Origin of the sequence: Pseudodesulfovibrio piezophilus C1TLV30, from assembly GCF_000341895.1 — a bacterium.
Taxonomy (GTDB): domain Bacteria; phylum Desulfobacterota; class Desulfovibrionia; order Desulfovibrionales; family Desulfovibrionaceae; genus Pseudodesulfovibrio; species Pseudodesulfovibrio piezophilus.
In genome coordinates this window covers 2,416,687-2,647,372 of sequence record NC_020409.1, presented here as the reverse complement: position 1 = coordinate 2,647,372, position 230,686 = coordinate 2,416,687, and the positions used below count along the sequence as shown (strand labels likewise).

At 52.2% G+C, this 230,686-nt stretch carries 205 protein-coding genes (1 of these 205 cut by a window edge); 104 read left to right on the top strand and 101 right to left on the bottom strand.

From position 1 onward, the window contains the following. Positions 1-219 precede the first annotated feature (219 nt). Positions 220-1,080 carry a PHP domain-containing protein gene (locus BN4_RS12435; RefSeq protein ID WP_015415756.1) on the top strand — a complete coding sequence of 287 codons (861 nt, stop codon included), beginning with the start codon at positions 220-222 and terminating at the stop codon, positions 1,078-1,080. Here BN4_RS12435 and BN4_RS12430 read toward each other — a convergent pair. The 4 genes from BN4_RS12430 to BN4_RS12415 all read right to left on the bottom strand — a co-directional run bounded on the left by BN4_RS12430 (position 1,077) and on the right by BN4_RS12415 (position 7,581). Next, complete coding sequence (locus BN4_RS12430) at positions 1,077-4,340, bottom strand: efflux RND transporter permease subunit (RefSeq protein WP_015415755.1); 3,264 nt, start codon at positions 4,338-4,340, stop codon at positions 1,077-1,079. The two genes, BN4_RS12435 and BN4_RS12430, sit on opposite strands and share 4 nt — an antisense overlap. Continuing rightward, on the bottom strand, positions 4,340-5,467 hold the full coding sequence (locus BN4_RS12425; protein ID WP_015415754.1) for an efflux RND transporter periplasmic adaptor subunit: 1,128 nt from the start codon (positions 5,465-5,467) through the stop codon (positions 4,340-4,342). The genes BN4_RS12430 and BN4_RS12425 overlap by 1 nt, the downstream gene beginning before the upstream one ends. A gap of 849 nt (positions 5,468-6,316) precedes the next feature. Next, entirely contained in the window at positions 6,317-6,592 is a 276-nt protein-coding gene (locus tag BN4_RS12420; RefSeq protein ID WP_015415753.1) for a hypothetical protein, read from the bottom strand. 146 nt (positions 6,593-6,738) lie between these two features. After that, positions 6,739-7,581, bottom strand: coding sequence for an alpha/beta hydrolase (locus BN4_RS12415; RefSeq protein WP_015415752.1), 843 nt, complete (start codon positions 7,579-7,581; stop codon positions 6,739-6,741). Positions 7,582-7,641: 60 nt separating this feature from the next. On the opposite strand from BN4_RS12415, the gene mobA reads away from it, so the two are divergent. Further along, a complete protein-coding gene (gene mobA / locus BN4_RS12410; protein ID WP_015415751.1) occupies positions 7,642-8,265 on the top strand; it encodes a molybdenum cofactor guanylyltransferase in 624 nt (207 codons plus the stop codon). On the opposite strand, the gene BN4_RS12405 is transcribed toward mobA, so the two are convergent. Together BN4_RS12405 and mobB are read right to left on the bottom strand one after the other, a co-directional pair. After that, the gene (locus BN4_RS12405) at positions 8,262-9,659 is read right to left on the bottom strand and encodes a peptidase U32 family protein (RefSeq protein WP_015415750.1); all 1,398 of its coding nucleotides are present in this window, start codon (positions 9,657-9,659) and stop codon (positions 8,262-8,264) included. The two genes, mobA and BN4_RS12405, sit on opposite strands and share 4 nt — an antisense overlap. Before the next feature lie 78 nt (positions 9,660-9,737). After that, positions 9,738-10,274: a molybdopterin-guanine dinucleotide biosynthesis protein B gene (mobB, locus tag BN4_RS12400; protein ID WP_015415749.1), complete on the bottom strand. Its 537-nt coding sequence runs from the start codon at positions 10,272-10,274 to the stop codon at positions 9,738-9,740. A 135-nt stretch (positions 10,275-10,409) separates the two neighbouring features. On the opposite strand from mobB, the gene fdhD reads away from it, so the two are divergent. Continuing rightward, the gene (gene fdhD, locus BN4_RS12395) at positions 10,410-11,189 is read left to right on the top strand and encodes a formate dehydrogenase accessory sulfurtransferase FdhD (protein WP_015415748.1); all 780 of its coding nucleotides are present in this window, start codon (positions 10,410-10,412) and stop codon (positions 11,187-11,189) included. A 2-nt stretch (positions 11,190-11,191) separates the two neighbouring features. Next, complete coding sequence (locus tag BN4_RS12390) at positions 11,192-12,439, top strand: molybdopterin molybdotransferase MoeA (protein ID WP_015415747.1); 1,248 nt, start codon at positions 11,192-11,194, stop codon at positions 12,437-12,439. Positions 12,440-12,783: 344 nt separating this feature from the next. On the opposite strand, the gene BN4_RS12380 is transcribed toward BN4_RS12390, so the two are convergent. Together BN4_RS12380 and BN4_RS12375 are read right to left on the bottom strand one after the other, a co-directional pair. Continuing rightward, the gene (locus BN4_RS12380) at positions 12,784-13,677 is read right to left on the bottom strand and encodes a transposase (protein WP_157871580.1); all 894 of its coding nucleotides are present in this window, start codon (positions 13,675-13,677) and stop codon (positions 12,784-12,786) included. A gap of 41 nt (positions 13,678-13,718) precedes the next feature. Beyond that, positions 13,719-14,606, bottom strand: coding sequence for a formate dehydrogenase accessory protein FdhE (locus tag BN4_RS12375; RefSeq protein WP_015415745.1), 888 nt, complete (start codon positions 14,604-14,606; stop codon positions 13,719-13,721). A gap of 351 nt (positions 14,607-14,957) precedes the next feature. On the opposite strand from BN4_RS12375, the gene BN4_RS12370 reads away from it, so the two are divergent. The 4 genes from BN4_RS12370 to BN4_RS12355 all read left to right on the top strand — a co-directional run bounded on the left by BN4_RS12370 (position 14,958) and on the right by BN4_RS12355 (position 18,578). Beyond that, complete coding sequence (locus tag BN4_RS12370) at positions 14,958-15,503, top strand: epoxyqueuosine reductase QueH (RefSeq protein ID WP_015415744.1); 546 nt, start codon at positions 14,958-14,960, stop codon at positions 15,501-15,503. A gap of 2 nt (positions 15,504-15,505) precedes the next feature. After that, positions 15,506-15,883 (top strand): hypothetical protein, encoded by a 378-nt coding sequence (locus BN4_RS12365; protein WP_015415743.1) that lies wholly within the window; start codon positions 15,506-15,508, stop codon positions 15,881-15,883. Between the two features lie 2 nt (positions 15,884-15,885). After that, positions 15,886-17,121, top strand: coding sequence for a radical SAM family heme chaperone HemW (hemW, locus tag BN4_RS12360; protein WP_015415742.1), 1,236 nt, complete (start codon positions 15,886-15,888; stop codon positions 17,119-17,121). Between the two features lie 101 nt (positions 17,122-17,222). Further along, entirely contained in the window at positions 17,223-18,578 is a 1,356-nt protein-coding gene (locus BN4_RS12355; protein ID WP_015415741.1) for a GAF domain-containing sensor histidine kinase, read from the top strand. 61 nt (positions 18,579-18,639) lie between these two features. Here BN4_RS12355 and BN4_RS12350 read toward each other — a convergent pair whose 3' ends face one another. The 6 genes from BN4_RS12350 to hflK all read right to left on the bottom strand — a co-directional run bounded on the left by BN4_RS12350 (position 18,640) and on the right by hflK (position 25,000). After that, the gene (locus BN4_RS12350) at positions 18,640-19,611 is read right to left on the bottom strand and encodes a hypothetical protein (RefSeq protein ID WP_015415740.1); all 972 of its coding nucleotides are present in this window, start codon (positions 19,609-19,611) and stop codon (positions 18,640-18,642) included. Then, the gene (gene panB / locus BN4_RS12345) at positions 19,612-20,496 is read right to left on the bottom strand and encodes a 3-methyl-2-oxobutanoate hydroxymethyltransferase (RefSeq protein WP_051053269.1); all 885 of its coding nucleotides are present in this window, start codon (positions 20,494-20,496) and stop codon (positions 19,612-19,614) included. A gap of 86 nt (positions 20,497-20,582) precedes the next feature. Next, entirely contained in the window at positions 20,583-21,836 is a 1,254-nt protein-coding gene (locus BN4_RS12340; RefSeq protein WP_041720347.1) for a diguanylate cyclase, read from the bottom strand. Positions 21,837-22,054: 218 nt separating this feature from the next. Further along, positions 22,055-22,777 carry a LexA family transcriptional regulator gene (locus tag BN4_RS12335; protein ID WP_015415737.1) on the bottom strand — a complete coding sequence of 241 codons (723 nt, stop codon included), beginning with the start codon at positions 22,775-22,777 and terminating at the stop codon, positions 22,055-22,057. Positions 22,778-23,065: 288 nt separating this feature from the next. Continuing rightward, on the bottom strand, positions 23,066-23,917 hold the full coding sequence (gene hflC, locus BN4_RS12330; RefSeq protein WP_015415736.1) for a protease modulator HflC: 852 nt from the start codon (positions 23,915-23,917) through the stop codon (positions 23,066-23,068). A gap of 12 nt (positions 23,918-23,929) precedes the next feature. Then, positions 23,930-25,000: an FtsH protease activity modulator HflK gene (gene hflK, locus BN4_RS12325; protein ID WP_041721039.1), complete on the bottom strand. Its 1,071-nt coding sequence runs from the start codon at positions 24,998-25,000 to the stop codon at positions 23,930-23,932. A 226-nt stretch (positions 25,001-25,226) separates the two neighbouring features. Here hflK and BN4_RS12320 point away from each other — a divergent pair, with 226 nt between their 5' ends. From BN4_RS12320 to rnhA, 7 genes are all read left to right on the top strand, one after another. Then, positions 25,227-26,606: a phosphomannomutase/phosphoglucomutase gene (locus tag BN4_RS12320; RefSeq protein WP_015415734.1), complete on the top strand. Its 1,380-nt coding sequence runs from the start codon at positions 25,227-25,229 to the stop codon at positions 26,604-26,606. Positions 26,607-26,608: 2 nt separating this feature from the next. Continuing rightward, positions 26,609-27,079, top strand: coding sequence for a YkgJ family cysteine cluster protein (locus tag BN4_RS12315; protein WP_015415733.1), 471 nt, complete (start codon positions 26,609-26,611; stop codon positions 27,077-27,079). 6 nt (positions 27,080-27,085) lie between these two features. Next, on the top strand, positions 27,086-28,174 hold the full coding sequence (locus BN4_RS12310) for an efflux RND transporter periplasmic adaptor subunit (RefSeq protein WP_015415732.1): 1,089 nt from the start codon (positions 27,086-27,088) through the stop codon (positions 28,172-28,174). A 51-nt stretch (positions 28,175-28,225) separates the two neighbouring features. Continuing rightward, positions 28,226-28,942: an ABC transporter ATP-binding protein gene (locus tag BN4_RS12305; RefSeq protein WP_015415731.1), complete on the top strand. Its 717-nt coding sequence runs from the start codon at positions 28,226-28,228 to the stop codon at positions 28,940-28,942. 99 nt (positions 28,943-29,041) lie between these two features. After that, the gene (locus tag BN4_RS12300) at positions 29,042-30,274 is read left to right on the top strand and encodes an ABC transporter permease (RefSeq protein WP_015415730.1); all 1,233 of its coding nucleotides are present in this window, start codon (positions 29,042-29,044) and stop codon (positions 30,272-30,274) included. Positions 30,275-30,422: 148 nt separating this feature from the next. Next, positions 30,423-30,938 (top strand): hypothetical protein, encoded by a 516-nt coding sequence (locus BN4_RS12295; protein ID WP_015415729.1) that lies wholly within the window; start codon positions 30,423-30,425, stop codon positions 30,936-30,938. Next, the gene (gene rnhA, locus BN4_RS12290) at positions 30,931-31,413 is read left to right on the top strand and encodes a ribonuclease HI (protein WP_015415728.1); all 483 of its coding nucleotides are present in this window, start codon (positions 30,931-30,933) and stop codon (positions 31,411-31,413) included. The genes BN4_RS12295 and rnhA overlap by 8 nt, the downstream gene beginning before the upstream one ends. Positions 31,414-32,485: 1,072 nt before the next feature. Here rnhA and BN4_RS17940 read toward each other — a convergent pair. Beyond that, positions 32,486-32,638, bottom strand: coding sequence for a hypothetical protein (locus tag BN4_RS17940; RefSeq protein WP_015415726.1), 153 nt, complete (start codon positions 32,636-32,638; stop codon positions 32,486-32,488). A gap of 17 nt (positions 32,639-32,655) precedes the next feature. Then, positions 32,656-33,120: a bactofilin family protein gene (locus BN4_RS12280; RefSeq protein WP_015415725.1), complete on the bottom strand. Its 465-nt coding sequence runs from the start codon at positions 33,118-33,120 to the stop codon at positions 32,656-32,658. A gap of 271 nt (positions 33,121-33,391) precedes the next feature. Between BN4_RS12280 and BN4_RS12275 the strand changes: the two genes are divergently transcribed. Next, positions 33,392-34,063, top strand: a complete 672-nt coding sequence (locus BN4_RS12275) for a D-lyxose/D-mannose family sugar isomerase (protein WP_015415724.1) — start codon at positions 33,392-33,394, stop codon at positions 34,061-34,063. Between the two features lie 120 nt (positions 34,064-34,183). Here the strand turns inward: BN4_RS12275 and serB are convergent, their stop codons facing one another. Together serB and BN4_RS12265 are read right to left on the bottom strand one after the other, a co-directional pair. Continuing rightward, entirely contained in the window at positions 34,184-35,392 is a 1,209-nt protein-coding gene (gene serB, locus BN4_RS12270; protein WP_015415723.1) for a phosphoserine phosphatase SerB, read from the bottom strand. Between the two features lie 83 nt (positions 35,393-35,475). After that, a complete protein-coding gene (locus BN4_RS12265) occupies positions 35,476-36,813 on the bottom strand; it encodes a deoxyribodipyrimidine photo-lyase (RefSeq protein ID WP_015415722.1) in 1,338 nt (445 codons plus the stop codon). A 141-nt stretch (positions 36,814-36,954) separates the two neighbouring features. Between BN4_RS12265 and BN4_RS12260 the strand changes: the two genes are divergently transcribed. Then, positions 36,955-38,370, top strand: a complete 1,416-nt coding sequence (locus BN4_RS12260; RefSeq protein WP_015415721.1) for a sensor histidine kinase — start codon at positions 36,955-36,957, stop codon at positions 38,368-38,370. A gap of 53 nt (positions 38,371-38,423) precedes the next feature. Here the strand turns inward: BN4_RS12260 and BN4_RS12255 are convergent, their stop codons facing one another. Beyond that, positions 38,424-39,596 carry an AI-2E family transporter gene (locus BN4_RS12255; RefSeq protein WP_231856535.1) on the bottom strand — a complete coding sequence of 391 codons (1,173 nt, stop codon included), beginning with the start codon at positions 39,594-39,596 and terminating at the stop codon, positions 38,424-38,426. A gap of 99 nt (positions 39,597-39,695) precedes the next feature. Between BN4_RS12255 and chrA the strand changes: the two genes are divergently transcribed. Beyond that, the gene (gene chrA / locus BN4_RS12250) at positions 39,696-40,847 is read left to right on the top strand and encodes a chromate efflux transporter (RefSeq protein ID WP_015415719.1); all 1,152 of its coding nucleotides are present in this window, start codon (positions 39,696-39,698) and stop codon (positions 40,845-40,847) included. A 173-nt stretch (positions 40,848-41,020) separates the two neighbouring features. Continuing rightward, a complete protein-coding gene (locus BN4_RS12245; protein WP_015415718.1) occupies positions 41,021-41,464 on the top strand; it encodes a glycine zipper domain-containing protein in 444 nt (147 codons plus the stop codon). A 134-nt stretch (positions 41,465-41,598) separates the two neighbouring features. Here the strand turns inward: BN4_RS12245 and htpG are convergent, their stop codons facing one another. Both htpG and BN4_RS12235 read right to left on the bottom strand, forming a co-directional pair. Next, positions 41,599-43,503 carry a molecular chaperone HtpG gene (gene htpG, locus BN4_RS12240; RefSeq protein WP_015415717.1) on the bottom strand — a complete coding sequence of 635 codons (1,905 nt, stop codon included), beginning with the start codon at positions 43,501-43,503 and terminating at the stop codon, positions 41,599-41,601. A gap of 215 nt (positions 43,504-43,718) precedes the next feature. Next, the gene (locus BN4_RS12235) at positions 43,719-44,321 is read right to left on the bottom strand and encodes a MerR family transcriptional regulator (protein WP_015415716.1); all 603 of its coding nucleotides are present in this window, start codon (positions 44,319-44,321) and stop codon (positions 43,719-43,721) included. 302 nt (positions 44,322-44,623) lie between these two features. Here BN4_RS12235 and BN4_RS12230 point away from each other — a divergent pair, with 302 nt between their 5' ends. Both BN4_RS12230 and BN4_RS12225 read left to right on the top strand, forming a co-directional pair. Then, positions 44,624-45,106 (top strand): MauE/DoxX family redox-associated membrane protein, encoded by a 483-nt coding sequence (locus BN4_RS12230; RefSeq protein ID WP_015415715.1) that lies wholly within the window; start codon positions 44,624-44,626, stop codon positions 45,104-45,106. A 5-nt stretch (positions 45,107-45,111) separates the two neighbouring features. Beyond that, complete coding sequence (locus BN4_RS12225; protein ID WP_015415714.1) at positions 45,112-45,627, top strand: rhodanese-like domain-containing protein; 516 nt, start codon at positions 45,112-45,114, stop codon at positions 45,625-45,627. 289 nt (positions 45,628-45,916) lie between these two features. Here BN4_RS12225 and ald read toward each other — a convergent pair whose 3' ends face one another. The 5 genes from ald to BN4_RS12200 all read right to left on the bottom strand — a co-directional run bounded on the left by ald (position 45,917) and on the right by BN4_RS12200 (position 52,741). Next, entirely contained in the window at positions 45,917-47,020 is a 1,104-nt protein-coding gene (ald, locus tag BN4_RS12220; protein ID WP_015415713.1) for an alanine dehydrogenase, read from the bottom strand. A 51-nt stretch (positions 47,021-47,071) separates the two neighbouring features. Then, positions 47,072-47,554, bottom strand: a complete 483-nt coding sequence (locus BN4_RS12215) for an Lrp/AsnC family transcriptional regulator (RefSeq protein ID WP_015415712.1) — start codon at positions 47,552-47,554, stop codon at positions 47,072-47,074. 325 nt (positions 47,555-47,879) lie between these two features. Beyond that, positions 47,880-50,051, bottom strand: a complete 2,172-nt coding sequence (locus BN4_RS12210; RefSeq protein WP_015415711.1) for a malate synthase G — start codon at positions 50,049-50,051, stop codon at positions 47,880-47,882. Positions 50,052-50,378: 327 nt separating this feature from the next. Continuing rightward, positions 50,379-51,491, bottom strand: a complete 1,113-nt coding sequence (locus BN4_RS12205; RefSeq protein ID WP_157871376.1) for a lytic transglycosylase domain-containing protein — start codon at positions 51,489-51,491, stop codon at positions 50,379-50,381. 59 nt (positions 51,492-51,550) lie between these two features. Then, on the bottom strand, positions 51,551-52,741 hold the full coding sequence (locus tag BN4_RS12200) for a PhoH family protein (protein ID WP_015415709.1): 1,191 nt from the start codon (positions 52,739-52,741) through the stop codon (positions 51,551-51,553). Between the two features lie 401 nt (positions 52,742-53,142). Here BN4_RS12200 and BN4_RS12195 point away from each other — a divergent pair, with 401 nt between their 5' ends. Then, on the top strand, positions 53,143-53,811 hold the full coding sequence (locus BN4_RS12195) for a PilZ domain-containing protein (protein ID WP_015415708.1): 669 nt from the start codon (positions 53,143-53,145) through the stop codon (positions 53,809-53,811). Between the two features lie 5 nt (positions 53,812-53,816). Here the strand turns inward: BN4_RS12195 and BN4_RS12190 are convergent, their stop codons facing one another. Then, on the bottom strand, positions 53,817-55,508 hold the full coding sequence (locus tag BN4_RS12190) for a CgeB family protein (RefSeq protein WP_015415707.1): 1,692 nt from the start codon (positions 55,506-55,508) through the stop codon (positions 53,817-53,819). Between the two features lie 314 nt (positions 55,509-55,822). Between BN4_RS12190 and BN4_RS12185 the strand changes: the two genes are divergently transcribed. Further along, a complete protein-coding gene (locus tag BN4_RS12185; RefSeq protein WP_015415705.1) occupies positions 55,823-56,050 on the top strand; it encodes a flagellar biosynthesis anti-sigma factor FlgM in 228 nt (75 codons plus the stop codon). Positions 56,051-56,476: 426 nt separating this feature from the next. Continuing rightward, positions 56,477-56,971 carry a 3D domain-containing protein gene (locus BN4_RS12180; protein WP_015415704.1) on the top strand — a complete coding sequence of 165 codons (495 nt, stop codon included), beginning with the start codon at positions 56,477-56,479 and terminating at the stop codon, positions 56,969-56,971. Positions 56,972-57,044: 73 nt separating this feature from the next. Here BN4_RS12180 and BN4_RS12175 read toward each other — a convergent pair whose 3' ends face one another. The 3 genes from BN4_RS12175 to BN4_RS12165 form a co-directional block, all read right to left on the bottom strand. Next, a complete protein-coding gene (locus BN4_RS12175) occupies positions 57,045-57,848 on the bottom strand; it encodes a nitroreductase family protein (RefSeq protein WP_015415703.1) in 804 nt (267 codons plus the stop codon). Between the two features lie 151 nt (positions 57,849-57,999). Continuing rightward, the gene (locus tag BN4_RS12170; protein ID WP_015415702.1) at positions 58,000-58,560 is read right to left on the bottom strand and encodes a hypothetical protein; all 561 of its coding nucleotides are present in this window, start codon (positions 58,558-58,560) and stop codon (positions 58,000-58,002) included. Between the two features lie 12 nt (positions 58,561-58,572). Continuing rightward, entirely contained in the window at positions 58,573-59,040 is a 468-nt protein-coding gene (locus BN4_RS12165; protein WP_041720343.1) for a hypothetical protein, read from the bottom strand. Positions 59,041-59,190: 150 nt separating this feature from the next. On the opposite strand from BN4_RS12165, the gene BN4_RS12160 reads away from it, so the two are divergent. The 4 genes from BN4_RS12160 to BN4_RS12145 all read left to right on the top strand — a co-directional run bounded on the left by BN4_RS12160 (position 59,191) and on the right by BN4_RS12145 (position 66,207). Beyond that, positions 59,191-59,649, top strand: coding sequence for a hypothetical protein (locus BN4_RS12160; protein WP_015415700.1), 459 nt, complete (start codon positions 59,191-59,193; stop codon positions 59,647-59,649). Between the two features lie 35 nt (positions 59,650-59,684). Next, on the top strand, positions 59,685-60,461 hold the full coding sequence (locus BN4_RS12155; RefSeq protein ID WP_015415699.1) for a GGDEF domain-containing protein: 777 nt from the start codon (positions 59,685-59,687) through the stop codon (positions 60,459-60,461). A 105-nt stretch (positions 60,462-60,566) separates the two neighbouring features. Then, on the top strand, positions 60,567-63,623 hold the full coding sequence (locus BN4_RS12150; RefSeq protein WP_015415698.1) for a sensor domain-containing diguanylate cyclase: 3,057 nt from the start codon (positions 60,567-60,569) through the stop codon (positions 63,621-63,623). Positions 63,624-63,717: 94 nt separating this feature from the next. Then, positions 63,718-66,207: an EAL domain-containing protein gene (locus tag BN4_RS12145; RefSeq protein WP_015415697.1), complete on the top strand. Its 2,490-nt coding sequence runs from the start codon at positions 63,718-63,720 to the stop codon at positions 66,205-66,207. A gap of 114 nt (positions 66,208-66,321) precedes the next feature. Here the strand turns inward: BN4_RS12145 and BN4_RS12140 are convergent, their stop codons facing one another. After that, entirely contained in the window at positions 66,322-68,250 is a 1,929-nt protein-coding gene (locus tag BN4_RS12140) for a sensor histidine kinase (protein ID WP_015415696.1), read from the bottom strand. Positions 68,251-68,348: 98 nt separating this feature from the next. Beyond that, complete coding sequence (locus BN4_RS12135) at positions 68,349-69,092, bottom strand: substrate-binding periplasmic protein (RefSeq protein ID WP_015415695.1); 744 nt, start codon at positions 69,090-69,092, stop codon at positions 68,349-68,351. Positions 69,093-69,276: 184 nt separating this feature from the next. Between BN4_RS12135 and BN4_RS12130 the strand changes: the two genes are divergently transcribed. The 3 genes from BN4_RS12130 to BN4_RS12120 all read left to right on the top strand — a co-directional run bounded on the left by BN4_RS12130 (position 69,277) and on the right by BN4_RS12120 (position 72,422). After that, on the top strand, positions 69,277-70,734 hold the full coding sequence (locus BN4_RS12130; protein ID WP_015415694.1) for a HoxN/HupN/NixA family nickel/cobalt transporter: 1,458 nt from the start codon (positions 69,277-69,279) through the stop codon (positions 70,732-70,734). 130 nt (positions 70,735-70,864) lie between these two features. Continuing rightward, positions 70,865-72,001, top strand: a complete 1,137-nt coding sequence (locus BN4_RS12125; protein ID WP_015415693.1) for a glycosyltransferase family 4 protein — start codon at positions 70,865-70,867, stop codon at positions 71,999-72,001. Positions 72,002-72,077: 76 nt separating this feature from the next. After that, entirely contained in the window at positions 72,078-72,422 is a 345-nt protein-coding gene (locus BN4_RS12120) for an Hpt domain-containing protein (RefSeq protein ID WP_015415692.1), read from the top strand. Positions 72,423-72,502: 80 nt separating this feature from the next. Here BN4_RS12120 and BN4_RS12115 read toward each other — a convergent pair whose 3' ends face one another. Continuing rightward, complete coding sequence (locus tag BN4_RS12115; protein WP_015415691.1) at positions 72,503-73,045, bottom strand: OmpH family outer membrane protein; 543 nt, start codon at positions 73,043-73,045, stop codon at positions 72,503-72,505. Between the two features lie 328 nt (positions 73,046-73,373). Here BN4_RS12115 and BN4_RS12110 point away from each other — a divergent pair, with 328 nt between their 5' ends. From BN4_RS12110 to BN4_RS12070, 9 genes are all read left to right on the top strand, one after another. Further along, on the top strand, positions 73,374-75,002 hold the full coding sequence (locus tag BN4_RS12110) for a flagellar hook protein FlgE (protein WP_015415690.1): 1,629 nt from the start codon (positions 73,374-73,376) through the stop codon (positions 75,000-75,002). Positions 75,003-75,231: 229 nt separating this feature from the next. Then, complete coding sequence (locus BN4_RS12105; protein WP_015415689.1) at positions 75,232-76,584, top strand: tetratricopeptide repeat protein; 1,353 nt, start codon at positions 75,232-75,234, stop codon at positions 76,582-76,584. A 2-nt stretch (positions 76,585-76,586) separates the two neighbouring features. After that, positions 76,587-77,471, top strand: a complete 885-nt coding sequence (locus BN4_RS12100) for a carbohydrate kinase family protein (protein WP_015415688.1) — start codon at positions 76,587-76,589, stop codon at positions 77,469-77,471. Positions 77,472-77,541: 70 nt separating this feature from the next. Next, positions 77,542-77,799, top strand: a complete 258-nt coding sequence (locus BN4_RS12095) for a hypothetical protein (protein ID WP_015415687.1) — start codon at positions 77,542-77,544, stop codon at positions 77,797-77,799. Between the two features lie 237 nt (positions 77,800-78,036). Then, positions 78,037-80,133: a hypothetical protein gene (locus BN4_RS12090; protein ID WP_015415686.1), complete on the top strand. Its 2,097-nt coding sequence runs from the start codon at positions 78,037-78,039 to the stop codon at positions 80,131-80,133. 27 nt (positions 80,134-80,160) lie between these two features. Beyond that, positions 80,161-80,637: a hypothetical protein gene (locus tag BN4_RS12085; RefSeq protein ID WP_015415685.1), complete on the top strand. Its 477-nt coding sequence runs from the start codon at positions 80,161-80,163 to the stop codon at positions 80,635-80,637. A gap of 3 nt (positions 80,638-80,640) precedes the next feature. Beyond that, a complete protein-coding gene (locus BN4_RS12080; RefSeq protein WP_015415684.1) occupies positions 80,641-81,633 on the top strand; it encodes a hypothetical protein in 993 nt (330 codons plus the stop codon). A 1-nt stretch (position 81,634) separates the two neighbouring features. Next, positions 81,635-83,932 carry a DUF7483 domain-containing protein gene (locus BN4_RS12075; RefSeq protein WP_015415683.1) on the top strand — a complete coding sequence of 766 codons (2,298 nt, stop codon included), beginning with the start codon at positions 81,635-81,637 and terminating at the stop codon, positions 83,930-83,932. A gap of 13 nt (positions 83,933-83,945) precedes the next feature. Further along, positions 83,946-84,383, top strand: coding sequence for a tail fiber assembly protein (locus tag BN4_RS12070; protein WP_015415682.1), 438 nt, complete (start codon positions 83,946-83,948; stop codon positions 84,381-84,383). A gap of 264 nt (positions 84,384-84,647) precedes the next feature. Here BN4_RS12070 and BN4_RS12065 read toward each other — a convergent pair whose 3' ends face one another. From BN4_RS12065 to BN4_RS12050, 4 genes are all read right to left on the bottom strand, one after another. After that, a complete protein-coding gene (locus tag BN4_RS12065; protein ID WP_015415681.1) occupies positions 84,648-84,857 on the bottom strand; it encodes a SlyX family protein in 210 nt (69 codons plus the stop codon). Between the two features lie 118 nt (positions 84,858-84,975). After that, positions 84,976-85,860, bottom strand: a complete 885-nt coding sequence (locus BN4_RS12060) for a DMT family transporter (protein ID WP_015415680.1) — start codon at positions 85,858-85,860, stop codon at positions 84,976-84,978. Positions 85,861-85,960: 100 nt separating this feature from the next. After that, complete coding sequence (locus BN4_RS12055) at positions 85,961-86,596, bottom strand: cyclase family protein (RefSeq protein WP_015415679.1); 636 nt, start codon at positions 86,594-86,596, stop codon at positions 85,961-85,963. Between the two features lie 9 nt (positions 86,597-86,605). After that, complete coding sequence (locus BN4_RS12050) at positions 86,606-87,700, bottom strand: tRNA dihydrouridine synthase (protein WP_015415678.1); 1,095 nt, start codon at positions 87,698-87,700, stop codon at positions 86,606-86,608. A 91-nt stretch (positions 87,701-87,791) separates the two neighbouring features. On the opposite strand from BN4_RS12050, the gene BN4_RS12045 reads away from it, so the two are divergent. Continuing rightward, complete coding sequence (locus BN4_RS12045) at positions 87,792-88,199, top strand: hypothetical protein (protein ID WP_015415677.1); 408 nt, start codon at positions 87,792-87,794, stop codon at positions 88,197-88,199. Next, positions 88,196-88,408: a hypothetical protein gene (locus BN4_RS12040; RefSeq protein ID WP_015415676.1), complete on the top strand. Its 213-nt coding sequence runs from the start codon at positions 88,196-88,198 to the stop codon at positions 88,406-88,408. Before BN4_RS12045 ends, BN4_RS12040 begins: the two co-directional genes overlap by 4 nt. A gap of 4 nt (positions 88,409-88,412) precedes the next feature. Here the strand turns inward: BN4_RS12040 and BN4_RS12035 are convergent, their stop codons facing one another. Further along, on the bottom strand, positions 88,413-89,612 hold the full coding sequence (locus BN4_RS12035; protein WP_041720340.1) for a tetratricopeptide repeat protein: 1,200 nt from the start codon (positions 89,610-89,612) through the stop codon (positions 88,413-88,415). On the opposite strand from BN4_RS12035, the gene BN4_RS12030 reads away from it, so the two are divergent. Beyond that, a complete protein-coding gene (locus BN4_RS12030) occupies positions 89,604-90,890 on the top strand; it encodes a terminase large subunit domain-containing protein (RefSeq protein ID WP_015415674.1) in 1,287 nt (428 codons plus the stop codon). The two genes, BN4_RS12035 and BN4_RS12030, sit on opposite strands and share 9 nt — an antisense overlap. After that, entirely contained in the window at positions 90,877-91,242 is a 366-nt protein-coding gene (locus BN4_RS12025; protein ID WP_015415673.1) for a hypothetical protein, read from the top strand. The genes BN4_RS12030 and BN4_RS12025 overlap by 14 nt, the downstream gene beginning before the upstream one ends. A 107-nt stretch (positions 91,243-91,349) precedes the next feature. Here BN4_RS12025 and BN4_RS12020 read toward each other — a convergent pair whose 3' ends face one another. Continuing rightward, positions 91,350-93,536 (bottom strand): hypothetical protein, encoded by a 2,187-nt coding sequence (locus BN4_RS12020; RefSeq protein ID WP_015415672.1) that lies wholly within the window; start codon positions 93,534-93,536, stop codon positions 91,350-91,352. 287 nt (positions 93,537-93,823) lie between these two features. Here BN4_RS12020 and BN4_RS12005 point away from each other — a divergent pair, with 287 nt between their 5' ends. From BN4_RS12005 to BN4_RS11970, 8 genes are all read left to right on the top strand, one after another. Next, a complete protein-coding gene (locus tag BN4_RS12005; RefSeq protein ID WP_015415671.1) occupies positions 93,824-94,138 on the top strand; it encodes a hypothetical protein in 315 nt (104 codons plus the stop codon). Between the two features lie 2 nt (positions 94,139-94,140). Beyond that, positions 94,141-95,931, top strand: coding sequence for a portal protein (locus BN4_RS12000; protein ID WP_015415670.1), 1,791 nt, complete (start codon positions 94,141-94,143; stop codon positions 95,929-95,931). Beyond that, on the top strand, positions 95,921-96,148 hold the full coding sequence (locus BN4_RS11995) for a Bbp19 family protein (RefSeq protein ID WP_015415669.1): 228 nt from the start codon (positions 95,921-95,923) through the stop codon (positions 96,146-96,148). The genes BN4_RS12000 and BN4_RS11995 overlap by 11 nt, the downstream gene beginning before the upstream one ends. Then, positions 96,145-96,984, top strand: a complete 840-nt coding sequence (locus BN4_RS11990; RefSeq protein ID WP_015415668.1) for a hypothetical protein — start codon at positions 96,145-96,147, stop codon at positions 96,982-96,984. The genes BN4_RS11995 and BN4_RS11990 overlap by 4 nt, the downstream gene beginning before the upstream one ends. A 235-nt stretch (positions 96,985-97,219) precedes the next feature. Continuing rightward, positions 97,220-98,581, top strand: a complete 1,362-nt coding sequence (locus BN4_RS11985) for a sodium-dependent transporter (protein WP_015415667.1) — start codon at positions 97,220-97,222, stop codon at positions 98,579-98,581. Positions 98,582-98,684: 103 nt separating this feature from the next. Further along, on the top strand, positions 98,685-99,719 hold the full coding sequence (rlmN, locus tag BN4_RS11980) for a 23S rRNA (adenine(2503)-C(2))-methyltransferase RlmN (RefSeq protein ID WP_015415666.1): 1,035 nt from the start codon (positions 98,685-98,687) through the stop codon (positions 99,717-99,719). 197 nt (positions 99,720-99,916) lie between these two features. Then, entirely contained in the window at positions 99,917-100,747 is an 831-nt protein-coding gene (gene zupT, locus BN4_RS11975) for a zinc transporter ZupT (RefSeq protein WP_041720333.1), read from the top strand. A 44-nt stretch (positions 100,748-100,791) separates the two neighbouring features. Continuing rightward, positions 100,792-102,180 carry a protein kinase domain-containing protein gene (locus tag BN4_RS11970; protein ID WP_015415664.1) on the top strand — a complete coding sequence of 463 codons (1,389 nt, stop codon included), beginning with the start codon at positions 100,792-100,794 and terminating at the stop codon, positions 102,178-102,180. Between the two features lie 11 nt (positions 102,181-102,191). Here the strand turns inward: BN4_RS11970 and BN4_RS11965 are convergent, their stop codons facing one another. The 3 genes from BN4_RS11965 to BN4_RS11955 all read right to left on the bottom strand — a co-directional run bounded on the left by BN4_RS11965 (position 102,192) and on the right by BN4_RS11955 (position 105,791). Then, positions 102,192-102,644, bottom strand: coding sequence for a PaaI family thioesterase (locus tag BN4_RS11965; protein WP_015415663.1), 453 nt, complete (start codon positions 102,642-102,644; stop codon positions 102,192-102,194). A gap of 214 nt (positions 102,645-102,858) precedes the next feature. Continuing rightward, complete coding sequence (acs, locus tag BN4_RS11960) at positions 102,859-104,841, bottom strand: acetate--CoA ligase (RefSeq protein ID WP_015415662.1); 1,983 nt, start codon at positions 104,839-104,841, stop codon at positions 102,859-102,861. Positions 104,842-105,308: 467 nt separating this feature from the next. Then, positions 105,309-105,791 carry a FlxA-like family protein gene (locus BN4_RS11955; protein WP_015415661.1) on the bottom strand — a complete coding sequence of 161 codons (483 nt, stop codon included), beginning with the start codon at positions 105,789-105,791 and terminating at the stop codon, positions 105,309-105,311. Between the two features lie 239 nt (positions 105,792-106,030). Here BN4_RS11955 and BN4_RS11950 point away from each other — a divergent pair, with 239 nt between their 5' ends. Continuing rightward, positions 106,031-108,736: a bifunctional acetate--CoA ligase family protein/GNAT family N-acetyltransferase gene (locus BN4_RS11950; RefSeq protein ID WP_015415660.1), complete on the top strand. Its 2,706-nt coding sequence runs from the start codon at positions 106,031-106,033 to the stop codon at positions 108,734-108,736. 3 nt (positions 108,737-108,739) lie between these two features. Then, positions 108,740-109,897 carry a glycosyltransferase gene (locus BN4_RS11945; protein WP_015415659.1) on the top strand — a complete coding sequence of 386 codons (1,158 nt, stop codon included), beginning with the start codon at positions 108,740-108,742 and terminating at the stop codon, positions 109,895-109,897. A gap of 12 nt (positions 109,898-109,909) precedes the next feature. Here the strand turns inward: BN4_RS11945 and BN4_RS11940 are convergent, their stop codons facing one another. Next, positions 109,910-110,356, bottom strand: a complete 447-nt coding sequence (locus tag BN4_RS11940; protein WP_157871368.1) for a hypothetical protein — start codon at positions 110,354-110,356, stop codon at positions 109,910-109,912. Positions 110,357-110,639: 283 nt separating this feature from the next. Between BN4_RS11940 and BN4_RS11935 the strand changes: the two genes are divergently transcribed. From BN4_RS11935 to glnD, 3 genes are all read left to right on the top strand, one after another. Beyond that, positions 110,640-111,842: an ammonium transporter gene (locus BN4_RS11935; protein WP_015415657.1), complete on the top strand. Its 1,203-nt coding sequence runs from the start codon at positions 110,640-110,642 to the stop codon at positions 111,840-111,842. A 63-nt stretch (positions 111,843-111,905) separates the two neighbouring features. After that, the gene (locus BN4_RS11930) at positions 111,906-112,244 is read left to right on the top strand and encodes a P-II family nitrogen regulator (protein ID WP_015415656.1); all 339 of its coding nucleotides are present in this window, start codon (positions 111,906-111,908) and stop codon (positions 112,242-112,244) included. Between the two features lie 74 nt (positions 112,245-112,318). Then, entirely contained in the window at positions 112,319-115,066 is a 2,748-nt protein-coding gene (gene glnD / locus BN4_RS11925; protein WP_231856534.1) for a [protein-PII] uridylyltransferase, read from the top strand. 57 nt (positions 115,067-115,123) lie between these two features. Here the strand turns inward: glnD and BN4_RS17770 are convergent, their stop codons facing one another. After that, positions 115,124-115,273, bottom strand: a complete 150-nt coding sequence (locus BN4_RS17770; RefSeq protein ID WP_157871366.1) for a hypothetical protein — start codon at positions 115,271-115,273, stop codon at positions 115,124-115,126. On the opposite strand from BN4_RS17770, the gene BN4_RS11920 reads away from it, so the two are divergent. Then, positions 115,220-115,762, top strand: coding sequence for a DsbA family oxidoreductase (locus BN4_RS11920; RefSeq protein WP_083863098.1), 543 nt, complete (start codon positions 115,220-115,222; stop codon positions 115,760-115,762). The two genes, BN4_RS17770 and BN4_RS11920, sit on opposite strands and share 54 nt — an antisense overlap. A 98-nt stretch (positions 115,763-115,860) precedes the next feature. Further along, the gene (locus BN4_RS11915; RefSeq protein ID WP_015415653.1) at positions 115,861-116,865 is read left to right on the top strand and encodes an asparaginase; all 1,005 of its coding nucleotides are present in this window, start codon (positions 115,861-115,863) and stop codon (positions 116,863-116,865) included. Between the two features lie 23 nt (positions 116,866-116,888). Here the strand turns inward: BN4_RS11915 and BN4_RS11910 are convergent, their stop codons facing one another. After that, the gene (locus tag BN4_RS11910) at positions 116,889-117,164 is read right to left on the bottom strand and encodes a hypothetical protein (protein WP_041720331.1); all 276 of its coding nucleotides are present in this window, start codon (positions 117,162-117,164) and stop codon (positions 116,889-116,891) included. 331 nt (positions 117,165-117,495) lie between these two features. On the opposite strand from BN4_RS11910, the gene BN4_RS11905 reads away from it, so the two are divergent. Further along, the gene (locus BN4_RS11905; RefSeq protein ID WP_015415651.1) at positions 117,496-118,326 is read left to right on the top strand and encodes a phage capsid protein; all 831 of its coding nucleotides are present in this window, start codon (positions 117,496-117,498) and stop codon (positions 118,324-118,326) included. A 53-nt stretch (positions 118,327-118,379) separates the two neighbouring features. Continuing rightward, positions 118,380-118,631, top strand: a complete 252-nt coding sequence (locus BN4_RS11900) for a hypothetical protein (protein WP_015415650.1) — start codon at positions 118,380-118,382, stop codon at positions 118,629-118,631. Between the two features lie 199 nt (positions 118,632-118,830). Here BN4_RS11900 and BN4_RS11895 read toward each other — a convergent pair whose 3' ends face one another. Then, complete coding sequence (locus BN4_RS11895) at positions 118,831-119,667, bottom strand: MBL fold metallo-hydrolase (protein ID WP_015415649.1); 837 nt, start codon at positions 119,665-119,667, stop codon at positions 118,831-118,833. 60 nt (positions 119,668-119,727) lie between these two features. On the opposite strand from BN4_RS11895, the gene BN4_RS11890 reads away from it, so the two are divergent. Beyond that, the gene (locus BN4_RS11890; protein ID WP_015415647.1) at positions 119,728-120,255 is read left to right on the top strand and encodes a thermonuclease family protein; all 528 of its coding nucleotides are present in this window, start codon (positions 119,728-119,730) and stop codon (positions 120,253-120,255) included. A gap of 192 nt (positions 120,256-120,447) precedes the next feature. On the opposite strand, the gene BN4_RS11885 is transcribed toward BN4_RS11890, so the two are convergent. Next, positions 120,448-121,035, bottom strand: a complete 588-nt coding sequence (locus tag BN4_RS11885; RefSeq protein WP_015415646.1) for a hypothetical protein — start codon at positions 121,033-121,035, stop codon at positions 120,448-120,450. 273 nt (positions 121,036-121,308) lie between these two features. Between BN4_RS11885 and BN4_RS11880 the strand changes: the two genes are divergently transcribed. From BN4_RS11880 to BN4_RS11855, 6 genes are all read left to right on the top strand, one after another. Beyond that, positions 121,309-122,556, top strand: coding sequence for an HD-GYP domain-containing protein (locus BN4_RS11880; RefSeq protein ID WP_015415644.1), 1,248 nt, complete (start codon positions 121,309-121,311; stop codon positions 122,554-122,556). Between the two features lie 426 nt (positions 122,557-122,982). Further along, the gene (locus tag BN4_RS11875) at positions 122,983-124,983 is read left to right on the top strand and encodes a methyl-accepting chemotaxis protein (protein ID WP_015415643.1); all 2,001 of its coding nucleotides are present in this window, start codon (positions 122,983-122,985) and stop codon (positions 124,981-124,983) included. A 100-nt stretch (positions 124,984-125,083) separates the two neighbouring features. Further along, positions 125,084-125,776, top strand: coding sequence for a hypothetical protein (locus BN4_RS11870; RefSeq protein ID WP_015415642.1), 693 nt, complete (start codon positions 125,084-125,086; stop codon positions 125,774-125,776). Positions 125,777-125,778: 2 nt separating this feature from the next. After that, positions 125,779-126,834 (top strand): hypothetical protein, encoded by a 1,056-nt coding sequence (locus BN4_RS11865; protein ID WP_015415641.1) that lies wholly within the window; start codon positions 125,779-125,781, stop codon positions 126,832-126,834. Positions 126,835-126,902: 68 nt separating this feature from the next. Next, a complete protein-coding gene (locus BN4_RS11860) occupies positions 126,903-127,475 on the top strand; it encodes a flavin reductase family protein (protein WP_015415640.1) in 573 nt (190 codons plus the stop codon). 221 nt (positions 127,476-127,696) lie between these two features. Further along, entirely contained in the window at positions 127,697-128,407 is a 711-nt protein-coding gene (locus tag BN4_RS11855; RefSeq protein ID WP_015415639.1) for a hypothetical protein, read from the top strand. Positions 128,408-128,454: 47 nt separating this feature from the next. Here the strand turns inward: BN4_RS11855 and BN4_RS11850 are convergent, their stop codons facing one another. Then, the gene (locus BN4_RS11850) at positions 128,455-128,709 is read right to left on the bottom strand and encodes a MerR family transcriptional regulator (protein WP_015415638.1); all 255 of its coding nucleotides are present in this window, start codon (positions 128,707-128,709) and stop codon (positions 128,455-128,457) included. A 2-nt stretch (positions 128,710-128,711) separates the two neighbouring features. Then, the gene (locus BN4_RS11845; RefSeq protein ID WP_015415637.1) at positions 128,712-129,122 is read right to left on the bottom strand and encodes a DUF5675 family protein; all 411 of its coding nucleotides are present in this window, start codon (positions 129,120-129,122) and stop codon (positions 128,712-128,714) included. Between the two features lie 157 nt (positions 129,123-129,279). Here BN4_RS11845 and BN4_RS11840 point away from each other — a divergent pair, with 157 nt between their 5' ends. From BN4_RS11840 to BN4_RS11825, 4 genes are all read left to right on the top strand, one after another. Next, positions 129,280-130,026, top strand: coding sequence for a S24/S26 family peptidase (locus BN4_RS11840; protein ID WP_015415636.1), 747 nt, complete (start codon positions 129,280-129,282; stop codon positions 130,024-130,026). A 24-nt stretch (positions 130,027-130,050) separates the two neighbouring features. Next, positions 130,051-131,043, top strand: a complete 993-nt coding sequence (locus tag BN4_RS11835; RefSeq protein ID WP_015415635.1) for a HEAT repeat domain-containing protein — start codon at positions 130,051-130,053, stop codon at positions 131,041-131,043. Positions 131,044-131,052: 9 nt separating this feature from the next. After that, positions 131,053-131,460, top strand: coding sequence for a DUF6941 family protein (locus tag BN4_RS11830; protein WP_015415634.1), 408 nt, complete (start codon positions 131,053-131,055; stop codon positions 131,458-131,460). Positions 131,461-131,751: 291 nt separating this feature from the next. Further along, positions 131,752-131,970 carry a hypothetical protein gene (locus tag BN4_RS11825; protein WP_041720329.1) on the top strand — a complete coding sequence of 73 codons (219 nt, stop codon included), beginning with the start codon at positions 131,752-131,754 and terminating at the stop codon, positions 131,968-131,970. Here BN4_RS11825 and BN4_RS11820 read toward each other — a convergent pair. After that, positions 131,967-132,770, bottom strand: a complete 804-nt coding sequence (locus BN4_RS11820; RefSeq protein WP_015415633.1) for a 2-amino-3,7-dideoxy-D-threo-hept-6-ulosonate synthase — start codon at positions 132,768-132,770, stop codon at positions 131,967-131,969. The genes BN4_RS11825 and BN4_RS11820 overlap by 4 nt on opposite strands. A gap of 224 nt (positions 132,771-132,994) precedes the next feature. On the opposite strand from BN4_RS11820, the gene BN4_RS11815 reads away from it, so the two are divergent. Next, complete coding sequence (locus BN4_RS11815) at positions 132,995-134,251, top strand: EAL and HDOD domain-containing protein (protein WP_015415632.1); 1,257 nt, start codon at positions 132,995-132,997, stop codon at positions 134,249-134,251. Positions 134,252-134,345: 94 nt separating this feature from the next. Here the strand turns inward: BN4_RS11815 and BN4_RS17265 are convergent, their stop codons facing one another. Continuing rightward, the gene (locus BN4_RS17265; RefSeq protein WP_015415631.1) at positions 134,346-136,694 is read right to left on the bottom strand and encodes a PAS domain-containing sensor histidine kinase; all 2,349 of its coding nucleotides are present in this window, start codon (positions 136,692-136,694) and stop codon (positions 134,346-134,348) included. 169 nt (positions 136,695-136,863) lie between these two features. Here BN4_RS17265 and recQ point away from each other — a divergent pair, with 169 nt between their 5' ends. Both recQ and BN4_RS11800 read left to right on the top strand, forming a co-directional pair. Next, entirely contained in the window at positions 136,864-139,089 is a 2,226-nt protein-coding gene (gene recQ / locus BN4_RS11805) for a DNA helicase RecQ (protein WP_015415630.1), read from the top strand. A gap of 157 nt (positions 139,090-139,246) precedes the next feature. Next, positions 139,247-140,521 (top strand): transcription antitermination factor NusB, encoded by a 1,275-nt coding sequence (locus BN4_RS11800; RefSeq protein ID WP_015415629.1) that lies wholly within the window; start codon positions 139,247-139,249, stop codon positions 140,519-140,521. Between the two features lie 154 nt (positions 140,522-140,675). On the opposite strand, the gene BN4_RS11795 is transcribed toward BN4_RS11800, so the two are convergent. Continuing rightward, positions 140,676-142,148 (bottom strand): Rne/Rng family ribonuclease, encoded by a 1,473-nt coding sequence (locus tag BN4_RS11795; RefSeq protein WP_015415628.1) that lies wholly within the window; start codon positions 142,146-142,148, stop codon positions 140,676-140,678. Between the two features lie 43 nt (positions 142,149-142,191). Beyond that, the gene (locus BN4_RS11790; protein ID WP_015415627.1) at positions 142,192-143,145 is read right to left on the bottom strand and encodes a radical SAM protein; all 954 of its coding nucleotides are present in this window, start codon (positions 143,143-143,145) and stop codon (positions 142,192-142,194) included. Between the two features lie 300 nt (positions 143,146-143,445). On the opposite strand from BN4_RS11790, the gene BN4_RS11785 reads away from it, so the two are divergent. Next, positions 143,446-144,369: a tRNA (adenine-N1)-methyltransferase gene (locus BN4_RS11785; RefSeq protein ID WP_015415626.1), complete on the top strand. Its 924-nt coding sequence runs from the start codon at positions 143,446-143,448 to the stop codon at positions 144,367-144,369. A gap of 165 nt (positions 144,370-144,534) precedes the next feature. Here the strand turns inward: BN4_RS11785 and BN4_RS11780 are convergent, their stop codons facing one another. The 6 genes from BN4_RS11780 to BN4_RS11755 all read right to left on the bottom strand — a co-directional run bounded on the left by BN4_RS11780 (position 144,535) and on the right by BN4_RS11755 (position 149,268). Continuing rightward, complete coding sequence (locus BN4_RS11780) at positions 144,535-145,248, bottom strand: substrate-binding periplasmic protein (RefSeq protein ID WP_015415625.1); 714 nt, start codon at positions 145,246-145,248, stop codon at positions 144,535-144,537. Positions 145,249-145,675: 427 nt separating this feature from the next. Then, on the bottom strand, positions 145,676-146,110 hold the full coding sequence (locus tag BN4_RS11775) for a thioredoxin family protein (RefSeq protein WP_015415623.1): 435 nt from the start codon (positions 146,108-146,110) through the stop codon (positions 145,676-145,678). 70 nt (positions 146,111-146,180) lie between these two features. Then, positions 146,181-146,591 (bottom strand): PaaI family thioesterase, encoded by a 411-nt coding sequence (locus tag BN4_RS11770; protein ID WP_015415622.1) that lies wholly within the window; start codon positions 146,589-146,591, stop codon positions 146,181-146,183. Positions 146,592-146,593: 2 nt separating this feature from the next. Further along, the gene (locus BN4_RS11765; RefSeq protein ID WP_015415621.1) at positions 146,594-147,412 is read right to left on the bottom strand and encodes a sugar phosphate isomerase/epimerase family protein; all 819 of its coding nucleotides are present in this window, start codon (positions 147,410-147,412) and stop codon (positions 146,594-146,596) included. Positions 147,413-147,613: 201 nt separating this feature from the next. Then, entirely contained in the window at positions 147,614-148,006 is a 393-nt protein-coding gene (locus tag BN4_RS11760; RefSeq protein WP_015415620.1) for a hypothetical protein, read from the bottom strand. Between the two features lie 587 nt (positions 148,007-148,593). Continuing rightward, positions 148,594-149,268 (bottom strand): CBS and ACT domain-containing protein, encoded by a 675-nt coding sequence (locus BN4_RS11755; protein ID WP_015415619.1) that lies wholly within the window; start codon positions 149,266-149,268, stop codon positions 148,594-148,596. A gap of 254 nt (positions 149,269-149,522) precedes the next feature. On the opposite strand from BN4_RS11755, the gene BN4_RS11750 reads away from it, so the two are divergent. From BN4_RS11750 to BN4_RS11740, 3 genes are read left to right on the top strand one after another with little or no spacing between them, the layout of a single operon-like run. Continuing rightward, the gene (locus tag BN4_RS11750) at positions 149,523-150,743 is read left to right on the top strand and encodes an ABC transporter substrate-binding protein (protein WP_041721029.1); all 1,221 of its coding nucleotides are present in this window, start codon (positions 149,523-149,525) and stop codon (positions 150,741-150,743) included. Continuing rightward, positions 150,740-152,752 carry an ATP-binding protein gene (locus tag BN4_RS11745; RefSeq protein ID WP_015415617.1) on the top strand — a complete coding sequence of 671 codons (2,013 nt, stop codon included), beginning with the start codon at positions 150,740-150,742 and terminating at the stop codon, positions 152,750-152,752. The genes BN4_RS11750 and BN4_RS11745 overlap by 4 nt, the downstream gene beginning before the upstream one ends. Beyond that, positions 152,749-153,471: a response regulator gene (locus BN4_RS11740; protein WP_015415616.1), complete on the top strand. Its 723-nt coding sequence runs from the start codon at positions 152,749-152,751 to the stop codon at positions 153,469-153,471. Before BN4_RS11745 ends, BN4_RS11740 begins: the two co-directional genes overlap by 4 nt. A gap of 86 nt (positions 153,472-153,557) precedes the next feature. Here the strand turns inward: BN4_RS11740 and BN4_RS11735 are convergent, their stop codons facing one another. The 13 genes from BN4_RS11735 to BN4_RS11675 form a co-directional block, all read right to left on the bottom strand. After that, positions 153,558-154,127, bottom strand: coding sequence for a peroxiredoxin (locus BN4_RS11735; RefSeq protein WP_015415615.1), 570 nt, complete (start codon positions 154,125-154,127; stop codon positions 153,558-153,560). Between the two features lie 9 nt (positions 154,128-154,136). Further along, a complete protein-coding gene (locus BN4_RS11730; RefSeq protein ID WP_015415614.1) occupies positions 154,137-154,670 on the bottom strand; it encodes a peroxiredoxin family protein in 534 nt (177 codons plus the stop codon). Between the two features lie 240 nt (positions 154,671-154,910). Then, the gene (locus BN4_RS11725) at positions 154,911-155,564 is read right to left on the bottom strand and encodes a P-loop NTPase family protein (protein ID WP_015415613.1); all 654 of its coding nucleotides are present in this window, start codon (positions 155,562-155,564) and stop codon (positions 154,911-154,913) included. After that, positions 155,564-155,890, bottom strand: a complete 327-nt coding sequence (locus BN4_RS11720; protein WP_015415612.1) for a hypothetical protein — start codon at positions 155,888-155,890, stop codon at positions 155,564-155,566. The genes BN4_RS11725 and BN4_RS11720 overlap by 1 nt, the downstream gene beginning before the upstream one ends. After that, positions 155,880-156,839, bottom strand: a complete 960-nt coding sequence (locus tag BN4_RS11715) for a metallophosphoesterase family protein (protein ID WP_015415611.1) — start codon at positions 156,837-156,839, stop codon at positions 155,880-155,882. Before BN4_RS11715 ends, BN4_RS11720 begins: the two co-directional genes overlap by 11 nt. Further along, complete coding sequence (locus BN4_RS11710) at positions 156,829-158,172, bottom strand: AAA family ATPase (protein WP_015415610.1); 1,344 nt, start codon at positions 158,170-158,172, stop codon at positions 156,829-156,831. Before BN4_RS11710 ends, BN4_RS11715 begins: the two co-directional genes overlap by 11 nt. A 64-nt stretch (positions 158,173-158,236) precedes the next feature. After that, positions 158,237-159,139, bottom strand: a complete 903-nt coding sequence (locus BN4_RS17260; RefSeq protein WP_015415609.1) for a C-GCAxxG-C-C family (seleno)protein — start codon at positions 159,137-159,139, stop codon at positions 158,237-158,239. Then, on the bottom strand, positions 159,132-159,902 hold the full coding sequence (locus BN4_RS11700) for a tRNA1(Val) (adenine(37)-N6)-methyltransferase (protein WP_015415608.1): 771 nt from the start codon (positions 159,900-159,902) through the stop codon (positions 159,132-159,134). The genes BN4_RS17260 and BN4_RS11700 overlap by 8 nt, the downstream gene beginning before the upstream one ends. Before the next feature lie 2 nt (positions 159,903-159,904). After that, positions 159,905-161,452, bottom strand: coding sequence for a murein biosynthesis integral membrane protein MurJ (murJ, locus tag BN4_RS11695; RefSeq protein ID WP_041721024.1), 1,548 nt, complete (start codon positions 161,450-161,452; stop codon positions 159,905-159,907). 332 nt (positions 161,453-161,784) lie between these two features. Further along, positions 161,785-162,609 carry a bifunctional DNA-formamidopyrimidine glycosylase/DNA-(apurinic or apyrimidinic site) lyase gene (mutM, locus tag BN4_RS11690; protein WP_015415606.1) on the bottom strand — a complete coding sequence of 275 codons (825 nt, stop codon included), beginning with the start codon at positions 162,607-162,609 and terminating at the stop codon, positions 161,785-161,787. 66 nt (positions 162,610-162,675) lie between these two features. After that, positions 162,676-163,164 (bottom strand): hypothetical protein, encoded by a 489-nt coding sequence (locus tag BN4_RS11685; protein WP_015415605.1) that lies wholly within the window; start codon positions 163,162-163,164, stop codon positions 162,676-162,678. Continuing rightward, positions 163,164-164,441 carry a ChaN family lipoprotein gene (locus tag BN4_RS11680; protein WP_015415604.1) on the bottom strand — a complete coding sequence of 426 codons (1,278 nt, stop codon included), beginning with the start codon at positions 164,439-164,441 and terminating at the stop codon, positions 163,164-163,166. Before BN4_RS11680 ends, BN4_RS11685 begins: the two co-directional genes overlap by 1 nt. Before the next feature lie 12 nt (positions 164,442-164,453). Then, positions 164,454-165,182 carry a DUF429 domain-containing protein gene (locus tag BN4_RS11675; protein ID WP_015415603.1) on the bottom strand — a complete coding sequence of 243 codons (729 nt, stop codon included), beginning with the start codon at positions 165,180-165,182 and terminating at the stop codon, positions 164,454-164,456. Positions 165,183-165,377: 195 nt separating this feature from the next. Here BN4_RS11675 and BN4_RS11670 point away from each other — a divergent pair, with 195 nt between their 5' ends. From BN4_RS11670 to BN4_RS17765, 4 genes are all read left to right on the top strand, one after another. Next, positions 165,378-166,802: a DNA integrity scanning protein DisA nucleotide-binding domain protein gene (locus BN4_RS11670; RefSeq protein ID WP_015415602.1), complete on the top strand. Its 1,425-nt coding sequence runs from the start codon at positions 165,378-165,380 to the stop codon at positions 166,800-166,802. Between the two features lie 38 nt (positions 166,803-166,840). Further along, positions 166,841-167,065 carry a hypothetical protein gene (locus BN4_RS11665; RefSeq protein ID WP_041720327.1) on the top strand — a complete coding sequence of 75 codons (225 nt, stop codon included), beginning with the start codon at positions 166,841-166,843 and terminating at the stop codon, positions 167,063-167,065. 74 nt (positions 167,066-167,139) lie between these two features. Continuing rightward, the gene (locus BN4_RS11660) at positions 167,140-168,162 is read left to right on the top strand and encodes an HD-GYP domain-containing protein (RefSeq protein ID WP_015415601.1); all 1,023 of its coding nucleotides are present in this window, start codon (positions 167,140-167,142) and stop codon (positions 168,160-168,162) included. A gap of 174 nt (positions 168,163-168,336) precedes the next feature. Further along, the gene (locus BN4_RS17765; protein ID WP_157871364.1) at positions 168,337-168,510 is read left to right on the top strand and encodes a hypothetical protein; all 174 of its coding nucleotides are present in this window, start codon (positions 168,337-168,339) and stop codon (positions 168,508-168,510) included. Here the strand turns inward: BN4_RS17765 and BN4_RS11655 are convergent. Together BN4_RS11655 and BN4_RS11650 are read right to left on the bottom strand one after the other, a co-directional pair. Then, a complete protein-coding gene (locus tag BN4_RS11655) occupies positions 168,467-169,600 on the bottom strand; it encodes an ABC transporter substrate-binding protein (protein ID WP_015415600.1) in 1,134 nt (377 codons plus the stop codon). The genes BN4_RS17765 and BN4_RS11655 overlap by 44 nt on opposite strands. A 46-nt stretch (positions 169,601-169,646) precedes the next feature. Beyond that, on the bottom strand, positions 169,647-170,666 hold the full coding sequence (locus BN4_RS11650) for a GGDEF domain-containing protein (RefSeq protein ID WP_157871362.1): 1,020 nt from the start codon (positions 170,664-170,666) through the stop codon (positions 169,647-169,649). 710 nt (positions 170,667-171,376) lie between these two features. Here BN4_RS11650 and proV point away from each other — a divergent pair. Genes proV through proX form a run of 3 tightly spaced genes read left to right on the top strand, consistent with a single transcriptional unit; the run spans position 171,377 to position 174,477 of the window. Further along, on the top strand, positions 171,377-172,597 hold the full coding sequence (gene proV, locus BN4_RS11640) for a glycine betaine/L-proline ABC transporter ATP-binding protein ProV (RefSeq protein ID WP_015415597.1): 1,221 nt from the start codon (positions 171,377-171,379) through the stop codon (positions 172,595-172,597). Next, positions 172,597-173,427 carry an ABC transporter permease gene (locus BN4_RS11635; protein WP_015415596.1) on the top strand — a complete coding sequence of 277 codons (831 nt, stop codon included), beginning with the start codon at positions 172,597-172,599 and terminating at the stop codon, positions 173,425-173,427. Before proV ends, BN4_RS11635 begins: the two co-directional genes overlap by 1 nt. A 21-nt stretch (positions 173,428-173,448) precedes the next feature. Further along, positions 173,449-174,477 (top strand): glycine betaine/L-proline ABC transporter substrate-binding protein ProX, encoded by a 1,029-nt coding sequence (gene proX / locus BN4_RS11630; RefSeq protein ID WP_015415595.1) that lies wholly within the window; start codon positions 173,449-173,451, stop codon positions 174,475-174,477. Positions 174,478-174,713: 236 nt separating this feature from the next. On the opposite strand, the gene BN4_RS11625 is transcribed toward proX, so the two are convergent. Further along, on the bottom strand, positions 174,714-175,694 hold the full coding sequence (locus tag BN4_RS11625) for an HD-GYP domain-containing protein (RefSeq protein ID WP_015415594.1): 981 nt from the start codon (positions 175,692-175,694) through the stop codon (positions 174,714-174,716). 165 nt (positions 175,695-175,859) lie between these two features. After that, complete coding sequence (locus tag BN4_RS17255) at positions 175,860-180,287, bottom strand: PAS domain S-box protein (RefSeq protein WP_051053264.1); 4,428 nt, start codon at positions 180,285-180,287, stop codon at positions 175,860-175,862. Between the two features lie 158 nt (positions 180,288-180,445). Here BN4_RS17255 and BN4_RS11615 point away from each other — a divergent pair, with 158 nt between their 5' ends. Then, positions 180,446-181,210, top strand: a complete 765-nt coding sequence (locus BN4_RS11615; protein ID WP_015415592.1) for a substrate-binding periplasmic protein — start codon at positions 180,446-180,448, stop codon at positions 181,208-181,210. A gap of 75 nt (positions 181,211-181,285) precedes the next feature. Here the strand turns inward: BN4_RS11615 and hcp are convergent, their stop codons facing one another. Then, positions 181,286-182,893, bottom strand: coding sequence for a hydroxylamine reductase (hcp, locus tag BN4_RS11610; protein ID WP_015415591.1), 1,608 nt, complete (start codon positions 182,891-182,893; stop codon positions 181,286-181,288). A 301-nt stretch (positions 182,894-183,194) separates the two neighbouring features. Here hcp and BN4_RS11605 point away from each other — a divergent pair, with 301 nt between their 5' ends. The 3 genes from BN4_RS11605 (at position 183,195) to BN4_RS11595 (ending at position 189,304) form a co-directional block, all read left to right on the top strand. Next, the gene (locus BN4_RS11605) at positions 183,195-186,776 is read left to right on the top strand and encodes a PAS domain S-box protein (RefSeq protein ID WP_041721017.1); all 3,582 of its coding nucleotides are present in this window, start codon (positions 183,195-183,197) and stop codon (positions 186,774-186,776) included. Between the two features lie 100 nt (positions 186,777-186,876). Continuing rightward, positions 186,877-188,046 carry an alcohol dehydrogenase-like regulatory protein ErcA gene (ercA, locus tag BN4_RS11600; protein WP_015415589.1) on the top strand — a complete coding sequence of 390 codons (1,170 nt, stop codon included), beginning with the start codon at positions 186,877-186,879 and terminating at the stop codon, positions 188,044-188,046. Next, complete coding sequence (locus BN4_RS11595) at positions 188,030-189,304, top strand: sensor histidine kinase (protein ID WP_015415588.1); 1,275 nt, start codon at positions 188,030-188,032, stop codon at positions 189,302-189,304. Before ercA ends, BN4_RS11595 begins: the two co-directional genes overlap by 17 nt. 128 nt (positions 189,305-189,432) lie before the next feature. Here BN4_RS11595 and BN4_RS11590 read toward each other — a convergent pair whose 3' ends face one another. Continuing rightward, positions 189,433-190,875 carry a SagB/ThcOx family dehydrogenase gene (locus BN4_RS11590; protein WP_015415586.1) on the bottom strand — a complete coding sequence of 481 codons (1,443 nt, stop codon included), beginning with the start codon at positions 190,873-190,875 and terminating at the stop codon, positions 189,433-189,435. A gap of 130 nt (positions 190,876-191,005) precedes the next feature. Here BN4_RS11590 and BN4_RS11585 point away from each other — a divergent pair, with 130 nt between their 5' ends. The 4 genes from BN4_RS11585 (at position 191,006) to murI (ending at position 195,493) form a co-directional block, all read left to right on the top strand. Next, positions 191,006-192,229 (top strand): GAF and HD-GYP domain-containing protein, encoded by a 1,224-nt coding sequence (locus BN4_RS11585; protein ID WP_015415585.1) that lies wholly within the window; start codon positions 191,006-191,008, stop codon positions 192,227-192,229. A gap of 23 nt (positions 192,230-192,252) precedes the next feature. Continuing rightward, on the top strand, positions 192,253-193,161 hold the full coding sequence (locus tag BN4_RS11580; protein WP_015415583.1) for a hypothetical protein: 909 nt from the start codon (positions 192,253-192,255) through the stop codon (positions 193,159-193,161). Positions 193,162-193,252: 91 nt separating this feature from the next. Next, a complete protein-coding gene (locus BN4_RS11575; RefSeq protein ID WP_015415582.1) occupies positions 193,253-194,533 on the top strand; it encodes an EAL and HDOD domain-containing protein in 1,281 nt (426 codons plus the stop codon). A 150-nt stretch (positions 194,534-194,683) separates the two neighbouring features. Beyond that, complete coding sequence (murI, locus tag BN4_RS11570; protein ID WP_041721015.1) at positions 194,684-195,493, top strand: glutamate racemase; 810 nt, start codon at positions 194,684-194,686, stop codon at positions 195,491-195,493. A 5-nt stretch (positions 195,494-195,498) separates the two neighbouring features. Here murI and BN4_RS11565 read toward each other — a convergent pair whose 3' ends face one another. Beyond that, positions 195,499-196,434 carry a universal stress protein gene (locus tag BN4_RS11565; RefSeq protein WP_015415580.1) on the bottom strand — a complete coding sequence of 312 codons (936 nt, stop codon included), beginning with the start codon at positions 196,432-196,434 and terminating at the stop codon, positions 195,499-195,501. Positions 196,435-196,444: 10 nt separating this feature from the next. Next, a complete protein-coding gene (locus BN4_RS11560) occupies positions 196,445-197,869 on the bottom strand; it encodes an SLC13 family permease (protein ID WP_015415579.1) in 1,425 nt (474 codons plus the stop codon). A gap of 210 nt (positions 197,870-198,079) precedes the next feature. Between BN4_RS11560 and ilvN the strand changes: the two genes are divergently transcribed. From ilvN to BN4_RS11530, 6 genes are all read left to right on the top strand, one after another. Next, positions 198,080-198,559 carry an acetolactate synthase small subunit gene (ilvN, locus tag BN4_RS11555; RefSeq protein WP_015415578.1) on the top strand — a complete coding sequence of 160 codons (480 nt, stop codon included), beginning with the start codon at positions 198,080-198,082 and terminating at the stop codon, positions 198,557-198,559. A 3-nt stretch (positions 198,560-198,562) separates the two neighbouring features. Beyond that, entirely contained in the window at positions 198,563-199,507 is a 945-nt protein-coding gene (locus BN4_RS11550) for a bifunctional enoyl-CoA hydratase/phosphate acetyltransferase (RefSeq protein WP_015415577.1), read from the top strand. Continuing rightward, on the top strand, positions 199,504-200,592 hold the full coding sequence (gene buk, locus BN4_RS11545) for a butyrate kinase (protein WP_015415576.1): 1,089 nt from the start codon (positions 199,504-199,506) through the stop codon (positions 200,590-200,592). Before BN4_RS11550 ends, buk begins: the two co-directional genes overlap by 4 nt. Before the next feature lie 186 nt (positions 200,593-200,778). After that, positions 200,779-201,657, top strand: a complete 879-nt coding sequence (locus BN4_RS11540; RefSeq protein WP_015415575.1) for a CheR family methyltransferase — start codon at positions 200,779-200,781, stop codon at positions 201,655-201,657. 37 nt (positions 201,658-201,694) lie between these two features. Further along, entirely contained in the window at positions 201,695-202,915 is a 1,221-nt protein-coding gene (locus BN4_RS11535) for an HDOD domain-containing protein (RefSeq protein ID WP_015415574.1), read from the top strand. A 263-nt stretch (positions 202,916-203,178) separates the two neighbouring features. Next, the gene (locus BN4_RS11530; protein ID WP_015415573.1) at positions 203,179-204,369 is read left to right on the top strand and encodes a 3-oxoacyl-[acyl-carrier-protein] synthase III C-terminal domain-containing protein; all 1,191 of its coding nucleotides are present in this window, start codon (positions 203,179-203,181) and stop codon (positions 204,367-204,369) included. Between the two features lie 223 nt (positions 204,370-204,592). Here the strand turns inward: BN4_RS11530 and BN4_RS11525 are convergent, their stop codons facing one another. From BN4_RS11525 to BN4_RS11490, 7 genes are all read right to left on the bottom strand, one after another. Further along, complete coding sequence (locus BN4_RS11525) at positions 204,593-205,237, bottom strand: TPM domain-containing protein (protein ID WP_015415572.1); 645 nt, start codon at positions 205,235-205,237, stop codon at positions 204,593-204,595. Positions 205,238-205,252: 15 nt separating this feature from the next. Further along, positions 205,253-206,047 (bottom strand): TPM domain-containing protein, encoded by a 795-nt coding sequence (locus BN4_RS11520; RefSeq protein WP_015415571.1) that lies wholly within the window; start codon positions 206,045-206,047, stop codon positions 205,253-205,255. Between the two features lie 9 nt (positions 206,048-206,056). Then, on the bottom strand, positions 206,057-206,656 hold the full coding sequence (locus BN4_RS11515; protein WP_041721013.1) for a LemA family protein: 600 nt from the start codon (positions 206,654-206,656) through the stop codon (positions 206,057-206,059). 90 nt (positions 206,657-206,746) lie between these two features. Next, entirely contained in the window at positions 206,747-207,199 is a 453-nt protein-coding gene (locus tag BN4_RS11510; RefSeq protein ID WP_015415569.1) for a hypothetical protein, read from the bottom strand. 83 nt (positions 207,200-207,282) lie between these two features. After that, positions 207,283-207,894, bottom strand: coding sequence for a YigZ family protein (locus tag BN4_RS11505; protein ID WP_015415568.1), 612 nt, complete (start codon positions 207,892-207,894; stop codon positions 207,283-207,285). A 45-nt stretch (positions 207,895-207,939) separates the two neighbouring features. Then, a complete protein-coding gene (locus BN4_RS11500) occupies positions 207,940-208,734 on the bottom strand; it encodes an HD domain-containing protein (protein ID WP_015415567.1) in 795 nt (264 codons plus the stop codon). A gap of 335 nt (positions 208,735-209,069) precedes the next feature. Next, positions 209,070-209,681, bottom strand: a complete 612-nt coding sequence (locus BN4_RS11490; protein ID WP_015415566.1) for a LysE/ArgO family amino acid transporter — start codon at positions 209,679-209,681, stop codon at positions 209,070-209,072. 151 nt (positions 209,682-209,832) lie between these two features. Between BN4_RS11490 and BN4_RS11485 the strand changes: the two genes are divergently transcribed. Beyond that, positions 209,833-210,726: a LysR family transcriptional regulator ArgP gene (locus BN4_RS11485; RefSeq protein ID WP_015415565.1), complete on the top strand. Its 894-nt coding sequence runs from the start codon at positions 209,833-209,835 to the stop codon at positions 210,724-210,726. An 85-nt stretch (positions 210,727-210,811) separates the two neighbouring features. Further along, positions 210,812-211,453 (top strand): DUF2959 domain-containing protein, encoded by a 642-nt coding sequence (locus BN4_RS11480; protein WP_015415564.1) that lies wholly within the window; start codon positions 210,812-210,814, stop codon positions 211,451-211,453. 39 nt (positions 211,454-211,492) lie between these two features. Here the strand turns inward: BN4_RS11480 and BN4_RS11475 are convergent, their stop codons facing one another. Beyond that, a complete protein-coding gene (locus BN4_RS11475; protein ID WP_015415563.1) occupies positions 211,493-212,860 on the bottom strand; it encodes an aminotransferase-like domain-containing protein in 1,368 nt (455 codons plus the stop codon). Positions 212,861-212,983: 123 nt separating this feature from the next. On the opposite strand from BN4_RS11475, the gene BN4_RS11470 reads away from it, so the two are divergent. Beyond that, a complete protein-coding gene (locus BN4_RS11470; RefSeq protein ID WP_015415562.1) occupies positions 212,984-213,586 on the top strand; it encodes a LysE family translocator in 603 nt (200 codons plus the stop codon). Here BN4_RS11470 and BN4_RS11465 read toward each other — a convergent pair. From BN4_RS11465 to BN4_RS11425, 9 genes are all read right to left on the bottom strand, one after another. Beyond that, positions 213,583-214,977: a class II fumarate hydratase gene (locus tag BN4_RS11465; protein WP_015415561.1), complete on the bottom strand. Its 1,395-nt coding sequence runs from the start codon at positions 214,975-214,977 to the stop codon at positions 213,583-213,585. The two genes, BN4_RS11470 and BN4_RS11465, sit on opposite strands and share 4 nt — an antisense overlap. 79 nt (positions 214,978-215,056) lie before the next feature. Beyond that, complete coding sequence (locus tag BN4_RS11460; protein WP_015415560.1) at positions 215,057-215,902, bottom strand: sulfotransferase family 2 domain-containing protein; 846 nt, start codon at positions 215,900-215,902, stop codon at positions 215,057-215,059. Between the two features lie 143 nt (positions 215,903-216,045). Continuing rightward, positions 216,046-216,474: a response regulator gene (locus tag BN4_RS11455; RefSeq protein ID WP_015415559.1), complete on the bottom strand. Its 429-nt coding sequence runs from the start codon at positions 216,472-216,474 to the stop codon at positions 216,046-216,048. A gap of 54 nt (positions 216,475-216,528) precedes the next feature. Further along, a complete protein-coding gene (locus tag BN4_RS11450) occupies positions 216,529-217,158 on the bottom strand; it encodes a sensor histidine kinase (protein ID WP_015415558.1) in 630 nt (209 codons plus the stop codon). Between the two features lie 18 nt (positions 217,159-217,176). Then, entirely contained in the window at positions 217,177-217,527 is a 351-nt protein-coding gene (locus BN4_RS11445) for a response regulator (protein ID WP_015415557.1), read from the bottom strand. Next, the gene (locus BN4_RS11440) at positions 217,508-219,259 is read right to left on the bottom strand and encodes a sensor histidine kinase (RefSeq protein WP_015415556.1); all 1,752 of its coding nucleotides are present in this window, start codon (positions 219,257-219,259) and stop codon (positions 217,508-217,510) included. Before BN4_RS11440 ends, BN4_RS11445 begins: the two co-directional genes overlap by 20 nt. Before the next feature lie 23 nt (positions 219,260-219,282). Then, a complete protein-coding gene (locus BN4_RS11435; protein ID WP_015415555.1) occupies positions 219,283-220,500 on the bottom strand; it encodes a response regulator in 1,218 nt (405 codons plus the stop codon). A gap of 24 nt (positions 220,501-220,524) precedes the next feature. Then, positions 220,525-222,651 carry a SulP family inorganic anion transporter gene (locus BN4_RS11430; protein ID WP_015415554.1) on the bottom strand — a complete coding sequence of 709 codons (2,127 nt, stop codon included), beginning with the start codon at positions 222,649-222,651 and terminating at the stop codon, positions 220,525-220,527. A 146-nt stretch (positions 222,652-222,797) separates the two neighbouring features. Beyond that, positions 222,798-223,400, bottom strand: a complete 603-nt coding sequence (locus tag BN4_RS11425; protein WP_015415553.1) for a TetR/AcrR family transcriptional regulator — start codon at positions 223,398-223,400, stop codon at positions 222,798-222,800. 246 nt (positions 223,401-223,646) lie between these two features. Here BN4_RS11425 and BN4_RS17250 point away from each other — a divergent pair, with 246 nt between their 5' ends. Further along, positions 223,647-226,385, top strand: a complete 2,739-nt coding sequence (locus BN4_RS17250) for a PAS domain S-box protein (protein ID WP_015415552.1) — start codon at positions 223,647-223,649, stop codon at positions 226,383-226,385. A 21-nt stretch (positions 226,386-226,406) separates the two neighbouring features. On the opposite strand, the gene BN4_RS11415 is transcribed toward BN4_RS17250, so the two are convergent. The 4 genes in view from BN4_RS11415 to BN4_RS11400 are tightly spaced (each overlapping or abutting the next) and all read right to left on the bottom strand, a layout consistent with a single transcriptional unit that may run on beyond the window. Beyond that, positions 226,407-227,951, bottom strand: coding sequence for an ATP-binding protein (locus tag BN4_RS11415; protein ID WP_015415551.1), 1,545 nt, complete (start codon positions 227,949-227,951; stop codon positions 226,407-226,409). Continuing rightward, a complete protein-coding gene (locus BN4_RS11410; RefSeq protein WP_015415550.1) occupies positions 227,944-228,471 on the bottom strand; it encodes a YfiR family protein in 528 nt (175 codons plus the stop codon). Before BN4_RS11410 ends, BN4_RS11415 begins: the two co-directional genes overlap by 8 nt. Further along, positions 228,471-230,402 (bottom strand): TonB-dependent receptor plug domain-containing protein, encoded by a 1,932-nt coding sequence (locus tag BN4_RS11405; protein WP_231856533.1) that lies wholly within the window; start codon positions 230,400-230,402, stop codon positions 228,471-228,473. Before BN4_RS11405 ends, BN4_RS11410 begins: the two co-directional genes overlap by 1 nt. Continuing rightward, positions 230,386-230,686, bottom strand: the end of a protein-coding gene (locus tag BN4_RS11400) for a response regulator transcription factor (RefSeq protein WP_015415548.1). Its footprint extends 398 nt past the window's final position; the window shows 301 of its 699 coding nt (coding positions 399-699); its start codon lies beyond the right edge, outside the window — the gene reads right to left on this strand; its stop codon occupies positions 230,386-230,388. The genes BN4_RS11405 and BN4_RS11400 overlap by 17 nt, the downstream gene beginning before the upstream one ends.

Below are 230,686 nucleotides of genomic sequence, written 5' to 3'. Positions count from 1 at the left end.
CCTTGGGCGAATGAACAATATCTACATCGACCATGGAATGAAGGCAACCATATCCGGAGTCCTTCAAAAGATGCTTCCCCGAGTCATTTCCATGAACATCAGGAAACGGGAATATGACAGAGCTCTCTTTACCTGACTCGGGGTAAGCTGATACAGTTTGCATGACCACTGTATCCAACCGTGGCTGTAAACCACTTTATCACCAGGGCATCACGTATCATGAGCATCGATCTGCACACTCACTCCACCGCGTCTGACGGCACTTTCACCCCGACCGAACTCGTGCGCCATGCACATGAAATAGGCCTTGATGCCATTGCCTTGACTGACCACGACACTTTTTCCGGAGTCAGGGAGGCTATGGAAGCCGGAAAACGTTACGGCGTTGAAGTCATTCCCGGTGCAGAATTGAGCCTTGTCTCTCCTGAAGGGGCCGGATGGATGCACGTCGTGGCACTCTGGTTGCCGGAGGATTCGGAAGACTTGAGAAAGGCATTTGACTGGGTCATCGAGGGCCGCCTGAACCGTAATCATGAAATAGTCGAAAAACTGCGAAAGCTAGGTATTCATACAACCTATGAAGCCGTGGCAGCCCGTGCCAGCGGAACCATTGGCCGTCCTCATTTTGCCCAGGAATTGCTTTCACTCGGGGTTGTTTCATCCATTGAGGAAGCGTTCAAGGTCTGGCTGGGAGATAATGGACGGGCCTATGTCCCAAAACGGAAACTGGAACCCAGGCAGGCACTGGAAATCCTCAATTCCATCGGAGCGACTTCCATCCTCGCTCATCCCTTTGCATTGGGGCTGAACATGCGCGAAACCGAATCTCTTGTCAGTGACCTGAAAACTCTGGGTCTGGACGGCATGGAAGTCTACTACTCCGAGCACAATGAAGCCGATACCAAAGCATACGCGGCCATGACCGAACGGTTGGGCCTTCTGGCCAGTGGCGGGTCCGATTTCCATGGTTCGGTCAAACCCAAGATAGCGCTTGGCAAAGGCCGAGGCTTTCTCGATGTTCCCAATCGGTTGCTTGAAGCCATGAAAGCGGATCGGTACAAGAAAGGGTTGCCGGTCTAGGAGGCAACGATCTCTCCTGTATCCCTTCCATACAAGGCGTAGTAACCGCTTGGCACAACCACGAGCGTGAACAGCGTGGATGCGATCAGGCCAAAAATCAATGCCCAGGCCAGCCCGGAAAAAATGGGGTCCAACGTGATGGGCCATGCCCCCAGAGCCGTCGTCAGAGCTGTCAGCAAAATGGGTCGCATACGGACCGCCCCGGAGCGAACAATGGCATCTTTGACAGGCATGCCGTTCTTGACTTCACTCTGGATGAACTCAATGAGCACGAGAGAGTTTCGAATGACGATGCCGCCGAGGGCGATCATGCCGATCATGGAAGTTGCCGTGAAAAAAATCGGATTGCCATATCCGCCAACAGTCTCACTTGCCAGCACATTCAGGAGCCAGAATCCGGGCAGAATACCCAAAAGAGTCAAAGGAATTGCCGACATGATCAGAAGAGGCATGATGAAAGAGCCTGTTTCAATGACCAATAAAATAAAAATCCCCAGCATTGCCGCCGCATTGGCAAGCCCCAGATCACGAAAGACATCAAGCGTGATCTTCCATTCTCCTTCTCCAGCCCATTCAACCCATGTGCCCGGGGGCATAGGATCCCTGTCCACCGCAGCCTGAAGGTCAAGAACAGCCTCCCCCGGCGGCAGTCCAGCCGTATCCGCATAGACATAAGCGACCCGGCGCAGATTTTTGTGAAAGATAGGTTGGTCTACCGGAACCATATGAAATGATCCCAATTCAGCCAAGGGAACCATGGCTCCCTCGGAAGATTTCATCATCAGCTCACCAAGTGTTTCAATGGAAGTCCGCAGAACTCTCGGCAGAACCAACCTCACTGGCAAAGCCTGCCGCTCACTTGAAAGATGCACAGAGGCGGGAGTACTGCCACTGAGAGCCAAACGCAGGGTTTCCACCACATCTTCGGCAGTCACGCCGTGCAGGGCCGCCTTTTCCTTGTCCAGAACATAATCCACCATCAACCGATCGGACTCTGCGGAAACATCGACGTCCACCACCCCATGACGGTCTTTCATAAGAGAAACAACATGGCTGGCCCCATCGAGCAGAGCCGTGTAAGGAACATTCGGTTTACCATAAATTTCTGCGGTCAGAGTCGCGAGGACAGGGGGGCCAGGCGGTGTTTCCACCAGCTTGAGCGCCGCCCCATTCCGCTCTGCAATGGCGTGCAGTTCATCTCTGATCCGAAGCCCTATGGCATGAGATTGCATGGTCCGCTGGGACTTGTCCGCAAGATTGACCCTGATATCTGCAAGATTGGGCTGATCACGCCAGTAATAATGACGCACCATGCCATTGAAATCCATGGGCGAAGGAAATCCGGAATAGGTCACGAAATTGGCTACTTCAGGGACAGACCGCAGATAAGATTCGAAGTCGCGTACAGTCCTGTCCGTCCGCTCCAAGGTGGTACCTTCGTTCATGTCCAGCATCAATTGCAATTCATTCTTGTTGTCGAAAGGCAGCATCTTGAGTGGAACCAGCCGCATAACCACCAACCCGCCGCAAAGGGCCAATCCACTGACAATGCCTAAAAGCAACAGCCATCTGTTACGAGATGACCCGAGAAATGGTCTGACAATCTTTCCATATATCCTTTCAAGAGCCCTGCTCACATCCCCTTGCGCATGCGATTTCTCCGGGAGAGCGTTTCTCACAGCCATTCCTCGGGAACGAAGCAGTAAAGAGGCCAGCCACGGCACCACGGTCAAAGCCGCGAGAGTGGAAAAAGTAACCGTGAGTGGCACATTGGCGGCCATGGGCGCCATATACGGTCCCATCATGCCAGTGATGAAAAAAAGTGGGGTAAAAGAAACAATTATCGCCAGTGTAGACATGATAACCGGAGGCAAGACTTCCTTCACCGCATCCAGAGTGGCTTCCAGGGGGGACTTCAGCCCCATGCGAATATGTCGCTGGATGTTATCCACATTGGTGATGGGATCATCGACCACCAATCCCAATGAAAGAATCAAGGCAAACAATGTCACCCTGTTAATGGTATAACCAAAGAGATAATTGATAAAAAGGGCCAAAGAAAAGCTCATGGGCACAGCCAGAGCCACCACCAACGCCTCCCGCCATCCCAGAGAGAAAGCGAGCAAAGCCACTACTGTGAGGATCGCGAACAGCAAAGAGGAAAGCAACTCATTGACTTTGCTCTGCGCTGTTTTTCCATGATTTCTGGTGACAGTGACAGTCACCCCATCCGGCAGGACTTCACGCTCCAGAGTTTTGACCCGACTGACCACGGCATCTGCCACGGCAACAGCGTTGACCCCTTTTTTCTTCGACACGCCAATGGTCACAGCCGGACGAGACACAGAGCCAACGGAAGGGGCATTTTCGCTCAGGGCCATATTGGTGAATCCGATACGGGAATACCCGGCGGGTTCCTGAGGACCATCAAGAATCTCTGCCACATCACGCAGATAAACAGGCCTGCCGTCAAAAACACCAACAACCAATGAAGCCGTATCTTCGGCTGAGAGCAAAAAGGACTGACTCACCACTTGTCGCACTCTGTCGCCAGAAACCAAAACCCCGGCGGACAGGGATCGATCAGCGCCTTTCAAGGCCCGAAAGACCTCCAGCGGCGAAATGTTGAATCCTGCCAACCGCTCCGGGCGTATTTCCACCCGAACTTCCCGGCTACGGCCGGAATAAAGCGAAATTCTGGACACATCCTCGATCTCGGCAAGTCGGTGAAACAACTCTTCCGCCATACGCCTGAGATCAAAATCCGTGTAGCGGTTCTCGAACCCGTGCTCCGCATGAAGAGTCAACGCGACAAGAGGAACATCATCTATTTCGACAGGTTTGATGACCCACCCCGAAACGATAGCCGGAGCAAGATCAACATTCTTCTGAATGGCATTGTATAATTTTATAAGAGCCTTCTCCCGGTCCTCTCCCACAAAAAAACGGACAGTAACCGCTGCCGCGTCTTTAAATGAGGTCGAATACACATACTCCACCCCATCTATCTGCCAGAGTAACCGCTCAAGCGGCGTGGTGACGAGTTTCTCCACCTCATCAGCCGTCGCACCCGGAACCTGCACCATCACATCAGCCATGGGCACAACTATCTGCGGCTCCTCCTCCCTGGGAGTCACCATGACCGAAACAACACCAAGGATAATGGAGGCCAAAGCGAAGATCACCGACATTTTCGAGGTCAGGAAAAAACGCACGATCGACGGAATAAGACCGAGGCGCTCAGGGGTTTGTTCAGGCATTACTCCTCCCCTGCTCCAAGTCCCAGAATCTCTCCGCCGGACAAGCCTGACAAGATTTCAACATCAGGTCCATGTCTCGTGCCGGTTCGAACAAAAACAGTCTGCCATGTTTCGCCGGAACAAAGCCTGACTGTCTCCAACTGCCCGACCCTGGTAATGGCTTTCTCCGGGACAAGGACAGTCTCCCGCTCTCCGAGAGGAACGCGTAATCTCCCAAACATACCTGGATAGACTCCCGGTACTTCGGGTAAACGAACTTTGACAAGGAATGAACGGGTAACGGGATCTGCCAGAGGTTCAATCTCGTCCACTGTCCCGGAAAGAGGATACGGATCGCGCAAGGCTGCAATGATCACGTCAACGCTGTCACCGAGATGCACCAGATCAATAAGCCCTTCACGGACCATTGCTTCGAGCCGAAGGCTGGTCCCGGTTTGCAATGTCAGCAATTCCTTGCCCGGAAAGGCCAGGTCTCCCGGTTCGGCCTGCCGTCTGGCCACTTCACCTGCTTCCTGAGCCTTGATAGTGGTATAGCCAAGCCCTATTTCAGCTTCCTGCACGACCTTGGCCGATTCCCTGCCGCGAGATCGAGCCGCAGCCAATCCTTCCTGAGCCTGACCGAGCCGGGCTTTGGCCTGAAGAAATGCAGACTCGGCTTTCTCCACTTCTTCATCCGTCACGACCTTCTGACTGTTAAGCTGCTTCATGCGCCGATAGGTGGATTCCGTTTTGTCAAAATCAGCTTTGGCAGCGCCCAGGACATCCCGTGCCTGGCCGGTCAGACTGTTCACGGATTCCAATGCCTGTCGCGCCTGTTCCAGACGAGCCTGGGCAGCGCGGCTATCGAGCACCACCAGTTCATCACCAGCCCTGACCGTATCACCCGGATGGACCAGAATTTTGAGAACCCGCCCGGTCACCTGTGATTCCACACGACTCTCGGTACGGGCTTGCACCGTTCCCACGGCTTCGTGCAATCGAGGCATGAGCACACGCCTCGCTTCAGTCGTCTCCCTAGGAGAAACATCGGGAACAGCCTTCTCTGAGGGCACAGTATCAGCCCCGCAGGCAGCGAGACTGATCGCTCCTAACAGCAGAAAAACAGGAAGAGGGAAAAAATACTTCATGATCATGTCCATACCATGGGACACGGATCATCCGCCACGGCCAATCAACAGGCCTGCGTAAAAGCTACAATGTATACGGGGATGAGGGAAGGAGAATGTCGATCAGGAAAGGTAAGAAAGATAAAAAAAAGTGCGCTGGCCGGTTTGCCCGGCGGTCCCCGGCTTTTCTGCCATGGGCTTGATGCGCACTCTAATGGTTCTGGTCGCGACTCATTTCGCGGTTATATGATTGAGATGGTTTTATTGCGGCACACCCTCCGTCAAGGTTCATTCCGTCTATGTCATGGCTCTTGCCTTACACTTTATACATAAGCATCCTGAGCCGTTTGTCCAGAACAAGAAGAAAATAAAATGGGCTGAGGCAAAGGAAAGTGCGCCTTGCCGGATTCTCCGGCTTGGTACCAGGGTCTGACATTTCAAAATAAACACTTTATGACGACCTGGTGCGTTTGGTATGGCGCACGGCGCTCTTTCTGGGAGCAGGGCGACTCAATTCGCCAGATGTCTTACAGAAGAAATCGATGTCTATTTCCTCCCACCCTCCTTTGATTGTTTCTCTCATCCCTCACACTGGAGGGTTTCCAGCCTTTGATCCAAATATACGCTCCGCCAGAAGACGACGCAAGTGGTTTCGGACAAAAAAACGACTGCTCCAAGACAACTGCTCAACACTGTTGGAAATAAAAATGAAACCATCCACTTCAAGAAGCCCTCGCACCAACAAAGACAAGCGCAAAAAGGAAAAGGCACAACTATGCCACTCTATTGGATGTTCAAAGAAAAGGCACGCAAAACACCCTGACTTGCGCTCAAGCACAAGTCAGGGAAAAAAATCACGATCTTGATCTGTTAGTCTTCGAAAGGGTCGCTGATCAAATCAGCAACTTTGGCCGGGTCCAACGAATGAACAACGCCTTGCTGCTGTAATAAGTGCCCAGACAGTTCCTTCACATCCATGGATGCCAAACGGGCCTCTTGCCGCCCGAGGTTCCCCTCTATAACACCCATGGCACTGTCGACACTTTCGGACTGACGGGGCTGTGACCGTTCCCGTATCTCCTGAATCTTCTTGCTGAGCTGGTCAAGACGGGGTTCAAGACCCGTCAGAGCTTCCATACCAGGCATAGTGTTCCTCCTTTTCAAATCGTTAAAAGAGAAGCAAAAGCCATGCAATAATATAAATGTTTATTTATTTTAAAAAGTTATATTAAGAAACATTTCTCAACAGGATATTTTTTCCTGCTAGCCATACCCGCGTAACCGAAAAGAAGCTACGGCAAGGAAGAGACAAAAGATTCCAATCCATCGACATATTTGCTGCCCATCGAAAGGAATCCTGTGGTATGTTCTCCACTCAATTCAAAAAAAGTTTTCGGCCCTGAATAGGACTGAAAGAGGCGGACCCCAAACGCATAAGGAACGATATCATCGTCCGGGGAGTGCAAAAATAACGCAGGTACGTGAACCGCTGCCAAATTCACCATCGTGTCGTATCGATATCGGACCAGCCAGCGAACCGGCAGCCAAGGATATTTTCTAGTGGCCATATCCGTCATGGAGGAGAAAGTCGATTCCATAATCAGCGCGGCAGGAGACACCCCTTGGTCTGCCAAGTCCCGGGCCAAAAGTCCTGTCACCCCGCCTCCCAAAGACCGGCCAAACAAAATGATCCGTTCCGGGGGCACCCCCTTCTCACGAACAAGCCACTCCCAGGCTGCCCGTGCGTCAGCCCGCATGGCCTTTTCCGAAGACTGCCCCTGACTTTGTCCATACCCGGAATACTCGTAGATCAAGGTTGAAAACCCCATGGTATTGAAAAGAGACAGTGTTTCGAGCCGATGTGAAACATTCCCCCCATTCCCATGAGAAAAAAGAACCACATAACGCGGATTTTTCACAGGAAGCCACCAACTGTGAAGACGAGTTCCGAAGCTATTTTTCAGCCAGATGTCCTCGTGACACAATCCCCTATCAGCAGGTGAGGCGACCAGGGTCTGCGTCGCCCGGTAAAGCAATCTGTGCTGTGAGAAAAAGATCCAAGCGGTCAGACCTGCATAAAAGCAGGCTGCGATTCCAAATAATTTCAGTATGGTCCACATAAGATACGTGTACATCCATTTTCCGCCGTTGTAGAGGGGTTCCCATTTGATCTTCCATGAATTACTCTCCTCTCCATGCCGAACCAATCGAAGATCACAGGAATCATTCTGGCCGGAGGGCTGGGTACGAGAATGGGAACCGTCAAAAAAGCACTGCTTGAGGTAGGTGGAAAAACCATTCTGCGCCGTTTGCTTGATGTCTACACACCACTTTTCGATGAGGTCATTATAGCTGCGCGGGACACAAAAGATTTCTCTTCGTACGGTGTCCCTGTGGCGTTGGATCACTTTCAGGCGCGCAGTTCCCTCACCGGAATCCATGCGGGGCTCAAGGCCATGAATTCATCCCACGGGTTCTTTGCCGCCTGCGATACCCCTTTTCTTCGTCCCGGCCTGGTCCAGCGACTCCTGACCAAGGTGACTCCCGATGACGATGTCGTCATTCCCATCAAGGAAGATGGCTACAGGGAGCCTCTCTGTGCAGTCTACTCGAAGCGATGCCTCGAAATGATCGATGCCCAGTTGCGCCAGGAAAACTTCAGGATAGTGGGATTCTTTGATCAGGTCCGTGTCCGTGAGGTCCCTGTAACCGATCTCATGGCCGGAGACCCCGAGTTGATATCCTTCTTCAATGTCAATCACCCCGAGGAATTGGCCCAGGCGCGACAAATGATAAAAAGAAACCCAAAAGCCTTTTAATCCAAGTCATCCATATCCCATGGTTTACGGATGAACATACCGGGCTTGATCTCGGGATAATCACACATGAATTGAGCCTGTTGACCAGGATGAGATATTTCAATTCCCTGACCCAGGGAATTTTCCACACCATAATCTTCAGGCGAGATGCGTGGGCGGATAAGACCAGGGATCAACAATTCAATGTCCTCATCCGTCTTCCAACGGGCCTTGGTCTGAATCAACCATTTGCTCTCCTCAAGCCGACTCAATACCCGGCCCAAAACCGGCCTTTTTTCCCCTTCATCCGGTGGCATGGCAATGGCACCACATCGATCTGGATCAAAAAAACCGGTCGTCAGCGGCCTCGAAGCCGCATTGATGACTTCGGAAAGGTATTTCTCCGGCCTGAATTCCCCCTTGGGAATATCCGTGAGTGCTGTTTTGTAGGCATCCACCACCTGGGCCAGATATGCGGAGCTTTTTGTCCGTCCTTCAAGCTTGACCGAGGCGACCTTCATACGGGAAAACCATTCAAGATAATGCATCAGACACAAGTCCTGCGCTGCAAAAATCTTGGTCCATCCACCGGATTTGTGTCCCATGGTCAGCGCGGGATCAGCCATGGACTGTCCCTGCTGACCATTCTCCAACGGCTCGAATGCGAATTCTTCGGATTCCTCGAAAAGGAACTCGTCACCATCGCTTTCCGGCGTATAATCACGCAGTTCCCACAAGCCTTGCCCCGGACGTGTCCGTTCCTCGAATGTCACGGAAGTGGGGCGATATTCATAGCGGCACGGGTGCGAACATTGGCCCAGATTGCCTGGCCGGTCATTGAGAAAAGCGGACATGTAACACCGACCGGAAACAGCCATGCACATGGCTCCGTGCACAAAAACTTCCAAATCCATATCCGGCATCTGAGTTCTGGCTATGGCAAGCATTTCCATCAATTCCTGAGAACGGAGTTCCCGAGCCACATTGACTCGCGATGCGCCACACTCCCGCCAAAAGCGGATGGACTCGGAATTGGATGTATTGGCCTGGGTGGAGATATGAACAGGAATATCCGGCAACTCCCGCCGAACCATCCTGACAACACCCGGATCAGCGGCAATAACCGCATCCGGTTTTAATTCACCAAGAACTTCTATATATTCCTGAACCTTGGAGAGCATTGATTCGCGAGGATAAACATTCAAGGTGAAGTAGACCTTGACCCCGGCGGCCCGTGCCAACTCGACACCTCTGACCAGCCCTGGAGCAGAGAATCCCCCAGCTCCGGCCCGTAAATTCAGACTGTCACCACCAAGGTAGACGGCGTCAGCCCCATAGAGGATGGCGGTTTCCAGCTTCTCCATATCCCCGGCCGGAGCCAGAAGCTCCGGCATGAACCCATTCTTCTCAGTCATAATACCCCTCGGCACACATATTAAAGGTGCGCCACGCTACATGAAACTCCTCCGGGACGCCAGAAGAAGCCGTGAAGCTCAATTGCCACCCCACATTCCATTGTGCACCCACCCCAAATGCTGCCGGGCTATATAAGTGGCCACTTCTCCGGCTTCTTCCAATCCAAAAATAGGGCGACCGGTATTCACCGCCGTATCGGAAACCACGGCCATGAGTTTTTTTTCTGTCTCATTCTGGACGTCACACAGCGGATGTTGGTGAGCATCAGCCCGGTGCACTTCGATCTTCGGATAATCGGACAAGTAATACCCTTCGACAATGATCAGTTGCCGGTCACTGAAAAACTCCTCTGCCAACTCATTGAGCCACATCTCGCTCTCCACGGATTTGATCACCGCCACCTGGGAAGGCGATGAGACAACCACGGTCTCTGCCCCGGCCTGACGATGTCGCCACGAATCCTTGCCCTCATGGTCCATTTCAAAAGAATGCGCATCGTGCTTGACCGTGCCCACGGAAATACCGAGACGCCGGAGCGCGGGGAGGAGCTTCTCGATAAAGGTTGTTTTCCCGGACTTTTTTTTGCCGACAATACAGATGATGGGGGGAGTCATATTCTATCCTCGTCAGTGTGAAAACTGGGGTAAATGGTGCTTCTTTGCATCGGGTCATCAGGGTTCAGTATAGGGTACTCTACGATAAAACGCCATGGCTGACAGAGAATTGAACTCATGGTCAGAGGAAAGAAAATGGAATCATCTGATTACGAAATATATGAATACAAGGCTGGCTTCTCCAAAAAAAACATCCAGTCCATCCGAGAAGTCCCCTTAACCATCATTCTGAACGGGCAAGAAGTCGTGACCCTGCTGTGCACGGCTAAGTACCCGGAATACCTCGCGGTCGGGTTCCTGAAATCCGACGCGTTCATTTCCAGCCCGGACCAGATTACGGATCTGACCATCCGGGATGAAGGTTCCCGCCTGAGAGCCGAGGTCGAAACATGCCACGATCCCTGGAAAGATCGCATCATGGAACGATCCATCACCTCCGGCTGCGGCAAGGGCACCAATTTCGGCCGAAATGTCACCACTATCTCCAAACGCCGTGTGGCAGGCGAAATTCAGGTCACGCCTGAGCAGGTACTCGCCCTGACCAATGAGCTTCATCAACGCTCCACCCTTTACAACGCTACGCGGGGCTGCCACAATTCATCACTCTGTACGCCCGAGGAAATGCTCCTCTTTCGTGAAGACATCGGACGACACAACGCCATTGACATGATATGCGGACAGTGTTTCCTCGACAATGTTTCCGTGGAAAACAAGATGATCGTCTCCACTGGCCGGGTCGCGTCCGAGATTCTGCTCAAGGTCTTGCGCATCGGTATTCCGATTATGATTTCCACGGCAGTCGCGACCAGCTTTTCCGTGGAGCTCGCCCGCAAAACCGGCATCACACTGATCGGCAATGTCAAGCAGGACAGTTTTTGGGTCTATAATGACAAAGGCCGAATAAAAGGATTTTGACCATGCCTGACAGCACTGTTTCCCTCAGCCGAGCACTTCGACGTCTTCTGACCTTTGCCCGGCCGCTGGAAGCCGTCCCTGTCGAGCCTCACCAGTCCGTGGGAATGACTGCTTCCCACAATATCCTTGCCCATTGCGACGTTCCCGAACACCCCAGCTCTGTCCGGGACGGCTACGCAATGAGGACAGCAGACATTGAAAATGCCACGACCATGGAGCCTGTCCGGCTGACTGTCACTCAAACCGTACGCGCCGAATCCACCCATCCCGAACCAGTGAAATCCGGGACCGCAGCACGAGTTCTCACAGGAGGTCTGGTGCCGCCGGGAGCCGATGTCGTTCTGGCTGAAGAGGATGTCACAGAACTTCCTGCCGACCAGCAAGACGGTTCAAAAACAATTCTTGTTCAGACACCAACCCGCCCCGGCTGGTATATCCGAGCCGCCGGAGCGGAAATAGCACGCGAAGACATCATTACGCGTTCGGGGAATAGTATCACTCCCCAGGCAGCGGCTGTCATGATCCGAACCCGTGTCAATTCGATCCACGTCCGCCCCGTTCCCACCGCGCGCATCATCGCTCTTGGAAGTGAACTCTCCGACCCGACACACGCCGACCGACACTGTGAAACCGCCCGCTTCCCGGCAGACAACCTCGTCCTGACAAAAGGATTGCTGGAATACGGCGGAGCACGGATCACTGAAACCGGCGTGCTTCCCGACATTGAAGGAGAATTGGCAACTGTCCTCTCTTCAAAGTCTCTTCCGAATCTGATCATCACCACAGGCGGTACAGGCAGAAGTGAACGGGACTTCGCCCGCTCCAGCGCACAGGATGCCGGATTTTCCACCATCTTCGAACGTGTTGATATCCGCCCGGGGCGTAACATGTTCGCGGCATCTCGTGGCCAGACCCTGCTCTTCGGCCTTCCCGGACCACCCGCCGCTGTCTTTGCCTGTTTTCACGCTCTCATTCTTCCCATTCTGCACCGTCTGCGCGGCCTGCCCGATTTGCAACCAATCACAGCGCGCATCAAGGAAGGATTATCCGTTCGCCCCGGTCCCCAACAATGGATCGCGCTCTGCTCTCTGGAACGAGATGGGACCGAATTAATGGCAATGCCCCTCAACAGCAAAGCCACCCCGCCCATGCTCGCGGTCGCCCATGCCCACGGGGTTGCCATTCTCGATGGGGGGCAAGGGATTCTCCCTGGCGGAGAAGTCGAAGTGATCACTACGCTCTTCAAATAAAAGGTCCACTCAACGCCAGCTCTCACGGTGAAAAGACGCAATTGAAACCGCCTGCAACGACATGGGACATAGGTGATTTCACCTTTTTTTTGGGGGGGAGGGGAAGCCCCTTGCATCCCCTTTCTGCCGAGGACGCATCGAGACTCTTTGCTGAGAGAAAAAGAAAAATTTTCAGGAAGTCACAAAGCAAGGCCCCATCGCCAGGCGGCTTGGAGGACAAAAATCGAGAAAGTCCGAAGTGCCTTTGACAAAGGGACTATGATATTCGAAGAAATCTTCATGTAAAAACCCAATTCATCCAAGATGAGGACGAACTTTCAGCAGAGATCAATATCTGAAACGACTTACAGAGGACTCGGCACCAGGGCACAAAGATACGCCGCAAGGACTTCAGTGATGGATTTGCTTCGATTATTGAATCGGAACTCCAACTCCTTGAGGTAGAGGGGAAATCGTTGGCAGGAAATACCGCGAAAACGTTTGATACGCGATTGCGCAAAGTTCCAGAATTCGTCTTCCACGGCATCGATGTGAGGCGGCTCGTCATATCGCCGAATAACCTCATACGGCAGGGACTCATTCCCGCAAAACATAAGTGCGTCATACTCTTTGTAACGATCAGTGTAGACGAGATTTCCGGTCCTGATGAGCTTGAGGTGAAAGTTCATATGAAAATGAAAAAGCGTCTCGGCCTGAAACCCCGGTACCAAGTCAATAAAAACCAATCCGTCACGACGCAGAATACCGTAGACTGGGATGGTATCCATACGCATTTCACGCGGCCCCCCAGTGAGGCGGTTTCCCTTGAGATAGGAATTCAGACCTGTTGCCGAACTGATGAGTTGTCTGGCATCGATAGCATGGGCAAGAATGGCAAAACGAATGGCGGTCAGCGCTTTATAAACCGTATTATACGACAGCTTGAGCTGCTTTTTCATTTGATGAACGGATTGCTCCTGTACAAAAAGCGAGACAAGATGGAGCCATTCGCTGGGAGAGAGTGCCCCATTATTTATCCAGCGGCCTGAAAACGGCTGAAAGGTATACTTGCAACTGGCACAGCGCAGCCTGTCCCCGGACAGGGTATAGACCTTCCGGTGCCCACAACGGGGACAAAAAGCGTCCCCCGTGGGCCAGGAAAGCGACAACAGGTATTCTCTCGCCTTGACATCATCATGCAACAGCGAATCAAATCCATCCGGTGTTTCTGGTATGTAGCTGGGTGGTATGACTGGCATGTTCGTGACTACTCGCGTTGTGGTGGACATAGGCCCTCCCGTTAAAATCCCCAGGCGGAAAGAGTGGCTCGTCGATAGCCCTGTCCAGCGGCCACATAATCGAGCGCGAGTGAGTCAAGGTCATCCAGCACAGGAACAGCGACTCGATCAAGCTCTCGGAAGTCGATGGTTTTAATGTATGTTTTACAGGATTCACACACATCAACACGAAAGCCAGGTTCTTCTTCAACGGTAAAGAATGTCAATTTTTTCTGATCCTCTTCGCCACAGACAGGACAGGCAATGCGCTTGATCCTGTACTCATGACGACAGAATGAACAGGTAGCGTGGCGCAACCCTTCCTTTTTCTTCAGTGACGAAATCAAGGGCAGGCTCCCGCAAATCGGACATGAACCAGACACAGGAACCTTCATGTCCGGTAATTGGGCTGCCAAAACGTCCGCGGTGGCTTCGAGCGAAGGGATCATGGCAGAAAAGGCAAGAAACGCCAATGTTCTAGGCGCTTCAGGATAGCGCTCTGCCCATATGCCGAAAAACCGGGTATCATCATCAAGAAAATGTCGAAACAGTGTCTCGGCTGTCAGCTCCCCGGAGTCGAGAACGGCCCGGACCCCTGCGGCAGCATCTCCAAGCGGCCCTCCCTTGGCGACAAGAATACCTATGAAGGCTTCGAGCAGTGCTGTTGCCTGGTCAATGTCAAAAGGGAATTCTTCACGGGCCACTAGGGACATACCTTGAAGAACAGCTTCCACCGGAGCCATTTCAAGGTCCACGGGCACAGTCACATTCGCCTCTCCCCTGGCAAGCAATTGTCTGTGGGCAACCTCATCCAATAAGCTGATAACATCTTCTGAAATATATGATTTTGTCCGAAGCTGGGCTATTTTCCTGTCGAGCCTACGCTGGGCTTTGTCCATATCAAATTGCATCGTCCACTTCCCCTTTAATAGTATTCACTCCACAAAAACACTATGGGGGTCATACTATCATGCCAATGGTTTGGAACCTGCTCACGGTTTGACACACCAAACATACAACTCTTTGAAATTAAAACAAGAATTTTGCAGCATATTATGTCAAAAAAGACATAATCCGGATCAATTCGGTCGACAATTAAGGGGGTTACATAATGATTGAAAAAGTTGGATATTTATGAAGAAATTTCCTTTTTCCAGTCTCAAGACCGCAAAACATGCTTTGCACGCCATCGGCTTCCACTTTACAAAGAGGGCCAATACGATCACACTGTTTTATCCCAATCCAGAGAAAAAGAGCGCTTCATGAACAAACGACTCCTTTTGCATATATGTTGCGGACCGTGTTCCATCACGACGCTGAAAACCCTGCTTGACCTCGGTCATGAGATCACAGGATTATTTTACAATCCGAATATCCATCCGCTGACAGAATATGTAAAGCGACGGGACGGCTGCCTGGAAGTCGCCGAAAAACTGGGGGTCAGGGTTATTCTCAAGGATGGAGAATATGCCCCGCAAAAATGGTTTCGCACTGTCGCCCACCGAGAGGGCAACCGATGTTTTTATTGTTATTCAGACAGGCTGGAGCGCACTGTGCAGATAGCTCGAAAAGGGAATTTCGATCTGTTCTCCACGACTCTGCTCTATTCAAAATACCAGAAACATCAGGAGATTGCCGACTTGGGCAAAGATTTGGAAACCCCGACGACACGCTTTCTCTATCATGATTTTCGCGAAGGGTGGCAGGAAGGCATTGAGACGTCCAAGGAATGGGGTATTTACAGGCAACAATACTGTGGATGCCTCTATAGCGAAAATGAACGCTACAAGAAGGAACTGAGGAAATAACCATGAATTTCAAACACACTATGCTCATGGAATTTTTCCTGCGCCGCACGACAATCCTGGCTCTTTTCGTCATCACTGCTCTCCTTGGTGCATTGAGTGCCCCCGCAGGTCAGGAAGCACATGGAGCTCTTTACGGCATTCTCGCTTGTATTGTGCTCCCTCTTTTGGCCTGGTTCACTTACAAACGGCAATTGCTGGCGACATGGTGCACCGTGGTCCTGCTCCTCATCAACGGCTCCGGCTTGCTCTATGACAGCATCCTTGGCGTTACCGGTCGCATGGACATCTCCTTCCTGATGATAGGTATCAAGGGGCTGGCAGGGATTTACCTGACCTGGGGAGCCTTGGTCATTCACCGACAACGGCATATTCAGGATTGAGCATGGGCACGATTTACGGCGAGGGTGTTCCGGTCAAACCCGCCTTTCCCACCACTGGTGGAGAGACTGTTTCCGTTGGCAAAAGGACAGGAAAGGGACTTTTACTCTATATTCACGTCCCGTTTTGTCAATCGAGATGTCACTACTGCACCTTCCACTCGCAAGCCTTCAACCAAGTCACATTCGCCTGGTATCACAAACTGTTGCTAGACGAAATAAAACTCTGGGGCAAACGGCTCAAGAAGCCGCAGCTTGCCACAATCTATTTCGGAGGAGGAACGCCCAGCCTGATTCCGCTGCAACAGATGCACACAATCATGAAGGCCATGGAGACTGCTTTTTCCTTTACTCCCGGCATGGAAATCAGCCTGGAGGCAAATCCCGATTCTGCCCATGACGTCAGTTATTTTCGTGCTCTGCTTTCCATGGGGTTTAACAGGCTTTCCCTTGGAATGCAGAGCCTGCGTGATGAAGACCTGCATCTCATGGGCAGGCCGCATTCCGTGAATATGGCATACGCTTCATATGATGCAGCCCGGCATGCCGGCTTCGGTAACATTGGAGTTGATCTCATATGGGGCCTACCAGGACAGCGACTCAAAGGGTGGATCGAACAGTTGACAACCATCAGTGACATGCGACCGGAGCACATTTCTGCCTACAATCTGACTCTGGAAGAAGGAACAGTCATGCACAAGCTGTGTGGCGAAGGCGGTGAACTGGCCATGCCATCTGAACAGGAGCAGGGCCGCATGTTCATTTACGGTGCCGAATTTCTCGAATCCGTGGGCTACATGCACTACGAAGTTTCAAACTTTGCCCGCATGGGATTCATGTCGGCACACAATTCCGGCTACTGGACAGCCACCGATTATCTGGGATTGGGACCGTCGGCTGTTTCCACCATAGGGCGGAGACGATTCAGTAATCCCAAATACATGGATGAATACGACGCCTATGTTCGTGGCGGATTGGTAGGCAACGATCATGAAACGCTTTCGGACGAAGACGTCCTCAAGGAAACCGTCATGCTGTCCCTCAGGACAACCAAGGGGCTGAATCTCGCGGACTTCAGAAAGCAGGCCGGATATGATCTCATCAAGCGGCATGAGTCACTGATCACGGCCCTGCACCGGGAGAACCTGATTCGCCTCAGCCATGGGTTTCTTCGGCTCACCAAAAATGGCATGCTTGTTTCCAATATCATTATCCGCAGGCTGGCATTCGATTCAGACTAACCCCCTTGCACCTCGTAAAGAACTGGCATATATTGCCCTGATTTTTTTTGGATTATTAAACATCTCTGAACTTCTGATAGCGAGCAAACCAGGCGGGCTTCATGAAACAGGACGAACGAAAAACAAAAAGTGAACTGCTTTATGAACTCCGGTTACAGCGTCTTGAAAGTCTTCATCTCAAAGAAAAACTGAGTTGCGACCAGAGTGTCTTCTCTGACAAGCGACAACTGAGCTATCTGGAAAACATTTCACTGATTGATCAGGCCATCCGGCAGACCACCAACCTTGACGAAATGATGAACAGCCTCATGGAAGTGCTGCGAACCATCTTTCAGTGTGATCAGGCGTGGCTGCTCCATCCCTGTGACCCCAATGCCCAATCATGGCGTGTGCCTTTTCGCTCGGTGGATGCCCGATATCCTATCTACTTCGGCCCAGAGGACAACCTGCCTGCCACCGAAGATCTCAGGGAAAATTGTCTGCTTGCATTGAATTCAAGCGACCCTTTGCCTCTAGGAGAAGAAAATCATGTCAAAGATATCCCGGCTGCTGCCCACGATGAAGCGGCAGCAAAATCCGCCCTGCTCATCGCCCTACACCCCAAAGTCGGGCGGCCCTGGCTCATGGGATTGCACCAATGCGCCCGCGCCCGACGTTGGTCTCCAGAAGACAAGCGGATGTACCAGGATATATCCAGCCGTATTTCCGATGCACTCTCAACCACCTTGTTTTATCAAAACCTTGAGCACAATCAGGAACGCCTCAAACATCTGTCCACACAACTTTTTCGTGCACAGGAAGAAGAACGGAAACGTGTGGCCGAAGAAATACATGATGAATTAGGCCAGGCAGCCCTCGCCATCAAGATGGGAGTGGAAAATGCGCTCTATCTGATGCATGACGATGCCCCGGAATCAATGAGACGTTCCCTGCAAAGCTCCTCCAACCTGGCGAAAAACATGGTTGAAAAAATGCGACGGATGCAAACATCCCTTTATCCCCCCACCCTGCGTGACTTTGGAGCCATCACCGCGCTCAACGGTTTTCTAGGGGATTTTACAAATATTTACACTAACATGACCGTCAAGCGAAGCATCCATGTTACTGAAGAACGCATCCCCAAGCCACTCAGGGTCACGGTCTTTCGCCTCGCCCAGGAAGCACTCTACAACGCGGCAAAGCATAGCCATGGGGATGAAGTGACCGTCATCCTGGACTATCTCGGGTCTCACCTTTTTCTGGAAATCATCGATAATGGCATAGGCTTCGATCCAAACAAAACAATTCGCTATCCTGACAAACGATTGGGGCTTGGCCTGACAAGTATGCGCGAGCGAGCAGAGATGTCCGGCGGAGTCATGGAAATCGACTCTACTCCGGGCCGTGGCACTATTATCAGGAGTATCTGGAGATTGCCGCAGGAAGAGCAACCAAGCCCCTCACTTGAAGAGACATGATCCTTCCCTTTTTGCACCGGCAAAAATTCCCCTCATTCCACTCACAAACGGGGAGACAGGACTACCATGCGAGAAACGCGTAAATTGTCCCGACAAAGATGACGCTGACGGCCCGTAAAAGCTGGTTATGCACAATCAGCTTCAGCGCCATACGGGGCTTGAAGATGCCTGCATAATAAGGGAATTGGTGTCGAAAGGCACGCATGGGCGAAGAAAGGATATTCCCCAACAACAAAGCGAGAACGATCTGCATCGGCGTGATATGCCCATTTGAGAGAAGCGCACTGGCTGCGGCCAATCCCGCTGTAAATTCCGATGCCATATGAAATGCGACAATCCCGAGCGCTTCAGGTGGCAGGAAGGTAAAGACCCCGGCATTAAGCTGCATGAATCCCTGAAGCCAATGAAAAACTCCCATCTGTTTGCCTATGAAAAACAGCGTGTAGATCGGAGTGGTAATATAAATAACCTTGGGGATTCGCTTCACAAACCGTTTCCATGTTTTCCTCAATGCTGAGGTCGTATCCCTTTTCCCTTTCATTTCCTCAAGCCGACACGGGAGGCAGCCTTCCTCGATAGGAGGCAGAAGAAAACGTCCACTCAAAGTGATAACGACAGTGCGCAGAACAGCGGCAATGGCTGTCAATCCCACATAAATTCCGGCGACGGAGCCAACAAAGGGTGCGGCAATAAAAAAAATGGTAGGCAAATGCAGAAAATAGGTTGGCAACGAATTGAACAGGTTGGAAAGAATCAGCTCTCTGTCTGAAATATCTCCCCTCTCATGCGCTTCGGCAAGCATTGTATTCGCCGCAATACCCGAGAAGAACGCCATGGTAAAACTGGCAGCGGAAATATCCTTGAGCCGGGCTTTCCGTGCCAGGGGATCAGCCAGCTTGGCAGCGTAACGAGTCCATTGCAGAGCCTCAATGAGATTTCCCACCAACAACCCGACACTGATAAAAAACGTCAGCCGGATCAGGGGCCAAAAGAGTCCATGCCAAAGCATGGGCCACGAAAGATCGAGTTCCATCTATTTTTTCTTCTTCACTTTAATCTTGCGGACCTGTTCCATCTGGTCATCAGGCATATAGATGGTGTTCTTCTCAGCGGGGAACCAGCCCGAGCGCACATCCTTGCAATACTGTTCGAGCGCCTTGATCCCTTCCTCACCCTGGGATGCATACTGGCGAACAAATTTCGGGGTAAATCGATCGAACAATCCAAGGACATCATGATAAACAAGGACCTGTCCATCCGTCACATTTCCCGCCCCAATACCTATGGTCGGGATATCAATAGCTTCGGTAATCAATTGGGCGGCTTCCACAGGGATGGCCTCCAGCACCACACAGAAAGCTCCAGCCTCTTCGACCGCCTGAGCATCTTCAAGCAAGGCCTTGGTGGCTTCGGCAGATTTCCCCTGGGCCTTGAATCCCCCAAATCGTGCGACATGCTGAGGAGTTAACCCCACATGAGCCATGACCGGTATCCCGGCCTGAGTCAGAGCCTCAATCTGTGGCACCACAGCCACTCCCCCCTCCAGCTTGACAGCTCTGGCTCCGCCTTCGCTGATCAATCGACCACCGTTATGCAAGGCTTTATCCACCGTGCAAAAGGACATGAAAGGCATATCCGCCACGAGCAAGGCGCGCTTGACCCCCCTGCTCGTTGCCCGGACATGGTGTATCATTTCGTCCACTGTCACGGACAGGGTGTCTTCATGACCCAGCACAACCATGGCCAGGGAATCTCCGACCAGCACAACGTCCATGCCAGCAGCATCCGCTATCAATCCGGATGAATAATCATAGGCGGTCATACAGCAAATTTTATCGCCGTTCTTACTGGCCTGAACCGATGGAGCCGTGACCGGCTTGCCGGTCTCCTGTGACAAGGAAATAGTATTGGTGCTCATAGCCGGACAGTATGGCTGCTCAGCCATCGAGTCAAGTCAGGGAAGCGAACGACACCGAAGTATGCCTTTTTTACCAACGAACCGGATCATTGCGCAACAACCCGGTTTCGCCCTCCCTCTTTCGCTGCATACAGTCGGCTATCTGACAACTTCAGTATCACATCAAGCTCATCCTGAGCACAACAGACTCCAACACTGATAGTCAGGTGGACATTCTGCCCACCAAGAACAAAAACCATGTCTTCGACAGATTGTCGCATGGCGTCAAAATGAACAACAACATCCGCATCCTGTTCATAAGCAACCATAACGCAAAATTCCTCCCCGCCAAAACGACTGACAATGGAATCTTCCTGAAATCCTTCCTGAATTAGACAGGCAATTTCCTTCAGCACTGTATCACCACCATCATGCCCATACGTGTCATTGACATTCTTGAAGTGATCAATATCGAGCATCCCGACGCAGACGATACGTCCCTTCTCTTCGGCCTGACGAATAAAATTTTGGGCATTCTCAAAGAAATACCGCCTATTATATAACTTCGTCAGCGGATCTTTATAGGATAAATCCCTGATCAAAGCGATATTTTCCAGCATCTCCATGGAGTGGCTCACACGAGAATGAAATTCCTCGACCTGAAACGGTTTGGAGACAAAATCATTGGCACCGGTCTTGAGCAACTGGGCCGAAAGCAATGGTGCGTCCATGGCTGACATACCGATGATGGCCAAATCATTCTTCGAGTATGTCTCCCGGACCCTTTTGATCAGCTCGAACCCATCCATCTCGGGCATTTCATAATCACTCACGATCAGCTTGATCTCCGGATTGGCCCCGAGCACTTCAAGAGCTTCGTTACCATTCCCTGCCTCAAAGACTTGGTACAGCTGTGTTTTCAAGAGCCTGACAATGGAATCCCGCATGGTTTTGGAGTCATCGACCACAAGAGCTTTAATATCTCGGTTCATGTAAATTCTGTGAACTGTGGACAAAAGCATGTCAACAGATGAAGCGGAATCCTTGAGAATATAGTCGACGATATTCCATGCGACAAACTGATTGCGCAATTTTCCATCGAATCCACCGGTAAAAATAATGCTCGGCATCCCTTTACCCAAGGCATAGTTCACGATCTCACCATTGGGCGCATCCGGCAGAGTCACATCCAACAGCGCGACAAAATAATCGTCCTGACAACACTCGATTGTCGCCACGGCATCGGCATAATTGGATTTCCAATCCACATCAAAACCCAATTCATTGATTATTCTTCTCACCAGTATGGAAGCGAAGAACTTGCTATCCTCGACTATCAGGACCTTATTCGTATCACCCATATCCATTCCGCCTGGTTGTAAGTTGTTCACTCTATACCATATTATGATTTCAGCAGGAATGTCAGTTATTTTAAAAGAAAGAGACAATCGCCCAACAAGCAGATCCTCCAGGGCAACACTTCTTAAGAGGAGGTTTTTTTATGAGATACGACCATAAAAAAACAAGCCGGGCAGGAGTCCTGCCCGGCTTGTTCATATGTTATAAGAGACGGCTTCCCTTACATGGGGGAAAGGTTCTGAAGAACCCAGATAACCCGCCCGACAGTTCGCTGATCCATTTCAGCGGCTGGGATAGTCAGATCGGAATATTTTTCATTTTCCGCTTTGAGCAAAAAGGTGTCTCCCTGCATGTAGACTCGACGAATAGTCAGCCCCTGATGAGGGAAGTACACAGCGCACAAGTCACCATCCGGGTGTTCGTTCTGATCCCGATCAATCCCCACAAACGCTCCGCGCCCAATAACAGGCTCCATGCTGGCGGAATCGACTTTCACGACTTGCAGCTTGGGACGGCAGAAGGACTCGGGGACAGACAGCTCTTCGATTGGTTTCGGCTCCCAGGTAGCCGCTTCCTTGTCAACACCCGCCATGGTGGAGACTGGCACGACACGACCACGGGAATTCATACGGCCATAGGGGGCCGGAGTTTCACGAAGCAGCGTATCAGCCGGAATCTTGGCCTTGGAGGCATTGATATAAACAGGCTCCACGCCCTCGGAAAGCCAGTCAGGATCAAGCCCGTGGCTGCGGTATAACTTCAGGAACCATTCGGCCGGTATGGAACAACGACGTTTTGCGTCGGAAATACTGGACTGGCGAACATCAAGGACTTCGGCCAACTGGACCTGGGTCCTGGCACCAGTCGCTTTCTTGATGCGTTCCAGTGCCTCTTCAAACCACTTCAACTGTGCTTCGTCGCACTGTCTCTTTTTCTTGGGCATTCGGGCTCCCTTTTTTTGATTTGGCTGTGGTTATACGCCAATATGCAGTAAATTATGCGCTAGTCAATGAGAACATTCATTCTTTATATAAAATGAGATTATTTTCTGACAACTCGATCCTGAGGCATCTCACGGATTCTCACTATCGGGAAAATCTCCCGGCGACCTTGGGAGAATCTCCCGCATTTGTCAAGTTGTTTTTCGATATCAGGCAACAACAGGACAACAGAAAAGGGATGCGGACTGCTCACGCATCCCGCATCCCTGTTTGTTTTTTGGATTTATCGTTTATTGCATGTATTTCAAAAAAGGACTCTTGGGAGTCAGAATGAACCGGGAATTATTCCCAAAGCCTTTTCGATATGCATCAAGGCTTCGCATAAACGCATAGAACTCAGGAGATTGCCCCAAAGCGTCAGCATAAATCTTCGTCGCCTCGGCATCCCCTTCGCCTCGTACAATCTCGGCCTGCTTATTGGCATCGGCCAAAATAATGGAGCGTTCCTTGTCAGCCGTGGCAATAATCTTGGCAGAAGCCTCGCGTCCTTCCGAGCGATATTGCTTGGCCTGACGTTCACGCTCTGCTTTCATGCGGCCGAAAATAGCGCGAGCATTCTCGGCAGGCAGGTCTGTCCGCTTGATCCGGACATCAATGATATCGATTCCATAGGGCTTAAGAAGCTCCTCGGACCGTCTTGTCACTGCATCCATGATCTCTTGGCGCTTGTGGGAAACAACTTCTATAAGAGTGTATCGTCCGAGGGCAACCCGCAATTGCGAACGGACGATATCGTCCAAACGGGCCTGAGCACCCTGGATGGTGCGCACCTTGGTATAGAAGGTCAAAGGATCGACAATCCGCCATTTGCTGTATGAATCAACATTCATGTACTTCTTGTCGGTGGTGGTGATCTCTTCGGGTTTGGCATCAAAATCAAGAATACGGGCATCAAAGTAGACCACATTCTGAATCAGGGGCAACTTGAAATGAAGCCCCGGTCCAAGCTCCTTGTCGCCGACTGGACGGCCAAGCTGGATCACGATGGCCTTTTCCGTTTCTTCGACGGTAAAGGCGGACTGAGTCAATGCGAAGGCACCGAGAACGACGCCAATGATGAGTGCTAAAGTTGTCGCTTTCATTTTACACCTGCCCTAATTCTTTTCCCGAGGAGCAGCAGCCTTGGGCAGCTTGTCCAACGGCAGGTAGGGAACGGATTTCTTGAGGGCATCGTCGGACATGACGAGCTTTTCGACTTCCGGATTCTCCAGAATGGTTTCCATGGTCTCCAGATAGAGGCGCTCTCGGGTAATCTTCTTGGCCTTGCTGTATTCCTTGAGCACAGCGAGGAAACGAGATGCATCACCTTGAGCTTTACGAACCTTGGACTCCTGGTATGCCTGAGCCGCATTGATGATACGAGAAGCTTCACCTCTGGCCTTGGGCAGAATATCTCGCTGATAAGCTTCAGCTTCATTGATAAAGCGGCTCTTGTCCTCGCGGGCACTGGCCACATCCTTGAAAGCGTCTACCACCTGTTCAGGCGGATGCACATTCTGCATTTGGACAGCGACGATACTGATACCCGTCTTGTAGGACTCGAGTATCCGTTGCATCAAGTCACGAGTCTGCACCTGGATTTCCATCTTGCCTGTAGTCAGGGCGTCGTCAATCTTGCCATTACCGATAACCTCGCGCATGGCGGCTTCACCTGCGTGGACTATGGTTTTTGTCGGATCATAGACATTGAAGAGGTAATCCTTGGCATCCTTGATCTGATACTGAACGATAAACTGAACGGAGACGATATTTTCGTCGCCGGTGAGCATCAGAGCCTCTTCAGGCACTTCTCGACTGGCACCTTGTTGAAAATTCTGCACCCTGGCCCGCCCGGAAGAACGGAAACCAAATTCGATACGTCTGATCTGCGTCACTTTCGGAGTAAGGACGCTCTCCACAGGATACGGGATGTGATAATTCGGTCCCGCGGTGGTGATGCGGTTGAATTGGCCGAACTGTTTAACCACACCCACCTCGTCCGGCTCTACGATGTAGAAACCGGATGCTATCCAGAGGAGAAGGATAATCGGTACGATGAATTTCCAGCCCGGCAGCTTGAACTGCTTGAACTTATCAAACTGATTCTGGAAATCGTCGAAACTCGGTGGCTTGCCACCGGGTCGCCCCTGTTGTTGCTTTTGTAATTTTTCCCAATCCCAATTCATAATGAGACAGAAATAGGCTGTCTGGAAGAAGAGGTCAAGACAACTTGGTGAAAAGTATTGAAAGTACCCATGGTCATGTCCGATTTTCAAAAAAAGCCCTCTCCCCGATCATACTGCAGGTCTTCCTGCGCCCTGAACGGAAAAAAGACGACTTTCATGACAGAAAGACCCCATTCAGTCCTTTTGGTGGCTTGAATTGTCCGCAAGAGACAGGCAAACTCTCTTCATGAAAGACATCAAACCCCATATTTTTCGTGCATATGACATCCGAGGTATCGTGGATCAGGATTTTGACGCTGAATGGGTCACGGTTTTGGGACGCGCATGCGGGACCTATTTCAAAGAACAGGGATGGTCCCGTGCCATTCTCGGTCACGACTGTCGGGCAAGTTCTCCCGAATATCAGCAGGCCATGGCCCATGGTCTGGCCCAAACAGGTGTTGACGTCCTCTGCCTGAACCAGGTCTCCACACCGGTTTTCTATTTCGCAGCCAAACATCTGAACTACCAGGCGGGAGTCATGATCACGGCCAGCCATAATCCAAGTGAATATAATGGGTTCAAGGTCTGGGGAGGAGCTTCCACCATTTATGGCAAAGAAGTCACCGCCATATATGACATCATGAAAGCAGGAAACTTTCCCTCAGGTTCGGGACTGATCTCCTTCCACGACATCCTGCCCACCTACAAGGCTGACCTGCTCGGCCGATGTTCCCTCTCCTCGCAACGAGGGCGCCCGGTCAAGGTGGTGGTGGACGGTGGCAACGGTGCTGCCGGAGACCTGACTGCCGATATCCTGGAAACCGCCGGAGCTGAGGTCATCCGCCTCTACTGTGAACCGGACGGTTCTTTCCCCAATCATCATCCTGACCCGGTGGTGGAAGAATATGTTGAAGACCTCAAGGCCAAAGTGGTTGAAGAGGGTGCGGATGTCGGGATCGGTCTGGATGGGGATGGAGACCGCATCGGCGCGGTGGATGAAAAAGGTAGCCTGATGTTCGGCGATCAGTTGCTCGCCATCTATGCCCGAGACCTGCTCAAGACAGTCCCCGGCGCGGGCGTTGTGGCCGACGTCAAATGCTCCACCCTGCTTTTCAAAGATATCGAGAACCATGGCGGAACCTGTGAAATGTGTATAACCGGGCACTCCATCGTCAAAAGCAGGATGATTGAAACCGGCGCAGCCATCGGTGGAGAAATGTCCGGTCATATGTTTTTTTTCCATGGTTATCATGGATTTGACGATGCCACATACGGCGCACTCAAGCTCATGGAGATCCTGAGCCGGTCAACCACTCCCCTCTCTGAATATCTCGCGGACTGGCCCACCACCTTCACGACCCCGGAAATCCGCATGGACTGCCCAGAAGACATCAAGTTTCAGGTCGTTGCCAAGGCTCAGGCTCATTTCAAAAAAGACCACAAAGTCATCGACATGGATGGCGCACGGGTCGAATTCGGTGACGGGTGGGGTTTGGTCCGTGCTTCCAATACACAAGGAGCCCTTGTCCTCCGCTTTGAAGCGGAATCAGCGTCACGGCTCACCGAAATACAGACATTCATGGAAACTCCCATCCGATCATGGATCAAGGAGTTCGGAGGATAGCAGTGGACTTTATACAGCTGTATAGAGGACTTTTCCGACGATTCCGCTCCTTTGTTCTGGGCCGCGATGTGGAAATTGTCGGTCACTGCCTATTTTGTGGGAAATGCTGCCATGATATCCTGCTCAAAGATGGCCACTGGCTTAAAAAGATGCGCGATTTTGAAAAGCTCTGCGCCCGCGAACCTGAACATAAACGTTTTATTCCCACTGGCAGGGGCGACCTTGGCCATCTTGTTTTTCGCTGTTCGATGCAAGGGGATGACGGATTATGCGTCTGTTATGAAAACAGGCTTCCTTTATGTAGAAATTATCCGTCCGAATCTATATATTATAAAGGCGGCTGGATTCGGCCAGACTGCGGATTTCGATTCAAGTCCACGACCTTCCGAGATATTCTCATGCGACGAAGGCAGTTACGAATGCCAAAATTCTCAGATGTGCTCAAACAGGAAATCAAACAGGCCGACAAATAGAACACCATGAAGAAACTCATTTTCATCCTCATCGCGGCACTGATCACAGGCGGAGGCGTCTGGTATTTTACGGACTCCGGCGGCAAAGGCCGGATCAAGGTGCTCAAGACAACCAAGGTCGCCCGCGCCGATGTCTCCAAGATTCTGGAGTCCACCGGCATAGTCAAGGCTCAGGTCGGCGCACAGGTCAAGATCGGAGCACAGGCTACCGGCGTGTTGGAATCGGTGCCGGTGAAGGTCGGCGACCTTGTCAGAAAGGGAGACCTGATAGCCCAGATAGATGCCAGGGAACTCCGAGCACGTATGGAAGAAGCCACTGCAAATCTTCGCCTTCAGGAAGCAAAACTCGAATACATGGAAAAGAATCTACCTCGTAAACGTTCTCTTGTCCGGCAGAAACTTGAAGCACAGGACTCCCTCGACGTCGCCTATCAGGATGCCGAGATGGCCCGCCATGGCGTGGATGCCGCTCGTGCCAAGCTTGAGACGCTCAAGGTCCAACTTTCCTATACAAAAATATTCTCTCCCATTGACGGCGTTGTCTCACAGGTTGCGGCCCAGGAAGGGGAAACCGTTGTTTCAGGCCTGTCCGTGTCCAATCTGATCACGGTGCTCGACCCTTCCCGCCTCGAAATGTGGATATATATCGACGAAACCGATATTGGTCGTGTCGCAACAGGACTGCCTGTTCATTACACTGTCGACGCCTACAGGGACAAGATATTCGAGGGAACGGTCAGTCGCATCTACCCGGAGCCTGAAATCCGGGATAACATCGTCTATTACCGTGCTTTAGTGACCATTTCCAAAGAGCAGGCTCAGTCTCTGCGCCCGGAAATGACCACCCAATGCAAGATCATCGTCGAGACGAAAAAGAACGTCATGGCCGTCCCGAACACGGCCCTCAAGTGGGTCTCCGACCGGCAGGTTGTCTTCGTCGTTGACGACCCGGAAACCAGCCCACGGGAAGTTCAGCCTGAATTTGGCCTTATCGGCCTGGAATACAGCGAAATAGCCTCCGGCCTCAAGGAAGGAGAAATCGTGGCGACCCAACTCGTCCTGCCCGGTTCCAAGGTCAAGAGTAAAGGAAACTAACGTGCTTTCCCATGCCTCCAGCTCCCACCATCTCAACCGGAATAGGTGACCATGACTTCGGCCATTCATCTGACAGATATCACCAAAACCTTTGCACAGGTTGCCGAGAAAAAAAACGGTGAAGAGCACCCCGGAATTACTGTTCTCAAAGGTATCACCCTGAACATAGAAAAGGGCGAGTTTGTCGCGCTTCAGGGGACATCCGGTTCTGGCAAATCCACCCTGCTCCATATCATAGGGCTGCTCGACAGGCCCACTTCCGGCGTCTACAAGCTGCTCGGGCACGATGCCTCGTCGCTGGATGACGACCGGCAATCCGATCTGCGCAACAACTCACTGGGGTTCATTTTCCAATCATTTTACCTGATTCCCTATGCCACGGCATTGGAAAATGTCATTCTTCCCGGCCTCTACTCCGGAAAGCCCAACGGGGAAATTCAACAACGGGCCAAATCACTCCTGGAACAGGTCGGCCTCGCAGACCGCATGGATTTTCGTCCGTCACGACTTTCCGGTGGGCAGCAACAACGCGTGGCCATGGCACGAGCCATGCTCAACGAGCCTGACATCATCCTTGCCGATGAACCAACCGGACAGTTGGACTCGAATACGTCCACTGAGATCATGAAACTTTTCCATTCCGTGCACGATGCCGGGCGAACCATTGTCCTGGTGACCCATGATGAGGAAGTTGCCAAGGAAGCGGGACGCGTCATCAAGCTCCATGACGGAGAAATAGCAGAAGACGTACGCGGCATGAAAAAATAAGCAGCGCTCATCAGCACCCTGTCAACGACATTTCCACACCCTCAATATTCCACCGGGGAGTATCGGCCAAACGAGGAAGGGAGAATCAGAAAAGGCATCATGACACCACGATTGTTAGCACGAATTACCAACATGGGGCTGGGTGCTGTCTGGGCATTCAAGCTCCGCTCCCTGTTTGTCGTCCTTGGCGTTGCCTTTGGTATTGCCAGCCTGACCCTGATTATCACGGCTGTGGACGGGGCTAATAGAAAAGCAATGGAAATGGTGGAAATTTTCGGCCCTGATGCAGCCCTGGTCTTTGGCGGAAACTTCATGAAGCGCGCGGTGGGCATGCGCACCCTGACTCTGAGCAGGGAGGATGCCCAACGGGTTCAGGATTCACTGCCGGGAGCCTATCAGGTGCTCCCCATGCGGGCCAAAAGTGGCCAGACGGTAAAATATGGTAACAAGAATTATCAGGATGTCCGAATCATCGGTGCGACCAATGATTATTCCAAAGCATGGAACTGGCCCCTGGCAGAAGGACGAGATATTTCCCCTGAAGATGAACGCATCGGTGCCAAGATTGCGCTCCTGGGGCACAAGCCCTCTGTGGAACTTTTCGGTCAGGAATCCCCCGTGGGGAAGGTCATCTATATTAACAATGTTCCCTTCCAGGTGGTTGGGACATTGTCATACCGGGGTTTTTCAGGCGGAGGAGGGGGCGATATCGACAACAGAATCATCATCCCGCTCTCCACGCTCATGCAACGATACAATCTTGACCGTAAATATTTCAGAGCTCTCAGGGTCAAATTTTATGAACCGGACTACATGCCCGCACACATGGAAAATCTTCGTTCACTTCTCCGACACCAGCACAATCTGAAAGACGGAGAAGACGATGATTTTACCATCCTGACCGCAGACGAAGTTCTCAAATTCATGGCCATGTTCAAGGGAGGACTGAGCATTTTTCTGGGAGTGACCGCAACCATAGCCATGTTGGTAGGCGGATTCGTGCTGGCGAATCTTTTTTCCATTTCCGTCTCGGAGCGGGCAGAGGAGATCGGATTGAAGAAGGCTCTCGGCGCGCATAAATCTGCCATCATGATACAATTTCTCATAGAGGCATGCGCCCTGACTCTGATAGGGGGTGTGCTCGGCCTGTTTCTCGGACTCGGACTGGGGCAGTTCCTTACTCGGCTCGACATTCTGACTATCCAGTTTTCATGGAAGGCTTTTTTCATGGCCCTGGCCGGATCACAAGGGGTGGGCTTGATCTTTGGTCTGAAACCGGCCAAACAGGCGGCAGATCTCGATCCTATTCAGGCCCTACGCGGTGACGGATAGCATGCAAACCGAAGCCACTGAGCCTCTTCGCTGAAACACTCTTGATTCCCGGCTCTAGAACGCATTGCAACCATGCGGGCTTGCATGATATCCACCGGCGCGGTAGGTTTATCCAATCCGGAGATTCAACACGGACACGAGGACCCCCATGAGACTTTCAATACCCAAAGTACATGCCAACAATCCGAAGGAAAAGATCATCCGCACCATTGCGATGCTCCTTGTCTTCGCTGCCGTTATCTGGGCATTCACCAAGAATAATGAGCGTGTAGTGGACATGATCAATCAACAATCATCCATCTACGACGAAACAAAGACCCTGGATAAGGAGCAGAAGAAATTCATTCTCTCCTTCACGCGCACTCTCAAGGACGAATTCGGTCTGGAATGCAAGATTCAGATCTATGGCGGGGATTTCGTGGTCCCAGAACTGGATAGAAAAACCATGTACATAGGTCTTGCTCCCAGTATAAATGAAGTTCAGCTCCGATTTCCGGGCCTTATGAGACAGGCTCTGGGAGCAGACTTTATCGAACAGATCAGGACAGAACACTTCCTGCCCTCTTTTGAATACAATGACTGGCCGGAGGAAATCAAAATTGTTCTTCTCACCATTTTTGACCGACTCTCCCAGGTAAACCAAGGAACTACCCCCAGTGAATAACAAAGTGACGATCTACACCGACGGCTCATGCCTCGGCAATCCCGGTCCCGGAGGCTATGGAGCCATTCTCATTTATGGAGAATACAAAGGCGACAAGGCTGACAACTACAAGGAACTGGCCCAGGGATACAAGGAAACGACCAATAACCGGATGGAACTCCGTGCGGTTATTGTTGCGTTGGAGGCGCTCTCACGCCAATGTGAAGTCGAATTGTGGACTGATTCGAAATATGTTCAGCAGGCCATCACAAAAGGCTGGCTCAAGAACTGGCTCAAAAACGGCTGGAAAACCGCTGCCAAGAAGCCTGTCAAAAATCAGGACCTCTGGCGACAACTTATCCCCCTCATCGAAAAACAGGACGTAACCTTCAAATGGGTGAAGGGTCACTCCGGCCAACTGCTCAATGAACGGGTGGACGATCTGGCCCGTGGCGCAGCAAGTGGTCCAGGATTACTGGAAGACAAGGAACTGTAGACGTGTCATCCTGACTTTCGAACCAATCGAATCTTCGAACACAAGACATTCTTTCCCCCGAATCCAAGAGGTCTCATCCAGTCCGATGTAGCAGAAAACCCCTTTTCATGCCGAATCGGCTGGATACCTCTTATCTTCTTTCTGTCATCCAGATCAGATCATATCCTTGTCCTATTGAAAGACCGACTCCTTGAGCCTGCATTGCAAAATGAAGGAAAGGTCTTCTCAAAAGCCTCCCTGACACAATCTCTTTGATACCCCGATCTTTTTCTTGGACACGAGACCGGAACACATCACACCACACTCTTTCATTGCACATATGTGCAAAAAACGAGTGTCCATTGTTGCACTTTGCACAAAGCAAGCCCCTCTATAATCTATTGTATTTCTCATACCACACTGAAAATACACTCTTTTATGTTTTGGCATGGCTCATGCTAATAGAATTTCATGCACGATGTAGTCACAGTCACTCTAGTCATCCTGATCGCCGCGTTGTTGCGGCGATCCCTCCTCACCGACCCGGACGCCTCCCCTGGCGTCCGGGCAGGTGGAATAAAGAGCGGCGATATGACCCTGGCACCGATCTTTGTCAAAACGGACAACCCCCAGTCCTCCAGAAGATCAGAGCCGCGACGATAGGGTCTTAAGCATATACCATACCTCCCCTAAAGTAAGAATGCACACCTAACCAAAACCTTTAACCCTCCTCAACAGTTGACCCAGACCGAAAAAGGCCGCGAAAGCGGCCTTTTTCCCGTTTGAGGAAGGAGCTTTCCCTCACTCCATGCAAAGAGTCACCTACCTTCTCCGCCAACACAAAAAAGGGGACCGCTAAGCGATCCCCTGATGAAGTGCACAAGCCACTCTTTCAGACCCCGTCCAAATCATTTCATCTTCTACTGCAAAAAAAACATGGCAGGGACTCTATGAATTCATCCATTCCCTGCCTTGAACGGTTTCGACACCACGGGACAAAGCTCTGTTTTTCAACAGCCAGAGGGCCGCTATGCGACCCTCTTACCATGACACCCATGTGCCGAAATGTGGAAGGACACGCGCTCAGAAGTTCCTAAGCATCCTTCGCCTTGGCTTCCCTGATGGTTGCCTCACCAACGGCCAACGAGCGAGCATGGCGCTGACGCACCAACTCGACCAGGCGTACGTCCTCCGCAGAGTAGACGACGCGCTCGACACCATTGTTCCTGATTACAAGTTCAAACATTTTCTCATCCCTTTTGACTATAGAATAGTATCATCCGATCCCGTTTTGGCGATCGAAATATCAGAGACCACCGGCTGGTTCACCCGCGCACCGAAATCGGCGGAAACAACCTTGGCCTTTGCAGCAGCCCCTTCCTTGGTCATGACGACGACGCCCTCAAGAATGGCCCCGTTTTCCACGACCAATGTCGGCGCACTCAGGGAACCATTAAGGACAGATGTCTTTTCAAGCACAGCCCGTTCCGCGACGACCACTTCGCCATCAATCCGGCCACAGGAAGTGAGTCGGCCAACCTTGACCGATCCGGTGATAAACGCCTTGCGACCGAGAATAAGGTCTCCATCGGTTGCAATCTCACCTTCGAAGCGTCCGTCGATACGAACCGTCCCGACAAAATCGAGCTTTCCACAATACTCGGTTCCAACGCCCAGGAAGGCGTTCAGCTCGGTGTTGTCACTGTCTTTTTTATTGAACAGTCCCATTTTCCATACCTCACAAAAATAAAAGGTGACGGTGAAATCCGTCGCCCGGAACCAGCCATATCGGAGCAAGCAGGCTTCTCCTATACCCTCAGCGTTGCCTAAATGCCACTTTTTTTTGCAGGACATTTACTTCCATGAATGATTCTCCTTCCAAACCAGAGAGCCAACCGACAGGCAACGAGAAGTGCCGGGCCGTATCTGGCAGGCACCCTTTGAACAAATATCCTTGTCCTGCTTGACGACCTGCCCCTCCTCTCATACTTTCTCTCCCATGAAACGAAGCGAAATCAATGCACTCATCCGCGATGCCAAGGCGTTCTACGAATCATTTCAATTCAAGCTTCCCCGCTGGGCTTTCTGGTCGCCCCAAGACTGGAAAGGCAAAGGTGAAACCGAAGTTGTCCACAATCAACTGGGATGGGATCTGACCGACTACGGTGCAGGAGAATTCGAGAAAAAAGGTTTGATTCTCTTTACCATCCGCAATGGGAACCTCGCCTCGGGTCATCCGAAAACATATGCCGAAAAAATCATGATCGTCCGCGAGAGCCAGATATGCCCCATGCATTTCCACTGGTCCAAGACCGAAGATATCATCAATCGCGGTGGTGGGAATCTCGTCATAGAATTATACGGCTCCACACCCGATGAAGAACTCAGCACGGAACCGATGACTGTCATGATCGACGGTATGCCACGGACAGTGGCCCCCGGCGGGACCGTGACCCTCGAACCCGGCGAATCCATCTTTCTCGAACAAGGCATGTACCATCGATTTTATGGAGAAGCCGGCAAGGGGAAAGTACTTGTGGGAGAGGTCTCCTCAGTCAATGATGACAACGCCGACAACCGTTTTCACGAACCCCAGGCACGCTTTCCCCGTATTGAGGAAGACGAACAACCCCTGCATCTGTTGTGTACAGATTACCCTGACTATATTTAAATGGGAAGAGACCTCCCGGCCCGATTCCCTCCATTTCCGACTCCCCAATAATGAAAAAAGGAAACGGCCTGAAGAGTCTCTTTTCAGGCCGTTTCCTTTATGAAAATATTGAACCGATGTTTAGTCCAGGTCGCGATCACTCAGCCCTATCAGATACAGAATCGAATCCAAACCAAGAGTGGAAATAGACTGCCGAGCGCCTTTCTTGACCTTTGGTTTGGCATGAAAAGCAATCCCAAGACCGGCAAGGTTGAGCATCGGCAGATCATTGGCTCCATCACCCACGGCTATGACCTGTTGCAGGGAAATACATTCCTCGGCGGCAATCTGTTGCAGCAACTCTGCTTTCTTGTCCGCATCCACAATATCTCCGACAGCCTTGCCCGTCAGTTTGCCGTCTTTGATTTCCAACTCATTGGCATAGACATAATCAAGACCGAGCTTCTCCTTGAGAATATTACCGAAATACGTGAATCCGCCGGAAAGGATGGCGATGGTGTAGCCAAGGTTTTTGAGGGTCGAAATAAGTTTTTCCGCTCCCTCTGTCAGGGGCAGACGATCAGCCACCACCTGAAGGACGGATTCATCCAACCCATTGAGCAGGGAAAGCCGCTTTCTGAGGCTTTGCTTGAAGTCCAGTTCCCCGCGCATTGCCGCTTCCGTAATGGCGGCAACTTGCTCGCCCACGCCTGCTTCCTTTGCCAATTCATCAATCACTTCAGCCTGAATCAGGGTCGAGTCCATATCAAAAGCTACGAGACGGCGGTTGCGACGGAAGACATTGTCTTCCTGAAAAGCGATGTCGGCCATTAATTCAGCTGAAATATCGAGGAACCTTGATCGAATGGCGGCAATATCTGGTGGCGTACCACGGACCGTGAATTCCACGCAGGCCCGAGAGCATTCATAATCGCTGCAATCAAGTGGCACACGACCGGATAAGCGGTGGATGGTATCGATATTGAGTCCGGCCTCGCTGACCACATTGGTGATGGCCGCAATCTGTTTGGATGAGATGGACCGGGCCAGCAGCGTAATGATATGCCGTTGTTTGTCCGCAGCTTCAACCCAAGTGGCATACTCGCTTTCCGCCAGGGGGTGCAATTTCATGGTCACGCCCATTTCATGCGCCCTGAAAAGCAGATCCTTGAGAACTGGCTGGGAATCCGACGGGAGTCGGATAAGGATGCCGAGGGTGAGAAAATTGTGAATGACCACCTGACCGATATCAAGAACATCGATTTCGAATTCCGCCAGAACCTGAGCTAATTCGGCAGTCAGGCCGGGCCGGTCACCGCCGGTCACATGCACCAATATGATCTTTTCCATGAAACTGTCTCCCTTGCGAAGTGCATGCGGACTTTCGCACAAAATGCGACGATCGTAAATGTGACGATGCTCGGGGCGACAATTCAGTTAAGCCAACGGGAAATATACGCCTTGGTATCGAATTTCCTCCGGCAGCCATTGGAATTCATGTACCGGACAGAGCCATAGATGGGGCGAGTCTGCCAGGGACGATCATGCAACCCGGCCACGGACCAGAGGGCACCGACATATCCGTTGGGATCACGCCCGTCGAGCTGATAGCGATCATTGAGTGTTACGACTGTGGCATGAGCTGACTCCGGGTCCGGGGACCATTCGAGAATCTTCTTTGCCCAGAACATGCGCATATAACCATGCATAAACCCTGACCTGAGAAGCTGGGTCTGGGCTGCGTTCCAAAGCGGAGAATGCGTCCGGGCTGCCTCGAATTCCTCATGGGAATAAAGAAAAGGCCGGGGATCGGATCGGTGCTCATCCAGCGTTTTCAATGCCCAGTTCGGTGCGCCATGCAAGGAATCGTAGCGGATGTTGTACAGGCAAAAATTATCGGATAGTTCTCGCCGGACAATCACCTCTTCAAGGTAGACGGCCTGTCCTTCGCCCTTGCCTGACCCGGCCACGGCCAAGGCGGCCCTCTGCGGAGCAAGGTGACCGAAATGAAAAAAGGCGGAAAGTCGTGAAGTGGCTTCCGCGACCGGATCATTGCGTCGCTCGGCATACCCATGCAACCCATGATCGACAAAGGCGGAAAGTGCTGCATGGGCTGCACTCTCACCGGGTACAAGCGCCACAGGGGAAACCGTTTCATCCATCCGCAGGGAAGATCGAAGAGAATGCCAATCCACTGGATCAGCTGGTGAGGCGGAACAGACTAAAGGTTCAAGACGCGGGAAATCCTCTAGAAATTCAGAAGAAAGACGATGAATCTTCGGTCTGAGCGTTCGGGCGGCATACTCCTGCTTGTCTGAAACCGATCGGGCTGGGACCACATTGTGCCCATCGACTTCAATGAGCGGGACACGGAGTGTTGAAGCAACTTCCTTCTGCCACCCCTGCTTGATGCGGAGAGGGTCGAAATCCGTCACCACAGCGCCGACTCCCTTTTCAAGAACGCAGCGGATGACTTCCTCTTCCGGGTCTCCGAGACGAAGCAGAAAGGCGATCCCCAGAGCCGCAAGATCGTTTTCAACTTCAGCCAAACCGTTCAGCATGAAATCGTCCTGCCGCAACGTCGCCCCGAGAAAACCCGGCACAAGACAGAAAAGGACAATCAAGGGACGGTCCTCTCCCGCCAACTCCCGAGCGTGGAGCAGTCCCCAATTGTCCTGGACCCGTTGCTCCCGGCTCATCCAGTAAAGTATGGGGCCAGCGCTCATATCGGCATCATTCAGACGGTGGATTCTCGCTTCATGTATCTTCATATTTTCTGGTTCCTATCAGAGAGAAGGGAAAAATGACAAGAGCAAGACAAACACTCTTTTCACGCTCACCTTGTGAAGAAAGCACACACCGGGTATGGTTCATGCCAGTAATGAAAACAAAAATCGTAATCTGGTGAAAACATGAACAGACCCGACGACTCATCCGAAACATACAGCGCGTCCGGCAGTACAATTCCTTCGGAAGAGGAACGTCTACGCCGTGTGCAGGAACGTATCGAGGAAAAGCTCCACGATTACGAAGGCTACGACTTCTCCCTGCAACAGGTCCAGGCGCTCAATATCTTCTTCGAACTGGCTCAAGAGCTTCGCGGAAGGGACATGTTCTACGCGGTCTGCATGATGATACCCCGTGTCCTTTTCGGACTGGAATCGAATATATACATTCTGGAAGATGAAGAAACATTCGTGCTGGCAGGATGTTCCGGCGACAGGTGTGACATGGAACCGACTCGACCATGGGGAAAAAATCTGAGCAAGGAAGTTGTTCAGGATGGAGACAGTCTCTTCATCCCTATCCATTGCAACCCTGAATTCACGGACTTGCTTCCCTTTGAACCGCCCCATGACATCATCGGCTGTTTCGAGATGCATCCCTGCGATACCTTGCCGGAGCATGTGCTGCTTTTTCTGGAAAAATACGTCAACAGGATCGGATTCCAGCTGCATCATCGCATCATCCGCTCACGAAACCGGGAACACCTCCAGTTCATCAAATCCATGGTGGAAGACATCGGTCATAACGTCATTGTCCCCAACATGTATTTCAAACTCTATTTCAACCGTCTCAAACGGCAGATCGAAACCCTGCATGTCAATACTGAAAAAGTTCTGTCCATGATGGTGGAATGCAACTCTGACGAATGCGTGGAACAAGGAAATCTGCTGGCCACAACCACGGCGGCCATCGAATCCCAATATCAGGAAATATATCGGCATTATGAAACCACATCGATGTTCCTGGAAACTCTCTTGCGACGACGGCATTTCGAGGAAGGCCGATACGTGCTCGTCAAGCGGGAGGTCAACCTGCGCACCAATGTACTGGAACCCCAACTCGAACGATATCGGCAACGCTTTCATGAGCGGGGCATTGAAGTGGGGTTTGCACTGGGAGGCGCACCAGACCAGATGATCCTGCTTGTCATGGACCCCGGACTTATCGCACAGGTCTACGCCAACTATTTCTCCAATGCAGTCAAATATACCACTGAAGCCACTCTGCCGGACGGACGCACTGGAAAATCTGTTTCCTATGGCTGGAAAATTCTCAAGGACCATTACGGAGAAGGCAAACCAGGCATCAAGATGTGGGTCACCTCAACGGGTGCCCCTCTGGACCTCAAGGACCCCATGGATGTCTTCAAACCCGGATTCAGGGCAGACAATGTCGCCAAGGAAAGCGGCTCGGGCCGGGGACTCTATTTTGTCCGCCAGGTTGTCGAATTGCACGGAGGCTCAGCCGAATATCGTGCCACGGAATATGGCAATGAATTCTCGTTCATTCTTCCTTTCGAACAGCACAGCGATCTCGAATAACCCTCCGCACACTCTTTCAACGGGAATGAGGAATGCCAAGAGGGAGAGACTCTTCACCCCTGACCAGCCTCATTCATGACTTTGTCCCGTCTGGCAATCAACCGACGGTAAAAAGATAAAAGCAGGCAGGTCACAGGAAGCGCTATCAACAGTCCGAGAAAACCAAGAAGCTTTCCCCATATGGACAGGGCGAGAATGATCATCCACGGCGAAAGCCCCAACCCCTCCCCCTGAATCCGGGGGATCAATACAATCTCCTGAAGCGCCTGAACAACGACAAAGACGAGAAGAACCAGCCCAATGCCAAGCCATGGAGAATCACCCGCCTCAAGGGAACTCAAACCGCCCAGAAGAACAGCCGGAGCAAGTCCAATGGTCCCGAGGTACGGGGCTATGTTCAAAATACCGATGAACAGACCGAGCACCAATGCCAGTGGCAAACCGATAATCAGGAACCCAATGGACAGGAGAACACCGACCAGGAGAGCGATGATGACCTGCCCTCGAAAATAATGGCTCATAGTCTGTTTGAACTCTTCGAGAAAATCCGTGGCGTCCTGGCGATAGCCCTTGGGTAAGTAGTTCTGCCACTGTTTTTGAATAGTCCCGAAATCTCCAAGCAAAAAAACAAGGTACAGGAGGATAACGCCAAGACTGAGAATCCCGGTGAAAAGGCTTGCCGTGCCGCGAAGCACTCCCGTGATGCCCGGCATGACCTTAAGCGCCACCCCCTTGGCAATAGCCAATGCCCCACTGCTGGTAAAAAAATCCTGAATATCCCGATCCGCAGCAAAATTCTTGACCCATACCCAGAGGTCGGGCGGCAAAGAGGTGCGAACCCGTTCGGCAAATTCCTGATTGGAAACCAGTTCCTGCAAGACAGAACCCATATGCGCAATTTCCGATGTCATCATCGGCACCACGACCCAGATAATGCCGACGAAGAATCCGATGGAGCCAAGCACAGTCACCACAACTGCCACGCCTCGACTGCCAACCTTTTTCTCTATGGCGCTTGTGACCGGATTCAGCAGGTAGGCCATGAGCAAGGCGGAAACAAAAGGGACCAGAACAGTGGCCAGATATTCCAAACTCCAGATCAGGCAAATCACAAACCCGGCAGAGAGTACCATGCGTACAACGCGGTCCAAAGTGTATGGTTTGTTCGGGTCAAGCATCAGGATTCCTTTATTATCGCATGTTTTTGAATCAGTAACAGATGGCATAGCATACTTCAACAAGACCTCTTTTACCATCTCCCTGCGGCAGTTTCTGTCTCGTTACCACTTGCAAGTACGCTGTCTCCATGGCACTAGAGGATGGTCATGACACCATCACTCCCACACCTCTTTTTCCGATTTCTCCGCCTGGGGCTGACAGCTTTCGGCGGTCCGGCCATGGTTCCTTATATACGGACAATGGCGGTGGAACGCGAGCAATGGTTATCTGAAAAAAGTTTCCGCCTCGGAATGTCTGTAGCCCAGGTGATTCCCGGTGCCACAGCCATGCAGATGGCTGCCTATGTGGGACTTCGCAGCCGAGGCGGTCCCGGCGCTCTCGCAGCCTATACCGCATTTGGCCTGCCAGCCTTCATGCTGATGCTGGTCCTGACCATGGTTTACAGCTCTTCCCGCGACCTCCCCCTGGTCATGGCCGCATTCAGCGGTTTGCAACTCGTCGTGGTGGCCATGATCCTTCACGCTGCCATCAATTTTTCCCGGCTGTATCTGGATTCGCTCCCCAGCAAGCTACTCGCCTGCATGGCCGGAATCTGGCTCGGTCTGAAAGGCAATCCCATATTGGCCCTGCTCGTCGTGTGCGGTCTTGCGCTTTTCATCATCAAGGAAGACTCTCCACAGATTTCGCAGTCTGAGGCACCCAGACAAGAAGGACGCCCTCTCTTTTCCGCCGCAGTCTTTCTCGCGCTGTTCCTCCTCTTTCTCGGGATTCTACACCTGACCACACCACTGGGCTCGGCACTGGCACTGCTGATGACAAAAGTCGACTGCTTCGCCTTTGGCGGTGGCTATGTCTCCATTCCGATCATGCTGCATGAGGTCGTTGAGGTACACGGTTGGCTGACCGGCCCCGAATTCATGGATGGCATTGCCCTTGGCCAGGTGACGCCCGGTCCCATTGTCATGACGGGAGCCTTTGTCGGCTATCTGGTCGCCGGAGTTTTCGGGGCCACCCTCGCCACCATCGCCGTTTTCACACCTTCACTCATCTTCATCTGCGCGGCGACCCCCTTTGCGGACAAACTCAGTTCCTCCTCCCTGGCACTTCGGGCACTCAAGGGGAGTCTCATTTCCCTGGTGGGGTTAATGGCTGCCGTGGCCGCCCGTTTCGGCATGGCAGTGGACTGGAGTCCTGCACACCTGACAGTCGCCCTCGGCGCATTCATCGCCTTGCGACTCGGTATCGATCTGCTTTGGGTTGTCGTAGTAGGAGCAGTGCTCAGCGCCTGCATTCTCTAATGCCCCACTTGTGCCACTATTTGCATATATACGTGCAATCAATGTGATAAATTCCGTGCATCACAGACCCCAATAAAAATAAATATCTCATAAAACGAACCCCTTGCATCTTGGCACTCCCTTTGCTTTAAAAGAGACAAAAGGCCATGTCACTGATTCCGAGGAGGTTGTACATGAAAAAATTTGTTCCGATTCTCCTGAGCCTCATGCTCATGAGCGCATGTCAGGCCAATAGAGCCCAAAACAGTGCCATGCTTGGCTCCCTGGTCGGCGCCTCGGCAGGAGCCTTGACATTCAAGAACAAAATTTCCGGTGCCGCCATCGGCGCTGGAGCCGGGATGCTCGCCGGATACATCATCGGCAATGAAATGGATAAATACGATGAGCAACAAGTCTCCCAGGTGCTGGAAACCACTCCATCAGGCCGGGAAACCATATGGGTCAACCCAGACACACACACCCGGTACAAGGCAACGCCCAAACCGCCCCGCCGGGAAAAGAACGGACGAATAGTCCGGGATATAACCCTGCAAGGTAGGATGCCGAACGGAAAGAAGGAGACAATCCACGCCCATGCATACCGAAGCCCCAATGGAACGTGGCATTTGATCCAATAATCCTGCCGTACAATCCTTCACATGTCTTCCATTTCCCTCTCCCACAAAAACATGCCGCCCCAACCTTCTCTGGAAGGTTGGGGCGGCTTCGGATTTTCAGAATCTCCGATTTTCATCGAAGAGGAAGCATAGGGTTATTTATCGTTTGTCTCGACGTACCAGCCGCTGGATTTGGTCAGCAACTCCTGGACACGACCAACAAGAGCGTGGGGATCGGTAAGATATCCTTCCAGCAGCAGCGCGGATTCGAAGAGTTGATTGGCCGCCTGATCAATGAAGGGATCGTTTGCATCTCGTTCATAGATAGTCAGCATGTTCCGGACCAAGGCATGATCAGGGTTGATCTCAAGAACCTTCTTGGGGATGGAGGTATCCTTGGAAACCACACGCATGATCTTGTCCATGGAACTGGTCACGTTCCCATCAGGATTGGCGAGGCAGACCGGTGAACTGGAAAGTCTTTGCGACGCTTTGACTTCGGTCACGGCATCGCCCAGCACGTCCTTGATACGGACAAGCAACTTGTCGAGAGTTGACTTTTGGTCATCGGACAGACCTTCGGGTTTCTCTTCCTTTTCAAGGGTCTCGAACTTGTCGAGAGTCTCCATTTCAGCGTGCTCGGCAGAGACCAGAGTCAGGCCTTCGTAGTCACGCAGGGAGTCCATGACGAACTCATCGATGGGTTCGTAAAGATAGAGGACTTCGATCCCTTTCTTTCGGAAGACTTCGAGATATGGAGACAGGCCGAGAGCTTCACGACTGGGACCAAAGGCATAATAAATCTCTTTCTGATCTTCCTTGGCGCGCGCAATATAGTCGGCAAAGGATGTCAGCCCCTTGGCATCCTCATTGAATGAAGAATTGAAACGAACCAGTTTGCCGAACTTGTCCTTGTTCAGGAAGTCCATATATCCGGCCTTGAACAGATTGCCATGGGCCTGCCAGAATTCGACGTACCGATCTTCGTTATCCTTGGCCATCTTTTCAAGGTTGCCGAGCACTTGCTTGACCAATGTGGAGCTGATCTTGCGAATCAGCAGGTTATCCTGAAGTGTCTCGCGTGAGATATTCAAGGGCAGGTCTTCGGTATCGACCACCCCTTTGACAAAGCCCAGATATTCAGGGAGCAGGTCCTTGTTCTGCTTTTCGATGAGGACACGGCGCACGTAGAGATCAAGCCCACGATTCTCCCGCCCCATGCCAAACGGATCATCCCCGGATTTGGGAGTGAACATCAGCGCGTTGAACTGGACCGGCGCATCAACTGAAGTATGCAGGGTATCGAACGGCTCGTCCGAATCAAAGGTCAGGAATTTGTAGAACTCGGCATACTGTTCCTCCGTGATCTGGAACTTGGGTTCACGCCACAGAGCAGTGACCGTGTTGACCTGTTCCTCCCCGACGAAAATGGGGAAATTGATAAAATTGGAATGTTTGTTGACAATATTCTTGAGAGCAGCATCATTGGCAAACTGCGAGACCATGTCTTCATTGAGCTTGACTTCGATCCGAGTTCCGCGCGGCAGGTTCTCGACGGATTCCGGGTCCAATTCCTGAAGCTTGTAGTCGGTCCGACCATCCGAGACCCAACTGATAGGAACAGCGTCCGGCTCAATGGAACGGGTCGTGACAGTCACTTCACTGGCGACCATGTAAACGGAATAGAAGCCGACGCCGAAGCGGCCAATGAGGGCATCGAGAGAATCCGCGCCTTCCTGGGCCATACGGGTCAGTTCAGCCGTTCCGGAATGGGCGATGGTGCCAATATTACGCATCAGCTCATCGCGTGTCATGCCAACACCGGTATCCGTAATGGTGATTGTTCCGGCATCCTTATCAGATGAAATCCGTATCTCGGGCGCGATCTCATCTTCCACACCATCGGCCGTGGATTTGAAACGGACCTTTTCCAGGGCATCAGATGCATTTGAAATCAGCTCGCGCAGAAAAATTTCTTTGTTGGTGTAGAGCGAGTGGACCAGGATGTCGAGAAGCTGGCTGACTTCAGCCTTGAATTTGTGGGTGGTTTTTTTGCCCATCTGTTCCTCCGTAGCGGTCCCCTTGAAAGCTTTTGTCTCGTTCGGCCGTCCCAAAGGACATCATCGAACGCCCCAGACATTCAAGGAACCGGAATTCGGTTTATACACAGTGTCTCATAGTGCGACAGTCCCCGTCGCCCACGCCTGGCAAGGCACGGTCGGCGGGGCATTTTTACGAAAAACAGGTCAGCAGGGTCCTCCCCTGCGCCTCGCGGTTAAGTAGCTACGGATTTGATCTTGTCAAGGAGGTATTTCTCCATTTCCCGTCGATCCTTGCGCAGTCGGATCATCTCGGCCTCCATGATCTTGAGCTTTTCCTTGAGCACTTGATTCTCTGTTTTCAAGGCTTCTGTCTCGACCACCTGAGCCGAGATACGCAAGGCGGCCTCTTCCAATCCTTCCCGGACATCCGTGACATCGGCGGACTGATTCCCGCTTTCCAGCACTGAACGGATACCCTCACCAACGGACTTGGCTATTTCCAGCCCGATGGCAGCAGCCATCTTCATGGCAGGCTCCAGAGCGGGGCCGGTCATCGGCACGGTGGCAACCATGCTGTCCTGGGGCATGGCATCGGCCTGAAGCGGATAGGACTGAGAAAGTTGGTCCATGACATCGCGGGCGGTATGCCCTTCCTTGAGAAGACGGGAAATGGTGGAAAAAACTTCGATGGCTTCGGGTTTGAACCGTTTCTGCCGTCCACGGCCAACGCTGGGCAGATGTTGAGCAAACCGGTTCTTCCAATAGTGGACTGTCGACTCCGGCAACTCCAGCTCACGTGCTATTTCGGCCACGGAAAGCACTTTTTTGCTCGTCATCCTTCGTACCCCTCCTGAAAGCTGTCACACTTTGTTGGTTTTCATTGGAGTACAAAATTTTAGCGATCATCTCAAGAAATAAATGAAGTTATTCTACTGATTTAAATAAAAAAAGAGGGACGATTCCATAACATGCTTAATATTCATGATTTTTTCTAGACTTTTCAGACAAGCAAAAATAGACTTTATCAGTCAATGTGGTGTCAAATATCGATCAGTTTTATCTATTTGTAAAATCCAGAGCATCTATATTAATGATGCATGGTCCGTCCTGTGAATCATCCCCGGACGCATGGAGAGATATGTTGAAAGTCGTTTCTTCCAAGCCTTTGTATATCGTGCTGAGGGTTCTTTTGGGTGGAGTATTCGTCTATGCCGGTATTCTCAAGCTCGCTGATCCAGCGGCTTTTGCACAGGCTATCGACGGATATGGGCTGGTCTCATGGCGGATGGCCAACCTTATCTCCAGAAGTCTGCCGGTACTGGAAATCCTTTCCGGGATCGGTCTGATTTTCGATGTACGAGGTTCTTTGGGGATGATTGTCGCACAGTTGTTGGGGTTCATGGGCGTCCTTGCCTACGGAATCCACATGGGATTGGACGTGGACTGCGGCTGCTTCGGTCCGTCAGACCCCGGTGCCGGGGCGCATGGCGGACTCTGGGGCACTCTCGTCCGGGACATGTTCATGTTTGCAGCATGTCTGATCATCTTTTGGCAGCGGCGTGTTGCAGGGTATTTTCCACGACCGCTCTTCAGATTCAATCCATTCAAAACCACGGAGTGATCCCCATGAAAAAACTTTGTCTTACCATTCTCGCCTGTGCAGTGCTGCTGGGAGGCTGTCTCGGGGCCGAAGACAAATTTGCCCGCGAAGTGACCAAGGAAGCCGAAGCCGTCAAATTGGCCAAAGAAACCGTCCGCGGTGGATATGAGCTGATAACGGTCACGGAACTGAAGGCGCTGATGGACAAGAATACCGATATGACCATTATCGACACCATGCCATATGAAGCCAGCTATCAAAAAGGCCATATCCCCGGTGCACTGCAATTCCTTTTCCCCATCAAGCCCATGGAGACCTGGGACACCAACGAAACCGCAGGCAAGAGCCAAGAGGATTTTCTCCGTATGCTCGGCCCTGACAAGGATAAACTTCTCGTTATCTATTGTGGATTCGTCAAATGCGGCCGTTCTGACAACGGCGCAGCCTGGGCAAAGAAACTCGGCTACACCAATGTTCAACGCCTTCCCGGTGGCATTTTTGCCTGGAGAGGGGCTGAGTACCCCGTTGAATCAGGCAGTTAGCCCTTCATCAATCAACACCAACAGGGCCGGAAGCAGACAGCTCCCGGCCCTGTTTCTTTGTATGAACCCCGCTCCTCACGCACTCCGCACTGTCGTCAGCGGCACAGACTCAACACTCTTCGCCCAAAGAAATCAGAAGACAGCAACCGCACCGGGAACACGCGAAAAAGAGCGGTATGATTCACTCCCAGGAAGATTCTCTCTCTCGTAAACGTCAAGGGAACACCAGCAACAACAAAGCCCCCCGAGATCATCTCCCGAGGGGCTTTCAAATGTCTTGGAAGATTGATTAGATCACATCTTCGGGCTTCACGGCATCAATGCCAAGCGCCTCACCAACTGCGGGGCAGGTCAACGTCCCCTGGTAGGTATTCAGGCCAAGGGCCAGACCCGGATCGTCCTTCAATGCCGCGACACCCTTAGCTGCCAAACGCATGGCGTACGGGGTCGTCTGATTGACGAGGGCAAAGGTCGAGGTACGGGGAACCGCGCCGGGCATGTTTGCCACGCCGTAGTGGACTACGCCATCAATGACATAGGTCGGGTTGTCATGGGTTGTTGCCTTGGTGGTCTCGATGCAACCGCCCTGATCCACGGCGACGTCCACGATGACAGAACCTTCCTTCATCAGCGACAGCATATCGCGCGTGATCAACTTGGGAGCCTTGGCTCCAGGCAGAAGCACGCCACCGATGACAAGATCAGCCTTTTGAACCATCTGACGAATATTCGGCTCAGTTGACATCATGGTGGTGATGCGGCCCTGAAAAACATCATCCAGATACTGCAAACGCTGGTGGGAAAGATCAAGAATGGTCACGCGAGCGCCCATACCCATGGCCATGCGTGCCGCGTTGGTCCCAACGACACCACCGCCCAAAACCAGAACCTCGGCAGGCATGACACCGGGAACGCCACCCAACAGGATACCGCGACCGCCCTGGGTTTTCTCCAGATAATGCGCACCAACCTGAGTGGCCATACGACCGGCGACTTCAGACATGGGGGTCAGCAATGGCAGGGTTCTGTCAGGAGATTGAATGGTTTCATAGGCTATACCGGTCGTACCGGATTCCAAGAGCGCCTTGGTCAGCCCTTCTGCAGCAGCCAAATGCAGATAGGTAAAAAGGAGCAACCCTTCACGCAAGTACTTGAACTCGGACTCCAGCGGTTCTTTGACCTTGATGACCATTTCAGCGCCCCAGGCATCCTGAGCGGAAACCATTTTGGCACCGGCAGCGGTGTATTCCTCATCGGCCAACCCACTGCCGACTCCGGCACCGGCTTCAACCAGCACATCATTGCCCTGACGAATCAAGGATTCGACAGCCGCAGGCGTCATGGCGACGCGATTTTCCAACGTTTTGATTTCCTTCGGGATACCTATGATCATCTTCTCTCTCCTCTTCGGGTCATTCTTTCGCCAAGTACTGGCGTCTGCCATTTATTCGTTGAACTCTTCCACCACGGCATCGGGTAAACAGAGCCATTTTCTCCGGGACTTCATGACAACAAAGGACTCACTTGAATTAATCCCACCGACCTGGGATAAATCCTTGTCCAGAAAATCATAGAGATCCCCAATCTCCTCCGAACAGACGATCTCGACAATGATATCGTAACGCCCGGTGACCACGGCACACCAATTAACCCGAGGCAGGCTGCCTATCTGGTCAAGCTTTTCGTCAAGCTGCTCATGGCTATGCAAAGAAATACCGACCAAAGCCACCGTCAACCCTCTGGTCCTGGTCGGATTGACCAAACCGGCGATCCTGAGAACTCCGGCCGCAATAAGATTCTTCATGCGCGAACGTACAGTCGGAGCAGTGACTCCTATCTCCTCGGCAACTTTCCCCGGAGAGAGCTGCCCGTCCTGGGTCAACGCGGCAACAAGCTTTTTGTCATTTTGGTCAAGTATACTTTTCATTGGGTTCTCTTTTTCTCTTAATTCTTCATTTTTGAAAATCAAGATGAACTTTTTTTATCAAATGCATAAAAAGAGTGTCAATTGTTTTTTAAATAGATGAGGTCTCCGAACAAAGAAAGACTTTTGCCCTTCAATACGGACAAAAGCAGGCGAAACCGTGCTTCCTAGGGATGAGAAACGGTCATTAATCATGAAACAGGGAGAATCAGAACCCCAAAAAGCTCAAGCCATGACATTTCCATACGTCGGCTTGAGCTTTGATTGAAGACCGGAGACAAGGCGCTCCGCATGGGCCGCCCGGATATGGGAAGCCCGAGAATGGTTCTTAAAGACCGAGTTTGGCTTTCAATTCCCGCCGTCTGGCATGAAGGATGGGTTCAGTGTAACCGCTCGGCTGTTCCCTCCCCTGAAAAACAAGATCACAAGCAGCCTGGAAAGCCACGGAAGCATCAAAGTCCTTGGCCATGGGAGTATACAGGGGGTCGTCCGCATTCTGGCGATCCACCACTCCGGCCATGCGTTTCATGGTCTCCATGACCTGCGTTTCCGTGCAAACGCCATGGTGCATCCAATTGGCGAGATATTGGCTTGAGATACGAAGAGTCGCACGATCTTCCATGAGTCCCACATCAGTTATATCAGGAACCTTGGAACATCCTATGCCCTGATCGATCCACCGGACGACATACCCTAGAATGCCTTGAGCGTTGTTATCCAGTTCGGCCTGGATATCCTCGGCCGAAAGGGTCTCCTCAAGCAATGGCAGGGTCAACAAGGCATCGAGACTGGCACGGGGACCGGCCGCTGCCAACTTTTTTTGCACGGCAAAGACATCGACCAGATGGTAATGCATGGCATGAAGCGTGGCCGCGGTCGGCGAAGGCACCCATGCGCAATTGGCCCCTGCATTGGGGTGTGCCTCTTTGGTTTGTACCATCTCCAGCATCATATCCGGCTTGGGCCACATTCCCTTGCCTATCTGCCCAATCCCGGAAAACCCGGCAGCAAGGCCGGTATCGACATTCCAATCCTCGTAGGCCGTGATCCAGGGCTGTGCTTTCATGGCATTCTTGCGCACCATGGGCCCGGCTTCCATTGAGGTGTGTATTTCATCGCCGGTCCTGTCAAGGAATCCGGTATTGATGAAAATGACCCGATCACTTGCGGCCCGAATGCATTCCTTGAGATTGACGGTGGTCCGCCGTTCTTCATCCATGATGCCGACCTTGAGCGACAGGGGAGCCAGACCAAGAGAATTTTCCACAGCAGTCAGAATGGAGCAGGTAAAGGCGACCTCTTCCGGTCCATGCATCTTCGGTTTGACGATGTAAGTGGACCCAGCCGGAGAATTGCCATAGACACAATTCCCCTTAGCTTCGTGCATTGAAACAAACCCGGTCATCATCGCATCCAGTATACCTTCAGGCACTTCTTCGCCATCCAGCAACACAGCATCTGTCGTCATCAAATGCCCGACATTGCGAATGAGAAGCATCGAACGGCCTGCGAGCGACAAAGCCGAGCCATCAGGGGCCGTGTAGGCCCGATCCGTTTCGAGCTGGCGTACAAATGTCGTGTCACCTTTGGTCATTTCGGTGGTCAAATCCCCCTTGATAAGGCCAAGCCAGTTGCCGTAGGCCAAGGCCTTGTCCGCTCCATCCACAGCGGCAATGGAATCCTCACAATCACAGATGGAGGTCACCGCAGCTTCAAGTATTATATCCTTGACCCCGGCAGGATGATCCTTGCCGACCGGATGGTTGGGATCGAAACGAATATCAATATGCAACCCGTTATTGCGAAGCAGAATGGCATGGGGGGGGCCTTCCCCGACAAACCCGGCAAACTGATCGGGACACGCCAGGCCGGTCTCGGTTCCGTCGTTCCTGAGAACGCGGAGAACGCCACTCCGCACAGTATAGGCCGTGGCATCGGCATGACTTCCTTGGGCCAACGGAACGGCGCGATCCAAGAAATCCGAGCCGAACGCCATCACTTTTCGACCTCGGACAGGATTGTATCCCCCCCCACGAGTGGCACCAGCATCCTCGCTGATGACATCTGTCCCGTACAGAGCGTCATAGAGGCTTCCCCACCGAGCATTCGCCGCATTCAATGCATACCGGGCATTGGTCACCGGAACCACGAGTTGCGGACCGGCAATCGTGGCGATTTCCGGGTCAATATTCTGGGTGGTAATGGAAAAATCGTCTCCCTCGGGAACGAGGTAGCCTATTTTTTCAAGAAAATTCTTATATGCAGCTGCATCATGTTCTCCCCCTCGATGCGCTCGATGCCAGTCATCTATCTGAGACTGCATGGCCTCACGGATGGCCAGCAGTCGCCTGTTTTCTGGAGCCAAGTCCACGAGAACAGACTCAAATTTGGTCCAGAAGACCTCAGGCGCAATCCCTGTTCCGGGTGCCAGCCGTTCTTCCACCAATGCGTGGAGTTCTCCGGCAATAGCCAATCTTCCGACGGTCACTCTTTTACTCATGGGTGACATCTCCTCATAAATACGGTTTACCCCACGGCTGCCACTCCATGGGACGGTGCTTTCAGGCGGAAACCCTGATACCGGATCAAGTCATGTGCTGCGGACACTGACACGGCCGAAAAAGACGACCGCCCTCCCCTGTACCGCGTCACGGCTTTCGGTGCAAGCTGTGCATACAATCTTCGATATTGCAGTCGTCTAACTGACAGCAGACGGTCCATTCCCTTCTTTCAAAACCGTATGAACAGGGGAAAGAATCGCCTTTGCCCTCCAGACTGTGCGACACTCATTTCATTCTATATGGGAGAAGCGAGACAGGAAGCCGTGCTATTTCATAATGACCAGTTTCTGACCAGGCTTGATCAGACTCTTTCTGTTCAGATTATTCAACTTGAGCAGCTTCCAGAGAGGAAGATTGTTTTTGGCCGCGATGCGAGTCAGGGTATCGCCGCTTCGGACCGTGTAGGTCATCCCCCTGAACTGCGTGCGGTATTTCATGATCAAAGGTTGGTAACGCTCGGCAAAGTTCCGGGCTGCTCCTTCCGGCAAAAAGACCGTGTGCTCTCCGCCAGGGATGACGTCAGTCAAAATCTGCGGATTCATGTCCTTGATTGTTTTGTAGTAAGTCCCGGCCGCCTTGGCGACAATCAGAACCGGGGCAGTGTATTTATGCTTGAGCCGAACGCGATCGAACTTGCGAGCAGTATAATAATCATTGGAAGCGAGGTTGAAGCCATAGTGTGACGGGTTAGAAAGGATCAGCTTTGCGGCTACAGCCCGCAGGATATACCGCTCCGTTTCCGTCGGCAGATCAAGATGATAATAATCTGAAACTTCTTGCTGCTCTATACGTTTCTTCAGCCCTTCCTCACCCATGTTGTAGGCAGCGCAGGCAAGCGTCCAGGAATTAAACAGACCATGCAACTCCTTGAAATAGGCTATGGCAGCTCTCGTGGAAAGGTGAAAATTCCTGCGTTCATCAAGATATTCATTCACGGTCAATCCGTATTTTCGGCCTGTCGTCGCTATGAACTGCCAGATACCTCTTGCCCCCTTGCCCGATCCGGCGTGAGGTCTGAGAGCGGATTCGATGACCGCTATGAATTTCAAATCTTCCGGCAGACCGGTTCCCTTCAACAATGTCTCGATATGAGGAAAATACCGACCGGAACGCTTCAACCAAAGGATGACCTGAGCACGGTCCCAAAGCATCAACAGCAATTCCTTTTCCAACCGTTCCCGAACATCCGGAAGATGCAACGGCACGAACTCACCACAAAAGGTTACCGGGCCTTTGATCCTGATGGCCGATTCCAAAGAAGGGAAACGGGACTCTTCCAAAGGCTGAACTGTCTCCTGTGGCGTGGCCGGAGCAGACCACGCCCAGACAAGACAAAAGAGACCCGCCAGAAACGGGAAAAAAAATCGCCTGAGCGGCACGAGCGCATCTCCACTTTTCCCCCGCATCCAGCAATAAGTCGATGCGGGGGATACTCTTTTTACAGTTTTGACTTGAGCACAATGTCCGTAATCGGCCCACGTGAGCGGTCACCTTTCAGAACCATATGCGCATAATTCTTGTACCCTTTGAGTTTCCTGACTGTCCAGTTCAAGCCGTTATTGGACTCATTAAGATACGGATTATCCACCTGACGGGTGTCACCGAGGCAGATGCACTTGACCCCCTCGCCCATGCGGGTAAGCAGGGCACGGGTTTCTCCGCGGGAGAGATTCTGCATTTCATCCACGATGACCACTGCATTTTCAATGTTCATCCCCCGGATGAATGCCACGGGCTGAACTTCGAATTTCTTGGGATTGAGCTTGTAGGAATCATTTGTATGATCCACGAAAATCCGATTCGCAGGTCTGATATCATGCAATTTGATAAGCAGATCCTGAATGTACTTGATGTAAGGAAGCATTTTCTCCTCTATATCACCGGGGAGGTACCCCATCTTGGCCCCTATCTCGACCACAGGCTTGACCAGGTAAATCTTGCGGTAGGGATTATCCTTCCGTTCAAGCATCAGATACAGGGCGGCTGCCAGAGACAGGAAAGTCTTACCATATCCCGCTTCAGACTGGATAGAGACCAGATCGATCCCCTCCTGAAGCATCAGCTCCAAAGCAAGATTCTGATACACGCTCCGAGGCTTCACTCCCCATATCTCATGACTGTAGCTGATGGGTTTGAGTCCCTCCGGTCCATGAAAGATCGGAGTGCCCGCTTCCCAGCGAAAACAATTATGAACAGGCTCCTCATCCTCTTCCACAAAACCGGTGTAGCGTTGGGACTCGGATCGGAAGGGATCGGAATCACGATACTCCTCACTGGGAATACCAAAGCACTTGGCCTTGATCTGGAGGATGCGGTCATTGGTGATAAGGGTAGCCTCCACAGGAGCCATGTGGAGAATTTCCTTGAGAATACGGTCATCCAGGACCGCATCTGTCAGGGTCAGGGCAAAATCAGGTGGGAAGATATTGACACTCTCGTCGTGCAGGATAGCACGAACCGCCTGGGAAACGATGTGCCCGATCCGTGGGTCCTTTTTCAGACCATCGAGTTCAGTCAGGACAGTATACGGAATGTATATCTGGTTTTCCTGCCCATTTCTCAGGGCAGCGATGCATTTGGGATTTTCAATAAGGACGTTGGTATCGAGGACGAAATGCTTTTGGGCCATAATCCCCCGTCCGGTGGTTTGACGTTGATTCCCTGGGCTTCACACAATCAGGTCCCTGATCGGGAATCATCAAATCAACTTCATTTGCACCTCCATGAGAATGGTTGCGCCTTCTCCGGCTTCTGCATAACCATGACCAGTTTTCAAGAAAAAGTCTAGATGCATGATGCCCCAAAATCCCCCCCCCTACATGGCGACACTGTGACGATATCACGCGCACATTTTCACATGAAAAAACAGCTCAGACAAATATAATAATTCATTATTTTTTGCATAGTTACATCAAAGAGTTTGGTCCAAGAGCCCCTCAAGCAAAATTATAACCCGGTTTACAACCGGACACTGGCAAGATACTCTCAGTCCGTGCTAAAGTTGTTTTCAATCGACCAAGCGAGGCCACCTTGTCAGCCAATACATCTGTCATGATCATAGTTCTCACGGATAAACCGGCCCTCTACGGGCAGGACCTGTTCCACAATGAGACTCCCCCTGTCTTCGTCAACTCCATTGACGCACTTATAGACAAGCTTCGTGATGTATCAGTTGCCGGTCTTGTTCTTGAAGTGAACAAGGTCATGAAAGCCTCCCGCCGAGATAAGGATCGCCTCTTCAAATACTCGGGCAATTTCCCTGTTCTTCGTACTCGGCCGAATTCCAAGCTCGGTTTCATCCAATACCTGGACCCGCGAGACCGTTTTTTTGCCAATCTCGATATTGCGGCCGGGAAGCGCCTCCGTAGCCATGATCGACAGGACATCTCCATAGACTGCATTCTCTCAAAGGAAGACGACCCCAGCATGGCCACTCCCGTGGAGGGGACGATTCTCAATATTTCTCCGGGTGGATGTTTCGTCAATACCCGTCAATTCATGGAAAACGAACAGTTCATCCACTTGCGTATTCCCAGACTTTCCAATTCCCGCCCCATTTATTCGAGTATTCGATGGACCAGAAAAGCGTGCGATGCAAAACATCAATGTGGCATCGGTGTCATGTTCATTGATCTCACAGATGATCAGCTCGAAGAAATCGAGACGATCAGTCAGGAATTGCAGGTGACAGACAAGTAGATTCCTCAGCGAGAGAATGTGGCAAGCCGCCGTCCGAGCGCCCCGCTTCTGTCCCGTGCTGACAAAGCTTTATCAAATCTCTCCATCTCGCCTTTTCGTGCTGCCAAATCCTGGGCCAAACACAATTCCTCCAACCCGGATTCCAAACGATATGATTTGAGGTCTGCCAGTGCAATCTCCTGCGCTGCCCGCCAGTCATTCCTTTCATGAAGGGTGATGATCGAAAGAAACCCAACACGCAATTGCTCAAACCCGGTCATGGAACGCAGCAGGGAATCCAAAAATTTCAGCGTGGGAAGATGCTCAGGTTCCTCCCGTAAAAGCGTCATCAGGCATTCGACAGCGGAAAAGGGAAGATTATAACGTGGATCGAATGAAAACCCCACACGGACAACACGACCATGTCGTTTGAGTTCCTTTGCCCATAACGTCAGGATATCCAGAGGAGTTTGCGGCGGTGCAGCAGGCGGTCTCCCGGAGATTTGGCTCTGACGATACCAGAAGGCCTTGGCCATGTCCCACTGATCCAGGCGCAATGCAGCCATTGTTCCCACCAGATTGACATCCAGAGAATCACCATGCAACCGGGAGCCGAGAATTGCCCGGATATTTGCCTCCAAAGCCGATGTTAAGCCACTCACCGCAAGCATTCGCACGATAGTCGCGGCGACATCCGCTTCGGGTTCCAGCTTGGACAATCGGGCCAACACATCCATGGGAGATGTTTCCAGGACTCCTGCTTCCCACATCGCTGCCCGGACCAACCCTTCCCACTCCTCAGCCTTTGTACCTGTGACCCTGTTTCTGACGCAATCTCCGGCAAAATCCAAAAGACGCTGGGCGCGATGGATGGGAAGATGCTCCGCCAGAACACGCTCACGCGCAGCCCGTCCCATTGTTCGGACAAGCCGGGAATTTTTCATATAGAGAGAGAGTTTCTCATCCAACTCAACAGCATTCTCATACGTATCAAACTCTCGCCCCGGTTCGAACAACGCTTCCTGCTCGTCGCCAAGGTCCTGACTGAGTACCAGACATCCGCATGAGGTCGCTTCGAACAAACGAAAATTGACTTCTCCGAGAATGGATTCATTCGGGGTGATCCGAGAATCCCGATACAAGGCCATCATGGCTTCGTATGAAAGACTGTGCTCCACGGCCAATTGAGAACCATCAACTTTCTTGCGCAAGAAATCCAACATCCATTGACGTGCGGGGCGATGGCTGGAAACCCTGCCGACAAAGGCGAGATCATATTTTCGATCCGCAGTTTCCACCCATGATTCCGGCCTCCCGAACATGGGAAGCCAACGAACATCGGGAGCCCCCCATCTGCGAAGTTCGGGAATGGACCCTCGTTGTGTCGAGCAAGTCAGATCAAAAAGCCGGGCGTAGAGACCATGCCAGTGTGCATTGAGATGAGGGTCCATGGCCCAGAAAAGAGTCGGGCAATCGACCTCAGACAATCCCATGACCAGAGTCCTGTGAGCGAGCGTTTCCGTTTGAATGACCATATCCGGCACACATCCGGCCTTTGCAAGGGCAGAGGGCAGATCCAGAAACGGTTTTTCCCCGGTGATCAGAGGAAAAACCTGATGCCCCATGGAACGGAATGCAGCCATGATCAGGGGTTGAGGATCAATGAGGCAAATGGAGAGAATATCCGGCATGCCGCAACCTATATCCTTTTTTTCCATGTCTTGTCATCGCACAAGACACAGCGACAAGCCCAACAGTTTCAGAAGCTTGTTCCAAAGAAGCCCAGAACGGCGTTGTGAAAAACAGTTTTTTTTCCACTTTCAGCCCCCTTCCCCTAAGTAATACACAGGCTCCGACCGATAAGAAACTCAACGGCAAGCAGGTGTCTGAATGGTATGAGCATCGCTTGCCTCCCCGGTTGCGGGGATGGCTCTTCGCAAGGAAGCGAACAGAGGCTGCCGCAACGGGTGGGGAGATTCCGGGAAGGAAAGGGAGAACCTTCCCATGACTTCAATAACCCAGGGAGGGGTTAATGAAGCGTTACAAGGAAAACCGCACATCGCGTGCGGCAGACATTGAGACCGAGCGCGTGTTCGAGGAATTCGACGCCACGGAATCCGACCACTTCCACAAGGAAGAAGGAGAGGAACGCGCCCGGAAGATCGCACGGCTCAAGAGTGAGGTACGATCAGGAGACTACAAGGCTGATATCATGGATATAGCCAGGCTCCTCACCTCTGCAATGGACCCGACGCTCTAGGTTCTCACCAATCGTCAGGCGAAATGCCGGACCACAGTCACGACTCTGGTCCGGCATTTCGTTCCTCCCACTCCTCCGGCTGAAAACCGAATGATCAACGATCAGAACAGCCAAAAATATCCTCCCCTTCAAGAACACGCCATCACCCTCTATTAACTCCTTTTAAAGGCTGAAAAAGCAGACTTGCAAGCAGGCAGGCAGTATAAAATTACTTATTATTTATGGAATAAAAATACCCATAAAAACAGTGAGCTAAGAAAAAGGGAAAGGGGGAAAATTCCTGAGAGTTTCTCATATCGAGGTAGGATACCAGATACTTAGGATGAGGAAGAACAGTTTTTGATAGCGCAAAAAATGACCATTGACAACCCATAAATCGGCAATTATATGGTTTGCATCAAAAAAGTCATAGGAGACATATCTATAATGAGAATAATCCTCAACTACACGTTGACGCCCATCTTGTGTGCCGCCATGGTCATCATGGCAGTCGTCACGGTAGTCAAACAGCAGGAAATTGATGTTCTGCGCCATAAGCTGGAATTGGCAGAGCAGACATCCGAAGCCCGAAAACAGATGGTGGAAGAAGTCCGTCTGCTTCAAAAAGCGGCTTCAGCCCCCCCGGTTCGTACAGTCACTGTCACCGCATACAATCCTACCAACAACCAATGTGATGAAGACCCGTTGATTGCGGCCTCCATGCGCAAGGTCCGCTCCGGCACCATCGCGGTTTCCCGCGACCTTTTCAATCAGGGCTGGGTTTTCGGACGCAAGGTACGCATTGAAGGACTCGGTATCTTCGAGATTAACGACCTCATGAACAAGCGCTTCACCAAACGGATCGACATTTTCATGTGGGACGAGGATCAAGCCCGTCAATTCGGCAAGAAAAATATCAAGGCAGCCCTGCTGCAAATCTAGCTTTTCGCCCTGAACGACACAAGGCGCGCTCCGTACGGAACGCGCCTTGTGTCGTTTTGCAGACGAATGCGACTTATCCCAGCCACCGAATGTCTGCTGCTCTTCGCCGAGGTATCCGTGGATAACGGTATCGAGGATAGCCCAACATCAACGCGGCATAAACACCATGTCCTTCGGGAATTCCCAGACTTTCTCGCAAGGGATGATACCCCTCGGCCGCTTCCATGAGAAATCCGGCCCAGCAAGCGCCAACTCCGTGAGCATGCGCGCCGAGTTCAAGATATGCCGCAGCCAGAGAACAATCCTCGGCAGGATGAAATCCGTCTTCCGAGGCATGGGCAATAGCCACATGGGGCGCGCCATGCAAAATCTTGTCAATACCCTTCTCCCAGTTCTTGATCACTCCTGGAAAGACGTTGTTGATGGCCATGAAGTCCACGGTATGTTCAGCCAATTCCCGTGTTGCTGCCGGAGTACGAGTCACTATCCAGCGGGCGGGCTGTCCATTCTTGGCACTCGGCGCAAAGGTTGACAGAGTCAGCAGTTCACTGATCAATGCTTCCGGCAAAGGCTTGGCCCGATACTCCCTGACCGACCGACGACTCCGCAGGAATTGCTCTGCCTGCTCTCTCTCGATACGCAAATCTTTAAGAACCGGTGGACATTGTTCCGGTGCCAGAGACTCTGTCACTGGCAAGTCCGGCAGCGTCAGGGCGCTCACAGGGCAAACAGCCACACAGTGACCGCACGCAATACATGTCTTCTTTGCCGCCAGTCGAAGCTTGGGAAAACCTTCCTTGTCCTCGACTATGAGTTGGTACGGACATTCGGCAAAACAAGCGCCGCACCGTTTACATTTTTCTGTTTCTGCAAACATGGTTTGCCTCATTTTTTCTTTTGGTCACACCAGTCGAAACACATCCGGTCCAGACACGGAAATGATTCTATGCTGTATTATTCGCAATGCCACGCCAAGCATCACCCCACCCGAAAGAGGGGCGATACGCTAAGACACGAGAGGGAAAAGACTAAATGCTTTTGCAGACAGCAGGAACTATTTCACTCATCAATCCACGCAAGGCTTCCGCCATGATATCGCCCTGTGTCCCATAACCGGGGACAACGACATCCTGCACTTCACTGGTAAACTTTTCGACATGAACAGTTTTACCGCCCTTGTGAACCATGACCTTGACCGTGATCTTGCCAACAAAAGTTGTGGTCCCGGTCTGGTTGAGGGAGACATCAAGCACTTCACCGGAAACCAACGGAGTCTCCCCCGGAGCAACTGTGGTCGTGCGGTACTTCACGTCACATCCCGCAGCCTTGAGTTCGTCAAAAAGCGCCCATCCAACCCAGTCGGAAACATCGGATAGAGAGGCGATGGCCGTTCCATCGTTATTTCTTCCCAGCCGGACATCGGACCGCTTATCCTCAAACTTGAAAATCACAACCGAGCCAGGACAGCTCACCTGCTGGGGGCCGAGAGCGTAAGTCAGTTTAATGGCATTATCCCGATTACAGCCGTAACCAAGCGAGAGCATGAGCAGCAGTATTCCAAGAGACAAGGCTGTCTTCATCAATTTCATCTATGATCTCCGTCAGATTTGATCCCCATCCGGTTCCGGGGCCTTCTTCTGCATTTTTTCATCAATTTCCTTTTCCATCTTGTCAAGCAACTTGCCGGTAATATCAAGCAGGCGATCCAGATTTTCACTCACAAAATTCTTGGCCTTCTTGTCCAATTCTCTGTTCATGGTCTTGGATTCGGCCTTGGCCTCTGCATCGGGGTCAACAGGAGTCAGTCCCTTGGCACGAGCCTGCTCCACTTTTATCAAATCCCGTACAGCTGCCAGATTCTCCCTGATACTCGCCAACTCCTCACGTAAGGCAGCCTCTCGAGCCTTGGCTTCCACACGCAGCGAGCCGACCTCAGTCTCAAGGGCTGTCAGCCGTCTGGAGTCAGACCCTTTGGCCTCGGAGGGCGGCTGGGAAGCGCACCCTGACAGACTCAAAAGCACAATGACTGCCCCTGCCGTAAAAAGACTGGAGATGGTATTTTTATTCATGCCATGCCTCTTATCATAGACTCCCATACGGGACAATCCATACACTTTGACACTCCCGGCCACGCCTTGATTTTACAAGACAAGTCCGTACAATGCGCAAGGTTTATACTGCCTGAACAGTCAAATACACCTGAGAAAGAGATACAACCCATGAAAAAAACACGTCTAATTCTCCCTCTGATTTTCCTACTGACTCTTGCAACAGCCGCCGGAGCTTCGGACTTTACTACTGCCAAGCACCCTGACACCTTTCGTGGCATGGCTTGGAGGACTCCCCTCGCAGACCTCCCCGATCTTTTGCCGATTCAGGAAAGTGGTTTCAAAAACAGCTACTTCAAGAAAAATGAAAAATTAACTTTCGGTGATGCCGAACTGATCTCAGTGGCCTATTATTTTCGTGAAGACAAACTCTATAGGGTCGGAGTCGCCTTCTCCGGCAGAGCCAACCATTTCCTGATCAAGGACCGTCTGCTTTCCATGTACGGCAGAGGCCGAGGGGTCGGTTCCCGCTATGGCTGGATGTGGCCGGATTTTTCCGTGGAAATAACCTTTGACGACAAAGCCAAGACCGGCGCCCTTTATTACACCTATGAAGGCTCCCTGGACTAGACCGAAAATAACACGAGCTGAAGACGCAGGATCTCATGCAACACGACAAACGCCCTCTCAAGACACTTAAAGCCAGATATCGGCTCTTTTACATCCTCAGCGTGGTCGCGCTCGCGGTTCTGCTCTGCGCCAATTTCGGCGTTATATACACCCTGCTTGTCACTCCGCCCGAAAATCCGGAAAACACCATGCGCTTCGTCTATTTGATCATGGTAGCAGGATTTATAGTTCTCGCGGCGCAGGCCTTGCTCATCTTTACCAGATTCATCTCGCTGCTTGGCTCCGAAGCCGAGACCGTGGAAAATCTCAATGACCAACTGAAACAACTCGCCGTTTATGACAGCCTGACAAAAGTCTACAATCGGTACAAGTTCGAATCCGTGGTCCGCCGAGAGCTTGATAATGTCAATCGCTACGGCTCTCCCCTGACCGGAATCATTTTCGACATCGACAACTTCAAAGGCATCAATGAAACCCATGGCTACTCCATGGGGGACAAGCTCCTCGTCAACCTTGCCGCTTTTGTCAGCGGCAAATTACGAAACTCGGATTATGTCTTCCGCTGGCGGGGTGGAAAATTTATCATTCTGGCCCCTCATACCAACGAGGACAAAGCGGCTATGGTCGCAGAGAAACTGCGCCAGATAGTCGGCCACAAGCTCTTCGGAGGCACCATACGTATGAGCCTCTCTCTGGGAGTTGTTCAAGGGAAACAGAATGATTCCATGGAAACATTTCTGCATAGGCTTCAATCGGCGCTCACAGGAGCCAAGCACGGAGGCAAAAACTGCGTCTTCATTCTCCGCGATTAATCGAATTTCATACTCTTCCGGGACAAACTACTGGAAGTACATACCGCTTTCTGTTTATTATGAACGTCATAGGCATTGCATTCCTACAATTGGACGGACGGTACCATGACTCAAAAAATCAAGGCATTCACCAAGCTGTTCTTGCCGTTTGCCATCGGCATACTCCTTATCGCCGCCTGGTTTCTCTCCTCCAGAAATACCGTCCATAAAACATTGGTTCTCCAACGCCAGGAACTTCTCGTAGACCTCATCTCCACGACTCTGGACCGGGACCTGAAGACACACACCTCGGATGCTCAATTCCTGGCCCGGCTGGTTGCGCAACATTTTGATGAAAAAGAGACCATTGAACACATAGAGGATGCTTTCTCGGACTTCATACGGACGCATAGACTCTACTTCATTCTCCGCTTCCTGGATGAAACCGGAACAGAACAGATTCGTGTCGATCGATCGTTTGCCGGTCCGGTTGTCAGCCCCTCCTCCATTCTCCAGCAGAAAGGAAATCGATATTACGTCAGGGATACAATGCAGGCCGGGGAAGATGATGTGTATATTTCTGATTTCGATCTCAATATCGAACATGGAAAGATCGAAACTCCATTTCGCCCGACTCTGCGCTTCGGGTGCCCTGTCATCGATGCCAACGGACGTAAACGGGGTATCGTGATCATGAATTTCGAAGGGGACTCTCTCCTGAACCAGATACGAATGCAGGCTGGGAACAGAGAGGGAAAGCCCATGCTCTGCACCTCTGATGGATACTGGATACTTGGTCTGAACTCTGCTGACGAGTGGGGGCATCTTCTAAACAAGACAGATGGTCCATCCATGTCCAGACAATTCCCCGAGGCATGGCAAACCATAACCAATCAAGACCAGGGGCATGTCATTACGCCAAAGGGGCTGGTCACCTTTGCTTCCACCCAAATCAATCCCCGCTCTATTATATCGAAAACGCCGGTTTCCCAAGAAGCAGTCAACGGCGGATGGAAGATCATGACCTGGGTGCCCAGGCAAGACCTGAATGTTCCCTGGATAAATCTGTTCATTATGCTCACCATCTTGACTTTTTTCCTGGTGGGTTTGGGATGCTGGTACCATTCCCAAAACAAGATCATCCAGGCAGAAGTAAAGGCGAATCTCAGAGAAAATGAAGAGAGGACCATGGCTATTAGTCAGTCCTCACACGATGCCATTGCCATGATTGACGGTGTTGGAACGATCATCCATTGGAATCCGGCGGCAGAAAAACTGTTTGGATATGAAGCCCACGAAGTCATGGGGAGCAATCTTCACACGCTTTTGGCTCCCCTGAAGATGCGACACATTGCCGAAAAAGGTTTGGAAGAGTTTCGCCGAACGGGAACGGGAAAACTAATAGGGAAAGTCATTCAATTGGAAGCCCTGGCAAAAGGTGGCATCACGATTCCCGTGGAGTTGGCCGTTGCAGCTTTTGATTTCAAAGGAAAATGGCATGCGGTCGGGACTATCCGGGATATGACGCAACGGCTTCGTGATGAACAAAAGCTCAAGCGGAGCGAAGAGACCAGTCGTGCCTTGATCAATGCCCCGGCAGACAGCGCCATGCTCCTGAAACCCAATGGGACCATTGTCGCCATCAACAAAGTCGGTGCACAGGAACTTGGCGGAACACCCCAGAATCTGATCGGGAAAAGTGCTTTTAACCTGTTGTCTCCCGATTTTTCAGAGACCCACAAAGATAAAATCATCAAGGTCCGAGAATCAGGTTCCCCCTTGAACTTTGAAGAATCTCAAGGCAACCGGAAATTGCATATCAATGTTTACCCGGTCAAAGCAGCGGACGGAGTCGTAGACAGAATCGCTCTTTTTACACGGGATGTGACCGAACAACGGCTTGCCGAGGCTGCCCTGATGCAATCGGAGCAACGGTTCCGCGATGTCAGTGAGGCCGTGGGGGAATTTATTTGGGAAACAAACAAGCATGGTGAATTTTCCTTCATCACTGACGATGTTTCCCTGGTTCTCGGTTATTCCAGTGGAGAACTTCTCGGCCATATGGTTCAGGAATTCCTGCCACAGGAAGACCTGGAAGACTTCAAATTCTGGAGAAGAGGCCTTTACGAAAAACCAGAACAATTCTCTAATATCGAAGCACGTCTCATCACCAAACAAGGTGGGATGATCTGGCTTCAGGCCAGTGGCACCCCGTATTATGATACAGCCGGAGAATTCAGCGGTTTCCGTGGCGCGGCCATGAATGTCACGGACCGCAAGGAAGCGGAACAAGCGATCAAAGCGAGCGAAAGGAAGCTCCGCGCGCTGGCAGAATCCGCTTATGACGCGATAATCATGATTGACAACCAAGGCCATATCTCATTCTGGAATGACGCGGCCGAACGTCTCTTTGGCTATACGGAGAGAGAGGCCATAGGTCGTGATGTCCATGATTTGATTGCATCCCCGGATGAACGGGAAAAATCGAAGAAAGGCATGCGAGGGTTCCCACTCACAGGAAAAGGCCCAGCCATAGGCATCGTGACCGAACACATGGGATTGCACAAGGACGGTCTGCAATTCCCGGTGGAGCGATCCATTTCGAGCTTCCGACTGGGAGAGTCATGGTACGCGGTGGCCACCATCCGCGACATAACCGAACAAAAGGCCACAGAGGCGAAGCTCAGACAACTGGCAACCACGGATGGCTTGACCGGATTGAACAATAGAAGGCGGTTCATGGAGTTGTCCGAACAAGAATTGTCTCATGCGATCAGATACCGACGGCCCCTTTCCATATTCATGCTCGATATCGACCATTTCAAACGCATCAATGATGACTACGGACATGATGTGGGAGACAAAGTGCTTCGCTTTATGGCTGACATCTCGGAAACCGCTCTACGCAATGCGGATATTCTGGGAAGGCTTGGGGGCGAAGAATTCGGCGTCCTTCTGCCCGAAACCGATGAAAATGCAGCCATGGATGTTGCGGAACGACTTCGCCACGCCATTGAAGAAAATTCAATACAGGAAGGAGAGGAAGTACTCAACGTTACAGTCAGCATTGGAGTCTCCACATTGAGTTCCGGCCTCAACACAATCAAATCACTGCTAAAACAGGCAGATAAAGCCCTCTATGAAGCCAAGGAATCCGGGCGGAACCGGGTGGTCAAGGCATGAGGCATACCCTGCATATCAGACTTCACTTTTGTCCGATTCATGCGTAGTATCGTATGACTACTGGAGTCTTATCGTCTCAGCCTCGGACAGGATCATGACTGCGAATCGCATAGCCCGACTCATCACCTTCACGCCTTTTCGTATCGTGCTGCCCACGGTCATCATGACCTTACTCTTTGCGGGTTCCGTCTTCATTTATCTTCTTCCTTCCATTCAACACACGCTGCTCTCTTATAAGAAAGAAACGATCTTCGAACTAACCAGTTCGGTTATTTCCACCCTTGCTCATCTCGATGCGCGGGTCATAAAAGGAGAGCTTTCCAAAGAGGAAGCCCAGGACATGGGCAAGGAGATTATCCGTTCCCTGCGATACGGCCCGCAAGCCAAGGATTATTTCTGGATCAATGATATTTCCGGATTTATGATCATGCATCCCTACCGTCCCGATCTGGAGGGGAAGAATGTCGCCGCAGTCAAAGACCGAGAGGGAAAAGCCCTTTTCCTTGAGTTCATCAGACTGGTCAGCGATCACGGATACGGTTTCATCGACTACTTCTGGCAATGGAAAGATCGACCGGAGAGGATAGGCAAGAAACTCTCCTTTGTCCGGGAGTTTAAGCCATGGGGCTGGGTGGTTGGCACCGGCTTCTACATTGATGAGGTCAACTCCCAAATTCGGGAATACAGAAATATGGTCGCCTCCATTTTTCTGGTTATTCTCATCCTCATGGCTGGCATGCAAGCCTATATCCTGCGTGAGTCCGCTTTGACGGAAAAGAAGAAAGTCCGGGCCATGAGTCAGCGAGAACGCCTTATCAGCGCGCTCCAACTGGGAGAAGAACGATATAGAACCATTGCCGACTTCGCATATGACTGGGAGTTGTGGATAGGCATGAGTGGAGAAGTTCTTTACTGCTCTCCGTCCTGTGAACGGATCACCGGCTATCCTCCTGAACGTTTCTTTGAATCTCCTGAACTCATAGAAGAAATCATTGTCAAAGATGATCTTGACATCTGGCAGGCCTACCTGATCGAGGCAAATAAGGAAGAAGGAAGCTCGCTGGATTTTCGCATCATCACGCCGCTGGGCGAAATCCGATGGCTCAATGCCGTGGGCCGGTCAGTATCCGGTATCGGTATGAAACCACTGGGTATTCGGGTTAGCCTGAGGAACATCACTGATCGCAAGGAGATGGAAGTCAAACTTCGCCATCAGGCTCTGCACGACCCATTGACGGGACTCTCCAACCGGACCTTGTGCCTCGACCGCATCAGTCAGGCCATACGCCGAACGAGACGCAGAGATGAAGCGTATTTTGCCGTTGTTTTCCTTGATCTGGATCGCTTTAAGGTCATCAATGATTCCTTGGGACATCGTTTCGGCGACCTCGTGCTGATAGAGACAGCCAAGCGTCTTTCCGAGCATATTCGCACGTTGGATACGGTTTCCCGCTTTGGCGGCGATGAATTTGTCCTTCTGCTGGATGAGCTGTCCAGTCCCGGCGAAGCGATACGCATCATCAAACGGATACGCAGGGCTATCGCTCAACCATTCATGCTCAACGAAACGCAGGTCCAGACCACTGCCAGCCTGGGTATCGTCCTCAGCCCGACAGGGGATGCCAAGGCCTCCGATGTGCTGCAACGAGCCAACATAGCCATGCACCGGGCCAAGGAGGCAGGGCGCAATCGTTTCAAGGTCTTTACCAACCGGATGCTCGAAAGTGCGGTGGAGTTGCTCACCTTGGAAAATGATATGCGGCGCGGCCTGGAATCCGGAGAATTTTTTGTTGTCTTCCAGCCGATCATGGATTTGCGGGGAGAGGATCTTATGGGCTTCGAGGCACTTGCCCGCTGGAACCATCCGATTCGGGGAGCCATATCCCCATCGGAATTCATTCCCATGGCCGAAGAATCAGGAATGATTCTTCCCTTGGGAGAATGGGTCCTGCGCACCTCCATAAAAACACTGGCGGACTGGCGCAAAGCATCCATCGGAGCAACGGGACTTTTCATCTCTGTCAATATCTCCAGCAAACAATTCGCCCGCCTGGAGCTGGACAAGATCGTCATGAAGGCTCTCCATGATGCCAACCTCCCGCCCGAGGCTCTCAAGCTCGAAATCACGGAATCCACGATCCTCGAGAACCCGGAAGCTGCCGTACGCATCCTTGAACGGCTCCGTAAGCAGGGGGTGCACTTCTCCATTGACGACTTTGGGACCGGTTACTCATCACTCTCGCAACTGCAACAACTGCCGGTGGACACGCTCAAGGTTGATCGATCGTTCATCTCGCGTATGAAGTCCGACCCTGAAAACATGGAAATCGTCAAGGCTGTTATCGCTCTTGCTCATTCTCTGGACCTCGACGTCATTGCCGAAGGTGTGGAGGAAGAGGAACAGCTTTGTTCACTGATAGACCTCAACTGCCAAAGCGTCCAAGGGTTCTATTTCCACAAGCCTCTGTCGAAAGAAAAGGCAGAAGAACTTATCTGGCAGCGAGCCAACTTTGACGACTCATCGCCACGACAAACCATGGCACAGGCCGTCCGCCGATGCTCAGGAACCGGTAAGAAAGGCTAGCTCATTCTTGAAAGAAGCTCCCCCCCGGACAGAAGATATCTGAAAGAGAGGGGCACGCTCCCTTGAGCACCCAGCGGAATGTTCGGGTTGAGAAGTATCAGCAGCCAGTAGAGGTTACTGAACCGTAGGGAGGGTGAAGATAAAGGTTGATCCTTTATCCCTTTCAGATTCGACCCATATCCTGCCACCATAATGCTCAACAATTTCGCGGCAGATTGTCAGCCCCAAGCCAGTGCCCCTGGGTTTGTCTTCCATGGTATCAGAACGGGTCTGGTGAAATTTTTCGAAAATTTGTGTCTGGTCTTCCGGAGGAATACCGAGCCCGGTATCAGCAACCTCGATACGAACCTGCCCGAACCGGGGAAACGCACGCACAACAACGCTTCCCTCTTCTGTAAACTTCGCGGCATTATTCAATAAATTGATCAGTACCTGTTGCAGGCGATCAGAATCGGCCTCCACTGCAGGAAGTCCCTGCTCAATCTCAGTCAGCAGTTCTATTTCAGAACTGTGGGTAAACATACCGGAAACTGCCTGAACAGCCATATCAATGGTCTCATTCATATCCAGTCTTTCATCGCGCCAGCCCATACTCCCTGACTCGATCTTGTTCAGATCAAGGACGTCATTGATGAGCCGAGTAAGCCTGGCCCCTTCATGACTGATGATCGCCAGGTTCTCCTGAATACGTTCACCTTTTTTCAATAACGGGATATTTTCGCCAGCAAGCGGCAGATAATTTTTGGCGAACTCTTTATGCAACAATTTGGAAAACCCGAGAATAGAGGTAAGCGGGGTCCGTAATTCATGTGAAACCGATGAAAGAAATGCGGATTTCATCTCATCCAGTTCCCGTAATCGCTGGTTTGCCTCTTCCAGTTCACGCGCTTTATTGACCAGATCTTCAGTTCGTTCCCGGATTAACTGCTCCAAGTGCCTATTGAGATCTGCCAGATCGTGTTCAGCCTTCTTACGGTCCGTAATGTCTTCGAGAATACCTTCAATAAAGACCAACTCACCCGATTCGTCATAGATGGCACGCGCATTGAGAGACCCCCATATGGTCTTCCCGTCACGACGGTAATACTCTGCCTCAAACCGTTTGACTTCTCCCTGCTCACGGACCTGCTCATAAAAATCCTGCATGGAATCGGGGTTAACCATGATACGAGACCCGAGAGAACGGACATTGGAGAGAAATTCATCCAGGGAATCATACCCGAAAATTCTGGCCATGGCCGGGTTGGCTCTGCGCAAGACACCATCCGGAGTGGCCTGGAAAATACCTTCAATGGCATTTTCGAAAATCCCTCGATATTTTTCCTCGGCCTCCTGCAATGTCTTGTTCATGGCCTGAAGTTTTTTCTCCCTGGCCTCGATTTCAGCGGACATGCGGCGGAATCGTTTGGCGATTTCGAGCAATTCGGCATGATACACTTCCCCAAACTCATAGGAGAAGTCTCCTTTGGCAACGCGGGCTATGCCCTTTTGCAATACATGGAGGGGTTTATTGAGAAAAACCCTGAGAAGAAGTCCGGTAATAGCCAGGATCACGGAAATGGCAACCACAATGATCATGCTGGAAACGATCATCTGTTCGTTCAGTCGTTTCTTGTCCTTAGCCATGGTAAAATCTATTTCAGCACGGCCAATGGTACGACCTTCAAAAACTATGGAACGAACCTTGCTGAAATCCGCCTGAGACCCGGAAAATTTTTCGTGGGCAAAGACGACCTCATTACGTGAACCGTAAATCCGGATACCCTGCACCATGTCATCGTGGGTATAGACGGAGCCGATAAGTCGGGCATTGTCGTAGTCAAGATTCCAGATAGGCACGGCCAGAATTTCGGCCACACTGGTGATCGTATCCTCTCCCTTCTCTTCTGCTGTGGTCCACATCTCTTCTGTCTGCTGCCAGTATATATAGCCGCCCATGGTCGTCGCCACAACCAGGACAATAACCACCAGACTAAATGTCAGGTCCCTGGATATGGACCTATTTGTGAAGAAGGGACGCCTATTTTTCTGATCTGGACTCATGTATTATCCCAAGGGGAGCATCGATCAAAGACCGGTGAGGTGACCGGATCTCCAGTTTTGGATATTTCTACACAATACCCCTGAGCGTGTCACCCACGTTATAGCATATATTTTACCAGCAGCCGCGCGAAATCTTCGTTCTGCCGCAGTCGAGCGAGAGCTTCTGCAATCCGCTGTCGCATTGGTGTCGACGCAGCTCGCCTCGAAAGAAAGAGTATGACCTCTCCCTGGGAAAGGAGCAACGGATGCCCCAATGCCCTTTTGGGAAGGCCCGCACCGGAAACACCGAACAGCACACCCGCCCTGGTCCCGACAACACATTCAACCTGCCCTGACACCAAGAGTTTTAATCCTCGGGCCATATCTTTCACAAGATAGGGAATCATGCCGTTCTTTCTGGAAACTATCTGGTGGTAAGGCGCATCACGAACAACGGCGACCCGCTTTCCGCGCATGTCCTTCATCGACCGAAGAGCGCTTCCAGCCCGAGCCACGGCAATTATATCCACTGTAAAGACAGGGCCAAGGCTCACCACACCTTCCCCGACATCAGAGTCAGGAGGCAAACAGACCATATCCACTGTTCCGGTCGTCAGCATTGCCAATGCCTTATGCCTCGTGACCAAAGAATTGGTCGGGGTATAACCGGCTTCACGCGCGATGAGATTCACCGCATCAAAAGCCATCCCTGCCATATGGCCTCCTGCAAGAAAACCATAGGGGGCTTCTGCCACGGTGGCAGCACTCACGGATTCGGCATGCACCGAAGAGGCCGAAAAAACAGCCAAGACTGTCAACAAGAACAGACTGGATATCCATGCCCGTCGGGCACCTCTTTTCATTTTCAATGTATCGCCAAGCCTATTTTATACGATTTTGAGAGTATTTAACCGTATGACGAACACATCGATTTGACAAGGCGTTTTCCGCCGTACATCACTTCTTCTCGACAAGAAAGAAGCAAAAATCGCCCATGATGAAGAGAAGGAGGCTTGCCATACCGACAAGGAAACTCTAAAAACCCGCATGAACCAATTCAGAAAAGCGACCCTGATTTTTATCATATGGGCAACCTTGGGAACATCCTTCATAGTTTCAAACGCTTCGGCTCATCCCCATGTCTATGTGGATGCAGCTCTAACATTTGTTCTGGACGACTCTGGCTTGGCCGCAATCAGGCAGAACTGGACTTTTGACGAAATCTTCAGCAATGCGATACTTTCAGACCTGAACTTGACGCCTACGCTTCTCGCAACACCCGAGGGACAGGCAACCATCAAAGATGGTGCTTTTGCCTACCTTGCCAATTACAAGTACTTCACTTTCATCGAGAATAACGGGAAGCAGCTTCCGGTCCAGCACCCGGAAAATTTCAAAGCATCCGTCAATGAGGGGCGTCTCATTTACGATTTCACGATTCCTCTGCATCTGCCGATCAAGACAATTCATGCTTTCCGCGTCGCGGTGTTTGACGAGGAATATTATACTGACATTTTGCTGCTCAAGGACGAAATACGTTTTGAAATCGACGGCATGGTGCAGGTCAGCCACGTTATTCGCCCTGCCAAAGACCATACATACTGGCAATTCATTGTTCCCGAGGCGGTTCACCTTTCTGTCTCCGGCACACCCGGAGATGTCCCGTCCCTCCCTGCCGTTTCTGCTGAAGAAGACAGCCCCGGCCCCATCGAACACCTGATGACCAGAGTCCGGGATATCCAGAAGATACTCACCCTGAAGCTCAACGGCTTTGGTATGGAGATTCGAAAGACGCCCATAGGCTCTGCTCTCTGGATGTTCCTCGGCTTTTCCTTCTTATACGGGATAGTCCACGCCATTGGCCCCGGACATGGAAAAACCGTTGTCTGCTCGTATTTTCTTTCCAACCCTGGCACGTTCCTTTCCGGTGCCATCATGGGCAACACCATCACTTTCGTCCATATGGGGTCTGCAGCCGTGGCCGTCGGTGCCGCATACCTTGTTTTCTCCACCGGCATGGGCGGGTTTGCCGCTGCCAGTCGAGCTCTTCAACCGGCCAGTTACGCTCTTCTTGGTATCATGGGACTCTGCCTGTTGATCAAGGCTGTCCGGGATATCTTCCGTGGGGGAATTCTCATGGAAGCACCATGCGGGACAGGAAAGAGTGACACTCCTGCCAAACCGCATTTGCGAAGTGTCCTGCTCGTCTCGTTCATCACCGGCTTGATCCCCTGCCCCGGCGCGGCAGTCATCCTCGCCTTTTCCATCGGACAGGATATTCTCTGGGCAGGCATGGGTGCCATAATCAGTATGGCCATAGGAATGGGACTGACCACCACACTCTTTGCCTGGGCCGCCGTGGCCGCACGAAGTGCCACGCTCACGGTCTCCGGGGTCAACCGAAAATTTTTCAATGTCCTTTACGCAGCCCTTTCCCTGTGTGGAGCGGCCGGGATCACACTTTTCGGCGCTGTCCTTTTCATGAGCTCCAATGTCTGGCATTGAGAGGCGTGATCCAAAGCACCACCCCGATCTTGGCCGGAGACCAAAAAACCGAAATCGCTCCGGCTGGTTTTTCACGAGAGATGATGGTAGGGGCTGAGAAACCTCGCCAACCCAGGCTAGAACATTTGCCATGAAAATTCTGCATATCATTACAGGCCTCGATGTCGGTGGCGCAGAGACAATGCTCTTCCGCCTCATGACAGGGATGGATCGTGAACGCTTTACATCCCGTGTGGTCAGCCTTCTTGACCCCGGTCCAATGGGAGACCGACTCCGCGAGGCCGGATTCATGGTCGAAGGACTGGGAATGAAACGCGGGATACCTTCTCCCATGGGATTGCTTCGTCTGATGCGTCTGATTCGCTCATGGCGGCCGGAGGTGATTCAAACATGGCTCTATCATGCAGATCTGGCAGGATTGATTGCCACGCGGCTGGCCTTTCCAAAAGGAAAACGTCCAAAAGTCGTTTGGAATATTCGATGCTCTTTCATGGCTCTGGATGAATACCGGCGCATGACCGGCATCACACTCAGGGCGTGTGCGGCATTGTCTTCATTCCCTGATGCGATCCTGACCAACTCCCACGAAGCCAGGCGATTTCACATGCAGTTGGGCTACACTCCTCGTCGCTTCGAAGTCATCCCCAATGGCTTTGACACCATAACCATGGCTCCTGATATCACAGCCTCGCCAAGCGTGAGGGCCGAATTATCCTTGAGCGACTCCACTCTCCTTGTCGGCAATGTCGCAAGGTTTGATACCATGAAGGATCAGCGAACCATGATCATGGCCGCAGGACGAGTTGTCGCGTCATGCGATGCCACTGTGCTGCTGATAGGACGCGGCATGGACCATGACAACCTCGAAGTTGCGGCATGGATAGCCGAAGCAGGACTTCCCCCAGATCGCGTTCGTCTGCTCGGCCAACGCCGGGATATCCCACGCCTGATGGCAGCCATGGATATCCATGTCTCATCATCCATTGGGGAGAGCTTTCCCAATGTCGTAGGAGAATCCATGGCATGTGGAACCGTGAATATCGTCACGGATGTGGGCGATTCGGCTCTCCTGGTAGGGAAAACAGGAACAGTCATTCCACCCTCTGATGCAGAGCAACTGGCTGAGGCCATTCTCCGCCTCTGCAGGCTGTCGCCCTCGGAGCGGGAGCGGCTCGGCAGGCGTGCCCGCGAACACATCGAAAAAAAATTCACTCTCTCCCATGTGGTCAGACATTATGAAGAAATATACGAAGAGCTTATTATATAACGTTATAACACTTCCATTGACCTAACAGGAATGATACCACTCAGGCATCCATACCAGACATTAAATGGAGAGCATAATGACTGACTCGATATTCGACTCACATCAATTTTTGCAAAGCCTTGCTGGCGATGAAGAACTTGCGCATGAACTGCTGGGCGCATTCATGGAAGACAGCCCTGAACGCAAGAAAGCACTGGCCCAGGCTCTGGATGAAAACGATGCAGAGAAAGCCTCCAAACTTGCACACTCGTTGAAAGGCATGTGTGGCGTGGTGAGAGCCAAGCCTCTTGTTGATGTCGCACTTCTCATGGAGAATTCAGCCAGAGAGAATGACCTGGAAACCACCAAAACGCACTTTTCCGAATTTACTGTCAAACTGGATAAAGCTCATGAAGAAATGAAGACTTTCAGCCAAGGCTGATTTTCTCCTTCCCGATGAAATAAAAGGCCTGTTCGCATTGCGAACAGGCCTTTTATTTCATAATCCGAATGAGGCAGAAACTATTCTTTGCCTTCTTCCTTGGCAGGAGCTTCGGGAGCAGGAGTTGCTGCCTCAGGAGCAGCCGGAGCTTCAGGCTTGGAGAAGTCCAGTTCGAGCTTATCCATGGCGGCAACGATATCGTCGGTAATATCAACGGTGTCAGCTGCAGAAACGACAGATTCCTTGGTCAGAATCAGGGTCAGCCCTTTTTCCGTGCGGTAGTTCTCAAGCACTTCTTTGAACTTGGCATCGATCAGTGCAACAATACGCTGCTGTTCGCCGTTCATGACGCCCTGCAAATCGCCCATGGCAGCCTTGTAAGCGGCTACGTTTTCATCATTCTGTTCCGCCTGCATAGCCTTATAAGCGGCTTCAGCCTTTTTCTGGAGAGGTGCGCCAAGTTCCTGAAGGTAGGTCATGGCCTTGGCTGCTGCCTGGTTCTTTTGAAAGGCTGCGGCTTCGTCGACCACGCCAATGGTGATGCTTGCGGACTGCTGATTGCAACCGGCAAGAAGCATGAGGCCGAGCAAAGTTGCTCCAAGCAGGGTAGTGATCCGCTTCATATCATAATCTCCGTTCGTTACTGGTTTCATGTCACAGGACTCAAAGTCGGGGCAACCCTACCCATGCTTCGGGTACATGGCAAGAAAGAATGGATGCAAAGAGGCACTCTCTCGCACAGGATCTTTTTTCCCGAATTTCTCTTAAAACAGGCTACAGGGAATATATTCCATTAACTTTTCTTAATAAAACAAGCTTTTTGCCAAGATTTTTTTATCTGGCACATAGATTGCTTTTTACACACCGAGAAGGAATCGGGAAATATTTGCCGGGATTGGTCTCCCGGACGTTCCCAACCAGATCCGGGTTAAGGCCGGATTGGAGGCAGGTATGAGTTTTTCCAGTTTGTATATAGGCGCAACAGGTGTCATTGCCCATGGCGACCGTATGCAGGTCGTCAGTAACAACCTCGCCAATGTCGACACAATCGGATACAAGAAATCCGATGCCCTCTTCGCTGATCTGATCAGCAAACAGATGGCAGGAGGCGGAGCAGAGTATCAATCCGGTGCCAAGTATGCGAGCCAGATAGGCATGGGCGTGGGCATGGGAGAAATTCGCAATGTCTTCGAAGAAGGCGCGCTCGAAAGCTCGAACACGGTCACTGACCTCGCCATCACAGGCAATGGATTCTTCGGAATTCGCGATGCAAACGGAACCGGAAGCAGTTCTGACTCTTCCTATTATACTCGGGCAGGGGCATTCCGCTTTGACAATGAAGCATACCTCGTCAATCCACAGGGATATCGTCTGCAAGGGTATGCCGTTGACAGGGAAACCGGAGAAGTGGCGGCAGCAGCTTCGGACGTGCAACTCCCCTATGAGGATATTGTTGTCGATGGTGTAGCGACCCGGTTGATCAGGTCCGAACCTCTGGCCACATCCAGCGTCCAGATGGTTACCAACCTTGATGCAATGGCTGGCGATACATACAGCAGCTCCAGCAACCCCTTTTTCGCCATGCTCGAAGCATACGACGCCAGTAGTAATGAAAATGCCTCATCTCCTTTCGGCAATAACCTGCCCGCCTATTCAACGAGTTTGAATGTCTATGACGAAGACGGGAATGAACAGGATATGACAATCTACTTCGACCCGGTGGACTCCAATGCAATCTCCAATGCCTCCTCCGGTTTCACCTATTGGGAATATCTGATCGCCATGCCCGCATCTTCTGACGGTTCCAGCGCATATGGGACTTCGGCAGCCGGACTGGCAGGACTCGGTATTCTGACTTTCAACGCATCCGGCGAGTTGGTGGACCATTCGGCATTTGCACTGAATGCTTCCAGCGGGGCCGGCGGCAAGAGCCTGTCTTCCTGGGGGCAGGCCAGCTTCAGTGAAGACGGCAGACCAGAATTCGACTACACTTTTGGAAGCGAAGGCGCGGCCATTGGAGCTGCTCAGACTATCGCCTACGACTTTGGTCTTTCATCCAGTACCGGAACCTGGACATCGGGAGCCGGAGGGGCCGCGTCCGTCGGGACGAATACGGCAGCCCTCGCAGGAATGGCCAATCTGGCAGAACGGGATGCGCGATCTACAACGGATTATGACTCCGGGTCCGTGACCCTGTACCAAGACCAGAACGGATATTCATGGGGATACCTCGAAACCACGAGCGTGGATCGAGAAGGATTTCTGACAGGCCATTTTACCAATGGACAATCAGAAGAATTTTATCAGATCGCCATGTATCGCTTCAATAGTGAATGGGGTCTTCGTCGTGCCGGTTCCACCAACTTTCTGGCCACCGATGCCTCCGGTGACCCAATTGAAGGTGTCGCCAATGAAAACGGCCGTGGCACCATGCAGCAAAATTATCTGGAAACGAGCAATGTGGACCTGGCGGAAGAGTTCGCGACCATGATTATCACCCAACGCGGATACCAGGCAAACACCAAGGTCATCACCACTTCCGATTCCTTGCTTAACACCACAATCAGCATCAAACGATAGCCAGAGGCAGACGCAAGCACAGGGAGTCGTGGATGACGGTCACCCCCCATGGCTCCCTTCTTGAGCTGACTAGAGACTTTCCGATACTCTATCGAATAGACACTCTGACATGGTGAGCGACATCCATTCCAGCTGAAAAGGGGAAGGGAATCACGACCCACCGACTTGTCTTCAAGCATCAAAACGGATAGGGGACACACTCAATGCCGGAAAGCAAAGGAGCCCGTCCGTGACCGATATATTCCCACGTTCCGCCAAGGAAATCCTGAACGCTGTCAAGGAAGTGGAAAAAGACGCGGCAGGAGCAGCCGAAGCCTTGTACATGGCCGCAATGCTGGCCGAAACGCCCTTGCCCTATGATTTTGCCCTGTCAGTGGAAGGGACACCGCATAATCCTTCTCTCATCAATCCGGCTGCGGCCTTTTTCGCCGCCACAGTAACCATTAATCCACTGATCACACGACATCTGATCAAAATCGATGCAGATGAACAGATATTCCAACTTCACGAAGATGTCCGGCATGTCCTGCATGAAGCAATGACGTCTCAGGAACGTATTCAATGGGCAAGCAGGGCTATTTACGCCCTCAACCTCGTCCTTCCCGATGCAGAACCAGCCAATTGGCCGACAGTTGAGTGGCTCATGCCCCATGTCATGGCCTGCCGCACACTAGTCACGGATCTCGGAATCACAAGCGCGGCGGCTAACAGGGTATTACACCAGGCCGGATTCTCTCTCCATTATCAAAATCGTCACAGCGAGGCCGCTGATCTGCTGGATCATGCGTTGGCTGTGGACGTGGCTCTCAAGGGACGGCAGCATCCTGACATTTGTGCCGACCTGGAAGGGCTGGGAAACGTTCTCTGGGCAGGGCAAGACCATGAGCGGGCCGAAACCGCATTTGCGGGATGCCTGGAACTGCAAAAGGAAATTTTCACTGATAAAAACCCAATCACCGCTCCCATCCTCAACAGTCTGGCGGTAGTCCGCCAGGCTCTCGGCAAATGGAACGAAGCGGAAACAACCTTCAAGGAATGCCTGAGAGTCCTGACTCAAACCCATGGCGATGGACATCCCTCCATAGCCGCCTGTCTGAGTAATCTTGCCTTGCTTTATGAGGCCATGAACAAGCCGGAAGAAGCGCTTCGCCTGGCAGAACGATCTCTGGAAATAAACCGTGATATCTATGGAAACAATCACCCGGAAGTGGCCGCAGACCTCAACATGGTAGGCCTGCTTCAGGATGAGCTTGGTCATGAAAATGCCGCAGAAAATCACTTTCGAGAAAGCCTTGAAGTACGTCGGTCGACCTACGGAGAGGACCACCCAGAGACAGCCCAATCCTTATGCAATCTGGCACTCTTTCTGGACAAAACCGGTCATGAAGCAGAGGCTGCATCCCTCTATGAGCAAGGCCTCGCTGCCTATGAATCTTCTTTGGGACCGGATCATTCGCTCTTGGAACCCGCTTTGGACAATTATATCACCCTGCTTGAAAAAACAGGCTCACGCCCCACTTCCGATGCTCTGCGTATGTTGACTGAAGCCAAACTCCGCGCCATTGTCGAGCGGGTCAAATAAAGATGGCTCCCTTCTGTGCTCTCGGTTTGGGTGAAATCCTGTGGGACATTCTACCCAGCGGACGAAAACTTGGCGGTGCACCAGCAAATTTCGCCTATCACATCAACGCCTTGGGAGGCCTTGGCATCCCCGTATCCTCTATCGGGGATGACGATTTGGGAGAGGAAACCCTGGAAGTACTCGAACGCAGCGGCCTTGAAACAAGCTGCATATCCCGACATCCCTTTGCTCCGACCGGCACCGTCAATGCCGTCATTGATGCCCAAGGAGTCGCCACCTATCTTTTTCCCGATAATGTTGCCTGGGATTATCTGAATTTCAGCACATTGACCCGGCACCGTGCGACCTCCGCAGACATTATCTGTTTCGGTACCCTTGCTCAGCGCTCCGAAACATCTCGCACTGCCATCACCGATCTCTTGCGCTCTGCACCACAAGCTCTGAGAATTTTTGACATCAATCTACGGCAGAATTTTTACTCTCCCACGCTGATACAGGACTCCCTGGCTCTGGCGAATGTCCTCAAGATCAATGACGAAGAGTTGCACATTCTCAAGGCCATGTTCTCCTTGCCGACAGATGAGACAGACGCCCTTGAACTCCTGCGCGCGCAGTACGCTCTGGAGCTGCTCGTCCTCACACGAGGAGAGAACGGCAGCCTGCTCATGACCGAAGACGCGCTCTCAGACCTACCTGGAGTCCCGACTCGTGTGGTGGATACAATCGGTGCCGGAGATTCTTTTACTGCTGCCGTTGCCCTTGCTTCACTGCACGGGCACAACCTGGACACGATCAATCGCTATGCCACTCGAGTGGCCGCCCATGTTTGCGGGCAATCCGGGGCCATGCCACCGATTCCCAAACAACTCACCATCACTGCATTATAATTCGCGACACCTCGGTTCTTTCACCCCCACTGCCCTTGTCATCGGGCCTCTGGATGTTTACCATAATGATATGACCAGACAATTCGATCCAGAAATGCTGTACGTGGAATGCAACCAGTGCGGCCAGCCGGTCCTCTGGGAGAACGGATTGACCACAAAACTCCTGGCAATGGCCCAGATCGACGCAGCTTCACTCGACGAACGGTGCCTTATCCTCTCCGAAGGATGCCCCGGATGTCATCCCGGTGAAACGTCGTTCACCACGCAGGTCATTCGCCTGAACAGGGAAAAGAACGATCAGCATTCCAGTCGCCTGACCGCTAATTAGAAGTTCTCTCTTTTTGGCGGAAGCCACAGTGCCCACTCTTCGGATGACTCCGAAGGGTGGGCACTGGTGTTTTTTGCTCCCTGCTTGCCCATCCCACAAACCCTGTCAACAGGGAATGTCATCCCTGTAGAACCCGCTCACGCCCGCTCACACCCTTTTTCATCCTGCCGCACAAACCGGTGATAGCCTCTGTCGCATACCCGAACCGTCCAGGAGAACAAAGAGGAGACATGCGACATGAGTATTTCCACACCGTCACTGACCAATTTCACAGCCGGAGAGATGAGCCCCCGGCTTGAAGGGCGAACTGACCTCTCTAAATACTATAATGGATGCCGGAAGCTGAAAAACTTTCATATCCACCCTCACGGAGGCATCACTCGAAGATCCGGCTTCCGTTTTGTGGCACAGGCGATCAGTCAAAACAAACCGACCTTGCTTATTCCCTTCGAGTTCAACGGGGCGCAAACGTATGTGCTCGAATTCGGCGAAGAGGATTCGGGTCAGGGTAGGATGCGTGTTTTTGCCGACCATGGCGTCGTCCTTTCGGATGGAGAAGAATATCTCCGCGATATTCCATATAAAGCCGAAGAACTTGAAGATCTGCGTTTTGCTCAGACTGCGGATATTCTGATCCTGATCCACCCTTCGCACCCTGTTCGCAAGATGACCCGCCTCGACCATGATGACTGGGCATTGGAAGAGCTGGAATTCATGGGCCAACCCGAGGTCTGGGGACCAGAGAATTACCCCTCGGCGGTCTGTTTCTTTGAGCAACGACTTGTTCTGGCCGCGACCCCGAATGAACCCGGCACGCTTTGGTTTTCCCGCACCGGAGAAATGACGGATTTTCGTCTCAAGACGCGCGAAGTCCCTTTGGATGGATGGCGAGACCGGGAAATTCTCGACTCCAACTCGGATGGCGTTCGCAATGGCCAAAGCGGCGACACCTTCACTCTATTGGACGGAGACGGATTCGAAAACAAGGATGGTATCAAAGGCCAGGACTGCGACGGTATCACTCGTTACTATCGATACAAGGGAACGAAAAGCTTTGTGGCATCCGGCGATAACGAGACCATTACCTTCAAGGATTCAACTGCCGCAAACACCATTGAGCCGATATGGACGTCTGATGGAGTGCTCAATGAACAATATTGGGACTCCTTCGAGGTTGGAGAAAGAACCGACGCCCAGGCAGGCGACTCGCCCCTGAGTGACGATGGAATCGAAGTCACGCTTTCCGGGCGGCAGGCCAATGCTATAGAGTTCATGGTTCCTCGAAGTCGATTGTGGATCGGAACCGCAGGTGGAGAATGGACGGTCTCAGGCGCAAGCAGTGAAGCGCTCTCTCCGGAGAATGTCAAAGCCAATCATGAAGGCACCTGCGGTGCCGCCCGATCCAGACCGGAATCAGTCGGATTCGCGACTCTTTTCATCCAGCGATCGGGCCGAAAGATTCGAGAAATGGCATATCGGTTTGAATCTGATGCCTATGTTTCCAAAGACTTGAGCCTCCTGTCAGAACATATCACTGAGACTGGCGTCACCCAACTTGCCTTTGTGCAAGAGCCGGATGCAGTTCTGTATTGCGTCCGCAATGACGGCCTTCTTGCGGCCTTGACATACGATCCTTCTCAGGATGTCGCGGCATGGTCCCGACACGAGACCGATGGTGTCGTGGAAGGGGTGACGTCCATATACAGCGATATCAGCAAACGAGACGAGCTGTGGGTGGTTGTCCGGCGAGAAGTGCAGGGAGAGGTCAGGCGCTACATTGAATATTTGGAAAAAGGCTTTTCCGGCGTGATCGAAGAGGCCTTCTTCGTTGACAGCGGATTGAGCTACTCAGGCGAAAGTATCACGGAACTGACAGGACTGGACCATTTGGCCGGAAGGACAGTGACAGTCTTGGCTGATGGCTCTGTACAAACGGACAAGGTGGTTTCTGATACCGGAGCCATTACACTTGATCGCCCTTCGTCCACGGTTCACGCGGGGCTTCCTTATGTCTCCTCGGTTCAACCCATGCGACTTGAAGGCGGAAGCCAACGCGGAACGACCCAGACAAAACGGCAACGAATCACCAAAGTCTCCGTTCGATTTCACGAGACTCTGGGGGGTAAGATCGGCCCGAGCGCAAACAAGCTTGAATCCTTGAATTTCCGGTCATCGGCAATTCCCATGGATCAATCTGTCGGTGCTTTCTCCGGCGATAAATCCATCACTTTCCCCAAGGGATGGACACGGGAAGGTCTTCTGACCGTTACTCAGGAGCAACCCTTGCCCATGACCATCCTCCTCATTGTCCCCACCTCAATTACCAACGAATAACAACAGACTACAACAAAGGAGTACACCATGGGTATCGACCAACAGGCAATGGACCAATTTGAACAGGGGGTCACCATGTTCGATAAACTCACAGATAAATTCATGGGGTCGAGTTCTGAATCGGCAGACCCTTCAAAAATGGCCGAGGAGCAAGCGAAATTAATGGAGTTGAACGCCGCAGGAACGGCCAGTGACCAGCGAAGACAAGCTCGGGGTCAAGCCACCCAGTCCCGTGAGGAACTTGAAGAGAACAGAAGCCGTAAAAACACGAAATGGGGACAATCCAATCTGGCCATGAGCGGTTCGAAACAATTGATCAGGGACTCAGACAAACTCCAGGACAGACAAAAGGAAGAAGACTTGCTCTTTGAAGGAGAACATGCAGCACAAAAGACCCTGAAACAAGGACGCCGTGAAGCAAATATGTTCCGCATCAACAACGACCTAAAGACGCCTTCTTCCACTCTTTCCCTGGGATCAACCATTTACAACTCAAGGAGATAAACCATGACAATCTCATCCACCCAATCACGGGTCATATATATGGGGAATGGCTCAACAACACTGTTTGCAGTGCCTTTTCTCTTCCTCGAAAATAATGATCTCGAAGTCGTCCTATCATCTCCGGACACCGAAACAGTTCAAACCATCAGTACAGATTATCAACTTTCCGGGGCTGGACATCATACAGGCGGGATCTGCACCATGACTTCGGCTCCGGCAAAAGGAGAACATCTTGTCATCAGACGCAACCCGTCCATTGTCCAGGAAGTTGATTATGTAGAAAACGACGCCTTTCCCGCAGCCACACATGAAGCGGCTCTGGATAAACTGACGATGATCTGCCAGACACTTTCCGAACGATTGGATCGAACGATCACCTTTCGTGTTTCATCTGCCGTGAGTGGTGTTGAACTGCCTGAACCAGACCCCGGGCGTCTTATCGCGTGGAATGAATCCGGTGACAACCTGATCAACAAGCAGGCCGGAGATATAGGTATGGTCGGAATCCCGCTCTCGATCGGTGAAGGAGGTACAGGGGGCAGGGATATCGAAGAGGCGCTCAGTAATCTTGGTTTTGGCGCAACAGGTCGGGCTATGGCAACAGCCCAATCCTCCCTCGACGCTCTGGCTCTTCTTGATGCTGAACCTGCTGATACCACCATTCTCAAAGCAGATATCCCGGATATCCTACAAACGGTTTTCGGCGACGAAGCCCAACTTTATTCAGGGGTCGATCTCCTCACCCTGGAAGTGGAACGCAATCATATCCTCTGGACTCTGGAAGCTCCAAGCTTCTTCAGCGACGTTCTTTTACCTTTTGATGGAACCTATATTTTCCATGTCTACCCTGCCGGCTATACCTTGAACCTCGCTGAAAGCTACAACAATGACGGAAAGCTACCGTTGCCGAGCACAAGTGCTGAGGAAATCAGAATTGTTGTTGAACAATACAATAACCGAAAAAGCATCCTTTCGGTGCAGAACATGGAGGCGTAACATGCTCACTCCGAAAGAACATAATCATGAAATAATCCCTGTTTTTCCAAGAGAATTGTCACATTCGGCACTTTTATCCACAGGACAGTATCTTGCCCGGACTCCTCAAACCACAGGCAATACGCAAACCTTTACCTTCAGCGGATGGTTCAAGGGAACGACATGCGAAGCGGCTGGGCACTGCTTCTTTACGGCAGGTAGCGCAAGTTTGAAACCTCGTTTCCATATATTCCTCAATGACAACCAATTCTCTGTTTTTCAAGCGAACTCAGCCGGAACCACCCTTTTCAAATATTCTTTTGATTGGAACGTCTTTTCCGACCCCACCGCATGGTACCATCTTGCAGTCATGGTGGACACAACGGCACCTGCCGCCCTTGACAGAGTCAGAGTCTATTACAACGGGAACCGCCTGGTACCACTGGAAACGAGCACAATGGCCGCTCAGAACACAGTGACATCAGTTAACGACATCAATTACCAGATGTACATAGGAAGAAAACTTCACTTAATAACGACACCGATTAACGGCTACGCTTCAGATATAATTTTTGTGGATGGAATACCCCAGGGCATACATCAGTTCGGAGAATACTCATCCATTATAACCGGGCTGTGGATTCCCCGAAAATCAAAAGATCTCACTCTGGGGCAAAATGGTTTTCATCTGCGATTTTCAGATGCAGCCAATCTCGGTCATGACAGTGCACAGGAAAACCACTGGACGGTAATCGGAGATCCCGCACAATGCGGAGATACCCCGACAAACAATCATTGTACGTTCAACAGACTCCTTTCCCTAGACAGGACAAATGAATTGATTTTTTCCAATGGAAACAGAACTATTTCTTCAAACAACGATTCTTTTACCATGGCCATGGGTGACATTCCCATGGCAACAGAGCGCGGATTATATTGGGAATGCACCCTTGAGACACTTGCTTCAACGGCTTCTCTTTCAATGGGAGCCATTGAATCCCGGTGCCCTTCGACCAACATGGCAAACAAGGCCGGACATTTTTCGTGTGATGCGGCAGGGTATTATGCCGATGGAGTGTTTTCGGAATGGGTGAATCCACCATTTTTTTCAGCTGGTGACATTTTCCAATTCGCCCTCAAAGGAAATAACATGTGGATAGGGCGCAATGGTTCATGGTTGGAGGATGGAGACCCGATAAACCATGTAAACCCGATGATAACTGGCTTGCCACAGAGAGTACTCCCATTCGTGACCACCGGGGCAATGGACCAGAAAATCACCTTGAACTCCGGCGGAACAATCTTTGCTTTCTCTCCTCCGACAGGATTCAAACCGCTGTGTATCAAGACCAATCCCGAGCCTACCCTGCTTCGATCTTCGACAGTCTTCGATATCACGACTCGGATCGGCACGGGCGGCGACACAACCGTGTCTTCATTGGAATTCGCCCCTGATTTTGTCTACATCAAAGGCAGATGGGCTGTTGATTCCTGGGGATTATTCGATCGGTGCCAAGGAACAACCAAATACCTCAGGACCAACTCTTCATCCGCCCAATCATACTTTACGGATTCGCTCACCGCTTTCAATGATGACGGCTACAACTTAGGGTATGCAAGCTTCATTAACAAGTCAGGTAACTCCTTTCTTGATCTCTGCCTCAAATCCGCTCCGTATCAAGGATTTGAACTGATCGAATACACAGGTGACGGCTCCTCCGGCAGAGATATCTCCCATGCACTCCAAGCGCCTCCCTCTTTCATGATCGTCAAAAATCTTGAAACGGGCACTCTGGGATGGGCACTCTACCATTCGGCTCTGGGTGAAAAAAAACACCTCCTCCTCAATTCTACGGAAAACGCTCAAGAAAAAAGCGATATCTGGAATGACACTCCACCCACAAGCACTCATTTCACCGTTGGAAGTAACCCTGGAGTCAATGGTCTCGGCCAAAAACATATGGCCTATCTTTTTGCCGATTCTGCGATTTTCCAAGCTTTCAGCTACGTCGGCAACGGCTCTGAAGATGGTCCATTTGTCCATTTGGGAGGCAAACCACGGGCACTGTTTGCATTAAAGAACACAGATGAGGTTGGACACCACTTCCTTTTCGACTCTGCAAGAAATGAAAAAAATATTGTTGCGAGTTATCTTCTCCCTGACTCGACCGATGTTGAGACAACGGAAAGCAACATTTCAACACTCTTTTCCAGTCAGGGCATAAAAATCACCGGCACCAATCCTCAGGTCAATGGCGAAGGGAACCTTATGGTCGGCCTTGCCATGCTCGAATCAACCAAATACAGCAACGCATTTTAAAAAGGAGATTAATATGTTTCGCTATCACGATGGACACTTCAAAACAACACCACCTGCCGTGGTCACTTTCCGAGGATACACTCGCCGATTCGGTGACCTGAATCGGACGGAATGGGATGAGGCCGGATACAACGAGGCTTTTCCGATTACGCGAAAACCCTACACCACCTATCAAACGAGATGGGTCAAAGGGGAAGACCTCATCTACCGGGAAGAAATTCTTGCCACGACCACAGATGAAGAGGCTCAATCAGCAGATAAAGCCGTATTGACGCGCAAAAAAAGGGACAGATTGCTGGCACAGTCAGATTGGACCCAACTGGTCGATTCGTGCTTGGACACAGAAGCCATGGTTCTATGGCAAAGCTACAGGCAGGCATTGAGAGATATCCCCCAACAGGAAGGATTTCCCTCTTTCATAGAATGGCCGGAACAACCTGAGACAGAATAGTCAAGAGGCGCTTTCATGAGAAGGCGCCTCTTTTTCTGAAAAAAAAATAATATCTCGGGACGCACGAACATGAAGAACCATTTGTGCTGTGGATATCATGTGCTCATTTTTAGATTCTCAACGACAGTACCCCCAACTGGGGCATTCGAAAACAGGTATCAATCAAGAAGACAAAAGAGGGTGTCCCCTGGGTACCGATTATATTAAAAATATTTTATTTTGATAAAACAAATAATTATATAGAATTCATACAGTGATCGAACACTACCCGTTGTAATGCGGAGGTGGGACATCAGCTATCCCGGAATCATCCAACGCCGCGTCAATATCACGCAACTTCCCAGCGAGCCGTTCCACCATTTTTTCCAGAGTTGCTATCTGCTGGTGTTGTTCGAAAACAGCATCACTTAATTTCTCAATCGTTCTTTCCTGGAGCGTTACCAGATTTTCCAGACGTTCAACGCGCTCTTCCATGAGACTCTCCTCACTCCACCACGAGGTGGAAAATATTCGTCAATAGTTTTTCCTGAACCAAAAACACCCGCCCTGTCGTCTCAAGGAGCATCAAGATCGCCACCATGCTTCAAGAGAGTTACGGACGGTTAGTCAGATAGACTCCAGTAATGACCATAACCCCGCCTGTAATCAGGGAAAAGTGAATGGGTTCTCCCAATATAAGAAACCCCAGAATGACGGCAAAGACCGGGACAGTGTTGATAAAAATCCCAGAACGGCTGGCCCCAATGGTTGCAATAGCCTGATAATACCAAAAATAGGCCAACGCGGTCGCCAATGCTCCAAGATAGAGAATGCATCCCCAGTCTAGCAACCGGGCATTGGTCACATCATGTATCAGGCCTTCAGCCAGAGCAGCAGGGAAGAGCATCATGGTCCCGAAAAGAGACGACCATGCCACGGCTGGAAGAGGAGCGACGCTTTTCATGACCGCACGCCCGCCAAGCGAATAGGCAGTCCAACTCACCACACACCCAAGGATCATGAAATCCCCTCGACTGACACCACCGGAAAGCAGATTCAGGGGATTTCCATCAGAAATGACCATGGAAACCCCGGCAAGAGAGATCAAAGCTCCCACAACTCGTGCCGGACCAAATTTTTCTCTGTAAAAGACTGCTGAAATAATTGAAATGCAAACCGGGATACAGGCCACAATGAGAGCAGCCCTTCCGGCTGCGACAGTCTGAAGGCCGGAAAAGAAAAAATAACTGTAGGTGAAGACTCCTGAGGCACCGAGAAATGCAAGTGGCAGAATCTGCTTCCGCCGAATCCGGGGCATACGTCCTTCAGCCCGCCAACACATGATAATCAAGAGAATTGAAGCCAAAGCAAAGCGAAGAAAGGCTGCAGGCATAGGCTGAATCGACTGGGCAAGGATACGTCCTGCCACCCAGGTTCCGCCCCACAACGCCATACTGCTGATGAGCAGTATATAAACGTAAGACAATGATTTTTCCATGACATCTCTCCCAGGCAAACCTATTCTCGCAGCCTCCTGAGGTCTATACATTTTTGAACACACAAACATGGCTGAATCATGAAGGCTCGAACTTGTGAGATCAGAAAACCATGCCCACGGCCCGAACAGGACTGGCTTCCGTGTCCCTCAGTCGCAACGGCAGACAACTAAAGATGAAACCTTCTGAAGGAAGCTCTTCAAGATTGCACAGATTCTCAACTATGACCAATCCATGAGCGAAAAGAGTCTCATGAGCGACAAGGGAATTTGCTCCCAGAGAATCAGGAGAAGGGGTATCCAGGCCGATACCTTTGAGTTCCAGCCCACCGAGATAGCGGCAGGCTGTTTTGGAAAGGACTGGATACTCTCCATAGTATTTTTCCGTCTCCCAATGGCGATCCCATGCCGTTCTGATGAGGATGAAATCCACCCCGCCCAGCCCCTCTGGTACAGCGATATCAGCAGGCTCAATCAGCCGACCATCACAGGCAAGACACTCCACGACAGCTCCCCGCCCGGTAAAATTATCCGGGCCGAGCCAGTCAAGTCCAGGTGCGTCATCATAAAGATGGGATGCGATATCAATATGAGTCCCGGCATGCGTATTGGTGGCGAGGTGAGTCTGAGCAAATCCATCTCGGTCCACAATATGAGTCTTGTGAACAAGAACGGGACCATCACCGGGATAAACCGGCATATCCGTGCGCATAACGTGGGTCAGGTCAATAACACGCATGAGCCTCTCCTACGTGTTGTAAAGATTCATGTTCGGTCTGCCGGATAATTGCATGTCGGGTCGGACATGCTGTCGGGCAACCGCCCGTATCTGAGCCATGGACTTGGCTGCCAGGAATTTTGATTGCAGACTGTGACCAAAGGTAAAATTCGCTGCAAAATAAACGGTAAATAATTTGTAACGTTTCAAAGCCCTGACAGGATCATACCGAGCTTCCAGGGCATCGGCCAACCGAATGGCATACTGACCGAACTCTGCTTCAGAAGGCTGATAGCCGCGAGTCCATTCGGCAAAAAGCCATGGCCTGGCCATGGCCATGCGTCCGACGGAGATACCGTCACATCCGGTCGATTCAAGCATATGGGCGCATTCCTCCCTCGTAACGACGTCTCCATTGCCAATAACCGGGATCGATACAGCATCCTTGATCGAACGGATATGGTCGAGAACGGCTGGGCGGGTCCGCTTATCCGGAGCCACACGAGGATGAAAAACAAGGCAGTCCACTCCGGCTGATTCGAACTGTCTGGCAAGGGCGACTGCTGGACGAATATCCGGGATCCAGCCAGTCCTGAACTTGACGAAAAGAGGCAGGGTCACTGCGGTGCGGACAGCTTCAATCACAGCGAGAGCTTTCTCAGGAGACTTGAGCAGAGCGGCTCCCGCATGACGCTTGACGATCCCCGGAACCGAACATCCCATGTTGATATCAATACCGAAAAAGCCCTCTGCTTCCACACGCCGTGCGGCCGGAATCATCTCATCCGGAGTCGCTCCCACGATCTGACAAACCAGCTTGGGGAGTTCTTCGTCCCGCCAGCGAAAAACAGGAGAGACACGCCGATTTTCCATGGGCACAGCCTTGGCCGAGCACATCTCCGTGAACATCAATCCACACCCACCATACTCTTCCAGAACTTCACGATAGGCCACATGCCCCAGTCCGGCCATGGGGGCTAGCCAGAGACGATTGGCAACCTTTTTTCCACCGATATTCAACGGCTCGGACAGTCTGGTCGCAAGAGATGGTTCCGTGGTTTGCATGAAGGAGACATCACCCTTTGAGGCAATCCGTGTCAACCGTCTTTTTTCATCCGTTTTCACCCCATTTCATCCCTTCTACACCCGCTGGTGTCCTGGCCCAAAAACCGGGGATACACTGCGGCGTGCTTGAGGAAAAACAAGGAGAGACGCCATGCCCATACCAATCATCGGAGCCGTGGCCGGACTGCTGACCACTGTCGTGGAAGGTATTACCGGCCACATGAAACAAAAACAGGTGTTGAAACAGACTGTCATGGAAAATCGCATGCGCCTGGCAAAAAGCGATCAGGAATTCAACCACGAATGGGAAATGAAACAATTGGAAAACGCGGGTTGGAAGGACGACGTGCTGTTCTTCGCCTGGATCGGCTTCTTCATATGGTCCGGGGTAGCCCCGGAACAAGCCGCCCATGTCATTGCCGCGTGGGAGAACCTACCGGATTGGTTTCTTCAGGTCACTTTCTGGATCGTGGCAGCCGTGCTGGGCGTTAAAAAGATAGGCGATTACCTGCCCAGCACGCTCAGGGGAATCAAGGACGCCTTCGGAGCACCCAAATGACAGCTATGGAAAGGGAAGATCTGCAGGACCTGCTGATCCGAATAGATGAACGGGTCAAGACGATTCAGGAAGACATCCGGGAAATCAATCTGGCCCGAAGGTGTGCCAGTCATCACGTCAAGATTTCGACATTGGAGAAGATGGTCTGGGGCTGCATGGCCACTGTCGGCGGAGTCGGTGCAAGGGTCATTTATGAAATACTCAAATAATCCCTCAATCCGTTTCCGCTCCCGGAGCCGACCGGAATTTCGACTTCGACCCCACAGCGGAGACGGCATCAGAATCCGTCTGGATGGCTCTCCGAGATGTGTTCCCAGCCAAGGCTTCAGGGCTACCCTTCACTCCATCCGTCGGGAGAAGGGATTGTCCCGGAACAGGGACTCCCTTTTTATCGGGGATTCCTGTTTTCGAGCGAGGCGAAACAGGAGGCGAGAGAGCCTTGGCTGCAAAATCGGCAGCCATCCCTTTGTACACTCGCACAAGCTCGTCATCGCCAAGAGCTTCAGCGAGCAGAGCGGCCTTGTCCGCAGACTGCTTTGCGGCCTCATAATTCCCATTCGAGGCTTGCGTATCGGCAAGAAGAGCATGGAGCATATTGTCAGAAGGAGCCAAATCGACAGCCCTCTGAAAATCCTCCACAGCCTTGTCAAACTGACCGAGCTTGCTATAGGCAGCGGCCCGCGCCGTCAACGTTTCAATGGATTGGGAATCGAGAGTCAGAGCTTGGGTCAGATCATAAATAGCGCGGACGAGATTGCCCAGCTGCATATTGGCGAGACCCCGGTTGTAGTACGCTTCCCTATGCGCGGGATTCATGGCGAGTGTCCGGCTGAAGTCTTTGATGGCGTCCTGAAAATGTCCGAGGCGGCTGTAGGAGGCTCCGCGCAGGGCATACGCTTCGGAAATATTCCGATCCAGCTTCACAACCTTGGAAAAAGCCCTGATAGCGGCCCGGTATTCACCTTTGTTGTACTGGATAAAGCCCACTGTAAATTGCGCTTTGGTATGATCCGGTTTTACCTTCAGAACTTCCTCGGCATCGATCAAAGCTTCATCCAATCGATTCTGACCCAACAGAAGCATGGCCCGATACTGCCTCGCAGGCACAAGAGTCGGATCAAGCTGAATGGCCTGATCCAGGTATTCCTTGGCTGTTTCGACATCAAGAAATTCTTCATTGTGATAGAGTTGAAGCGCTTTGGCCAGCGCATCAGAAGCCGAAGCTTCCCGCCGCTGCAGCGCGATTTCCTGCTCAGTCAGCCCTGCACTCGTCCCCAGAGGTCTGGGCGAACCAAAACATCCCATCAACAACAAGGGAAGACAAAAAAGAATCAGGACAAGACGACGCATCGCTTGGAAATACGCTCGCAGGTCGTGTCCGTCAACAACAAGGATCTTTAAGCAATGAGTCATAATCTTTATATCCCCCGAAAACATCAGGCTGAAATCGAAACCGGACTGGCGCGATTTTCGGTGTTGGTCTGCCATCGACGATTCGGCAAGACCGCCCTCTCCATCAACCAACTCATCCGGGCAGCGAGTGAAACCGACCGACCGGATTGGCGCGGAGCTTACATCGCCCCTCTCTATAAACAGGCCAAGACTGTCGTTTGGGATGAACTCAAACGATATTGCGGCGTTGGGACCGAAGAATGTCTCGCAAAATTTCACGAGACAGAACTTCGCGCAGATTTCAAAAATGGTTCGCGTATCCGCCTCTTCGGGGCTGAAAATCCGGATTCCCTGCGCGGAATTTATCTCGACGGCGTTCTTTTTGATGAAGTGGCACAGATGCCCAAACGGATATGGACCGAGGTTATCCGCCCGGCCCTTTCAGATAGAAAGGGATGGGCAATCTTCATCGGCACTCCCCGAGGGAAAAACGCCTTATACGAAATATGGGAAGAAGCCCGGCGCGACCCGAGCTGGTTTGCGGCCATGTACCGCGCATCGGACACCAACATCATCGACCAGGACGAATTGGCCGCAGCCGCAAGGGAAATGTCCCCGGAGGAATACGAACAAGAATTCGAATGTTCATTCTCGGCAGCCATTCGCGGCGCGTACTTTGGCAACCTTATGGGCGAAGCAGATAAGGAAGGCCGTATCACAGAGGTCTCCCACGACCCCTCATTACCTGTTCACACAGCCTGGGACCTCGGCATGAGTGACTCCACATCCATCTGGTTCGTCCAGGCACGACCGGGAGGAACCTACGCGATCATTGATTATTATGAGGCCTGTGGGGAAGGACTGGATCATTATGCAAAAATCCTTGATGACAAGGCATATAAATACGGCATCCATATAGCCCCCCACGATATCCGCGTCCGCGAACTGGGCACGGGAAAATCCCGACTCGAAGTGGCACGAGGGCTGGGAATCCGCTTTGACATCGCTCCGAATATCCCCATTCAGGATGGCATCAATGCCGTCCGGACCCTCCTGCCATCCTGCTGGTTTGACATGACTCGGTGTGAAGCAGGGCTGGAGTCCCTCCGTCATTACCGCCGCTCATTCAACGAACGCATGAATGATTTCGGCGTGAGACCGGTTCATGATTGGACCAGCCATGCCGTCGATGCCTTCCGCTATTTCGCCGTCGGATTCCGGCAGCCGGGGGCAGGACCACGCCCACCCAGAACCGAAAACACATACAATCCATTCGGGAGGCTCCATGAGCGTTCGTGAACTGAAAAAAAAGCCCAGGGAACTGGCTCATTTCACACAAGAAAACTACCGATGGCTCGAACTGCATCACAATGATTTGCCCTATGGCTATTCCGCCATTCGGGAACATGAGGACGCGCTGGAACTCCACGTCTCACTCATCCGATGGGGACCACAAATCAGGCGAAATATCCATGGCGACGTTCACTGGCTCAAAGAAGAAAGCAGACGGTTGGGGAAAAAACGCATCACCGGCATTCGCATCAGTCATGCAGAGGGATTAAATCCCAATCTTTTCCGTTTTGCCCGGATCTACGGTTTCACTGACCAGTGCGTCCTCCAGACCATGTCCATGGACGTTGACCCAACCTGAGGATGAAAGCCGGGATTAATGCACGATCATCTCGACTCTGCGAATGAAAAAGGACACCTGAATTGACAGGTGTCCTCCGCATTTCAAGGGCTTTCAATTACAAAGAATCAGGCATTGCCGACCATGAGATCGCCGCCGGCCCGCTCCGGAGCCTGGAAATTCATGACCAGGCTGCTTGATTGATCCACAGTGTAGCTGGGTTGATCGATATCAAGAACCGTCATTTCCCGCGCATCCACATAATTGGTCTGAGAATTGTCATTGTGCTGATTCTGGAACGTATTGTTCACTTCCACTGTATTTGAGTTATCAATCTCAAGCAGACGTGTTTCCGGGAAGGACAGCGTGACGTTATCGTTCTCCACCATGGTTATGTCGTTGTCATTGACATATTGCACGACAGAGTTGTCCTGATCCACGAAATTGAACGCCGTGGATTGATCTATGTGTCGAGACTGATCGAAGACATTTTCCGAAGACGTGTTGTACTCGACGGACATCTCTCTGTTTTCGTTGATGACTGTGGAATTGTTATCCACAATATTGGTCACGGAATTATCATTCTGTGAGAAGTTGTAGTTGGTGCTCTGTTCCACAACCCGCGAATTATCGTTCTCGTTGATATGGGTTTCCGTGGAAGTTTCATTGAAGTTCCTGTTTTCCACAAAGCTGACGTCATTATCCGATGTATAATTGACCGTGGAGTTGTCATTGGTCTGACTGACGAACGCAATGTCAGTGTCCATATCCGTGGAGTTGTCGTTCTGATTGAGATGCGTCTCATTAAAGGACACATTGGAGGAATATTCGCTTTCAAGCACTGTTTGGCTCAACGTATTCTGTTCGCTGACGGAGTTATCCACTTCATTATAGGTATTCTCATTGATAACCTGATTGGACGAGGAATGGTCCTCGGCTCTGGTCACGGAATTATCATAACTGACAGAGACATCACGCTGATTGACATAGTTGGCCGTGGAATTGTCCAACACGCTCTGATCAACCACCCTGTTCTCCGTGACAGACTGGGTCGCATCGACATTCTGAACCTGCACATTCTGGTTTTCGTTGATCAATTCCCGATTTTCAGTATTATTGAAGGTTCTGGAATTATCCTGCTCCATCACATTCTGCTGCGTCGTGTTGTAAATGGCATCCTGATTGGTCACTTGATTGACCGTATTGGCATTGTCCACGTTCTGCGTGGTGCTCATATCCAGGTTCGTCGTGGAAGAATTATCCAGATCAGTCTGATTCAGAACAGAATCGCTGCGTTGCACCACGGAGTTCATGGAAAGATCAAGCGCCCTGTCCACGGTTTCGTTGTAGGTGACCAGATGATTTTGATCGATATCCCGCGTCTGATCGATATTCATGGAATAAGATGATGACATGTCAATGGGATTGCCACGTCCCATGGAATCATCAAAAGAAGTCGTCGGCAACTTGGACTCTTCATAGCCATCCACAGTGGGAACCCATGGAGCCTGTGGCACGGACTTGGGTGTAAACCCGGAGGAATGCGTAGTGTGATGAAAGACGTCATTGGGCCAATGTTGCGTGTGTCCGAAATACGAACCGTGCGGAGCTGTGTGACGAAAAGCCTGCACCCGCCCGCTGGGAGTACTGGGGGTGATGCCGGAAAGAGTCGGCATGGAGAACCCGATATGTGGTGTAATCGGAACGGAACCGGCAAGGGAAACCGGAACGTTGCCGTGCTCCGTTGAAATGGGAACATGTCCACCCCCCTCAGGAGAACTGTACCCACCCCGCTCGAATGTCCCGGAGCTGCTTCCGCCGGACGGGGACACCGAGGTCCTGCCAGATTCGACAATGGAAGTTGACCCGCCTATGGAAACATTACCCTGCGTATTATTGATCGTGGTAACGGAATTCCCGCCCACAAGCCCGGTGCTGCCGACACCGGTAGCAGTACTCGCACTGCTGGAGTTGGGCATACTAACCACTCCTCCGTTGACCGGAGTCGGCGATGTATGACCTCCGCCTATGGGAGCCTGTGTAGAGCCTTCCACAAAACCGCCTACAGAGGTCCCGCCTGTGATATGAACACCCACAGAAGAATCGGTGACGGTAATTCCCATGCCCGGAGCATAGGGAATCCTTGGAAGAGTGGTATCGATGGGAATATATGCCGGAGTGGTATCAATGGGCACGTAGCCCGGCTCGCCAATAACGGCTCGACCGGCATCGCTCGCCCTGAATGACCCTGCGGGACCTGCTGTCACATGACCGGGAGGACCGGCCATGATGAAATCGGTAACGTGGGCAGACATTGTCTTTCTCCCTGCCAAAGCCGACCGTCCCTGGTCCGCAAAAAAACCCTACCGGGTCATTTGGCATATAATTAATATACGCGCGAAAAAAACAACGTCAAGTCCTCTTTCTCTTCATGCGCTCATTTTCTCCTCTGTTCCGGCCATTTCCGGGGAGCTGACAAACCCTGTCAACACCTGATTTCACCCTTCTTCTGCCCGTTCACACCCGTTGAAGCCCGTTCTCACCCTGCTCCCAAACCATGGGTTATCCTCCTGAAAACACTTTAACAGGAGGACTATCAACTATGGGAGGCTCTGAAATACTGATGAAGACGCTTTCTAGCGTCGCCAGCAATGTTATCGGCGGGGTTATCTCCGGCGGGGCAACCAGTCCCTCGAACAACCTCGTTGCCGAGCGCAAAGCCCGCGAAGAAGAACAAAGGCAGGAGGAGGCTGAGGAACGCCGCCGAGAACGAGACAAGGTCATGGAAGCCCGCGATCTCGAAAAACGGCGCAAGGCCGAAGCAATAACAAAAAGTACTCTGGGCAATGGCGCGGCAGGCTTGACCAATTCCCCCGAAGTCGGCGTCTCCAAACTCAAGACCAAGCTGGGAGAATGACAATGGACAAAAAAGAATTGGCGCAATCCCTCCTGACCCGATTTCAGGGGCTGGAGGAAACACGCCAACCATGGGTCGATTCATGGCGGGAATTGACCGAATACATGCTGCCACGCAAAAACAGTTTCGTTGCGACAGGTGGAACGCAACTGAACCGAGGGCAAATCCGAGACGAACACATCTTCGACTCGACCCCCATGCACTCCCTTGAGTTATTGGCATCGGCTCTGGGTGGATTACTCACCAATCCTGCCATGCCGTGGTTTGATATCCGCGCCCGAGACTTTGGCCGTGGAGATGAGCAGACAATCCGCGAATTCCTGCAACAGGCCCGCGAACGTATCGCCGCCTTGTTCAATTCCGAGGATTCCTGCTTCCAGACCAATGTCCATGAACTCTATCTGGACGTGGCTTTGATGGGTACAGCGGTCATGTATGTGGAGGCTGATCCTCGCACCATTGCCCGTTTTTCCACCAGGCCTCTCGGCGAGGTCTATGTCTCTGAATCTGCAAGAGGCGTAGTGGATACCGTCTACCGAAGATATGAACTGACAGCTCGACAGGCGGTCCAGGAGTGGGGCGCACGGTGCTCGGACGAAGTGCGAAAAAAAAGTGAAGACAGGCCCGACGAAAAGGTCATGATGCTTCACGCAGTGTTCCCGAGGACCGATCGGGATCCATTCGCTCTTGGTGCGGCAAACTTCCCATACGCTTCAATCTATATGGAGGTGGCGAGTCAGAATATCCTGGAAGAATCCGGCTATCTTGAAATGCCCTATCTGGTCCCGCGTTGGGCCAAGGCAGCGGGAGAGATATACGGACGAGGACCGGGACAGACCGCCCTGTCAGATACGCGAGTGCTCAATGCCATGGCCCGGACGGCGCTCATGGCTGCCGAAAAAATGTCTGATCCGCCATTGATGGTCCCGGATGACGGTTTTCTCGGTCCGGTTCGGTCCGGGCCCGGAGGCTTGTCCTATTACCGCGCCGGGTCCAGTGACCGTATTGAGGCTTTGCCGGTGCGTGTGGACCTCGCAGCCACGGAATCGATGATGCAACAGCGCAGGGAATCCATTCGGCGCATCTTCATGAGTGACCAACTGGCGGCGGAAGGCCCTGCCGTCAGTGCCACGGAAGCTGTCATTCGCCAAACGGAAAAGATGCGAGTGCTCGGTCCTGTGCTGGGCCGCTTGCAGACCGAATTCCTCAGCCCGCTGATCAAGCGCGTCTTCAAGATCATGCTCCGGGCCGGAGCCTTGCCGCCATTCCCGGAAGGATTGACCCCGGAAGACATTGAGGTGCGGTATACTTCACCCATCACCCATGCCCAGAAGCTCTATGAGGCCCAGGGACTCCCTCAGGCCATGCAGTACCTCTCTCCACTGGTGGGAACAGGCGACGCCTTCGGCATCATGGACAACTTCAATACGGACCGCATGGCCCGGCACGTGGCAGACCTGTTCGGCATTCCGGCAGACTACCTCAAGCCGGAAGGCGATGTTGCCGCAGCCAGGGAGCAAAAAAGCAAATCCCAAGGATCTGCCATGACAGCCAAAACCGTCGCGGATGCGGCAGCCATCGCCAAGACCCTGTCCGAGGCATACACGGATAGGCCGAACATACTCACCGAAGCCTGGAACTTATTCATGGGTGGAGCCGGAAAACTCGCCAAGAAAATGCCTGCCCAAGCAGAGCGACCATCCCCCCCCTCCTCCATGGCCGAACAAGTGACTGGTCCCCTTTCGGAAAGCACAGCAGAAACACAAAAGATGGAGGGTCCCCGTGGCGTTTGATCCCCTGGAACTGCATTGCGCATACAGGCGCATCTTTGACACCCCTGACGGACAGGCCATCATGGATGATCTGGAGAAAAGGGCAGGTTTCCTGCGCTCTAATTTCTCCACTGACCCCGGCCGCACCGACTTCAACGAAGGCCGACGATCCCTGGTCCTGCATGTCAAACACATGTGTGACGAAACCAACTTCATCAACAAGGAGATACTCCAATGAATACCCAAAACATCCCCCAGAACTGGCAACAGACCCTGCCCGCGGAATGGACCATCAAAAATGCCCGCGAGGACGGCCGGGAAGAAGAAATTCCCTTACGGGAACACCCTACCCTGAAAAATTATACATCCAAGGATGAAGCCGTCAAAGCCCTGGTCCACGCCCAACGACTGCTCGGCAAAACCCCGGAAGGATATATTCGTGTTCCAGAGGGTCAGGGAGACGACGAACAGCGAAATACCCTTTATTCCGCACTGGGGCGTCCCGATCACCCTGAGGGCTATACCTTGCCGGACATCGACCTGCCTGATGGCTATGAAATGCAGGAGGACATGATCAACGGGTTCAAGAATGCGGCGTTCCGACTGGGCCTCACTGCCGAGCAGGTGGCAGGACTGTACCAATGGTTCCTTCCGCTGGTCATTGACACCCACCATACCATGCAGGCTGAGACAAACCAGCTTCGGGAACGGGAACTGGAATCCCTGCGGGCAGTGCATCGCGGACGAACCCCGCACATGCTCGACTCGGCTCTGCGGGCAGCCGAAGCACTGGGCGGCAAGGAACTGATTCATGCTCTCGACTCCACCCGCGCCGGAGATCACGCCGCCGTGATCAATGCCTTTGCCAAGGTTGCCCCACTTGTTCTGGAAAGCGGCATGCGCTCTCCGGGCCAAGGCTGGGGCGAGGAACTCTCCCGTGAAAAACTCAGGGAAATGATGCAGGATCCGCGATATCACGACCCGAACAAGCGTGACCCAGAATATGTAAAAACAGTTCGCAAAGGCTTTGAGACACTCTATCCCGGCGATTACATCCCTGGCAGCCGTCTGTAAGGCCGCCCTCGTGAAAGACTGGCCGGGGATCACTCCCCGGCCGCAGAACCCCGGAAAAAGAGACTCCATCATGACGATCCCATGGGAACTGCACGAAAAACATCGCCATGTTTAAGGCCCCCTAACCTTTTTGCCAAACCGTACCCTTTTCCCCAAAGGTTGCAAAGACGCGCCTGGCGCGCTATCGGTCCCACGCCGCTGGAGGCGATAATTCATAACCGAAAGGACCATACATATGTCTATCAACCAAAGCCGCGAAGGGTTCGCGACAAAACTCGGTGTGCTGACAGCCACCCTCGGATCCGCTGTCGGACTGGGAAACATCTGGAAATTCCCATACATGACAGGCCAAAACGGAGGCGCTGCATTTCTTTTCATCTATCTTGCCGCCACCGTAGTCGTCGGATTGCCCATCATGATCTCGGAAATAATGATGGGACGTCATGCGCGTGCCAACGCCATCACCACCTGGAGAAAAGTGGCCCCGAACAATCGCTTGTGGATGCTTGTAGGCGTCGGCGGCGTGCTGGCCGCTTTTGCCATCATGTCTTTTTACACTGATGTTGTCGGCTGGATTTTCAGCTACATAGTTCAGGCAATCAGCGGTTCCCTCAATTCCACTGATCCCCAAATAGGCGAAGCCGCTTTCGGAGCCACCGTGGCCGCACCCATGACGGCGCTGCTCTGGCAATGGGGAGTGCTCGCCATGGTCAGCGCCATTGTCATCGGCGGTGTCAAAGGGGGAATCGAAAAAACCACTAAAACCCTGATGCCCATCTTGCTGATCATGTTGATCATCGTCTGCATTCGGTCGCTGACTCTCCCCAAGGCAATGGAAGGCCTCGCCTTTCTTTTCAACCCGGATTTTTCCAAGGTCACCGCTGAAGTCGTGCTCATGGCCATGGGACTGGCCTTTTTCAAGCTTTCCATCGGCATGGGGACCATGATGACCTACGGCAGTTATTTCCGCTCCGACGCCGATACTCCCATGACCGCCACTCGCGTCATGCTGGCTGATCTGACCGTCTCCCTGCTGGCGGGTATCGCCATCTTCCCAGCCGTGTTCAACTACGGATTCGAACCGGCTGCCGGTCCCGGCCTGCTCTTCATGACCATTCCGGCCGTCTTCAGCTCCATGCCCATGGGACAGTTCTTCATGATCGTCTTTTTTGTGCTCACCGGCCTGGCGACCATTGGTGCCATGCTCTCGCTCTTTGAAGTTCCGGTCGCCTTTTTCATCGGGTCCGGGCTGGGTTGGTCACGCAAGAAAGCAACCATTCTCACCGCTATCGGCCTTGCCATCTGCGGTGTTCCAGCCACCCTTTCCTTTTCCACCATGAGTGACGTCACGCTGTTCGGACTCAACTTCTTCGACTTCTATGACTACCTTTCCTCCAACCTGCTCATGCCCATCGGCGGCTTCTTCATCTGCATCTTTGCCGGTTGGCTCTGGGGTGAGGAAAAAGTCCGCCACGCCCTAAGTAACCGTGGCAAGCTGAACAACGAAGCCGTTATTACCGTCTATTCCTTCATCGTGAAGTGGATTTCACCACTGCTGGTTGTCGCTGTCCTGCTCAAGGGAGTCGGGCTTATCTAAAGATCATCGGACCGGGCACGGCATTTCCCTGCCCGGTCCCTCGCCTTATTGAAACATCTCCCGCCTTGACACACCTGCCCGCGCCATACACAAGGGACTCGCAATGCAGAATCTCATAGAACTGAACAAGAATGACCTCGAAGCCTTTGTGGCCGAGGACCTGAAACTCCCCCGGTTCCGGGCGGAGCAGATCTGGCAATGGCTCTGGCAAAAACGAGTGCGCCATATCGACGGCATGACCAACCTGTCCAAGCCGCTCCGGGAAAGGCTCATGAGTATGGCTACTATTCAGTGGCCGGAAATCGCTCGAGTTCAGCAGTCCAAGGACGGCACCATCAAGCTGCTGCTTCGGCTCGGTGACGGCAAACTCATCGAGACAGTGCTCATTCCCATGCAGGATAGATACTCACAATGCCTATCCACCCAGGTGGGCTGTGCCATGGCATGTACCTTCTGCAATACGGGGCTGCTCGGTTTCGAACGGAATCTGAGCTATGGCGAGATCATGGGACAGATTCTTGTCGGCCGTCAATATCTGGAAGACCAGAACATGAATCCGCTCAAGAATCTCGTATTCATGGGCATGGGCGAACCTCTACTCAACCTGGAAACCCTGCTCAAGGTTCTCAACGACCTCCCCTGTGAACGAGGCCTGTCCCTGTCCTGGCGACGGTCCATGGTCTCGACAGTCGGATTTCCCGACAAACTCAAGATTCTCGGCAAGCTCGAAGTCGCACTCCCCGCGATTTCACTGCATGCCCCGACTCAGGAACTCCGCGCCAAAATCATGCCCAAGGCCGCCAAGGTCCATCTGAACGATCTCATGGCAGCCCTCAAGACATACCCCATGCGGCCTCGCGAACGGATCACCTTCGAATACCTGCTCCTCAAGGATGTCAACGACTCACTGGAGCAGGCCGACCAACTGGCCCGGCTTGTTGATCGGAGAAAAGGCAAGATCAACCTCATTGCATATAACGCAGTGGAAGGAATGCCGTACGGAGCACCGGAACGAGGCAAGGTGGAAGCATTTGAAAAACGGCTCTGGGATCATGGACTGACCGCCTTCATCCGTCGCTCCATGGGATCGGATATCAAGGCCGCCTGCGGTCAGCTCAAGGCTGACGAGCAGCAATAATACTCGAACTCTTTCGGAAGAAACCTTTCTTCCTTTCCTTGGGACCATTCTCCCCGATTGGCTGAGAGAATGGAATCTTTCGGGTGCTTTCCCACCTGCCACACCTGAACGTTCTCGCGCTCCCAAATGCAAATAATAACCGGAAACACATCTCTTCTAATGACACCAAAAGACTTTTTGTAGTAAATATCCCCCTTATGGACACACAAACAGTACTCTACGCCTTCGGCTTGACCCTCTTCGCCGGTCTTTGTACCGGCATTGGCTCCGCCATCGCCTTTTTCACCAAGCGGACCAACACAAAATTCCTCTCGCTCTCACTCGGCTTCTCTGCGGGAGTCATGATCTACGTGTCCTTCTGGGAAATCGTGGTCAAGGCAAACCACGCGCTAACGACCGAGTTGGGAGCCGTCACAGCCCAGTGGGTCACTGTGGCGTCGTTCTTTGGGGGCATCGCCTTCATAGCGATCATTGATAAATTTGTGCCCAGTTATGAGAATCCGCATGAGATGCACTCCATCGAGGAGATGGATGCGGGCAAAGCCGCTCTGCCCAAGGATGAGACCCACGACTTTGATAAACTGCGCCGCATGGGAATATTCGCGGCCATTGCCATCGCCATTCACAACTTTCCCGAAGGGCTCGCCACTTTCACCGCAGCTCTCACTGATCCAGCACTCGGTCTGGCCATTGCAGTGGCCATCGCCATCCACAACATCCCGGAAGGCATAGCCGTGTCCATCCCGCTTTTCTATGCCACTGGGGACAGGAAAAAGGCCTTTACTCTCTCTTTTCTCTCAGGTTTGTCCGAACCTGTAGGCGCACTGGTCGGCTATCTCATTCTCATGCCATTCTTTACCCCCGTCATCTTCGGTGTCCTCTTTGCCGGAGTCGGCGGAATCATGGTCTTCATTTCCCTCGATCAATTATTGCCCGCTGCTGAGGAATACGGAGAGCATCACCATTCCATTTACGGACTGATCACCGGCATGGCCGTCATGGCGCTTTCCCTCCTGCTTTTCCTTTAGACATCGCCATTCCAAAATGCGTGCCTTTGCGCTATCAGTGATCCATGAAAATCGGACGCTATGAAATCAAGGGGCTTCTGGGACGCGGCGGAATGGGCGCTGTCTACAAGGCCGCCATGCCCGTCACCGGACGCATTGTCGCTCTCAAGGTGCTCAAGCCTGCTGATATACTGGAAGACCTTGTCGGGATGGATCGCCTGACCACCATGTTTCTCAAGGAAGCGCGGACCATGGCCTCCATCAGTCACGCCAATATCGCGTCCATCCTTGATGTCCATGAGGGACAAGACACCACCGCCCCCCATTTCGCCATGGAATATTTCTGCGGTAATCTCGGGGTGATCATGGGCGAGCACTACGAAGTTGAAAAACCATCCCGCCGATTGGGAGTCGAAGCTTCACTTCACATAGCCAATCAGATGCTCTCCGGCCTCGACCGCCTGCATTTTGAAGGAATCATCCACCGCGATGTCAAACCGTTCAACGTCATGCTCGCCGAAGAGGAAGGAGGCACAGGCCATGTCAAACTCATTGATTTCGGTCTCAGTAAATTGCGTGGCGAAACAACACGCGGTCCCAAGGGCATGGTCGTCGGCTCTCCATATTACACCGCACCGGAGCAGGAAGCCGACCCTGAAGCAGCGGATACCCGCTCCGATATCTTTTCCGTCGGCGTCACCCTCTACCGAATGCTCACCGGCGAACTCCCGACGGAAGACCCTATTCATCGCCGCCCCATAAACGAACTTCACCCCGACCTCGGAGCTGATTGGGACGCCCTCTTCGCCCGCGCTCTCGCGCCCAATCCAGCCGACCGTTTCTCCGATGCACTGGACATGATCGACGCCCTCGGCACTCTCAAGTCCCTTTGGATTGAACAGACTGCATCAGTATGCAGCGCCCCCGGAATTCTCGACGCTCCCCCAATCCATTCGAGCGATTGGAACCCTCGAACAAAACCACTCAAAGTGTCGGCCAAATCCGCTTGTGCTACTTTTGGACTTGATGAACTCTGGAGACCGACACGGTACGCCAAAGGTACTTTTTCCCGAAAAGGGCCAACCATCCATGACGCCTCCACGGGACTGGTCTGGGAAACCGAAGCATCCCGCTATCCTCTCAGTTGGGACCGCGCCCATGGCTACATCGACCGGCTGAACAGAAAGGCACTCGACAATCGCACCAACTGGCGTCTCCCGACCCTTGATGAGCTGATGACCCTCTTTACCGGGCGCACGGAGCCCGGAGACTTCTGTCAGCAATCGATTTTTGACCCGCGCAAGGCCCGCCTCTGGTCCGGAGACATGAAAGCCTTCACCGCCGCATGGTATGTAGATGCAGAGCTGGGCTTTGTCTGGTGGCAGGACAGGACATGCCGATTCTTTGTGAGAGGCGTCTGCGAAGAAAAGTCAGAAAGTTCCCGTCGTGTATGAAAAACAGGGAGTCATTCCCCTCTGACGACCTGTGCATACCGGTCATCCCCTATGACCCGAAACTCTCCCCGTACAGCAGTACATTTCCTGCCTTCAGCATTTTCTATCCATCCTGCAAGTTTGATGGAATTTCCTTCAAACTTTTTGACCTTGCAGAAAATTCGCACCGGCTTTCCGATGAAGACTGGCCGCAGAAAACGGAACTTCGCCCCCACGGTGACAGCCTGCATGATTCCAGTGACCGCATACCCGGCCCACCACATGGCTTCATCAAGCAGTCCCATCTGCATTCCACCATGGAAAACAGTTCCCTGCCCTTGAAACCGACGTTCCGGGACATAGTCGCACGAGACTTCCTCGCGCTCAGCATCATAAAAGAACTCCAGCTTCAGACCATCTTCGTTGGATGGACCGCAAAAAAAGCACTCTCCATCCTCAAACGGATTGGGAATCGTTTGTCTCATCATTCCTCCAAAAAAGTCTCTGATCCCGTTGCCACCAGAGACTGCCCCCCTGAAGAGAAAAACTCTGATGCGAACGGCACTCATTCCAGACGGACAATAAAGGCCATTCCGAAAACACATGTTTTCAGAATGGCCCTGAATTGTCGAGAGACACATGGTCTACCCATGCCTGACCGGAACCCCCTTGAATCCCGATCTGTTCATAGCGGGGAAACTATCCTATCAAATCTCTGTTGCCTTCAATAAGGTCTGTGACAACACCGGGATCTGCCAACGTTGAAGTGTCACCGAACTGGTCCGAACCTTCCACGATTTTTCGCAACACGCGGCGCATGATTTTTCCTGACCGTGTCTTCGGCAGACCGTCCGCGAATTGGATGAACTCAGGGGTGGCGATAGGACCGATTTCCTTGCGCACCCAGGCCTTGAGATCCTTGAGCAGATCATCATCAGGCTCCATGCCGGAACGCAAAGTCACATAGGCATAAATGGTTTCACCCTTGACCTCATGAGGCATGCCCACAACAGCGGCTTCGGTAACATCCGCATGAGCGACAAGAGCAGATTCGATCTCGGCCGTCCCCATGCGGTGCCCTGAAACATTAATGACATCATCAAGACGTCCCATGATCCAGAAGTAGCCGTCCTCATCACAGCGAGCGCCGTCTCCTGCCTCGTATGCTCCTGAAAATCCAGAAAAATATGTTGACTTATACCGTTCTGGATCGCCCCAGACAGTGCGCAGCATACCGGGCCACGGCTTATCGATAATCAGATGCCCCCCTTCATTAGGCCCAGCCGGAGAACCGTCCCGACGAACGATCTTGGCCGATATTCCAGGCAGGGCACGCGTGGCCGACCCCGGCTTGAGAGGCGTGGCATAGGGCAATGCCGAAATCATGATACCACCGGTCTCGGTCTGCCACCAGGTATCGACAATGGGCAGTTTTCCTCCGCCGATATTCTTATGATACCAGAGCCACGCTTCCGGGTTGATTGGCTCCCCCACAGAACCAAGCACCCGCAGGGAACCGAGGTCGTACTTCCTGGTCCACTCCTCGCCCTCCCGCATGAGCGCACGGATAACAGTCGGCGCGGTATAGAAGATATTGACTTTGAACTTATCCACAATCTGCCAGAAACGATCAGGATTGGGATAGCTCGGTACTCCCTCGAACATCACGGAAGTCGCCCCGAGAGCAAGGGGACCATAGACAATATAGGAATGCCCGGTGATCCATCCGATATCGGCTGTACACCAGTAGACATCATCATCCTTGACGTCGAAGACATGCTGGGTGGTATGAGCGGCGTATGTCAGATACCCGCCAGTGGTGTGCAGCACACCCTTGGGTTTCCCGGTGGATCCGGAAGTATAGAGAATGAATAATGGATCTTCGGCATCCATTTCCTCGTAGGGACATTCAGAAGTGATATCCTCGGCATTGATTTCATCATGCCACCAGGAATCGCGGCCCTCGACCATGGAGACATCATTGGTGCCACGCTGTACCACGATGCATTGCTCAACGCTGGGACAATCCTTAAGCGCTTCATCGGCATTCGGCTTGAGCGCAATGGTTTTTCCGGCACGCAAAACAGCATCAGACGTCACCAACACGCGAGCGGCGCTGTCATCTATACGGGACTGCAAAGCGATGGAAGAAAATCCGGCAAAAACTATGGAATGCACAGCTCCAAGGCGAGTACAGGCAAGCATTGCTATGGTCAATTCAGGAATCATGGGCATATAAAGAGCAACCCGATCTCCCCGCTTGACTCCTTTTTTCTTGAGCACATTGGCAAAACGACACACCTCGGTATGAAGCATCTGATAGGTGTAGACCCGCACATCTTCTTCGGGTTCACCCTGCCAGATAAGCGCGGCCTTGTTACGACGCCCATCAACAAGATGTCGATCCAGGCAATTGTAAGAGACATTGGTCCTGCCACCGGAGAACCATTTGAATTCGGGAGTTTCATAGTCCGCTTCCAAGACGGAATCAAAATCGGAAAACCATGTCAGCAGTTCCGTGGCCCGCTCCCCCCAGTACCCTTCCGGGTCTTCAAGGGCGCGTTTGTGAAGAACCTCGTATTCATCCATGCCCCCGACCCATGCCTCTTCACGCTTCTCGACATCCGGCATGAATATCTGCCCGTCTTTCTGCAAACTCTCGATTTTCTTCTCTTCGCTCATCGTCTTCTCCTGACTTCGTTAAACACCTTCTCATGCCGAGGGAACCCAAAGAGGATATTCCTCCCCCTCTCATGACCGCTCGGCACAGACCTTGAGGCTTGTCTCTGTCATTTCTGTTAGCGGAAAGAATGAATTGACGAGATCTTTTTCAGGTGAACGGTCAGAAATCACCCGGTGAACGGTTGGCCCGAGAAAAGAAGCCATACAATGCCCCTGGAGTGCCCAACAAAATAAAAAAGGAAAGAAGTCAGCAGTGAATTTCATCTTATTGAGGAAGCAAGAGCATCCCCCGTGCCCAGAGCAGAAAGGAAAAAAGACATGAGAAAAAGATCAAGCCCACAGTGTACATCCCGTATACATGAGCTTGATCTTCTGGTCGCAACGGCTCAAACGAAATTTGACCGGCCGGGCCGGAACATGGAAGATGACGCCTTGCCGTATCAAAGGCGAATCAGGAGAATGGCGACCTAGAATGAGCTGGCGGAATTACCGAATCCGGTGGCGCTTGTCCCGCCTCCTGATGTCAGGCCTTCGGATTCCAACACTTCCTGCTGGGCCTGGAGGAGTTGATCACGCAATTCCATCAACTGGGCTTCCTTGGCCTGTTTCTGCTGAAGCTTCTGCTTTTCTGGCAGGTCACTGTCATCGATCTCTTCCAGCTCCTGCTCCAGTGCTTCAATCTGCTTCTCCAATCGATCGACGAGCTGTTCCTGCTCTGTCTCTTCATCGGATTCGCTTTCGGTTTCCTCGGTTCCACCGGACTTTTCCGCCGCAACCAAAGCGCGCGCTTCCTCGGAAATGGAAACCGTGTCGCCACTTTGTTCCTGTTCCGGGGTTTTGGCTTCCTGACTGATCTCTTCAGTCGTCTGTTCCACCGTGGCAACGGGTTTGACACTCAGAGAATCTGAAAACTGCGTCGCCGTTTGACTCAAGCTTGATTCAAAAACCATGGGATGCCTCCTCATTAGGGGTCATGTTACATCACACTTTCCATTCTTATCGAACAAAACACAGGGAACTTTAGAGCTCTTTATAGTGTTGTTTTTCCAGTACGCTCCCCCGGCGGCACAGGTGAAGTCGAGACACAACCACAGGTTCGCGGATCGACTTGATTCCACAGTTGCATCACAGGGATAAAACAAGCTATCATGGGCAAATACCCAGTGCAGTCAACATTACCGAGGCAAGCATGAGCGTCACCAATCTCGAATATTTGTTCAAGCCAAAATCCGTCGCAGTCATCGGTGCTACCAACGACCCCCGCAATGCAGGCAATATTGTCATGCGTAATATCATGGCGGGCGGCTTCATGGGGCCGGTCATGCCCGTTTCCAACACCGCCGAAGCCATCGCCGGAGTCCTGACACATACTTCAGTCAAACATCTGCCCAAAACACCTGACCTGGCCATTGTCTGTTCACCGCTGGATGAAGTCCCCGAAATAATACACTCTCTCAAGGAACGGGGCACACGGGGCGCAGTTCTCATGGGATCAGGCTTCGCCTCCATGACACACGAGGAACGACTGGATATCAAATCAACCATTCTCGGCATTGCCAAGCCTCCGGAAATCCGACTCATCGGGCCGAAATCGCTGGGCTTCATGATTCCATCCCTGCACCTCAACGCCTCCCTGGCTCACTCGGACGCTGCGCCGGGAAAAGTCGCTTTCATTTCCCAGTCAGACTCCCTTTTCGCCACAGTTCTGGACTGGGCCAAAGCCAAAGGAGTCGGGTTTTCCCACATGATCGCCCTGGGAAGCCGTATTGACGTCTCTTTCGCAGATATCCTCGACTACCTCGGCTCCGATCCATTCACGCGATCCATTATGCTCTATGTCGAATCCATCAAGGATGCCCGTGAATTCATGTCTGCTGCCCGCGCCGCTTCGCGAAACAAACCAGTCCTGGTCATCCGCCCCGGCAAAGCGCTGGATACGGTTCTGGGGGATCTCAAACTCCGGGAAACCGGTGATCACCGGTTGGTTGATGCGGTCTACGATGTGGCTTTCCGGCGGGCGGGTATGTTGCGAGTGGAGAATATCGACGGTCTTTTCGATGCGGCCCAAACCCTTGGAACGCCCAAGCATGTCTATGGCAATAAACTGGCCATTCTCACAAATGGCACCAGCGCCGGGATCATGGCAGCAGACAGATTACTTGATGGAGGTGGAGAACTGGCTGAACTGGGAGAAGAGACCATCGCGGCCATTGACGAGGTTCTGGGTGAAAAGAACTGGTCCAGAGCCAATCCCGTGGATATTCCCTTTGACGCCGACGGCACAATGTATTCAGCCGTCCTGAAGCTGCTGATCAAGGACAAGAATTCGAATGGAATCCTCGTCATGCATGTCCCCTGGACCGCCCAACCCGACATGGAAGTAGCCAGAGCCTTGCGCGACTCCCTGAAACGCGTCAAACGCATGGTCCTGACGGCATGGCTTGGAAGCGGGGCAGCCGAAGAATCCCGCGAAGTCTTCCGCAAGGCTGCCGTGCCGACCTACGACACACCAACCCATGCGGTCCGGGCATTCCTCTATATGGCAGAATACCTGCGCAACCAGGAAATGCTCATCGAGACACCGGACTCGCTGCCCTCAGATTTTTTTCCTGATACAGAAACCGCACGGGCCACGGTTGCACAGGCTTTGCAGCAGGACCGGGAAAAACTCAATGAGCCGGAGGTCAAGGACATACTGGCCGCGTATGGGGTCCCGGTGGTGGATACCCGCATTGCCGTTTCTGCCAAGGATGCGGTGATCGCCGCTGACGAACTGGGGTATCCCGTGGCCCTGAAACTGCGAAGCCCGCAAATCCCCCAGGCCTATGATGTGGGCGGCGTATTGCTCGACCTGGAAACGCCCGAGCGTGTCTGGGAGGGAGCTGCCTCCATCCTCGCCCGGTGCACTCGGGAGCGCCCTGATGCCTATATAGAAGGATTCACGGTCCAGAAGATGGGCCGCCGCCCCGGTGCTCACGAATTATTTATTTCCGCCTCCGTGGACCCGGTCTTCGGCCCGGTTCTCGCGTTCGGCCATGGCGGCATGGCGCGGGAAATGATTCAGGATACCGCCCTGACTCTCCCTCCTTTGTCCATGAGCCTCGCCAGAGAACTGGTCGGACGTACGCGCATAGCATCTCTGCTCAAGGGATCACCACCGCAGTTACCCACGGATATCGATGATATCTGCCTGACCATTATCCAGATCTCGCAGCTGCTCATCGACGTCCCCCAAATCATATCCATTGATATCAATCCTCTCTATGCGGACAGCGAGGGAGTCCTCGCCCTGGGCGGAAAAATTCGGGTTGCCCCATACTTGGACGAGGGAGAAAAACGGCTTGCCATCCGCCCCTACCCACGGGAACTGGAAGAGACCGTGACCCTTAAGACAGGCCGGACCGTGACACTCCGCCCAATTCGCCCCGAGGATGAAGAGACGCACCGCGCCTTTCTGGCGAATCTGTCGGACGACGACCTGCGTCTTCGCTTTTTCGGCGTGGTCCAACGAAATTTCGATCACAAGGACATCGCCCGCTTTACCCAAATTGATTATGACAGGGAGATGGCCTTTATCGCGACGGCCCACGATGAGAGAGGAATGCCGGAAACCCTTGGCGTCATGCGGACCAACACCAAACCGGACAATACCGAAGCAGAATTCGCCATAGTCGTTCGCTCTGACCAGCAGGGCAGCGGGCTAGGTTCGATCCTTTTCAACAAGGGGATATGCTACACTCGCCAGAGAGGAACAAGCGAACTGATCGGCCAGACCATGATAGAGAACAAGGCCATGCAGGGATTATCCAAAAAATTCGGCTTTGTAATTACTCCGGACCAGCATGATGAAGATCTCGTGAACATGGTCCTTGACCTGAAGAAAGGTAATTCCTGAATCATGCCGGAAACGCCGATTCCGCATCACATCTCCACCCGCTCAACCGAAAGTTCCCAAAGCACAGGGCACAAGGGGATACACGCCATCTATCACCATACCGGCCTGGAGACTTCCGGCGGGGCTACTCGTGTTGCCCGCCTGCTCATTGAAGCATTAGAAACTCGCTTGGTTCAAACCAACTTCAGCTTTGAACTGGGAGAAGGGCCGGAAGCAGCCGCTATTCTGCCCGAGGATTTTGGACGGTATCTTCCGACCAACGCCATCGCGCACCTGCACTGCACCGGGAACTGGCCCGCGCTCCTCAGCTCCATCCCCCCCAGGCAAAAAACACTCATCACTCTCCACGACTGTGAGCTTTTTACCGGAGGATGTCCCTATCCACTGGACTGCCAAGTTATTGAGAAGAAATGTGCCAACCCCTGCCCCAGGAATTTCCCGCAATCAGAGGAACTCAGAGAAGCTAAACGAAAACTGATCGATAACCATAAACCGATTCTTGTCTCTCCTTCTCAGTGGCTTGCCAGATTAGCAAAAAAGCATCTGTCCCATGCAGTCAAAGTCATTCCCAACGGCATTCCCTGGCCCGAACTGCCACCGCGCAAATCCACAGCCCGTCGGCAACTCGGCATCAACCCGACAGCCCGAGTCATTCTGTTCGTAGCACACGGAGGCACCTCTGCGGCTTACAAATCCGGCAAGGTATGGAAATCGCTGTGGAGTAGAATCAAAGCCCGAATGCCCGAAGCTCTCTGCTTTGCCGTTGGCGGGGAAACTGCGGAACGGGATGGCGATCTCGTCATCTGGCCGTATGTCGGACGAGACAGGCTGAATTGTCTGATGGAAGCGGCAGACCTTCTGCTCTACCCGACGCAGGCTGACAACCACTCTCTGGTCATTCTCGAAGCAATGTCCCGCGCCCTGCCCGTAATAGCTTACGCGGTGGGCGGCGTCCCAGAACAGGTCACGGATCGGCAGACAGGACGGCTCATCACACCTGAAAATGAGGCCCTCTTCATCGATGCCACAGTTGAAACCCTGACCCGCTCATCCCTGTGTCGCGACTATGGACAGACTGCCTTTTCATCTGGACGCAAACGATTCACCACACAGAGAATGGTCACAGACTACCTCAGGCTTTACAAAACTCTGGCCTCGTAACGGCCGTCGTCCCTACATATCAACAAACTGCATCCTCGGACCGTTCTCACCATCAATGATCTGCACAAAAGCCGCCCAACGCTCGAAGCACATGCCATGCAAATCTCTGGGCGGACCGATATCACCATGCTTCATGGGAACTTCGGCAACCACCCCCCCTTCCCGAGTAAAGACCAATGACCACGCATACTCCCCTCCCACCTTGGGATTGTAGGCAAAGCCGAAGCGCGTCTCAAAAGTCAGATCCGAACCGGGCAGCACAACACAAACCGTATCGAATTCATGAAATCCGAGAAAACAGGCAAGAGAGAAATGACAGTCCGCAGAGTATCGTCCCTCCGCAAGGGCCTTGTGCAGCCTGTCATCAACATAGGTCGCTGTGTAGTCGAACTTGATGGCCGTAATGATCGCCCCGGACAGGACGATGAAAACGATCATGGCGCTCTTGAATCGTGTCATGGCGAAATCCCCCTTCGCGCATTCCATCTGGATTGATCCATTAACACCGTAGACGGTCACCCCCTCCAGGTCAAATGGGAGGATTTCAGGATTTTGAATTTGTCTACACTCCCTCCATGCACCTTTCAAATATGTAATGAACGGGGTTAACAATATTGGTAATTTTTTTTATTTTTTTGCACTTTTGTCAAACCACTTTCATGCACTTTTGTACAAAACCCAATAATCCCGTCATCGAAAGTTGGTCCCCCTTTTGCAATGCGTGCCGCCGGAGGTATGAAAAATGAATTTTGTTGATAACGCATTTATTCTCATCTGTGCGGCGCTGGTCATGTTTATGACCCCGGGACTGGCTCTTTTTTATGGCGGCTTGGTCCGCTCCAAGAATGTCCTCGCCACAATCATGCAGTCCTTCATCATGTTGGGACTGGTTTCGATCCTGTGGGCCGTCTGCGGATATTCACTTTCTTTCGGAACCGATATAGGCGGACTCATAGGCGGTTTGGACTTCGCATTCCTGCAAGGCGTGGGAATGGACAACGCCGGGTCTCCCGCCGCAAATCTCCCTCACCTCACCTTCATGATCTTTCAATGCATGTTTGCGGTGATCACCCCGGCGCTTATCTCGGGGGCATTTGCCGAACGCATGAAATTTGCCGGATTCATGGTCTTTTCAGCCCTTTGGCTTCTCCTGGTCTATACTCCAATGTGCCATTGGGTCTGGGGCGGAGGCTGGATGGGGGAAATGGGTGCGCTGGACTTCGCTGGTGGCGCGGTTGTTCATATGAGCTCGGGTGCAGCTGCCCTCTGCTGCTGTATTCTCATAGGCAAACGCAAGGGACACGGCTCCACGCCATTCATTCCGCACAACCTCCCCATGACGATTCTCGGCGCAGGGATCCTCTGGTTTGGCTGGTTCGGTTTCAACGCAGGCTCGGCTCTGGCCGCTGACGGTGCCGCTGCCAATGCCTTTGTCACAACCCACATGGCAACCGCAGCCGCTGCCCTGTCATGGATCGCAGCGGAATGGCTGCATGGCGGGAAAGCCACAACCCTGGGTGCCGCATCCGGTGCCGTAGCCGGATTGGTCGCCATTACCCCGGCCGCTGGTTTCGTCACCCCCATGTGGGCCATCGTCATCGGTCTTGGCGCAGGCGTCATCTGCTACGGCGGGATTATGATCAAAAACAGGTTCGGCTACGACGACGCCCTTGATGTCGTCGGTATTCATGGACTGGGCGGGACATATGGAGCCTTGGCTACAGGAGTCTTCGCCACTGTCGGAGCCAAGGGAGTCATCGCCGGAAATGCCGAACAACTCTGGATACAATTTGTCTCTGTTATCGCGACATGGGCCTTTTGTTTTGTCATGACCTTCATTATCTTCAAGGTCGTGGATGCGACCATCGGCCTCAGGGCCACGGATGAGGAGCAGGACAGGGGCATGGACATCGCCGAACACAGCGAAACAGGCTATCAATGGTAACATGGCCTCTTGCCACGACATGAAACAGGTCATTGAAAACCGGAGATTCCCAAGGAGACACCCATGAAAAAGATTGAAATCATTACCCGGACATTCAAACTCAACGAGATCAAAACCACCCTTTCCGCCATTGGCGTCAAGGGGATGACTGTCAATGAAGTCAAAGGATTCGGCCGCCAAGGTGGTCATAAAGAAGTCTACCGGGGAGCAGAATATCAAGTGGATTTTGTCCCCAAGATCAAAATTGAAGTTGTCGTTGAAGACGAATTTGCCCCCCAGGTCGTGGAAGCCGCGACCAAAGCTGCCCAAACCGGGCAGGTGGGTGACGGCAAAATATTTGTTTCCCCGGTGGATGAAGTCGTCCGTATCCGTACAGGAGAAACCGGCGAAGAAGCTATCTAACACATCACCCGTCCGGACAGGCCCCCCTGTCCGGACGGATCGAAGCCTTGTGACGGTTTGAGAGTCCCAAACTCGTGTTTCGACCAACCCCCTTGACCGTGTTCACGGTTGCCATTCCCTTTTGCAGGGGGCGGCAGGATCGCCGGGGTCCCCAACCATGCCCCGGCGATTCTCTTGCTGATCTCAACACCACTTCACTCTCGCTTTGGGGAACAGCCATGCAACCAGACAGCCACCTGCCAGAATCAGCCAAACGACTCAAAGCAGCCAGGCATTCCCTGTGGGAACGCGCAAGGAATGGAAGTGTTGGCGGTTTTGCCTGGGAATATACCCATATGGTGGATCGCTATTTCGAAGAACGCATTCTCGAAGCCGGTCCTCAGCGCTTCACCTTCACCCTCATCGCTGTGGGCGGATATGGTCGAGGCAGATTATGCCCCGGTTCGGATATCGATGTGCTGCTTCTCTTCAAGCGGCGCATTCCACAGGCCGCCGAAGCCTTTGTCAAAACGCTTCTTTTCCCGCTCTGGGATCTGAATCTGGACCTTGGGTACGGCGTTCGTACTGTTGCCGACTGCACGTCACTGGCAAGGAAGGATTTTCAAGTTCTGGCCTCCTTGCTCGATGCTCGCCCACTGGCTGGAGACGCCGAGGTTTTCCAAGCATTCGGCACTGCTTTTGACAAAAAAGTCCTGAATAGAAAAGGGACTGATTTTGCCAGAAACCTTGCCGAGCACAACCAGACCCGCGCCCATCAGTACGGCGATGCTACCGGGATGTTGGAACCGGAATTGAAAAACGGATTAGGGGGGCTGCGAGACGGCCAACAAGTTCATTGGCTTACCAGATTCATGGCTGTCATGGGAGCCAAGCCGGTTTTTCTCCCTGAAGAACTGGCCCGCATGCGTGAAGACCAGGCCTTTCTCAACCGAGTTCGTACCGCTCTCCATCTGGCTGCCGGACGGAAGAACGACCAACTCTTTTTTGATCTTCAACCTCCAACCGCCCGCCTCATGGGATTTACGGCACAGGATGATTCCCCTGAAGCCAAAGGACGAAGCGTTGAATTTTTCCTCTCCCGACTGCATCAGGCCATGACCCGCATCAAAGCCATGCGGCAGGCCATTTTTCAGGAAGGATTCCCCCTGCCTCTTTCCAACCCGCCCACATTACTTGCCAGCAACCTCGGGGTAGGGCCACAAGGCATCTATTTCAAGAATCACTCCGCAGCCACCCCGGAGAATATTCTGAACGCCTTCCTCGAATCCGCCCGCTCCGGGCTGCCTCTCACATGGGGGGCCAGACGCCTGATCCGACAGACCCCAGGCAGGTTTGCCCAAAAGCTCATCGACCGAAAAACAACACTCTCCACACTAATACAACTTTTCATGGCCCCCCACGCGGGACCGGCCTGTGACGGACTGCTGGAAACCCGCCTGCTTCCTGCCATTTTCCCGGAATTCGGCGATGTGGAACACCTCATCCAGTTCAACGATTATCATGTTCATCCCGTGGGGCGGCACACCCTGGCGACCATAGCCCGACTGGCATCGTTCAACAACGACACCTCGGACTGGACCGGAGCCATGGCCGCGACAATTGAAAGGCCCGAGACACTGATACTCGCCGGGTTTTTCCATGATCTCGGCAAGGGCGAGTCCAGCCATTCACTGGCTGGAGCCTCCATTGCCCGCGAGGTACTGACCCGGTATGAACAACACCCCACAATCATCGACGATGTGGTTTTCCTTGTTGAACACCATCTTCTGCTTCCCAAAACAGCAACTCGACGAGACCTCAGCGATGAGCGAGTGATTTCGGATGTGGCCGGAATCATAGGCACCCGGAACAGACTTAAGATGCTTCACCTTCTGTCCGTTGCCGATTCCATGGCCACCGGCCCACGAGCCTGGAACAGCTGGACCCAATCGCTGCTTTCAGAACTTTATTACAAAGTTCGAAACCTGCTGGAGCATGGACCTCTCTCCCATCCCAGGGAAGCCCGGCGACTCGTCTCTGCAAAAAATGCCATCATCACAGCCGTGGCCGACATGGATGGCGATTTTGTCCGAAATGCGATAGAAGCCATGCCTCCGCGCGCTTTTCTGGCACTGAACACCGAGACCCTGATGAAGCAGATGCAACAGGTTCTCAAACTTCGGGATGCCGTGGCTGAAGACCGTATTCGTAAACCTTCCAAGATCGCTGGCAAAGGAGTCAGCATCATCGAGGCTGCTCTCGGCAAGGCTGACGGGACATACACTCTGACCATTGCCGCCCTGGACAGTCCCGGTCTCTTCGCAACTATCGCCGGAGCACTGGCTCTGCACGGTCTCAATATCCTGGCAGCGGATATTTTTACCTGGAAAGACGGCACTGCCGTGGATGTTTTCACTGTCGGCGAACCACCGGAAAATCTCTTTCCCCATGAAGTGTGGGCACGGGTCAAACGGTCCATAGGGTATGCAAGGGTGGGGAAATTGGACATCGAATCCAGATTGGAAGACCGGCGAAATTCCCCACTGACAATGAAACGCCCCGGTCCCAGACTTCGCCCCATCGTCACCATAGACAATTCGGCAAGCGATTTTTATACCGTTATCGAAGTGGCTGCCACGGACCGGACAGGATTCCTCTTCGATATGGCCCGTACCCTTGCCAACCTGTCCCTTTCGATCCATCTGGCCAAGATAACCACCATCAAGGGACGTGCTGCGGACATCTTCCATATCCGTGATACCGAGGGGGGCAAACTGACCGATTCTGCCCGGCTTCAAGCGGTACACGAAGCATTGCTTCTCGCTGCAGGCCCGACTTCCTGAAGCATCTTCAGGCCGAAAATACTGTTTTTTTGCAATGCCATTTCCTGCTGACTCCTGTTATGATCTTGTCAGATCAAACAGGGAGTGAACATGGCAATCACCATCACCATTTTTTCCGACTTCATCTGACCCTTCTGCTATGTCGGCACGGGAATTGTCGACACACTCAAAAAGGATTTCGATATCAAAGACATCTGGGTCCCCCATGAGATTCATCCTGAGACACCTCCACAGGGACGTGCCATGAATGAGCTTTTCAGCCAGTTCGATGTGGACCACATGCTCGCGGAGTGCCGGAGACGAGTCCTCCCATATGACCTGAAATTCGGTGCTCTCACATGGTTAAGCAACTCTCATTCTTCGCTGGAAGCAGCAGAATATGCGCGAGAGAACGGGCATTATGACGCATTCCATCACGCTGTTTTCAAAGCATATTTTTCTGAGACACACGACATCGGAGACAGACGGGTACTTCAAGGTATCGCGAAGCAGATCGGGCTTGATCCGCAGGAACTGGAAAAGGCGCTGAATACCGGCATCCACTCCAACCGAGTGGCCCAGGGAACCATGGAGGCCCGCAAGCGTGGCATCACAGCGGTGCCAACTTTTTTCATTGAAGACCTGCCTCCGATTATTGGAGCGGCCCCGGAAAATCGATTCAGGAGCGCTCTCCAATCCATTGAAGAAAGGAAATAACAGAGGGAAAGCACTTTCCTCTTGCCCTTTCCGGCCGGGCCTGCCACACAAAATCGATAACACGGTCCAAAGAAACAACATAAAACTTCTGGCTTATCATGGCATATCAAAGCACCCAATCCGAGATCGTCGTCTTTTTCACTGGCGGAACCATTGGAATGTCCCCATCCGAAGGGATTCATGGCGTGGCTCCTGGTGGCAACTTTGAAAAACTGCTCAACCAGTTGGCTCCTCAAGAAGAAGGGATTCGTCTTACCCCGGTCGCATGGTCAGACAAACCGAGCCCGCACATGACGCCCTCGGACATGTTTCGACTGGCCAAAGAAGTGGATTCCGCTCTGGGCCGGGATACGGTGCTTGGCGCGGTCATTCTCCACGGGACCGACGTCCTGGCCGAATCCGCATACATGTGCGACCTGGTCATCAACTCCGACAAACCCGTCATCCTGACCGGCAGCATGCGGTATTACTCCGAATCCGGCTATGATGGTGTCCGCAATCTTATCAACGCCGTCAGAGCGTGCCTGCTCCCCATTCCCACCGGAACCGGAGCCTGTATTTTGATGACCGACCGACTTTTCACGGCACGGGAAGCAGTCAAGGTCAACTCCTTGAATGTCGATGCCTTTGAGTCACGCGAGGCGGGAGTGGTCGGCTATGTAGCCGGAGAATCGGTAATCCTCGCCGGATGTCCGCTGCATCATGCCACCCGGCACCACATCAGTCCCGATTCCATTGAACCGAATGTTGCGCTCATCACGGCATATACGGGCATGGATCGATCACTTATCGACCACGTAAAAGCATCTGAGAACAAAGGGATTGTCATTGAAGGATTTGGTGCCGGGAACGTCCCCCCTGATCTTGTCCCGGCACTGGAGGAGTGCATGCAGGAGAACATTCCGGTCGTCTTGGCGACCCGCTGTATCGAAGGTGGTGTTTGGCCTATCTACGGCTACCCCGGTGGAGGAGCGGATCTGGAAGATCGCGGAGTTATTCTCTGTGGCCGTTTGGGCGGCCCGAAAGCGCGCATCCGCCTCATGTGTGTTCTGGGCATAACCCACGACATGGAGGAAATCAGATCCTTTTTTGAAGTCATATAGTCGCGAGGGTCCTGCCCCCGACACTATTCGGAGGACCTCGTTCCCCAGACTTCCGCATTCTGACCGTCACCAAAGGTTTTCCGGTGCAGCTCCTCTGCCCCCTGGCGCTTCTTCCTGACTGTCGCCTCATCAACTTTTCCATTCGATTTATTGAAATATTCCCTGAGCACCTGACTTTGCATGGCACTGGTGGCGCTGCTCTCATAGCTTTCCCTGACATCGGAATACTCATCTGTCCCGCACAAGCCGGGAGTGGGCAGCAACAAAACTCCAAGACATATGGCAGACATCAGCTTCATGACATTCCTCCTTGTCATGACCATAGCACGCTTCTCCCATGCCGAGAAACCTCCCTTCCCCTACTTTAACAAATCTTGAGGCCGTCTTCCCCACAAACAACGTCAACACCTTTTCCTGTACTTTTTTCACCCGTTCTCATCCTGTTCTCACCCCATGACATCTTGCCACAAAAACAGGGGGTAGGCTCCTCTCATCCGGCCCGGAAATCCACTCGACGGCCCGGCCTTGCGAACTGAAACGGTTTCCTTCGCAAGCTGGATATCCACTCGATGGAGACGTTTTCGGACACCCGCTCAGAAAACCTGAAACGTCAAGAGGAGAAAGACAGCAATGTCGACAACCATCGCCAACTCATTTGTCTCTGAATACACCGAAATGGTGCATCAGTCCTATCAGCAACGAGGCTCCAAGCTTCGCAACACCGTGCGCCTTCAGACCGGTGTGGAAGGCTCCAAGTGCGTCTTCCAGAAGGTCGGCAAGGGAGCGGCAGGAAAAAAAAGCCGCCACGGCAATGTTCCGCTGATGAACCTCAACCACTCCACCGTCTCCTGCACCCTGTCCGATTGGTATGCAGCCGAGTACGTGGACAAGCTCGACGAGCTTAAGGAAAAGCAGGACGAAAAAAAGGTCGCAGCCGAAGCAGGTGCTTGGGCTCTGGGGCGCAAGATCGATGAACTGCTCATCACCAGAATGTCCGGTGCGGCAAACATCGTGGCCGAAGCCGAAACCGGCTTGACCAAAGACAAGATCCTTCAGGCCTTCGGCACACTCAACGCCAACGACGTCGCTGACGACGGGCACCGGTTTGCCGTGGTCGGCCCGCACCAGTGGAATGAACTGCTCAATGTCGAAGAGTTCAAATCCAGTGACTTTGCCGGAGAACAATACCCCTGGCTGAACGGAACCGAGTCCCGTACGTGGCTCGGCATCACCTGGATGTTCCACACCGGTCTGCCCATGGATGCGGGAAGCCGCAGTTGCTTCATCTATCATCGCAACGCCATGGGGCTGGCTGAAGGTCAGGAAATCAAGGCCTTTGTGGACTGGGTGCCGGAAAAAGCCGCCCACCTTGTCGATCACATGCTCTCCGCTGGTTCCTGCCTCATCGACCCGGAGGGAATCATTGAAATCAAATGCGATGATGACGCCATCATCATCTAACCCTGTAACCGGAGGGGACAGAATCCCCTCCGCCCTTATACGAGGAAACAATCATGGCAGGATATATCAGTGAGGATATGCGCTTGATGGGCGGAGTGCCCGGCCAGCAGCTCTTCCTTTACCGCACCGAAGATGCGGTCACCACGATCTCAGCCGAAGACTACTTCAATCAGGCGGTGGAAGATTACAACCTGGACACAGGCGACATCATTATCGCCTGCACCGGCCCTTCCCAGGCTGATGCCATCAATCTGCTGGTCGCCACCAATACAGGCGGCGCAGTCTCAGTCATTAACGGCAATTAATCCAAACAAATAAACGACCTTCCTCAAAGCATGGAAAAGGGAAGTCGCCATTGTGGCGACTTCCCTTAATTCTTTTTGTAAATGCTCGAAGAGGAACTGTCGAATACTATATCCAGTGGAATAACACAGAGAAAAACTACGACAAGGCTCGGACCGGGACACACCTTTTCCCCTCAAAAAAAAGCTTGTCTGTCTCACATCATACCGTCAGGCTCAATCCGGCCCCGACTTCACGCAAAGGGCAGGATCGGGCGAGAGCTATCTTGGCGGCAAGGTCAGTGCAGTGACAGGCGTAGAGTCCGTCCAGTGACAATCCAGCCAGGTACTCAGTGGTTGCGTCCAACCTCCGGCTTGAGGCCTTTTGCAGATGAAAGCCACCCAGCACGGTGTTGACCTTGTCGATGCCTGTGACACGCCGGGCCTGTTCAACCGTATTGCAGATGCCGGAATGAGCGCACCCGGCAATCACGACCAACCCGTCATCCCCAAGATACGCCATGGCGGTATCATCCGGGATATGATCCTCGACAAGCCCATGCGTTCCCAACCGCTGCCCCAGGGTCGTGACATCCTCGAAGTCCATGACCCGCTGGATTTCTCCGAGAGTGACGAGCCGATCTGTCAACCACAGAGGTTCTGCCGAAACATGCAATTCAAACTGCCGAGCCAGTTTTTCCTCGACCAGCAACATGCCTATTTCCGGGACATCTTCGTGCTGACGTGAATCAAAGGCTCGCGGGTGCGCAACCAAGCGGGGCCTGGAATGGGCCATCCCCTGGGATGCAGCTTCGAAATAATGACGAATCAGGCCATCTAAACCCCACGTATGGTCAAAATGACCGTGAGACAGAACCACCCAATCCAGATACAGAAGATCCAACCCCTTGCGGCGGGCATTGGTCAGAAAAACATCAGAATAGCCCGCATCTAACAAGACCTGGACGTTACCGGTGTCAAGGTGGATGGACAAACCCGGCTCAGCCAAAAAATAGCTTCCAACCAACGAATTATTATCAACAAGAAAAGTAATTTCCATATGCCCTCCCGGAAGTCTTTTACACTGGAACTAGAAAAGAAAAAAAACTAGGATACACTGATGAGACTTCACAATAAACTTTTTCTTTTCTTTCTTATTCTTTTCTTTCTCGGCACATCAGCAACAGCCCAGGCCGACGAAACAGTCCCTTTTCTCCACCTCATTGACGGGGATTCCATACTGGTCGAATACGAAGGCCATTCCCAGGCCGTGAGGCTCATCGGAGTCGATGCACCGGAGTGGGGACAGGAATATGGAACACAGGCCAAATCCTTTGCCTTGAAATTCTGCTATGGCAAAAACCTCAGACTGGAATTCGATCGGACTCGACGGGATAGACATGGTCGCCTGTTGGCTTATGTTTATTCAGGAACCAGCATGCTCAACGAGGAACTGGTCCGTGCAGGATTGGCCCTGGCGGAACGGTATGAACCGAACACGCGACATCAGCCCCGGCTGGAACAGGCACAAGACGAAGCAAAGCGAAAACGGATGGGATTCTGGCTGCGGGGCGGCCTTGAACAAACTCCGGCTCAATGGCGGAAAACACACCCGCGAAAGGGAGGCAATTCCCCTCTTAGACAGTAAAAATCAACTGATATTTCTTCCGCAGAGACAATTCTAATAGACGAAAAGAAAAGTGGGCGCATACGGTAGGAAATAAAAAGAATCTGATTCACAGGGAAGAATCCCGTCAAGCGACTTCCCTCATCAGAAAACCAGAAGAGACACCCTTTGAAGCGAGGAGCCGGAAGGCTTGAAGGCCTTCCGGACATGAACTCAACGCGTGCGGCCGATCTTCGCTCCCAACCACCCTGTGGCGGTGACGGACTCGGGAATACCTTCTCGCGCATCAACACCACGGGCCTCACCCAGCTTCTCCTGGTAGATATTCCAGTATGCCTGGGCCAGGGACGTGGAGGCCGAAAGCGGATACGCCAAAGTGGCAGCCAAACGGGCTGAGAGGGCCTCATCAAGAAGCGCATCATACTTCATGGGGTCCAACTCTCGTCGCACATAGGAGATGAACATGGGAGCTTCTTCGTCACAGAGAATCACACCACCCTGGATCTCCCAATCCCCCACCTCAGTGCCATCCTGCCCCACCACACGAACAATGCGAAGAAAGTCCGGGGGGAGAACATACTTGTATTCCCAGCGCCACAGGGGCGCGATTGACGACACGGCCAACTCGGCCTGGGACATGGCGCAGTTCCACGGATGGGCCCGAAGCACCGCATCCCGCACCGCTGGCCAACGATTATTACACAATCCGGCCGCTTTGCTTTCATCCCCTAGGGACATAATGACATCTTCGCCCAGATCAAGAAGGGCGTTGTTGCAGATTTCTATGACACTGGTGGCCATGACACTACCTCACTTCATGCTCTTGCCTTCCGTCAACATGGTATCAACATTGTAGCACCACATTTGGAAGAAAACCGTCAACGGGCAAAACAGGGATGTAACGGGGCAAAAAGAGGGAGGAATAAGGTGTTGACACATGAGGACAACAGGCGCAAAATTCGCCCATTACTCAAGAATATATTAGTTTATGAGAAAGGTTTCGATTTCCCCACGCAGCCGAGTGCGCCGCCCCTTTCATAAACCGAAATAACGGGAAAAAACCAGAACAAGACAATGAAAGACGTGTATCTGCTCGATTTGATCAATGGGATCTCCAACGCGCTGGACTATGTGAGCACCGCTGTCACAGGCCACCATCGCAGAGTCGGCATAGCGTGTGCGACAGTGGCCCCAACCCTTGGGTTGAGCAAAACAGACGCTGCGGACCTGATCATGGCTGCGCTATTACATGACATAGGAGCCTTTTCTCTTAATTTCAGCCTCGATGGTCTAAACTTTGACGCGGACCTGACCGAACACGCCTCCATGGGCTTCAAGCTTCTGGAAGGACACCCGCTTCTCAACCGCTCAGCATATCTTGTCAAATATCACCACACCCCTTGGCGGGAACTTCTGAAAAACCCGGACAAGGTTGACAAAGATATTCTCTTTTTCAGCAATCTGCTCAATCTGATGGACCGGGTGGATGTTCTGTCCAAAATAGGAACCAATATTTTCAGCCCCCATAAACTGCGTGAAATCATTTCCGGCTATTCGGATACCATTTACTCCGAAAGAGCCATCGCAGCTTTCATGGAAGCCTCCTCCAAACAGGAATTCTGGGATCGCATTGAAGACACTGAGACACCTATCAGGGAACTCCTCGGGGAGACATTCGGTGACCAAAGTATCCCTGAAGAACAACTCCTACATTTCTCACGCTTTTTTTCTCATATTATTGATTTTCGTAGCCGGCACACGGCCACACACTCCCTGGGCGTGGCTGAAATGGCCGTAGAGCTTGCCCGGCTGGCAGGTATGGATGCAGCGGATCAGCGGCGTATTCGTCTGGCTGGCAACCTGCACGACATAGGCAAACTGGCAGTTCCCGTTACCTTGCTGGACAAACCCGCTCCCTTGACCCACAAGGAATTCGAGACCGTACAATACCATGCTCACGTTTGCGAACAAGTGCTCCACTCCATTCCCGGCATGGAAGATATTGCGGTTTGGGCCTGCCAGCATCACGAGCGACTCAATGGCAAGGGCTACCCCCATGGCCGTAGGGGCAGTGAACTCTCACTCGGCAGCCGCATCCTGGCTGTAGCCGATGTCTACACCGCCATCACCGAAGATCGCCCTTACCGCGATGGCATGATCCCCCAGGAAGCCAAGGAAGTTCTCACAACCCTGGCGAAATCGGGCGATCTGGATCAAGACATCATTCATCTCCTCTTCGAGAATTATGAAAACCTTGATATTATTCGCTCTCTGGTCCAGGCTCGTGCCCTGGATGACTTCAAACGCTTTCGGAGCCATTGACGCCCTCATTGAAACACGTCCCACCGTCAAACAAATCCTTGCCAGCGTCTATTTCAGTAAACCACTCTGATCAACAGTATGGTTTGAGAAAATCACAATCATGTGCATTACTGAAATGACACCACTGCGTTTCGATGCTCTTTTTCATCTCTGGTATTCAACTCTTCCATAGTATCTCAAAAGATCCCGATTATTCTCTTTAGCTTCTTCACATTCAAACTTCGGAGGCTCTCAATCTGAAGTCAGAATAAGCTTGCATCTTTATCGTATTATACATAGAAATAAGCATCATAGTACTGAAGGTATTTATAATCGCTTGATTCCATAAGATGATTGAAGAAAGCTTCTTATGCCAACGAGCCGACCGTGCCTACGCAACACGACAGGCCGTGGAAACAAGCATCGAGCAGAAAGAGGATGTGGCTTATGAGTTGGAAGGATTGCAGACTTTGCGCCAAATTCGGCATTGGATTCGGAACCATTTTGCTGCTTCTTGTAGCGTTGGGGAGCTGGTCTATCTATGGTATCAACGGTATTGTAAATAACTCGACGGAAGTTATTGCAGGAAATTCCTTGCGGGGAAACTTTACCCAAAAAGTGCTGGACCACCTCAAATGGGCTGAAAAGGTCAACGAACTGTTGACCGATTCAAACCTTCACACCCTTGATGTCGAAACTGACCCCTCTCAGTGCGCCTTCGGCAAGTGGTATTACAGCGAGGCCCGAACCAAGGCCGAACAACTGGTCCCACAAATCAAGCCCCTGCTGGCGAAAATCGAAAAATATCACAATGCCCTTCACGCATCTGCTGCAGACATCGGGAAAGCCTATGCACCTGCCGATGTGGAACTGGGCGTTTTCCTGAGAAACAAAAAATTGGACCATCTCTCATGGATGGGAAGAATCAAGGACGCCCTTATTGATAGGCTCAAGTCAGGAGCGGAAGTCCAGACTGATTCACATCAATGCAGCCTGGGGAAATGGCTCTATTCCAATGAGACCAGACAACGGATGCTCGATGATCCGGAATTTGGCGCTTTGGTAGAAACCATTTATGAGCCTCACAAGGCCCTGCATCAGTCCGCACGGGAGATAAACGCCCTTCTCGCCAAGGGTGATTTTACCGGGGCGCAACACGTTTTTCATCAGGTCACGGCCCCCATGGCCCAAAAAACCCTGGAAGAAATAGACGCCCTCCTCACCCTCAATGATCATCGGCAGGAAGGTTACGACAAGGCCAAGCATATCTACACCACCGTCACCGAACCGGCACTGATCTCCATCCAGAACATTCTCAATCAGTGCATGCAGATCATTTCCGACAATGTCATGACCGACGAGACCATGCTGGCCGAAGCGGATAATACGCTGATCGGCGTTGTGCTCTTCAGTGTCTTCGCGGTCTGCCTCGGACTGTTGCTGGCATGGATTATCAGCCGAGGGATCATTGGTCCCTTGCGTAAGGGCATGGACTTCGCCACAACCGTGGCCACCGGCGACCTCCGCGCCACCATTGATCTCACTCAAAAGGATGAAGTCGGCCAATTGGCAACCTCGCTGACCAATATGGCCGGGCAACTCAATTCCGTGGTCAAGGAAGTCAATGCCTCCACTGACAATGTCGCCTCGGGCAGCGAAGAGTTATCTGCCACGGCGCAAAGTCTGGCTCAGGCGGCAGTAGAACAATCTGCCTCCATAGAGCAGGTTTCCGCAGCTATGGATGAGATGAGCGCCGGGGTGAAAAGTAACGCCGACAACGCCATGGAAACAGAATCCATCGCCAGCCAGGCTGCTCTGGGAGCGCGGGAGAGCGGCGAATCCGTTCAGGAAGCCATGGATGCCCTTCGGAGTATTGCGGAACGAATCACCATCATTCAAGAGATAGCGCGCCAGACTAATCTGCTAGCGCTCAATGCAGCCATTGAAGCGGCACGAGCCGGGGAACATGGCAAGGGATTCGCCGTTGTCGCTGCCGAAGTTCGACAATTGGCCGAAAGAAGCGGCCAGGCCGCAGAAGAAATCGGAACTCTGTCTGATGCTTCCATGGATGTGGCTGACACGGCAGTCCGAAAACTCAGGGAACTGGTGCCGCAAATCGGCAAAACCGCGGAATTGGTTCAGGAAATAGCCTCAAGTTGTCAGGAACAGGACAAGGGAGTGACTGAAATCAGTACCGCCATTGACCATCTGGATCAGGTCATCCAGGGAAACACCTCTGCGGCGGAAGAGATGTCCGCCACCTCCGAAGAACTTGCCAGCCTGGCCCAGCGTTTGGCCCACGCCATGACCTTTTTCAAAGTCAGCGACAACGGTTTCGGACAAGGCGAAAACATCCACCGGACAACGGTTGTCAGTAATCGCAATGCCGCTCCATCTCTTCCCGGAGGAACGAACATCCCTCATGAAGATGAGTATGAGCGCTTCTAAATGTCATACAAAGAGCGGGGATCGGGTCATCACCCGGTCCCCGCTTTACTGTCACTGTTCTACGGGATAGCATGGACACGAACCAACCCCGGAGAGTGGAATGAATCGTTTAATGATCGCGGCCCTGATCATAGTCCTGACAGCTCTGACACCTCTTCCCGCACATGCCATCCCCTTTGAAGAAGCCCTTGCCCAGTCCGCTCCCCAGAACAAATACATCTTCTACCTGCATGGGGCCATAATGGAGGAGCAAGGGAAGAATGCGGTTAGCCAACGCTACGGCATCTATCTCTACGATTCGATCATCAAACATTTCGAGGACAGAGGGTTCACTGTCATTGAAGAGGTGCGTCCCAAGACCAACCCCAACCGATATGCAGCCAGGATAACTTCGCAGATACGGACCCTGATGGCTGCCGGAGTCCCGGCCGGAAACATCACCGTCGTCGGATTTTCCAAGGGAGGCTACATGGCCTTGCTCACGGCTTCGTCACTAGCCAATCCCAGCGCACGATACGTCATTCTGGCCGGATGCGGCAAAGGGCGCAAATCCTATGCGTATGATCAATTCCTCAAAAGAAAACGCGGAGCGCGACTCAGAGGCCGTATCCTTTCTCTCTATACCGGCAGTGACCTTGAAGCCGGATCATGCGTGCAGGCTTTTGCCCAGTCCAAAACCAGAGATCTTGTTTTCAGTGAAAAACGAATCAAGAGTACCAAAGGACACGGCCTGTTCTACCAACCCCGACCGGAATGGATCAGCCCGGTTGCTCGGTTTGCCAAGGGAGAATAAGCATGCTGCCGCTGGATGTGCCGCTTACCCCTGACCCGGAGTACATCTCTTTTCTGACTGAATGCCGAGGCTCACTGGCGTCAGTCCATTTCAGCCTGTATGATCCAACCATAGTCGATGCTCGCCAACGCCTTGAGCATCATGGTCTCAAAGATGTGATCGCCGGATTGAAGGCCCTGGAGGGTACTCCCCGATACGCATTGATGAACACCAGGCTCCACGCTCCTGACACATATTTTTCTCCCCACGCTCTCCGATCCACTGCCGAGGCGCTCTCTCATTTGGCAGGAGAAACCGGGATCACCGGAATCATCTTTGCCGATCCGTATCACCTGCAAGCCCTTTCGGATGCACATCCCGAAGTTGCGGCGAGCCTGGAAGCCATTCCCAGCATCAATTCCATGTTGGACTCGGCAGGGCGGTGCTTTTCCATGCTGTCAATGATCCGAACCACCCATTTCCTTCCCCCAAGCCGGATCATTCTGGACCGCTCCCTCAATCGGGATCTCGAACATCTGGGCCGGATATCCGAACGACTCAAAGGAGCATATCCGGACATCCAGCTTCAACTCATTGCCAATGAAGGATGCCTTCCCTTTTGTCCATATAAACCGGCCCATGATGCACACATCGCCATGATCAACGAGAATCTGTGTCGGGACAGAACCTTTGCCATGAATCACTATTTCGGCTGCATCCGACGGTTTATCACCGACCCGAGCCTGATCCTTGCCTCTCCTTTTATCCGGCCTGAAGATGCTGCCCGTTATGCAGGTATGGTGGAGAGTCTTAAAATATGCGGGAGAAACAAGGGAACCCCGTTCCTGAAGCAAACCATTTCTGCCTATCTCGATGGACGATTTACCGGCAACCTTTTACTTCTCCTGGACGCAGTCGGAGACCTGGCAGATCAGATAGTGGTGGAGAACACCCGTTTCCCTGACGATTTTCTGCATCGTGTGTCTGACTGTCTCAAGGACTGTGATGCCTGCCGACACTGCTCGGCCATCGCAAAAAAGGTGGTGACTCGAGTTACCCCAATGCTTCAAACCCTTTGAGACCGGTTTGCATTTTCAACAGATTCTCGTAATATCCTCAACATCATTCATAAAAGGAGTCACCATTCATGAAAAAATCCCTCGGAGCCAAAACCCTGGCCCAACCGACACCGGTCTGGGCTGTGGGGAGTTATGATGAAAACGACAAACCCAACGCCATGATCGCAGCCTGGGGCGGCATTGCCAGCTCCCAACCTGCCAGTATGACAGTTTCCGTGCGCCCTTCCCGACATACCTATGCCGGAATCATGAAGCACAAGGCATTCACCATTTCCGTCTGCACCAAGGCACTTGCGGCTGAAGCCGACTACCTTGGTATCGCCTCGGGAAAGAATGAAGACAAACTGGCCAAGGCCGGACTGACCGCCGTGGCCAGTGATGTTGTGGAAGCTCCATACATTGATGAATTTCCGCTTGTTATCGAGTGCGAGTTGAGCCATGTCTATGAACTCGGTATCCACACCCTGCTGGTCGGTGAGATCAAGGATGTCAAGTGCGATGAGGATATGCTCGTGGATGGCAAACATCCCGATATAGAAAAAATTCTGCCACTCATCTTCAACCCCGGCACGCGCGATTATCACACTGTGGGCGAGCGCGTCGGCAAGGCGTTCGACATCGGGCGACAATTCACCGAATAACCGGGTCTATTCCTTACAAATAAGGTCGGAGCAAGGAGACCCTGCTCCGATCTTTCTTTTAGCAAACCCAATGACAGGCCGTCCTGCACATCCACAAAAGCTTTTCCCGGTTTTTTGACACTCTGTCTATGGCAAAAGAATTGCCATGATGACCACCACGGCAACAATTCAAATTCACACGTAATTGTCAAAAACGGTATAAGCAGTGCAATGCCCCTGGCATGAAGCACCTCTTTGTCCGAAACACTTTCTTTGCAGTCGCGATCCTGGTTCTGCCTGGTTGCATGATTCTCAATGCCACCCTTGGTGTGGTCGGGCTTGTTTCAACAGGACCGCTTCAATATGCAGGGACAGCCTACACAGTCGGCGAGTATACCTATGAATTCGCCGTGAATGACAAATCCCCCCAAACCGTCTTTCAGGATAAAATGAACTGGTTACTCGGCCCCACGCCAGCATCTCCTCCTGAAAATAAAAAAATACGAAAATCTCCGCCCCTTTCTCCGGAGGCCCCCCTTCATAAGCCTCCGGCCGTTATATCCTCTTCCAACTCCCTTCTCTTCACACCACCATCACTGGCTCTCCCTGTCTCTCTTCGCAACGAACCGACTAATCATACCCAGATCATATCCACCCACAATACCGATTCGAAAATGATGACAAAAGATGAGAGGAGTGTCTTACAAAAAGTCCCTGAATCAGTCATACAAAAGCCTCGTGACACCCCACCATCTCACCGGACTTTTATGAGACGCCCTTTGAACCCGCTTTTCGAAAAGATCAATAAGCTTGAACACTGCCTGGCCTTGGCCGAGCGTGTGGTCCGCCTGGAGCCGGAGCATGGAGTACGGCTCTCTGTGAACGCTCCAAACGAGAAACACCCCCGAAGCGGTGTCAACGGCTCGGGGGTAGTCAGGTATCATCTCGAATGACACACAAAGAATGGACCGGAGAAACCCGGCCCCTTGGTTGGTCAAAATCAGGCGTCCTCTGGAGATCGACGCTTGCCTCCGTCAATCATGCAACCGTCACCGTAAAGGAAATACCCGATATTCCGGTCCCGCTGTTCGCGAATCCAGAGCCTGAGATCATCGGGCAAGGCCCGCCATGTTCCCTTGGCCCCCCGCTTCCATGCCGGCAGCCCATGATCCTTGACCAATTCATGTATATTTTTAGGATTTTCTCCCACGGCGTCGCAGATATCCCGCGCACCCTTCAAACAAAAATTATCCATGATTACTCCTCGTATGCGTTTGTCACCATAAAGGCGAATTCGTTTACATCGCCGCACTGTTCCAGAAAACCGGCAAAGGTTTTCCCGGAATTGAGCACTGCCCTGTCTCCCCTCAATCGACCGAATTCTCTACCGAGCAAAACGCAGCCACGGGTATCCCCAACCACGTTGCCCGGATGTAACAGGATGTGGGAGCGCCCCGGAACATTCATCACCTCGAACGTCCTGCCGAAGCGTGGAGACTCCACCAGTCTGCACATATAGTGACCGGCGGGGATACACGACATATTTGCCATGTTGTCCCTGTCCGGAGGCTCTAAAGTAACGCAGTAGGCACGCCCTTCGAGCCGCAAGACCCCGAAGGTTCCCTCATCCCCCTGCTCCACACGCATCAGTTCCACCTTTTTCAACATAAATCCTCCTCTGACCCTCAGCCTTCCCGTTCACATGGACGCCTATAAATAGTCGATTGACTATTAGAGAGTCAACTAATTTTGACAAAAAACTTTAGACATCCATCAAAAACTATGTATAAACAAGACATCCCGACCACGGAACGGAGGAAGACTCATGGGATTTACTGACGACGTACGGCAGGCGCTTATCAGCCGCATAGGCAGAGGGAAGCGATATCCCAACAACAAAAGGATGGCCGACGAACTCGGCATTGATCCTTCCCAGCTGAACAGATTCCTCAAGCAGGAAAGAGGCCTCAACGCCGACTCTCTGGGACATATTCTCGACAAGGTCGGAGTCTCCATTTCATTTGGCGACGAACCGACCGATGCAGCACGGGAAATATGCTTTCACATGCCTGGCAAGTCTCAGTCAGGAGACAATAGTCCAGACCCACTTCCTGATGACTATCTGGCTGTGCCACTTGCGGCATCTCCTGTGGCGGCAGGTCCGGGCCTCATCCCCGAAGACAAGGTGGAGGGCTGGGTTCTCGTCTGGAGGCATCAGGAATCCATCCGCTTTCGCACCAACCTCGTGGCTGTCGAGATCGGAGCCAATGAACTGTCAATGATCCCCACCCTGCATCCTGGCGATATCGTCCTGGTAGACCGCAATGACCGTGACCCCAGCCCGGCGGGGAAAATCATGCTTGTTTGCGAACCCGGCGAGGACGGGGGAGCCATGGTCAAGCGAGTCAACACCAAGCGACTCGATGAGGATCTCGAACTCATATTCTACTCGGACAACAGTCGGGACTTCCCCCCCACCACCTACCGCCTCGAACGCGACTACGAAGGCGATATCACCCGCGCCATTGGCGGCAATGTGGTCTGGGCGTGGAGCGATATGACCAGAAAATAAGTCCGAATCACATCAAGGCACCCCATGAAAATAGTCAAAAGACAAAATATGGTTTTGGACACAGTCCTGGCTCCGGCCATTCTTTTCCTTTTGGTGTTCGCATGGAGTGCTCATGCCGCTCCTCTTCAGGACATATCGATACCCGATGTCGCAATGCGCCTGGCTGACAAATCCGGTGATATTCGCCTTACAGCCGCAATGGAACTGGACCTCATGGGACAGTGCGCCCTCAAACCCTTGATGCAGTTGGCCGAGCACGGCTCGCCGCTCCAACGCAGGGGGGCGGTTATCGGTCTCTCTCTCCTGCCCTCCCCGGCACTCGGTATGGACACCCTTCTGAAATCACTCAACGATACGGACGTGCACACCAGAAGCCTCGCTGCACACAGCCTTGGAATGCTCGGAAAGACTGCGGCTCCGTTCCTGGTAAAACGCCTTGCCGACCTCCGGCCCCATGTTCGGGATGCCGCTGCGTTCAGCCTCAAATTGATGGGGAGTAACAGCATTCCGGCCCTGATTCGAACCCTGCAGACAGAAGACAGTGCTGTTAGAGCCAAGGCCGCATGGCTACTCGGAAGACTGGGACCCAGCGCACAAAGCGCTGTCCCCGCCCTGATCAGGGCTCTGGAGACTGATGACATTCGAGCCATGCATGTCATAGCAGAAGCCATAGACCTGATCGGAGCTGACCCGGCCATGATAGAATTCGAGCTTGCACTTCTTGGCAGTGAGTCCGGCACTTGCATGGTCGGGCATATAGGAAACAAGGCCAGTCAAATCTTGACACGCCTGCTGGGACGTGGAGGCACGCCACTGGCGCAGATGGCATTCAGGACCCTTGCCGAAATAGGCAAAGATGCCCTGCCAGCCCTCAGAGAGGGGGTCAACCATGGCACCCCGGGCCAACGCATAGCCTCGGCGCTGCTCCTGGTCGAGATTGACCCCGACGCGGTTCTCACGTTACCCGAAGACCTCCGGGAAACCCTCTCAGGGGTTCATCGTCCCATCAACCAATAAGGAGGCGCAATGCCCAGACTTGTTTATGCTCTGATGAGCGCGGACCTGCTCATAGACAAAGATTCCAGCTCCACATCCTTCATTCGTACCGTTGAACACGCCGTGGTCCCGGAACTCCCGGCCGTCCTGCCGCCCGTATACTTTGCCAGTCTCTGGGACATGGAAAAGAATGGGGGACAACCATTCACCGTGTCTCTCAACCTGACCGGCCCGGACGGCCAGGACACCCTGCTCGGCATTCAGGAAATCACTCCGGCGGAAACAGCCCTGCACAAAATGAATTTTCAGCTCCCAGGACTCAAAGTTGAAGCCGAAGGCAAACACCACGTCAGTGTTTCCATCAAAAACGGCGACAACTGGGAAGTTCTGGCCAGACTGCCTCTCTTCGTCTTCAAGGCAGACAACACCCAGGCCTAAAAATATATGACAAAACGCCCCGTGCAGAATTCTGCACGGGGCGTTTTGTCATATCCACGGGCTTATCATCGAAAAAGACCATGCATTGAAGGCTCGAACAATGAAAAAACCTGTAATTTTATTTGATGGAAAAATCAAAGTAAAATAGCATATTACGTACTAAAAAAGTGTGATTTTCATTGGACTTTCCGCTCTCAAATACCTATCTATAAATCAACAAAGCGATATTATAATCGGTCAATCGATTTATAGACGATTCAAACATGCACAAGGAAAAGGAGAGCGGGAACCGTGCCAAAAACCATATTCATCTTTCGTGAGGCTGGAGGGGAGCTTCCCGGTGCTGATGAACTCAGGCAAAAGGGATATCACCTCTCCGAGGCTCTGGCCGTGCCGCGAACTGACATCGAAAAACGCAGCCACGAACAAGACACACAAAGAAAAAGCAAAAAAAACTCTCCTGCCGAAAAAACCGACAGGAGAGGAAACATCTTTATTCGCACTGGCTAGAGAATATCTTCGTACCCTTCCAGCGATTCATCCACTGTCATCCCCATATGAACGATGCGATTCAGCACTTCCACGAGGCGGGTGGGGTCGGCATGTTGGAAAACATTACGCCCCACGGAAAGACCAGCTCCTCCGGCATCAATGGAAACCCTGACCATATCGAGAAAATCGCGGGTGGAATCAAGCTTGGCTCCCCCGGCGATGACCACTGGCACACAGGCGCATTCCACTACCTTGGCAAAGGAATCCGCATCTCCCGGATAATTGACCTTGACGACATCTGCCCCCAGTTCCGCTCCCACACGAGCGCAATGGGCAACCACATCCGGAGCATATTCGTCACTGACCTTCGGCCCACGCGCATAGACCATGGCCAGGAGGGGCATGCCCCATTCGGACGCAGAGGCTGCGACGCTCCCAAGATCACTGAGCATCTGGCCTTCGGTTTCATCTCCCAAATTCACATGGACGCTCACGCCATCAGCACCAAGGCGTATGGCTTCTTCCACCGTAGTCACCAATCTTTTCACATTGGGAAACGGGGAAAGACAGGTGCCGGCGGACAAATGAACGATACATCCGAAATCACGCCCCTGCATACGATGCCCGAGCTTGACCTGGCCCTTATGGACCAAACCGGCGTTTGCGCCCCCGGCAACAAGATTGGTGACGGTATCCCGCATTTTTTCCAACCCTGCGATAGGGCCGACGGTCACACCATGATCCATGGGAACGATAATTGTCCGATGAGTGTTGCGATTGAAAATTCTCTCAAGACGGATGGCTTTGCCGATATGCATTATGCACCTCTTCTTCATGGCTAATGTCAAAATCCGCAAAGCGGATACACCTGTGCTGGAGCTTCCATAATATACTCGGCCCGAAGAAGAAAGGCTCAATTGGGATAGGGACAAAATCAACCGGGGCATGCTTGACGCTTCAAACCTTTCGACTTATTGATGCAAGAAGGGAAAAAAGAGAAAGTCTCGGTGGGATACGTAACTTTGACCACCATGAGGGCAGTATGAGTGAAGACAGAGCATACCAGTCAATTTTCATAGCCAGGCAACCCATTTTTGACGCCCACAACAATACGTGGGGATACATGACATTGTTTCGGGACAGCGACGATGCTGACCGAGCCATCTTCACGGACGACTCCGAAGCAACCATGAACCTTGTTGCCAACCTCCCCTTGTGCGGAGGAATCGCGGGCAACAACGCCAAACTACTGATCCATTTCACGCCGGCCGACATCATACGCGGCACACATCTGGCTGTTCCATGGGACAACACGCTACTTATTCTTGAAGAAAACACCGACCCCACGGAAGAACTGCTCACGGCCCTGAAAGACCTCAAAGCAGATGGCTATGAATTGGCCATCAACAATTTCGAAGGCAAACCAGGATGCGAACGGTTAACGGAATTCGCTTCCACGCTCATTGTGGATATGGCCGACAAGAACGACCCGGATCTTGCCACCATAGCCGAGAAAGGAAAGGCTCTCGGCACACCCCATATCGTCGCAAAACGGGTTGAAAACGCCGAGGATCATGCGCGTGCCAAGAATGCCGGGTTCTCTCTTTTCCACGGTTTTTTCTTTAAACATCCTTCGACAGAATCCGGCCGAAAGATCACTTCTTCCGAAGCAACACGATTTAAACTTTTTGAAATCATTGAAAAAAAAGAACCTGATTTTGACGCTCTTGCTCCAGCTATCGAGGCGGACGTCTCCATCAGCTACCGACTTCTCAACTTTCTCAATTCCGCAAATTTCAGTTTTGCCACCATTGTGACCTCAATCCGGCAGGCCGTGGTTCTGGCTGGCTGGAAACCCATTCGGAACTGGCTCCGTCTGATTATTCTGACAGATCTCACACCATCGGAGAAGAGCAGTGAACTGGCGTACCTTTCAGCCCACCGCGCCAAATTGTTCGAGACAGCGGCTCTGGGCGGCGGCTACGAGGACGAATCAGACAAACTCTTTATGCTCGGCCTGTTCTCCATGCTCGACGCCATGCTGGACAGTAATATGGAGAAACTGGTCAATCATCTCCCTGTAGACGACCAGATCAAGGAAGCCTTGTGCGGCAAGACAAATCGCTATTCTCTCTGGCTTGAGCTTGCCCAGGCCATTGAAAATTCAGACTGGGATGAAGTGGGAGTCAAGGCCAAAGGCCTCAAGCTTCTGCCCGGAACCGTGGCTGTCAGCTACCAGCATGCCTTTACCTGGGCCGACACTTTTTTTTCCGACTTCCCGAAACCACCGATTCAATAGAATAGAATCAGCACCTATCGATAATGAAAAATCCCTTGTCAAATAAAGATGACGAGGGATTTCCATTATGAAAAAGAAAAGGGATTCCTCAAAATTAAAACATGGTGCCCCCTGCCAGGCAGGGTCGTGCCGGGAAAGAGACCGTCACAGTCGTCCCGGACTCAGCAGTACTTTTCATCTCAATTCTGCCCCCCTGCGTCAGGGCGATGAGCCGTGCCGAATACGTCCCCAACCCGGTACCGAACCGCTTGCCTGACGTGACATATTTTTCAAAAAAGCTCTCCCTGATATCGTCGGGGACCACAGCTTTGTTGTGAACGGCAATGCTCATCTCTTCGTCAGTACTACAATGGATGGTTACCCGATCGCCGGCTTCAGAGGCCTCCACTGCATTTTTTACCAGATTGGCGAGCATGGAATGGCAGAGCAACTCTTCGCCCTGCACAAGGAGACATTCATTTTCCTCGGCCGGCCTCCCATCAATATAAATCGAGATCGAGACCTGAAGCCGATCCAGGGTTTCGCCCAAGTCAACCATCACATTCTGAATGACACGGAGGATATTAAGATCCTCCGGCGCAAACTCGTAAGTTCCTTCTTCCATCTTGAAAAGATCAAGCGAGAGATTGACCATTCTGAGCAATCGATGGGCAGCCTGCTCCATGTCCCCGAGCAAAAGCCGCTGCTCCTCGGTAATATTCTCGGCCTTACGCAAAGTGCGAGGCACCCAGATGAAGGACATGATGGGAGACTTGAGGTCATGCCGGACGATCCGTTCCACATCCTTCTCCAGCCGCTCCAGACGCTTTCGTTCAGTAATATCACTTTTGACCACAACAAAGTTCTCGACCACGCCATGCCTGTCACGGACAGGAGAAATGGAACACCGTTCCCACAGGACATCACCGGATTTCGTTCGGTTTCTGACTTCACCAAGCCACTCTTCTCCTCCCCGGACACACTCCCAAACCTGATCATAGAAGAGTTCATCCTCATCAGTGAGCATGAATCCCAGCTTGCGCCCCACCATTTCCTCTTCTGAATAGCCAGATGTCGAAGCAAAACAGGGATTCACCGAAAAGATACGACCGGCCGTATCGGTCATGGCAATGGAAACCGGACTTTGTTCCACAGCCCGAGCCAATTGTCTCAAGCGAACCTCGGCCTCCCGCCAATCAGTGACATCCAGCGATATACCACACACTCCAAGAATATTTCCTTCCGCACTCAGCAGGGGGAACTTGGTTGATGTCCAGTGCTCCGTCTTCTCACCATTGGGAACTGTTATCTCCTCAAACAACGGCTGACGGGTTTTCAGAACGACTTTGTCGCCCTCCTGAAACTGTTCGGCCAAATCATTTCTGAACATCCCGAAGTCAGTCTTGCCAAGGAGTTCATGATCCGGCCTATGCATTTTTTCAGTAAAGCGGACATTGACAAAAAGATACCGACCGTCCACGTCCTTGGCATAAATCGCTGCCGGAGAGTTATCCATGATGGCATCAATAAACTGATTTTTGTCCCGTAGCTCCTGCATGGTTTCCTTCAAACCGGTGATATCCCTGTTGCTGGCTCTTCTCCCCAGAGGATCTCCTTTGTCATCCCACACAGGCTGAGAAACATGCCCAATCCACCTGACATCCCCGGACCGCGTAATGATGCGAAAATCCAGGCTGATAGGTTCATCCGATTCCAACGAACCAAGCAAGGCGCGCCGAACAGCCCCCCTGTCCTGCGGATGAACAATCGTCTCGAAGAGAAGCGAAGGGTCTTCCTTGAGCTTTTCAGGCTTGTAGCCAGTCACCCGTTCAAAGGATGGTGAGATATAGAGGAACATCCCATGAGGGCCGAGCCAGAACTCCCAATCGTGAGTGAAGTTGGCGACTGTCCGATATCGCTCTTCCCGTTCAAGCAGAGCTTTTTCCGTCATTTTGCGGCCGTTTATATCCCAAAAAACACCGGCGACACATTCGGTTCCATCATCACCGAACTCATCACACGGGACCAATCGCAAGGTCATGCAAAACCACCGATAACTGCTATCCGCTATCTGCCACCGATATTCACACCGTGTCACTCTGGTCTCCCCCAGACGACGAAAACGGCCGAGCACCCGATCCCTGTCCTCCGAATGAATCCGGGACTGCCACAAGGACGGGTCCTCATAAAAAAGCGTCATGGACAACCCCGTGACCACCTCGACACTGACACCGATATACAAAAGGTCATATTCTCCGGTATTGCGGCAAAAGAAAGGAACGCTCTTCATGGAGGAAAAAACGTGATCCTGAAGAGCAGCTCTCTGTTCCACGGAAAGTTCTGCTCCCGGCATGTCATTCGAGTTCTCTAACTTCAACCGCGACTCAAGCTCCCGAATACGTGCCTCGGCCTTTGCAAGCGCTCGCTCCAGCTTTGTCTGAGCATTCTTTTCTTTCGCGGTCATCCAATCCCCTCATGGTATGATAAAAAGACTTTAGTTATAGGAAAATCGCAGAAAAAAAAAGTTTAGGCAATATGGTTATTCCAAAAAACAGCGTTCCTTGCCCCCCGAGGCTCTGCCGCCACAGTCTCCACGTTGCCAACTGTCCGGCTTTGGCCTACCCTCGCGCACCATGACAGCATCTCCTCACCCAACCATTCCTCAGGCCCCCAACGACATCCTGCAAACAGTCTTCGGCTTCAACAAATTCATCGGCCTTCAGGAGCCTGTTATTAACAATGTCATGAGAGGTGGCGACTCTCTCGTTCTCATGCCCACTGGTGGAGGGAAATCCCTGTGCTATCAGATCCCCTCCATGCTCAGACAGGGAGTCGGCATCTGTGTTTCTCCGCTGATCGCCCTCATGCAGGATCAGGTACAGGGATTGACGCAAATGGGAGTCCGTGCCGCGTGCCTCAATTCCTCTCTTGACCCACACACCGCAAGAGACGTGGAATATCGACTGGAGACAGGCCAACTCGACATTCTCTACATCGCCCCGGAGCGCCTCTTCAAACCTGGCTTCCTGGACTTTCTTAACCGCTGCAATCCCTGCCTCTTTGCCATTGACGAAGCGCACTGTGTCTCCCAATGGGGGCACGACTTCCGGCCGGAATACATGCAACTTTCCATCCTGCGGGATCGATTTCCGAATGTCCCCAGACTGGCCCTCACAGCCACGGCCGACGAACCGACCCAGCGCGATATTGTGGCCAATCTTCATCTGGAGCAAGCTGGCGTCTTTGCCACCGGGTTTGATCGTCCCAATATATCCTACACCATCCTGCCCAAAAACAACGGGCGAAAAATGCTCCTGCGGTTCATTGAGGAAAACCATTCCGGAGATGCAGGGATAGTCTATCGACTGAGCCGAAAAAAAGTCGACAAAACAGCGGCTTTTCTCAAGGAAAAAGGATTGAATGCGCTCCCGTACCATGCAGGACTCTCCCCGCGAGAACGGCACGACAACCAGGAACGATTCATGCGTGAAGAGGGCGTCATCATGGTCGCTACCGTGGCCTTCGGTATGGGTGTGGACAAACCCAATGTCCGCTTTGTCTGCCACCTGGAGCCTCCCAAATCCCTGGAAGCATACCACCAGGAGACAGGTCGCGCCGGGCGGGATGGCCTCCCGGCCTCTGCCTGGATGTGCTATGGTATGCAGGATATTGCCATCCTGCGCGCCATGATCGACTCTGGGGAAGCCAATGATCAACGGAAACGGGTCGAGGTCTCCAAACTCGGTTCCATGTTCGCCTACCTTGAAACCGCCACTTGCCGCCGCCAAACCCTCCTCGGTTACTTCGGTGAGGATATCGAGCCATGCGGTAACTGTGACAATTGCACGTCTCCCGTGGAGACATGGGATGGGACCGTCGCCGCACAAAAAGCGCTCTCCAATATCTATCGGACGGAACAACGATTCGGCGTCAACTATCTGACTCAGGTTCTGGTCGGCAAAACGACGGACCAGATACAACGCTTCGGCCATGACCACATTTCCACTTTCGGTATCGGGACGGAACTGGATCAAAACCAATGGAAATCTGTCTACCGCCAACTGCTGGCCAGCGGTCTCGTCTCCGTTGATACTGAACGGTTCAACGCCCTGACTCTCAACGCCCGTTCATGGCCGGTGCTCAAAGGAGAAAAGGAAATCCGCTTCCGCACCGACCCGGCCCTTCCCAAAAAGACCAGGACAAAAAAGACCCGTTCCAGCATCGCTGCCGACGATATTCTCACGGACTGGGAAACCGAAGCTCTTTTCAACTCCCTGCGTGACTTACGACTCTCTATCGCTGAGGAACAGGGGGTTCCACCCTATGCCATTTTCCCGGACAAAACCCTCTTGGAACTCGTCAAATATCGCCCACAGGACCTGGACTCCTTTGGATGCATATCCGGCGTCGGCGAAGTCAAACTCGACCGTTTCGGCCAAATATTCCTCACGAGCTTGAATATCCACGAAGAGAACTACGGCCGCCCGGCAAAGACGCCCCCTCTCCCTGCTGACAGGGCAGAACAGCGCGAAAAAAAGAAACAGAAACAAAAAGAATTCCCTGCCACCGCCCAGGAATCCCTGGATCTTTATTTTCAGCTTGGCGATATAGACGCCGTGGCAGAACGCCGTTCTCTCAAGCCCGCTTCCATTTGGCGACATCTGACACAGGCTGCTCAATTGCGACTGATAGACTACAAACAGATCGCCAACCTGCCGGAAATCGAAGTATCCCTTATCCGCGACACACTCCGCGAATTCAAAGAAAAAGGAATCGTCGCCCTCTCACCAACCTACGAGGCCCTTGATGCCAAATACTCTTATGAACTGATTCGTCTTATTCGTGCGTGCTCGCGATAAAACTCTCTTTTTATTCGTTAAACCATAAATTCATTTTCTTCTGCGCAGTCTCTTTTCATGAAAAAAAGACTGCTGACTACTGTGCACTCTCTAAAATATCAGAAAAGACACAAAACCGTCGCTTGCAGCATGGTATAACAAAGAGTATGCAGGGAGCATGAAAGCACGTTCCCCCAAGCCCCTGCCTCCGGCGAGACGGGTGGCGCTCGAAGCACTTTATCGCTGCCTTTTTTCCAGGCAGGACATTCAGGCTGCCCTGGATGTCGCCCTGTCATCAGGGACGATTGACCCGCGCGACGCTGGCCTCGCCACACAACTGAGTTATGGCTATCTCCGCCTGAAAGGCCGGATAGAGTATGTCCTGTCACGATTTCTCAAGGACCCCGGAAAACTGTCGCCCAAAATGCGCCTTGCCATGGGTGTTGCCGTCTATGAAATTCTTTTTCTGGACAAAGTCCCGGCCTATGCCTCAGTGGACTGGGCCGTGGAATTTTCCAAGACCAAACCCGGCGCACGTTTATCAGGGCTCTTCAATGCGGTCCTGCGACGCATTTCCGAACTCGGCGACCAAGCCCACGATAAGGATTTCTACCGCAAGGACGCATCGCTCCCGGAATTCCTCACACGATGGTATTCCTGCCCACAATGGATTGTGGATCTCTGGTGGGTGACTTACGGAGAAGACAAGGCCATCAAATATCTGGAGGCCCAAACCGGACCTCCTGCCATGGGAATCAACCTCTTCGGCCATCCTGACGCTGACGAAATTTTTACAGACCTCGCTGGGGCACCGGAAATTCTCGATATAGAAGGTTTCAGCTTCGCCCTCCCGGCCGGAACATCGTTTGAGGAGGAACCCGACCCGCCTCTGGCCCGCCAATCCTTTGCCGCGCGACAGGCGATCGAAGCTCTGGACCCGGAGACATGGTCCGGCCCGGTCTGGGATGCATGTGCAGGACGGGGTGGGAAAACCCGTATTTTATTGGAAAAAGGACTCAAGGTCTTTGCCTCGGACCCTCATACCGGGAGACTCTCGGCTCTTCAGAAGGAACTCCCCGGAGTGACGGTTTTTGAAGCCAATGCAGCCACGGCTGTTCCCCCGCATGAACCGGGAACCATTCTGCTCGACCTGCCCTGCTCGGGCCTCGGTGTTTTGTCGCGCAGACCCGACACCAAATGGAAACGCAAGACAAAGGACCTCGACGACCTGATCAAACTCCAGGCCGAGATTCTGGATAATGCAGCCCAGCGCGTCAAACGAGGTGGCAGAATCGCTCTCATCACCTGCACGCTCAACCCGGATGAAAATGAACGGCTGACTGCCCGTTTCTTGAAAAAATACCCGGAAGCAACCTTGAAAAGAGAATGGACCACCCCGCCGGAATCCCCGTTGGGCGAATTCTTTTATAGCGCCCTGCTTGAGGTAAGATAAAACACGCGCTCTTATAGTGACGTCAATGAGCATAGAAAAACCGGCTTGAAAATTCATTTTCAAGCCGGTTTTTCTATCATTCGTTGCCTTCAGGTCGATCACAGAATCCCCCCTCTTTCCAGAGGAAGGATCACCCGACAATCACGCCCTGAGACTATTCATCATATTCAAATTCGATATCCACATGAATTTCCTTGCCATAGGTCTCTTCCAATTCGGCAAGAATCTTGCGCTTGTGGTTGAGTAGGTAAATGGCCAACTCCTCTTCGCATAAATATTCCACGACCTCATCGCCGGGCTTGTGCATCTCACGATGAATGGATTTCAACGCCTGAAGCGCCTGCCATTCCAGATTGCGACGAATGCCTGTTCCCTTGCAACAGGGACATGGTTCAGTGGAAATGGCGATGGCTGAAGAGCCAAGGCGTTGCCGAACAAGTTCCATCAATCCGAAAGAGGAGATGCGGCTGACATCGGTCCGCGCGCGATCATTCTTCATCTCGGCACGCATGACTTTTTCAACTTCCCGGCAATCTTTAGGGTTTTTCATTTCAATAAAATCGATGACGACCTGTCCACCGATATCGCGCAGACGCAACTGCCGGGCAATTTCCCGTGCGGCTTCCACGTTGGTCTTGAGGGCCATCTTCTGAAAATTCCTCTCGCCGCCGATCTTGCCTGAGTTGATATCCACGGCGGTCAACGCTTCGGTGGCATCAAAGACAAGTCGCCCGCCAGACGGCATGGATGCTTCACGGGAATAAATTTCCTGCACCTGCTTCACGAGATTGAACCGCTCCAGAAGGCTGAGGTCATGGTCCTCATGCAACTTGACGAGGTTGTTCTTGCGCGGAAAGGCCAGTTTGACGAACTGTCGAACCTGCTCGAAGGTCTCCTTGTCATCCACATACACCTCAGTCACGTCGGTGCTGAGATAATCACGCACAGCGCGGGCCGCGAGGCCGAGTTCCTCATAGACAATGACCGGAGCCTTTTCGCTCTGGGCATTGGACCGAATATCCGTCCATAATCTGTTGAGGTATTTGTAATCACGCTCCAGAGCGGCCTTAGACTGTCCCACAGCGGCAGTCCGGGCGATAAGCCCCACTCCTTCGGTGGTTTCAAAGGACTCAAGCGCCTTCTTCAGACGCGTGCGCTCCTTTTCATTTTCGATCTTGCGGGAGACGCCCATCTGGCTACGCCCCACAGTGTAAACGAAACTGCGACCGGGCAAAGACAGGTAGGAAGTCAGGAAGGCTCCTTTCTTACCGGTGGGTTCCTTAACGACCTGGACAAGGACTTCCTGGCCGGGCTTGAGGACCTTCTGCATGAGTGGGAAGCGCTGGCCTTTCTTGGTCGCCGGGCTGCCCATATAATATTCTGGATGGACCTCGTCTATCTGGAGGAATCCGTTCCGCTCCGCGCCATAATTGATGAACGCGGCTTGAAGCCCGTTGTCAATATTGTGAATGTAGCCCTTGTAGATATTGCCTTTGGTCTTGGCCTGATGGACCATTTCAACGTAATACTCGTTGACTTTACCCTCTTCGGCAATAACAACTTCAACCTGTTCTCCCGGCAGTACGGAAATGAACATCTTCTGTCGTCTCTTCTTGATGACGGTCATAAAAAACCTCGTATGAAAAATGTCAATGTGTCACAGCGCATGTCTAGCCCTCGAGAACGTGCCCCGTGCCGTGGAAGAATGTCTCGCCCCGGTCTTCCCGAGAGACGACGTCGCCCATCTTCACGAGGGCTTCCACGGCCTGGCGGACCATCGTCTGGTCCACGTTCAAGGCTCCGGCCAACTGGGGAACTGTCTGCGGCCTTCGAACCAGGGATGCCCCGACAAGAGCGGTCACCCGCTCCAGGGACAGTGCTTCCAAATTCGAAGTCGCTGTCGGGCAGTTTTTTTCCTTGCCCCTTTCCAGTTGCATGCGCCAACGGCTCAGGATTGCCCCGTCAACGGGGCGGGTTCCTCTGACCGTACCGGGGCGGGTCGTTGTGACCACATCCACCCGATCCGGGGTAAGCCGTTTGCAAAATTCCGTTAGCTTGGCGAGGTTGGCGTCAGTATCGTTGACTCCCTCAACAAGCAAAATTTCCAAAAATATCTTTCCCTTGAATCCCTGTCTGAATGCCATCAATCCATGGGCGACGTCCATGGGATCAACTCCGGCGCACGGTCGGTTCACGGCGTCGAATTCGGTCTTCACCAGAGAATCAAGGCTCGGCAGGATCACATCGGCCAGTGCCAGCTCCGTCCTGACAGACGGGTCTGTCATCAAGGTGGAGTTTGTCAGCACAGCGACATCCGTGTCAGGAAAAAGTTCCCTGGCGCCGGCAATAACAGCCGGCATCTCCGAGTTAAGACTCGGTTCACCGAGTCCACCCAGCGTAATCATGTCCGGTGGGGCCAGTCCCTCATCCTTCCAGGCGGCGAGCTCGCCAAGGATATCAGAGGCAGGGACATAGGGTTTGCGAAAGAGTGTCAAATCGCGGGTCGCACCCACTTCACAGTATACACAGTCCATGGAACAAATACGGCCACCCAAAAGATCAAGCCCGAGCGACCGGCCGAGTCGCCCGCTCAGTACGGGACCGAAAACGTATTTGTAAGCCATGCACTCTTCTCCCTCGCGGCCTGCGCTCATCATTGTATGCAGGCGAAAAATCTACTCAGTTTATTAAGGACGCGGAGACACATGTCAAGGATGGGATGAATCAGTCCTACAGGGGCCGAGCCGCTATGGCAAGCAAAGTCGAAGAAACAACGGGTATTAATAATGTCTTTGACAGCTTTCTCAGGTAGAATCAAATTCCCGCAGCCGTGAGGCGGGAAAGAAGCACTTGAGCCGTTTTTCTTGACTTCCACGGCGCTCCACCGTACCCCCAAGGTCCATATTTCATCAGGAGGCGGCACAATGCTCGAAGCCGGACAACTCATATTGCTTATCAGCCACAAGGGAAAACGATATCTTCGCAAGCTCGAAGCAGGCGGGGAAGTTCATACCCATGATGGCAAACTGCTCATGGATGAAGTGGCGGAGGCCGGATTCGGCCAGTACGTCAAAACCCATCTTGGGCGACCATATCTCATTTTGAAACCAACCCTGCACGACCTGATCAAAGGCGTGAAGCGACAGACCCAGATCATGTATCCCAAGGAAATCGGCTATCTGATGATGAAGCTCGGCATCGGTCCAGGCTCCACTGTCATTGAATCAGGAACCGGTTCCGGTGGCCTGACCACCGCCCTGGCCTGGTTTGTGGGCGATACCGGCAAGGTCATTACCTATGAACGCCGTGCCGACTTTTTCAAACTTGCCGGGAAAAACCTGCAACGGGTCGGCCTTGACCACCGTGTCGAGCAGATCAACCAGAATATCGAGGACGGCTTCCTCCACTCTGGTGCGGACGCGCTCTTCCTTGATGTCCGTACCCCGTGGGAATATCTGCAGTCCATCCCGAGCGCAGTCATCCCTGGTGCCATGTGTGGTTTCTTGCTGCCAACGGTCAATCAAGTTTCCGATCTGCTGCGCGGCCTGGAAGCTGGTCCTTTTGCAGAGTTGGAAGTCCTTGAAATTCTGGTCCGCCGATGGAAACCCGTGGCAGACCGTTTGCGGCCGGATGATCGCATGGTCGCACACACCGGTTTCCTGGTTTTTGCTCGCTACATGGAGCCGCCCAAAGCCGCACCCAAACCAGAAACGGACGCGGAACCGAAAGTCGAAGCTGCCCCCCTCAGTCAAGACGCCGTGAAGCCTGAAGAGACATTGCCCCAGGCAGATGCTCTCCCGGAAAACACGCCGTCAGACATGGGTAAAACGAACACAGACGACGTTTAACAAAAGCGCCGCTTCAGGTATAGCGGCAAGAAACGAGACGAGACAGCCTGACCTGTCTTTGGATCATCCAAGATCGGATTCGAGAGCACAGAAGCTGCTTTCGGGTCCGTTCTTTTTGTATAAATGCACAACTCGGCCTCCAATACCATGACCGAAAACTCACCATCATTGTCCCAATGCCTGGTGCAATATCCTCAAATACGTGCCGTCAGCTTTCATGGCCTTGAGGCAATTGGCAATCCGTGAGGAAAGATACGCCTGACTTTTATGGAGGTAAATATACATGGGCCTGACAGCAAGGGGCGGGCAGCAAACCTTGATACCATGAGTTCCCAGTTCACGGAGCTTAGCTTTCCCGGCATACAATTCATACAGCGCCACATCAATTCGTCCCTGGTCAAGCATGTGAAACATGATGTCGGGATTTCGCAAATGCGTCACTCCGACTGAATCAGGCACATTCTTTTCAAAGATTTTCCAGCCAAGGAGATAGCCGACCCGACGATTACGGAGCGCTTCCCAACAGGAAAACCCTTTTCCCGTGCGGGAAAAAGCGACAAATTGATACTCTATGACTTTTTCCGGTATCTGAATCAAGTTTGGATATTCTGTCTGCAAACCGCCGATTCGAGGCAATTCCATATCACATTTCCCGTCATTGGCAGAGACGAGCGCCCTCCCCGGAGGAAGACGGATGAATTCAATTTCCCTCTCGATCCGCCTGCCAAGCTCCAGGATCAGCAGATCAAAAAAACCTGTCTGATCATGAGTCGAAAACGGCGGCTTGATAGAGGTGCTGACTCTCATAGGAGTCAAGGCCATCCCCGGAACAGGCAGAAGGATCGCAAACAGGAGTAAACAGACAAAAACACGTTTCATGATGTATGAGAGGGTTATTATTTTATTAATGCATAGCCCTACAATACAACATGATCCGAGTATTGGCTACTCTATCATAGCCGATTGTAAAATCAATTTGCCTGATTGAAAAATCACGACTCATCTCCCACAGCAACGGTATCACCGCAGGGAGTGTCATTGTCACGGTGTTATCTGTCGTATCAAATCCATAGTTGTCCGGCATCAAGCCCACAATGACCCCAAGCCACTTATCGAATGAAGAGCTTCAAAATGGTCATCAAAAGGCAATCACGGCAGAGCTGTTCATTCTGTGCAACATCTCTCGGCAGACATCAGGTGACACATGGAGCGCAAATAAGCGTGACGCAGAGCATGTCGCCGGCCCTATCCGAACAGACAAGAAATCTTGTATCCAAATCAAATCCTGTACATCACACTCTGCTCTTTAAAGATTTTTTCGTGCCCAAGCGACAATATCATGGGCGTTCATCGCCCCCGGCTGGCGGGCAATTTCCCGACCGTTCTTGAAAAGAACCAGCGTCGGAACGGACATGATATCAAACCGAGCAGCAACGCTGTGCTCCGCAGAGGTGTCAATTCTGCCAAAACGCACCGAAGGATACAGCAATCGCGCAGCTTCCTCGAATTGTGGTCCCATCATCAGGCAGGGACCGCATGTCGGTGAATAGAAATCCACCAACACGGGAATGCCTGTTTTGGCGATATGCCGATCAAAAGTCATGCCGACCAATTCCAGCACATGTGGCTCATAGACCTTGCCACCGCATTTGCCACATGTTGCCTGAGCTTCCCGACCAGCCTGAACCCTGTTGATGGCCCGACATGCCGGGCAAACGATAAGATCTGTCGATGGAGTCATGTTTCATCTCCTGAATTGATTTGTATGACGGAGTCATTCCATTCAAAGCCGTCCTCTGGGGATGCTTTTTCTAGTGAACGATCATGAATGATGCCGTTGCCTTGGCTACCTCGCGCCCCTCCACCAAGGCCACGGCCCCGGCAAAAACAATCCGGCTGCCGCGCTTGTCCACCCATCCCTCACATGTGATGCATTCTCCGTTGAGAACCGGGTGGTAGAAGCAAACATTCATATCAATGGTCGATGCCACCTCACCCTGCTTGTTGCCCCCCAGAACAGCGTGAGCCATGGCACCATCCAAGAGGGAGGCAACAATGCCTCCGGCAACCACACCACCGCCTTGTATCAATCCGGAAGTAACCTCAAGACGAAGGACGGCCCGATCCACGGCAATGGATTCGACTTCTATTCCATGTGAAAGAAACAACGGGTTGACCTGTTGATCCTTTTTTCGGACCTGTTCAAGATATGGAGTGGGCATATTCAAGCTTCCTTTGCACCCCGCATCAGGCGGGTCTCAATATGTGTCCGCATTCCTGCCAGTATTTCGGTACTGGCATCAAGATCATCGGGGAAAGCAGACGGTTCCAGTTCCAGGGTAAGGTAGCCATCATACCCACGTTTGCCAAGATGCTTGAGAAAATCATCGAGCGGCAGGTCGCCCTTTCCTGGAGAAAGGTGCTCGGTATACCCCTTGGCATCAGAGAAATGGACGTTATACAAGAGCGCGTCAGGCACATGACCAATGGCATCCATGATATTCAACCCGGACACTCCCATATGACAGACATCAAAAGTCAATCCAACATTTTTGTCACGACACAGTTCCAGGAGTTGCTCAAAGGGATGCCTGCCAAAGGGTGAACCTCGCACCCAGGGCATGGTTTCCAAAGAAAATCGCACACGCCCCTTGGCGTCGAGTAACAGAGCAAGGTCATGAGCCTTCTCGAACCATCGGTTGGCGATCATGTTGGCAAGCCGAGTGCCGGGTGGATGCAGTGTGATATGGTCGACGTTGGGCAGGGAATTGGCAAGAGAAGTCGTCGCTTTCCAGGCTGCAAGGTGTCCGCCCCAATCCGACCAGCGTCGAAAAGGTGCATGCAAACTCTTGATGGGAAGCAGCGCATCCACTCCATCCAGCTCCGAAGAGTGACACAACCGGGGCGAATTCATGATCACCTCAAGACCTGCGAACCCGGCATTACGGCCAAGGCGTGCTATGAGACGCAAGGGAAGATGAAAAAGACATCCTGAAGAAAGCAGCAGCATTGGTCTCGGTCTGAAGGAAGAGTTGACGTCCATACTCTCTCATTAGCCAAGCCATGATATTCTCTCACGCCATATTCGGGGAAGGGTCTTTTCACCCCGGTAAACGGTTCCCCACAGAGAGAACCACCTCTTCACCCTGCACCCCAAAAAAAGAAAACCGACTTTCTTGGTCGGTTTTCGTCAGCCATCGTCACCCAGTACTCACAGCTTTTTCTTTCACAAAAAAGATCGGTCCTATCGTTTTTCCTTGATCGGCGATTTTTCTATGAGATCGAGAATAACCAAAGCCCAGGAAAGGTCCCGCTTATTGTCTTCAGTCATTTCGTCAAGAATCCATTCCTTCAGTGGCTTGACCACGGTCTTGAGCCTGCCGGGTCCTGAAAGGCTCAATTGATACGCTGCTTCAAGACTTTCAAGACAGAGATGATCGAAAGCGTGGTCATGCTGCCCCATGTGATGTGCCATCAGCCCACGTACCGTCAACAGGCCAAAAACAATGGACTCGACCTCCCTGTAGTCCCGACCCCAGACCTCGGCACCGGACACTTTGGGCCGGGGCGGGCGTTTAGGCGACGGCTTCTTGCCCATGGCCTGGCGAAATTCATCCAGCGCGACAATACTTCCCATAAAAACTCCTTGATTCCAACTCTGTACCCTCTCTATCGGCTTTTTGCAGAAGACCTTAAGAGGGAAACGGGAAAAAGCACCAAAGGAGAAGAACCGCCCGGGAATGTGGGCGGTTCTTGAGGAGGTTAAAGGTAAACGTTGTCGGTTGTGAGATCATTCTATTGCAGATAACCGGGCTTTCGGCAAGCTATCGATAAACATTTTTACAAAAAAGATTCAATGCGGCTGTTTCCCGATTCCTTCCAGACCTCATGGAACAACCCCTTTGAACCAAGCCACACACCACAGAGTCTTCATTTCCGACCAGAGAGAACATTCTTTTGCAAGGGGCAGAATGTTTCTCCTGCCACCATAAAAAACAGACTTCAAAAGACCTAGGGAGTTTCCCGCAAATGGGAGAAAGAGAGACTGCCTGTGGTGGGATTGTCAGGTGATATCCCCTCCAACTGGAGCATGAAAGAACAATTTCCGAAAAAATCCCCCGGAAACCGCTGTTTCCGGGGGATTCCGTTCATTTTGCACCATTTATGAAAAACGCCTGCAAAAAATCCGGCCTGCTTCTTTGTTTTTATGAATGAAGGCCTTCACTAAACGACACGGTGAACAGGGTCTACGGTCCAATACAGGACGGAGAAGCGCTCTTCCATACCTGCCTTGAGGCGCTTCAGATCAGATTTCTCCATATCACGCAGACGGATATAGACGTTTTTGAGTCCTTCGCTCTCAGGGACATTATGCGTCATCACCGACATGATCCGCGCTCCATTTTCCTTGAGATAATCAAGAATGGGAGCAAGGCTTCCCGGTCCGGTGGAAATTTCGAGGCAGACCTGAACTCCACCTTCATAGATACCTGATATTTCAACCAGTACCTTGAAGACATCCGTATCGGTGATAATACCGACGACAACATTATTTTCATCCACCACCGGCAGGCTTCCGAAGCGGCCTTCAAGCATCAGGACCGCAGCTTTTTCCACTGTCTCGTCTTCGCGGATAGTGGTGACCTTTTTGGTCATGATATCTTTGATCTTGATCTCGGACAGCAGGTAGTAGAGTTCATGCATGTCCAGGGTCGTGGCCTTGGACGGCGATGCGTCCTTGATATCCCGATCGGAAACGATACCGACGATTTTGCCGTTTTCATCCACAACAGGCACACAACTGATGATCTTGTCCTTCATCAATTTGGAAGCCTTCATCATGGAACGGTCCGGGGTAATGGTTACCACTTCCGCAGTCATCCAGTTCTTTACCAGCATATGTTGTCCTCCTGGTGATTACTTACATGAAGATATGGGTTTCTATACAATACTCGTTTCCCATCAATATAGATAACTCACGGCTTTGGCTAGTCTGGAGGCTGTGTACCCGGCCATTTCACCCAAAAAACAAACCTGCCGGGTTAAAATCGTGAGGAGGTGTCCTACCCTTGAGTTTTTCAACCCATGTCAGTACCCATAAGGAACTCTTTGTCATGGTAAAAATGGAACAGTGTCACCTTGGAGTATTTTTTTTGAATAAACCTCTGTGGATATTCATCTATCTTCTTTTGATCGTCACCATGGGGGCCTGTTCCCCGGCTGGCGAAACTGATTCCGTGCGTCCTCCCACACCTGGAGTTTCCGCAGACAGCATCATGCTTGGCTCGTCACTGCCCCTGACCGGTCATGCTGCCTATCTGGGGACGCAAACCCTGCGTGGCGCACAGGCATATATCCGCAAGATCAATGATGACGGCGGCGTCAACGGACGAAAAATCATCATTGAAGCCAAAGACGATTCCTATGATCCGCCCCGCTGCCTCTCGAACACGCAGCAATTCATCATCGACAACGACGTCCTCGCCCTGTTCTGCTATGTCGGCACACCAACTACCGTCAAAGTACTTCCCCTGGTGGAAGAAGCGAGAATTCCACTTATCGGCATGTTTACCGGGGCCAATGCACTCCGAGAACCCTTCAATCGCTATGTCGTGAACATCAGGGCGTCCTACTATCAGGAAACCGAGGCCGCAGTCACTCACCTCATACAGGATCTGGGCATCAAAAAGATCGCAGTATTCTATCAATACGATGCCTATGGATTTGATGGTCTCATCGGGACGGAACTGGCTCTCAAGAAACATCATCTAGAACCCGTGGCCCGAGGGTCTTATATTCGCGGCACCCTCAATATCAAGGAAGGCCTTGAGAAAATACGCACATCCGGTGCCAAAGCTGTTGTCATGGTTGGCACCTATGGAGCCTGTGCCCGGTTCATCTCCAAAGCTCAGGAGCATGACTACACGCCCATTTTCTACAATGTCTCGTTTGTCGGAGCCGAGGAACTCGCTCGCCGCATTGGTAACGGATCACCCACGGTGCTGATGTCCCAGGTTGTCCCCCCTCCCGGTCCGGATGGCACACCACACGACGCGGCCGAAGAATATGTCGAGCTTCTGCACCATTACTTCCCCGGTGAGACACCCAGTTTTGTGGGGCTTGAAGGCTTCTTCAATGCAAGGATACTCGTAGAAGCTCTGAAGAAAGCGGGCCGCAACCTGACACGCGAAGGACTGGTCAACGCCATAGAATCCATACGCAACTATGACCTCGGACCAGGGATGTCCATCACCTATGGTCCCAGGGACAGACAGGGGCTGGATCAGGTCTATTTTACCCATCTCGATCAGGGAAGCTTTGTTCCCTTTTCCGACTGGAAGGACCTTCTTCCCACAACGGAGACCGGCCCGTGAGCGTACAGGACAAAATAATCCAGTGGTTCACTCTCTCCGGCCTGCGTGAAAAACTTCTCCTCTCCATGCTGGTGGCCGTGTTGTTCATCAGTGTCTGTATCGCCTTTGTCTCTCGCTATATCCTGGTCAGTTCCCTGACACATGAATTGGAGATTCGAGGCAAAGCCGTGGCTCACTCCGTTGCCGAACGAGGAGGCTCCTATATCCTGGATAAGGATATCCCTCAGTTGCTGACCCTTATTTTCGACGAGGCCAAACTGCACCAACGGAAGTACATGCTCTCATATATCTTTGTGCAGGATGCGGAGGGAAACCTGCTGGCTCACACCATGACCCGTAACCTGCCGAAGGTTCTGCTGACCAATCAAGTCCCTGAAGGCGAGCCTGATTCTGTCAAACTCATCGAAGTCGAGGACGAATCCATCTATGATGTCGCGGCAGCCATCAATGAAGGGCTTTACCGTATCGGAACTGTCCATGTCGGCCTGAACAAAAGCCACATCGACACCCTGATCGGAAAGTTACGCGTAGCCTTTTTCGGCTTCATCTCACTGATCATCCTGATAACCGCATTTTTTTCTTCATGGCTGACTCGCTATATCACCCAGCCCATTTCCGACCTGACGCGCATCTCCGATGAAATCAGCCGGGGGAATTTCGATATTCCCCTGAAATTCGGCAGAGATGAACAGTGGGATACATCGAATTGCCCGGCTTTTACCAACACAGACCTCCCCTGCTGGCATTTCGATGAATCACGCAGTGCCGATCCCCCCGGCGATGCACATCGGCAATGCGCCAACTGCACGTTTTACCGAAAACATGAAGGAGACGAGGTCGTCCAACTCAGCGACTCCTTCCGCAACATGGTCTGGTCCATAAAACTCTATAGACGCAGGCTGCGAGAATCAGAGGAAAAATACCGTTCCCTCTTCGATTCCGGGCCAGACCCCATTTTCGTTGTGGAATGCGAAAGCGGGGAAATCCGCGATGCCAACCCTCGCACGGTGGAACTTTACGGATTGTCCAGACAAGAGCTCAAGGGCATGAATTTCGAAACCCTTGGGCCGGACCACAATGCCGATTGCCTGGACTATTTTCGGGACGGCGGCAACGGCTGCGTCTATTTCCCCAAGAGAATCCATTACAAGCTCGACAATGAACCTTTTTTTGTCAATATGCATGCCTGCCCCATCTCGTATCGAGGTCGTCATGCCATCATCATCGCCGTAACAGACATCACAGAGATGATAGAAAAAGATGCCCAGTTGATACAGGCGGGCAAAATGAAATCTCTTGGAGAAATGAGCGCAGGCGTTGCTCATGAAATCAACCAGCCCCTCAATGTCATCAAGATGGGAAGCGAATTTCTCTCCATGATGCAGCAGGAGAATATCGAGGTTCCCAGAGAACATTTTCTCCAGGTTGTGGCTGATATCTCCACTCAAGTGGACCGGGCCGCCGAAATCATTAACACCCTGCGCTCCTTTGGTCGCAAATCCGACTTGATTGAAGAAAAAGTCAACATCAACCAACCGGTGACGGCAGTGCTCTCCATGATTCGGCGGCAGTTTGAACTGGAAAACATCCGCTTTGAACTGGAGCTGACCGAGGGGCTTCCTCCGATCCTGGCACACTCCAACAGACTGCAACAAGTCCTGTTCAATCTTGTGGCCAATGCCCGAGACGCAATTAATGAGAATTCATCGCCCAACGCTCCGGCCAAAGAACGTCGCATCACGATACGAAGCAATCAGAATGGCAATTTCGTCTATATTGAGGTGCAGGATACGGGCACAGGCATTTCAGAAGAAGACCAGCACAAAGTCTTTGAGCCATTCTTCACGACCAAGGAAACAGGGCAGGGCATGGGACTTGGCCTTGCCATCACATATGGCATTATCAAGGATTATGGCGGGGATATCCGCATAACAAGTGAAAAAAACAAGGGAACCGTGTTTCGCATGCAATTTCCCGAAGCGGGCACACGAGGAGGTTCCACAGCATGACAACGAAAGAAAAAATATTGGTTATTGACGATGAGCAACCCACATTGCGAATGTTTACCCTGCTGCTCTCAGCCTATGGATACCAAATCATTACCGCTGAAAACGGGCAGGAGGGCTTCGAACTGTTCAAAAAAGAACGCCCCAACCTCGTCCTAACAGACATCAAAATGCCTGTCATGGACGGCATTGAGGTCCTCAAACAGATAAAAAGCGTCAATCCCCATGCCGAGGTCATCGTCATCACCGGGCATGGCGACATGGACCTGGCTATTCAGGCGCTCAATCTGGATGCCACGGATTTCATCAACAAACCGCTACAACGCAAAGCGCTTGAGCAGGCGTTGTCCCGCGCCGCCGAGCGGTTGGAGATCGCCAGAAATGAAGAGGGGCAGGTCTCTCTTGAAGAGCGCGTCAAAGCTGCGGTCATTGGGGTACGCGGAAATGTCACCACCAATACCATCCCGCATCTCACGGAAACATTCAACAAGGCAAGGAAGCTCGACAAGTCTCTGGTACTCATCGACTTTGAAAAGAATGCATCCATCAACGGAGCCGGACTGACCGGACTGACCACGCTCCTGCAATCTCAACGGGATGCCGGAGTCCGGGTGGTCCTGACCGGCCTTTCCACCAATTTCAAAGCTGTGTTCGAAATGGTCGGTATTACCAAACTGGCAAAACTCTTCGACTCGGAAGAGGAAGCCCTGAAAGTCCGCTAATGCCCTTTGCCAAAGGGAAAAAGGCGGTATACCCGGTCTCGGCTATGCCGCCTTTTCATGACGACATATTTCCTGCACAAAAACGGCTACTCCAGGGCTTGCAGAGCCTTGACCAGAACTCCCAGATCAGGCCGGGAATTGATATCGTGGACATCGATGAAACGAATCATTCCCTTTTTGTCGATGACAAATAACGCCCTTTCCGCAATACCGTCACTGCGAAGCACTCCGTAAGCATCCGAAACCCCACCATGAGGCCAAAAATCAGAAAGCACGGGGAACGTAATGGTGTTCATGGATTCAGTCCACGCAGCCTGGGAAGGGGTATTATCCACTGAAATGCCTATCAACACAGTGTCCAATTCCTCAAATATTTCCTGCGCAATATTATACCCAGGCCACTGGTCAGAACACACAGGCGTCCATGCGGCAGGCACAAAGGAAAGGATCACGTTTTTTTTACCACGATAATCCGAGAGCCGTACTGTGCCACCGGACACCGAAGGTAATTCAAAATCAGGGGCCATATCACCCGTAGCAACCTTCAGTTCGCTATCTCGCGGTTTGAGATTCCCCATCGAATAATATTTTTCATGCGCCAGTGCCGTCGTGGCCAGAAGCACCAACCCCAGAGCAAATATAAATCTTTTTTTCATGAGCAACTCCTACTTGAGTCCGGTCGTCTCCTTGATTGCGTTCAAAAGAGCGTCCATGTTTTCCGGCTCCCCTTCCTGCTTGAAGATCACTTCAGGAGTGGGACCGAGTTTGATGATATAAAAAGTCGGTGTGCCTATCTCGCCCAGTTGCTTGTGAATGACGTAGTCTTCATCCATAAACAGTGGAAAAGGCACAGTGTATTTTTTTTTGTAGAAGGCAATTTCATATGGCGTATTACCAAGTCCTATGCCCATGAACCGGATACGGCCAGTCGGATCGGCCTCAGTCACGGTTTTATAGAGTGCGTTGATCGCCGGGGCATCACGCTGACAAACCGGACAGTACATGCTGTACCCTTCGATAAAAAGATACTCTGCCTTGATGTCGGTGAGCTTGATCGATTCGGAACCAACGCCGAGATACGCCTGTTGCTCGGGCGTCAGTTGACCTGTGAGCGCCAGATTCGGGAACACCTGCCCGGCAAGAGCCGATGATGCGATCATGACAGTGGCGATGAGAAGGAAAGTCTGAATGCGTTTCATGAACAATCTCCTGATGCAGGCAGACGGGGATTCAAGCCGTTGCCATACGATTGCTTTCGGGGAGGAGCTGAACTGCATTCGGAGAACACTGTGAAAGCACGGTCCTGCCCCGTTATAATTTCATTTTGAGAACAACCGAATGGATATTCCCTCTTTCATATTTCATGGGGTCTCTTGAAAAGGCGCAAAAGATATGTTCTTTGCCCCGATCCTACACCGCGAATCAAAGAATATCACTCCCTATTTGACCTGTACGACTCTTGCACCGGAATCCTTGTCCGGCCGCAATTCGAAAATCCGGTCGGCTGCCCCGGAAAACAGGTCAAGCGGGTGATGACTGATCACGAGGAGTTGCAGGGAAAGTCTTTCTGCTATCTCATGAATGAGTTGCATGAATTTCGGCACCAGAGCAGGTTTGAGCCAGCAGTCCTGCTCATCGAGAACAAGAAAGGGCCTGTGCTTTTCTTCCGGCAATTGAGACAGGGCGATAAGCCGAAGGCCCACGGAAAGGATGTTGCAGACCGAGCCACCCTGCCCGCTCATGATATCTTCCACCTCATCCTCATTTCCCCGATTACGAATCTGAAACTGTATCTGAAGGCGGTTGTTCTTGACGTCCCGTTCAGTAAAGACCACACGGTCCTGCCCGAGAATTTCACGAATCGCATGGGTCAGATTCAATTCCACCTCATCGAGAATCTTGCCGAAAAGAGTCTTGGACAACTCTTCCAAACGATCCTTGGCCGCAGGAGCCAATACGAGAAAGTTCTGAATGGCTCCAAGCTGTTTCCGCACTCGTCCATGCTCCGCATGCAACGCCTCGGCTTTGGCAGACAGGCGGTCGTGACGCCTCTCCAATGCCCTCAAATCCGTTCCGGGAAAGGGAGTTTCCACTAGCCGTCTCCATCCGTGCGGTTTTCGACCTGTGCCAGATCACTCTGAACCGTTTGTATATGTTCGCGATATTCTGCGACAATACGCTCATTTTCTTGACGTTTATCCTGTAAAAGACGTTGCAGTTCTTTCGGGTCACTGGTCCCGTACTCCTCCAAAGCCTGGGCCTTGAGGGCATCAAGGCGGCCGGATAAATCCGCCACCTGCGTTTCGGCCCGCACCCGCTGATCGCGCAGATGTTCATACTGCCGCCGCAAGCCGTTCAACTCCTGCTCCAGCGTCACGTCCGGATTCATGCCTGCTCCATTGGGATTATCATTCACCACGTACAACCTCCTCGTAAAGCTCCCATATGAGTTCCCCTTCACGGGTCTCACGAGGGACATTATCAGTCAAAAACTCTTTCAACCCCATGCCTTCTTGTGTCCGTTGCCAGGCCAGTCTTTCCAGTCCCTTCACGTAATCAGACTCCCCTTCCACCTGAACTTCTTCAGGTGGTAATTCCTGATCAGGAAAGACCGCTGCAAAAGGTTCAAAGGGAATAACCCATTTTTCCAGATCACCACATCCGGGGGTCCAGATGGCCGCCGCCGGTTCCCGAGTCATGGATATGCGCGTAAAAGTGAGCCGGGTCACATTGCCGGGATTGGCCCACGAAGTCTGCCCTTTGGTCAAGGTCGGCTGCGGGCGATGTATGTGCCCGTTTATCAGCCAGTCAATACCCGGCAACTCTTTGATGGAGTAAGCTTTCTCCATAAATTCAGGGAACTGGATATTATGATGGGAAAGCCAGATCACGGTGTCAGGGTCACCCTCCTGCTTTTCGTATCCTTTGGGCAATGGAGTCCCGTCAGGGCTGGCACCGACCAGGACATCTCCTTTGTCCGTCTTCAGACGAAACTGGGGACCATCCTCCTTCATGAGTCGAAGCACTCCAGCCGCCTCCAGAACAGCAAGACTTACGTCATCGGTAAAACGGGCCTGATACTTGTCGTGATTTCCCACTAATGCCCAGACCTGATCATTGCCCTGCCGGGAGCCAAAAAGCGCAATGAGATCCACAAGCATCTTGTTGGAGTTGTCACGAGGCCAATGAAACATGTCGCCAAGAAAAACCACGGCGAGGTCCAACTCCCGCGCCCGATCCAGACACGCGGCCATCTTGTTCATGATCTGATCGAGATAACCATCCAGCCGTTGACCCGGCGGAGTGTCCGCCAGATGCGGGTCCGCGATCAGGAAAAGCCCTTTGGCTTCAACGACATCAACCGTCATGACGACACCCCCGATCAAGGAAGGCTTCAGCGTTGATGTCCGCACCGCAAGTCGGACAGCATCCCACTTCCCCGACCCGGTATGCGATGTCATCCTTCAATGTCTCCAACTGCTTCTCCAATGCATCGAACCTCTCCTGCGCCCGCTGCCTGTCCAGATCAAGAGACCCTATTTCTCCAAGCAGGGACTCCAGCGCCCCGCACTCGGTCACGCTGGGAGGCTCCACAACAGACTGCAAGACTTCAGTTCGTCGTTGCTCCCGACGTGCCCTATATATGGAAGTGATCAAAGCTTCTGTCAGCTCCGCAAGACCCGAGGTCTCCGCCGGGACCGGTGGTGCGCTCAAGCCATCCATCGCTGCGCATCCAGCCCTCGCAGTACGCAAATCCTTTGCCAACTGGCGAAAGTGGTCACAAAACAAAGCCAGACGGGACGTTTTCTCAATTTCCGGAAGTACCCGCAAGACCGACAGTACCCTAACAACTCCCACGCCTTTGCTAAACGCTCGAAAAACATCACCCATATGTGTAATCAAAGAATTCAAATCGCGGACTTCAGTCAGAGCCGGAACCGGTTGAACAGCATTGAGAGATGTAATTCTCCTGCTTTGGCGCGCCAGATCATCCAACAGAGAGCCGTAGGTGGAGAGAGTCTTTTCCAGCCTTGGGATCTGATCCTGAACGGTCTGAGCCTGCGCCTCCATCTCCCGCGCCTTTTCCAGGTTCATTTCAATGCCCGGCAAGGAATAGAATGCGTCCAAACTATCATGAACAGAGTCAAGACGATCCTCCAATTCCCTTTCGGAGCGTTTGGTCTCCTGCGTCTTGCGCTTGAGCAGATTTTGCATGGCCAGAAGATGCGCACCTTCCGTGGAAGCGGCAAAGAAAGCTGCTGCATTGGAACCGGGCTGATTGAGCAGAAAAACCGGTTCGCGCTGATTGCCCACATGCACATCGATTTCACCACCGGTTTCCAACTCAACGAGATCAAGGCGAAGCGCCGCCAGGACTTCTTCGGGCGGTTTCCGACCAAATTTCCAATACTTCTGTGGTTCTTCCATACCAGGACGCCACATTTCATACCCGGAGGAGCGCTTTTTGCGTATCCAGACAATCCTGGTACCATCCTCCAACTCCACCGTGACCCGCGCCTCCTGTGCGCCATGCCGAATGTAATGCTTCGGGATAGGGTTGGTCGCCACGCACCGCAGCCCTTCGACAAGAGCAGACTTACCCGTATTATTGGGACCAGTCAGCGCATTGACGCCAGGACCGAGCTCCAGTTCAGTGCGCTCATGAGCCATGAAATTTTCAAGAAGTATCCTGGTTATCATCTGCTTACCGAATAAGTTTTAAATCTTTTCATATAGGTATTTTTTCATTATCGAAAGCTTATCGTCATGGATAACGGAGTTGTTCCTGACACTGATGGCACCATTCCTCTGGACCAAGCTCACGCATGGCTTCATTCCGACTTTTCCAAACAGCGGCCAGCGCCTCGGGCATACCATGTTTCCCGCAAGGGAAATACTCACATTGGTAACAGTAATCCACCCCGTGTTCCACCACACATGTGGAGACGGCACACTCCCTGAAAAGGCCCCCACTCCCACGGCATCCCGTACAGCTTCCCCGGCTGAAAAAGTCCAGCATCTCCCTGAAGGCCGGATACTGGGCAAATACCGGATTCGCGTGCCGAAACCGTTCGGCATAGACACCAAAAGAGTCTCCCAGCGTGGCAGCCAGACCAACGCTCAAAAGTTGAATTGGCCCACTTTCATATGCCAGACATTTCCCGCATAAAAGCCCGCATGGAGCGAGCCGGGACTTGAGACTCTCATTCTCATCCGGCAGAAAGCCATGCTCCTGAAGTAGACCGAGCGCTGTCTCAATGGCAAAAACAGCTATTTCAATACAGGTTTCGACAACTCGCTTCTGCTTGAATTGCATACGGCCTGCATCCGAAGCCAGATTGCACCCACAGAGCTTGGTACAGGACAGAGACTCGTACTGTTTGTCAAATCGTTCCATAAATTCCTGCACCAACACATACACTGGCTCATAGTCCTCTCCGACTGTGCGCCGTCCCGCATAGAGGCCAAGCCCCATGATCGCGCCAGAGACAGCACCACACTGACCATCTGTCCGCGCACCGCCGCTGCAAAATCCGGTTGCCATACGAACGATGTCGGACGAGTCACGGCCTCCTGCCTCGGCCATGATCGACACAACGGTCTCAGCACAGTACAATCTTCCGCTCCCAAAGAATTCGGTCACTCTTTTGCTAACGAAATCACTCATGCTCATCGCTTCCTTCATGCTTGGAGCGTAAAAAAGGACAAAATTCCAACACCTGCTCGGTCAACTGCGTCTGTTTCCCATGCCCCTGATGCAGGACAAGCGGAGGCTCGACGATCAGACCACCCCCTCCGGCTTTGATTGCTTCGATCAGCACCATGGTGGCATTTTCATCAGCCCGACCATGGACCATGCGCATTCTTTTGGGCTCCAGACCATTTTTCGACAACACTGCCAGCAACTCGGGGATGCGCTCGGGGAGATGGACAAACGTGAACTTTCCCCGTGTCTTGAGGGCAAGAGCGGCACACCGGGCAAATCCGGCAAAATCTCCCTTGCCTTCAAAGCGGGCCGCTTGACGACTCTCACCCTGGCTGACTCGGCCCTGCCCGAGCTTTCTGTATGGAGGATTTGAGACGACAAAATCCACCACAGCATCAGGCCGCCATTCCTTCACATCACCCTGGGTGACATTCATCATACTGGAGAAATGGAGTCTGACACTATTCTCGCGGGCACACTCCACAGACAGAGCTTCACTCTCCACGCCGAGTATCTTCAAATCCGGACGACGGAGTAACATGGCAAGCCCCACCACCCCACAACCGCACCCAAGATCAAGTCCGGAATGACGCCGTCCGGGATGAACAAAACAGGCCAGCAAAAGTGAATCAAGGGAAAACCGATACCCTCCCTCGGGTTGGACCATGCCGCGCGGGAAAAAATCGCGCTGCTTCAGAATGGCATTCGTGTCGAACTCAACCACGATTATCCCTCCCTCACTTTTTTGCGTCTGCGAATTCTGGTAGCCACAAGTCCTGTCAATAAACGAGCTTCCTGCATGCCAAGCATATGGCCGGCTCCGATGTAAAAAACACACCAAAACGGGATCAGCGCAAGCCACCACGGGTGCCATACTGCGGTCAGAAACGCACCGACGCCGACAATCAGGCTGAGCATGACAGATTTGACCACCATACCAAGACCAATCAGCCCTCTGCCCCGTTTTTGAACCAGAAGAACGTACAAACAGATAAAGTTGAGAAACGAAGAAAGGCTGACCGCCAAAGCCAGCCCCACATGAGCAAGTGATTGCATCAGAAAAATGCCAAGGCCCACATTGCTGAGAAGGCAAAGGACAGCAACCCGAACAGGAGTCCTGGTATCTTCCAGGGCATAAAATCCGGCGACCAGGGGACGGGCCAGAGCGATGAATGGCAAACCTATCGAATAGGCAACCAAAGCCTGAGCTGTGGCAGAAACCGCTTCAGCCGAAAAAGCACCGCGCTCAAACAGCAATCCGATAACCGGATTCGCAAGCCCTATCAGACCGGCAGCTGATGGCAGCGCTATAAACAGTGTCAGTGCGAGTGAAACGGAAAGTGCCCCATCGAATTCTTCCATCTCTCCTCTGGCAGCCAGTTTGGCCAGACTTGGCAGAGCTGCCGTAGAGACCGCTATGCCGAAAACACCAAGGGGAAATTGGACCAGCCGATCAGCATAATACAGATAGGAAACAGACCCCACAGGCAGGTAAGAGGCGAGCAAAGTGCCGAGCAGAATATTGATCTGATAAACCGCAGCCCCGAACACGGTGGGAAGCATGAGCATCCCCATCCGGGCGACCCCCTGGTTTCTCCAACTCCACCCCCCTTTCCAACGAAACCCTGATGAAAACAAAAACGGCTGCTGAAGCAACAACTGCCCGACTCCACCCGCCAGAACCCCATAAGCCATGGAATAGGCAACGTTCAGCCCGAAAAAATAGCCGATCAGCGCCGCTCCGATCAGCGAGATATTTAGCACGACCGGAGCAAGGGCCGGGGAAAGAAAATGGTCTCTGGCATTGAGAATACCCATGCACAAAGCCACGCCGCAAATGAAGATGACATATGGAAAACAAATGCGGATCAACTCCACTGTTGCCTGAAACTGCACAGAATTATCAAGGAATCCCGGTGCAATGATCATAGTCAGAGGCCCAGCACTCAATTCCACCAGAAGCGTGATGCAGCCGAGAATGACACACAACCAGATCATCGCGGAGCGTGCCATGGCTTGAGCCGCCTCTTCCCCCTCCTCTTCCATGATCCTCGAGAAAACCGGAATAAAAGCCATGGTCAGTGACCCTTCACCAAAAAGCCTGCGCAACAGGTTTGGAATACGGAAGGCCACAAAGAAGGCATCCGCAAACATTCCTGCCCCCAAGGCAAAAGCAACGATGACATCTCTAACAAACCCCAAGAGACGTGAAATCAATGTCGCCCCAGCCACCACTGCGGCTTTTTTCGCAATATTCTTTCCGTGCTTATTCACTTCTGTTCCCGGATTAACGACGATGGCGTAACTCCCTGAAATCTTGTTAGCCACCTTCTCTAAATTTTTACTAGACTTTATTTAATATACTCAAATACAATAGATTAATTGGAAAATTGTATTATACTTCAGTTTTAACTGTCTGAAAGACATTTTTTTGAGTCAAACTTATAACTTCTTGGAATATAATAAGATATTGAGAAGCAGCTTTTAAGACAAAAAGCAACGAGTTATCCTGTCTTTCCACTCATGAACCACAATGCACAGACAGGCTTCACCAGAATATCCGCGTCCAGGTCCACAAACAACTTTCACAGAACATTGCGGACTTGTCACCCCTGGTTTCGACGCTGACATCGAGGGCAGAATGTCGAGCTTCTTCCCGCCACTTTGACAACCTCCAAGACACTCTTACACGTCCGGCATGGTTCCCCTTTTCTCCCATACACAGTGAAATTATTTTGAAATGCCCCGGCATCACCATCTGCATTCACGTAATTTCTTATGGAGCTCCCATTCTCGGCTATGGCCTGCTTGAGCACACTTTGCAACTTTGTAAACAACGAGACTCGTCGCGAAAGGCTGATGATATTCCCCGGTGTTTCCGGGTGGATACCAGCATGAAAAAGGGATTCATCCGCGTAGATATTGCCCACTCCGACAACCACGGACTGGTTCAGCAAGAGGGCCTTGATCTTGCCTTTGCGCCCTTCCAGTCGATCGGCCAATATCCGGGGAGATGTTTCCAAAGGTTCAGGACCACATTTTTCCAGAAAGCACCAACTCCCTAATTCTTCGGCCGTAAAGGAACGCACATAGCCGAACTTTCGCATATCTGAAAAGGAAAGCAGGGAGCCATCATCTAAGGAGAGAAAAAGTCGGTCATGCTTCTGCGCCCGCCGAGTGGGGCCATGAACCACCCGGCCAGTCATTTTCAAATGAAAAGCCATGGTCATGCCCTCGCTCAACTCAATCAACAGGACCTTGGCCCGACGGTAGGCCCGAACTATGCGCCGCCCCAGAATCCGGGGGAGCAGGGTTGCAGCTGGTTCGCTGAGTCGCGTCAGGTCAACATGGTTGGCTAAAGCTATTCTCCGCCCCGGCAGGGTTGAGTCGAGTCCGCGGGCAATTACTTCCACTTCAGGTAGTTCGGGCATGGCCCCTGAATACCTGAAAACCCCGCGCCTGAAAAGTTTTCCCTGCCCTACTGAACGTCCAAGGAATTATCGACAGAATGCTTCCAACAGTATGGATTCGTGGTCGCTCTCCGCACTGATCCAAAAAACGAGATCGCCGCTATACCAGATGAGGTGGACCATGCCCATGCCTTCAAAATGATAGACCGCCTTGCCTGCATGATCGAAACGATGCGGGTTCCGAAAAGGAGAATTCGGATTCTCGAACATCTTGTGGACCATCTCACCGGTCTGACGCCGCGCCTCCTGCTCCGAGCTGACACGGGAAACCCAGACTTCTGCCGGATGATTCGTACTCCCCGGAATCGCATATCGGGCCACAGCACTGGCCTCGGCCGCAAGGCTCTTGCCATGAAGCCGATTCACTTCCTTCTGTGCAGCCGATCCGGTTATCAGTTCGATACGCTCCAGTTCGCCCACCGTCTGGACCATTAGGCCTGGAAGCCCCTGGCCAAAAGCTTCAATGGAAGGCAATAAAACCAGAAGACACACAAGAATAGACATCAATTTTTGCATCAGTTCTTCTCCTTCCCGGCAGCGTCATCCACATTCTGCTTCGGCATCATCTTCTTCATGCCCCCGGCCATTCCATGTTTTTTATTCCCGGACATCGTCTTTTTCCCCTGTCCCAGTTTTCCCACATTCACTTCAAATATTTCAGAACCTCGCCGGACAGTGAAAACAAGTTCCTTGCCCAACTCATATGTCTTGGCACCAGCCATGTGGAGGCTGAAAAGAGACTCCAGCCTGATTCCGGCTGCTTCCACAAGCACATCCCCTGGCCGCAATCCGGCCTTGGCCGCTCTGGAATCCCGCTTGACAGCTTCCACCAGCAGCCCTTCCGTTCCGGTGGCAACAAGGGTCGCCCCCATCTTTGATTCATAGGTGTCTGGACAGTAGAACAAGGCATCAGCCGCTTCGTCGTCGAAGTCACCACCGCGCCACGGCATGAGTATAAAAATCTTCGCTCCCGGCTCCAGACGTCGGATACGCCGGGCTATACCCCACCCGTTCTCCACATGACCACCACCGGCTATAACCATGACCGGCCAATTGTATTCTCCATGGAGCCGAACAGCCTCCTCGGCCATCTTAGAATCCCAAATGGATTGAACCAGATGAAAACGATCTCGTTTGATCGTACCCTTGGTATCCTTTTCGAAATGCTGAGAAAAAATCATATCCAAAAAAGGAACCTGGGCATTGGACGGGGGAACAATCTCCTTGGGAAGAAATGCCCGCTCCTCATCGGTCAGGCTTTCAAGCCCTTCCCTGGTGATCTTCCTGGTCACTCGTGTCGGGACATTCAACCCGGCAACAGGCAAGCTGTTTCGCCGGGCAATTTCAAAGAGACCGCGAAAAAGTGAATACGAATATCCCCACTTCGTCTTCCATTGCAGTTCTTCTTCCAGATCATCCATCTCTATCTGGCCCTGAGCGAAATCATCGAGAATGGGTTGCATATCAACAGCGACCATTTCCAATCCCACCGCCAAAGGCACATTAGAGGATGTCAGCTCGCCCAGCACCTGTTGTTGCATCTTGTGGTCACAGACATTCCTGTGCCCTTCACCTATCAAAATATAGTCCTTCCCCCGCATCATTCCCATAACCTCTGCAGGAGAAAGAGGATCACCATATCCAGAAATAAAATCCCCCCGATTGGGCAGGAAGGTCACCTCAAGAGGCGGATGGTGCACTGTTTTCATACAGGCTCCCAAGGTCAGTAGCAGGACCAGGAGTGGCACTATCATGCCTTTTTTCCAAGCCATGGACATGATTTCGCATTGCATTACAGTCTCCCTTTATCGGGGGTTGGAAAAATCATGATACCAGACAGCCATGGGAAGCCCGGTCTCGTCTTGGGGCGGTTCCTCCACCCCGGCAGGGAAGAAGCTCGGTCTACCGTCGCATTCTTTTGCAACAACCGCCAGAACCATGGCATCCAATATATCATCGGCAGCCACGTTGGTCCGCGTATACCGCTCCCGAACACTGACCAGCAGATCTTCCGCGCTCTTGACAAATTTTCTTACGATTTTCATGCGCTCCAAGGTACCAAGAAAATCCTTTTTCCCATAAGACAATGGCCCCCCGGCACAGTGGATAAAACATATCTCAGGGTGGGACTCAAAGACCTTTCCCTGTTCCTTTTGGTGGGCCTGAAGCCAACGGTCAACTTCTCGAATTTTTTTGCTGATTCCCAGTGATTGCTCAGATAACGACTTACCGGTCAATTCCTGATTTATCGATTTTGCCTCTGCGTTTGTCCTAGCATAAAGAGCCTTTCGAACCGGCGTATTAAAAATGGAACTCTTGAATCCCGGCGGCAGGAACCGTCGAGCTTCCATATCAGCCCCCCTGTCCCCTTCGGCGGCCAATCCCACGGGGATATCCACAAAAAGACGTTGAATATCCGAATGGGCATCCCATATTCCGGCAAATTCGGGAAAAACTTCACACCGAACCCCGGTTTTGTCCATGATCGCCGCCATCCAGCCACACTTGCACGCATCCACACCAACATATTTCATCCTCTCTATATACGCGTCCAACGGGCGGCAAGCAAACCTCTTTCCATCGTTGCACAACCGCCACGCAAAAAAGAATCAGAAGGCAAAGAAGGTGAGGTCCATCCATGCGAGTGTATCTGGACTTTCTTCACTCTTTGAGGCTACATGCATACACTGCATCCACACCGGATACCCGCAACGTCAAGGGAAGAGCACATGAGTATGGCATCGTTTGAAAATATCTGCATATTCCATATCCTGGATGGACTGCGGGACGGCCTGTCCCACTTTTCCCATCCCAGCCGTGCTGCGCTTATCTATGCCGAGACTCCAGGTTCCCCTCCCCGCATTTGCGATCCGCAGGATCTTCTGAGTGGCCACGAACCCAAGCTCAGAGACTACTACCTCTATTCCAACCAATGGCGAGGAGATGCCGTCACCGGACGGGAAATGCAGCTTAGAGAAGATGAAGAGAACGACCTCGGCCTCTCCGGTATTATTTCTTTGGTCGCCCGTTCCAGACATATGCACTATCAGGCATGGTTTACGGAACAACACCCGGATATGTGCTCAGTGGGACCGACAGAGCGTTGGCTGGAATATGCGGCAGGCCTGGTCTCCCAGAATTTTGCGACCCGCGATGTGCAGAATCTCGACACAGCCGGATTCATACTCCAGCACTGCGCAACCCACGCTATCAGAGACTACATCGTGGACGAACGAAGTCGCCAGGGCTGGCTTGACACCCGAATCCGTGTCTACCCGTTTCTTGATGCCATACTGGGCGTCTCCGCCACGCAGGAAGAAGGAGAATGGCCGCGAGGGAGAGTGGTCGTGGTGGAACCGAGCCAACTGGATCGGGTCCGATTCATCTGCCGATTTCCTTCCCTGGAACAACCGCACCTGCACGATATCAAGCATGTCCGCAAGCTTCTTCAGGCCGTTGAAGAATCCGGGCGGGTCCTTGTCTCGGACGGCCAACGCATCCTGGGTATTGCCATCGGCCCCATGCCCGGCTCCTATCTGGCAGCACAATTCAGCGGTACACATGGATTTCTCTGGATCAAGGACAACCTCATTTGCAGCTTTCTCGACGGTCGATTCCACTCATCAAACCAACGGGCAAATCTCGTTCAACTGGAAGAGCAGCTTCTGGAAACCGAAATGGAGATGGGAGAACAGCACACCCTGCTCAAAATAGTTTCCCTCCTGGTCAACCGGGTACGCGACCGCAAGCACGGGTGCACTCTGGTCATTGATACCGGCGAAAATCTGCTGACCATGTCCGGCCAGCACTTTGAAAAGGATCTTGACCTCCAGGAGAGCAGTCAACTCAAACTTGCCTGTTCCCTGGCCAAGCTTGATGGTGCACTCCATATCGGCCGCGATCTGAAACTGCATGGCTTCGGATGTCTGATGGACGGGCGGAGTGTCCCCGGTGAAAATCGGGCGCGTGGCGCGCGATTCAATTCAGCCCTGCGTTTCACAGCAGAGCATGAAGAGATCGTTGTTGTTGTGGTCTCGGCAGACAGGCCGGTCTCCATCATCAAGAACGGAGTGGAACTGACGGCAAAGTGCCATTTTGAACAAATCCACGGCCTCCCCAGACCTCCCCTTCTCGCCGAATGGATCATGGCCTGACCCATGGCCCCGATAAGTGAAAAAAGGAGGTCATATTCGTGAGCGAAACCTGGATCGCTGACCCTGTTTTCTGGATTTTCGCCCTGCCTGCCCTTGCCGCTTCCGGCTTGCTCATCCAAATGATTCTCAGCCTTTTTTCCTGTTGCGGCACATTCACGCTACGGGGCCACCCCATCCTGCTCAAATGGTGGATGATACCGGGCACGGCCCTGCTTTGCGGATTCTTGTGGACCCTTGCGGTTTCCTGGATTGCCTTCAGTTGATATTTGGGACTCGACGAGAAATCGTATCCAGGCTATAGGAAAAACTCTTTCTTGATAACCGGGGCTTGTAAAGCATGGCCGATGTAGAGAATAATACAAAATCCAGTAGGGATAATGACCCGGATAATCTGAGTACGGAAGACTATAATCAGATTGATCCGCATATTCTGGAATGCTTTCCACCCGTCAGGTACCCGGTGGACCTGTACGAATTCAGGGAATCGGCAGGGCTTCTCTCACGTATTTATACGGCTGGGGAAGATGTCTCAGGGGCACAGCGCGAACGATTTCGTGAACTCAGTGAAGACGGCGACCTCTTTTTTTCCCGTAAACAGATATCTCAGTACTCGGCCACGGTCGCTACCAATATCAAAATGGCGCTCAAGGACCCGAACCTGGCTTGGGAAGAAAAGTCCTCCATTCTCATCGGAGAGTTGAAGATCAGGCAGGATGATCTCTTCGACCACCCCATGCCAAGAGAACTGAAGGCACTCACTCAAACGCTCGAAACGCTCTGCTCCTATCTTTCCCGTTCGCCAAGCCATATCATGAAGATAGTCCAGCACATTCATGCTGACCTCAGTCCACCACGCCGCAGGGTTAATGCCTCGCTCATGGCACTGGCGGTCTATACCAAACTGCATAGGGAAGATCTGCACTCAAAAACACTGAATGCCGTCGCCCTCGGTTTTTTTCTCTATGATATAGGAATGACCAAGATATCGCATCTGATGCTCGGTAGAAAACAGAAATTGACACCCATGGAGCAAAGAACCATGCGGGGACATCCGGGCAAAAGCGACACCATCCTGACACGATTGAGTCTGATTCAACCGGAAATACGGGAACCGGCGCTCCAGCACCACGAACGCCTCAACGGAAGTGGGTATCCGAATAAGCTGAAAGGGAACGCCATCAGCCAACTCGGTCGTATCGTGGCCGTCACTGATACATACAGCGCCATGATAACCGACACTCCCCAGCGAAGAGGCTTTTCGACCGCCGAAGCCGCCGCCGAATTACTCAATCGGGAAGAACTGTACGACCCGGTCATCTGCCGGACCCTTGTCCGATTTCTCCAAACGATTCCTTCCTGAAGCAACCGCTCCACCCCTGCTCCGACACAATCGAACCATGTCACGAAACCGCTTCGAAATTGTTTTTCGGGCGTCACTCCCCTGTGACAAATAGGCTTGTGGGAAAGAGCAAAGACGGTACGCTGCCCCTTGATGAGAAAAATCGAACACACACCATACATCGAGGAGACACTCATGATCTGGCTGCAACACAAAAAATACACAACGGAATATATCTCCGAACAACTTGCCGACATCTGCTTCAAAGTCCGCCAGGAAACCCGCCGGATGGTCGTCATCGCCACCAGTGCCGTCCTGATAATGGTCAGTCTCCAGACCGCCTATCTTTTTGAGTTGCTCGGCTCCTGACCCAAACAACAACCAGAACAAGGATGAGACCTGCCACGGCAAACCCGTACCACACTGGAGAGACGCCTTCCACTATATCCGGGCTGGGGACTGGGTTGATCCCCTTTGCCCCCGGAGGTAAGGCATCTCTGCCCAGACCGAAGCGGGCCATGACAGTCTGGTCCAACACCACATCCAATTCAGGACTTTCTGGCAGCATCTCCTCTGCCCGTTCCCCGGAAAGCACCCGTTGGACCAAGTGTCCAACACGGAGGCCCTGCGTCTGGCCAGTCACAAACACCCCGCCAAGCACTCCTGCTCCCAGCCATTGATCGTTCAGGACATACACAGGTGCGTCACTGAGCCGGGTCACCTCACGAACAGCATCAGCCGGAAGAACCGGCTCCCCCGAATTGTCCACGGAAAAATCCAGAAACAGGACTGCTGCTGATGGCGGCACACTGGCAGCAACCCTGGCAAGCTGTGCCATATCAAGTCCATCGTCATCACCAGGTTCATATCCCGGAAAAATGAGCTGGGCGTGGCTGAAATACGGCTCCATGGCCTGCTCTACCTGCGACCGAAGTTCCCGGCTTCCCGGAGTGGCGTCAAGGATTCCCACCACTGTCTCTGTCGTCGGGACAAGAGAAAAGATCAGATCAACCGTCGCAGCGACTCCATCATGAAGGGGCACCCCGGTGCAATTGCCGCATTGACGCAAAAATTCCGGATTCGGCCTTGCTTGCCCACAATAGATCACGGGGGTACCGACATAAAGATCTTCGCGAAATTTTCGCATGAATGAAAAGGCCTCCGACCCATCAGTCACCACGGCAACGACAGAATCATCCGGCTGAGAAGAAAAAAGTTTTTGGAACTGATCGTCGTAGTGATCTTCGTCGTCAGTGGCTGTACCGAGGAACACTTCTGAAACACTGAAGTCGCTGCCAAGGGCGTCACGGATGCCCTGCATCAACGATGCAGTACGGCCATCACTTCTGTCTGTGGAATGGAGAACCATGACCTCCCCTGCCTCTCCTTGAGACGGAGTCAGGAGAATCACGAATAGGACAATCAAGAGAAACAGGAATTGGACACTTTTCAGCTGCATTGCCTCACAGTGTACCTCTCCGGGAGAATCCAGTACAGTCCCTTTTTTATGAAGGCCTCGCAGTGCAGACCTGATTACGCCCGGAATCCTTGGCTCGATAGAGTGCGGTGTCCGCCGCACGAACAAGTTGCCCTGCATCCCACCCTTTCTGCCACTGGGCAACCCCAATGGAAACAGTACATGAGACTTCGGCTTCAGTCAGCCGCCCCTCATTACGGATGCGAAACCCATACTGCTCGACATTGGTTCGCAATGCTTCAGCCTTGAGAACGGCGATATCCAGGGGCATATCCTGAATGACCACCACCAATTCTTCACCTCCGTATCGCGCCGGGAATCCGTTGTATTGGATGACATGAGCCGTTAGAATTCGGGCCAGGGCCCGCAAAACATCATCACCTGCCTGATGCCCATACGTGTCATTGACATTTTTAAAGAGATCGACATCAATCATCAGGAGGCAGAGGGAGCCGGGCTTTTTGCGTTGAGCCAGGATGGCATCATTCAAAAAGGCATCAAAAGCGCGCCGATTATGCAGCTCTGTCAAAAGGGGATCAAAATTTGCCGACCGTTCAAGCATTAAAGCCCGCGATTGCAGCAGCTTGGCTTCTTCTTTGAATTCAACGATCAATTCCTGAAACATCTGTCGAACCTTGGCAACGATGACGGACTGATCTTCACCGGACTCGATAACCCCCACAGTCTGCTCTTTAAAAGCGTCGAGCTTGCGATTCTGTCGCTCGCTGGACCCATTCATGGTATCGATGACCTCATTCATTTCATTCAACAATTGAGAGGCGGATCGTTTTTCCCTGGTCAGGGCATCCTCTAGATCCTGAGCACCGATCGTCTGCATGACGTACATATCAAGCATGGCGAGCACGACTTCGAAATGCTCCTCCGAAAAATCTTTCTTGGCCAGTTCTCCAAAAATTTCCCGTTGAATTTCCGCTTTCTTGTCATCTGTATAGATAGAAAGCCGACTCAACAGATTGCGCACGAAGAGGACTATGGATATCCAATCCGGGTCATTGCCAATACCAAAACGATCGAGGAGGCCTTTCATATTCCGAACGTCTTCACAGGTTTTCAATGCAATACTCCCTCTCAAAACGGTTCCCTTTTCCGAGTCCCAACAGACTGTATCTCATCCATCCATATAATATGGAAACCTTTATGGTAAAGTGTTATTTCATTACGATAAACTCATGCGACACAGGCAGGCTCTTCACCCATGAAAAAACACTGGCGGGAGAAGAAATCCTGCCCGTGTCGGACCACGTCATATCCTCAGAACCTCAAGAGTATGCATTTCACAAATCTGTGTTATGATTTTCGTTGTTTTTCTGTCACATAAGAGCTCATTTGACAGGGACTGGCATTTTATCTATCCTTACAATCGCGAGTTACATTTTAATGAACTGCCTGGAGACTCCTGCTCCAATTTTGAGACGACTGCGCAGAATTCGCATTAGAAAAGAAACAACGGACTCATAGTCAATACAAATACGTACTACTAAAGGGAAACACTACAGTATTGACTGCCATTTCTACGGTTTTCATTGTTACTTTTCTTCACTACATTATAATATGCCTTTACCTACTCTCTATCACATAAGAAAAATAGTAACATCATTTTCCGGGCAATCCCGCAATACCCTCCCTTGTGGCCTGCGAAAGCGGGTTCCTCCCTCCTGACTTCCTCCTCTCTGCCCACGCCTTTGACTTACGCCCCGTGTTACGGAGGCGGTTTTTATAATATCCTATGGAGATACCATGGAAAAGATTCGTGTAGAAAACCTTTACAAGATCTTTGGCAGCAAGCCTGCCAAGGGACTCAAAATGCTTCAAAACGGCCATGACAAGAAATCCGTTTTGGAGGAAACCGGCATGACCGTCGGCGTCTGTGATGCCAGCTTCTCCATTGAAGCGGGCGAGATTTTTGTCATCATGGGCCTTTCCGGCTCAGGAAAATCGACCATTGTGCGGATGCTCAATCGACTCATTGAGCCGACTGCCGGACGTGTCATAGTCGATGGTCAGGACGTCACGGCCATGAACAACGATGAGCTGGTCAAATTCCGCTTGCATAACATGAGCATGGTCTTCCAGTCCTTCGCCCTCATGCCGCACCAGACCGTTTTGGACAATGCCGCTTTCGGCCTGGAATTGGCAGGTATAGAAAAGGCCCAGCGCCATGAACGCGCTCTGGAAGCCCTGGAACAGGTTGGCCTGACTGGTTGGGAAAACCAGTACCCTGACCAACTCAGTGGCGGCATGCAACAGCGTGTCGGCCTGGCGCGCGGCCTCGCCGTGGACCCGGACATCCTGCTTATGGATGAAGCCTTTTCAGCCCTCGATCCACTTATTCGCACTGAAATGCAGGATGAACTGCTGAAACTCCAGGAAGAACAGCAACGCACCATCGTCTTTATATCACATGACCTTGATGAGGCCCTGCGCATCGGCGATCGTATCGCCATCATGGAAGGCGGCAATGTTGTCCAGGTCGGCACCCCGGATGAAATCCTCCAAAATCCGGCCAACGACTACGTGCGAGCCTTTTTCCGTGGCGTGGACCCGACCAATGTCATCAGCGCGGCGGATATTGCACGCGATACCCACCCGACAATCATCGTCACCAAACAGGGAAGCCTGCGCACCGCGCACGAAATTCTCAGTGGCAGCGAGCGTGAACATGGATATGTCCTCGACGCCCGCCACCGCTTCCTCGGCGTCATCTCTTCAGAAGGTATCAGAAATGCCCTTGAAGCCGGGATCCCCAACTCTCCCATCAGCCAGGCATTTCTTCCGGAAGGAACTGCGGTACGGATGGAAGATTCCATGCAGGACATTCTCCCCAAAGTAGCCGAGGCGTCCTGGCCCGTCCCGGTGGTCGATGAAAATGATGTTTATAAAGGAGTGGTCTCCAAAAACCGCTTCCTCAGAATACTCCACAAAACGGAAGTCAATCTTGAAACCGGAGTGAATGAATAATGTTTGAAGATGCAATCATACCCATGGATCAATGGGTGTCGGTCTTCGTGGAATGGCTGGTGGACAACTACCGGGAATTCTTCCAGACTCTCAAATGGCCCGTTGAACAACTTCTCAACGGTTTCGAGCATGGCCTCACTGCCCTGCATCCTGTCATCGTCATCGCCGTCATCGGCTTTGCCGCATGGAAGTATTCCGGCAAACGACTGGCCCTGTTTTCCATTCTCTCCATGGTCCTCATCGGCTGTCTTGGCCTGTGGGAAGAAACCATGATCACCCTGGCGATGGTCCTCTCATCCGTAATCATCTGTACTCTTTTCGGTGTCCCGCTCGGCATCATGGCCGGCCGGAGCGACACCTTTCAGACGGGACTACGCCCTGTCATGGACGCCATGCAGACGACCCCGGCTTTCGTTTACCTGGTGCCCATTGTCATGCTTTTCTCCGTCGGTAACGTCGCGGGTGTCCTGGCAACGATCATCTTTGCCCTGCCACCGATCATCCGATTGACCAGCCTTGGCATTCGGGGAGTCCATCCCGAACTCATCGAAGCTGCACAGGCCTTTGGAGCGACCCGCTGGCAGGTTCTGGTCAAAGTCCAGATTCCCCTGGCCCTGCCCACTATCCTGGCCGGGCTGAACCAGACCATCATGATGGCTCTTTCCATGGTCGTTATCGCCGCCCTCATCGGTGCAGGCGGTCTCGGATCACCCGTCATCTACGGTCTGAACACCCTTGATATCGGTCGCGCCGTCGTTGGCGGTCTCGGCATTGTGCTCATGGCCATTGTTCTCGACCGCATCACCCAATCCATGGCTAAAAAACAGTAAATAAGAATCTAAGGAGGTTCCATGAAACTGATGAAAACCACCCTCGCGGCACTCTGCATCCTCATGCTCGCGACCACTGCAATGGCAATGAACATGACACCGGGAGAAGGTGTCACCCTGCGCCCGGCCCGTGCAACCTGGAACACTGGCTTCTTTCAGGAAGTCCTCATTCGTAAGGGAATGGAAGAACTGGGATACAAAGTTGCCAAGGTCAAAGACCTCGCCAACCCCATCTTCTACAAATCCGTAACCATGGGCGACCTCGACTACTGGGCGAACGGCTGGTTCCCCATGCACGATGCCCAGTTGCCAAAGAACTTTGATAAATACGCACAGAAAATCGGGTACGTCGCCAAGGCCGGTGGCCTTCAGGGATATCTTGTTTCCAAACGCGAAGTGGAAAAATACAACATCAAATCCCTTGATGACTTCAAGCGCCCTGAGGTCCAAAAAGCATTTGATACCAACGGCGACGGCAAAGCTGATCTGACTGCCTGCCCTCCAGGATGGGGATGCGAAAAGGTCATTTCCCACCATATGAAGGTCTATGACCTGAAAGACCACATCAACCCGGTCAAGGCCGCCTACGAAGCAGGAATGGCTTCTGCCCTGGGTAACTACAAATCCGGCAAGCCCGTCTTCTTTTATACCTGGACCCCAAACTGGACTATCTTCAAATTCAAGCCCGGCAAAGACGTCATGTGGATCAATGTCCCTGAGATCAACCCGACTGAAGCACAGGCCGGAGCCAAGGACCGCATGACAGCTTCCGATGTTGTCGGTGCCGTGTCCAATCCGCTCAAGGCAGGCTTTGTCGTCTCCGATATTCGTGTCGTGGCCAACAAGAAATTCCTCGCCAAGAACCCCGCTGCTGCGAAATTCCTCGAGCTCTTTACCCTGCCGCTGGTCGATATCAGCGAACAGAACACCAAGATGAATCAGGGTGAAAAATCCGACAAGGACATCGCCCGCCACGCAGACGAATGGATCGCCAAGAACAAGGCAACCTGGGAAGGTTGGATAAAAGCCGCCCGCCAAGCTGCTGAGTAAACTTCCACAGTATGAAGACAAAAGCCCCGGACAGTTCTCTGTCCGGGGCTTTCCTTTTTGCATTCCCACGCATTCTCATTTGAAAAAACCCGGAAGGCCATATGAAACCATACAGTCTCCGCCCCCTCTCAAAACAAGAGATCAGGCACGCGAGACACACACCTCCAGAAAGTGCAGGGAAACCACCAAAAAAGATAGAAAATCATTGAGCTGGAATACGAGAATATTTCGAAAGATCAGAGAAGATCCGCACCGCTTAAAACAGCCACGAATTGCTTGAAGACGTTCATATCCAAGGCATCCCGCATGTCATGCCTCATCAGCGTCAAGGCTTCATAAGGTTCCATGCCTTCGGCATAGGGGCGTTCCGTGGTCAGGGCATCATAGACATCGGCCAAGGAAATTATCCGTACCGGCATGGGAATATTATCGCTTTTCAGCCCTGCGGGATATCCTGTACCATCGAGTTTCTCATGATGGAAAAGAATACAGTTGATCGTGTTCTGAGTCATGGGCAGATGGGCACACATGGAGACCCCATGAATCGGGTGTTCCTTGACGATCTCACGTTCGGCCTGGGTCAGAGAGCCTCGCTTGTTGAGAATACGCCGGGGAATCTTGGCCTTGCCGACATCATGAAGCAGTGCGCCAAGACCACATTCAAACACTTCACTGTCAGTCATGTCATAACTCTGAAAAACGGCAACCGAATAGATGAAGACATGCATGCAGTGCGTATATGTCTTGTAATCATGTGAAATAAAAGGAGCGATTGCTGAAAGGGAGTTGTCTGAAGCCAAAAACGAGATGGAGTTCTTGACTATATCCGTAATCCGGTCGAAATGCCTCGCCCGCAGAGCGCTCGGAAGCTTGCGGTCAAAAACATCCTGCATGACGACAGCGGATGCTTCATAAAAAACTTTTGATCGAACTTCGATGGGAAGTGTTTCATCAAGTAGAATCTTCCCCAGATTCTGCTCTATATACCGTTCATACTCAGGTTTTTCCGAGCTTTGAATGTAGATTTCCTTGACATCATTCTGGTGGAGTATCTGGCGATGACGGAGAGTGAACTGCTGACCCGATTGGGTGTAAAGGACAAAGTCCCCTCCTTGCCAGAGGTAGACTGCAAAGTCCCCTAGAGCCTCCGGGAACAACATGACCGGAGAGACGGGAAAATAGGATACGGGCCGGGCGGCTCGAGTATTTGTATCCATCTCCTTCACATATAATAATCAACCTGTGAAGGCTAGCAAAAATGGAGATATTTTCTAGATTGTTAAGTGAAGATAACAGTCTCACGTTTTGGCACCAAACCATTTCCCACTCAACAAGGAGGATATGTTGAAGAAAGCAGTTCAGGCTTCTTTGCTTTCTCCCTCTTATTGAATTGACTTCCCCTTCCTGGTGAACAGGCGAGCGATGGTTGAACTTATCTCATCCAGTTCCACGGGCTTGGCAATATACTCATCCATACCACTATCAATGAACACTTCCCTATCCCCAAGCATTGCGTGAGCAGTCATGGCAACAATGGGAATCTCGGGATTAATTCCTGAACCGGGCTTGGCCGCCCGGATTCTGCTTGTCGTTGCGACACCATCCATACCAGGCATTTGAATATCCATGAATACGGCGTCAAAATCCTCATTTTTCAATTTTTCCAATGCTTCCCATCCATCACAGGCAACGTCGGAATCATGCCCCAATTTGGCGAGCATTCGCGCAGCAAGAATGCGATTCACGCGATTATCTTCCACAACCAGGAACCGCTTGCCCGAACTTCTATCGGGGAAATTCCCAAGGGACTCGGCCAAAGACATGGACTCGATCCCGAATTCCATGGTCAAATACAAGGCCGTGCCACGCCCCTCTTCCGTATCTATGGTCAAGGTGCCGTTTAAAAGATCCACCAATCGTTTGACGATACCAAGTCCCAATCCTGTTCCCTGATGTTGCCTGACATATGATCCGTCCACCTGAGTGAATGGCTCAAAGATATCTTCAATCTTGTCGTCAGGGATGCCGATACCCGTATCCTCGACACAGATGAGCAACAACAATGTCCCCGCGTCCCTTTTCTGCCGCAGGATCTGTGCAAAGATGCCGACATGCCCGTCAGTGGTAAATTTCACGCCATTCCCAACCAGATTGAAAAGGATCTGCCGCAACCTGCCCTTGCCACCTACCAGAGGTTCGGGGATTTCATCAGGCAGGTCGAGAACCAGATCAATCCCCTTGTTTCTGGCCTGTCCTCTGAATGTCATCAGAACATCCTGCACCAGCTGGGAAAAGGAAAATGGCTCGGTCACAACTTCAAGTTTACCCGCCTCTATTTTTGAAAAATCCAGAATATCATTGATAATAGAAAGCAGGCTCCGCCCTGAACTGAGGGCCGTGTCAACATAATCCCGCTGTTCTTCCGTCAGGTCAGTTGTCTGAGCGAGTTGCAACATACCCAAAACACCATTCAACGGTGTCCGCACCTCATGGCTCATATTGGCAAGAAATTCACTTTTCGACTGACTGGCCGCCTCGGCAAGTTCCTTTGCCTTCAGAAGATCCCGCTCATTTCCCTTACGCTCTATGGCCAAGGCTATCTGCTCTGAAACCGAAATAATCATGGCCGCGTCCTTGGAGGAGAATTGATCCGGGTCGTCATAGGACTGAACAGCCATCACCCCCACGACTTCACCCTTGATCTTCAGGGGAACCCCGAGCCAGACTCTGGAGCACGTACCGATCATGTCTTTGTTCTCGACCCCATTTGCATCAAGAATATCCTGCCGATTTCGTATAACCAAACCATATGCAGCCGAATTATCCGGGATATAAACACTCTTCGCCTGAACTTTCCCGGTTGTTACCAAATGGGGCATCCCGGTACGAATAACCTCGGCAGAAAGGCTTTTTTTCCCATGCTGGCGGAGGTCGAGAACATGTCCTTTGAGGTCATCTTTCTCATCCTCGAAGTAAGAAAATTCCAGCATCTGCTGATCTTTGTCCAAAAGGGCAATAAAAAAATTGGTCGCATTGATGGTTCGACTGAGGATCGCGTGAATTCGTTCATAAAATTCATGAAGGTCTGAGGTAGAACTGACGGCATTGGAAATCTGATAGAGCATATTGGCCACTATTTCATTATGCCGACGCTCCGAGATATCAAGGATGGTCCAGATGACACCTTTTCTCAAATCCGTCCTATCCACTGGTTGGGCATAAAGGTGTACCCATATCCAGGTGGCATCAACCCGACGAAAGGACCGCTCCGACTGAAAGGCACCATGAACGATAAGGTTATAGACACAACGCCTGCGAAAACTCATGTAGCTCCGCTCGGAAAGGAAAAAGGCAGAGGGAGACCGGCCAAGGATATCTTTCGGCTCATAACCGAAAATTTCTGCCCCGCGCTTGTTGATGCGCACAATCTTGTCATCAAGGAACAACCCGATTCCCACGATAGTATTCTGCTGAATGGCCTCCATTTCATCCAAAGCTTCACGCAGCCGATTCTCATCACGTTTTCGATCCGTGATATCCGTAATGGACACGATGGATTGGTCAGTTCCCGGAAGGACGCTGGCTTCCAGAAAGACATGCCGCAACTCCCCGCTTAACGACATGAATCGAAATTCATACCGGGAGATATGCCCTGGTGCACGGACCAATGTCTCTTTTCGCTGCTCCATGAATTTCTTGTCTTCATCCGCAACAAACTCGTTCCAATGAATTCGCCCTTCAATATCACTGGCCGGGGCTTCAAAAAGGTCGAGAAAACGTTGATTGGCCTTGGTAACAATCCCCTCTTCATCGACAAGAATCGTCGCTGCGCCAGAAGACTCAAACACGGCCCTGTACCGTTCCTCGGTTTCCCTGCGCTCATTCTCTGCGCGAATCCTCGGGCTAATATCCCGCACAATAGCGACATACCCCCTTTCTTCTCCATCTGCACGGGGTGGAATAGCCGAGATGGTAGTTTCGGTCGGTATTGCCATCTTCGCGCTATTGGCGAATGTCCAATCTCCCATCCAGGCTCCCTGACTTTCCAAAATCGGCATAACGGTTTTTCTGAAAAGAACAAAATCCGGGGTGGAGACAAAAAATTTCCTCATGTCATGTCCCATGACCGCCTGTTGATTGAAGCCGAACTTGGCGATGGCCGATGTATTCATGCCAAAGACGTGCAATCGGCTGTCAAAAAGAACGATGGGGTCCAAGGAGCTTTCGAAGATGGTTCTGAAATGTTCCCGGCTTTCCAGTATCTCCGCTTTGGCCTCCAGCGCTTCAGTAATATCCTTGGAGACCGTGGCAACATGAGAAACTTGACCATCAGAACCGAAATACGGGTACATGCTGACTTCATAATCACGGGGAGATTTCCCGGAAAAAGAAAAGCGCGCTTCATATTTGACAGCCGTGCCGGATAGGCACTGGGTAAAGTACGGTTGAATCCCTTTGGTGAAGGACTCCTCTCCCCAAACATCGGTCATGGAATGGCCGAGAATGGCCTCTTCACTCTTCCCATGTTGATCCAGATATGCCTGGTTCGCCGCCTCATAGAGAAATTCCCTGTTACTTAGAGTCATCATGTCATGGGAGGCATTGGCTATGAATTTGAATTTCTCCATCGCTTCTTCCAAATCTTTGCGCTCTGTCAGATCGGAAAAGGAAATGCTCATCACACGGTTGCCATCCAATTCCATGGATGATGCCGATGCCAGCGTCCAGAGATGTGTTCCGTCAAACCGGCGCACCTCGACCTCTTCATCGGACAAAATACCGTTTTGAAGCACACCGGCCTTCAGCCTCTCCCACAGCGCATGATCAGGATAAAACGTCATGGTGGACATACCGACAGCTTCTGTCGGGTCCACTCCGAAATATTCTGCTCCCCGGTGATTGACATAGACGCATGAACCGTCCTCGATATCGGCGATGATGATGGGGAGGGGGGAAGATTCGAGAAGGGAACGGAACCGTTCCTTGCTTGCCCGCAATTCCTGCTGACTCTCCTTCTGACGGGTAATATCACTCAAGACACCGACAATGCCGTTGGGCTGTCCTTCCAGATCCCGGAACAGGGCCTTGCGCACCAAAATATCCCGAACCACGCCACCAAATCGGGTACGCTGTTCAAATTCCTGATTCTTGGTTCCGAAATAGAGTTCCTCATCCTTGCGAACATACATATCCCGTTCACCAGGAGGGGCAATATCCTGAACCCGTTTGCCTATTATCTCTCCGGCCGACAATCCCACCAAATCCTCGAAAGCCTTGTTGCATCCGAGATAGACCCCATCACGTCCCTTATAAAAAATCTGATTCGGAACCGCATCGATAACAGTCTGAATAAACTCCAACTGCCCCTTCAAGGCAGCTTCTGCCTTACGTCTTTCGGCGATTTCCCGATCAAGGCGCTTCCGCTCCCGAGCGACTGACTCGGACCGTTCAAGCCCTTTGGTCAGAGCACTGTCCAATTCGGACAGGAAGTCCTCTCCCTTGGTGACAAAATCCCAAGCCCCGTTTCGCAAGGCCTTGATCGCATCCTCTATTTGACTGTCTCCGGTTATCACGATCAGGGGTATCTCCGCTGAACGCCCAGCCAGATCGACAAGGACCTCATGTCCGTCCATCTCAGGCATACGCAAATCCACCAACACCACATCCGGCAGATTGTGCATGAACAGCTCGATTCCTTCAGGTCCGCTGTCTGCCTCGACAACATCATACCCCTTCTTGGCCAGGTGAACCTGGACCAATGCCCTGAATGTCGGGTTATCGTCTATAACCAGCACCTGTGAACTGCTCACCCTGTATACCCCTCTGGCTTTGTCTCCCATTATCAGCACTTGTACTGCAAAAGGAAAAAGGATTTAATTATAATACGACACAGTTCCACACCCCAGCTTGTCTCCCCGCGTCGAACCGCGTAGAGAGTCACAAAACCCGATCCTTTCAGGAGTACCGTATGCGTTCATATCTTTTTGCCTTCGCCCTCGTTCTGACCATCTTTGCCTCGACTGCAATGGCACAACACCCTGTCTTCGTAACAAATATCGACTTTGCGCCCTATTCCATGGAAAAAGATGGACAGCCTGCCGGGATCGATGTGGATGTCATCACTGAAGCAGCCAAACGGGCCGGATTGGACATCCAGATAGACATGGCACCACTGGACACACTGCTGCTGAGGCTGAAAACCGGCGAATGCGTCGGGGCGTTTGCGCTCTTCCCTACCCCGGACAGGGACAAGGTGGCTTCCTTCATGCGGGATGCTCCCATTCATTTCAGTGAATATGTACTTTTCACCAAGGTCGGTGACACCTTTTCCTTTGACTCCTACACCGACCTCAAACGGAAGATTATAGGACGAATCGCCGGGACTGATCTCGGCAAGGAATTTCATGACGCCCTTGATGCAGGTATCATGCAAGCCAAGGACTACCCTGACCTGACCGCAGCACTGAGGGGTCTTCTCTCAGGCGAAATTGATGCCTATGCGGGAAATATCGACGTCACATACTACCGACTCAAGGATATGGGACTCACCAGCTCCATCGTGTATCTGCCCAAGAAACTTCTGACCAAAAAGCCTTCCTACCTCGCTCTTTCCCGAACCTCGACCTATCCCCACAAGGAAGAGATACTCCAGGCATTGGGAATCGCCATCAGCAAGATGCGCCAGGATGGAACCTACAACAAGATCGCCCGCCGCTATCTGATTCGGTTCTAAGATCTCCCCTCCCGTCAACAGAAAAGCCCCTGCTTCGACATGTGTCGGAGCAGGGGCTTGCTTTATGGTTGAGGATTATCCGAGGATTTCCTTGAGGTCTTCATCCGGTGTGGAGATGGGAGCAATATTATAATTTTCGACCAGGAAGTTCAAAACATTCGGAGTGATGAACGCAGGCAGTGTGGGGCCGAGCTTGATATTCTTGATACCCAGGGCGAGCAGTGAGAGCAGGATTGCCACAGCCTTCTGCTCATACCAGGACAAGACCAGAGAAAGCGGCAGGTCATTGACTTCGCAATCAAAGGCATCGGCCAAAGCCAGAGCGATCTGGACAGCGGAATAGGCGTCGTTGCACTGACCGATGTCGAGCAGACGGGGGATGCCGCCGATATCGCCAAGCTGCTTGTCAAAGAAACGGAATTTGCCGCAGGCCAGTGTCAGAACCACGGTATCGGCAGGGGTTTTTTCCACAAACTCGGTATAGTAGTTACGCCCGGGCTTGGCTCCGTCACAACCGCCGACGAGGAAAAAGTGCTTGATATTCCCGGCCTTGACCGCGTCTATAACGGTTCCGGCAACAGACATGACAGCATTGCGGGCAAAGCCTGTCATAACAGTTCCCTTTTCGGTGTCTTCAGGGAACCCTTCCATGGCAAGCGCCTTTTCGATCACGGGAGTGAAATCGTCATTGGAAACATGAACGGCTCCGGGCCAACCGACAAGGCCGGTGGTGAAGATCGAATCCATATAATTTGTGGGCTTCTGTATGCAGTTGGTGGTCATGAGAATGGCACCGGGGAATTCTGCGAACTCCTTCTGCTGATTCTGCCATGCCGTGCCGTAGTGACCGGCAAGATGCTTGTATTTCTTCAACTCGGGATATGCAGTACAAGGCAGCATTTCACCATGAGTATAGATATTGATGCCCTTGCCTTCAGTCTGCTTGAGCAATGTCGCCAGGTCCTTGAGGTCATGCCCGGAAACAAGAATGGCCTTGCCTGCCGTGGCCCCGAGTTTCACTTCAGTAGGTTCGGGGTGGCCATACGTGGAAGTATTGGCATCGTCCAGCAACTCCATGGCGCGAATGTTGATACGACCGCATTCAAGACCGGCTTCCACACACTGCTCCAAGGTCAAGTCCGTGGACAGTGTCGCAGCAAGCAATCCTTGAATCTTGGCGTACAATTCATTGTCTTCCTTGCCCAGAATGGCGGCATGATCAGCATAGGCGCAGACACCCTTGAGTCCATAGGTCAAAGTCTGCTTCAGGGACTTGAGGTCAGGGTTGGTTTCAGGGTCATTTTCGACACCGAACTCTTTCCCCTGCTCCACGAGGCCAGCCAGGTCAGCTGCCGGAATAAAAATGGCGGGGCCGGAGAATTCAACAGAAGGAATTCTGGCTTTGAGCGCATCACGCTTGGCGACACACTCTTCAATCAACGCGACAAAACGGGTATCGTCAAAGTTAACATTGGTCAGAGTGGAAAAAACCGCTTTTGCGGTAAATAGATTAGCTTCCGCGTCTTCAATTCCTGCTTTGCGAGCAGCCACGGCTACCTGAGCCAATCCTTTGGTCAAGTAAAGAAGAAGATCCTGAAGGGATGCAGTGGTGTCTTTCTTGCCACACACGCCAACTTTGGTGCAGCCGCCTTTGGCGGTTTGTTCACATTGATAACAAAACATGGGTGTACTCCTTTATGTTTTGGAAAGTTTCCGTCGTTGAGTCCTTGTTTAGAACATTCCCGATATCATCAGTATGACTTGAGTCAAAAAAGGATAAAAAGAAGATTATAAAGTGTAAAAAAACTGTTCCTCCATAAAAAAAAATCATATCCAGACCATGTTTCTTCAAGAATGCCCGGCCATGACCGGGGTAAGTCAACACAAGCGCTCAAAAACCAAAGGCGACTCAATCGGTGCTGTCTTTATTTCCATATATGCATCTGATAGGGTCGGCACTCTTGAAACTCTCAGGTACATTATCATGAAACGCCACTTCTTACCTCCCTTGCGCGCATTGAAATCAATCAGCATCACCATGTCGGTTATTGTGATGCTGGGCATGATCTTCTGCCCAGCCCACGCCACGGCGACCGACCTGCAAAGAAAGCATATCCTGCTCCTGAACTCTTATCACCATACCTTCAGTTGGAACGAGGAGATATTCAGCGGCCTCATGGATGTCCTGCGTCCCAAGGAAACAGGCATTACCCTCCATGTGGAAAACATGGATACCAAGCGGGTCACATTCAGCGAACAATATATCCAGCATCTCCATGATGTATACCTGCATAAATTCAACGGCATGACTATCGACCTGATCATGGTCACGGACAATAATGCCCTGGAGTTCATGCGACGCTTTCATGACGAGCTGTTCCCGAATGTTCCCGTGGTCTTCTGCGGCATCAATTTTTTCAGGGATGAATTGATCAAGGGCCAGCCGCTTTTCACGGGGGTGGCTGAAAACATGGATGCCAAAGGCACACTGTGGTGGGCGCTGAACCTCCATCCCGAGACAGAACACGTCTATGTGATCAATGACTCCACGCCATCGGGACTGTCTATCAGCAGAAACATACGACTGGCTCTCAAAGATTTTGTTGCCGGAATCGAAGTACTGTATGCAAAAGGAAAAGATTTAAGAGAGATCGTACAGGAAGTCCAAGCTCTTCCAAAAAACAGCATTGTGCTGTACGGGGTCTATTATCGAGATAAATCAGGCCGTTTTCATGAAGCACCGGAGGCCATTGAAACCATCTCCGAAGCAGCAACGGTCCCTGTCTATGGTCTGCTTGATTTCGATCTCGGGCACGGCATCGTAGGCGGGATGCTCACAAGCGGATACTCACAAGGCCAATCCATGGCCCAGATCGCCTTGCATGTGCTGGCAGGACGACATCCGCAAGATATCCCGGTCATAAAACAGAGCCTGTCATCACTCATGTTCGATTACCAGCAGCTCAAGCACTACAATATCAATCTGGATATGCTGCCGGAAGATTCCGTGATCATCAATCAGCCCCGCTCTTTCTATGCGGAAAATACGAAACTCATCTGGGCCGGAGCCGCATTTACCACCATTCAAATGGTGATCATTCTGGTCCTGATGGCAAACACGGCCCGACGCAAATATGCGGAAAAGGAACTGCGCAAGGCGCACCAGCTTCTCGAAGAACGGGTTCGTAGCCGGACCAGCGAAGCCAAAGAATCCGTGGAAGCCATGCGAACGGTTTTCGACTCTTCCCACGATGCGATTTTCATCCATGATGTCGGAGGACATATCCTTGATGTCAACGCCCGCATGCTCAAGATGTATCGCATCACCCGAGATGAAATCAGTGATCTCTCCATAGCTAGAGACATGTCCAGCCGCGACAATGCCGTCTACCGGCTCTCCGCCATTTGGCGGGCGGTGATCAACGGCGAACCACAATACTTCGAATGGAAGGGGCGTCGCCCCCATGATGGTTCCGAATTTGACGCCGAAGTCTATCTGAACCGTATCGTCTTTCGTGGTCAGGAAGCCATCCTCGCCAATGTCCGCGACATCTCGGTCCGCAAGGAATCCGAGAACAGAATACGCCAATCTCTCTCCAAATTCGAAGCGATATTGGAGAACTCACTGGTCGGTATCGCCATGTCGCGAGGGCGTAAATTCGTCACTATCAACAGACGCGGTGCCGAGATATTCGGTTATGCTCCCGGCGATCTGATCGGCAATGACATTTCCTTTCTTCTTGATGACCAAAATGCTGTCGAGGAATTCATCCAGGAGTCGCGCGACGCACTCCAGGCGCGAGGAGAGTTCAATACAGAGCAGGCATTCAGAGACAAGAACGGGAATGCCATCTGGTGCCGCATGTATGCCAAAGCCATGGCACCGGAAAGCCTGGGAAGGGGGATTATCTGGGCTTGGGATGATATTTCCGAACACCGCCGCGCCCAGGAAGACCTCATGCGCACGCGAGAAGATGCCGAAGCCGCCAACCGGGCGAAAAGTGAATTTCTGGCAGCCATGAGCCATGAAATTCGTACTCCCATGAATGCCATTGTCGGTATGACTGAAATTACCCTTCAGACAGAATTGAATGATGCCCAACGGGATTACCTACACACTGTCATGAATTCGGCCCGGCATTTACTGTCTATCATCAATGATATTCTCGACCTTTCAAAGATTGAAGCGCGAAAGCTGACTCTTGATAGAACCGATTTCGACCTGCCCTATCATGTCAGGACCACCATCAAGGGGCTGGAAATACAGGGCCGTGAAAAGGAATTAAAGGTAATCCTTGATATTGCGGAAGATGTTCCGACCTGCGTCAAGGGCGATCCCTTGTCACTCCGCCAGGTTTTGATGAATCTGGTGGGCAACGCCATCAAGTTCACGCACAGGGGAATCATCTCTATTCGGGTCAGCAAAGCCGCCCCGGACCCGCATAGGACCGCATCCGACGCCCGCACCATCGGGCTGCTCTTTGAAGTGGAAGATACCGGAATCGGTATTCCCGAAGAATTCATGGACACCATCTTTCAAAGCTTTTCCCAAACAACACGGGCATTTGGCGGCACGGGCCTCGGCCTCGCGATCTGCAAACAACTGATCGGACTCATGGGCGGCGATATTTGTGTGGAAAGCAAGGTCGGCAATGGCAGTACTTTTGCCTTTACCGCTTGGTATGAACCCGGCTTTGCCTGCCCCACTCCCGATACAGGGCTTCCAAAGGCCGCGATGTCTTCCACCGGCGGGGTGCATGTGCTGGTGGCAGAGGATAACGATGTCAATGTCATGGTCACATCTCTCAGGCTTGAAGAAATGGGGTATACCTATTCCGTGGCCAGCAACGGACTTGAAGTCCTTGAACTTCTTAAGAATGAAGATTTTGATCTGATCCTCATGGATATCGAGATGCCGGTCCTGGACGGAATTTCGGCCACCAAGGCGATACGCTCCGCCGTCCCTGGCGGTCCCATCCCCAATCCGGCCATTCCCATCATCGGGGTCACTGCCCACGCGCTCAAGGAATTCCGAGACAAGAGCCTGGACGCAGGTATGGACGATTATGTTTCCAAGCCAGTGGATTTCAACGAATTGAGCGCAATCATTAATCGTCTGGTCGGCACACGGGCCATGATCTCACCATCCAGACAAACCTCCAGGAAGACATTGCCGACCGTCCGGGATAAAATTGTTGAAAGAGTGGGACCGGACTCCCCCCAGACCAAGGAAGAGTTCCCTGTCATGTGGTCGCCGGAGCAAGCCATGGAGGATCTCGGTGTCGACGAAGCCATATTCCAGGATTTCCTGACCACAGCCAAGACCGAAATGACCAATATGGCCGAAGAGATCAAACAGGCCGTCGGCTCCGGAAACAAGAAAACATCGGCCTACCTTGCCCATACGCTCAAGTCCATCTGCTTATCCATAGGCGCTCACGTGGCAGCCACAGCTGCGGCCAATCTGGAAATATCCTGCCGACAAGGCTCACCCTGCAAGGATGCCTTAAAGACATTGAGTTCTGCCCTTGACCAGCTTCTTGCCCTCATGAAGAAGAAAGCCTAATTCCGCATTTATCAATCTAACGGGTTTTACAAGGCCCATTTCATACGATACTGCTAAAAGGAGAAACTTTCGGAAAGAGAACACGGGGAGGAGTATGACCATGTCGAGCTATGACATTTCGGAACTCAGAAAATTCGTGGCACCCGAATTTGTCTTCGGAGCCGGAGCTGCCGAGCTGGCAGGTCAATACGCAGCCAATCTGGCGTCAAAAAAAGCTCTGATAGTCTCTGGTCATGTCCTCGAAAAACTGGGTATCCCGGACAATGTCATGCAAAGTCTGGCCAAAGCCGGCGTTAAAAGCACCCTTTTCTCCGATGTCACACCCAACCCTCGTGACGGAGAAGTCATGGCCGGAGCGGAGGTCTATCTCAAGGAAGGATGCGACACCATCATCGCCGTCGGAGGTGGATCGCCCATGGACTGCGCCAAGGCCATAGGTATTGTCTGCACCAATGGACGTCATATCCTTGATTTTGAAGGCGTGGATAATGTCCAACACCCAGGGCCGCCACTCATATGCATCCCGACAACCGCCGGGACTGCGGCAGATATTTCTCAATTCTGCATCATCAACAATACCAAACGGAAAGTAAAAATAGCCATCGTCTCCAAAACCATGGTGCCTGATGTCGCGCTGATCGATCCTCTGCTGACCATGAGCATGGATGAAAAGCTCACAGCCCATACCGGACTTGATGCCCTGACGCACGCCACAGAGGCCTTTGTTTCCAACGCAAGTTCAGCCATTACCGACCTCAATGCCCTGGAGGCTGTCCGCCTGGTGAACAGGCATCTGCTCTCTGCCATTAGAGACCCGCAAAACCAACAGGCCCGAACCGGCATGATGCTCGCGTCCACTTACGCCGGTCTCGCGTTTTCCAATGCCATACTGGGTGCGGTCCATGCCATGGCCCATAGCTTGGGAGGCCTGCTTGACCTTCCCCATGGCCTGTGCAACGCCATCCTTATTGACCATGTCTGTGATTTCAATTTTGACGCCTGCCCTGAGAAATACCGACAACTCGCCAATGCCCTGGGGGCAGGGATGCTCCCGGATACCCATGAGGATGACATTCGACATGAAATGCGGGGCCGGCTGCGAACCTTGAAACAAGCTGCGGGAGTCAGTGATAACCTTTGTGAACTCGGCATGAACCATTCAGCGCTGCCCCTTCTGGCCGAAAATGCCATGGCTGACGCCTGTATGCTCACCAACCCCAAGCAGCCGACCAGTCGTCAGGTCATGGAAATATATGAAAAGGCGTGCTGACACGGATTCCCTCACCGAGCGCCAGAAGCTCATCGGCCTGGGAAAACGATCCATAAGCAAGAGCTATTATCCCGAACTGAAAAAACGGCTCGATGAATTGGAACATTTCCGAGCCATGCTCGACCGGGTTTCTGATGCCATTCTGGTGGTCGATGCAGACACTGGGAAGATCCTTGATGCATCGGGGTCCACCAAAGCCATGCTCGGATGCTCCCCGGAACAACTCAACGGACAACTCTTCAGCGCGATACTTCCTGAGCACATCTCCCGGTACGCTGCCAATCTATTCAAATCCCCAATAGACCATATGAGTCTGGAAACAGACTTCTGCTGCCCTCACTGTCAGGAAAGTCCCAACGTACCGGTTGAAATGTCACTGAGAATTGTCGAACACCGCGACGGCCGACGAGCCGTCATCGTGGCTAGGGACATCTCCGAACGCAAGAGCAATGAGGAGGCATTGAGAAAAAGCCACGATGAACTCGAGATACGGGTCCGCGAACGCACTCGTGAATTGGACAGGGCCAACCGGGCCAAGACGGAATTCCTGTCCATAGTTTCCCATGAACTCCGCACTCCTCTCACCTCCGTGCTCGGGTTCGCCAAGATCATCAGGAAAAAATTGCTTGAAACCATCTTCCCGGCCATCCCCCTCAAGACCGATGGGAAAATACTCCGTGAAATGGATCGCACCAGCAAAAACATCGATATCATCGTCTCGGAAGGAGAACGCCTGACCACCTTGATCAACGATGTTCTTGATCTAGCCAAACTTGAAGCAGACAAGGTCGAGTATCGGATGGAACGAATCAACCCGGAAATTTTCATTACCCATTCCATGGAGGCCACGAGCAGCCTTTTTGACGAGTCCGGACTGACGCTTATTGCCGATATAGAACCCGGATTACCTCATGTCATGGCTGATCAGGACAGGCTGATCCAGGTCATGGTCAACCTCCTCTCAAACAGTGTGAAATTCACGGAAACAGGAACCATCACCTGCCGGGCCAGATTGGTCGGTGATCATCTTCGGGTTAGCGTCACCGACACCGGTATGGGTATCCCCAAGGAACTACGAAGTGCCATATTCGACAAATTCACTCAAGCGCAGGAAAGCTTGGCTGATCGACCGAAAGGCACCGGTCTCGGCCTGCCCATAAGCCGCAATATCATTGAGGGGCATCGCGGGCATATCTGGGTTGAAAGCAGCATCGGCAAAGGAAGCAAATTCATTTTCACTCTTCCGGTCATCACGTAAGAGTCCTTTTCCCAGTCCTTCCTGGCACATGAAGGAAATCGTTGCATGAGATGGAGGTCTCGACTGTTCACGCGTCAACTCCAACCAACTCCAACACAAAAAAGTCTTTCTCTCAGCAGGGACTCGACCTACCGCTTGATCGGGCCGACGCCTACCAGATAGAGCAAGGCATGTCCCGGAGGCAAAGACAAGATCGAGACGGCTTCATCATCAAAAAAAGCTCCGATTCCACACGCCCCAAGATGCTTTGCCGTGGCGGCCAGATAAACCCGTTGACCGAGCCGCCCCGCTTCCAGATGCGCATAGCGGTATGCCCGCGGACCGCATTGACGACTCAGGGTTCCAAGATCGGCCGTAAAAACAATATGAAGAGCACACTCTGCAAGCCAGCCTTGATCAAGACACATTTTCGCCATCTCTGCCATAAAATGCCCACCCCGAATGGCAACCATGGCCCTTCGTACCCGGTCCATGCGATAATGCCCTGGCTCCATACCACTGTTTTCTCCGGCAATGACCTCGATTTGAACAGCATGAGTGCAGCCCGTCTCCATCTCTTGACAAAGAAATGACAAAATATCGGTCAATGCGGCAACAGGAACCTGTCTCCTGACAAAATTTCTGTGAGAGCGACGCGCCACGAGAGCATCCGCTGCGGGCATGCGTATGTCATGAGGCGGCAATGAAAGCTCAGGCAACTCCGTTTCCTTTGGCTTCGGAACAGGACATCGGGCAAAACTCGAAGCCGCACGATGCATCGCCAGCAAGGATTCCGGAAGCCCCGTCTTCATGGGACTTCGGCTGAATTGCGCGAGGGAATCCGTTACTGTCGGAACCGAGTCATCCACATCGGCCTGGGGAGAACACCCCAACGAATGAATCTGGGCCAGGCACCCCTCAAAATCAGGATCAACACAGAGAAACCGATTCACGAGGCGATCGTTGAAGTCAGGATCACAGACTGCCGAGCCCCCCTGAATTGTGGCGGCCAGCAAGACATTCTCAATCATATGACCGGCATCAAGGAGACAGTACCGGTACGCACGTGCTCCATACTTCCAACTGCTGCGCTGGAAAAGTGAAGTGACATACACCCGTACGATCGGATCGGTTCCGGCAAGTGGCCCGAAGACTCTCCCGGTGCGAAGCCGCGCCAAAGTGTGTTCAAGTGGCAAATAATGATACAGACCGTCATACAATCCGACGATATTCTGTACGGCAATGAAAAGCTCTGTCGGGTACAAAGCCCCGGCCGAAGGAACAGTTCGAAAATGAAACAGGCTTCCATCCGTCTGGTATCGCACTCGTGTTATACCGGCGGCCAGATTACAGATATTGCCGACAAGCTGAAAGATATCTCCATGTCCTGCCAGAGGACGTGGAGCAAAAACGGATGCAAGAGGGATGTCGGGCAGGACTGCCCCCTGTGGAAATCGATAATGCTCAATACCCTGATACAGTTTGAATGGCAGAGGCATCGCTCCCCTGAGCGAGGGACGCCCGAAAAGGTGCCCGCGAGAATGCGATGTGGCGGTGTGGTATTCCATCACCGGGTCAGAGATATCAACCATATGTCCCTCCGAGAGGAAATCTGTCTTTCATCCCGTCATCCCTTACCTTGAACAAAGAATCGACCTCTGCCTGCTTTCTTGATTTTTCTTCGGTATTGTATGATGTTGAGCTATAAGCAGGGAGACACACATGCACAAGGCTTCCTTTTCCCAACAAGACAATCCAATCCTGACCATCCTGAAAACCACGGATGAAGTCAATCATCTCAAGGATATTGACACTATTCTTGACAGGATTCTCCAGGAATCACGGGCGTTCTCCAATGCAGATGCAGGTTCCATTTTTCTTGTGGAAAGAGAGAACCTGATCTTCAGTTTCGTCCAGAATGACACGCTCTTTTCCGGAGAAGGGGCCAATGCCGCACTGTATCAGAATTTCAGTATCCCGGTCAGCGGTGATTCCATTGTCGGCTACGCGGCCAAGACCCGACAAAGCCTTGCCATTGACGATGCCTACAGGCTTGATCCAACTCTTCCCTATTCCTTTAACAAGAGCTTTGACGAAAAATCCGGGTACCAGACCACCTCCATGCTGGCCATCCCTCTGATCGCGCAGGAAAGTCGTCTGGTCGGTGTCATGCAGCTCATCAATGCCAGAAATGACATGGGAAAAGTCATCCCTTTCTCCGAAGATGCCCAGACCTATATCCCCCTCTTCTGCAACAATGCCTCCGTCGCCATTGAGCGAGGTATCATGAACCGTGAGATAATCCTGCGCATGATGCAAATGGCTGAATTGCGTGATCCCAGCGAGACTGGTGCCCATGTTCAACGCGTAGGGGCTTTCAGCGCAGAGATATATGGAACCTGGGCAGCCCGGAGAAAGCATTCCGCCAAGGAAATAAAACGGGTTCGGGACAACTTGCGATTGGCTGCAATGCTTCACGATGTCGGCAAGGTCGGTATCCCGGACGCTATCCTCAAGAAGCCCGGAAAGCTGACGGACGAAGAATTCAAGGCCATCAAGATGCACACCATCTTTGGAGCCCGCCTTTTCAGGAATCTGACCAGCGATCTTGACAGAATGAGTATGGAAATAGCACTTGGTCATCATGAAAAGTTCGCAGGGGAAGGCTATCCGGGACGAGTGACTCCTGACATATGGGCTTCGGAAGTCGAAATGGGGGAGCCTATTCGAGGGAAAGATATTCCACTGAGCGCACGCATCTGCGCTGTCGCGGATGTCTATGACGCCCTGGCATCACCCCGCTCCTACAAGGAACCGTTTACAGACGAAAAATGCATTTCACTCCTGGAAAAAGGGGCCGGGGGCCACTTCGATCCTGAAATAGTGGAAATATTCATCGAAATATTCGACGTTATCAAGGCAATCCGCAACAAGTTTCAGGAATAAGACAAGGTCTAACCGGTTCCGCCATGAATCATGAAAAGCTCTATGATTTCGTCAATCCAGCCGACTCCTCCTGCGTACTCGGCGAAGTGAAAACAACACTGCCTGAACTTTTTACCAGCCACCACGGCCACGTGTTCAAACAGGCCTTTCATGACGTGAAACAACTCTTCTCCGGCCACTATCCCGGCTACAAGGCGAGCAATACCCTCTATCACGACTTCGAGCACACCTGCTCGGTGACTCTGGCCACCATGCGTCTCATATATGGAGCCATTTCCGAAGGACATACATACTCAACCAGTGAAATAACAAAGGGGCTGCTGGCCGCGCTCTTTCACGATGTCGGGTTGATTCAAGCCCTTGATGACGACAATGGGACCGGAGCCAAATACACAGTCGGTCACGAGGAGCGATCCATCCAATTCATGCAGGCCAATCTCGAAGGGTGCCTGTCGATTGAAGACATCGCTGACATAGCCGATTGCATCACATGCACGATCCTCTCCCAGTCCCCTGCCGATATACCGTTCCGCACCGAGAACATGCGCATGATGGGCAACTTCATCGGCAGCGCAGATCTGCTCGCCCAGATTGCCGACCGCCATTATATCGAAAAATTACTCCTGCTTTTCGAGGAATTCAAGGAAGCCAAACTGCCAGGCTATGAAACCCCCTTTGAACTGCTCCACAAGACGCGAAATTTCTATCAGGATGTCGCTCGAAAACGCCTCGATCAGGAATTGGGGAACGTCGACCGATTTATGACTCCCTATTTTGTCAAACGGTGGGATGTCGAGCGCGATTTCTATGCCGAAGCAATTCACAATAACCTTGATTACCTTGATCGTATCCTCAAGCAATGCCATGACGATCTGGACTGTTTCATGAAACGGTTGAGAAGACGCAAATCAAAGCCGAAATCTCAATGCTGATCCAACGAACCCATCGAATTTTATAATTCCTCCATGGCGTCTCGTGATCCATAGTACGCCGAAGATTCACACAAAACAGAGAAAAGACGCCATGCCGGAAAATTCCCCCATCATTGAAGCCATATTCGTGGCCCGCCAACCAATCTTTCATGCGGACGAGAGCGTCTGGGGGTATGAACTGCTTTTCCGTACCAGTGAAGAGAATATCGCCATCATTACTGATGAAACCATGGCGACATCCTCAGTCATAGCAGATGGCCTGAGCATGGCCATGGAAGGTATGGCGGATGGCATGCATATTCTCATCAATTTCCCGGAACAGATGTTGGCTGACGATATCGGATTCGCCCTGCCAAAGGACATTTGCGTCATCGAAATTCTTGAGCATGTCCGCCCCACACCGGAAACGCTGGAAGCAGTCGAAAAACTCAAGAAAGCAGGGTACACCATAGCGATTGATGATTTCTCCGGCCAATCTCATCTTCAACCCTTCATGGATTTGGCCGATATCGTCAAAGTGGACGTCCTGGCTTTGGACTCCAACCCGCTCCGCATAGCCGAGGCCTTGAAATCCATTCCGGTAGAACGCGTGCAACTCCTGGCTGAGAAAGTGGAGAATGCTGACATTTTCACCCTTTTGAAAGCGTTGGGGTTTTCTCTCTTTCAAGGATTTTATTTCAGCAAACCGGAAGTCATTCCCGGCAAGAAACTCTCATCCAATGAAATGACCAAGCTTCAATTACTCAGTGAACTTTCCAACATCGACTTCGATCCGAAACGTCTCGCCGAAATTCTCCAATCTGACCCCAGCCTGAGTTATCGACTCTTTCGTTATATCAATTCCGTTGGGCACGGCTTGCGTTTCAAAGTCACCTCCCTCAAGCGAGCCATTGACATGATGGGCATGATACAGGCCAAACACTGGCTGAGAACCGCCGTCATATCGGATATCAACCCCACGCCCAAAGCCGGGGAACTCGCATATATGTCGGTGCAACGCGCTAAATTTCTGGAATCGATATGTACCGCATCCACCTCTGAAGCATGTCAACCGGATACCATGTTCATAACCGGTTTGTTCTCTCTTCTGGACGCCATGTTGGGAATGGACATGGATGATATCCTCAAGGCTCTCCCCCTTGATGAATCCATCATTCAGGGTCTGACTACGGAAGGGGAAATCCGTGATCTTCTTGATCTCGCCACCAGCTATGAAATGGGTGAATGGAAAAAGACACTGAAAACAATCCAGAAATTGGATATGGAAACAGACGAGGCCGATCTGCTCTATGCCCGATCACGTAATTGGGCGCAGAAAATGCTTGGCTATTCCAACATCCCTCACGACGAAAAAGATGATAACCATCAATGATCTAATAAGAAAATTTTCTATGATCGTTTTTTTTACTTCAACAAGAGTTTAGACTTTCTCAAGAAAATATGTTGAATTCCGAGTCCTGATCACCACACAATCGTGCAAGGAGCGTGGAACGTGGATACAAGGGCGCATCTTCCCATCGGCATGTTCGATTCCGGCGTTGGGGGACTGACTGTTCTCAAGGCACTTAAAGAGAGATTGCCGTGTGAAGATGTCATATATCTTGGCGATACCGCTCGGCTTCCCTATGGAAGCAAATCGCCGCAAACGGTGGGCCGCTATGCAGTCCAATGCGCTGCCGAATTGGTCAGGCGAGATATCAAGCTACTCGTAGTGGCCTGTAATACGGCCTCGGCCGTGGCAATCGGACCATTGCGTGAAGCCTATCCTGGTATTCCGGTCATCGGGGTTGTGGAGCCGGGAGCACAAGCCGCGTGTCGGGCTTCCCTCAACAACGCCATCGCCATTATCGCCACGGAATCGACCATTGCAGGCGGAGCATATCAGCGTGCCATCCATGCCATCGCTCCCAAAGCCAGAATAATTGGACATCCCTGCCCGCTCTTTGTCGCTTTGGCTGAAGAAGGTTGGACTGAAGGAGATGTTCCGGAAGCGGTAGCGACAAAATATCTCACTGCAATATTCAACCCGGCATCAGGAACAGAATCCCCTCTGATACCAGACACACTGGTCCTCGGCTGTACCCACTTCCCCCTGCTTGCCCCTGCCATACGCAGTGTTCTCAGCCCCTCAATACGGATCGTCGATTCCGCCGCCACCACAGCCGATACTGTTCAGGCCGAATTGGAACGACTGACCCTGCTCCGCCCGAACCACGGATGCGGCGAGACCCGCTACCTGACGACTGACGACGCAGCCCGCTTCGCCCGAACCGGAACACGATTTCTGGGCACGCCCATTACAGAACATGAAGTAGAGCTGGTTGACCTCTAAAAGAGTTACTTGATGATAAGCACGGAATTCCGTGCCTTGGCAGCAACTTCATGTGCTACGCTAAAGACCTTGGCGAACCAGGGCTTTTCAGACTCAGCCATGATAATGAGTGAAAAATCGTACCCGATCTCCGTAATGATGTCAGCTGGATCACCGATTTCAACTAACAATTCATGAGGTTCCATCCCGGCCTGTCGATACATCTCGGCGGCTTTTTCCACTGCCTTCTGCGCCGAGGCCTTTCCTTCTTCATCCTCAGCAACGGCTAGCAGGGAGATGGGACAATCACAGGTAATACTGTAGCGAATGGCCTTGGGAAGCATTTTCCAGCATACGTCCGTATCCTGTACGCACACGATATACCCAAGCCCAGGTTCAAGCTTCCGGGCAATAAGCACCGAATGATCAGAATGAGATGAAATCTTCATGGCCAGATCCTTGGGAGTGAGATAGCGACGCAGCCCCTCCACAGGCTTGGCAGACCCGCCGACAATGATGAAATCCGCATCCATACGATCGGCCTCATCCACCACAACTGAAGTCACATCATCTGCCATTCGTAGAGCAAGAGAAATTTTCCCGCCACTTGCAGCTTGATATTCAAGAACAAATTCACCAGCAGGGTCTCCAGTAAGTTCACGATAACGCCACTCATCCCCAGCATCCATATCTATTTCACCCAGCTCCACCAGAATATCGCGCGCTTTATTCAAGTGGGTCATACTCGGAAGCTCGATCCCCCAGTCGAGGACATTTTCCCGAGCCACCTTCACCTCCATGCCACCGGATTTGAACCCGCTATCCATGGGCCGGACGTAGAGCAGCTTGATGTCGATGCATCTTTCTTTGCCAAGACGATGCACGAATTTCAGCCCGGTAAAGGCTTCAGGACCGCCTCCTATGCAGATAAGGATATGAAGTTTATGGTCGTCCTGCGTCATGACGAACTCCTTACAGCCCAATCAGGGGCCAATAGATTTTCGATGCCAACAACAGCACGATAAAGGACATCAGCCCAATCCGCCACCCCACTTTCATAAAGTCGGACGGTCGGAGGTATCCCGATGAATATACGATGGTGGAAGCAGGAGTCCCGATTACAGTAAAATAGGCGAATGCACTGGAGATAGCTGTCACCATACCCACGGCAAGAGGATTGGTTTCGGACCCCACAGCAATGGACAGGACAACCGGACCGAGAACAGCCACGGCAGCGCCATTGCTCATGGTATTGGTGATAAAGGTTGTCAGAATCATGACGGCCGCCATCAATCCAAGACCCCGGTCAAGCCCGAGGGGAGATAAGCCATCCATGAACAGCCCGGCTACCCAGGCCGCAGCGCCAGTGACACGCATCTGAACACCGAGAGAAATGGCGGCCGCATAAAGCAAAACAACACCCCAGTTCACCCCGGAATTGATATCCTGCCAACGGACTAATCCGGTCACAAGAAAAAGCACCGCACCAAGAAGGGCAATGGTCCCCATGCCCACTTGGGACGAGAAGCCCACCCAGCCGATCAATGTGATCAGAAAGAGGGTAATGGCCACATAATGCCGCCCGGCCAAAGCGCCTTCTTTCCCCACCTGCTCCTTGAGCTTTTCCACGGCCTGGTCCAGGCTGGACAACTCCACCTTGAAAGTGGAACGCAATATCCAATGCATCAACGGCAATTGCACGAGAAAGACCGGATAAGCATAGAGCATCCAGTCAAGATAACTGACCTTGTACTCATAGGTTGCCGGATCATCCGGGGCAAAAAAGAATCCCCTCAGGTAGTCGATCATGATCGCATTCCGCGCTCCGCCGGAAGGCGTCCCTATTCCGGCCATGGCGCAGGCATATGAAATAGAAAAAAGAAAAAGCACTGCCAGGGCGCGACGCTGATTTTCATCATCAGTCGCCAACTGGAGCAGTGACATGGCTACCGGCAGCATCATCGCCGCCACGGTATGCTCCCCGATAAAAGAGGCCAGCAACCCGGAAAAGACAGAAAGACCAAATGCGATACGATACGTACTCGCCCCCGTCACACTCACTATAAGCAGGGCCAACCGCTTGTCCAATTTCTGTTTGACCAGAGCCACGGCGAGCATCAACGACCCCATGATGAACAGAACCGAATCTTTCATCAAGGACTTCGCCACCAAAGTCGAGTCCAGCCCCAAAAGAAATATCTGCCCCAGAATAATGAGCAACGCCACTGCCGGAAGCGGAATAGGCTCGGTCATGAAGAGCATGGTCGCGCCCACGGTCATGATCAGCACCCGCCATCCATCCGGGGAGACGCCTTCGGGAATGGGACCGAACAGCATCAAGGCTTGAATGAGCAAGGTCACGAAGAACCAGCGTTTTTCACGAAAATAATGTATCACGATATGGCACCATACACCTCTTTACCTGTTGCGCCAAGGGAGGAGACGACTTTTCGAACAAAGTATCACTCCCGAGCTTGGGAAACGTTGCTTTTCACGGCAGTAAATGCGACCAATCTCCCGGCTTTCCATTGCCCGGACCAGCGGTATTTCATACACTCAGACTGATTGAGCACGGCGTCACGACGCCACAAACCAAGGAGCCTTGCCTTGAAACGCACTTTATCCGCTCTCGCGAAAAACAAACCAGGCGTTCTGGCGGACATTGCCACGGAATTCAGCAAATCCGAAGCGAATATCCTTTCCCTGGCAGCCGGAGAAACCGAACAGGCCGAAATCTCACGCATTGTGATCCGGCTGGAAGGCAACGACGCAGCCATAGATGATGCAGAACAAACCCTGAAGAATCTGGATGCCATCATTCAGATAGATGACCTCTCCCGCAAGGATTTTGTAGATCGGGAACTGGTGATGATCAAGATAGCAATGAGTCCCGGAAACACAGGGCAACTGATGCAGATTTTTGAAGTCTTTCGGGCCAATGTCGTGGGTATGGGGCAGGAAACGATCACGGTTGAGCTTTCCGGGGACCAGGAGCGCATAGAAGGATTGATCCAGATGCTGGTCCCTTACGGTATCAAATCTCTCTGCCGTTCCGGCATGATCGCTCTCAAGCGGGGAGATGAATAATTCATGCCTCTCCATGATACCATCACAAGCCTTGACGGGCTGGTCCGTGCCGCGCTGGATCAGACCCTGAACACCCCCCTCCCCAAGGTCGCCATTGCCCGATCGGCTGAAGACCATGTCCTCAAGGCCGGACTGGATGCTTACGAACGGGGCGTGGCCGAACCCATCCTAGTGGGGGACAGGGAAGAAACCTATTCAATGGCGGAGAAACGTGGTTTGGACATTTCTCCTTTCCGGTTCATAGACATGCCTGACGATCAGATGGCCGTGAACGAAGCTGTCCGCCTCTTTCGAACAGGTGAAGCCCAGTTCATCATGAAAGGCCTGGTGTCCACGGCATCGCTCCTCAAGGGAATTCTGAACAAGAAAACCGGGGTTCCCAATCCTGGCTGCATTCTCAGTCATGTTTCACTTTTCCAATCCCCATTGGACGGGCGTCTCATGATCATGACCGACCCGGCTGTCAACATTGCCCCCAGCCTGCAACGCAAGGCAGACATTCTCAAGAACGCACTGAATGTAGCCCGCAAACTCGGCATCGTACGGCCCAAAGTTGCAATTCTCGCAGCAACGGAAAAAATCAATTACCCAGCCATGCCCGCCACTTTGGACGGAGACATCCTAACCAAAATGGCCCGACAGGGAGAGTTCGGGGATGCCGAAGTGCTTGGACCGCTTTCATTGGACCTCGCCGTATCCAAATCCGTTGCCAGCAGTAAACGCTTCGACAGCCCGGTTGCAGGCCGGGCAGACATTCTGCTCACACCGGATATCGAAGCCGGAAACATTCTCTACAAGGCACTGACGACCCTTTCCGGCTGCACCATGGCCGCTGTGGTTGTCGGCAGCCAGGTTCCGGTGGTGGTCCCGTCCAGAGGCGACACTGACGCGACCAAGTTTCATTCCATAGCACTTGCCAGCCTGCTCGCACAAAGGAATGAATCATGAGGATTCTTGTTATTAATCCAGGTTCCACCTCCACCAAAATTGCCTTGTATGAAAACCGTACAGCAATCATGACACGTGAATTTCAGCACGAAAAAGCGGAACTCGCGCAGTTTCCACGAGTCCTTGATCAAAAGGACTTCCGCATGATGATCATCAAAAAGGCGCTCAAAGACGAAGATATAAAATCGGCGACCATTGACGCTGTGGCTGGACGAGGTGGTCTGCTGCGCCCCATGGAAGGTGGTGTTTACGAAGTGTCAGACACTATGTTGCACGACTTGCGAGAAGCGCTCTATGGGGAGCATCCGTGCAACCTTGGGGCAATCCTGGCCGATGAACTGGGGCACGCATGGCAGGTTCCGGCCTACATAGTTGACCCTGTCGTCACAGACGAACTGGCAGAGGAGGCCCGCTACACCGGACACCCTGCCATACGGAGACGAAGCACTTTTCACGCCCTCAACCAACGAGGAGCCGCACGGACAATAGCATCCCGACTGGGGATTGAATATCACCAGGCCAATTTCATCGTCTGTCACATGGGCGGCGGTATCTCCATCGGTGCCCATCGTCAGGGCAAAGTGGTGGAGGTCATCAATGCCCTGGATGGCGAAGGCCCGTTCTCCCCCGAGCGAAGTGGCTCCCTGCCTTTGATCCCGGTCCTCGATATGGTCGAAAGCGGAAAAGCCTCTTTTGCCGAAATGCGACAGACGATTCTCCGAGAAGGTGGCGTCTTCGCTCATTTGGGAACGAATGACCTCCGAGAAGTCGTCACACGAATGGACCGGGGAGAGCCCCAGGCACGGTCGGTCTTTCAAGCACTGGCTTATGGAATAGCCAAGTATATAGCTTCTCTCGGCCCAGCTTTGGCGGACAGGGACGGAAACATGGCCCTCTGCGCCGTGATCCTGACGGGAGGTTTGGCCAAAAGCGCCCCTCTGATACAGGAAATCAGTCGACTGGTCCGGTACCTTGGCCCTGTGGAGATAATTACCGGCGATGAGGAAATGTCCTCACTGGCTGCCGGGGCACTGCGCGTCTTGACAGGAAAAGAAATTGCAAAAAGATACGAGGATGGCGCATAGGCATTTTTTCGCGCTCCACTGCCTTTTTCTCGTCTTTCATGCCGTCTGTGATACTTCTTGAAAATTCAAAAAAACCATGACGGAAGAAAATCTAATTGTAGTCCAGCAATTTTATGGGTAACTTTTCGAATGTAACAATAAAATTGTAACGCGGGCTGGGAATGCCCTGTCAGTAAGGATAGGTGGATGGGCTCTCTGTTTTCAAGTTCCATATCGCTTCGCAAAAGTGTCAGCATTTCCGAGGATGAGTTCGTCCAATTACGTGACTTCATCTATGAAAAAAGTGGCATCTTCGTCGATAGCAAGCGGAAATACCTCTTTGAAAGCCGTTTTTCCAAACGACTCAACGAGCTTGGGCTCGCGCACTTTTCCGATTACATCAACTATCTCAAATACGACTTGAAAAAGAACCAGGAGCTTTCCAAGCTCTATGAGATGGTGACGACCAATGAAACCAGCTTCTGCCGCGACATGAAGCAGTTGGAAGCCTTTCAGGACAAAGTGCTGAAGGAAGTCCTTGATGCCCAGCGTGCCAAAGGCAGGCTGGAACTCAACATATGGTCTGCTGGATGCTCTTCCGGTGAGGAACCTTATACCCTTTCCATCCTACTCCATGAGGCCCTGCGCATGGAGTTGGCAAAATGGAAAATAAAGATCACTGCAGTGGACCTTTCCCCTCCCATGATCGAAAGGGCAAAAAAAGGCGTCTATGGCGAGTACGCATTCAAGACGACCCCCGATGCCATCAAGCAACGGTATTTCACCAAGGACCCTGAAGGCTGGAAAGTCAAACCGACCGTTGCTCGACTGATCTCGTTTCAGCAAATGAATCTCAATGATCCGGCTTCGCTGAAACGGGTCCCTCGTTCACATATTGTTTTTTGTCGAAATGTGATAATCTATTTTGATCAGGATATGAAACAACGGGTTGTTTCAGCATTTTACGATAATCTTCAGCCCGAAGGATATCTGATGCTCGGACATTCGGAGACATTACACACGGTGTCCAAAAGTTTCAAACCAGTCTATCACCCAGGCACAATCGCCTACAAGAAGGAAGGCTAGGGATTGGTCCCAGCTCCATAGACGAAGGGAGAAAGAAGTGGGAATCAAACGCTTGGAAGAGCTTGCCGCAGGCATGGTCCTGGCCTCGGACCTCAAGGCCGAAGACGGAAGACTGCTCTTCAAGTCCGGAACGGAACTGGAGGACCGCCACCTCGAATTGCTTAGGCGCGTCGGTGCCACGCAAGCGGAAGTGGAGGAAGACCTTGGTCCGTTGGATGAAGAGACCCTGCGTGACATAGAAGATTATGTCCGTGACTTTTTCCTGTACGTGAATCCCGATTTCCCTCCTGCCGTTGAATTATTCCACTTTGTTCTGGAGCTTACTGCCAAAGCCGTGGCCTCTGGTTGGGAGTTGCCGGATGCCAATACCCGCCGCGCTGCCAATGTCGAGCATATGGAAGACATCTTCCTCAAAGGCATGGGATCGCCGGAAGTTATTGCCAGCCATGAAACCGAACTGACCAGCTTTCCGGACATCTATTTCCGCATCAGAGAGATATTGCAGGACGAAAGCGCCTCGTCGGAAAAGATCGCTCAGGTTGTCAGCACGGACATGAGCCTTGCTGCCAAATTGATAAAACTCGTCAATTCGCCGCTCTACGGGTTCCCGCAAAGCATTGATTCCATCAGCCGCGCCGTGACCCTGGTCGGAGCCAAGGAATTGTCAACCCTTGCTCTCGGCATTTCAGCCATCAACTATTTCAAGGATATCCCCCCCGAGTTGGTTGATATGGGAACTTTCTGGCGGCACTCCATAACCTGCGGGGTGTTCTCAAAGATTCTGGCAGGAACGCAGACAGGCCTTTCCACTGAACGCTTTTTCATAGCCGGGCTTCTCCACGATGTGGGCCGCCTGATCATGTTCAAGAAACTCCCTTATGCCTCCACCGAAGCCATGCTCTTTGCCCGAGAAAATTCCATTCCTCTGGTTGAGGCGGAAAACTCGATCATGGATTTCAACCATACCGACATCAGCAAAGCGCTTCTCGCGGCATGGCAATTTCCCCAAAGCCTTTCCGACATTATCAATTTCCATCATAATCCCATGGAATTCGCCAATTCACTGGAACCGGCCATCGTTCATATTGCGGATAACCTCGCCAATGCAATGGCAATTTCAGAAGGCGGCATGTACGTTCTGCCCGGTATCGATGAAGCAGCATGGGAACTCCTCGGCATTGCCCCCTCTCCGTTCCTCGAAGAAGCTGCGCTTCAGTATCAAGAACAAATAGACACTATTATGAGCGCCTTTTTCTAGAAAAACTGCCCATTTCACGAAAAGACGACTCCCCAACTCTTTCTCGTCATCAAAAGGTGGTAACTGTTTGGGATAAAATATCCTTGCCAGGTGCCCAAAACGGTCTTTGATCAGCCAAACCGGACGGTCTCTCGCCACGCGGTACACCCGACCGATTTCCTGTGTCTACACAATGAGGTGAAGAAGATCCGCCTCAATTCTTCCCGGTGACAACCAACCGTACAACCCACTAATTTTCGACTGCATATGCCCGAGGGGAATCCATGTACCTGCCATCCGACATCATACTGACAGATTTTTGTCCTCTCTCCATCACCACTCCCCTCACGCAAGAGAAGAGCATCGAATACCTGATCCAACTGATAACCCGATACATTTGCGCGCACACTCCATCAGAAAAACCAAGTGCAGTCGAAAGATCTGTTCGGGAATCCGTGGAATATTTCGCTGTCTCTCCAGAGCACATCCACTCACGGGAACTTTACGCCCTCACTCTGACAGATAACCAATCGTCACCATCAAAAAAACTTCATAATGAAGGGTTTTATTGTATCGATAACTTTCCGTATGAAATGTCTGTCAGAGTCAGAATGGAAGAAAACGCCCGTCTTGCGGAACGGATACTGAACCGCCTCTACCATCAGCAGCAGACACCACCGGAGACCCTGATCCACGTCACCAGCAGTGGATATTCTGCCCCCAGCCCCGCCCAGCGGTTCCTCGCAAACAAGGGATGGACCGAAACAGTCGTCTCCCATATTTACCATTTAGGATGCTACGCTGCATTCCCTGCTGTGAGAGCCGCTGCCGGAGCGCTGCACACTTCACTCGCTCTTCCCACCCATAGGGGTGACAAGAGAGTGGACATTCTCCATACCGAATACTTTTCTCTCCACCTGAACCCAACAGCGCGAGAACCGGAAGATATTATCGCGTTCACCCTGTTCGGTGACGGTTTCATCAAATATTCAGTAGTTCCCGGTACAGAATATACTCCCGAAAATGGAGGACTTCGCCTCATAGCCATGCATGAGCAACTCCTTCCCGCTTCTGCCGATGCAATGACGTGGGATATAGACACGCACAGTTTTGCCTTGCACCTCTCCAAATCAGTGCCAACCCAGATCAGAGACCATTGCCTGGATTTCACGCACCACTTGTGTGCCAAAGCATGCATTGATTTGGCATCTCAAAAAGACACCATGGCATATGCCATTCATACAGGTGGCCCGAAAATACTCGATTTTATCGAAGAGCAGCTCCATCTTCCTGCAAAAGCCCTGCGACACAGCCGCGAGTTGCTTTTTGACCGAGGCAATATGTCAAGCGCCGCCTGCCCGCATCTCTGGGACCGCCTCATTCGCGATCAAGACATTGCAAAGGGAACACTTGTCCTCAGCCTTGGATTTGGGCCGGGCTTGACCATGGCCGGAATGATTTTCGAAAAAGTATAGGGAGCGTTATTCCGAGTTGTTTTCCTCTAGGACGTTCTTCCCCTGACTACTCATACTCACAAAAGGACTCACGACAGGAGGAAGTGGAAAAATTGGCGAAAAGAATAGAAACCATGGAAAAATATTTTCCAGGAAAAATCCCCCGGAAACTCATGTTTCCGGGGGATTCCGTTCATTCGTCACCAGTTATGGGAAACGCCTTGACCAGAGTCGGACGGCTTTTCTATTGAGCCTGTCCCTCAATGATAAGGTTGGGCAGTTCGTCCGTATCATCATCCTTGATGGGGAAATGCTCGACTATCAGTTCCCCGCATCGAGTGATGCCCTGGCAAAGGGCTGCTCCGGCGCGTCCTTCCCTGATACCCTGCGTGATTTGAACGACGACGTCATTCCAGACAGCCGGATCAACTTTATCATTAATTCCTTTGTCTGCAAGAATTTGCACAGAGCGTTCGTAGACCGAAACATAGATGATGATACCGGTCAGGTCCCGTGTCCGATGCAATCCGTTAAGATAGAAGGATGTCAATGCAGACTCTTCGACCTCGGCACGCATCTCTCGTTTGGAAATGAAGAGTTTCTTGAATGCCGGAATGGCAAACATGAGTCGGGAAAAGAGAAGATATCCGGGACAAAAGAGGGCCAGAAAAACCCACATATCCTCGTTGCCAAGAACCATTGCCACACAAATGGCAAGGATCATGCCGAGTAATAAGCCGCCGAGATGATTGGCTGTCGGGTATTCACTACTTGTGGAGGCAATGACCGGGACAATCTCACCCGAGGTCTGTTTTTCCACTGCAACCACGCATTGGATCAATGCGTCCTGCTCTTCCTGAGTCAAAAAAGATTCTGCCAGTGTTGTCATGCTTTCACTCCCCGCTTACCATCCACCACCGGCTCCACCGCCGCCAAAGCCACCACCACCAAAACCGCCGAAACCGCCGCCTCCGCCAAAACCGCCTCCGCCACCACGCCCGCCGCCGAGCATAGAAAGAAGCAGGAGAGTTGACGCAGTCGAGCCAAGCCCCGTTCCCCGGCGTCTGGGATCATTCTCGTCATCACCGACCAGCTGTCCCTGGCGTCGGGCACGACCAAACATTTCAGTCAACCCAATGATCAACATCATGGGGATAACGAGAAGTGGCAGGATTCCCCGCCGACTCCGGGGCTTACTGGCCTGTTTCGCCTTGAATTCTCCACGAACCGCACCGGAGATAGCTGTCACTCCATCCATAAAACCAGCGTCAAAATCACCAGCTTTGAATTGCGGACTGATGACATTGTTGATGATCTGCCCGGAAAGCACATCCGTGAGGACTCCTTCAAGCCCGTAGCCGACTTCGATCCGAATCTGCCGGTCTGCCTTGCTGACAAGAAGGATGACGCCGTTGTCCTCTCCTTTTTGTCCCACCTTCCACTCCTCAGCCACCCGTATGGAGAAATCATTCATGGAATCTCCTTCCAGGGACGGGATTGTAAGCACAGCAACCTGCGTAGAATCGCTTCGGTCAAGATCAGCCAGCTTCTGCTCCAGAATCCTTCGCGTAGCCGGAGAAATCAACTCAGCCAGGTCATTGACGTATCCCTTGTGAGGCGGCACATCCAGCGCCCATGCCCCAGTGGCCAGCAAGACCACGAGAAGTGCGCCGAAGACGGCGGAAAGTAATGTACGCACGAGGACTCCCTAGGATTTGTCGCCGAAGTTGACCTTGGGGGCGACCTTGGCTCCGGGATCAGCTTGGAAGAATTCCTTGCGCTCCAACTTCAGCATGACAGAATTAGTCAATGAATTCGGGAAGCTTCTAATTGAGGAATTAAACATTTTAACGGCATCGTTGTAGCGCTGACGAGCAACATTGATACGATTTTCCGTGCCTTCAAGCTGGTGTTGAAGACCGAGAAAATTTTGATTCGCCTTGATGTCCGGATAGCGCTCAACCACGACCATCAAACGGGACAGGGCTGAAGAAAGACCACCCTGCGCTGCCTGAAACTGGGAAAGAGCTTCTTTATTGCCCAGCATATCGGGAGAGATTTTTGTTTGAGTCGCCTTGGCACGGGCCTCGACCACGGCCTGAAGGGTTTCTTTTTCATGCCCTGCCGCCGCTTTTACAGTTTCCACCAGATTGGGGATGAGATCGGAACGACGTTGCAAGGCAGCTTCGAGGTTCCCCCAGGCTGCAAACACTTCTTCTTCCTGCTGCTGCATGGAGTTGTAGCCGCATCCGGCCAGAGACATGGTGAGCATCATGGCAACCAGGGCCAGACAAATACGTTTGGTCATGAGAATATCCATTTGTTGTTTGTTGTTGTTTTGAGGACTCTGCACAGAGATGCGGCCCATCGAGAGAAAGTCAAGATAGGCCGTGCTTTTTCATGAAGATGACTTCTTCTTCCGAGGTTTCTTCAGCCGTTTACCCGCGCCCAGCAGCTTCCTGAGTTCCCCGGCAGCCTGAACCGGGTCGTTTCCATGCAACAGAAAGCGTTCCTTGGCGGTTTGAAAATGCCAGCCAGCAGGACGAGACAACAATTTAGCTCCACGGGATTCGAGATATTGCAGAGCCTCGGTTTCCGCCGCCACGTCTTCCATTTCGGCCAGGATTTCCTGCCGTTGGCGAATATCCCGTATCCGGTGAGCTATTTCATACGCTGAACGCAATATGTCGTCTGGCTGAACATCGGTCGCCTTCTTACGACCGGAAAAATGTCGTTGCAGTTCATTGAGGTCGGTTTTGAGTTCCTTGATCTCGAAGAGAACGGACTCTCTAGCTTCATCTATCTTGTCACCGAGTTGCTTGTAGATCGCGCGGAGTTTGTGTGCTGACATGAAACGTGTGTTTTGTTTGCTGTTAAACTTTTGTCTACAAGGCTAGCCTAAATCCGTCATCCATTGCAACTGTAATCGGGCAATCATTTTACCTCGACCCGCCCACGCCCATCCGTCATTTCCCGCAACTCTTCGGAAAATCTTTCTAAATATTCTGAAGGGAGGACCAAAGCAAAGGCCGCTTCCTCCGTGAAAAATTCTTCTGTCACTTCGGCTTCATACCCCGGCAGCATCCGCTTGAAAACAGTCACCGCCTGGTATGGTATGGTTACCAGCAGTGCCGCTGTTTCCACGCGTTCTTTCGTGACCAGACCTTCCAGAACACAATTGACCATAGAAGTATAGGCCCGGACAAGCCCGCCAGTACCGAGCTTTGTACCACCAAAATAACGGGTCACGACCACGGCGATCTCTCCGACCTCTCCGTGAAGCAGCGTATTGAGCATTGGTCTTCCCGCTGTCCCGTGCGGTTCTCCATCATCACTCATACCCACCTGCGCCGTATCGCCGGGAGGACCAGCCGCAAAGGCCCAGCAGTTATGGGTCGCATCGGGAAATTCTTCCTTGATGAGGGCGACAAACCGTTTAGCTGAATCCATATCCGGCGCGTGATCTGCGGAGACGATGAATCTGCTTCGTTTGATGGAATCTTCCATTCGGCAGGCAGTGGCGGGGATAGGGTAGCGAGGGGCCATGCACGCAGTCTAGCGTGCCCATCCTCTCCGGGTCAAGGCTGCCTCTCAGCTTCTGTTTTGGGCAGCCATCCAATCAAGATCCGAGGCAAGTTGCCGCTTGATCGGCATCAAGTCTGCGTTATTCGGAAGTCTTTCAAGCAGCGAAGCAAAATGCCCTGACTCGCGCAACTGTTTAAAGCTATAGGGGAAGTGAAGATCATAGACCCAACAGCACAGGAAAAGGATGAAATCGTTTGACCACCGGATCTGATTGAAGGGAATAAGCTGTCGCTTGAAACACAACTCCAGAACCAGCGGGGAGACGTGCTGCGCGTCCCAGAGCAGCCCACTCTTGAGGACCGTATTGTGGGGGGCATCCGGACTGAGATACCTGAGATTATTCCGGACGGCATCCAATTTGTCCGCATCCCGGAGGACGTCCAGAATGAGCCGGGAATCCGGCTCAAGCCCTCCGGGGAGGATGGCACAATTATGAAAACTGATTGCACAAAGGATTCTATCCCGCAAAGAATCCGGCAAAACCGAAAGAACGTCTGCCTGAGCCAGCAAACGAGCACCCTCTTCAGCATGATTGTAGCCAAGAGTATCGTCATAGGTTTTTCGTTCCACTAATTGAGGAAAACGGCCGACATCGTGCAGAAGGGCAGCCACATCCATGGCCAAAGCCATATTCCGGCTCCACTCGCACTCTTTTCCGATCTCCTGCACATGTGCTCGTACCCGCTTGATATGCCGGACTTTCCGATCCAGAAAAAGTTTTTTTTCCCCTGCTCTGGTGCGAAACCCGTCAACAAATCGCTCAAACCATGTTTCAATAGAGATTAAAGGGTGTCCTTGCATCGTCGTTCCCGATATTTTTACAGAGAGCCTTTTATATAGCCTTAAACAAGAATACCAGAGCTACGCTATCTCCCCTTCGCGTCAGTGACAATCCGGCATATTCACAGTGACAACTTGATGGATATCTTTATGGGCCGTGTTGTCCCTTTTTCACAAGACAAGCATGCATCATCAACTCCTGCCCCGATCATACGCATACCGGGCAAAAAGATGAAGGGTTGAACTCGAAACCATAGCCTTGGCACGACACAAACTTGCAAGAAGGCGAAATCCTCTTGATTCAATGAGAGTCCTTCATGGCACCCACCCATGAACACTTCAAAGAGGAACACAAACTATGTAGACAGCGTGGACCGGATCAAGCCTAAAGCGAGACTCCACATGGTCAGGCAGACGACACCATCCAGGAACCGCCATGTGGATTGGCGACTGAATACCGGGGCAAGAACCTGTCCCCCAAGACTAAGCAGAATAAACCACACGATAGAGGCACACAACGCACCCAATCCAAAAACATACCGCTCAGGAATGGCGAACTGACCAGACACAGACCCCATCAACAGAACAGTATCCAGATAGACATGGGGGTTGAGCAATGTCACTCCCAATGTGAGTAAAAGGGTCTGCCGCAATGTCTTGCCGGAATTTCTGCCCTGTTCGAGCACTCCTCCCTTCCATGCCGAGCGGAACGCTCCGAACCCGTACCATGCCAGAAACGCCGCCCCACCCCACGCGGCCAGTCGCCCGAGAAGTGGATAACGGCCAACAGCACTCCCCACGCCAGTGACTCCGAGAAAAATTAGCAGGCCATCACAAACAATACAGACGGTAGCGACGGCCATAGGGTAATTACGCCGAACCCCTTGCGTTAAAACAAAGGCGTTCTGCGCTCCAATGGCCACGATTAACCCGCCCCCCAAACCAAACCCCTGTAGAAAAGCCGTCATACTGTTTCTCCTCTTTCAGAGAGTCACCTGCCGCCATTGAAAATGGGGACAGCCACTCCACATGTTCGACTGAGAAGAGCTTTAACGGATGCAACGTGATCGTGTACAACTACTTATTTTCATCATGCATTAATTTTGCTAATGACAACTCATGCTGGACTATAAACTGATTGAAGCACTTGCCATGGTGGTACGTGAAGGTGGTTTTGAAAAGGCCGCACATGCCCTGCATCTGACTCAATCCGCGGTATCCCAACGGATCAAGCTGCTGGAGGAACAGACAGGATGCCTCTTGCTGGTCCGAACATCACCGCCCGCCCCCACAGTGGCAGGAAAAGAAATCCTCAAACACTATCGGCAGGTCTGCCAACTGGAAACCGATCTCGCAACAGGCCTGGGATGGCAGCAGGAAGGATTCACCACAGTGCCTATCGGTATCAATGCCGATTCCCTTGCCACATGGTTTTTCCCGGCCATTGAAAGCTACCTTAAGGAAAAACAGCTCCTACTCGACCTTGCCGTGGATGATCAGGCCCAGACGCATCAGCTTCTGCGCGACGGCGAGGTTTTGGGATGTATCAGCGACAGGAGCGACCCCTTTCAAGGCTGCCGTGTGGAATCATTAGGCATTCAAGTTTACAGAATGTACTGCACTCCGGAATACAAAACGAAGTGGTTCGACAAAGGCATTGATATCGCGTCTGTTCAGCACGCCCCGATCCTTATATTCAACCGCAAAGACCTCATGCATGGCGTCCTGTTGGCAGAGGCATTAGGCCACCCCCCGGCACACTATAACGCTTTTTATCTCCCCTCATCCGAAAAATTTGCCCCGACTATAGCCAGCGGGCAGGTCTGCGGCATGTTGCCCCACGAACAGGCGGATGAATATGTCAATCAGGGCGCGTTGATAGAAATGCTGCCAGGATATGCCTTCACGGTGCACCTGCACTGGCATTGCTGGAATCTGGAGTCTCGGGAACTACGCAGCTTCACTGCGGCACTTGTAGAGGGAGCACAGCGCGAACTGACTCCGGCCCAATGAGAAAAGCACATGGCATTGCCCGCTCCGCACCTTTGTTGTATCTCAGGAGAAGAACGGCATTCAAATCACTTTGCAAGGAGCACTCATGAAACGGATAATTCTCGCCCTGACCCTACTTTCCATGGTCGCGGCCCTCGGCTGTTCCAAGGCATATTACGCCTCCATGGAAAAAATCGGCTATGATAAACGCGAGATTCTGGCAGACCGCGTGGAAAATGCACAAGAATCCCAGGAAGACGCCAAGGAACAGTTTGCCAATGCGTTGGAACGATACAAATCCGTGGTGGACTTTGATGGCGGAGAACTGGAAGACAAATACGACATCCTCAATGGTGAGTATGAAACAAGTGAAGCCATGGCGGACGATGTCCGGGACCGCATCGCGTCTGTGGAAGATGTTGCCGACGCGCTGTTCGACGAGTGGTCGGAAGAAATTACACAATACTCCAGTGCCAAGCTACGCCGCGCCAGCCAGAAAAAGCTGACCGCGACCAAGCGCCGCTACGGCTCGTTGCTTAAGGCCATGAAGAAAGCCAGCTCAAAAATGGACCCGGTTCTAGCCGCTTTCAAGGATCAGGTGCTCTATCTCAAGCACAATCTCAATGCCAAGGCCATTGCCGCACTTGAAGGAGAACTCGGAACCATCCGCAGTGATGTGGAGTCGCTCATCAAGGAGATGGAAAAATCCATCGCAGAAGCGGATGAATTTATCAAGACACTGGAATAAAACACTTTATATTGAAAAATTCAAAGGGTGTGCCATATGTCATGCCCTTTTATCTTTTAAAATTCCCAACAGTATCCGCAACCCTCTGCGAAGCTCCTCAATGGAATCGGTCCCGGTCAGGGAAACCCGAGCCGCCGGTAAGGGAGCCGTCTCGCCCACAGCAAATTTTTCCGCGCCGAACACATTGACTCCCTGCTCACGGGCCGCTTGTTCGAAGAATGTCCCAGTCCACCCTGCCGGAAGCTCCATCCAAAGGAAAAAACCGCCTGCTCGTCCTCGAAATCGAATTCCCTCCAAGAGATCACACGCCGCCATATACCGAACCGATGCCTCTTTTCGCTTTGCTTCCACGACCCTGTCCGCAGTTCCATCTCCTATCCACATCGCCGCCAGTTCAACATTGAGTGGAGGGGCCATCCAAATGGTATTGAGTACAGCCTGAGCCAAGGGTTTGAGATACGGCTTTGGAGCAACCACAAAAGCGACCCTGAGTCCTGCTGCCAATGACTTTGAAAGTCCGGCAATGAAAACACTGCGATGCCGCGCCCGACTTCCCACCGGTTCGGGAGTGCCCGGAGCAGTCAGATCGTACGCATCATCTTCTATGATGATCAGGTCGTGAACATCCGCCAGCCGGGCCACCATGTCACGCCGCCCATCCTGAAGGGTCGCGGTGGTGGGGTTATGCACGCCGGGCATGAGATACACCCCTTTGATTCTGTCTCGACGGCAGGCAGTATCCAGGGCATCAGGCACCATGCCTTCCCCGTCCATGGCGATAGGCACCAAGCGGATACCAAGCATGGCCGCCAGGGTTTTCAAACCGGGATAGGTCATGGCATCGGTGGCAATCTTGTCACCGGGGCGGAAAAGTCCGCTCAGACAACAGGTCAGGGCATGCTGTGCTCCCGCACAGACAATGACATCCTCGGCTGATGCCTTGAGACCATAGCGCGCAGTCCATTCAGCTCCGGCCTGGCGATGCTCTAGCATCCCCCTCGGGTCACTGTACTGCATGAATATATCGGGATTTTTACGGCGTACAAGACGACGGAATCCTTCCGAGATATCCGGGTCAAGGTGATGGAAAGGGGAAATCAGCCCCATCTCCAGCATACCCGGCGCCGATGGCTCAAATGAGACCATGGATGTGGAAGTCACGGCATCAGTCGAAACAAATGTTCCCCGCCCGACAGTGCCGGAAAGCAGGCCCCTTTTTTCCGCTTCACCATACCCTCGTGTCACGGTCGAGACATTCACACCAAGCGCATCCGCCATATCCCGATGGGTCGGTAGCCGCTGTCCAGGCAGAAGGATTCCGTTTTGAATATCTTGCTCTAGGGCATCTGCCAGCGACTTGTAAAGCGGCTCCTCTCCTCCAGCCATGTATGGTGAATAGATTGTCATGCAGACAATATTCCCATTGACGCCATACAAATGTCAACAATACACAATGATAATGAAGAATCCTCTCTCAAAAAGCCCTGTGGCAGAAGACACTGTCCACTCTCAATCGAATGGAGAAAGTTGATGCATCTTGAGACCTATACGGCCTTCCTGCTTTTCGTGATCGTGATGACCGGCACACCGGGCATGGGCAACCTGTCCATGATGGCCATTGGCCAAACCACCGGATTCCGTTCATCCCTGCCTTTTCTGCTCGGGACCACGGTTGGTGCCATGACTCTTGATACCACGGTTGCCCTCGGTCTTGGCGGCCTTTTTATGGCATCACCCCAATTCGCATGGGCTGTGCGTCTATTTGGCCTGACTTATATCGTGTATTTGGGCTGGAAAATTATGAAAATGCAGCTGTCCACTCCGGATGCAAACAAACGGTTTACCTTTGTGGAAGGCATTTTTCTCCACCCGACCAATCCCAAAAGCTGGGCCATGGCAGTGGTCGGATTCAGCCAGATCGCCACATCAGACCTTCCCCTTGCACACACAATCATGGTCTATGTGGGAACCTTCACTTTTTTCCAGGTTTCCTTTCATTCCCTGTGGGGGCTTGCCGGGACCCTGCTCATGCGTACCCTCAAATCACGCAGAGTCCTGCTCGGTATCAACGGAATGCTCGTCACGATCATGATCGGGGCAACCGTCTATGCCCTTTTCGTCACTTCAACTTAAGCTTGGGGACGGACCATCTTTTCCGGCACCACGAGATCGTCGAACTCCACTTCCGTAACATACCCCAGCTCCAGAGCCGCTTCCTTGAGCGTTGAGCCGGAACCATGCGCGTGCATGGCTATCTTAGCCGCCTTCTCGTACCCGATGGCCGGGCTCAGCGCCGTGACCAACATCAGGGATCGGCCCACCAGCTCCTTGATACGGTCGGTATTGGCTGTCAGGCCGTCCAGAAGATGGCTCTTGAATGAAAGCATGGCCCCGGCCATGGTTCTGATGGACTGCATGATATTATGTATCATCAGAGGCTTGTATACGTTCATTTCAAGAATCCCCCCGGATCCGCCCAGGGTGATGGCGTAATCATTGGCCATGACCTGAATGGCAACCATGCTCAGGGCTTCGCACTGCGTCGGATTAACCTTGCCTGGCATGATCGATGAGCCTGGCTCATTGGCAGGCAGGACTAATTCCCCGAGTCCTGCGCGCGGTCCGCAGGCCAATAGACGAATATCACAGGCGATTTTGTAAAGAGATGAAGCCAGAGTTTTCAGACTGCCGGAAAGTTGAATAAGCGCGTCATGACTGCCTTGCACCGTAAACTTGTTTGCCGCCGGAACAAAAGGAAGCCCTGTCAGGTCGGCAATATGCCCGATAGCGTCCTTGTCGAAACCAGGGTAGGCGTTGATGCCCGTTCCCACTGCCGTGCCACCCAGTGGTAGTTTGAAAACATCCTGAAGGGCCGCCTCAAGGCGAACCACATTGTCCTCTATCAATCCGGCATAGCCAGAAAATTCCTGTCCCAATGTCAGAGGGGTCGCATCCTGCATATGAGTCCGGCCGATCTTGACCACCCCTTCCCAGGCCGTGGCATGAGTAGCGAGACTCTCAGCAAAAATCCGGGCCACCGGGATCAGATCGCGTGACACACCCAGAGCAGCTGCCATATACATGGCTGAAGGGAAATTGTCATTGGTGGACTGCGAACGGTTAACATGATCGTTGGGATGGACAGGTTCTTTCGAACCAAGTGGTTTGCCAGCAATCTGGGAGCATCGATTGGCGATGACTTCATTTACATTCATGTTGAACTGCGTGCCACTCCCGGAAATCCAGACTGACAGGGGGAACATATCCGCATGGTGGCCGGATAAAATTTCCTCGCAAACTCCCACGATAAGGTCACGGGCTTCACCGGAAAGCCGATCTGCCCCGTGATTGGCCAAAGCGCACGCCATCTTGAGCACTCCGTAAGCCTCGATCATCTCCCTCGGCATGGCATCATTGCCAATATCGAAGAGCTGTAATGCCCGTTGGGTCTGTGCTCCCCAAAGCTTATCCGCCGGAACCTCAACTGTGCCGAGACTATCTTTCTCAATCCTGAAATCGTCCATAACGTGCCTCCGTGGATGGTATTCTGACTCTATTAGTGGGGCATGACGAGGACGATGTCAAACCGATTCGCTCCACAGTTTATTTCCCATTCACGAAATCACCCTGATGAACACCGTCACGCTCCATGATCAAACCGGAGATGCGCTGGAGTTTTTCATTGATCTTTCTGAACTGACGGACTTCAGTGTCAAATGACCGACCTTGTTCGTTGACACGTTTCTCGAACTCCTGACAGGCGCGCTCATAGAGAATGATATCGGCCTGATTCGCTTCCCGTATCACCTCCTCTTCAGCAGTCGAAACAGATCGGCGAGCACCATGGGCACGAACATTATGCCGCTCGTAAAAAGACCGTTCAAGCCCCAAAACCTTACTGAGAACGAGAATGGATTCATCAAAGCGTTCCAACAGGCCAAAGCCGACAAACCGCTCACAGAGATGAAACCACGCTTTTTCCACCCCTTCTTCAATGGAGGAAAGCCCGACCCCGGAAAGAGAATTGACCATGCCGTTTCTGCCACGCATACGTAATTCAGGCTGGTCGCTGGTTACATATTCGACCAATGAAATTTTGTTGTCATTGAGAAACCGATACATATGACTTTTGGGCCACGACTTGAGAAAGAAGTACTCGGAGACGACCCTCTCCACGGGATCGCGCAGAAAAGTGAATGGACGGAACCGAACCGGACCGTCCAGTATCTCCGCAAAATCGGTAATAAAAACATGACCACGCACCAACTTGTAGCGCGCAATTTCCGCATAGGTTGTTTGCCGAAGCCGCTCCTGCTGGGTGTCCGTATAGAGATCAAAAATACTCTCGGGAGCAAAATTGTCGTTCAGGATCGCATTGAACGTGGTCCCGGCTGTCTTTGGAATATGCAAGAAAAACAGTGGCTGCTGCATGGTGTTTCCGTTGATCATGACGTGTTCGTGATCTCCTCTTTTCGGAGCAAAAACAGGATCAGTTTAGGCCCGTTCACATGAAAAAAGGACCTTGACCGCACGCCAAGACCCTTTTCACACGCACCTGCAAGCAGGTGCGTCAAAATCGTCATTTATCCCGATTACCACCCCTTGGTTTTCAGGATGTCCTTGACCTTTTTTTCAGTCCGCTTCTCCACCAGCACCATTTTCTTGGCCTGGGCTTTCTTGATTTTTTCCGTCAGGGAATCAATATCAGCAGGCTTTTCCATGAAATCCATGGCTCCAAGCTTCATGGCCTGGATTCCGGCTTCCAGTGTGGCCTGCCCGGTGAGCAGGATGACCTGCATCTCAGGGTGACTTTTCCGGATAATCTTGAGCATTTCTATACCGTTCATATCCGGCATCTGAAGATCAAGCACAATGGCATCGTAATCGGCATTGTCAATGGCCGTGACTGCGGAATCCGCGGAATCCGCAGTACTGACATTCATGCCCCTGATTCGCATTCTCTCGGACAGGGCTTCCAGGAACTCCGTTTCATCGTCGATAAGCAGTACTTTTTCAGCCATGAGAACAGCTCCTTGCTAAATAAGAATACATTGTATTTTACTCTTTTTCGCGGCTCACCTGAAGCGCAGGTTCAGGGTTTTGGCGTGTTTGTCTGTCGTCAGGGAGAGGCCCATGTCATGGGCCAATTGTCCGGGATTCGCTTCATTCATCAATGCAACGGTCTGTCCCGGAACAGAAAAGGTCATATCTCCGACACCGTCTTTTTCTCCAGTGGTCACGACAAGCGTCCCCCCGGATTCCACAGCCTCCATCAAACAGGCAATAATTTCGTGTATAAGGCGGATAAGGAAAAATGGTGCAGCCTGAACCATGACCGGATCAGCACATTCCAACTGGAGCTGTATCTGCTTCATATCGGCCATCCGTCTGGTCAAGGACACGGTCAGTTCCGCAATATCACAGAGATTCACTTCCTGAACCGCATCGTCAGTCGAATGTGAAAACCGATTCATGTTTCGCACAATGGCATCACCGCGCTGAACCTGTCCCTGAATGGTCGCTGCCGCCCGCGTAAGACGCTCCGGGTCCACCGGGACACCCTTTTCAACCATCAGGGCCAGATCACTCAGAAGTCCGGCCCCTTCGTTGATCACAGCAAAAACATTTTTGATCTCATGAGAAACGGACGCACTGATTGTGCCGAAAAATTGCAAGCTCTGCTGTGTCTCCGCACTATACTTCATGATATCTCCCCCACGACCTCAGCAGTCGCAGCACTGAATCTTGGCCATAAGTTCTTCCAGATCAACAGGCTTGATCAAATAACAGGTCGCAGCGGCGGTTCCGGCTTTGTAGTCTGCTTCGGAACCATGGCCGGACAGAAAAATGAACTTCATCTGTGGATGTTTCTCCGAAAGCAGACGACGCAATTCCAGTCCGCCGAGTTTCGGCATTTTCATATCCAGGACCGCGACATCAAACGTACCGTCGGCAGCTATTTCAAGCGCTTTTTCCCCATTATCGGTCCAGGCCACGTCCAGACCACGCAGGGCAAGCCGTTCAGCCATTGCGGAAACCAGTTCAACTTCGTCATCAACTAGCAGAATCTTCATTGTTTCCAGCCTTTTTTGTTATAGTCAGGGGCATGGTCACAGTGAATGCAGTTCCCACACCGACCTCACTTTCCACAGTCATGGAACCACCCAATTCCTGCACCAGACCATACGTGATGGAGAGCCCCAGTCCAGTGCCACCGGTCTTCTTTCTGGTCGAGAAGAAAGGATCAAAAATTTGTTTCAGGTCACTCTCCGAAATACCACACCCGTCATCCCCCACGACGAACCGGAGAGAATCGCTCCCAATCCTGTGAGCCGAGATTATCAGGTGCCCCCCATCATTCATGGCCTGAAAGGCATTATTGATCAGATTGAGAAAAATCTGTTGCAACTTGCCCCTGTCAGAGGTGAACTCCGGCAGGTCCTGCGGAATGTCCATGGTAATGGTAATTGAACGATATTCCGCTTCCTTTTGCAGGAAACCAATGACCTCATCCGCCAATTCCTGAAACCGGATACTGTCGATTTGCACATCAATATGACGTGCAAAACTCAGTAATCGTTTGGTAATCTTCCCGCACCGGGCCACTGAGGAAAGAATGGAATCAATGTTGGCAATCAGCCTATCGTCTTTCTCGTACTTCTGGCTAAAGACAAAGAGGTCCTTGGTCAACCCCGCTTTTTCATTGATAATGGCAAGGGGGTTGTTGATTTCATGCGCAACTCCCGCCGCCAACCGACCGATGGAAGCCATGCGATTGGTATGCTCCATCTGATGCAATGTCCTGGCTCTGGTTTGATCGGCAATGTAAATCTTGTCAACCATATAGGTTGCGACTCCGATAATGACCAGCAATATGATAGCCACCGTGACAAACAGCAGCCAGGTCAATTCCAGCCGAATCGTCTGCATGGGCTTCATCAGTTCCACGGTGTTCTTGACAACCATGACAATGAACGGAGTGCCTGTCACATAAGCATAACCCACAGTATATTCGTCGCCTTCCTTGCCGGTCTCCCTGAGCACGCTGGTCTTCTCCGAATACTCGGGAATGGGCAAATCCACCCGAGACAGCAGCTCTCCATGTCTGGCAGACGGCGTCTGGATGATGCCGACCGTATTGACCATGAAGGCATCTCCACCACCGGAAAGGTCCAAAGAAGACAGAATCGCGTTAAATTTCTCAGTATCCAACGTTGCTCTGAGCACAAAAGCATTGCCGGTATGCTCATCTATGACTTTTCGGGCGACAATCAGATGCGGCACATCCCGAAAACCACGGAAAACACCACTGATATACGTATTCCTGATCAGAGTATTGCGAAACCAGTCCTGCTGACTGTAATCACGCCCAAGGAGATCATGCGGCCCGAGATACGCGACCTGGTGCCCTTCACTATCGATAATTCCGATATCCACAAAACCACCGAAGCTTCCCTTGAGCGAGGAAAGCACTTTGGCAAGATTCGCTTCGTCGCGCAAGTTGGCAATGCCTTCCTTCTTGGCCAGAAAATCCAAGGCATTGGCCCGCTCTTCCAGAAAGTAGGACACGGTCCGCCGCACATTCGACGTCGTACGGGCCGTCAGCAGGAGATTCTCCGACTCCATGGAATGCCGGGTGACATTGTAGTCGATAAAAGCAAGCGTGAGCAGAGGGATAAGAGCCACAGCCGCAAGCAGCATGATGGCGAACCGCCAGATACGCCGGTAATTGAACAGATTTCTGTTCAGCCCGGCGTCCCCGGCAGTATCCCAGAATTGCGGCTTGAACTTGCTCACCATCGACATAGTGTTCCCAGAACTTCTCTCACTTATTTTGCAGAGCGAATTTTTTCATTGGCGGCACGCAGGGTTTCACTCAGGACATCAATATCCACTGGCTTGTGGAGATAGGCAAATGCCCCCAATTCCATGCAGATATCCCTGTCCTTTTCCGAACCATGCCCGGTGAGAATCACGACTTCGATCTCGGGGTGTTCCCTTTTCACACGCCGCAAAACCTCAATACCATCAATACCCGGCATCTTCAGATCAAGCACCATGACCTCAGGTTCATCCTCGCTCACCAGGTCCAGGGCGGATTCTCCATCGTAGACCACGGCAGATCCCATGTCACGCATCATCAGACGTTCGGACAAGGTCTGTGCAAATTCCCGTTCATCATCGACCAGCAGGACCTTGGATGGTACAGCGAAATCCGCCTTGCGGTAGATATCCGTCTTGTGAAACGCCTTGCCCACTCCTGCCTCAACTTTTTTGACACCATCCAGATGGCTGACGATATCCGAGAGTTCACGCTCCAGCCGTTCCAACATTATGACATGCTTATTGATCGTCAGGGTGACCGTCCCCTTCCTGGCAGAAACCTGGATATTATGCCCTTCCCCTGCCAGAACCGTCTGTACCCGAGCTGCGAGATAAAAATCCTCGACCTTGGAACGCGATGAATCAGTCACCATGACTGCGGCATTGCCGAGCTGTTCAACGACAAGCTCAGCACTCTTTTCCACCCCGACCTTGGAAATGGGGACGATGAGATCATAGAGCCTACTGGACCACGGATCATCGCATTCCTTGAGGGTCTGAACCCAAACGGCACGGTCTTCATCATCCTTGTGAAGCAAGCGAAGAGCATGCTTTCTGGCAAACCCTTCGGCACGCTCGGCAACATGCAACCGTTCCTTCATTTCCGATATCAGACACACCTTCAGGATATGGTCGATATCAGCCGGTGGCAGGTGGGAGGCAAAGCCGGAAAAGAGCAAGCGCTCCTCATCCAGGAGCTTTTTGGCCATGGCCAGACGCAGCCAGGCGATACCTCGCTCCTTTTCATGACTGAAAGCGTTGAAAACCGATGTCTTGGCGTGAAAGGCTCTCGCTATCTTGCCTTCGGCCATCCCGGAAAGAGCAGCTGCTTCGGCAACGATTTCTTGATCCGAAACCAGACGGTAACCTGTTTGTTCCAGCACACGCTGAATCACGGTGCCAGCATCCGAGAACAGGCCATTGAATACTGTGACGACAGACATTATATACTCCCTGTTTTCTGGTCGTTACGAGAGGTGACACACCGAAGTCAGCGGACAGCCCTCTTCCTCGGCCCCCTGATGCGCGTGCTCATGCGTGGCGCAAATGGCGGTTTCCATGGTCGGGTAGACATGATCCCTGCCGATCTTCTCCATCAAGTGCGTTCGATCAAGCACAGCCATGACGGCTTCATTGACTCCGCAGAGCGATATATCCAGTCCTCTTGCGCGCACCTTGTCCACGATCAGGGACAGGGCTTCCTCACCGGAAGCATCCATATCATTGATTCCGTTCGCGGCAATGATGATATGCCGAAGCTTGTCACTGGAGATCAGCCGTTCGGTAATTTGATCCTCAAGGAAACTGGCATTGGCAAAAAACAACGGACCATCGAACCGGACCAGAGCTATATGATCGCATTCCCGAAGGCCGAATGCCGTGGCATCGCGCAGGGATTCATCCTCGGTCCGGGACAGGTTCGCCACTCTGGGGCGCATGGACTTGTACAGGAAGACAAGCAGGGACAGGGAGACGCCAACCATGATGCCCTTATCCAGATGCGGGGCGAAAGCCAGTGTGCAGATAAATGACAGAATGGAGATGGCCCCGTCATACCACTGCGCCTTCCATGCATGGATAAAGCCTGACGCATTGATTAGCCCGATGACCGCCATCATGATGACCGCAGCCAGAACAGCCTGAGGTAAATGATAGAGCAGAGGAGTAAAGAAAAGCAGTGCAATAACGACCATAAGTGAGGTAAAAACACTCGACATGCCCGTCACCGCTCCCGCCTGGAGATTGACCGCTGAACGGGAAAAGGAACCAGAAGCCGGATAGCTCTTGCCACAAGCTCCGAGCATGTTGGCCAGCCCCTGTCCGATGAGTTCCTGGTTGGGATCAAGACGCTGGCCGGTTTTGGCAGCCATGGCCTTGGCAATGGAGATGGCCTCCATGAAACCAAGCAGGGAAATAATCGCGGCAAATGGCAGCAGATGAAGAATGACCTTGAGATCGAGATGCGGTGCAGAGATGGCGGGGATACCCGAGGGAACAGTACCGACAACGGCTCCACCACCCATCATTTTCAAATCAGTCGGATCAAGCCGCGAATTACCGACTTTGAGACGCCAGATACGGCCGTCACCCGTCATTCCGGCAGGCACCTTGCCATGCTCATAGAAAGTCATGGAGCCGTCCGCTCCTGTCACGCCCGCCAGCAGTGTGGACCGCAGGGATTCGCGCAAAGTATGGGCTTCATGCTTGAGACGGGATATCCTGATATTGATGACACTGAGATCATGTTCAACATCAAGCACGCCGACCACATCGCCTGAAGCCTTGGCTTCATCCATATCGCCGTTCAGACGGGTCCGGCCCTCGGCTAACTGATCGATCCCGATAATGGTTTTGTTGAAGTCGGCGACTGCTTCACGAACAGCCGGAACTTCAATAGTCTCCAACGCTGCCTGACGGTCATGATTGAACCCCAGGCTCCATGAGAGCACCGTGGTCACGACGACAGCCACCAGCACATTGGGAATTTTCGGATTGACCCGCTTTAGGATTATCATGATGCCAAAGGCGAGCGCACCCATACCCAGCGTGGGCCAATGGGTGTAATGCACTGCGGATTGCACCACACGGATAATGGTTTCATAATGATGCTCCGCTTTATCCACCGAGACGCCGAACATCTTCGACAACTGGGAAGAGGCGATGATAATGGCGGCGGCATTGGTAAACCCGTTGACAACTGGATGCGACAGGAAATTGACCACCAGTCCCAACTTGAGCACCCCAAGCAGAAACTGGAAAACACCGACCATCAGGGCAAGCAGAATGGCGTAGGCAACGTATCCTTCACTGCCAGCCGTTGCCAAAGGCTCAAGGGAGGCTGCCGTCATCAGGGAGACCACTGCCACAGGACCGGTAGCCAATTGACGGCTGGACCCGAACAATGCAGCGACAAGAGGAGGCAGAAACGAGGCATACAGCCCATAATACGCAGGCATACCCGCAAGCTGCGCATACGCCATGGATTGTGGAATGAGTACGAGGGCCACAGTCAGGCCCGCAATGGCATCGGCCCGGAAAGCCGCCATGGTGTACCCTTTGAACCAGCCGATAAAGGGGAAAATTTTCGTCAGCATTCAGCCTCTTCCTTTAGTCTTGCGTCTGCGAATCGCTGCTCACGCATTTGCTTCGGATCACTGTCTCCCAAGCACGATTTTCACCAAATCCAGTCTACCCTCTGCCCCGGCAGAAGAATACCCCACCCATATACTTGCCCTGGTCATCAAATCGAAGGATCATGGCACTCCGCTCGCAACATCCTTCGACACATCGCCATCAGTTCGTTGAATAACGCACCCGCGTCATATAAATTGTAATTCTTGAACCGTACGAGACCATCAACCATTGTAAACAGAATAAGCGCAGATTTTCGCGGATTGACATCCTGGCTAATGGAGCCGTCTGCCCGGCCAGTCGCAATAGCCTTTTCAAAAATATCAACGAGGCAATTGTAAATGGCCTCCAGATTTTGCCTGAACCCCTGGTTCGACTCTGAAAATTTGTAAAGAAAGTGCCTATGCAACAGAAGAAACTTGTCTTCCATCAACCCCGCAAGGTAGAGGTGAAAGGCGACAACTTCTTCGATCATCTCCAACCCCGACGCAAACGGCCTGTTCTCGAAAAACTGCTCGAACTGGTCAACAATCTCGTCGCGCGTCTTCTCCAGGATTGCCAAAAGCAACCCTTCCTTGCTCCCGAAATGATAGAAGATGGTCCCTTCGGCAACGCCCGTCATGCGCGCCAGTTCCTGCCCGGACGTATCCACAAATCCTTTATTTGCGAACATAACAGTTGCGACTTTCAATATGGCTTCTTTCTTTTTCATTCCTTCCAATCCGTCTTTTATAAAAACCGAGTAGTCACTCAGTTTTTTTATTAATACTTTTCAACAGACTTGAATGTCAAAAAAAACAAGAAAACTGAGTATACACTCAGTTTTTACACTGATCACTCGTGAATTATTGAACAAAATGGACCATCAATATCGAATCTTCAAAAAATAATCTAAAAATAACTTGGAAAAGAGGTCCTTCATTTCCCTTTGAACAGCAACTCATGTTACAGTTGGGGTATGAAATCCGATCATGAAAAGACACGGGAAGAGCTGCTCCGCGAGGTGCAAACTCTTCGACAAGAACTCATGGCTCCTGAAAAAAACCATACCAGCCGCGAGATTCTCCAGTTGGCCATGCAAGAGGGCCGGCTCGGAACATGGGTCTGGAATGCCCAGGCCGGGCAGGTTCATTACGAACAGCTCTGGTCCGAAATACTGGGCTATCCTCCTGCCGATATTCGTTCTGACATGACCTTCTGGACATCCCATGTCCACCCGGAGGACAGAGAAAAAATTGTGACACTGCTTCATTCTCTGCAAGAAGGCAGCGCCGAAAGCTTTCACTGTACACATCGCCTCATCTCATATTCCGGCCAATGGATCACCTGCGTTGCCAGCGGCAAAACCATCCAGATCGACCATGAAGGAAAGCCGCTTTTCATCTCAGGGGTGTTGATTAACAAAGATGAAGATCATGGGAAGAAACATCGGCGAGATGAAGCCAAACAGCTCTACGAAAAGATTGACAACTCACCCTTTGAAGCTGTTTTCCTTTCTGAAAACGGCATATGTCGAGGCCAGAACAGGGCAGCTAGAGAACTTTTCGGCTACAGCGAAAGCGAAGCGCTGGGTCAGGAATGGAGACACTGGATTGATCATGCACACCGCCCCCAGGCCATGGAAGCCTACACACGGAGTTCGGGTGAAGTGCATGAGACCGTCGCCCTTCGCAAGGATGGCACCACCTTCCCCTGTAAAACCCAAACCAGTTCTGTGTCCTTTGAAGGGAAGAATCTTCATGTTACTATCCTGCGCAAGACTCCCGATGATGGCACAAAACCTCTGACCTTCTCTGATGAGGGCGGAATCTTCAATTCCATTCACAACACCTCTTTCAGCGGCATCGTCATTCATGACATGGGAACCATCCTCGACTGCAACCAGGAACTCGCTGAGATCACGGGATATGCACAGGAAGAACTGAGAGGCATGGACGCCCTGCGTCTCGTCGCGGCCAAGGACAGGGAAACAGTGGTTCACAATATTGTTTCAGGGCTGGAAAAAGCGTACGAGGTCACTGGAGTCCGTAAAGACGGACGAGAGTATCCACTCCAACTCGAAGGGCGAGCTGTCCCGTACAGAAAACAGCAGGTCCGGGTCGTGGAATTTCGGGACATCACCAGACGCAAACGTGCGGAAAAAGCGCTCAATGAAAGCGAGGCCAAGTATCAGGCTTTATTTGACAAGACAAAAGACCCGATTCTTGTCATCGATCTCGAATCCGGGATCATCGTTGAGGGAAACAAGATCGCCGAAATATTTTTCGGTATCTCCAGATCACACCTGATGGGTATGTCATTTGATGGCCTCCTTCCCCATGGCACTGTTCCCTTTGCCGTCAGACAACTGCTTCATGCCGGACCGGAGAACCAGAGGGACCTTCCGCTGATCACCGCTGGAGGGGAAACACGATCACTCTCGGTCAGCACAAGTCTCATTTCCTTCAATGACAGACAAATGGCCCTCAGTATCTTCCGTGATGTCACCCATGAAAACCGTGCCAGAGCAGAGTTGATGGCAGCCAAGGATGAAGCGGAAAAAGCGAGTACCGCCAAAACCCGATTTCTGGCCAACATGAGCCACGAGATACGAACCCCCCTCAACGGCATCATGGGGATGCTACAACTCCTCGAATCCACACGCCAAACTGACGAACAGCGCGAATACTCGATCATCGCCATTGAATCATGCAAACGGCTGACCCGCCTTCTGAGTGACATTCTCGATATTTCCCGTATCGAAACAGGAGAACTGACTCTGCGCCCGGCCCCACTGGAAATCCCTGAAATAATCAATCATATCGTCTTCCTCTTCAAGGCAGCTTCCAGAGAGACTGGCGTGAAACTCCAAGTCCAACTCGACCCGGCCATTCCCCCGATACTGATTGGTGATTCCGCTCGGCTACTTCAGACATTGACCAATTTCGTAGGCAATTCCTTCAAGTTCACCACTCAAGGCAGTATTACCTTGGAAACGCAACTTCTGCCCAGGGTCAGGGCAGGATTGGAACGAGTCCTCTTTACTGTCAGCGACACGGGGAAAGGCATCCGGGACGAGACCCTGAAGACACTCTTTACTCCTTTCACACAGGAAGATTCCAGCTCTACACGCCGCTATGAAGGAGCTGGACTGGGCCTAAGCATCTGTAAGCAACTCATCGCGTTGATGGGGGGCACGCTTTCCATTGAAAACAATGCCTCCGGCGGAACAACCATCCATTTTACCGTTCTTTTCCAGCAAACAGAACAGGCCGCGTCCACCCCGACGGAGCACGAACAGCTTCAGGAAACTGACTCCCGAAATCTTGATATACTGGTGGCTGAGGACGTCCGCGTCAACCGACTGGCCATATGCCGTTTGCTCGAAAAACAGGGACACCGAGTCAAGGCAGTGGAAAATGGACAGTTGGCGCTGGAAGCGCTTCGCACGGATGATTACGATTTATTGCTTATGGATGTTCAGATGCCTGTGATGGACGGATTGGAAGCAACGCGCGCCATACGAATGGGCAAGGCCGGTGAAACCAAGAAAATGATTCCCATCATCGCCCTCACCGCCCATGCAATGGATGGTGACAGGGAAATATTCCTTGATGCCGGAATGACAGACTATCTTGCCAAACCCGTGGATGCATCAGAGCTGATGTCTTCCCTGAGTAGACGCCCCAAAACCTCCATGCATGACAGCGTGGACTAACCAACCGTTCTGATATTCTGCTCACCCAGAAAGTGAGGCTTGATCCGGACTGTCACTTACTTTCGGCTCCCGATCAGTCCGAAAGAGCACAGTCACGCTGGTTCCATCCACCCCACTGGTTTTCATGGTGATATCCGCACCATGAGTTCTGGCGATCAGCGCGGCAAAATACGTCCCAAGCCCAGTGCCGTTCTCTTTACCATGGGTCACATATTTCTCGAAAAACCGACGCCGAACCGTTGCATCCACTTCGCCGGGATTGATCACGGCAATCCTTTTTTTCACACCATCGGTCATTTCGACCCCAACCGTATCGCCCGCTTTTGAAGCTTCCACGGCATTCTGCATGAGATTTCTGAGCATGGCCCTGATGAGCATGGTGTCTCCGGTTACGGAAAATTCCTCGTCCCCCACGACCTGGCATCCGTCAAGATCGATACTCAATGAGATGCCAAGGCTCTTGAGCAAAGGCGCAAATTCCTCCTCGAGACCACACACAAGCTCGACAAGATCAACCCGTTCCTGCCGAAGCGAGTAAATACCTTTCTCCATCATGAACATATTCAAATGGTTACGGATCATGTCGAGCATCCTGTATCCAGCTGCCCGGATACGACGAACCATTTTTTCCTGCTCCCGGTCCAGTCCCCCATTACGAAGCAGCAGTTCAGGATACCCGATAACCAGGCTTAACCCGGATTTGAGATCATGGCGGTTGATACGCTCCACTTCCTCCCGGATCATCTCGGCCTGGATTCTGTTGCGTATCTCTTTGAGTAACAACTGATTGTTGCGCACCAATTCATCCTGCTTGAGTTGCAACTGCATGGTCCGCTGTTCCACCTGATACTCCAGATGTTCACGATGGCGATCGAGCCGGGCATCCCTTTCCTGAATTTTCTGAAGCATGGAGTTGAACTCAGTCACGAGCACGCCAATTTCATCATCACTGTCATAGTGAACGCGGCGAGAATAATCCCGCTCAAGCGAGATATCGGAAACGACCCGAGTCAGTTGCGTAAGAGGGCCGGCCAGCTTGCGCCGAAAATGCCCTGCCAGCCTGGAACTGAAAAAGAACACACCAAGGGAAATAAGCACTCCGACCAGAAAGTTACCTTTGAGCATACTCCATTGATCATCCAGACTGATCGTGATCACCAATTGATTGCCACTGCTCACGGAAGGAATCACCGTGACGACTGTCAGGGAGGAAAACCTCGTTCTCACAGCCGGATTTCCCTGTTTTGGCAAAGTCGGAACCACTCCGTACGAAGCAAAAAGATGGCCCCCTTCAAGATAAACGGCTGCCCCGGTGACACTGGGAATCAGGGAAAGGGAATGCAGATCTTCATCGGCGGAATCAACATCGTTGAAATCAATGGCCGGACCGAGAGAATTGGCGACAAGATCAGCCAAGCTCACAGCCTTGTCCACGGCAGCCTGTCGATACGTGTGAACCATGGGGAAAATATTGAGCAGAAGCGCAAGGAGCAGTGACAGCATGGTCGTTCCCAATATCGCAGCCACTATCTTTCGGCCCAACGGATTCAGTCTGCGTTTATTCATCGCTCTTCTCTCTGTAGATCTTGACGAGTTTCAGGAGTCTGGAGCTGATGGAAAGTCCCGCTTCGTCGGCAGCCTGCGGGTTGACCTGCATTCTGAGTTTACCGCTCTGCATGTAGAAGTTGATCATCGCCCCCTGGTGGAGGTTGATCGGTCTGGTCCCTATAGTCAGGACAGGATACCCTTTGGCACGTTTGAGAATAGCTGCGGCTTCCCTGTCGGGCGTCCTGTTGATGAGGAGTATGTGACATTCAGACGATGGCCACTGCACCAGCTTGAACCCGCTCTCTTTCGGAAAAAAAGGGCGGAGAACAGCACTATCCGTTGCCGCCACAATATAGGACTGCCCCGGTTGCGGGCCACTGTTACCCGGCCAGCGAACGTAATTGACAAGCCGCTGGACATAAAGCGCTTCAAGTTGAGGCAGACTTGCGGTCAGACGATGATCACCCAGTGCATGCCCCGGCAAAAAAAATACAGCACAAAGGAAAGTCGCTATGAAAAGAGACTTTACTCTGCGCATCAGAATTCCCAGGTGACCCGAAGGTCGAGACTGGGCCCGACGCGGAGGGGGGAATACTGCTCTGTCGCTTCCCCAAGATTTTTGCCGATCAATTCGAACATGAGTCTGTCCGATGCCCGCCAGGACGAATGAACCTCAAGGGTGAGATAGCCCGGAATATTTCTTTCCGTGGGAGCGTCAACATAGCCGACAAGCACATCAAGTCCGACATTTTCCACAGGCTTGGTCAAAGCCTGCATCTTGACTTCGCCGATTATTCCTTCCTCTGGCATGGAATCTCCCACGGGATTGGAGTCGAGACTGTACAAGTTCTGGTAAATGGCACTGATGGAAGGCCGCAGTTCCAGTTGATCCGTCACCTGCCACCGAAGCTGGGTTTCCATGCCGTACGCAGTCCCTTTCAGTGAATTGCTCAGGGATGCGGTATTGGTCGCACTGTCGAATTCCAGCATGGCCAATTCATCATAATCATTGATGTAAAGTGAAACATCCAGGCCCAATGTCTCGGAAATTCGCCGCCGATATCCCGCTTCATAGGCCATAAGTTTTTCCGTTGTCAGGGAATCAGGTTGTTTTACCGTGTACATCGTCCCGTTGTACATGGTCTTATATGTGCCGCTTCGCTGCCAGCGAGTATCAGCCCGGACTGCCCGTGAAACCGCCATCCAGTACTCTTCATTAAGACGGGTGTGCAACAAACGGATAGTGGGCTGGATTTCCACCGGCGTTTCCCCGAAATAATCAAACTTGGTCCCGAGAATGAGATACAGGCTTTCGGGCATCAAGGTTATCCTGTCCTGAGCAAACGCATTGGACATAAAGACATAACGACGCTCCTGCCCGATACTCGTTTTTTCCCCGGCACGAATATTATCCCAGTAATATCGGCTCCCAACCCCCCATGTCAGTCTATGGACACCGAAAGTCTCCATGGCATGCTGCACTTCAACTTCGATAATATTGGTCCCACCTTCCAGATCATCCACATTCGCATGCTCTCTGGTGAAGGAGGTTCTGAGGGAAATACCTGCATCCAGCCCGGTGGCACGATTCCAGGTAAACTGACCGTATCCGCTGGCATCTTCCCTTTTGCGCCGATCAAAAACATGTGGTGAACCGGAATCGCCATCCATGATGCTGGAGGTGGACAGATTTCCCTGAAAAGAAAGGGCATCCGTGAAAGCATTTTCCCAATCCATGCGAAATCCGAACTGCTTCTTGAGCCAGTCACTGGAGGCCTTTGCGTCATCACCATCAATCCAGTTGCCACTTGTATAGCCAACCTGGGAATAAAGTGAAAAATGCCCGATGTCGCCCATGGCACCACCAAAACGCAGATTCTGCTCCACCCCGGTGGACCCGGCAACGGTGACACTTTGGCCGCCCTGGGTTTCCTCGGCGGTCTTGGTGATAATATTGATGACCCCCGTAAAGGAATCCGCCCCCCACAAATGCGCCCATACACCGCGAACCACTTCGATGCGCTTGATCATGTTCACAGGAATGGAGTTGCCCCAGTCCACACCGGCTGTAGCCGGAGAGGTGATGGGGCGACCATCGATCATGACCAGATGTTTGTTGCTGAGGATACCGTTGAATCCACGGATACCGATAGCCCATTTATCCGTGTCCATCTGGGCGACATGGACACCGGGGACCAGCCGGAGGACTTCCGGAAGCGAGGTGGCCCCGGAGCGGAAGATATCTTCTTCGTTGAGAACAGTGACGGCACCGGCCACCTGAGAGAGTGGCTCGGCTCTGCGCGAAGTCGTGACAATCTCGACATCCATCAGCTCTTCAAGACCGAGGGAGGCTAAGGTTTCACTGTCTTGCGCCCGGACCGGGCAGGGAAGGAGGAATAAAAACGCGACAATGATCAGGGCCACCGCGCCCGTCGCATCCCAAACCTTCGCGTTACTGTGGAACTGCAAGCAAATACCCCCGACCACGAATGGTCTTGATGCTGACATTATTACCCAATTTTTTACGAAGGTTGCTCATGTGTACGTTGAGGACATAGTCATCGAAGTCCTCACCACGCCCAAGCGCCCTCTCCATGAGATTGTTGCGTTCGACCACGCTCCCCCTGTTCAAGGCAAGCATTTCCAAGATATCATATTCAGTGGAAGTCAAATGAACCGGGCTTCCTTCTATAGTCATGTGCCGGGCATTGCGGTCTATGACCAAATCACCAAGCTCGACTTTCTTTTTGGGG

What these genes read in the sequence shown, in the direction of transcription:
- recQ (WP_015415630.1), top strand. Translation starts at nt 136,864, where the DNA reads ATGACAGCATCTCCTCACCCAACCATTCCTCAGGCCCCCAACGACATC.
- BN4_RS11830 (WP_015415634.1), top strand. Translation starts at nt 131,053, where the DNA reads ATGCCCAGACTTGTTTATGCTCTGATGAGCGCGGACCTGCTCATAGAC.
- BN4_RS12110 (WP_015415690.1), top strand. Translation starts at nt 73,374, where the DNA reads ATGAGTTTTTCCAGTTTGTATATAGGCGCAACAGGTGTCATTGCCCAT.
- BN4_RS12160 (WP_015415700.1), top strand. Translation starts at nt 59,191, where the DNA reads ATGAAAAAAACACGTCTAATTCTCCCTCTGATTTTCCTACTGACTCTT.
- BN4_RS12200 (WP_015415709.1), bottom strand. Translation starts at nt 52,741, where the DNA reads ATGGCCCAAAAGCATTTCGTCCTCGATACCAACGTCCTTATTGAAAAT.
- BN4_RS11855 (WP_015415639.1), top strand. Translation starts at nt 127,697, where the DNA reads ATGAAGCACCTCTTTGTCCGAAACACTTTCTTTGCAGTCGCGATCCTG.
- BN4_RS11780 (WP_015415625.1), bottom strand. Translation starts at nt 145,248, where the DNA reads ATGAAACGTGTTTTTGTCTGTTTACTCCTGTTTGCGATCCTTCTGCCT.
- BN4_RS12380 (WP_157871580.1), bottom strand. Translation starts at nt 13,677, where the DNA reads ATGCCAGTCATACCACCCAGCTACATACCAGAAACACCGGATGGATTT.
- BN4_RS12020 (WP_015415672.1), bottom strand. Translation starts at nt 93,536, where the DNA reads ATGTCTGCCCACGTTACCGATTTCATCATGGCCGGTCCTCCCGGTCAT.
- BN4_RS11950 (WP_015415660.1), top strand. Translation starts at nt 106,031, where the DNA reads ATGAGCGTCACCAATCTCGAATATTTGTTCAAGCCAAAATCCGTCGCA.
- BN4_RS11795 (WP_015415628.1), bottom strand. Translation starts at nt 142,148, where the DNA reads ATGACCGTCATCAAGAAGAGACGACAGAAGATGTTCATTTCCGTACTG.
- BN4_RS11730 (WP_015415614.1), bottom strand. Translation starts at nt 154,670, where the DNA reads ATGAAACGCATTCAGACTTTCCTTCTCATCGCCACTGTCATGATCGCA.
- BN4_RS11410 (WP_015415550.1), bottom strand. Translation starts at nt 228,471, where the DNA reads ATGCGCAGAGTAAAGTCTCTTTTCATAGCGACTTTCCTTTGTGCTGTA.
- BN4_RS11835 (WP_015415635.1), top strand. Translation starts at nt 130,051, where the DNA reads ATGAAAATAGTCAAAAGACAAAATATGGTTTTGGACACAGTCCTGGCT.
- BN4_RS11525 (WP_015415572.1), bottom strand. Translation starts at nt 205,237, where the DNA reads ATGACAACACTGGCAGAATCTTTTTTGACTCAGGAAGAGCAGGACGCA.
- BN4_RS11970 (WP_015415664.1), top strand. Translation starts at nt 100,792, where the DNA reads ATGAAAATCGGACGCTATGAAATCAAGGGGCTTCTGGGACGCGGCGGA.
- BN4_RS12125 (WP_015415693.1), top strand. Translation starts at nt 70,865, where the DNA reads ATGAAAATTCTGCATATCATTACAGGCCTCGATGTCGGTGGCGCAGAG.
- BN4_RS11550 (WP_015415577.1), top strand. Translation starts at nt 198,563, where the DNA reads ATGCCTCTCCATGATACCATCACAAGCCTTGACGGGCTGGTCCGTGCC.
- BN4_RS11485 (WP_015415565.1), top strand. Translation starts at nt 209,833, where the DNA reads ATGCTGGACTATAAACTGATTGAAGCACTTGCCATGGTGGTACGTGAA.
- BN4_RS12185 (WP_015415705.1), top strand. Translation starts at nt 55,823, where the DNA reads ATGAAGCGTTACAAGGAAAACCGCACATCGCGTGCGGCAGACATTGAG.
- BN4_RS11945 (WP_015415659.1), top strand. Translation starts at nt 108,740, where the DNA reads ATGCCGGAAACGCCGATTCCGCATCACATCTCCACCCGCTCAACCGAA.
- BN4_RS11450 (WP_015415558.1), bottom strand. Translation starts at nt 217,158, where the DNA reads ATGAAGTATAGTGCGGAGACACAGCAGAGCTTGCAATTTTTCGGCACA.
- BN4_RS11910 (WP_041720331.1), bottom strand. Translation starts at nt 117,164, where the DNA reads ATGAAGCTGATGTCTGCCATATGTCTTGGAGTTTTGTTGCTGCCCACT.
- BN4_RS12435 (WP_015415756.1), top strand. Translation starts at nt 220, where the DNA reads ATGAGCATCGATCTGCACACTCACTCCACCGCGTCTGACGGCACTTTC.
- BN4_RS17260 (WP_015415609.1), bottom strand. Translation starts at nt 159,139, where the DNA reads ATGAGTGATTTCGTTAGCAAAAGAGTGACCGAATTCTTTGGGAGCGGA.
- BN4_RS11680 (WP_015415604.1), bottom strand. Translation starts at nt 164,441, where the DNA reads ATGCAATGCGAAATCATGTCCATGGCTTGGAAAAAAGGCATGATAGTG.
- BN4_RS12140 (WP_015415696.1), bottom strand. Translation starts at nt 68,250, where the DNA reads ATGAGTCCAGATCAGAAAAATAGGCGTCCCTTCTTCACAAATAGGTCC.
- hflC (WP_015415736.1), bottom strand. Translation starts at nt 23,917, where the DNA reads ATGAAAGCGACAACTTTAGCACTCATCATTGGCGTCGTTCTCGGTGCC.
- BN4_RS11955 (WP_015415661.1), bottom strand. Translation starts at nt 105,791, where the DNA reads ATGGTTTTTGAATCAAGCTTGAGTCAAACGGCGACGCAGTTTTCAGAT.
- BN4_RS11635 (WP_015415596.1), top strand. Translation starts at nt 172,597, where the DNA reads ATGTTTGAAGATGCAATCATACCCATGGATCAATGGGTGTCGGTCTTC.
- BN4_RS11875 (WP_015415643.1), top strand. Translation starts at nt 122,983, where the DNA reads ATGAGTTGGAAGGATTGCAGACTTTGCGCCAAATTCGGCATTGGATTC.
- BN4_RS11785 (WP_015415626.1), top strand. Translation starts at nt 143,446, where the DNA reads ATGCTCGAAGCCGGACAACTCATATTGCTTATCAGCCACAAGGGAAAA.
- BN4_RS11480 (WP_015415564.1), top strand. Translation starts at nt 210,812, where the DNA reads ATGAAACGGATAATTCTCGCCCTGACCCTACTTTCCATGGTCGCGGCC.
- BN4_RS12175 (WP_015415703.1), bottom strand. Translation starts at nt 57,848, where the DNA reads ATGTTTGCAGAAACAGAAAAATGTAAACGGTGCGGCGCTTGTTTTGCC.
- BN4_RS11880 (WP_015415644.1), top strand. Translation starts at nt 121,309, where the DNA reads ATGAAAGACGTGTATCTGCTCGATTTGATCAATGGGATCTCCAACGCG.
- BN4_RS11425 (WP_015415553.1), bottom strand. Translation starts at nt 223,400, where the DNA reads ATGAAAAAGAAAGAAGCCATATTGAAAGTCGCAACTGTTATGTTCGCA.
- BN4_RS11820 (WP_015415633.1), bottom strand. Translation starts at nt 132,770, where the DNA reads ATGCATATCGGCAAAGCCATCCGTCTTGAGAGAATTTTCAATCGCAAC.
- BN4_RS11870 (WP_015415642.1), top strand. Translation starts at nt 125,084, where the DNA reads ATGAATCGTTTAATGATCGCGGCCCTGATCATAGTCCTGACAGCTCTG.
- BN4_RS12340 (WP_041720347.1), bottom strand. Translation starts at nt 21,836, where the DNA reads ATGGGTGATACGAATAAGGTCCTGATAGTCGAGGATAGCAAGTTCTTC.
- serB (WP_015415723.1), bottom strand. Translation starts at nt 35,392, where the DNA reads ATGGAAAAGATCATATTGGTGCATGTGACCGGCGGTGACCGGCCCGGC.
- BN4_RS11865 (WP_015415641.1), top strand. Translation starts at nt 125,779, where the DNA reads ATGCTGCCGCTGGATGTGCCGCTTACCCCTGACCCGGAGTACATCTCT.
- BN4_RS12415 (WP_015415752.1), bottom strand. Translation starts at nt 7,581, where the DNA reads ATGTACACGTATCTTATGTGGACCATACTGAAATTATTTGGAATCGCA.
- BN4_RS11710 (WP_015415610.1), bottom strand. Translation starts at nt 158,172, where the DNA reads ATGATAACCAGGATACTTCTTGAAAATTTCATGGCTCATGAGCGCACT.
- fdhD (WP_015415748.1), top strand. Translation starts at nt 10,410, where the DNA reads ATGGAATCATCTGATTACGAAATATATGAATACAAGGCTGGCTTCTCC.
- hflK (WP_041721039.1), bottom strand. Translation starts at nt 25,000, where the DNA reads ATGAATTGGGATTGGGAAAAATTACAAAAGCAACAACAGGGGCGACCC.
- BN4_RS12065 (WP_015415681.1), bottom strand. Translation starts at nt 84,857, where the DNA reads ATGGAAGAGCGCGTTGAACGTCTGGAAAATCTGGTAACGCTCCAGGAA.
- BN4_RS12260 (WP_015415721.1), top strand. Translation starts at nt 36,955, where the DNA reads ATGAACAGACCCGACGACTCATCCGAAACATACAGCGCGTCCGGCAGT.
- BN4_RS11765 (WP_015415621.1), bottom strand. Translation starts at nt 147,412, where the DNA reads ATGGACGTCAACTCTTCCTTCAGACCGAGACCAATGCTGCTGCTTTCT.
- murI (WP_041721015.1), top strand. Translation starts at nt 194,684, where the DNA reads ATGTTCGATTCCGGCGTTGGGGGACTGACTGTTCTCAAGGCACTTAAA.
- BN4_RS17940 (WP_015415726.1), bottom strand. Translation starts at nt 32,638, where the DNA reads ATGTTTGAACTTGTAATCAGGAACAATGGTGTCGAGCGCGTCGTCTAC.
- BN4_RS11815 (WP_015415632.1), top strand. Translation starts at nt 132,995, where the DNA reads ATGAGTGAAGACAGAGCATACCAGTCAATTTTCATAGCCAGGCAACCC.
- BN4_RS12040 (WP_015415676.1), top strand. Translation starts at nt 88,196, where the DNA reads ATGACAGCTATGGAAAGGGAAGATCTGCAGGACCTGCTGATCCGAATA.
- BN4_RS11675 (WP_015415603.1), bottom strand. Translation starts at nt 165,182, where the DNA reads ATGAAATATGTTGGTGTGGATGCGTGCAAGTGTGGCTGGATGGCGGCG.
- BN4_RS11440 (WP_015415556.1), bottom strand. Translation starts at nt 219,259, where the DNA reads ATGTCGATGGTGAGCAAGTTCAAGCCGCAATTCTGGGATACTGCCGGG.
- BN4_RS12045 (WP_015415677.1), top strand. Translation starts at nt 87,792, where the DNA reads ATGCCCATACCAATCATCGGAGCCGTGGCCGGACTGCTGACCACTGTC.
- BN4_RS12390 (WP_015415747.1), top strand. Translation starts at nt 11,192, where the DNA reads ATGCCTGACAGCACTGTTTCCCTCAGCCGAGCACTTCGACGTCTTCTG.
- BN4_RS11490 (WP_015415566.1), bottom strand. Translation starts at nt 209,681, where the DNA reads ATGACGGCTTTTCTACAGGGGTTTGGTTTGGGGGGCGGGTTAATCGTG.
- BN4_RS12090 (WP_015415686.1), top strand. Translation starts at nt 78,037, where the DNA reads ATGAGTATTTCCACACCGTCACTGACCAATTTCACAGCCGGAGAGATG.
- BN4_RS11845 (WP_015415637.1), bottom strand. Translation starts at nt 129,122, where the DNA reads ATGTTGAAAAAGGTGGAACTGATGCGTGTGGAGCAGGGGGATGAGGGA.
- BN4_RS12230 (WP_015415715.1), top strand. Translation starts at nt 44,624, where the DNA reads ATGTTGAAAGTCGTTTCTTCCAAGCCTTTGTATATCGTGCTGAGGGTT.
- BN4_RS17770 (WP_157871366.1), bottom strand. Translation starts at nt 115,273, where the DNA reads ATGGGGGACCCAGATGTCTTTGATATCGAAATCCTTTTTGAGTGTGTC.
- BN4_RS12210 (WP_015415711.1), bottom strand. Translation starts at nt 50,051, where the DNA reads ATGAGTAAAAGAGTGACCGTCGGAAGATTGGCTATTGCCGGAGAACTC.
- BN4_RS17265 (WP_015415631.1), bottom strand. Translation starts at nt 136,694, where the DNA reads ATGACCGCGAAAGAAAAGAATGCTCAGACAAAGCTGGAGCGAGCGCTT.
- BN4_RS12320 (WP_015415734.1), top strand. Translation starts at nt 25,227, where the DNA reads ATGAAAGACATCAAACCCCATATTTTTCGTGCATATGACATCCGAGGT.
- BN4_RS12180 (WP_015415704.1), top strand. Translation starts at nt 56,477, where the DNA reads ATGAGAATAATCCTCAACTACACGTTGACGCCCATCTTGTGTGCCGCC.
- BN4_RS11755 (WP_015415619.1), bottom strand. Translation starts at nt 149,268, where the DNA reads ATGCTGGTAAAGAACTGGATGACTGCGGAAGTGGTAACCATTACCCCG.
- BN4_RS11890 (WP_015415647.1), top strand. Translation starts at nt 119,728, where the DNA reads ATGAGACTTCACAATAAACTTTTTCTTTTCTTTCTTATTCTTTTCTTT.
- BN4_RS11940 (WP_157871368.1), bottom strand. Translation starts at nt 110,356, where the DNA reads ATGACACGATTCAAGAGCGCCATGATCGTTTTCATCGTCCTGTCCGGG.
- BN4_RS12030 (WP_015415674.1), top strand. Translation starts at nt 89,604, where the DNA reads ATGAGTCATAATCTTTATATCCCCCGAAAACATCAGGCTGAAATCGAA.
- BN4_RS12170 (WP_015415702.1), bottom strand. Translation starts at nt 58,560, where the DNA reads ATGAAATTGATGAAGACAGCCTTGTCTCTTGGAATACTGCTGCTCATG.
- BN4_RS11965 (WP_015415663.1), bottom strand. Translation starts at nt 102,644, where the DNA reads ATGAGACAAACGATTCCCAATCCGTTTGAGGATGGAGAGTGCTTTTTT.
- ald (WP_015415713.1), bottom strand. Translation starts at nt 47,020, where the DNA reads ATGATCATAGGTATCCCGAAGGAAATCAAAACGTTGGAAAATCGCGTC.
- BN4_RS12190 (WP_015415707.1), bottom strand. Translation starts at nt 55,508, where the DNA reads ATGGAAAAAAAGGATATAGGTTGCGGCATGCCGGATATTCTCTCCATT.
- BN4_RS12280 (WP_015415725.1), bottom strand. Translation starts at nt 33,120, where the DNA reads ATGGGACTGTTCAATAAAAAAGACAGTGACAACACCGAGCTGAACGCC.
- BN4_RS12405 (WP_015415750.1), bottom strand. Translation starts at nt 9,659, where the DNA reads ATGACTGAGAAGAATGGGTTCATGCCGGAGCTTCTGGCTCCGGCCGGG.
- BN4_RS11540 (WP_015415575.1), top strand. Translation starts at nt 200,779, where the DNA reads ATGGGCTCTCTGTTTTCAAGTTCCATATCGCTTCGCAAAAGTGTCAGC.
- BN4_RS12295 (WP_015415729.1), top strand. Translation starts at nt 30,423, where the DNA reads ATGAGACTTTCAATACCCAAAGTACATGCCAACAATCCGAAGGAAAAG.
- BN4_RS11515 (WP_041721013.1), bottom strand. Translation starts at nt 206,656, where the DNA reads ATGACCAAACGTATTTGTCTGGCCCTGGTTGCCATGATGCTCACCATG.
- BN4_RS11445 (WP_015415557.1), bottom strand. Translation starts at nt 217,527, where the DNA reads ATGAAGATTCTGCTAGTTGATGACGAAGTTGAACTGGTTTCCGCAATG.
- BN4_RS11735 (WP_015415615.1), bottom strand. Translation starts at nt 154,127, where the DNA reads ATGAAAAAAAGATTTATATTTGCTCTGGGGTTGGTGCTTCTGGCCACG.
- BN4_RS11770 (WP_015415622.1), bottom strand. Translation starts at nt 146,591, where the DNA reads ATGCCCACTCCATATCTTGAACAGGTCCGAAAAAAGGATCAACAGGTC.
- BN4_RS12075 (WP_015415683.1), top strand. Translation starts at nt 81,635, where the DNA reads ATGCTCACTCCGAAAGAACATAATCATGAAATAATCCCTGTTTTTCCA.
- BN4_RS11800 (WP_015415629.1), top strand. Translation starts at nt 139,247, where the DNA reads ATGAAAGCACGTTCCCCCAAGCCCCTGCCTCCGGCGAGACGGGTGGCG.
- BN4_RS12100 (WP_015415688.1), top strand. Translation starts at nt 76,587, where the DNA reads ATGGCTCCCTTCTGTGCTCTCGGTTTGGGTGAAATCCTGTGGGACATT.
- BN4_RS11740 (WP_015415616.1), top strand. Translation starts at nt 152,749, where the DNA reads ATGACAACGAAAGAAAAAATATTGGTTATTGACGATGAGCAACCCACA.
- BN4_RS11670 (WP_015415602.1), top strand. Translation starts at nt 165,378, where the DNA reads ATGAGTATGGCATCGTTTGAAAATATCTGCATATTCCATATCCTGGAT.
- BN4_RS12055 (WP_015415679.1), bottom strand. Translation starts at nt 86,596, where the DNA reads ATGCGTGTTATTGACCTGACCCACGTTATGCGCACGGATATGCCGGTT.
- BN4_RS12425 (WP_015415754.1), bottom strand. Translation starts at nt 5,467, where the DNA reads ATGAAGTATTTTTTCCCTCTTCCTGTTTTTCTGCTGTTAGGAGCGATC.
- BN4_RS11760 (WP_015415620.1), bottom strand. Translation starts at nt 148,006, where the DNA reads ATGGGAAGTATTGTCGCGCTGGATGAATTTCGCCAGGCCATGGGCAAG.
- proX (WP_015415595.1), top strand. Translation starts at nt 173,449, where the DNA reads ATGAAACTGATGAAAACCACCCTCGCGGCACTCTGCATCCTCATGCTC.
- BN4_RS11985 (WP_015415667.1), top strand. Translation starts at nt 97,220, where the DNA reads ATGTCTATCAACCAAAGCCGCGAAGGGTTCGCGACAAAACTCGGTGTG.
- BN4_RS11990 (WP_015415668.1), top strand. Translation starts at nt 96,145, where the DNA reads ATGAATACCCAAAACATCCCCCAGAACTGGCAACAGACCCTGCCCGCG.
- BN4_RS11475 (WP_015415563.1), bottom strand. Translation starts at nt 212,860, where the DNA reads ATGACAATCTATTCACCATACATGGCTGGAGGAGAGGAGCCGCTTTAC.
- BN4_RS12095 (WP_015415687.1), top strand. Translation starts at nt 77,542, where the DNA reads ATGACCAGACAATTCGATCCAGAAATGCTGTACGTGGAATGCAACCAG.
- BN4_RS11790 (WP_015415627.1), bottom strand. Translation starts at nt 143,145, where the DNA reads ATGGCTTACAAATACGTTTTCGGTCCCGTACTGAGCGGGCGACTCGGC.
- BN4_RS12275 (WP_015415724.1), top strand. Translation starts at nt 33,392, where the DNA reads ATGAAACGAAGCGAAATCAATGCACTCATCCGCGATGCCAAGGCGTTC.
- BN4_RS11455 (WP_015415559.1), bottom strand. Translation starts at nt 216,474, where the DNA reads ATGGCTGAAAAAGTACTGCTTATCGACGATGAAACGGAGTTCCTGGAA.
- BN4_RS12245 (WP_015415718.1), top strand. Translation starts at nt 41,021, where the DNA reads ATGAAAAAATTTGTTCCGATTCTCCTGAGCCTCATGCTCATGAGCGCA.
- BN4_RS12025 (WP_015415673.1), top strand. Translation starts at nt 90,877, where the DNA reads ATGAGCGTTCGTGAACTGAAAAAAAAGCCCAGGGAACTGGCTCATTTC.
- BN4_RS12145 (WP_015415697.1), top strand. Translation starts at nt 63,718, where the DNA reads ATGACTGCGAATCGCATAGCCCGACTCATCACCTTCACGCCTTTTCGT.
- BN4_RS12335 (WP_015415737.1), bottom strand. Translation starts at nt 22,777, where the DNA reads ATGCCCAAGAAAAAGAGACAGTGCGACGAAGCACAGTTGAAGTGGTTT.
- buk (WP_015415576.1), top strand. Translation starts at nt 199,504, where the DNA reads ATGAGGATTCTTGTTATTAATCCAGGTTCCACCTCCACCAAAATTGCC.
- BN4_RS11530 (WP_015415573.1), top strand. Translation starts at nt 203,179, where the DNA reads ATGTACCTGCCATCCGACATCATACTGACAGATTTTTGTCCTCTCTCC.
- BN4_RS11565 (WP_015415580.1), bottom strand. Translation starts at nt 196,434, where the DNA reads ATGACGCAGGACGACCATAAACTTCATATCCTTATCTGCATAGGAGGC.
- BN4_RS11935 (WP_015415657.1), top strand. Translation starts at nt 110,640, where the DNA reads ATGAATTTTGTTGATAACGCATTTATTCTCATCTGTGCGGCGCTGGTC.
- BN4_RS11510 (WP_015415569.1), bottom strand. Translation starts at nt 207,199, where the DNA reads ATGTCAGCACACAAACTCCGCGCGATCTACAAGCAACTCGGTGACAAG.
- BN4_RS11650 (WP_157871362.1), bottom strand. Translation starts at nt 170,666, where the DNA reads ATGAAAGGCCTCCTCGATCGTTTTGGTATTGGCAATGACCCGGATTGG.
- BN4_RS12375 (WP_015415745.1), bottom strand. Translation starts at nt 14,606, where the DNA reads ATGCAATTTGATATGGACAAAGCCCAGCGTAGGCTCGACAGGAAAATA.
- zupT (WP_041720333.1), top strand. Translation starts at nt 99,917, where the DNA reads ATGGACACACAAACAGTACTCTACGCCTTCGGCTTGACCCTCTTCGCC.
- BN4_RS11930 (WP_015415656.1), top strand. Translation starts at nt 111,906, where the DNA reads ATGAAAAAGATTGAAATCATTACCCGGACATTCAAACTCAACGAGATC.
- BN4_RS12130 (WP_015415694.1), top strand. Translation starts at nt 69,277, where the DNA reads ATGAACCAATTCAGAAAAGCGACCCTGATTTTTATCATATGGGCAACC.
- BN4_RS11615 (WP_015415592.1), top strand. Translation starts at nt 180,446, where the DNA reads ATGCGTTCATATCTTTTTGCCTTCGCCCTCGTTCTGACCATCTTTGCC.
- BN4_RS12235 (WP_015415716.1), bottom strand. Translation starts at nt 44,321, where the DNA reads ATGACGAGCAAAAAAGTGCTTTCCGTGGCCGAAATAGCACGTGAGCTG.
- BN4_RS12035 (WP_041720340.1), bottom strand. Translation starts at nt 89,612, where the DNA reads ATGACTCATTGCTTAAAGATCCTTGTTGTTGACGGACACGACCTGCGA.
- BN4_RS11885 (WP_015415646.1), bottom strand. Translation starts at nt 121,035, where the DNA reads ATGGCCACCAGTGTCATAGAAATCTGCAACAACGCCCTTCTTGATCTG.
- BN4_RS12005 (WP_015415671.1), top strand. Translation starts at nt 93,824, where the DNA reads ATGGGAGGCTCTGAAATACTGATGAAGACGCTTTCTAGCGTCGCCAGC.
- BN4_RS11915 (WP_015415653.1), top strand. Translation starts at nt 115,861, where the DNA reads ATGGCATATCAAAGCACCCAATCCGAGATCGTCGTCTTTTTCACTGGC.
- BN4_RS11585 (WP_015415585.1), top strand. Translation starts at nt 191,006, where the DNA reads ATGCACAAGGCTTCCTTTTCCCAACAAGACAATCCAATCCTGACCATC.
- BN4_RS11605 (WP_041721017.1), top strand. Translation starts at nt 183,195, where the DNA reads ATGAAACGCCACTTCTTACCTCCCTTGCGCGCATTGAAATCAATCAGC.
- BN4_RS11775 (WP_015415623.1), bottom strand. Translation starts at nt 146,110, where the DNA reads ATGACTCCATCGACAGATCTTATCGTTTGCCCGGCATGTCGGGCCATC.
- BN4_RS11505 (WP_015415568.1), bottom strand. Translation starts at nt 207,894, where the DNA reads ATGGCCCCTCGCTACCCTATCCCCGCCACTGCCTGCCGAATGGAAGAT.
- ercA (WP_015415589.1), top strand. Translation starts at nt 186,877, where the DNA reads ATGTCGAGCTATGACATTTCGGAACTCAGAAAATTCGTGGCACCCGAA.
- BN4_RS12060 (WP_015415680.1), bottom strand. Translation starts at nt 85,860, where the DNA reads ATGGAAAAATCATTGTCTTACGTTTATATACTGCTCATCAGCAGTATG.
- panB (WP_051053269.1), bottom strand. Translation starts at nt 20,496, where the DNA reads ATGAGCACCAATACTATTTCCTTGTCACAGGAGACCGGCAAGCCGGTC.
- mobB (WP_015415749.1), bottom strand. Translation starts at nt 10,274, where the DNA reads ATGACTCCCCCCATCATCTGTATTGTCGGCAAAAAAAAGTCCGGGAAA.
- BN4_RS11860 (WP_015415640.1), top strand. Translation starts at nt 126,903, where the DNA reads ATGAAAAAATCCCTCGGAGCCAAAACCCTGGCCCAACCGACACCGGTC.
- BN4_RS11590 (WP_015415586.1), bottom strand. Translation starts at nt 190,875, where the DNA reads ATGGTTGATATCTCTGACCCGGTGATGGAATACCACACCGCCACATCG.
- BN4_RS11500 (WP_015415567.1), bottom strand. Translation starts at nt 208,734, where the DNA reads ATGCAAGGACACCCTTTAATCTCTATTGAAACATGGTTTGAGCGATTT.
- mobA (WP_015415751.1), top strand. Translation starts at nt 7,642, where the DNA reads ATGCCGAACCAATCGAAGATCACAGGAATCATTCTGGCCGGAGGGCTG.
- BN4_RS11595 (WP_015415588.1), top strand. Translation starts at nt 188,030, where the DNA reads ATGAAAAGGCGTGCTGACACGGATTCCCTCACCGAGCGCCAGAAGCTC.
- BN4_RS11840 (WP_015415636.1), top strand. Translation starts at nt 129,280, where the DNA reads ATGGGATTTACTGACGACGTACGGCAGGCGCTTATCAGCCGCATAGGC.
- chrA (WP_015415719.1), top strand. Translation starts at nt 39,696, where the DNA reads ATGACACCATCACTCCCACACCTCTTTTTCCGATTTCTCCGCCTGGGG.
- BN4_RS12350 (WP_015415740.1), bottom strand. Translation starts at nt 19,611, where the DNA reads ATGGAACTCGATCTTTCGTGGCCCATGCTTTGGCATGGACTCTTTTGG.
- BN4_RS12310 (WP_015415732.1), top strand. Translation starts at nt 27,086, where the DNA reads ATGAAGAAACTCATTTTCATCCTCATCGCGGCACTGATCACAGGCGGA.
- BN4_RS11465 (WP_015415561.1), bottom strand. Translation starts at nt 214,977, where the DNA reads ATGGACGATTTCAGGATTGAGAAAGATAGTCTCGGCACAGTTGAGGTT.
- BN4_RS11580 (WP_015415583.1), top strand. Translation starts at nt 192,253, where the DNA reads ATGAATCATGAAAAGCTCTATGATTTCGTCAATCCAGCCGACTCCTCC.
- rlmN (WP_015415666.1), top strand. Translation starts at nt 98,685, where the DNA reads ATGCAGAATCTCATAGAACTGAACAAGAATGACCTCGAAGCCTTTGTG.
- BN4_RS11430 (WP_015415554.1), bottom strand. Translation starts at nt 222,651, where the DNA reads ATGCTGACGAAAATTTTCCCCTTTATCGGCTGGTTCAAAGGGTACACC.
- BN4_RS12255 (WP_231856535.1), bottom strand. Translation starts at nt 39,596, where the DNA reads ATGCCATCTGTTACTGATTCAAAAACATGCGATAATAAAGGAATCCTG.
- BN4_RS11685 (WP_015415605.1), bottom strand. Translation starts at nt 163,164, where the DNA reads ATGCAAAAATTGATGTCTATTCTTGTGTGTCTTCTGGTTTTATTGCCT.
- BN4_RS12300 (WP_015415730.1), top strand. Translation starts at nt 29,042, where the DNA reads ATGACACCACGATTGTTAGCACGAATTACCAACATGGGGCTGGGTGCT.
- BN4_RS12225 (WP_015415714.1), top strand. Translation starts at nt 45,112, where the DNA reads ATGAAAAAACTTTGTCTTACCATTCTCGCCTGTGCAGTGCTGCTGGGA.
- BN4_RS12155 (WP_015415699.1), top strand. Translation starts at nt 59,685, where the DNA reads ATGCAACACGACAAACGCCCTCTCAAGACACTTAAAGCCAGATATCGG.
- BN4_RS11895 (WP_015415649.1), bottom strand. Translation starts at nt 119,667, where the DNA reads ATGGAAATTACTTTTCTTGTTGATAATAATTCGTTGGTTGGAAGCTAT.
- BN4_RS11850 (WP_015415638.1), bottom strand. Translation starts at nt 128,709, where the DNA reads ATGGATAATTTTTGTTTGAAGGGTGCGCGGGATATCTGCGACGCCGTG.
- BN4_RS12215 (WP_015415712.1), bottom strand. Translation starts at nt 47,554, where the DNA reads ATGAAAAGTATACTTGACCAAAATGACAAAAAGCTTGTTGCCGCGTTG.
- BN4_RS17250 (WP_015415552.1), top strand. Translation starts at nt 223,647, where the DNA reads ATGAAATCCGATCATGAAAAGACACGGGAAGAGCTGCTCCGCGAGGTG.
- BN4_RS11435 (WP_015415555.1), bottom strand. Translation starts at nt 220,500, where the DNA reads ATGTCTGTCGTCACAGTATTCAATGGCCTGTTCTCGGATGCTGGCACC.
- BN4_RS12165 (WP_041720343.1), bottom strand. Translation starts at nt 59,040, where the DNA reads ATGAATAAAAATACCATCTCCAGTCTTTTTACGGCAGGGGCAGTCATT.
- BN4_RS11900 (WP_015415650.1), top strand. Translation starts at nt 118,380, where the DNA reads ATGGCAGGATATATCAGTGAGGATATGCGCTTGATGGGCGGAGTGCCC.
- BN4_RS12370 (WP_015415744.1), top strand. Translation starts at nt 14,958, where the DNA reads ATGAACAAACGACTCCTTTTGCATATATGTTGCGGACCGTGTTCCATC.
- proV (WP_015415597.1), top strand. Translation starts at nt 171,377, where the DNA reads ATGGAAAAGATTCGTGTAGAAAACCTTTACAAGATCTTTGGCAGCAAG.
- BN4_RS12265 (WP_015415722.1), bottom strand. Translation starts at nt 36,813, where the DNA reads ATGAAGATACATGAAGCGAGAATCCACCGTCTGAATGATGCCGATATG.
- BN4_RS11905 (WP_015415651.1), top strand. Translation starts at nt 117,496, where the DNA reads ATGTCGACAACCATCGCCAACTCATTTGTCTCTGAATACACCGAAATG.
- BN4_RS12305 (WP_015415731.1), top strand. Translation starts at nt 28,226, where the DNA reads ATGACTTCGGCCATTCATCTGACAGATATCACCAAAACCTTTGCACAG.
- BN4_RS17765 (WP_157871364.1), top strand. Translation starts at nt 168,337, where the DNA reads ATGATCTGGCTGCAACACAAAAAATACACAACGGAATATATCTCCGAA.
- acs (WP_015415662.1), bottom strand. Translation starts at nt 104,841, where the DNA reads ATGAGCGAAGAGAAGAAAATCGAGAGTTTGCAGAAAGACGGGCAGATA.
- BN4_RS11470 (WP_015415562.1), top strand. Translation starts at nt 212,984, where the DNA reads ATGCATCTTGAGACCTATACGGCCTTCCTGCTTTTCGTGATCGTGATG.
- BN4_RS12120 (WP_015415692.1), top strand. Translation starts at nt 72,078, where the DNA reads ATGACTGACTCGATATTCGACTCACATCAATTTTTGCAAAGCCTTGCT.
- BN4_RS12080 (WP_015415684.1), top strand. Translation starts at nt 80,641, where the DNA reads ATGACAATCTCATCCACCCAATCACGGGTCATATATATGGGGAATGGC.
- BN4_RS12070 (WP_015415682.1), top strand. Translation starts at nt 83,946, where the DNA reads ATGTTTCGCTATCACGATGGACACTTCAAAACAACACCACCTGCCGTG.
- BN4_RS11655 (WP_015415600.1), bottom strand. Translation starts at nt 169,600, where the DNA reads ATGCAGCTGAAAAGTGTCCAATTCCTGTTTCTCTTGATTGTCCTATTC.
- BN4_RS11625 (WP_015415594.1), bottom strand. Translation starts at nt 175,694, where the DNA reads ATGGATACAAATACTCGAGCCGCCCGGCCCGTATCCTATTTTCCCGTC.
- mutM (WP_015415606.1), bottom strand. Translation starts at nt 162,609, where the DNA reads ATGCCCGAACTACCTGAAGTGGAAGTAATTGCCCGCGGACTCGACTCA.
- hcp (WP_015415591.1), bottom strand. Translation starts at nt 182,893, where the DNA reads ATGTTTTGTTATCAATGTGAACAAACCGCCAAAGGCGGCTGCACCAAA.
- BN4_RS11575 (WP_015415582.1), top strand. Translation starts at nt 193,253, where the DNA reads ATGCCGGAAAATTCCCCCATCATTGAAGCCATATTCGTGGCCCGCCAA.
- BN4_RS12430 (WP_015415755.1), bottom strand. Translation starts at nt 4,340, where the DNA reads ATGCCTGAACAAACCCCTGAGCGCCTCGGTCTTATTCCGTCGATCGTG.
- BN4_RS11660 (WP_015415601.1), top strand. Translation starts at nt 167,140, where the DNA reads ATGGCCGATGTAGAGAATAATACAAAATCCAGTAGGGATAATGACCCG.
- BN4_RS12355 (WP_015415741.1), top strand. Translation starts at nt 17,223, where the DNA reads ATGAAACAGGACGAACGAAAAACAAAAAGTGAACTGCTTTATGAACTC.
- BN4_RS11415 (WP_015415551.1), bottom strand. Translation starts at nt 227,951, where the DNA reads ATGAATAAACGCAGACTGAATCCGTTGGGCCGAAAGATAGTGGCTGCG.
- hemW (WP_015415742.1), top strand. Translation starts at nt 15,886, where the DNA reads ATGGGCACGATTTACGGCGAGGGTGTTCCGGTCAAACCCGCCTTTCCC.
- BN4_RS11460 (WP_015415560.1), bottom strand. Translation starts at nt 215,902, where the DNA reads ATGATCAACGGAAACACCATGCAGCAGCCACTGTTTTTCTTGCATATT.
- BN4_RS12115 (WP_015415691.1), bottom strand. Translation starts at nt 73,045, where the DNA reads ATGAAGCGGATCACTACCCTGCTTGGAGCAACTTTGCTCGGCCTCATG.
- BN4_RS12135 (WP_015415695.1), bottom strand. Translation starts at nt 69,092, where the DNA reads ATGAAAAGAGGTGCCCGACGGGCATGGATATCCAGTCTGTTCTTGTTG.
- BN4_RS12420 (WP_015415753.1), bottom strand. Translation starts at nt 6,592, where the DNA reads ATGCCTGGTATGGAAGCTCTGACGGGTCTTGAACCCCGTCTTGACCAG.
- BN4_RS12150 (WP_015415698.1), top strand. Translation starts at nt 60,567, where the DNA reads ATGACTCAAAAAATCAAGGCATTCACCAAGCTGTTCTTGCCGTTTGCC.
- BN4_RS12365 (WP_015415743.1), top strand. Translation starts at nt 15,506, where the DNA reads ATGAATTTCAAACACACTATGCTCATGGAATTTTTCCTGCGCCGCACG.
- htpG (WP_015415717.1), bottom strand. Translation starts at nt 43,503, where the DNA reads ATGGGCAAAAAAACCACCCACAAATTCAAGGCTGAAGTCAGCCAGCTT.
- BN4_RS12085 (WP_015415685.1), top strand. Translation starts at nt 80,161, where the DNA reads ATGGGTATCGACCAACAGGCAATGGACCAATTTGAACAGGGGGTCACC.
- BN4_RS12000 (WP_015415670.1), top strand. Translation starts at nt 94,141, where the DNA reads ATGGACAAAAAAGAATTGGCGCAATCCCTCCTGACCCGATTTCAGGGG.
- BN4_RS11715 (WP_015415611.1), bottom strand. Translation starts at nt 156,839, where the DNA reads ATGACGGTTGATGTCGTTGAAGCCAAAGGGCTTTTCCTGATCGCGGAC.